The sequence below is a fragment of the Streptomyces sp. NPDC058257 genome (assembly GCF_042881845.1).
Lineage (GTDB): Bacteria > Actinomycetota > Actinomycetes > Streptomycetales > Streptomycetaceae > Streptomyces.
The window spans coordinates 1-220,649 of record NZ_JBHVXJ010000005.1; the positions used below are offsets into that span (position 1 = coordinate 1).

The following is a 220,649-nucleotide window of genomic DNA, read 5'->3' on the forward strand; positions in this document are numbered from 1 at the left end:
AGTAGCGCGCTCAAGACCCGAAGCGGAGTGATCTAGCCATGGGCAGGTTGAAGCGGCTGTAAGAGGTCGTGGAGGACCGAACCCACCAGGGTTGAAAACCTGGGGGATGACCTGTGGTTAGGGGTGAAAGGCCAATCAAACTCCGTGATAGCTGGTTCTCCCCGAAATGCATTTAGGTGCAGCGTCACGTGTTTCTTGCCGGAGGTAGAGCACTGGATAGGCGATGGGCCCTACCGGGTTACTGACCTTAGCCAAACTCCGAATGCCGGTAAGTGAGAGCGTGGCAGTGAGACTGTGGGGGATAAGCTCCATGGTCGAGAGGGAAACAGCCCAGAGCATCGACTAAGGCCCCTAAGCGTACGCTAAGTGGGAAAGGATGTGGAGTCGCAGAGACAACCAGGAGGTTGGCTTAGAAGCAGCCACCCTTGAAAGAGTGCGTAATAGCTCACTGGTCAAGTGATTCCGCGCCGACAATGTAGCGGGGCTCAAGCGTACCGCCGAAGTCGTGTCATTTCAGCATATAGGGCCAACGCCTGCTGGGATGGGTAGGGGAGCGTCGTGTGCCGGGTGAAGCTGCAGCGGAAGCTAGTGGTGGACGGTTCACGAGTGAGAATGCAGGCATGAGTAGCGATACATACGTGAGAAACGTGTGCGCCGATTGACTAAGGGTTCCTGGGTCAAGCTGATCTGCCCAGGGTAAGTCGGGACCTAAGGCGAGGCCGACAGGCGTAGTCGATGGATAACCGGTTGATATTCCGGTACCCGCTGTGAAGCGTCAAACATTGAATCAGGCGATGCTAAGTCCGTGAAGCCGTCCTGGAGCCTTCGGGCAAAGGGAAGTGGTGGAGCCGACGATCCAGACTTGTAGTAGGTGAGTGATGGGGTGACGCAGGAAGGTAGTCCAGCCCGGGCGATGGTAGTCCCGGGGTAAGGGTGTAGGGCGCTGTCCAGGTAAATCCGGACGGCTTGTGCCTGAGACCTGATGCCGAGCCGATTGTGGTGAAGTGGATGATCCTATGCTGTCGAGAAAAGCCTCTAGCGAGTTTCATGGCGGCCCGTACCCTAAACCGACTCAGGTGGTCAGGTAGAGAATACCGAGGCGTTCGGGTGAACTATGGTTAAGGAACTCGGCAAAATGCCCCCGTAACTTCGGGAGAAGGGGGGCCATCACTGGTGATGAGTCTTGCACTCTGAGCTGGGGGTGGCCGCAGAGACCAGCGAGAAGCGACTGTTTACTAAAAACACAGGTCCGTGCGAAGCCGTAAGGCGATGTATACGGACTGACGCCTGCCCGGTGCTGGAACGTTAAGGGGACCGGTTAGTGCACTTTCGGGTGTGCGAAGCTGAGAACTTAAGCGCCAGTAAACGGCGGTGGTAACTATAACCATCCTAAGGTAGCGAAATTCCTTGTCGGGTAAGTTCCGACCTGCACGAATGGCGTAACGACTTCTCGACTGTCTCAACCATAGGCCCGGTGAAATTGCACTACGAGTAAAGATGCTCGTTTCGCGCAGCAGGACGGAAAGACCCCGGGACCTTTACTACAGTTTGATATTGGTGTTCGGTTCGGCTTGTGTAGGATAGGTGGGAGACTTTGAAGCGGGCACGCCAGTGTTCGTGGAGTCAACGTTGAAATACCACTCTGGTCGTGCTGGATGTCTAACCTGGGTCCGTGATCCGGATCAGGGACAGTGTCTGATGGGTAGTTTAACTGGGGCGGTTGCCTCCTAAAGAGTAACGGAGGCGCCCAAAGGTTCCCTCAGCCTGGTTGGTAATCAGGTGTTGAGTGTAAGTGCACAAGGGAGCTTGACTGTGAGACCGACGGGTCGAGCAGGGACGAAAGTCGGGACTAGTGATCCGGCGGTGGCTTGTGGAAGCGCCGTCGCTCAACGGATAAAAGGTACCCCGGGGATAACAGGCTGATCTTCCCCAAGAGTCCATATCGACGGGATGGTTTGGCACCTCGATGTCGGCTCGTCGCATCCTGGGGCTGGAGTCGGTCCCAAGGGTTGGGCTGTTCGCCCATTAAAGCGGTACGCGAGCTGGGTTTAGAACGTCGTGAGACAGTTCGGTCCCTATCCGCTGTGCGCGTAGGAATATTGAGAAGGGCTGTCCCTAGTACGAGAGGACCGGGACGGACGAACCTCTGGTGTGCCAGTTGTCCTGCCAAGGGCATGGCTGGTTGGCTACGTTCGGAAAGGATAACCGCTGAAAGCATCTAAGCGGGAAGCCTGCTTCGAGATGAGTATTCCCACCCCCTTGAGGGGTTAAGGCTCCCAGTAGACGACTGGGTTGATAGGCCAGATCTGGAAGCCCGGCAACGGGTGGAGGTGACTGGTACTAATAGGCCGAGGGCTTGTCCTCAGTTGCTCGCGTCCACTGTGTTGGTTCTGAAACCACGAACAACCCCGTATGTCGGGCCACGACTACGGTGCGGTTGACAGTTTCATAGTGTTTCGGTGGTCATAGCGTGAGGGAAACGCCCGGTTACATTCCGAACCCGGAAGCTAAGCCTCACAGCGCCGATGGTACTGCAGGGGGGACCCTGTGGGAGAGTAGGACGCCGCCGAACTCAATTTATAGCCGTGGTCCCTGGACTTATTGTCCAGGGACCACGGCTTTTTTGTTTTTCTGGACGTCTTCCGCCCCTTGACTACCCCTCTGCACCGCGGACTGACAACTGAGGGTAAGGTCAGGAGGCATCATTGGCTCGTTTCCCACAGGAGGCCCCCGGGTGGAGGTCCAGGAGACTCGCGTCCAGACGGACCGGGTCCTCACCATCCCGAACATCCTCAGCATGGCGCGTCTCCTCGGCGTACCCCTCTTCCTGTGGTTGATCCTGAGGCCGGAGTTCGGCGGGCCCAAGAGCGACGGATGGGCGCTGCTCGTACTGATGCTGAGCGGCATCAGCGACTATCTCGACGGCAAACTGGCCCGCCGTTGGAACCAGATCAGCAACCTTGGGCGGCTGCTCGATCCGGCCGCTGACCGGCTCTATATTCTGTCGACCTTGGTCGGGCTCACGTGGCGGGAGATTCTCCCGCTCTGGCTGACCTCGCTGCTGCTCCTGCGCGAGCTGGTTCTGCTGGTGATGGTCTGGATCCTCAGGCGTCACGGCTATCCGCCGCCGCAGGTGAACTTCCTCGGCAAGGCCGCCACCTTCAACCTGATGTACGCCTTTCCGCTGTTGCTCCTCAGTGACGGAAGTGGCTGGATCAGCACACTGGCTGCTATTTTCGGATGGGCGTTCGCCGGATGGGGTACAACTCTGTACTGGTGGGCAGGGATCCTCTACGTGGTTCAGGTCCGCCGGCTTGTCCGTGGGAACGCCACGGCCGATTGAGCTTGCCGATTAGGCAGCTGTAGAGGCTTGCAGTCCCGTGAGCGACATATAACGGGTCTATCTTGGCGGGCTAAGTCGGCTCGATCGTCGTCTATTGAGGAGGACGCTTCCGACATGAAGGCCGTCGTAATGGCCGGAGGCGAAGGCACGCGCCTTCGCCCTATGACCTCGAGCATGCCCAAGCCGCTCCTGCCTGTGGCCAACAGGCCCATCATGGAGCATGTGCTGCGGCTGCTCAAGAGGCATGGGCTCACCGAGACCGTAGTAACAGTCCAGTTCTTGGCTTCCCTGGTCAAGAACTACTTCGGCGATGGTGAAGAGCTCGGGATGGAGCTCACCTATGCCAATGAGGAGAAGCCACTCGGCACTGCCGGGAGTGTGAAGAACGCCGAGGAGGCATTGAAGGATGATGCGTTCCTAGTGATCTCCGGTGATGCTCTGACTGATTTCGATCTCACCGAGCTGATCAATTTCCACAAGGAAAAGGGCGCACTCGTCACCGTCTGTCTGACGCGCGTTCCCAATCCGCTGGAATTCGGCATCACCATCGTGGACGAAGAAGGAAAGGTCGAGCGCTTCCTGGAGAAGCCGACCTGGGGGCAGGTCTTCTCCGACACGGTGAACACGGGCATCTACGTCATGGAGCCCGAGGTCTTCGACTATGTCGACGCCGATGTGTCGGTCGACTGGTCCGGCGATGTTTTCCCCCAGCTCATGAAGGAAGGCAAGCCCGTCTACGGGTACATCGCCGAGGGCTACTGGGAGGACGTCGGTACGCACGAGAGCTACGTCAAGGCCCAGGCCGACGTGCTGGAGCGCAAGGTCGACGTCGAGCTCGACGGCTTCGAGATCTCGCCGGGTGTGTGGGTCGCCGAAGGCGCCGAGGTGCACCCCGACGCCACGCTGCGCGGGCCGCTCTACATCGGCGACTACGCGAAGGTCGAGGCCGACGCCGAGATTCGTGAGCACACGGTCGTGGGCTCCAATGTGGTGGTCAAGACCGGGGCGTTCCTGCACAAGGCCGTCGTGCACGACAACGTCTACATCGGCCAGCACAGCAACCTGCGGGGCTGTGTCATCGGGCGCAACACCGACATCATGCGGGCGTCCCGCATCGAGGACGGTGCCGTCATCGGTGACGAGTGCCTCGTCGGTGAGGAATCGATTATTCAGGGCAATGTCCGGGTCTACCCGTTCAAGACGATCGAGGCCGGCGCATTCGTCAACACGTCCGTCATCTGGGAGTCCCGGGGCCAGGCCCATCTCTTCGGTGCGCGTGGGGTCTCCGGGATCCTGAACGTGGAGATCACACCGGAGCTCGCGGTGCGGCTCGCGGGGGCGTACGCCACGACCCTCAAGAAGGGCTCGACCGTCACCACGGCCCGTGACCATTCGCGAGGCGCGCGGGCGCTGAAGAGAGCGGTCATCTCGGCCCTGCAGGCCAGCGCCATCGACGTACGCGACCTGGAGAACGTACCCCTGCCGGTGGCACGGCAGCAGACGGCCAGAGGCAGTGCCGGCGGGATCATGATCAGGACGACGGCGGGGGCGCCCGACTCCGTCGACATCATGTTCTTCGACGCGCGCGGGGCCGACCTGTCGCAGGGGAGTCAGCGGAAGCTGGACCGGGTGTACGCGCGCCAGGAGTACCGGCGGGCGTTTCCCGGGGAGATCGGGGATCTGCACTTCCCCTCCAGCGTCTTCGACTCCTACACGGGTTCGCTGCTGCGCAACGTCGACACCACAGGTGTGGCCGAGTCGGACCTGAAGGTGGTCGTCGACGCGTCCAACGGAAGTGCGGGCCTTGTGCTGCCGAGCCTGCTCGGCCGCCTCGGTGTCGACGCGCTGACCATCAACCCCGGCCTGGACGAGTCGCGTCCGACCGAGACCCGTGAAACGCGCAGGTCGGGTCTTGTACGGCTCGGCGAGATCGTGGCGTCGTCGCGTGCCGACTTCGGTGTGCGGTTCGACCCCGTGGGTGAGCGGCTTTCGCTCGTCGACGAGAAGGGGCGGATCATCGAGGACGACCGCGCGCTTCTGGTCATGCTCGATCTGGTCGCCGCGGAACGCCGCAGCGGGCGGGTCGCGCTGCCGGTGACGACGACGCGTATCGGCGAGCAGGTGGCCGCGTACCACGGCACGCAGGTCGACTGGACGACCACGTCGCCCGATGATCTGACGCGTGTGGGGCGCGACGAGTCGACCATCTTCGGTGGAGACGGCCGCGGTGGATTCATCGTCCCCGAGTTCAGCAGCGTCTTCGACGGTACGGCCGCCTTCGTGCGGCTCATCGGTCTCGTCGCGCGGACGCAGCTCACGCTGAGCCAGATCGACGCACGTATCCCGCGCGCCCATGTACTGCGGCGTGACCTCGCGACGCCCTGGGCGGTCAAGGGGCTCGTGATGCGCACGGTCGTGGAGGCGGCGGGGGAGCGGTCGGTGGACACGACCGACGGTGTCCGTGTCGTGGAGACCGATGGGCGGTGGGTGTTGGTGCTCCCCGACCCCGCGGAGGCCGTCACTCATCTGTGGGCCGAGGGTCCCGACGACGCGTCCGCCCAGGCGTTGCTCGACGAGTGGTCCGCCGTGGTGGACAGCGCCGGTCGCTGACCGGTCGCAAGGGCCGGACGGCACCTCTGAGAGGTGCCGTCCGGCACGCCGGTGGGGCCATTCGGAGGTAGGGCCCGCGACGTGCGACGATGTGCGGCATGCCGCAGCAGCCCCCCATCCGGAGCACCCCCTCGCGCCCCCGGCGCCCGGACGCTTCCATGTCGCTGCTGAACACCGTGATGGACCACAGCCTCGATGAGGGCTACGCCGAGGCTGCGGCGCGCAAGAAGGCGCAAGGCGCTGGTGGAGTGCCGCGTCCGCTGCGCGCGAAGCTCGGCCTCGCCCTCGGACTCGTGCTCGCGGCGCTGGTGGTGACCGTGGGTGCCGCGCAGGCGCGGATAGCTGCTCCGGTGGTCGCCAAGGAGCGCGCGGAGCTCATCGACCGGATCGAGTCGGCGACCTCGGACGCCGACGAGCTCGAAGGGGACGTCGAGACGCTCCGCGACGACGTGGGCGAACGACAGCGCGAGGCACTGAAGAAACACGGTGGCAGCCAGGGCGAGTTGGTGTCCCTGCTCTCCGGTGCCACCAAGGTCCATGGGCGCGGTGTGAAGCTCGTGGTGGACGATGCCAAGGAAGCCGACTCGGGTGGGGGCGGGCCGCGCGAGAGCGCGGGATTCTCCGACACCGGACGGGTGCGTGACCGCGACATGCAGCGGGTCGTCAACGGCCTGTGGCAGTCGGGCGCTGAGGCGATCGCCATCAATGACCAGCGTCTGACGGCGTTGTCGGCGATCAGGGCCGCGGGAGACGCGATACTGGTCGACAACAAGCCGCTGGTGCCGCCGTATACGGTGCTTGCCGTGGGTGACGGTCAGCGCTTGAGCACGCGATTCCAGAACAGTCGCGACGGTCAGTATCTGCATGCTCTGCAGGAGAACTTCGATGTCCGGACCAGCATTTCCGTCCATGAAGACGTCCGGCTGCCGGCAGCGCCGAGTGTGACCGTACGTACAGCAGAGCCGAAGGCAGGAAAGGGCACATCGTGATCGCCGTACTGGGCCTCGTCGTGGGAGTCGTGGCTGGATTGTTGGTCCGGCCCGAGGTTCCGGCGATGGTCGAGCCGTACCTGCCGATCGCCGTGGTGGCGGCACTGGACGCGGTGTTCGGAGGCCTGCGCGCGATGCTCGACGGGATCTTCGACGACAAGGTCTTCGTGGTCTCGTTCCTCTCGAACGTGGTCGTGGCCGCCCTGATCGTGTTCCTGGGTGACAAGTTGGGCGTGGGCGCCCAGCTCTCCACCGGTGTCGTGGTGGTCCTCGGTATCCGGATCTTCTCCAACGCCGCCGCCATCCGCCGACACATCTTCAGGGCGTGACGCGTATGGGTACGGACGAGACGCCCGGCGGAGACAACCGCGGCAGGGAGCTTCCCGCCGAGGTGCACAGTGCGCCGGCGGAGCCCGTGGAGGGCGCGGCGCCCGTGCGGGGCGAGCCGCGGGACAAGCAGCAGGACGACGAGCGGGCGCCTTCACTCCGCGGTCGTCAGCGGCTGAAGGAGGGGCTGTGGCCGCCTCGCGTCACGCGTCCTCAACTCATCGTCGCCCTGCTTCTGTTCGTGCTGGGGCTCGGCCTTGCCATCCAGGTGCGCTCCAACAACGACAGCAGTGCGCTCCGTGGCGCACGTCAAGAAGATCTCGTACGCATTCTCGATGAACTGGATGACCGTACACAGCGTCTGGAAGGTGAGAAGCAGCGTCTGGAGGATCAGCGCACCGGTCTTGAGAACAGCTCGGACCAGGCCGAGGAGGCCCGCAAGCAGACTGTCGAGAAAGAACGTCAACTCGGCATTCTGGCGGGCACCGTGGCGGCGCAGGGTCCTGGCATCACGCTGACCATCGATGACAAGAAGGGTTCGGTCGAGGCGGACATGCTGCTCGACGCCATCCAGGAGCTGCGCGCCGCGGGTGCCGAAGCCATCCAGATCAATGACGTACGCGTAGTGGCCAACACCTATCTGTCGGATACGGACAGTGGCGGTGTCAGGGTGGACGGCCGCAAGGTCGGCAAGCCCTACCGGTTCAAGGTGATCGGCAAGCCGCAGGACCTGGAACCGGCGCTGAACATCCCAGGTGGCGTGGTGCAGACTCTGGAGAAGGAGCAGGCCACCGCCACCGTGACGCGAGCGGAGAAGATCGTGGTGGACGCCTTGCGAGCGGCGAAGCGGCCTGATTACGCTCGGTCGTCGTCCCAGTGAGGCGGGGGTGCATGGGGGCCGCCGGTCGAGGGCATGAGGTTGCGGGGGGTCGGCGCACCGTAAGCGTGGTGCGTGGTGGAAACTGTTTGGTGGATGCGGACGTTGTGAGGATGTCTGTGCTGCCGATGTACGCCGGTGTGTGCAATCAGGGTTCGTCCTGCCCCACGGGCGGGTCTGTTTCGGTCAAGGGGAATCGCCCGTGAAGTTGTTTGCGAAGTTGTTCGGCAAGAGTGCACGTGAGGACAGCGGCAATCCCGCCACTGCCCGGCACCGTGCCACGCGCCATGGAGATGCCGAGGAGCAGGGCGGAGAGCGCCCGATGTTCCGCGACCAGGTCGGTGGGCCAGGCGGTGACAATTCGGGCGCGCAGGGCGCGTCGTCTGTTGACCCCGCCGGTGCGGGCCGCATAGGTTTCGGAGAACCGTCAACCTCAAGTACGGGTGGAGGGTTTACCCCCGATCCGTACGCATCGAATGCCCCCGCGGGGCAGCCGCGGCAGGAGGATCCGTCCATGGCCCTGGTGTGTACGAGGTGCGGGAACCGCAACGCGGAGGCGAGTCGGTTCTGCTCCAACTGCGGCGCGCCGCTGCGGGCCGGGGCCGCGCCGGAGCGTCCCTCCGAGACGACCTCCACCATCTCCATCTCGGGCCTGGAGGCCTACGACGCGGAGGTGACGGGGCAGACCGCCTCGCCCGCCCTCTCGCCGGAGGCCCAGGCCGCCGTTGACGCACTGCCGCTCGGCTCCGCGCTCCTCGTGGTGCGCAGGGGACCGAACTCGGGCAGCCGCTTCCTCCTGGACGGCGAGCTGACCACGGCGGGGCGTCACCCGCAGAGCGACATCTTCCTGGACGACGTGACCGTCTCGCGCCGCCACGTGGAGTTCCGTCGCCTCGGGGACGGTTCCTTCACCGTCGCCGACGTGGGCAGCCTCAACGGCACGTACGTCAATCGGGAGCGCATCGACTCGGTCGCGCTGTCGAACGGCGACGAGGTGCAGATCGGCAAGTACCGACTGGTCTTCTACGCGAGCCAGCGGGGCATCGGTATCTGACCCGTAGGGAAGGTCCATGCTTCAAACACCGAGGGGCGGTGCCGGGAACGGCACCGCCGCCGAGGACCGTCGGCTGATGAGTATCGGCGCCGTGCTGAACGCGCTGCGTGACGAGTTTCCCGAGGTTACGATCTCCAAGATCCGTTTCCTGGAGTCGGAAGGGCTCATCGAGCCGGAGCGCACGCCGTCCGGTTACCGGAAGTTCAGTCCCGAGGATGTCGAGCGGCTCGGTCACGTCCTGAGGATGCAGCGGGACCACTATCTGCCGCTCAAGGTCATCCGGGAGCACCTGGACGCCCTGGAGCGCGGAGAACGGGCTCCACTGCCCTCTCTGGGGCAGCCGCGGGAACCGGGTGACGCCTGGGGCGTGAGTGACGCCGAGGGGCCCACAGCGGCCCGTGTGGGCCGTGCCGAGCTGCTTGCCGCCGCGGAGATCGAGGCGGAGCAGCTCGCGGAGTGGGAGACGTACGGGCTCATCGCACCCTTGCCGGACGGCGGTTATGACGCGGAGGCCGTGACGGTCGCCGCGCTCGTCGTCGAACTCGGGCGGTTCGGTATCGAACCGCGACATCTGCGCGCCATGAAGTCGGCGGCCGAGCGCGAGGCCGGACTCGTCGACCAGGTCGTGGCGCCGCTGCGCCGGCACCGTAACCCGCAGACCAGAGCCCATGCGGAAGCCCGTACGAAGGAGCTCGCGGGGCTGACCGGAAAGCTGCATTCTGCACTGGTGCAGACGGCGCTCGGGGTGCGGTTGCCCTGACTCGGGAGGTGCCCGACTACCCAAACCGGCCGGGCACGTCCTAGGGTTGCTGTGTGAACGAGCTCGACGTCGTAGGTGTCCGGGTGGAAATGCCCTCCAACCAACCGATCGTGCTCCTGCGTGAAGTGGGAGGCGATCGCTACCTCCCCATCTGGATCGGACCAGGGGAGGCGACCGCGATCGCCTTCGCACAGCAGGGGATGGCGCCCGCACGGCCGCTGACCCACGACCTGTTCAAGGACGTGCTGGAGGCGGTGGGACAGGAGCTCACCGAAGTGCGCATCACGGACCTCCGAGAAGGGGTCTTCTACGCGGAGCTGGTCTTCGCCAGTGGAGTCGAGGTGAGCGCCCGGCCGTCCGACGCCATAGCGCTCGCGCTGCGCACCGGAACGCCGATCTACGGCAGTGACGGTGTCCTCGACGACGCGGGCATCGCCATTCCGGACGAGCAGGAGGACGAAGTGGAGAAGTTCCGCGAGTTCCTCGACCAGATCTCGCCCGAGGACTTCGGCACCAACAGCCAGTAGTCCGTCGCTTCCGAGTCGCTTCCGAATGGTCCCGGCGGACCATTCGGCTAGCCTTTCCCGGCGGCGCGGTACGGCAAACCACTCTTAGGGTGATTATCACTCGGCGTGCCGAGTGTGGCGATCGTTGACGAGCCCCTGGTGACTGCCTACCTTCGAGAAGGCAGGTCAAGGACGGAGGTCGGCGTGAGAAGCAGCGGCGACGATACGGCGACGGGCAGTCCGTATCCGCTTCACAGCAGCGCGGCCAGTCACTCTCCGAAGAGGCCGATGGCCGTTCAGGGGAGCGTTCAGGGGAGCGGGGACGCCACGTCCGGACAGTCCGAACAGGAACAGATCGGTTACCGGGGGCCGACCGCGTGTGCGGCTGCCGGTATCACGTACCGACAGCTCGATTACTGGGCCCGTACGGGTCTCGTCGAGCCCACTGTGCGGTCCGCGGGCGGGTCGGCGGCCCAGCGGCTCTACAGCTTCCGGGACGTCGTCGCCCTGAAGATCGTGAAGCGGTTCCTCGACACCGGCGTGTCCCTGCAGAACATCCGGACCACGGTCCAGCATCTGCGCGACCGCCGTTGCGAGGACCTGGAGCGGATGACGCTCATGAGCGACGGCGCGACGGTGTACGAGTGCACGTCGCCCGACGAGGTCCACGATCTGCTCCAGGGCGGCCAGGGAGTCTTCGGGATCGCCGTGGGCGTCGTGTGGCGGGATGTGGACGCCGCACTCTCGCAGCTGCACGGCGAGCGGATCGACACCGGAGAGACGCTCCTGCGGCAGAACCCCGCCGACGAGCTCGCGAGGCGGCGCAACAGGGCCGTGTGAGAGGCCGTGACCGCCCGAGCCGGTTCGGGGGCCGGGGTGGCGTTCTCGGGGCGTTGTCAGTGGCGTAGGGCAGCATCAGGGGTGTGAGAACCGCGCCCACGATCCTGCATCTCGACATGGATGCCTTCTACGCGTCTGCCGAGCAGGCCGCGAAGCCGAGTCTGCGCGGGAAAGCCGTGGTGGTGGGCGGCCTCGGACCCCGGGGTGTGGTGGCCACCGCCTCGTACGAAGCGCGTAAGTTCGGCGTGCACTCGGCCATGCCCATGGGGCAGGCGCGTCGCCTGGCGCCCAATGCCGCCTATCTGGTCCCGCGCTTCGGGCTCTACCGCGGGATCAGTGACCAGGTGATGTCGCTCCTTCGGGAGCTGTCGCCGCTGGTGGAGCCGCTCAGTCTGGACGAGGCGTTCGTCGATCTGGAGGCGGGCGGCGTGGCCGACGACCAGGAGTCGGCCCTTGCCGTGGGCGAGCGGCTGCGCGCGGACATCAAGGCGGTGACCGGGCTCGCGGGTTCGGTCGGGCTCGCCGCGTCCAAGATGCTGGCGAAGATCGCCTCGGAGGAGGCCAAGCCGGACGGTCTGCGGCTGATAGTGCCGGGCACCGAGCGGGAGCTGCTCGGGCCGATGTCGGTGCGGACCCTGCCCGGTGTCGGTCCCGCCACCGGGGACCACCTGCGGCGCGGGGGCATCACGACGGTGGGGGAGATCGCCGAGGCGGGTGAGGACGAGCTCGTACGGCTCCTCGGGAAGTCGCACGGGAGCGCGCTGTACGCGATGGCCCTTGCCCGGGACGAGCGGCCCGTGGTGGCGGAGCGGGAATCCAAGTCGGTCAGCGTCGAGGACACGTACGACGTGGACATCCATGACCGGGTACGGGTCAGGGGCGAGGTGGCGCGGCTGGCGGACCGGTGTGTGGAGCGGCTGCGGGCTGCCGGGCACTCGGGGCGGACCATCGTGTTGAAGGTGCGGCGGTTCGACTTCTCGACGCTGACGCGCTCCGAGACGCTGCGCGGGCCGACGGACGACCCCGGGGTGGTGCGGGAGGCGGCGGCGCGGCTGCTTGAGGCCGTGGACACCACCGGAGGCGTGCGGCTCCTCGGGGTGGGGGTCACGGGGCTTGCCGACTACACGCAGGAGGACCTCTTCGCGCAGGCGCAGGCCGCTGAGGCGGCTGAGGCGGCCGAGGCCCTGGAGGCGGGGAGGGAGGCAGAGGGGGAGGCAGAGGGGGAGCCGGCTGGGGTGGCGGCGGCACAGGCCGTGGGTGACGCGGTGGAGGTGCCGGCCGTGTCCCCGGTCGTACCCGTCGTGTCAGTGGCGGCGACCGAGCGGCGGTGGGCTGCCGGGCACGATGTGCGGCATGCCGAGTTCGGGCACGGGTGGGTGCAGGGGAGTGGTCTGGGGCGGGTGACGGTCCGCTTCGAGACGCCGGAATCGTCGGCGCCGGGACGGGTGCGGACGTTCAGGACGGATGATCCGGAGCTGGAGCCCGCGGAGCCCCTGCCGTTGGTGACCGCTCCTGAGGAGCCGGAGCCGGAGCCGGAGCCCGAGCCGGAGCCGTGATGCCCGTACGTGCGTGAGTCGCCGGGGTGACCGATGAGGGTCAGGGCGCTTCCTGGCCCGCGATGGTGCCGAAGTCCTGGTCCGGTGGTGGCGGCGCCTGCGGGGGCGCGATGTCCAGGCCGTAGTGGTGGTAGAGCTGCAGTTCCTGTTCGGGGGAGAGATGGCGGCCCACGCCGAAATCGGGGGCGTCCTTGATCAGGGAGCGCTCGAAGGGGATGCGCAGGGTGCCCTCGCGCGTGACCTCGCTGGGTTCCAGGGGCACGAACGCGTCCCTGCTGAACAGACCCGTGCGTATGGCCGCCCACTCCGGGGCGCCGGTGGCGTCGTCGAGATAGACCTCGTCGATCGTGCCGATCTTGGCCCCGTTCCGGTCGAACGCCTTCCGGCCGATCAGGTTGCGCGGATCGATGTCGGTCTGCACGGGCCCTCCAACTGGTCGAGGCTTGTCGAAGTGGGGCACGACTCATCCTTGTTCGTTCGTAATCACTACGAAAGAGCACTTCGGGGCAGGCGGCCACTCGAGGGATCGCCCGCAGTCCTCGCTGGTAGGCTGGCGCATGGCTGCTGACCCCGTGCGGGAGAGCTCTCCGGTGGAGACACCGGGGGCGCCGAAGGAGCAACTCCTCCCCGGAATCTCTCAGGCCCCTGTACCGCACGGACGAGGTCACTCTGGAAAGTAGGGCGGGCGTCGGGCGGGCACGTTCGAATCCCTTCCTCACCGACGGTGAAAGCCGGGACAGCTCCCTCATGGGGGCGCGGACCGGTGAAACTCTCAGGTTGAGATGACAGAGGGGGAGGCCGTCCGGGTACCCGCGCCGTGGTGCCCCTCGCAGGTCGCGTCAGACCAGGAGGCCTCCGCAATGACCGCCACCCCTCGCATCCCGCTTTCCCAGCTCGAACAGGGCATTCCCTTCGAGCAGCGGCACATCGGCCCCGATGCGGAAGCACGGGCCAAGATGCTCGCGCAGGTCGGATACGGCTCGCTCGACGAGCTGACCGCCGCCGCCGTACCGGATGTGATCAAGAACGCCGAGGCGCTGAACCTGCCCGGAGCGCGCACCGAGGCCGAGGTCCTGGCCGAGCTGCGTTCCCTCGCGGACCGTAACCAGGTTCTTGATCCCATGATCGGGCTTGGCTACTACGGGACCTTCACGCCGCCGGTGATCCTGCGGAACGTCATGGAGAACCCGGCCTGGTACACCGCGTACACGCCCTACCAGCCGGAGATCTCCCAGGGGCGCCTCGAGGCCCTGCTGAACTTCCAGACCGTCGTCGCCGAGCTCACCGGGCTGCCCACCTCCGGTGCCTCGCTGCTCGACGAGGGGACCGCCGCCGCCGAGGCCATGGCCCTGTCGAGGCGCGTGGGCAAGGTCAAGGACGGTGTCTTCCTCGTCGACGCCGACACGCTGCCGCAGACCATCGCCGTCATACAGACCCGCGCCGAGCCGGCCGGTGTCGAGGTCGTGGTCGCCGATCTGAGCGAGGGCATCCCGGCCGAGGTCGCCGAGCGCGGTGTCGTCGGCGTACTGATCCAGTACCCGGGCGCCTCCGGTGCCGTGCGCGACATGAAGCCCCTCATCGAGCAGGCGCACGAGATCGGGGCCATCGTCTCCGTCGCCGCCGACCTGCTGGCTCTGACGCTGCTCACCTCGCCCGGTGAGCTCGGCGCCGACATCGCCGTCGGCACCACACAGCGCTTCGGTGTGCCGATGGGCTTCGGCGGCCCGCACGCCGGTTACATGGCGGTGCGCGAGAAGTTCGCGCGCAACCTGCCGGGGCGGCTCGTCGGCGTCTCCGTGGACGCGGACGGCAACAAGGCCTACCGGCTCGCGCTGCAGACCCGTGAGCAGCACATCCGTCGCGAGAAGGCCACCAGCAACATCTGTACCGCTCAGGTGCTGCTCGCGGTGATGGCCGGAATGTACGCGGTCTACCACGGGCCCGAGGGACTCAAGGCCATCGCGCGCCGTACGCACCGCTACGCGACCGTGCTCGCGGCGGGGCTCACCGCGGGCGGCGTCGAGGTCGTGCACGGCGCGTACTTCGACACCCTGACCGTGCGGGTGCCCGGCAGGGCCGAGGAACTCGTCTCCGCGGCCCGCGAGGGCGGCGTCAACATCCACCAGATCGACGCCGACCACGTCTCCCTGGCCTGTGACGAGACCACCACGCGCAAGCAACTCACCGCGATCTGGACCGCGTTCAAGGTGGAGGCGGACGTCGAGGCGCTCGACGCGGAGACCGAGGACACGCTCCCGGCCGGTCTGCTGCGCGAGGACGAGTACCTCACGCACCCCGTCTTCCACCAGTACCGCTCCGAGACCGCCATGCTGCGCTACCTGCGCAAGCTGGCCGACCGCGACTACGCGCTCGACCGCGGCATGATCCCGCTGGGCTCCTGCACCATGAAGCTCAACGCGACCACGGAGATGGAGCCGGTCACCTGGCCCGAGTTCGGTCAGCTGCACCCCTTCGCGCCCGCCCAGCAGGCGCAGGGTTATCTCACGCTCATCCGTGAGCTGGAGGAGCGGCTCGCCGAGGTCACCGGGTACGACAAGGTCTCGCTGCAGCCCAACGCCGGTTCGCAGGGCGAGCTCGCCGGGCTGCTCGCCGTACGGGGCTACCACCGTGCCAACGGCGACGACCAGCGCACCGTCTGCCTCATCCCGTCCTCCGCGCACGGCACCAACGCCGCGAGCGCCGTGATGGCCGGCATGAAGGTCGTCGTCGTGAAGACCAGCGACGACGGCGAGATCGACGTCGAGGATCTGCGCGCCAAGATCGAGAAGCACCGTGACGAGCTGTCCGTGCTCATGATCACCTACCCGTCGACGCACGGTGTGTTCGAGGAGCACGTCGCCGATATCTGCGCCTCCGTGCACGAGGCGGGCGGCCAGGTGTACGTCGACGGGGCGAACCTGAACGCCCTGGTGGGCCTCGCCCAGCCCGGCAAGTTCGGCGGCGACGTCTCGCACCTGAATCTGCACAAGACCTTCTGCATCCCGCACGGCGGCGGTGGCCCCGGCGTCGGCCCGGTCGGAGTGCGCGAGCACCTCGCGCCGTACCTGCCCAACCACCCGCTGCAGCCCGCCGCCGGTCCCGAGACGGGCGTCGGGCCGATCTCCGCCGCGCCGTGGGGCTCCGCCGGAATCCTGCCGATCTCCTGGGCGTACGTACGCCTCATGGGCGGCGAGGGCCTCAAGCGCGCCACGCAGGTCGCGGTGCTCTCCGCGAACTACATCGCCAAGCGCCTCGAACCGCACTACCCGGTGCTCTACACCGGTCCCGGCGGCCTGGTCGCGCACGAGTGCATCATCGATCTGCGCCCGCTGAGCAAGGCGACCGGTGTCAGCGTCGACGACATCGCCAAGCGGCTCATCGACTACGGCTTCCACGCGCCGACCATGTCGTTCCCGGTCGCGGGGACGCTGATGATCGAGCCGACCGAGAGCGAGGACCTGGTCGAGATCGACCGGTTCTGCGAAGCGATGATCGCCATTCGCGCGGAGATCGAGAAGGTCGGCGGAGAGTGGACCGCCGAGGACAACCCGCTGCGGAACGCGCCGCACACCGCTGCCGCGCTCGGCGGTGAGTGGGAGCACGCGTACAGCCGCGAGGAGGCCGTCTTCCCGGCCGGCGTCGTGGCCGCGGACAAGTACTGGCCGCCGGTGCGCCGCATCGACCAGGCGTACGGCGACCGGAATCTGGTCTGCTCCTGCCCGCCGCTGGACGCGTACGAGGACTGATATCGCGTCCAGAACATGCGTGGGGGCCGGTCCGGAGGTTGTTGCTCCGGGTCGGCCCCTTTGTTGTCCGTGCCGTGGTGCTGCCGCGTGCTGCCGTGATGCTGCCGCGTCAGGCGGCGGTCATGATCTCGTCCGTGCCCAGTGGGCGGTGCGGGGCGATGATCTGGCCGTCCGGCAGCAGCTCGCCAGTGTCCTCGAAGAGGAGAACGCCGTTGCACAGCAGGCTCCAGCCCTGCTCCGGGTGGCTCGCCGTGAGGAGCGCGGCCTCCCGGTCTGCGGAGTCAGCTGTCGGGCAGGGTGGTTGATGCTGGCACATGGAAGGGTTCTTTCGCTGCGGTGTGATGGCTGTGACGTCTGCCTTGCGGCTCGATGCGGTGTTCATGGCCGCCCCCCGTTATGTCGGTCCGATCCCAGTGTTGCCCTACGGACGTCAATCCGCAGGGATTTAGCGGCAGCGCTTCTTACTGCTTAATGACGTATCACCCGCCCGGACGGTTCAGCCCAACTGCGCTGTCTTCTCGGGTGGTTCGGGGTGGTCATACCGGGCTAGTCCGTATGGGCCCAGGACGCACCGAGCCCCGCGGCCGGGAACGGCGGCGGGGCTCGGTGCGTACGGCGAGGTCAGGCGGGCGAGGTGAGCAGCGGTGCCGGGGTCATGCGGTGGGTGAGAACCTTGAGCAGCTCCGCGGCGCGGTGTGGGCGGTGCGCCGCGATGCCGGGAGGCGCGGGTGCGAGCGGAACGAGGATGTCGGAGGGCGCGAGGCCGCCGCTCGCGCCGTCCGCCGTGCAGTCGCCGTGCAGCCAGAGTGTGAGCATGTAGAGCTCGGGTATGGACAACAGTCGTGGCTGATAGGACATCTGCATCGCTTCGGCATGACGCAGGGCGCGTTCGGTGGCCGCGATGTACGGGCCCTCGAAGAAGTGGGAGAAGGTCCACCCGTCAGGCGTCAGCATCGTGTCCGCCGCGGCGACGGCGCGCTCGCCGCAGCGGATCAGGAAACGCCACCCCGCGAGACGGGTGGGGGATGGGCTCGACGGGATGATCCGGTCCAGGACGTGTACGGGCAAAGGGAGTTCGGGGCTCACCGGTCCCTGGGCGGCGCGCAGGGACGGAGTGCGGGCTTCGTGTACGGCGGTGGGTGAACCGAGTGCCGCGAGGACGCTGCGCAGGGCGGGCGCGGGAGCCGGGGGGACTTGCAGCGGCATGATGGGTCGCCTCTCTCATTCGACAGGCACGGTGGAACGAGGACAGGTGCGGACGTCGCTGTCTGCTCCGGGGGCAGAGGGGGGCGGGGGCAGGGGACCGCGAGCGCCAACTCTCTGCCTCGTTCGCGAAGTTTATACGACACGTGTTCTGGTCGTGATTCAGCTAACCGCACCTGATATTGTCCGCAAGGCGTTATCCGGTCGCTATTTTGCGGGCTTTAACCCGATTCCGGATGAGCCCAGACGTTTGACCTCGACTCCCTTCGGGGGAGCGGACGGCCGAATCTCATCGGCGTTTTTCACCATGACTCGGCGAGCGGATTCTGCCGGTGAACATCATTATTGGTGAATGGGTCGTGCGGACACGGCGAAGAGCCTACTGCTCCGGAGGACTGTGCGGGGCGTTATCGATCACATTGCAGGGCATCATCCACCGAGACGCAGCGGCCGGATCATTGGCTGCCCATCAGAGGAGGGGACGCTTCGATGGGGGAGAAGGTCGTAGCAGGAACGTTTGACCTGGCCGAGCGGCGCCGGTACCGGAGCAAGCTCAAGGAGTGTCTGACGGGACTGCGGAGGCTGTTGGAAGAGGAGCGGTTCGATCGGCCCAAGAACCTGATGGGTGTGGAGATCGAACTGAATCTCGCGGGGCCCGACGGGATGCCGAGAATGCTGAATGCCGAAGTTCTCGAACGCATCGCGAGCCGTGACTTCCAGACGGAACTCGGAATGTTCAATCTTGAAGTCAATATCGCTCCGCATCGTTTGGGCGGACGGGTTCTCGACCGTCTCGCCGAGGAGCTGCGCACCGGCCTCGCCTATGCCCACCGAAAAGCGAACGAGGTGAACGCCGGCATCGTGATGATCGGCATTCTGCCGACACTCGCGCACCACGACCTGGTCTCGGGAAACCTCTCCGACGTGGACCGCTACGCACTGCTCAACGACCAGATCGTGGCGGCCCGCGGCGAGGAGTTCGTCCTGGACATCCAGGGCGTCGAACGGCTGACCTGCACCTCCGCGTCGATCGCACCCGAAGCGGCGTGCACATCGGTGCAGTTGCACCTCCAGGTCACGCCGGGCAGGTTCGCCGACGTGTGGAACGCGGCGCAGGCCGTCGCCGCGGCGCAGATCGCCGTCGGCGCCAACGCGCCGTTCCTGTTCGGGCGTGAGCTGTGGCGCGAGTCCCGCCCGCCGCTGTTCCTGCAGTCCACCGACACCCGCCCGCCCGAGCTCCAGGCGCAGGGCGTACGTCCGCGGACCTGGTTCGGGGAGCGCTGGATCAGCGACGTGTACGAGCTCTTCGAGGAGAACCTGCGCTACTTCCCCGCGCTGCTTCCGCTCGTCGACGACGAGAACCCGCTGGAGGTGCTCGCGGACGGCCGGGTACCGCACCTGGGCGAACTCGTCCTGCACAACGGCACCGTGTACCGCTGGAACCGCCCCGTGTACGGCATCGCGGACGGCGTCCCGCACCTGCGCGTGGAGAACCGCGTCCTGCCCGCGGGCCCCACCGTCACCGACGTCGTCGCGAACGCCGCCTTCTACTACGGCGTCGTACGCGCCCTCGCCGAGGAGTCCCGGCCCGTGTGGACCCGGCTGCCCTTCGAGGAAGCGGCCCGCAACTTCGACACCGCGTGCCGCGACGGCATCGAGGCCCGGCTGCGGTGGCCGCGGCGCGGCCGGTACGGGGGGCTCGTGGAGGTGCCGGCGGTAGCCCTCGTACGCGACGAGCTGTTGCCGCTCGCCGCGGCGGGGCTCGACGCGTGGGGTGTCGAGCCCGCCGACCGGGACTTCTATCTCGGCATCATCGAGGAGCGGTGCAGGCGGCGGGTGAACGGGGCGTCCTGGCAGGCGGCGACGTACCACCAGGCCCTGGAGACCGGGCTCGGACGCGAGGCCGCGCTCGCCGCGACCACCCGGCGCTATGCCGAGCTGATGCACGCGGGGGAGCCGGTGCACACCTGGCCGGTGGGGCTGCCCGAACCCGCTGTCCTGAGCTGAGGGCGAGCGGCTGAGGTGGCGCCGGGGGGCGGGCTCAGCCGTGGCTGCCCGCCTCCATGATGGCCTTGAGGATGACCGCGTGGATCTGCGCCGGGTCGTCGACCTGGTGACCCGAGCCGCCGGTCGCCTCCGCGATCTGCACGACCTCCTCCTTGTCCGCGTCCGGGCCGACCGCGATCGCGATGAGCGGCACCGGGTGCTTGGGGTCGGAGAGGTTCTCCAGCTGCGCGATGAGGTTGCTGCGCGAGAGGGAGCCGGGATCCTGGTTCGCGCCGTCCGTGAGCACCACCAGGGCGTTGAACTTTTCGCTCGCGTAGCTGGACGTGGCCTCCTTGTACGCCGCCAGTGTGGTGTCGTACAGGCCGGTCGCCCCGCCCGGGATGGGCGCCAGGTCGCTGAAGGCCTTGGAGACCTTGTCCCGCTGGGTGCCGTCGCCCTTGCGGTCGCCGAGCCGCTGGGTCGGCACGAGCTTGCGGTAGTCGCGTTCGCCGTCCAGGAGCGTGGCGAACTCCCAGAGGCCGATCTCGTCCTCGTCGGTGAACCCGGCGAGCGCCTGGAGCAGCGAGGACTTGGTGACCTCCATCCGGGACCGGTCGCGGCCCGGCACGTACTCGCCCATGGAGGCCGAGACGTCGACGACCGTGCTGATCCTGGCGCTCTGGACGGTGATCGTCCACATGCCGAGCGTCTCCTGGAGCTCCTTCTCGGTGGGAGGCTCGCTCGCCTCGTCGGCGTACGGCTGGGGGGTGCGTCCGCCGGCCGCCGTGACGAGTCGCGTGGAGGGGGCATCGGTGCCGGTCCTGAAGCCGTGCCTCTCCAGGATCGCGCGCCCCCCGTCGTCGCTGAACAGCGTCATGAAGCGCAGGGCGGCCCGGCTCTGGTCCGTGGACAGCTCGTCCTCCTGGACCAGCGTGTACGGGTAGTCGAGGCGCGGTGAGCCGTCCTTTGGATAGAACATGTCGAGGCCGTTCTCCTCGCCGGCCGACGCGTTGTGCTCGAACGCGGCCTGCTCGGAGAGGATCAGCGCCTGGTTGCGGCGCGGGTTGCCCTGTTCGGTGCCGGAGGAATCACGGGCCAGGGTCTCAAGGAGCTGGCTGTCGCTGTCGGATGTGCGTGCGGATAGGGCCTTGGCCATCGCGGCGGCCTCGGTGTCGCCGTCCTTGCCGCCCGATTTCTTCGCCGACGCGCTGAGCTTGGCGAGCGCGAGCAGGCCGGTCGCGCTGCGCGCGGGATCGGCGGCGCCGAGCCGCAGCTTGTCGCCCTTGACCGCCGCGCCGGTCAACTTCGGCCAGCTGTACGTCTTTTTCGGCCAGCCCAGGGTCTCGGCGGCGGAGGGAATCATGGCCATGCCAACCGGCGAGGAGGCTATGTTCCCCGCGGGCGTCACCTTGTCGCGCTTGCCGCCCAGGCCGACGCGTTGCAGCCACAGTTCGGAGTCCGGCACCCATACGTCGTAGTCCGGATGGCTCTTGCCCGTCCGCAGCTCGTCGGCGACCTTGTACGAATCGCGGGCGGTGACCCGTACGTCGATGCACGACCCGTCGGACGTGACCTCCTTCTCGCGCGCGTCGTCGGCGGCCGCGCGCAGCGCGGGGGCGATGTCGGGGGCGGCGGCGACGTCGAGGCGCACCGCGTCGTCGCCGCACGAGCCGCCGAAGTCGAGGAGGTCGCTGCGGACGGCGAACGCCGTGCCCGCCGCGACCGTCAGGACGAGCGCCGTCGTGATGGCCACGGTGCGGCCACGGGTGCGCGGTCGTGGGTCGGGTGCGTCCGTGCCGTACTCATCGGGCAAGCTGTGACGTCCCATGGCGGTGGTGCCCCTCCTTGAGCGATGAAGCAAGGGAAGAGGGGGTGGCATGACCGCGATCGGCGTCCGTCCCCCTCGGCCTGTCGCGCACGATCTTCGTAACTTCTTTCGAGACCCTAGTGGGACGGGGATGGGGATGAGGCGGGATTACTCAACTGGAGGCGCAGTGCAAGCGGAGTCCGGGCCGTTGGCCGGTTCTTTTCGGGGTGAGGGGCCATCGCGACGGATCCTGAGGGACGAGACGCTGCTCGTCCTCGCGGTCTCACTGGGCGCGAGCGGTGTGTCCGCGCTGATCAGCTTTATCGGGTCGGTCACCAAACCTGGCGGTCTGAAGGACCAGGCGGCGACCATGAACGCGTCGGCCGCTCCGGGGCGGCCATGGCTTGATCTCACGTGGCAATTGTTCGGAATCAGCACCGCGTTGGTACCGGTGGCGCTGGTCGCGCACTTCCTGATCAGGGACGGCGCGGGGCTGCGCGCGATCGGCTTCGACCGGAGCCGCCCATGGCCGGATCTGGGGCGCGGGGCGGCGATCGCGGCGGTGATCGGCAGCACCGGGATCGCCTTCTATCTGGCCGCGCGCGGGCTCGGGTTCAACCTGACGGTGGTGCCGGAGGACCTGCCGGACGTGTGGTGGAAGTACCCGGTGCTCGTGCTCTCCGCGGTGCAGAACGCGGTGCTCGAGGAAGTGATCGTCGTCGGCTATCTGCTGCGCAGGTTGGGGCAGTTGGGGTGGACGCCGATGGCCGCGCTCGTCGGCAGCTCGGTGCTGCGCGGCTCGTACCACCTCTACCAGGGCATCGGCGGGTTCATCGGGAACATGGCGATGGGGGTGGTCTTCGTGCTCCTGTACCGGCGGTGGGGGCGGGTCGGGCCGCTGGTGGTGGCCCATTCGCTCCTCGATATCGGCGCGTTCGTCGGGTACGCGCTGCTCGCGGGGAAGGTGGGGTGGCTGCCCACGCCTTAGGCGGCGGGCAGGCGGGTGCTGACGTGACTGTGGGGACGTACGGCCATGACCTGGTCGTACGTCCCCACAGTGATGTCAGGCCCACAGTGATGCCAGGCCCACAGTGATGTCAGGCGTACAGGTCGCCCTCGATGACCGTGACCGCGCGGCCCGTCAGGAGGGTGCGGTCGCCGCGCAGTTCCGTGCGGACCAGGCCGCTGCGGGCCGAGGCCTGCAGGCCGGTGAGCTCCGCGCGGCCCAGGCGCTGGGACCAGAAGGGGGCCAGGGCCGTGTGGGCGCTGCCGGTCACCGGGTCCTCGTCGATGCCGACGCGCGGGAAGAAGCCCCGGGAGACGTAGTCGTAGCCGCGGGCGGGGTCTTCGGCGCGTGCGGTGGCGATGATGCCGCGCTTGGAGTGCTGGGTCAGGGCCTTGTGGTCCGGGGTGAGCGAGCGCACCGTCTTCTCGTCCGCGAGCTCGACGAGCAGGTCGCCGAGGTGAGCCCCGGTGTCGTACACCGCGAGCGGCTCGGCGCCGAGCGCCTCGGCCGCGCCGTCGGGGACAGCGGCCGGGGTGAGCGGGGCGGTCGGGAAGTCCATGGTGACGGTGCCATCGGCGTGAGCGGTCGTGGTCAGGACGCCGCTGCGGGTGGCGAACCGTACGGGGCCTTCGGCGGCGCCGGTGACCTGCAGGACGTGGGCGGTGGCGAGCGTGGCGTGGCCGCAGAGGTCGACCTCGGTGGCGGGCGTGAACCAGCGCAGCGCCCAGTCGGCCTCGCCGCCCGCGGGGAGGCGGTGGACGAAGGCGGTCTCGGCGTGGTTGACCTCTGTGGCCACGTTCTGGAGCCAGCTGTCCTCGGGGAAGGCGTCCAGGAGGAGGACGCCTGCGGGATTGCCCGTGAAGGGGCGGTCGGTGAAGGCGTCGACGATGCGGATGCGGTGAGTGGTCGGCATGCCGATGACGCTAGTGGGCCAATGTGGGGCTGGAACAAGGCCAATCGAGGGTGAGTGGCCCGATTGAGGGGTCCTAGGCCGCTGGTTGGCCCCCTCTGGCCTGCCGCTCCGGCCATCTCTCAGGAGGGGCTTGCCAGGCGAACAGTTCCGATATATCGTTGACGCATCGCGACAGATCAACGATGGCGCGATGGATCATCCGCAAGTTCACGATCACTAAAGGAGTGATTGCTATGCGTTCCCACGGATATGAGCACGAGCACGGACACGGACATGGAAAGCGCGGTCCCGGGCACGAGGGCCGGGGCGGCTTCGAGGGGCGGCGCTCCGCGTTCGGCCCCTTCGGCCCCGGCTTCGGCGGCCCCGGTGGACCCGGCGGCCCTTGGGGCGGCGGGCGTGGCGGCCGGGGCGGCGGTCCGCGAGGCAGGGCACGGCGCGGCGACGTACGCGCGTCGATCCTGGCCCTCCTGAAGGACCGGCCGATGCACGGCTACGAGATGATTCAGGAGATCGCCGAGCGCAGTGGCGGGGCATGGAAGCCCAGTCCCGGTTCGGTCTACCCGACCCTCCAGCTCCTGGAGGACGAGGGCCTGATCAGCAGCGCGAGCGAGGGCGGCAAGAAGCTCTTCTCGCTCACCGAGGCCGGCACCACCGCGGCCGACGAGGGCCCCGACGCGCCTTGGGAAGAGGCCGGGCGCGGGGTCGACTGGGACACGCTGAACGAGATCCGCCAGGCCGGTTTCGGGCTGATGGAGGCGTTCGGCCAGGTCTGGAAGACCGGCAGCAAGGAGCAGCGCGAGAAGGCAGTCGCGGTCATCAACGACGCCCGCAAGAAGCTGTACCTGATCCTCGCCGATGAGGACTGAGGCAGCGAGGGTCGATGACCCCCGGTGCCACTGAGGCGCCCCGCACTTCATGTGTGGGGCGCCTCTTCGCTTCGGGGCCTGTTTGAGCGTGGGGGAGGGTCAGGCCACCAGGCCCGCGAGCTTCCGCAGCGACTCGTTCAGCGCGGCCGTCGCCGAATCCTTCAGCTTGCCCGCCATCAGGGAGACCGCCGCACCCGTGAACTCGCCCTCTATGCGTACGGTCGTCGCGTCCCCGTCGGGGGAGAGCGAGTAGCGGGTGCCGACCGTGACGCCCATCGGGCCCTTGCCCCTGATCGCCAGGGTGCGCTCGCTCCGGAGCTCCTCGATCGTCCAGTTGACCTCGGCGGGGAAGCCCATCAGCTTCATGTTCTCCATGAACGTGCCGCCCACCTCCAGCGTGGTGGGGCCGCCCTTGGGAAAGCTGGTGTGCGTGGCGTTCCACTCGCCGTACGAGGAGAAGTCGGTGAGCTGGGCCCAGACCTTCTCGGGGGGAGCCTCTATCCGTGCTTCCGCGCTGACTTCGGCCATGCGACGACCCCTTTTCGTTGGGCGCTGCGGCGGGGCGCAGCTGCGGTGTCGCGGAACGTAGCCGCAGGGTCCGGAACATTCAATACTGATGAACCGTCAGATATTGTGGACGCTCCGGCGGCGCCGCCCGAAACCGGGTCGGGTACTGTTGCCCTCCCCCGCGACGGACGCGGGCAGACGGACCCGGGAGGTGAGACCCATTACCGCTGCAGCAGGTCGGGTGCTCCCCCTTCACGACCGCGCGGTTCACCCGGCATAGGTGACCGAGGGAGCCCCTCAGGCGTCCCGAAAGGTTCCTCTTCTCATGTCGGTCCCACCTTCGTCACCCCCGTCATCGCCGATGACGTCCCTCACCCCTGCCGCCATCGTCACCAGGCTGCGCGCCGCCGGCTGTGTCTTCGCCGAGGACGAGGCGCGGCTGCTCGTCGCCACCGCGTGCGACCACACCGAACTCGCCGCCATGGTGGAGCGGCGTGCCGCCGGTCGGCCGCTCGAACACGTCCTGGGCTGGGCGGAGTTCCGCGGTCTGCGGATAGCCGTGGACGCCGGGGTCTTCGTGCCACGGCGGCGCACCGAGTTCCTCGTACAGGAGGCCGCCGCCCTGGCCGGACCCGGAGCGGTCGTCGTCGACCTGTGCTGCGGCTCAGGGGCGCTCGGGGCCGCGCTCGGCGCCGCGGTCGGCCGGATCGAGCTGCACGCCGCCGACATCGACCCCGCCGCCGTGCGGTGCGCGCGGCGCAATGTCGCCGACGCGGGGGGAAGGGTGTACGAGGGCGACCTCTACGAGCCGCTGCCCGTCGCGCTCCGGGGCCGTGTCGACGTACTGCTGGCGAACGTCCCCTACGTACCCACCGATGAGGTCGGTCTCCTGCCGCCGGAAGCCCGTATCCACGAGGCGCGTGTGGCGCTCGACGGCGGCGCCGACGGCCTCGACGTCCTGCGGCGGGTGACCGGGGACGCGGCGCGCTGGCTGGCTCCCGGCGGCCGCCTGCTGTTCGAGACGAGCGAGCGGCAGGCACCGTACGCGCTCGCGGCGGTCGTTGACGGCGGCCTTGTGCCGCGGTCGGTGGGCGACGAGGAGATGTACGCGACCGTTGTCATCGGGACGCGGCCCGCCTGAGTCGCGGGCCGCGTCGGGACGGCCGGGGAGCGTGAGCCGCGGGGGCGTCTCAGGTGGCGAAGACCTGCGAGTCGTCGGCGAACGCCTTGAACTCCAGCGCGTTGCCCGCCGGGTCGAGGAGGAACATCGTCCACTGCTCGCCCTGCTGGCCCGCGAAGCGCACGTAGGGCTCGATGACGAACTCGGTGTCCGCCGTGCGCAGCCGCTCGGCGAGCTTCTGGAACGCGTCGACCGTCAGGACGAGTCCGAAGTGCGGCACCGGGACGTCGTGGCCGTCGACCGGGTTGTGTACGCGCTGCGCCCGCTCCGGTGCCAGATGCGTGACGAACTGGTGGCCGTGCAGATCCCAGTCCACCCAGGTGTCCGCACTGCGGCCCTGCGTCAAGCCCAGGACGTCGCCGTAGAAGCGACGTGCCGCGGCCAGGTCGTCGACCGGCACGGCCAGGTGGAACCGCGGGATCGGGGAGTCGAGAGAGGTCATGGCACTGCCTTCCTGTCGGGGAGGGGGTGGGGCGGGCCAGGGCGAGGGCCACAGGCCCGCCAGGAAGACGATCGCGGTCGGGGTCAGCCGACCCTGCGTATCACCGCCGCGTCGAACAGGTCGCACGCCCTGGGGAACGGGCCCTCGTCGTGGCAGTGCCAGGCTTCCCAGAACAGGTCGGCGGGCAGTGCGTCATCGGGTGCGTACACCCGATACACGTACTGTCTGCCGTCGCTTGCCGACAGCGAGACCATCCAGCACCTGCACTCCATGACCTGCACCCCATCACCTGCGCCCCATGCCTGAAAGACGAGTGGCGGGTGTGCCGTGGTTGCGTTCCGGGCGTGAATCAAGGCGCCGCGCGCCCCTGGGGGAAGAAAAGTCGGATCTCATCCGTAAGGAGGAGAAGCCACACATGCGTACCCAACCTGTGTCGGACGCCAAGATGCTTCCCTCCGCCGATGACGCCACCACAGGGGACTGATGGGGTGGAAGATGTGCAAAGCCGTACCCCGCCGGGCGCCGAGCCCGGCCCCACCCGAACAGAGACCGACTCCCGACTGAGCGCAGTGCTGGCATCGGTGGTGGCCGGTGCGCGCCGGCGTGCGGTACGGGACGGGGACCGGCAGATCGACACCGCGCATCTGCTGCACTCGCTCCTGGAGACCGACCCCGAGGTGCGGTCGGCCTTCGACGACGGGGCGCAAGTGGTGCGGCTGCTCGGCTATCTCGTCCAGCGCAGCATCGGGTACGGCCTGCAGTGGCGGGGGACGGTCGAGGACTCCGGAGCGGTGCCGCTGGTGAAGGTGGGCGACTTCGGTCCCGCCAAGGAGAAGCGCTGGTCACCGTCCGCGACCGCGGCCATGGAGACGGCCATCGAGCGGGCCGACCGGCGCGGCGAACCGCGCGCCCTCGGTATCGACCTCCTGGTGGCACTCATCTCCGATCCGGACTGCCGCGCGATCGAGGTACTGGGGCGGGCCGGGGCCGACCCGAAGGCGATCGTCCGGCGCGTCGAGGAGGATCCGTCCACCGGCGCCGCGTCCGCGGATCCGTACGCCGAGACGTCCGCCGATTGAGACAGGGGCTATCGAAGGTGACGCTCATGACGCGGCCTGGCATGCTGTGCCGGTGCACGCGTCTGAGGGGAATCGGGCAGGCTCACGGCTGAGCCGCGGGAGAGGCATGGGCCTCGGCCTTGCCCTGGGGTCGGCGGTCGCCTTCGGCGGTTCGGGCGTCGCGGCCAAGCCGCTGATCGAGGCCGGCCTCGACCCGCTGCACGTGGTGTGGCTGCGGGTGACGGGCGCCGCCCTGGTGATGCTGCCGGTCGCCTGGCGCCACCGTGCCCTGCTGCTCCGCAGGCCCGCCCTCCTGCTCGGCTTCGGCCTGCTCGCCGTCGCCGGTGTCCAGGCCTGTTATTTCGCGGCGATCTCCCGCATCCCCGTCGGTGTCGCGCTCCTGGTCGAGTACCTCGCGCCCGCGCTCGTCCTCGGCTGGGTGCGTTTCGTGCAGCGGCGGCCCGTGACGCGGTCGGCCGCGGTGGGCGTGGTGCTCGCGGTCGGCGGGCTCGCCTGTGTCGTCGAGGTGTGGGCCGGGCTGAGTTTCGACGCCGTGGGGCTGCTGCTGGCGCTGGGTGCCGCGTGCTGTCAGGTCGGCTACTTCGTCCTGTCCGACCAGGGCAGCGACGCGGGGGACGACGCCCCTGACCCGCTCGGTGTCATCGCGTACGGACTGCTGATCGGTGCCGCGGTGCTGACCGTCGTGGCGCGCCCCTGGGGCATGGACTGGTCGGTGCTCGCCGGAAGCGCGGACATGGACGGTTCGGCCGTTCCCGCCTGGGTGCTCATCAGCTGGATCGTGCTCGTCGCGACCGTCGTGGCGTATGTCACCGGGGTGCTCTCGGTGCGTCGGCTCTCGCCGCAGGTGGCGGGGGTCGTCGCCTGTCTGGAAGCGGTCATAGCGACCGTGCTCGCCTGGGTCATGCTGGGCGAACACCTGTCGGCGCCGCAGATCATCGGGGGCGCGGTGGTGCTCGCGGGGGCGTTCATCGCGCAGTCGTCCACGCCCGCGAAGCCCCACGAAGGGCCTGGCGCGGGCGGGCTGCCGGAGCCGGAGCAGCGGTTGTCGTCAACCGGCACTGCCGTCTAGGGTGTTGATCATGCATTCACGCGCGCTCGTTCTTCCGCCCCCCGCCGCTTAGGCGCGGGCACCTTCTGGAACACACCCGGCCGGTGGCCGGGTGGAACGACGCTGCCCGCAGACGGAGCCAGGGACCTTCCTTCTTCTTTCTTTCTGCGGAGAACTCACGTGTCGAATGTGTCGACTGTGTCGACGGCTGCCTCCGGTCTGTCCGTCGGACGCGGCCTCCTCTATCTGATCGTCGCCGGTACGGCCTGGGGCACCGCCGGTGCCGCCGCCGCGCTGGTCTTCAACGCCAGTGACATGGGGCCGGTCAGCCTCTCCTTCTGGCGCTGCGCGGGCGGCTTCGTGCTGCTGTTCGCCGTCCGTCTGATGCGGGCGCGCCGAAGGTCCGCGTACGCCGCCGTGAGCGCGCCGCTGCGGCGGAGGCTGCCGCGGATCGTGACGACCGGCGTGGCCCTCGCCGTGTTCCAGACCGCCTACTTCGCGGCCGTCGAGTCGACCGGGCTCGCCGTCGGCACGGTGGTCACGATGGGCGCGGGGCCCGTGCTCATCGCGCTCGGGGCGCGGTTCACCATGGGCGAGCGGCTCGGGCGTGGCGGGGTCGTCGCCGTGGCGGGGGCGCTTGCCGGGCTCGTGGTGCTGGTCCTGGGCGGCGGCGGTGCGAGCGTGCGTCCGGAGGGTGTCGGGTGGGGGCTGCTCTCGGCGGCCGCGTACGCCACGATGACGCTGCTCACGCGGTGGTGGGGACGGGACGGCGGTGCCGACTCGGCCGACACGACGGTCTGGTCGTTCGCCGTGGTCTCCGTCTGCCTGCTGCCGCTCGCCGCGGTGGAGGGCCTCGTGCCGCATACCGCCGACCCGGCGCGGATGAGCCTCTATGTGCTCTACATCGTCGTGATACCGACGGCGGTCGCCTACGCCCTGTACTTCGCGGGCGCCGCCGTCATCCGGTCCGCGACCGTCTCCGTGATCACGCTCCTCGAGCCGCTCAGCGCCGCGGTCATCGCCGTCGTGCTGCTCGACGAGGAGCTGACCGTGTCGACGGTGCTCGGCACGCTGATGATGCTGGCCGCGGTGACGGGGCTCGCCGTCGCCGAGACGCGGGGCGCGGTCGCCGCGCGGCGGGATGCGGCGCTGGTGTGAGGGTTCTCGCGGGGCGCGGTCCGGTCGGTGTGGGTCGCGCCCCGCGAGCGCTGTCTTGAGTCCGGGGGCCGGTGGGGGGCTGCCCGCGCCGCTCCCCGCGCTCCTGACGGGGCGTTCAGCGGCGGCGTAGTTGGTGTTCGTACGCCGCCTCGTCGCGTGGGCCGTCACGTTTCGTGAGGCCCGCCGCGATCTGGTCCTGGACCTCCTGCGGCTTGTGGCTGGCGTACTTGAACTTCGCCTGTACGTCGCTCACTTCGAGGCACAGGGCGCGGATGCCGGAGAGCATGCGGCCGAACGGGGCCTCGCCCACCGCGGCCGGAACCGAGCCGCCCTCGGGCTGGAAGTGGGCGACCTGGCGGTTGAGGAGCTCGGCCTTCTCCGCCGGGTCGTCCACGATGCGGGCGGTGCAGCGCAGTTGTACGGCGGCGTAGAAGCTGGTCGGCACGCCGTGCTCGGGCAACGTGTCCGGCGGTGCCTGCCAGGGGCCCGGCACGTACACGTAGTCGTCCACCACGCTCAACAGTACTTCGGGGTCTGCCTCCAGCGCGGGCCACAGCGGGTTGGGGCGCGCCAGGTGGGTGATCACCCGGCCGTGCGGGCCGTGACCCCTCTCGTAGGCGAAGTGCGCGGGCTGTACGTGCGGGGGCTCTCCGGGCAGGCCGTTCACGGCGAGCTGCCCGAAGTCGTGGGCGGCGAGCCACTGCTGCCACTCGGCGTCGGAGCGGGGCGCGTCCCAGGGGTGGATCAGCATCACAGCTCGACCAGGTAGTCGGGGGTCTCGATGCCGGGGGCCAGGTCGGCCGACGGGACGAGCGGGTCGTGCCCCTTGCGCAGGGGGACGACGCCGGCCCAGTGGGGCAGGTCGAGGTCCTCGGGGTCGTCGTTCGGGCCGCCGGTGCGCACCTTGGCGGACACCGCGGCGAGGTCGAGGCTGAGCACGGCGGTCGCCGCGAGTTCCTTCGCGTTCGCGGGGCGCGAGTCGACGGAGCGGCCCGGCACGACGTGGTCGACGAGCGCGTCGAGGGCGGCGCGCTTCTCCTCGGGGTCGGTGACCTGGTGGGCCGTGCCGTGGATCACCACGGAGCGGTAGTTGATCGAGTGGTGGAAGGCCGACCGGGCGAGGACGAGGCCGTCGACGTGGGTGACGGTCAGGCAGACCGCCAGGCCCGGGTCCTCCTCCTGCTGCCGGGCGTCGCCCGCCATCCGCAGCGGCCGGGAACCCGTCGAGCCGTGCACGTACAGACGCTCGCCCACCCGGCCGTACAGCGTCGGCAGGACGATCGGAGCTCCGTCCCGCACGAAACCGAGGTGGCAGACATAGGCCTCGTCGAGTATCGCGTGCACCAACTCCTGGTCGTACGCGGCACGGTCCCGCCCACGGGTGGGCACGGTCAGGTCGGTCGGCGCGTACGAGGCGGTGTCGGCGGCCTCGATGCCGGACTCGGATGCGACGCTCATTGCCTTCTCCATTGCACTAGTGCATAATCTGGTTTGTGCTAGGAGAGTATCGGATCGAAGGCCGACGTGCAGCTGAGATCGCTGCCAGTGTGGAGCGCGCGGTGGGTGGCGGAGACCTGGAACCAGGTCAACTCCTGCCGCCGATGCGCGAGTTGGCGGAGCGGCTCGGGGTGAATCCCAATACGGTGGCCGCCGCCTACCGCACGCTGCGCGAACGCGGCGTCATCGAGACGGCGGGGCGGCGCGGCAGCCGTGTACGCCCCAAGCCCGCGACGACCGTGCGCGAGCTGATCCGTGTGGACGTGCCGACCGGTGTGCGCGACGTGTCGAACGGCAACCCGGACACGGCGCTGCTTCCGCCGCTCGCCGGGGTGTTCGCCGCCGCCGCCGCGGAGGGCGACCTGCGCCCCGTGCTGTACGGGGAGGAGGCAGTGGACGCCGAAATGACCCGCCACGCGCGCGTGGCCCTCGACGAGGACGGCGTGCCGGACGGTCCTGTCGCCGTCACCTCCGGGTCTCTCGACGCCATCGAGCGTGTGCTCGCCGCGCATCTCAAGCCGGGCGACGCGGTGGCGGTCGAGGATCCCGGCTGGGGCAGCCTGCTCGATCTGATGCCCGTGCTCGGGCTGCGCACGGTCCCGGTGGGCGTCGACGACGACGGGCCGCTGCCCGCCGACGTGGAGGCGGCGCTGCGCGGCGGAGCCAGGGCGCTCATCGTCACCGACCGCGCCCAGAACCCGACGGGCGCCGCGATCAGTGCTCCACGCGCGCGTGCGCTGCGAAAAGTGCTCTCCGCGCACAAGGGCGTGCTCCTCGTCGAGGACGACCACGGCCACGCCATCGTCGACCTGCCGCTGCACCCGCTGGCGGGCGTGACCCGCAGCTGGGCCTTCGTCCGCTCCACGGCCAAGGCGTACGGCCCTGACCTGCGACTCGCCCTCCTCACCGGGGACTGCGTCACCGTCGATCGCGTACAAGGGCGGCAGCGGCTCGGCCCCGGGTGGGTGAGCCATCTGTCGCAGCGCGCCGTGGTGCGGCTGTGGGCGGACGGGGCGGTGGACACAGCCCAGGTGGCGGCGTCGTACGGGAAGCGGCGTGACGCGCTGATCGCCGCACTCGCCGAGCGGGGTGTCGCGGCGCACGGGCGCAGCGGCATGAACGTATGGGTGCCGGTGCCGGACGAGACCGGCGCGGTCGCCAGGCTGCTGCACGCGGGGTGGGCCGTCGCGCCGGGGGCGCGATTCCGGATGAGTGCGCGGCCCGGGGTGCGGATCACGGTGTCGACGCTCGGGGACGGTGACATCGCGGCGGTGGCGGACGCCGTCGCCTCCGCCACCGGGCCCGCTCCCGCGCGGCGCTATGAGTGATCGGCCCGCTCGTGCGCGGCGTCGGCGATCGGCCGGTTCCGCGCGCGGCCGCGCGGCCTGGACTGGGTGAGCGCGGCGCCCGCCAGGACGATCACCGCGCCCACCGGCGTCGACCAGCTCAGGGTCTCGCCGAGCACGGCGACGCCCGCGGTGGTGGCGATGACCGGGACGAAGTACGTGACCATCTGGGCCGTCGTCGGCCCGACCTCGGAGACGAGGCCGTACTGCATGAGGAAGGCGAGCCCGGTGCCGACGGCACCCAGTGCCACGATCGCGAGGAGCGGCATGACGGGGAAGTGCGTGGGCAACGACGTGAACAGCGGTGTCACCACGGCCAGTTCGACGGTCGCGATCAGCAGTTGGGCGCCGGTCAGTGAGAGGTTGGAGTGACCGGAGCCGGCCAGGGTGCGGCGCACGTAGATCCAGCCGATCGGGTAGCACAGCGCGGCGAGCAGTGCCATCGACGTGCCGCGGAAGTCGAGGCCGCTGAACCCCTGCCAGGCGCCGAGGACCGTGAGCACCCCGAGGAACCCGATGCCGAGCCCCGCGACCCTGCGCCGCGTCGGACGGTCCTCGGAGAGTGCGACCAGCGAGAGCGCCATGCCCCACAGGGGCGAGGTCGCGTTGCAGATACCGGCGAGCGTGGACGGAATCGTCAGTTCCGCGTACGCGAACAGCGAGAACGGCAGGGCGTTGAGCAGGAGCGCCGCGACCGTGAGATGCGCCCACGACCGTGTCCCGCGCGGCAGCCGTTCGCGCTTGACCACGAGGACGACCGCGACGACCGCGGTGCCGAAGAGCAGGCGTCCCAAGGTGACCTGGAACGGTGCGTAGCCCTCCGTGCCGACCTTGATGAGGAGGAAGCTGAAGCCCCAGATCAGCGAGAGGACGCCGAAGCGCAGGCGCCAGCCGAGGACGCGGCGGGGCTTCGGATCGACAGGGGCGGGAGGGGGAGAAACAGCGACGAGGGAGCCCTGAGGGGTGGAGGTGACGCTCATGTACGTCACCTTGAGGCAGCCGACATCGTAGAACAAGCGAAATAAACTGCTAGGTATCGCGTAGCATCGCTTACGTGTTGAACCTGGAACGCCTGCGCACGCTCGACGCACTGGCCCGGCACGGCTCGGTCAGCGGCGCCGCGGCGGGGCTGCACGTCACGACCTCGGCGGTCTCGCAGCAGATGACCAAGCTGGAGCGCGAGGTGGGCCAGCAACTCCTCGCCAAGAACGGCCGGGGCGTGCGCCTGACCGATGCCGGGCGGCTGCTCGCCGAGCATGCCGGGCGCATCCTCTCCCAGGTGGAGCTCGCGCAGTCCGACCTGGAGGAGCAGCGCGGCAAGGCCGTCGGGGAGCTGCGGATCTCCGCCTTCCCCACAGCTATGCGCGGCCTGCTGCCCGCCACGCTCACCGCGCTGCGTGCCGGCCATCCCGGTCTGCGTGTGCGATCCCAGGAGATGGAGGCCCAGCCCGGGGTGGCCGCCGTGGTGCGCGGCGACATCGACATGGCGGTCGTCCTCGACTGGTACAACAAGCCGCTGCCGATGCCCGAAGGCCTCGTCAGGGCCCCCCTCCTGGACGATCCCGCCGATGTCGCCATGCCCGCGGCCCACCCCCTCGCCGACCGCGCCGAGGTGGACCTCGAGGAGTTCGCGGACGACGAGTGGATCGCCTGGGCGGAGGGGGAGTTCTGCCATGAGTGGCTGATGTTCACGCTGCGCGCCAAGGGCATCGAGCCGCGGATCGCGCACCGCGCGGAGGAACATCACACGCAGCTCGCCCTGGTGGCCGCGGGTCTCGGCGTGTGCGTGGCACCCCAGTTGGGGCGCGAGCCGATGCCCGCCGGGGTCAGGACGGTCCCGGTGCGGCACCGGGTGCACCGTCATGTGTACGCGGTGTGGCGCGCGGACGCAGACCGTCGGCCCTCGATCAGGGCGGCGGTCGAGGCGCTCCAAGGAGCGGGGGCCGGGCTGGGCCAGAGCTCAGGGGGTGCGCATCCGCCTCGCTCTGTCAGGGGCGGGCCCGCAGATCCGCCAGCTTCCGGAAGTCCCAGGACGCGATCGCGTCGGGTGTGAGCCGGATCCACGCGTGTTTCCCGTCGTACGGCATCGTGTCCATCCCGAAGTACTTCTGGGTGAACAGCCTCTCCGGGGCTTCGAGTTCGGGGCAGGGCTCGCCCACGCGCGGCGACTCGGCCACGAAGACCGCCGTCCCGGAGAGCTCGACGCCCCGCAGCTCCCCGTACTCGACGCCCGAGTCGATCACCACAGCGATCCGCTGGTCACCCCGAAGGTCCGCCCAGCGCTTGCTGCGGGTGATCGAGAACAGCCACAAGGACGTGCCGTCCCAGGCGAACCAGAGTGCGCTGACGTGTGGGGCGCCGTCGCCGGACACGGTCGCGACCCGGCAGGTGCGTTCCGTGCCGAGGAAGGCGTCGAGCTCGTCCGGCGACATCATGATTTTGCGGCCCCGGCGCTGTGTGACGGCCATCGGTCCTCCCGCGACAAGTGGAAATGGTGGGCGCACAGCCAGAACTGACTACCCATCAGAACTGTCCGTCGGGAAAGCATGCGGTCTCTTCCGCCGTGGCGCAATGGCCGCTAACCTCCGCGCATCCCGGTCGTCGCCGGTCGCCCGCGCTGTCCCGGACGGCCCGGGTGGCCCGGACGACCTGGATGAACCGAATGAATCGGACAGGGGGAGCGATGCCGTCGTACGAACAGCTCAGGGAACTCCTCGATCCCGCCACCACCGTACTGATGACTGTCGAATGCCAGCAGGGTGTGGTGGGGACGGAGAGCGCGCTGCCCGAACTCGCCGACGAGGCACGCTCCTCGGGCTGTCTCGCCAATGTCGCGCGGCTGGTCTCCGCAGCCCACCAGGCCGGGGCCCAGGTCCTGCACGCGGTCGCCGAACGGCGACCCGACGGGCGCGGCGCCAACCACAACGCCCGCCTCTTCCGTGCCGCGGGACGGCTGCCCGTGCAGCAGCTCTCCGGGACGAAGGCCGTGCGGATCGCGCCGCCCATCGAGGTGGCCGAAGAGGACTTCGTCGTACGGCGGCTGCACGGGCTCTCGCCGCTCGCGGGCACGGACGTCGACCCGCTGCTTCGCAACCTCGGCTGCCGCACCCTCCTGGTGACCGGGGTGTCGGCGAACGTGGCGATACCGAACGCCGTCTTCGACGCCGTGAACCTGGGCTACACCGCCGTCGTGCCGTCGGACGCCATCGCGGGAGTCCCCTCCGACTACGCACCCGCGATGATCCGCAACACGCTCGCCCTGGTCGCCACCATCGTCACCACCCAGGACGTCCTCGGCAGCTGGAAGCGGCAGCCTCCTAGGCCAGCTTGATCGAGTCCCCGTCCACACTGATCTGGGCGGCGGGCAGTGGCTTCGGCGCCGGGGAGGATTTCACGCTCCCGTCGGAGATGGCGAACTTGCTGCCGTGACAGGGGCAGTTGATGGTGCCGCCCTCGACGCTCGTCACCGGACACTGTTTATGGGTGCAGCGGTTCGAGAAGGCCTTGAACTCGCCCTTCGTCGGCTGGGTCACCACCACCCCCTCCTCCTTGAAGATCTTGCCGCCGCCCACCGGGATCTCCGATGTCTTGGCGAGCACGGCCCCGGCGGCGCCACCGGATGCTTTGGAGCCGTCGGGCGTCTTCTTCGCATCCGGAGCTGAGCCGTAGTTGTCGCTGTTGCCGCTCTCACCGCAGGCCGCGAGGGCGGCGGCCAGGCTGACGACGCCTGCGGCCGCGACGACCGAACGGCGGGAGAGCGCGGGCAGAGGTTCCCTGGGGACGGGCAGAGGTTCCTTGGAGACGGGCAGAGGTTCCTTGGAGGTGGTCATGTCCGGTGGTACGGGATCGCGCGCCGGTATGTTCAAACGCTCAAGCACTTCTTGCGCAAGCCGCGTTCGGACCGGCATTAACCTGGGGCAATGCTCACCGAAGTCACCGCGGTCCGCTACATCACGCCCCTGCGGGAGGGCGGATCGCTCCCCGGCCTCGTCGAGGCCGCCGACGGCCGGGGGACGTACGCGCCGTACGTCATGAAGTTCACCGGGGCCGGACAGGGCCGCAAGACGCTCGTCGCCGAGGTGATCTGCGGGCAGCTGGCGCGTGGTCTGGGGCTGCGGGTGCCGGGCCTCACGCAGGTCCTGCTCGATCCGGTGCTCGGCCTCGGTGAGCCCGACCAGCAGGTGCAGGGGCTGCTCAAGTCGAGCGGCGGGCTGAATCTCGGGATGGAGTACCTCTCGGGGGCGCTCGGCTTCGACTCGCTCGCGTTCGACGTCGATCCGGCCGAGGCGGGCCGTGTCGTGTGGTTCGACGCGCTCATCAACAACGTGGACCGCTCCTGGCGCAATCCGAACATGCTGGTGTTCGGCGGCGACCTGTGGCTCATCGATCACGGCGCGAGCATGATCTGGCACCACAACTGGCGCACCGCCGAGAGCGCGGCCGCCAAGCCGTACGACGCGTCCGACCACGCCCTCGCCCCGTTCGGCCCAGACGTCGCAGCGGCCGCTGCCGAGCTCGCCCCGCTCGTCACCGAGGAGCTCCTCGCCGCCGCCGCGGCCGACGTACCCGATGTGTGGCTGGTGGACGAGCCGGGCTTCGAGAGCCCCGACGCCGTGCGCCGCGCCTATGTGACGGCGCTGCTGCCGAGGGCCAAGACCATCCACGAACGCATCCAGCTGCCCGAGCCGCAGCGGAAGGGCGCCGGACAGTGACCGAGCGACTGACCGAGCAACCGATCGAGCAACTGATCGAGCGACCGATCGAGCGGGACGTCTTCGAGTACGCCTTGGTGCGCGTCGTGCCGCGCGCGGAGCGCGGTGAGCGGTTCAACGCGGGGGTGGTGGTCTACTGCCGGGCCAAGTCCTTCGTGGCCGCCCGTACGCATCTCGACGAGAACAAGCTGCTGGCCCTGGACCCGGCTGCCGACCTGCCCGGCATCAGGGCCTCGCTCCGAGCCGTCGAGCGGATCTGCGCGGGTGGCGAAGGAGCAGGTCAGGCCGAGCGGGACGATGCGGGGCGGCGCTTTCGGTGGCTGATCGCGCCGCGCTCGACCGTGGTGCAGCCGGGGCCGGTGCACACGGGTCTCACGGCGGATCCTGTCGAAGAGGTGGACCGGCTCCTCGACCTCCTGGTGAGGTAAAGAATCACAGCCCCCTGTGCGCCGTTGACACCGGGTGCCAGGGCTTCTAGCGTCTCGTTCAGCTGAAGGTACTAAGCGGTCGCTCACCATCGGGGCGTACCGTAGAGCCGCATCCCAAGGGCGAGGAGAACCAGCATGTCCACCACTGAGCAGCGCGTCGCGGTCGTGACCGGAGCAGCGCGAGGCATCGGCGCGGCGACCGCCGTGCGTCTGGCCGCCGAAGGCCGCGCCGTCGCGGTGATCGACCTCGACGAGGCCGCCTGCAAGGACACCGTCGCGCAGATCACCACTGCCGGTGGCAAGGCGATCGCCGTCGGCTGCGACGTGTCCGACGAGGCTCAGGTCGAGGCGGCCATCGCCCGGATCGCCGACGAGCTCGGCGCGCCCACGATCCTCGTGAACAACGCCGGTGTGCTCCGCGACAACCTCCTCTTCAAGATGAGCGCCACCGACTGGGACACGGTCATGAACGTGCACCTGCGCGGTGCGTTCCTGATGTCCCGCGCGATCCAGAAGCACATGGTGGACGCCAAGTTCGGCCGGATCGTGAACCTCTCCTCGTCCTCCGCGCTGGGCAACCGCGGCCAGGTCAACTACGCGGCGGCCAAGGCCGGCCTGCAGGGCTTCACCAAGACCCTGGCCAAGGAGCTCGGCAAGTTCGGCGTCACCGCCAACTCCGTGGCCCCGGGCTTCATCGTCACCGAGATGACGAAGGCCACCGCCGACCGCGTCGGCATGGACTTCGAGGACTTCCAGGCCGCTGCCGCCACGCAGATCCCGGTGCAGCGCGTCGGCCGCCCCGAGGACATCGCCAACGCCATCGCCTTCTTCACGGGCGACGCCGCGGGCTTCGTGTCGGGCCAGGTCATGTACGTGGCCGGCGGGCCGCTCAACTAGTTGCGGTCCGGTAGTTCTGGCCCGGTAGTTCTGTTCCGGAGGGTTGCGGAGATGACAGTGCAGGACAGTGGAAAGGCCGCGCTCATCACGGGCGCGAGCCGCGGCATCGGGTACGGCGTCGCGGAGGCGCTCGTCGCCCGCGGTGACCGTGTGTGCATCACGGGGCGCAACGAGGACGCGCTCAAGGAGGCCGTCGAGAAGCTCGGCGCCGACCGCGTCATCGGCGTGGCGGGCAAGGCGCACGACGAGGCCCACCAGGCGGTCGCCGTCGAGCGCGCCATGGAGGCCTTCGGGCGGGTCGACTTCCTCATCAACAACGCCGGTACGAATCCGGTGTTCGGGCCGATGGCGGAGCTCGACCTCAATGTGGCGCGCAAGGTCTTCGAGACCAACGTGATCTCGGCGCTCGGCTTCGCCCAGCAGACCTGGAAGGCCTGGCAGAGTCAGAACGGCGGTGCGATCGTGAACATCGCCTCCGTCGCGGGCGTCGCTCCTTCGCCGTTCATCGGCGCGTACGGGATGAGCAAGGCGGCCATGGTCAACCTCACGCTGCAGCTCGCGCACGAGTTCGCGCCGAAGGTGCGGGTCAACTCGATCGCGCCCGCCGTGGTCAAGACTCAGTTCGCCAAGGCTCTCTACGAGGGCCGTGAGGAGGAGGCCGCCGCCGCGTATCCCCTGGGGCGGCTCGGCGTGCCCGAGGACATCGGGGGCGCCGCCGCGTTCCTCACGTCCCGCCAGTCCGACTGGATCACGGGGCAGACGCTCGTGGTCGATGGCGGCATCTTCCTCAATGCGGGCGTCGGCTGACGAAGACCGCACAATCGTCAGGTACGACCATCTAAAGGGACGTAAACGCGCATCAAGTGCCCCGTCGGCGCCGCAAGTTGGCCTGGCGGGGCATTGCGGTAGGGTCTGCCGACCCATGGCATGGACGAGCGAGGAGTGTGCGCGTGTTCAGTGATGTTCGCCTGGTGACGGCGGCGGGTGCCCGTGGCCTGGCCGGGCTGCCCCGCCGGGGCCTGCGACCGGCCGCGGCGCTGGTGTCCGTATCCCTGCTCGCGGGGTGCGGAGCCATCTCGTCGGACGATTCCGACGAGGACAAGCAGATCACCGTCGGCACGATGAGTGCTCCCAGCACTCTCGATCCCGCGGCCGCCTGGGACAGCTCCTGGGAGCTTTACCGCAACGTGTTCCAGACGCTCCTGAGTTTCCCCAGCGGGGCGGCCGAGCCCGAGCCGGACGCGGCCGAGTCCTGCAAGTTCACCGACGCGACGAACCAAGTCTATACCTGTCAGCTGCGTGATGATCTCACGTTCTCCGACGGCCACGAGCTCGACGCCAAGGCGGTCAAGTACACCTTCGACCGGATGCGGCGCATCGACGTGAAGGGCGGGCCGGCGGGACTGCTCGGGTCGCTCGACTCGGTCCAGGCGAAGGGCGACCGGACGGTCACGTTCCGTCTCAAGAAGCCGGACGCCACCTTCCCGTTCGTGCTCTCCACGCCCGCCATGTCGATCGTCGACCCCCGCGAGTACCCGGCGGACAAGCTCCGCGGGGGCACCTCGATCGCGGGTTCTGGGCCCTACGCCCTGCAGTCGTACAAGGCCGGTGAGAAGGCGGAGCTGGTCAAGAACGCCAACTACAAGGGTGCGGCCGACCGCAAGAACGACGCGGTCATCATCCGCTACTTCAAGAAGTCCTCGACCATGGTCGAGGCTCTGCGGAACAAGCAGATCGACGTCACCTTCCGCGGGCTCGCGGCCCAGGACATCGTGGACATGCAGGCGAACAAGCGCAAGCAGGAGGGCATCCAGCTCGTCGAGGGCTCGGGCACCGAGATCCGCTACCTGGTGTTCAACCCCGATGACCCGTGGGCCAGGAAGAAGGCGGTCCGGCAGGCCTTCGCCCAGGTCATCGACCGCCCGGCCATCGCACACAAGATCTACCAGGACACAGTCGAGCCGCTGTACTCGATGGTCCCCCAGGGGCTCATCGGACACGGCACCGGCTTCTTCGACGACTACGGAGACCCCAGCGACTCCAAGGCCGCGAACATCCTCAAGGACGCGGGCATCAACAAGCCGGTGCCGCTCACGCTCTGGTACACGACGGACCGCTACGGCTCGGCGACCGAGGGGGAGTTCCAGGAGATCAAGCGGCAGCTCGAGGCATCCGGCCTCTTCAAGATCACGCTCAAGGGCCGCCCCTGGACCGAGTTCGACGCGGGCACCAAGAAGGGCGAGTACCCGGTCTTCGGCCGTGGCTGGTTCCCCGACTTCCCCGACGCGGAGAACTTCATCGCGCCGTTCGTCGGCGAGAAGAACGTGCTCAACACGCCGTATCCGTCGCGGGAGATCACCGATGAGGTGCTGCCGCGCTCACGCCGTGAGGCCGACCGGGGGGCGTTGGCCGACGACTTCGAGCAGGCCCAGAAGGTCCTCGTCGACGACGCGCGGCTGCTCCCGCTGTGGCAGGGAAAGCAGTACATCATGGCGAGCGAGGAGATCGCGGGCGGCGAACGTGCCCTCGACCCCTCGGCGATCATGATGATGTGGGAGCTGGAGCGCAAGACCAGCTGGTAGCGCGAGTCCAGCTGGTAGCGGGAGGCCGTGGGCAGCGGGGATCGGATCGATTGTCAGTGGCCGCCGGTAGGTTCTGTGGTGAGAAGTGACCGCACACCGGAGGTTGTTGACGTGACCGACATCGCCATGCTGCCCGCGTCCTGGCGCGGAGTCCTCGGCGAGGAGCTGCAGAAGCCCTACTTCAAGGAGCTCACCGAGTTCGTCGAGGAAGAGCGGGAGAAGGGCCCTGTCTATCCTCCGCGTGACGAGGTGTTCGCCGCACTCGACGCGACTGCGTACGACCAGGTCAAGGTGCTCGTCCTCGGCCAGGACCCATATCACGGCGAGGGCCAGGGGCACGGCCTCTGCTTCTCCGTGCGGCCCGGCGTGAAGACTCCGCCCTCGCTGCGGAACATCTACAAGGAGATGAAGGAGGAGCTCGGCCACCCCGTGCCGGACAACGGCTATCTGATGCCGTGGGCCCAGCAGGGTGTCCTGCTCCTGAACGCGGTGCTCACGGTCCGCGCGGCAGAGGCCAACTCCCACAAGGGCAAGGGCTGGGAGAAGTTCACGGACGCGGTGATCCGCGCCGTGGCCGACCGCCCCGACCCCGCCGTCTTCGTCCTCTGGGGCAATTACGCCCAGAAGAAGCTTCCGCTCATCGACGAGGAGCGGCACGTGGTCGTGAAGGGCGCGCACCCCTCGCCGCTCTCCGCCAAGAAGTTCTTCGGCTCGCGCCCCTTCACGCAGATCGACGAAGCGGTGGCGGCGCAGGGGCACGAGCCGATCGACTGGCGCATCCCGGACCTGGGCTGACCGGCCTGGGCTGACCGACCTGGGCTGACCGACTGGGCTGATCTCAGCCGACCGCTGCCGACCGCTGCCGACTGCGGCCGACCTCAGCCGATCGTGTACGTGAAGGTGTACGGCACGGAGGGCTCGCCGTGCCTCGCCGTGAACGCGCCGGTCCCGCCGAGACCCGCCAGCTCGCCCGTTCCCGAGCCGGGTTGCACGGTGAGGGCGCAGGTGATCGTCCCGTCGGCGCCGAACGACCCGCGCTGCTCCAGGACGAACGAGCCCGTGCGCCCTTCGACGGTCCCTTCTACGAACTCGTAGCCCACGAAGGCGCCGGTGGTCTCGTCGGTGTACACCAGCGTGTACTCGCAGGAGGTGCCGGTGGCCTCGATGGTGCCGGTGAAGTCGTTCGTGACGGCGGCATGCGCGATACGTGCGCCGCTGTCCGCTCCGGCGACGGGCTTCTCGTCCCAGTGGGAGAAGGTGAAGGTGCCGGCGCCCGATTCTGCGGTGTGCGTGGTCATGTGATGCCTTCCTCGGTGGTTCTGCGGTGGCTGCTCTCAAGTGGTTCCGCGGTGGCTGCCGAGAAGATCCTGTCGCCGGTACCTGACACCTTCTGTCAGGTACCGGTGCAGACTTGGCCGTATGCGCGCCGACCGGCTTCTCGCCCTCCTCCTGCTGCTCCAGAACCGTGGGCGCATGACCGCTCCCGAACTCGCCGAGGAGCTGGAGGTCTCGGTGCGGACCGTCTACCGGGACGCGGAGGCCCTCGCCGCATCCGGTGTGCCCGTGTTCGCCGAGCGCGGTCCGGCGGGCGGCTTCCGGCTCATGGACGGCTACCGCACCCGGCTGACCGGACTGACGGACGACGAGGCCGACTCCCTCGCCCTCGCGGGCATGCCGACGGCTGCGGCCGATCTCGGTCTTGGGGCCGAACTGGTCACCGCACAGCTCAAGTTGGGCGCGGCACTCCCAGCCGGGCTCGGTGAGCGATCGCGGCGCATCCAGGAGCGCTTCCATCTCGACGCGGAGGGCTGGTTCCGCGCGGCGGATCCCGCGCCACTGCTGTCCGTCGTCGCCGACGCCGTGTGGCGTCGGCGGGTGCTGCGGGCGCACTACCGGCGCTGGGGCGGCGATGTACGGCGCGAACTGCACCCCTTGGGCCTCGTGCTCAAGGCGGGCAACTGGTATCTGGCGGCGTCCGCCGACGGCACCGTACGCACCTATCGGGTCTCACGCTTTCTGGAGGTGACGGCGACGGATGAAGCCTCCGAACGGCCCGCCCGGTTCGATCTGGCCGCCTACTGGGAGGCGGCATCGCGTGGTCTGCAGGCGCGAGTGCTGCGGGGCACGGCGCGGGTGCGGGTCTCACCGGCGGGGCTGCGGCTGCTGCCCGCGCTGTTCGGGTCGGCGGGGACGAGGGCCGTGGAGGCGGCGGGAGCGCCGGACGCGGACGGCCGGCGGGTCGTCGACCTGGAGGTCGAGACACTGCCCGTCGCCGTGAGCGATCTGCTCAGGCTCGGGCTCGAGGCCGAGGTGCTCGGCCCGCCCGAACTCCGCGCCGAGCTGGCAAGGACCGTCACCGGCCTGGCCCAGCGGTACGCGTGAGCGCCTCGCGGCCGATCGCGCCTGACCGCGATTGTCAGTGGGGGCCGATAGCGTCGAGAGCGGTGGGCACGTTGGGCACGATGGGCGTACGAGTGTGGAGGACCCGGTGGCGGAGCAGCAGGAGCAGGCGGCGAAAGACGCCATGATGACCCGGATCGGGCAGGCGGTCATGCTGCACCACGGGGGCGACCGTGAGGAGGCGCAGGGCCGCTTCCTCGGTCTGTGGTCGGAGATCGGCGAGGAGGGCGACCCCCTGCACCGCTGCACGCTCGCGCACTACATGGCGGACACGCAGGAGGACGCGTCGGACGAACTTGCGTGGGACCTGCGGGCGTTGTCAGCGGCGGACGAGCTCACGGACGAGCGGCTGCACGAACACCACGACTCGATCGCGGTCCGCGGTTTCTACCCCTCCCTGCACCTCAACCTCGCCGCGGACTACGCCAAGCTGGGCCGCCCCGAGGCGGCACGCAACCACATCCGGCGGGCGCGCGGGGCGGTCGGGGCACTGGGCGACGACGGGTACGGGGACGGGGTCCGGGCGGCCATCGGGAGGCTGGAGCTGCAGCTGGGGGAGGGGAGCGAGGTGGAGTGATCCGGGGCGGGATTAGGGCGGATCCGGGGCCGACCGGCTCTGCGTCAATGCCCGTAGGTGCCCTCGCAGATGGTGGCCTCGGGGCTGCCCGGCTTCCAGCTGCCGTACTCCTCACCCATGGCGCAGACGTCGAGGACCGTGGGCGCCGCGGAGGGAACCGCGGGCAGGACGGCGGCCTTGGGGCGGTCGCCGTGGCGGTGCGGGGGAGCGTCGGGCCGCTCGGGCAGCTCGGGGCTGTGGGAGCGGCGCGGCGGCGCGGGAACCGGCGCCGCGCTGCCGGTGGTGCTCGGCGCCGGACCGCGGGGCGGCCCGATGAGGTCGAGCGCCTCCCGCGCCGGGGCCTCCACGACCCGTGGGTGCGCGCTGCCGTCCGGGCGCGGCGCCGGGGGGCGGGCGTGCGCGACGGACGGTCCGGGGGCGGGCTGCCGCTCGACGCTCACACACCCCGAAACGGCGGTGACCGCCACGGATACCAGGAGCGTCGCGGTGGTCGTGGTTCTGTGCATTCGCGCAACTTTGGTGCGTCACATCGCCCTTCGGGAAGGGAATGGGCCCAGGATGCCCCGCATGGGTGAAGCGGCGCGTCCGCCGGGGGCGGCCGGTGATCACGCCGAGTGTCCGCGGCACCCCGGTCCGGTCGACGTGCCCCTCCTGCCGTCCACGCCCCTTGTGCCGTAACGCGCCTTCGGGTCAGTCGCCCGTCGCACCGTCCACCAGCTCGCGGACGAGGTCCGCGTGGCCGTTGTGGCGGGCGTACTCCTCGATCATGTGGGTGTAGATCCAGCGCATGTTGAAGTGTGCGCCCCGGTGGAGACTCTTGCCGACGGACAGGTCGTCGAGGCCGAACTCCGCCGTGGCCACGCGGGCCGCGGCGATCTCCGCCTGCCAGGTCTCTTCGGCCTCCGCCCAGGTGTCGTCCTTGGCGGGGTTGAAGTCGCGCTCCGGCTCCTCCTCGGTGCAGTAGATCTCCGGGAGGTCCTCGCCGGAAGCGATGACGCGGAACCAGTACCGCTCGTTCTCGGACAGGTGCCGCACGAGGCCCATCAGGGAGAGGCTCGAAGACGCGACGGGGGTACGCCGCAGCTGCTCGTCGCCCAGGCCCGCGCACTTCGACAGGAGTGTCGCGCGGTGGTAGTCGAGCCAGCCCTCGATCGACGCACGTTCGTCCGCGGTCAGGGACGGTTGGGCGCGGCGGGCGGGGTCGACGGGCAGCGTCGCGCCCTGCTTCGGCTCGGGTGTCGGCGTCGTTGTCATGCGTGGCATCCTCGCGCGGCGTGCGGCACCGCGCCAGCGGGTTTCCCGGAGCGCCTCAGGCCTGATCCCCTTGGCCCCCTTGGTCCCCCGGGTCCCCCAGCATCCCCCGGAGCAACTCCCGGAAGCCGGCCCGCAGCTCCTCCTCGGTCGGTACGGCGGCGTGGTACGAACCGGCGACGCACGAGAACAGCAGCCCGTCGCACCACGCCACCAGGGCCAGGGTGTGCCGGCCGGGATCCGTCGACCCCGCGGCCCGCAACATGGCCGTCAAGGGTTCCCTGAACTGCGCCCCCGCCGCGTCGTAGTAGGCGCGGAGCTCCGGCCTGCGGGTCGCCTCCAGGGCCAGCTCGTAACGGGAGACGAGCAGTTGGCGGGAGCCTTCGGTGAGGTAGCGGTGCAGAGCGAGGGCGAGCGAGGCGACGAGGGTCTCGCGGCCGCCAGCGGGGTCCGGCAGCTCGCCCGGATCGAGCACCACCGCCTCGCGCTCGGCCTGTCTGCGCACCGCTGTCTCCAGGAGCGCGAGCCGGGTGCGGGCGTGGTTCGACGTCGAACCCTGCGGGAGCCCCGCGGCGTCGTCAACGGCCCGGTGCGTGAGACCCCGCATGCCGCGCTCGGCGAGCAACGCGAGCGCCGTGTCGGCGATCAGTTCGGTGCGGGGCTGCCCCGCGCTGCGTACGGACATGGAGTCCAGCCTACCGCCGATCACTACAGGTGTAGTACGGTCGGCGTGTCGCGCACTACAGGTGTAGTGACGGCCTGCCGATGCTTGTCGGCGAGCCTGTTGAGGGGCCCCCAGGAGGAGCCATGGCACCGCAGCCAGATCCGCAGCCAGATCCGCAGCCACAGCCGTATCCGCAGCCACGCCTACACTCACAGCCACCCCCGCGGCCCCAGCAGGGCCACAGTCCCCACGCAGTCGTGATCGGCGGCGGCATCGGCGGCCTCACCTCCGCCATCGCACTGCACCAGTCGGGCTGGCGGGTCACTGTCCTGGAGCGCGCCGCCACCCTGGAACCCGTCGGCTCCGGCATCGGACTCGCCCCCAACTCCCAGCGCGCCCTCGACGTCCTCGGCCTCGGCGACCGGGTCCGCGAACTCGCCGCCTGGGAGGGCGGAGGCGGGATGCGCGCGCAGGCAGGGCGCTGGCTCGTGCGGACCAGTGCCTCGGCGACGTCGCGGGAGTTCGGCGGCGCGCTCGTCCTCGTGCACCGCGCGACCCTCGTCGACCTGCTTCTCTCCGCGCTGCCCGCCGACACCCTGCGCACCGGAGTGCACGCCGAGCTCGCCGATCGGGGAGCACAGAGCCGCAGAGCCGTCGTCCGTGCCGACGACGGGGACATCGAGGCGGATCTCGTGGTCGGCGCCGACGGCATCAACTCGGCCGTGCGCTCGGCCCTGTTCCCGGCCCACCCGCGGCCGACGTACACCGGATTCACGGCCTGGCGCCTCATCGTCCCCGCGCCCGGCCGCCCCTTCGAACCCCACGAGACCTGGGGGCGCGGCGGAGTCTGGGGCACCCATCCGCTCAAGGACGGCAGGATCTACGCCTACGCCACCGCCACCGTCCCCGAAGGCGGCCACAGCCCCGACGGCGAGAAGGCCGAGCTGGCGCGCCGCTTCGCCGACTGGCACGACCCGATCCCCGAGATCATCGCCGCCGCGGACCCCGAGGACATCCTGCGCAACGACGTGTGCCACATGAGCACGCCGCTCACCCACTACCACCGGGGCCGCGTCGCCCTCATCGGTGACGCCGCGCACGCCATGGCACCCACCCTCGCCCAGGGCGGCAACCAGGCCATCGAGGACGGCGTCGTGCTTGCCCACCACGTGGCCCCGGGCGGCGACCTGGCCGCGGGTCTCGCCGGTTACAGCGCGGTGCGGGTGCCGCGCACCACGGCGATCGTCCGGCGGGCGGCGCGCGCCGCCCGCATGAACCATCTGACGAGCGCCCCGCTCATCGCCGTACGCAACGAACTGATCGCGGCGGCGGCGCGCCTCGGCCCGAACCTGATCCTGCGGAGCTTCGCATCGATCGCCGACTGGCGACCACCGCAGCAGCCGTATGCTGCGGGAACAGAAATCGCACAGCGGTAGAGGAGACAGGGGACAGTGGTGAAGGTCGGCTGTATCGGACTTGGTGACATCGCGCAGAAGGCGTACCTGCCTGTGCTCACCACCCTGCCGGGGGTCGAGCTGCACCTGCAGACGCGCACGCCCGCGACCCTCGCCCGTGTCGCGGGCGTCCACCACATCCCCGATGAGCGCTGCCACACCGACCTGGACGCCCTGCTCGCCCAGGGCATCGACGCCGCCTTCGTGCACGCGTCGACGGCCGCCCACCCGGAGATCGTGACGCGGCTGCTCGAAGCGGGTGTGGCCACCTACGTCGACAAGCCCCTCGCGTACGAACTCGGCGACTCCGAGCGGCTCGTGCGCCTCGCCGAGGAGCGCGCGACGAGCCTCGCCGTCGGCTTCAACCGCCGCTTCGCACCCGGCTACGCGCAGTGCGCCGAGCACCCGCGCGAGCTGATCCTCATGCAGAAGAACCGCGTCGGCCTGCCCGAGGACGCGCGCACGCTCGTCCTCGACGACTTCATCCACGTCGTGGACACCCTGCGCTTCCTGGCGCCGGGGCCGATCGACCACGTCGGCGTGCGTGCCCGAGTCCAGGACGGACTCCTTGAGCACATCGTGCTGCAGCTCGCCGGGGACGGGTTCACCGCGATCGGCATGATGAACCGGATGAGCGGCTCCACCGAGGAGGTCCTCGAAGTCTCGGGCCAGGACACCAAGCGTCAGGTGCTCAACCTCGCCGAGGTCGTCGACCACAAGGGCCAGCCCAGCGTGCGGCGGCGCGGCGACTGGGTGCCCGTGGCCCGGCAGCGCGGGATCGAGCAGGTCGTGCTCTCCTTCCTCGACGCCGTGCGCGCGGCCAAGGTGCTCAGCGCCAGGGATGCGCTGGCGACCCATGAGCTGTGCGAGCGTGTGGTCCGTGCGGCTCAGGAGCAGGCTGCCTGAACCGTCCCTTCGCAGGTCCTCGCAGGGAGCGCACGCCCAGTGCCGCGCACAGCACCGCGAGCACGGCGAGGGCCGCGTGCACGGGCCAGTCGCCGAGCCTGACGTACGGCGTGACGCCCTTGGCCAGCGGAATGTCGTACGTCGCCGTCGAGCTCGCCGATGTGCCGAGCGGCGCCCCGACCCGCTCGCCGTCCGCGCCGTACACCGCCGAGACGCCGGTGAGCGTGGCGTGCACCATGGGGCGGCCCGTCTCGGCGGCCCGCAGGGCCGCGAGCGAGGCGTGCTGCTCGGGCGCCCAGCTGGACTGGAACGACGAGGTCGACGACTGCGCGAGCAGCAACTGGGCGCCCTCGCGCGTCAGATGGCGGCTCATGTCGGGGAACGCCGATTCGAAGCACACCAGGGGCCCGACTTTCAGACCGTCCCCGACATTCATGAGCACCGGACGCTCACCGCGCCTGCGGTCCTCGCCCGCCGCCTTGCCCACGGACGTCGCCCAGCCGAGGAGCGCGCGGGCGGGGACGTACTCGCCGAAGGGGACGAGCCGCATCTTGTCGTAGCGATCGCCGGTCGGGCCGCCTGGGCCCACGAGGACGGAGCTCTTGAATATGCCCGGCTCGTCGGAGCGGCGCGCGTCCACGTTCACCAGGATATCGGCGCCGACCTCCCTGGACAGCGCGGCTATTCGGCGCGCGACGTCGGGGCGTGCCGCGAGGTCGTACCCGACGCTGCTCTCGCCCCAGACGACGAGGTCCAGGTCCCGCCCGGCCAGGCCGCGCGTCAGCGCCTCCTCGCGCGCGAACCGCTTGTCCGCCCCGCCCACCCCGTCGATGACGCCGGGCTGGACGACGGCCACGCGCATGCGGCCCGCGGGCTCGGGGCGCGGCGCCCAGGCCCAGGCGGAGGTGGTCACGGCGGCCACGGCCACGAGCCCCGCGGTGGCGGGGATGGCCAGGGCGACGGCCGTACGGGATGTCCCTGCCGTGCCCGGTATCCCGGCTCGGCGTACGGACAAGGCCACCACGAGCACCGTGATGCCCGTGTTCAGAATGACGATCAGGGCGCTGACCAGCCACACCCCGCCGACCGACGCGAGGCGCAGGGCGGGCCCGACCTCCCACTGACTGGAGCCGAGCAGTCCCCAGGGCCCACCCAACCCCTCCCAGGATCTGACCAGTTCGACCATCAGCCAGCCGGACGGCAGCACGACCAGCGCGGCCGAGGTCCGCAAGGGCGATGCCACCCCGCCCAGGAAGCGCCGCACCAGCCAGCCCCACGGCGCCCACAGCAGGCCGAGCAGAGCGGCGATCAGGACGGTGAACACATGCAGGCTCGGCAGCAGCCAGTGGTGCACCGCCACCATGAACCCGAGGCCGCCGAGCCATCCGTCGAGCGCCGCCCTGCGCCCGGTCTCCGCCGAGCGCGCGAGCAGCATCCAGGGCACGAGCGCCACGTACGCGAACCACCACAGCGACGGGGCGGGGAAGGCGAGGGCGGGCAGGGCGCCGACGAGGACGGCCAGGGCGCCGCGCCATCGGGCCGAAGCGAGCAGCCCCGTCGTCGAGGCGGCCGAAAGGTGTGGCCACCGCAGGTTCCGGTCGTCGCTGAGTTGATCCATGCAGCGCCTCCCTCGGCCCCGACGCCCGGACGTTCCCCCAGTGTGCGCGCCCCGGACGATCTACGACAGTGTGCCTGCCGAGCTGTTTTCCGGCCGGTTCTCAGCGGGTACTGAGCCGGTTGTCAGCGGGTACTGAGCCGGTTGTCAGCGGGGACTGAGCCGGTTCTCAGCGGTACTGAGCGGGTTCTCAGTTGGGCGTGTGACGGCGCGTGTGGTTGGGGGAGCGCTGCTGGAGTTGGCGCCACTTCTCCTGAACGGTCACCTGACGCAGCCGCCAGCCCTGCTGTGTACGCAGCGCCGTGAAGGCATAGCGGCCACCGCATATGAAGTCCGGAGCCGCGGGTTCCGCCCCGCCTTCGCCGGACCCCTCTCCCTCCTCTCCCCCCTCTCCCTCCTCGCCACCGCCGGGCGCGAAGCGCATCGGATTCACGTAGTCGGCCTGTACGTGCGCGATGTCCCCTATGTCCTGGTCGAGCGTCCCGAACCGTAGCCTCCTGTTGACGATCAGATGCTGGCGCATCGGGAAGAGCTCCATCGTCCCGGCCAGCCATCCGGCCACCTCGGCGGCGCTCGCGTCGATGCCGCCCGCCGAGCTGTAGTCGGCGCGTCCGTCCGGGGTGAAGAGGTGCTGGTAGGCGTCCCAGTCGCCGTCGTCGACGGTCACTGCGTACTCGGTGATGAGGGAGTCGATGGCCAACCGGTCCATCACGGCGGCGAGTTCCACGCGCTGCGTCATCGGGTCAGTGTTGGGCACGTGGGGTACCGAGCCAAGAGGCGTGCACAAACGACCCGGGTCGCACGTGGTTCGCGAGGGGTTCGCGAGGGGATCGCGCTCGGTTCGTACCGGGTCGCGCACGGGTGAACTACCTTACGATACCGGTCAGTTGACGGTCGGAACGATACCGGTCAGTTGGCGGTCGGCGGAGGCAGGATTCCCCCGAGACGGGAGGCCCGGTGAAGAACGAACAGCGCATCGAGGCGTACAAACGCCAGGGCAATCGCCAGGAACTGACGGGGCGCCAGAAGCGGCGCATCGCGAAGAAGGAGCGTCAGGCCAAGGCCTGACGCGGTAGTCGTCGACGGCCTGGTGGGCGGCCCGGTGCGCGGAACTCCGGGCCGCCGATCGCCGACTAGGCCGCCCTCACGACCTCTTCGCGGACGGCGGCCGCCCACTCCGTCACCAACTGTTCGTACTCACTGCGCTGTTCGGCCGAGAGGCGGCCTCCGGTGCGCATCCACAAGCCGCGGATCCGCTCGTTCAATTCCGCGGCAGACCGTGCGGAACCACGGGGCTGAGGGCTTAAGGGCATGTGGTCAAGCCTAGGGGATGCCTACGACAATCGGAACTGTCCGCTACTGGGCAGATCCCCCAAGTGAGCAGTCGCACACCGGCCGACTGCCTCCCGCGCCCGTCACCCGTACGGCGCATCACCGCGGAGTCCCAGGTCGTGACCCCTGGTATCCAGGGAGAAGGGACGCACCGGAAGCCGTGCGTCGTGGGGGATTCGTCGCCCTGACGCCGTCGTGGCGCCCGGGGCCCATCGAGTGGAGGACCACTCATGTCCCAGTACATAAGTCTCTCCGTGGACTTCACCCAGGGCCTCAACGACGCCTGGTCGAAGATCGCGACGTTCGTGCCGAAACTCATCGGCTTCCTGGTCGTCCTGGCCATCGGCTGGTTCGTGTCGAAGATGATCACCAAGGTCCTCGACCGGGTCCTGCGCAAGGTCGGCTCCGAGAAGCTCGCCGAACGGGCGGGCGCGTCCCGCATGCTGGCGAACTCCAAGTACGACACGACGGGGATCGTCTGCAAGGTCGTGTACTTCGCCCTGCTCCTGATCACCCTGCAGATCGGCTTCGGTGTCTTCGGCAGCAACCCGGTCTCCAACATGCTCGACGGGATCGTCTCCTGGATCCCGCGCGGCGTCGTCGCCATCGTCCTGATGGTCGTCGCCATGGCGGTGGCCAACATCGTGCGTGACATCGTCACCAGCGCCCTGTCCTCGATGTCGTACGGGAAGACCATCGGCACGATCGTCTGGGCCTGCATCGTCGCGCTCGGCGTGATCGCGGCCCTCGGTCAGGCGGGCATCGCCACCACGGTCACCCAGCCCGTCCTGTACGCGGCCCTCGCGGCCGGTGCGGGCATCCTGATCGTCGGTGTGGGCGGTGGCCTCATCGGCCCGATGCGGCAGCGCTGGGAGCGCTGGCTGGACACGGCCGAGCAGGAGACGGCCAAGGCCCGCAGCAGTGTCGGCGCCTACCAGGCCGGCCGCGACGACGCCATGACCAACCAGCCCGTGCGGGAGCGCACGCGCGGCGGGATGAGCGGCTCGGGCAGCCACATGCGCGACGATGACACGGGCAACGACATGCGCGACGGCATGTGACCGGGCCGGGTCTCAGGACCCGGCGGACTCCGGCACCAGGTCGTGCCGCTTCACCAGCCAGGAGATGGCGGTGAGGCGGCACACCGCGTAGTCATGGCCCACCGGCTCCCGCCACCCGTTCTCGGAGAGACCGTCGAGGAAGCCCAGGGCGTAGTCGGAGAGGAGCTCCGGGTCCGGCGCCGGCGGCACGAGCCCGGCCCCGCGCATCTCCAGGCGCTCCCGCACTTCCGCGACGTGCTGGTCCACGGCAGCCGTGAAGCCGGGCTCGAAGGCGAACTCGGCGAAGCGCGGCGCGTACGAGGCGCTGATGCGGGCGAGGGGCGACATCTCTTCAGCCTAGGCGGGCGAAACCCCCTGAACAGGGCCTTTCGGCATGCCTTTGGTCACAGCGGGTACGGCCGGGGTCTGGCTGCGGCACGGCTGGGGCCTGGCTGCGGCACGGCTGGGGGCAGGCGGCGGCCGGGTCTCAGCCCGCCGACTCGTGGGCGTACACCGCGGTCCTGTCGTCGAGACCGTGCTCTATGAGCCAGTCCGGGGCCGGTGGCCGGACTGGCTCAGCGCGGATCCGTCGGGCCTCGCGCCGCTCCTCGTCCGAGATCCACTCGCGGGTAGGCGCGAGGTCCCGCTCCTGCGCGCTACTGCGCGGGCTCCAGGAGGCGGGGCAGGTCGAGGCGGGTATGCGGAGCGTGGTCGTTCACGTGTTCGAGTCTAAGTCTCGGGGTGCGGCAATCCTGACGTGTAGGTGCACCTCATCGAACCAAGCCCCAGGGGCCACTTGGGAGCCGCTCCACACATGGGCGAAACTTCGTCATTTTTACAGCTGGAGTAGGTGAAATGACCCCGTAGAGCCCTGGCGGCTCGACTATCAGGGGAGCGCTGTACGCAGGCGCACTGCCGAGCTTCCGGTGTTCGGGCCGCCCGTCGGGTGGTGCTGGACGCCGGACGGACAAGGAGTGCGGATGCCCCACTTCCAGCACGGTGAGATCCCCCATGGCTTCACGTTCGACGAGAACGGTGGGCTGATCCACTACAAGTACTCGATCGTCGTGGCCGCCCCGGGTGCGAACCAGAAAGACGTCTGGGGCGACTTGTACCTCAGCTTCGGCTGCGCTTTCGCCGACGTGAAGCTCGGGGTGAGTGTTCACGACGGCAACAAGTGGAGCGGGGTCCAGCCCTGGGACATCACGGACGCCGGCGGCCGTCTCGCCAAGAAGCTCCCAGCGGGATCGCAGAAGATCGCCATCGGGCGGTGGAAGAAGTCCGGCGGTGACTCGGTGGACGACAACCCGGCCAGCTGGCTCATCGAATACGTGTAACCGACCCGACCGTCTCACCCGAGGCCCCGCCCCTGCCACCGCGCCGGGGCCTCGGCCTTTCCCCCTCCGGCGACAGTCGGAGGCAGAAGAGCCCTTGCTCCGTCAGGAACGAGCTAGGCCACTCAGCAACGCCCCTGAACCACAGCCGCGGTCGCTCTACCGCTGATCACAGGAGAGGCACCGGAGAGGCACTTGGAGCGGCGCAGGCGGGACGGGCATCGAGGACGCCTCGATGTCGCCGAACACGACGGCTACCGGCTTCCGGCATCCGGCAGCCGCGCCTCGCTGACCTCAATGTCCCTTCGGAAATACGAGCACATCCGTGGCTCTCCAGCCTGCGAGGGGAATTCCTGGGCACCGCCGGTGACGCCGCAGGGTGATCTTCGTTGACAGGTCATGAAGAAGATCACCACACTTGCCGTCCTCGCTCTCGGTGCTGTCGCGCTGGCCACTCCTGCCCATGCCGACGACGGCGACGACGGCGTCGTGAACGCCGTGGCAGGCTGGGCCGCCTCCGCTGCCACCGTGGGTATGCAGGAGCTTGCGGACGCTTCATCGGGCCAGGCCCACAGCGGCGACATCTTGACCGAGGACCAACCGCCCGTCCGCTGACTCGCCTCCCATTAGCCCCGCACCCGATCAGGTGCGGGGCTTCGTCATGTCTGGAGGTCCCATGGCCTCACGCCTGCCCCGTCCGCGTTGCTCGCCGCTCTCCGCGCCGAGGGCTGATACCGACGAGCCTGCTCGCCTCTTTGTTGCCGTAGCCCAGCTGCATGAGCCGGAAGTATTCCTCCCGCTACCGGCTCAACTTGCCCCGGGAGTGCTGCTTGACGGGCCGAACTTCGAAGTCCAATGCATCCCCTGAGCTGGGGTGTTGCAACGACGACTAGAACGGAAGCCCCGGGCGGGGGGCCTTTCGTCAGGACCGGTCGGCCTTCTCCTTCGCCGCTGCGAGCACGATGTACTCGGTGCGCACCGGGTGCCCGGTGAGCTCGGCCAGTTCGCCGAGGCTGTCGTCGAGCCATCGCGCGGCGCTAGGCGTCAATCCGAGGCAGACGTCCCACCCGTCGGCCTGCGCCGTCTCGATCACGTCGGCCACCTGGAAGACGGGCGGTGCGGCCGAGCCGAACAGGTACAGGGTGCGTGAGGTCATGGCGTCATCCCACCCTGCACGGCCGGCCCCACGCAACTGCCCCCGATCCAGGTGGATCGGGGGCAGAAGCCAGGCCAGAGCCAGGTAGCGCGGATACCGTTCCAAGTGGTGAGCCAGGAACGGAGTTCCAGTATGCCCAGAGACGACCACACCGGGGCCCGGATCGCGCACCAGCGGAAAATCGCTGGTCTCACACAGAGCGGCCTATCCATGAAGATCCCGTATTCGTACAGCGCATGCTGCACCAGGTCGAGGGCGGGCATAAGGCTGCGAGTCCGGATCTCGTGTCGGCCGTCGCGAGGGCGCTGCATATCGACGTCACCGCCCTGACAGGACAGCCGTACATGACCGAACTGCAACAGGATCGTCTCGCCGAGCTGATCCGCCCCATCCGCGAGTCGCTCGACCTGTACGACCTCGGAGCCGATCCCGACGTCGCCGCGCGGGAGACGCCCCGGCTTGTCGAGGCGGCGGCCGCCCTGTGCGAGCAGGTCCGCGCGACGAAGCTGAACAAGGCGGCGCGGACCCTGCCGCAGCTGGTCGCCGAGCTGACGACAGCGGCGTACCGCACCACCCCTGGTGGGTAGACCATTCCCCCACCAGCTAACGTGCGGGCGCTCAGAAGGGGCGCTCTCCATCGACGACCGCGAGCGTCCAACGAGCGCCGTCAGCTGCCTGGATGGCCAGCTTCTGCTTCACCGGGTCGCCGTAGACCCGCCCGATGGTCACGGGGCTGCTGCACTTGACGGTGGTGGGGTCGTCCTTTGGATTCTCCCTTTCAACTACCGTCACTGTCCTGGCGCCGGAGCACTTGACGTGCACGGTGTACACGTCCTCGCCCGGTGTGAAGTCAGGAACATCCTCTGCTCCCTGTCCGCTGCGCACCTTCACCAGGTACCCGGCATGGGCAGGTAGCCGCATGCTCTTCTCCACGCTCCGCCCGTTGGAGCTCGGAGCAGACGAGGCAGAGGGCGAGCCGCTCGCTTTGGAAGGGGTGTCGTCAGCCTGGGAGTCACCGCCGGTGGAGCAGGCAGTGGCGAGCAGGAGGGGGAACAAGACGACGGACACGGCCGCACTTCGGCCCATGAGCTTCTCCTGAAGAGTTGCGCCCGCCCGACGGCTGTCTCATCGGGCGGGCAGGGATGGAACCTAGCTGATGGTCCATCCCTCGCGGTACGTCGCCCAGAATTCCATGTACTTCTTGTTACCGGCGGAGAGCAGTTGGTGTACCGGGTGGCGCTGTAGCCGTAGACCTTTTCCTTCTTGATGCCGTAGTCGCCACGGACCGTCTTGTGCGGCTTCACCTTGCCGGAGGTTTCGACCCCCAGCTCGGACGTCCAACTCCTCTGAACTGAGCCTTGAAGTGGGGTCTCGATCTTTCCGAGCCACTTGACCTTGATTTCGCCACTTACCGAGATGGAAGCGCCCCACTCCGTCGTACCCGATCGCGAAAGGCCCCGCCTGGCGATTCCGGGCGGGGCCGTCGACATGCGGTGCGCTGCTCGTTGTGGGCAGGTTGGCTCACCCTCAAGCGCCTTCAGCGCTGCGCGCCGTCTGTTGATGCAGCGGAGCGCGTCCTGCCCCCTCGCATGACGCCCGCTGAAGTATCCATAGGGCACTTAGACCGTGTCCTACATGGCAGTTCGTGGGCCCTACCAGCAAAAGGAGTGACTGCTGGGGGGGGCGGCCGATGCCCCTTTTCGTTTCCGAGTTACGGGCGGTCGGTGCTGGTTGGCATCGGCGGAGCTGGGCGGCTTTCAGCACGCCAGGTCGCTACGGCACCGGCTGACACGATCAGTCCCATGCCGATGAGCACCGGTGCGGAGAGACTCTCGGCGAGTGCGAGGGCGCCGATGAGTGCGCCCATAACCGGGTCGAGGGAGAACAACGTCGCGACCACTTTGGCGCCAGCCATCTTCACGGCCTGGAAATCCAGGGTGAAAGCGAGAGCCACCCCGACGACGCCGGAGACAACGACCAGGACCCAGTCGGATCCGTTGGCGCTTGGGGAGGCGGGAAGGGAGAAGGGGAGGAGCAGGATCGCCGATATGCAGACCGACACGGCCAGTCCCTCCAATCCGGAGGACGCCCTGCCCACGCGCTGGGCGAAGACGGTGTAGCAGGCAAGGGCCAGCGCGGAGAGCAGTCCGAAGGCGATTCCTGCCCACTCGTCTGTCCCGCCGGGCTCCGTGACCAGGACTACGCCTGCCAGGCCGACTGCCGGGAGGAGCGCTTCGCGCCAAGCGCGCGCCGAGGCGACCGCCACGACGAACGGACCGAGGAACAGCAGCGTCGCCGCCACGCCGAGTGGGAGTCGGCCCACCGTGCAGTAGTAGGCCACGTTCATGACGGCCATCGCCGCGCCGTAGATGACCATGCCGGCCCAGTCCTGCCGCGTGTGGCCACGGACCCTCGGACGCACCAGCACCATCAGGACGAGGGCAGCGCAGAGCTGCCGCAGCCCGGCGACGGCGGGAGCACCCAGCCGATCGAAAAGTGTCGAGGCGAGTGCTGCTGAGGCTTGCACACTCAGGCAACTGGCGAGGACCAGGCCCGCCCCGATGAATGCTTGGGTACGGGCAGGCCCCGTGGTGATCGGTTCGCTCACGTGTGCACCTCCGGTTGAAGGCAGGAGGCGCTCAATCTTCCCTTGCCTCACTGAAACGACCGTTTCAGTGTAACGCTCGTTATGCTGGGGCGCATGGACCAGGACACCGCTGAGGCCACGGCCAGACCGTCCGCCAGGGACCGATTGCTGGACGCAGCCGACGAGCTCTTCTCCCGGGACGGCATCGCCCGCACCAGCGTCGATCAGGTGCTGCACCACGCCCACGTCGCCCCCGCCACGCTCTACGCGCACTTCGAGGGAAAGGACGGCCTGATCGCATCCGCGCTGCAACGGCGTCTGGACCGCTGGGAACAGGTATGGAAGGAAGCGGTAGACGCCGCGGCCGCACCCGCCGACAAGCTTCTGGCCCTGTTCGACGCTGTCTCCGCCTACCGGGACCGGTACACCCCGGGCCGCGGGTGCGCCTTCCTCGCGACCAGCATTGAGCTGCCTGACCTCGACCACCCCGCCCACGCCGTGATCGAGGCGGAGTCCACGCTCCTTTTCACACGGCTGAACCGGCTGGCGGAAACTGTCACCCCCGAGAACCCCGCTGCCCTGGCAGGCAACGTGCTGCTCGTGTACGACGGAGCCATGGCCAACCTCCAACGAGGACGGACACCAGAGCCGCTCGGCCACGGCAAGGCGCTGGCGAGATACCTGATCCAGAACGCGATCGAGACCGAACAGTAAGGCCGTTCCCTGCATGCCGAGTTGGCGGTTGGGCTGGTCATGGGAAGTGGACGGTGGGGATGGATCGTTCCGGACGGACTGTGGGAGACAGCGCGGCCGTTGCTGCCGCTGGCCCGAGTCCGTCCGCAGGGCGGTGGGGTCGCGAACATCGATGACGAGGCAGTCTTCGCGGCGATCATCTACGTGCTGGTCAGCGGGTGTGCCTGGCGGGTCTTACCGCCGTGCTTCGGAGCGTCGAAGTCGACCGTGCACCGCCGGTTCGTCATCTGGTCGAGAGCCGGCGTGTGGGGCCGGCTGCATCAGAAGATCCTCCAGCTCCTGGACGAACAGAACTTGATCGACCTGTCCCGGGCGGTCCTGGACTCCGCGCATGTCCGCGCTAAAAAAGGGGCGAACTTACAGGTCCGAGCCCCGTGGACCGGGGTAAGCCGGGTTCCAAGATGCACGTCCTGTCCGACGCGGACGGACTGCCTCTACGCGTCGGGCTCTCCGCGGCCAACACCCACGACAGCCAGGCACTGAAGCCGATGCTGTCCCATTTCCACATGGGACACGAATCCCACGCGAGCGAATCGAAGCCCCGCCGCCTTCACGCCGACAAGGCGTACGACATACCTCACCTGCGGCGATGGCTCTGGGGCAGGCACATCGGAGTCCGCATCGCCCGCAAAGGCATCGACTCCAGCGAGCGGCTCGGCCGCCGCAGATGGGTGATCGAACGGACGATGTCCTGGCTGACCGGATACCGCCGACTCAACCACCGCTACGAGCGGGCACCAGGCAACTACCTGGCCTTCCTCGGCCTCGCCGCCGCACTCTGCTGCTACAAACGACTCGTCAAACTAACCATGTAGGACACGGTCTAAGAAGGCCCGGTCTCTCCCGTGAGAGGCCGGGCCTTCGCACGCCCGCAGGAGGTGACCACGTGACGCGACCCAAGGTCAGTAAGGGCGGGCTCGTCACCGACGAGGAGCGCGCAGAGATCATCCGACTTCACGCGCCAGACTACGGCCGCAACGAGATCGCTCGCGCAACTCGCCGGTCATCGCGAACCGTGTCCCCGATCTGCGCCGAGGAAGGCCTCGAATTCGACGTCACGATGACCGAGGACGCCACCCGTCACCGCGTCGCACAACTCGCCGACCGCCGCGCCATGCTCGCCGAAGCCCTCCAGGACGACGCCGAACGGCTCCCGGAGCAACCAACTGTGGCGGCCCGCGAAGGTGTTCAACATCGGCGGCAAAGACAACACGTACGCCGACCACGACGTGGACGAGCCGCCCGCGGACGCGAAGAAGAACCTCATGGCGTCCGCCGGAATCGCCATCGAGAAGAGCCTGAAGCTCGTTCCTCCGGAGCGCGAGGACGCCGAGGGTCCGGCTGCGGTCGACCAGTGGCTGAGGGGAATGATCGGCGGCTAGGGGGGGGGCAGCGATGTTCCGTCCTCTAGCCGGGAAGGGCCTGCGTGCGGCCCAGCTCGGCGGCGATGACGCGGACGGTTGCCCTCTCGCGCACACGGTCAGCTATGTGGATCCGACCGGCCTTTGACAGGAAACGCGAGGAAGCGCCCGAGACCACCTGCGCGATGTGCGCGGGTGATCTCGGGCGCTTTCTGCGGCCCTCGGGCTGGCCGTCACGCCACTCACGACCGGTCCGAGGGCTGATGCCGACGAGCCTGCTCGCCTCTTTGTTGCCGTAGCCCAGCTGCATGAGCCGGAAGTATTCCTCCCGCTACCGCCTCAACTTGCCCCGGGAGTGCTGCTTGACGGGCCGAACTTCGAAGTCCAATGCATCCCCTGAGCTGGGGTGTTGCAACGACGACTAGAACGGAAGCCCCGGGCGGGAGGGCGGCCTTTCGACATGCCCGATTGCTCGCAATCCAGCTCGGATCCGAGGCGTCTGCAATCTCCCGCAATCTCTCTGCGCTCACCGGACATGCGGGCGCATGCTGGTCCTCCAACATCCCCTGACGGAGGCCCACATGACGCTGCGGTTCATCGGCACGACCAGTGATGACGGTGACTGCCCCACCCTGTACGACATCCCGGAGACGGACGAGGTCCTCGTCCAGGGCGACATCGAGACCGACCCCGAGCACCTCGTGCAGCTGCGCGACGTGAAGCCGTCGGAGTCGTTCGTCCGGGTTCCTCGCTCGCTGCTCACTCGGTACGCCCCACGCACCGCAGCCCCGAACCTCGTCCCCTTCTCGGAGGTCACCCACCTATTCCAGGAGCTCCGGCACACAGCCTGGCGGTTGGAGACCCGCCGCGGTTATGCCTCCGACCGCAACAGCCCCAAGTGGGGGCGATGGCTCGCCGGCGAGGACATCGGGGCGGGACCCGACAACGCGTGGCGCGAGAACGTCCGCGCGCGGGTGGCGGAGGGCAAGCGGTTCGAGCGGGTCCGCCTCGTCGACGAACCGGCCACGCAGGGACAGGAGTTCCTTCTCGCGAGCGGTCTGGGCAACGTCGGCGCGGGGGAGGACATCCGTAACCTCACCCGCTCGGAGGCTCAGGCGCTTCGCCTGCCCGACTCCGACTTCTGGCTGTTCGACTCCAAGACCCTGGTTCGCTTTGCATTCGATGAGGAGGACGTCACCCTCGGCGTGTACGTCACCGAGGACCCTGCCGATGTCCTCGCGGCGTGCCAGACCCGCGACGCCGCATGGCATCACGCGGTGTCCACCAGCGAGTTTCAGCAGCGGGTACGTTCCAATATGTGAGTGACTTCCAGGAGACCCGGCAGATCCTCGGCGCGCGGCTCAGTGAGCTGCGCGCAGAGTCGAGTCTGGAGGGCAAGGACCTCGCGGCCAAGCTGGGTTGGCAGCCCTCCAAGGTGAGCCGCATCCAGAACGGAAAGCAGACTGCGAGCGCCCACGACGTCGCGGCGTGGGCCGCTGCTGTCGGCCGGCCGGATGTTGAGCCGGAGTTGCAGGGTCTGCGCGCGGGCGTAGAGATGAAGCACCGGTCGTGGCGCAGGCAGCTCGCAGGCGGCCACTCGGAGCGGCAGAAGCTCGCGATCCGGGAGACCGCGGCGACGACCCTGGTTCGCGCGCTGGAGGTCTCGCGGATCCCGGGGTTGTTCCAGACGCGCGACTACGCCGCCGTGATCTTCGATTCCAACGCCGAGTTCCGGGAGATCCCCTCCACGACGGAGCAGGCCGTGGAGAACCGGATGCGGCGCCAAGAGATGCTGTATCAGCCGGGCAAGGAGTTTCGGTTCCTCGTCTGTGAGGCCGCGCTCTACCACCGGTCATGCCCCAAGTCGGTGATGGCCGAGCAGCTCGACCGCTTGTACGGGGTGGTGGGTATGCCGCGCGTGGACCTCGGGATCCTCCCGTTCGGATCGCAGTTGAGGCGCACGGCGCCGCATGCGTTCTGGATCTACGACCGTCGTCAGGTCATCGTCGAGACGATCACCGAGGAGCTGTGGCTCAACGCAGAGGACGATGTCCGTCTGTACGAGCGGGCGTGGGAGTGGCTTGCCGAGTCCGCGGAGCGCGGGCCTACGGCACGGCGCCTGATTGGGCGAGCGCGCGCCTCGCTGGAGCTCTCCTGAACAACCCGAACAACTGACGGCCCGTTAGGTGCAATCGGGCGCAATCGATCAACAATTGCGGCGCTCCCCTCCCTAACGTCCTGCTCATGGCCGCAAAGACGCGCACCACGCCTGCTCGTGACGCCGGGGACACTTGGCTCGCGGACTGCGCCCGACGCCCCGCCGTCGCCCACCAAGTCTGGGATATGGACGGGCTCGCGCCGATTCACTGCACCCGCTGGCTCGCCGCGGAAGCACAACTCGTCACCGCCCTTCAGGCCATGAAGCGGATTCCTCCACATACGCGCGGCCCGCTTCTCCTGGACCCAGGCCTTGATGCCGCCTGGTGGCTCGTCCCGATCGATGCCGCCGAGGATCTCGCGGACGTCCGGCACGTCACGGTGCAGCCTCGCGGCTGGCCGCTACATTGCCCGCCCGCGCGCCGCCCGGCCGCCGGCCGTTTCTGGCTCGTCCTCCCCGACGGGTCTGGGCGCGTCACGGACCCCGTGTATCTAGCTGCCGCACTCGGCCTTGGCGGTGGCCCTCGACTGCCTGCGGAGGCCTTCGGATGACCCACTTCAGAGCGATCTCTGTAGCCGCGCTGCCACCCGTCAAAAGTCTCTCGGTGGCGCAGACTTGCGGCCGCGTCTGCGTGTTCTGCGCGGTCGCCCTCTCCACAGAGACGGCCGTCGAACTTGGCTCGCGGACTGACGTCGACTTCACCTGGTTCCCTCGCTCCTGCCGTCTCTGTGTCGTCCGGCCCGCATACAGGGCGGTTCTGGACCACACGCAGCAGTGCATGCAGTGCGCCGACAACCCCGCCCTGTGCGCCGACGGCTACGCGCTGCGGCATGCCTTGAACGAGGTTCGGCGGTGAGCGGCACATACGCGAGGTCGCCGTCGTCGGCCTGCGCTTGGCGTATGCCGATGTAGACCCCCGGCCGTGGCCACGTCGGACACGCCGCGGCCGGGTGTAGGACCCCTCCTCCCGACGCGCTCTGCGTCGCGCTCATCCACTCGGGGAGAGGGGCGCCCGATATATCCACACACAGGAGGTCCTCGATGGGCACGCTCACGAACGGCACGACCACCATCCCCTACCAACACGACACCGCGCCTGGTCTGGACTGGCGCAAGGCCGGCCGGACCGACCTCGACCCGATCCTGAAGGACTGCGTCATCCTCGCGGACGCCGGCATCGCGACGGGTCATCCGCACGCCGGTATCCCGGATGGCACGCGGCTGATCGCCATCAGCGACGACAAGGATCCGAAGTCAGCGGTCCTGCTCATGAGCCGAGTCGAGATCAGCAAGTTTTTCGATGGGGTGATCACGGGTGAGTTCAACGAGTTCCGTGCAAGCGAGGACGAGCTCCGGGCAGCCACCGTCGCAGCAGGCTGACGAGGCCGCACCGGTCTACCGCGCTCCGTCGGACAACTCACGCTCCCTGACGGGTGGGCCGATCTGCGAGGTGCACGAGGGCCCACCGCTGGAGACCGAGCGGGACTGGAGCGGGGCCAGGATCTGCCCAGTCTGTTCGCCGCTCGGCCGCACGCATGAGGAGACGCGGATGATCGTCCGGAGGGCGAACGCGCGGTTCGAGCGTGAGGGTTACTGGCGTCAGCCGGGGCGATGCACGTAGCCGCTGGCGCTAGAGGGCTGCCGGTGCTGTGGCGCTGGCAGCCCCCTAGCGTTAGACGAGGTCGGGGAGCGGGACGTCGAGGGCGTCGGCGATGAGGAGTAGGTCTGCGAGAGTCGGCACGCTGGTGGCCCGCTCGTATCGGTGGGCATCAGGTCGAGAGCCCTCGATTAGCTGCCGTTGTCCTCTGGTTTCATCTGGGTTCAGCTAGGGGAAACCGTAGGCGCCGACTCCCGCTTCACCCCGCCGATTCGCCCGCATGAGGGCTGAGTACACCCATGCTGACCAGCACGAACAGCACGATTCCGAGCAGGATCCGGTAGTACACGAACGGCATGAAGGACTTCGTCGTGATCCACTTCATGAACCACGCGATGACCGCGTATCCGACGAGGAAGGCGATGATCGTCGCGAAGATCGTCGGGCCCCAGGACACATGCCCGCCCTCGCCCGCGTCCTTGAGCTCAAAGGCGCCGGAGGCGAGTACCGCCGGGATGGCGAGCAGGAACGAGTAGCGGGCCGCGGCCTCGCGGGTGTAGCCCATGAGCAGGCCGCCGCTGATGGTGGCGCCGGAGCGGGAGACGCCGGGGATCAGGGCCATCGCCTGGCAGACGCCGAAGATCAGACCGTCGCGGACGCCCAGTTCCTTCAGGCTCTTGCGCTCCTTGATGGCGCGGTGCTTGCCGCCCGTCTCGTCGCGGGCCGCGAGGCGGTCGGCGATGCCGAGGACGACGCCCATGACGATCAGCGTCGTGGCGATGAGCCGCAGATCGCGGAACGGCCCCTCGATCTGGTCCTTGAACGTGACGCCGAGCACGCCGATCGGGATCGACCCGACGATGACGAGCCAGCCCATCTGCGCGTCGTGGTCCGAGCGCGGGACCTTGCCGAAGAGCGAGCCGAACCACGCGGAGATGATCCTCGCGATGTCCTTCCGGAAGTAGATCAGCACGGCGGCCTCGGTACCGATCTGGGTGATCGCGGTGAACGCGGCCCCCGGATCGTGCCAGCCCGCGAACGCCGCGGTCAGCCGTAGATGTGCGCTGGAGGAGATCGGGAGGAACTCGGTCAGTCCCTGGACGAGCCCGAGGATGAAGGATTCAAGCCAAGACATGGAAACTGCGCCGTCCAAGTACGGATCATGGGCTGCGGGTGCGGTCATGTGATGGGGATGGGGAAGGTGAGCGCGAGGGGTGATCACTCCCCTGCCGAGGGGCAGCGTAGCGCCACTTGGTTACGAGACCGTCGCAGGGCCGCTGTCCGCGAGCGGCGGCACTCCTTGTGCCGGTCTCCTCCGGAGGCGGCGGAAGCCGCTGGTGTTCAGTGACCGCGCAGGTGGTGGCGCTTGCACCACGCCACCACCGCCCCCGCCAGACCCGTCACCGCGATGAAGCCCATCGCGACGAGGAAAGCGGGAGACGTCGGCGTCGAGGCGCGGGCGCCCGCGATGACGTACGCGGCGGTGTTCGGGATCGAACCCAGGCCGGTGGCGAGCAGGAACGGCAGCCATCCCATGCGGGAGACCGCCGCGCAGTAGTTGGCGGCCGCGAACGGCACCCCGGGAAACAGCCGCGCCGCCAGCATCGACCGGAAGCCGTGCTTGCTCAGCTGCCCGTCGGCCGCCTTCAGCCAGCGCCCGCGGAGCAGCGGGCGCAACGCGTCCTGCCCCAGCATCCGGCCGAGCCCGAAGGCGATCCCGGCGCCGAGGACCGTGCCCGCGAGCGCCGAGACCGTCCCCGCCTGCGATCCGAACAGGGCGCCCGCCGCCAGATTGAGCAGCGGACGCGGTACGAACGCCGCGGTGCACAGGCCGTACGCGGCGGCGAACACCGCCACCGCGGCGGCGCCGCCGAGCTGGCGAAGTCCCCCGCCCGAAAGGAGCCGCTGCGGCTCGAAGAGCAGCACGCATGTGCCCGCGGCCGCGAGCAGCAGGACCAGCAGAGACAGCCGCGACCAGGGTGAGAGCAGAACCCTGGAGCAGCGCACGGCGAGGCCCTGCGGGCGGGCGGCAGCGGTGTCGAGCATCCGGGGAGACTAACCGACACATGTGTGTGATCGCCGTATGGTGCGTCTCATGAACGTCACAGTCCCGCGCAGCGACTTGGCGGACACCGTCATGGAACGGCTCACCACGACGTACCCCACGGCGGCCGATCCGGAGCGGGCCGTGGGGGCGCGGGCGTACATGAAGAACGTCGCTCCCTTCCTCGGCGTGCCCACGCCGCTGCGCCGCGAACTGTCCCGCACGGTCCTCGCCGGGCTCCCGCGACCCGACGAGACGGACTGCGCGGCGATCGCGCTGCGCTGCTGGGAGCTGCCGGAGCGCGAGTACGCCTACTTCGCCGTCGACTACCTGCGCCGTCACGTGAAGCGCTGCTCCTCCGGCTTCCTGCCGGTGGTCCGCCACCTCGTGACGACGGTCCCCTGGTGGGACACGGTCGACGCGCTCGCCGCGCACGTCGCGGGCGGCCTGGTCGCCGCCGACCCGAAGCTCGCGTCCGAGATGGACGCCTGGATCGCGGACGAGGACCTGTGGGTGGCCCGCACCGCCCTCCTCCACCAGCTCCGGTACAAGGACGCCACCGACACCGAACGCCTCTTCACCTACTGCCTGCGCCAGTCGGGGCACCCCGACTTCTTCATCCGCAAGGCCATCGGCTGGTGTCTGCGGGAGTACGCCAAGACCGATCCGGAGGCGGTACGCGACTTCGTCGAGCGGGAGCGCGGGCGGCTCGCACCGCTCTCGGCGCGCGAGGCGACGAAGAACCTCTGAGCGCACCGGTCCGCAGGCCGCACCGGTCCGCGCACTGGTCCTCACACCGCACCGGACGCCACGCGGAACCCGCCCTCACGCCGCGCCGGACGCCACACGGAACCCGCCCTCACACCGAACCGGACTTCACGGACCACCCGGCGAAAACCATTCGACGTACCCCCGCCCGTCGGCGAAGATCTGCCACATGTTCCGGTACGCCTTTCACGCAACTCCGCCCGCGGTCGCGGGCGCTGCGAAGGCTGCCGTCCTCTTCCGCGCCGCACTTCCCGTCGACGGCGCCCGACGCTGACCCTCCCCGGACACTCCGGCGGACCCCATAGGGGGAGGGTCGGTTCGGCCCCGGGGTCCCCGTCCCGAGCACGCACGCGACGACGTGCGCCCAGGACTTCAGCTTCGAGTTCCCCAGAAGGAACCGCCATGTCCAAGACGGCATACATCCGCACGAAGCCGCACCTCAACATCGGCACGATGGGCCACGTCGACCACGGCAAGACCACCCTGACCGCCGCCATCACCAAGGTCCTCAGCGAGCGAGGAACCGGCACTTTCGTGCCCTTCGACCGTATCGACCGCGCCCCCGAGGAGGCGCAGCGCGGCATCACCATCAACATCTCGCACGTCGAGTACGAGACCGACACCCGGCACTACGCGCACGTGGACATGCCGGGCCACGCCGACTACGTCAAGAACATGGTGACCGGCGCCGCGCAGCTGGACGGGGCGATCCTCGTCGTCTCCGCGCTCGACGGGATCATGCCGCAGACCGCCGAGCACGTTCTGCTCGCCCGGCAGGTCGGCGTCGACCACATCGTGGTGGCCCTCAACAAGGCCGACGCGGGTGACGATGAGCTCACCGACCTCGTCGAGCTCGAAGTGCGCGAACTGCTCTCCGCGCACGGGTACGGGGGCGACTCCGTCCCCGTCGTACGGGTCTCGGGTCTCAAGGCGCTGGAGGGCGACCCGCGGTGGGCCGCCGCCATCGAGGCGCTGCTCGACGCGGTGGACACCTATGTGCCCATGCCCGAGCGGTATGTCGACGCGCCCTTTCTCCTGTCGGTGGAGAACGTGCTCACCATCACCGGGCGCGGGACCGTCGTCACCGGAGCCGTCGAGCGCGGCACGGTGCGGGTCGGCGACCGGGTGGAGGTGCTCGGCGCGGAGACGGAGACCGTCGTCACCGGGCTCGAGACCTTCGGCAAGCCCATGGAGTCCGCGCAGGCGGGCGACAACGTGGCGCTGCTCCTGCGCGGTGTGCCACGCGACGCCGTGCGCCGCGGGCATGTCGTCGCGGAGCCGGGGAGCGTCAGTCCACGTCGCCGCTTCACCGCTCAGGTGTACGTCCTGTCGACCAAGGAGGGCGGAAGGTCGACGCCGATCGCGACCGGCTACCGGCCACAGTTCTACCTCCGCACCGCGGACGTGGTCGGCGACGTCGACCTCGGCGACGCCGCCGTGGCCCGGCCGGGCGACACCGTCACCATGACGGTCGAACTCGGCCGTGACATGCCTTTGGAGACCGGCCTGGGCTTCGCGATCCGCGAGGGCGGCCGCACCGTCGGCGCGGGCACGGTGACCGAGGTCGGCTGACGCCCGATGCCCGCCCGTGGGGGATCCACCCCCGGGGCCCGATGCCCGCCTCCCGCGGGGGATCCACCCCCGGGGGAGGCGGGCACAATGGAGCGGTGACCGACGACGAACGCGCGGACGAGACCATGGCCGTCATCAAGGACGTGGACCATGGCACCGCCAAGCTGATGCCGGACGTGGACCGGCCTCGCGCCTGGCTGCTCACGGTCGACGGAGCGCCCCAGTCGTACGTCGATCTGGACGCGCCCACGCATCTGGAGTTCGAGTACGCACAGCGCCTCGCCCACGTCCTCGACACCGCCGGCGACCCCGACCGTCCACTGGACGTGACCCACCTCGGCGGTGGCGCGCTCACTCTGCCCCGGTACGTCGCCGCGACCCGGCCGGGCTCGCGGCAGGACGTGGTGGAGGCCGACCGGGGGCTGCTCGAACTGGTCGCCGAGCGCTTGCCGCTGCCGACGGACTCCGGGATCACCGTGCACGGCGCGGACGCCCGGCAGTGGCTGGAAGCCGCGGCGCCCGACAGCACCGACGTGCTCGTCGCCGATGTGTTCGGCGGCTCACGGGTGCCCGCCCATCTGACGTCGCTCGCCTACGCGCGCGCCGCCGACCGGGTCCTGCGAGGTGGCGGCGTCTACGCGGCGAACCTCGCCGACGGGGCGCCGTTCGGCTTCCTGCGTTCCCAGCTCGCCACGTTCACCGAGGTGTTCGGGCAGGTCGCGCTGATCGCCGAACCGACCGTGCTGCGCGGACGCCGCTTCGGCAACGCGGTGCTCGTCGCCTCGCGCGAGGAGATCGAGGTCGAGGCGCTGGCCCGCCGTGCGGCGGCCGACGTCTTTCCGGCGCGTGTCGAGCACGGGGCGGCGCTGCGCCTGTTCATAGGTGACGCGAAGCCGGTGCGCGACGCGGACGCGGTCGCGTCACCCGAGCCGCCCGACGGGGCCTTCAGCATCGGCTGACGGCTCGACCGGGGGAGCGGTGGAAGAAGAGGTCGCCTTGGCGACCTTTGTCGACGCCGTGCGCCGCGTCAGATTGCGTACGTCGGGGACGAACAGCACGAGCGCCGTCACCACGACCACGAGCGCCGCGCAGCCCCACAGCGAGGCCGAACGGCCGAAGGCGAGTTCCGCGGGGCCCGCGAGCGCCGTGGCGAGCGGGACCATCGCGACCGAGCCGAACCAGTCGTACGCGGCGACCCGCGACAGCTTCTCCTCGGGGATCTCCTGATGCATCGCCGTCATCCAGGAGACGCCGAACACCTCGATCGCGACGCCGCTGACGAACATCACCGCCGCCAGACCCCATACCGGCAACGGCACCGCGAGCGCCGCCGACGGCATGGCGAGCGGGAAGACGCAGAGGGTGCCCGCGAGCAGCAGGCGCCGCGGCTTCCACCGCATCATCAGGAACGCGCCGCCGACCGTGCCCGCGCCGAACGCCCCGAGTGCCAGCCCCCAGGGTCCGGCGCCGCCCAGCTCGTCCCGGGCGACCAGTGGCCCGAAGACGGCTTCGGCCGCGCCGACCACCGCCACCACCACGGAGAACTGCGCGACGATGGCCCACAGCCACGGGCGGCCGATGAATTCTTGCCAGCCCTCCCGCAGATCGGAGAGCAGCCCACCGCCGGGCTCGCGCGCCGGTATGTGGCTCACGTTCAGGAACGAGCGCAGGGCCGCGGCCACCGCGAACGCCGCCGCGTCCACGGCGAGCACCCAGCCGGGACCGATCGCGGCGACCATCAGGCCGCCGAGCGCCGCGCCGCCGAGCCCGGCGCCCTGCATCGCCATGCGGTACAGGGCGAAGGCGCGGCTCGCCTGCTCGCCGCTGACGGTCGACATCAGCATGCCCTCGGCGGCGGGGCCGAAGAACGCCTGGCCGGTGCCGCCGAGCGCGGTGAGCAGCATCATCGACCACAGCGGAGGCGTGCCGGAGATGACGAGCACCGCGAAGACCGCCTGCGAGAGGCAGTTGAGCGCGTTGGCCGCGACCATCACGTGGTGGCGCGGCAGCCGGTCGGCGACGGCGCCGCCGATGAGCAGGAAGAGCACGAGCGGCAGCGTGCGTGCCGCCGCCACCAGACCGACGTCCCCGCCGTCGCCGCCGGAGTCGAGCACAGCGAACGCCGCCGCGATCAGGGCGCCGTGGCTGCCCAGGTTGGTCACGATCGCGGCGGCGGTCAGCAGGCTGTAGTTGCGCCCGGCCCAGGAGGGGCGGCGCACGGCTGCGGGATTGGTCACCAGGGGACTATCGCCGCCGGAACACCGACTTGCCAAACCGTTTCACTACGGGCTTGGAGGCTTACGGGCTTGGAGGCCTACGGGCTGAGGGGGCGGACCCCGTCAGCGGAGCGGGACTCGTCTCAGGACCCGTCGCCGTCGCCGTTCAGCCGCACCGTCTTCAGGATCTTCTGGACCGTCGCGTCCGGGATCTCGTCCTTGACGTCCTTGGCGCCGTACATCGACCACGCGACGTACTCACCCTCGGAGTTCATGAAGGCGAACGTGGTGGCCTTGCCGTTCGAGTCGCACTTGTCTTCCTTGACGACTCCGGACGTGGTGGAGGTCACGACGGTGCCCTTGATGCCCGACGCGGTGGTGAACGACTCCGGCTTGCCGATCTTGATCTTCTTCTTGTCGGCCTTCTTCTGGCCCGTGTAACCGGCGAAGACCCACCACGCGGAGTCGTTGCGGGCGACGTCCTTGGTGTTCTTGGCGCCGTTCTGGCCCTTGGTGCCTACCGCGCCGAGGGCGACGTCGCTGGCCGTGCCGTCCTTGTCGTCGTCGGAGGAGCACCACTTCGACTTGTAGTACGCGGGCGCGGACATGCCGATGAGTACGCTGCCGTCACCCTTCTCGTTGTCCTCGAAGCCGATGAAGGTGTCGCCGGTCTGCACCTCCCAGTCGGCCGGGACATCGAAGGCGGTGCCCCATTTGGGGTTCACGACGACCTGCCAGCCCTTGATCGTCGGCTTCGGGCCGCCGTCCGTGCCGCGCTCGGTGCCGCCGTCGTCGGTCGGGCTCGGCTTCGGCTTCGGGGACGCGGACTTGGCGGGAGCCTTCCCGGGCTTCCCGTTCGCTTCGTCGTCCTTGTCACCACCGAGGACGAGGAAGCCGGTGACACCGGCGGCCACCAGGACGGCGAGCGCCGCGGCGATCGCGGTGACCTTCGTCTTGTTCCCGCCCCCGCCCTGACCGCCGCCGCCCGGCTGGGGCGGCATCGGCGGTGGTGTGGGCGCCGCCCACTGCGGCTGCTCGGGCTGCGAGAAGGAGCCCGAGTGAGGCTGCTGCTGGTATCCCGGCTGCTGATACGGGTTCGGCTGCTGGTACCCCGGCTGCTGGTACGGATTGGGATTCTGGTCCTGCGGATTCTGCTCGCCCCCGGGCGGCTGCTGTCCTGGCCACATGGGCAGTAACCATAGAGGGGCTTGTGGCCTGATGTCATCGCTGCCCCCACGGGGGCGTCGGCACATCGGGTCACAAGCCCCACCGGCGTACGAAACGATTCAGGCCCCCGTCGGGTCGCCGTGCGGACGCACCGTATTGAGGATCTTCTAGCGCGGCGACGTCAGGTCGCGGAGGCCGTGACGGTGCGGTCGCTCAGGACCCGTCTTCGTACTCACGCACCGTGCTGAGCATCTTCTTGACCGTCGCGTCCGGCACTTCATCGCTCACACCCTTGGCGCCGAAGAACGACCACGAGACCAACTTCCCCTTGGAGTCCCTGAATCCGAAGGTGGTCGCCTTCCCGTCCGTCCGGCACTTGTCCTTGCTCTTGACGCCGGAGGACGAGGACGTGGCCAGGCTGCCCTTGATGCCGGAGTCGGTGGTGTACGGCTCCACGGCGCTGGTCGTGATGTTCTTCCGGTCGGGCTGGGAATACGCGCCGTACACCCACATCGCCGAGTTCTCCTTGGCGATCTGTTCGGTGCTCTTCGCGTCGCGGTTACCCCTGCTGCCGGCCTCCGCGAGCGGCGTGTCGTCCTTGACGCCGTCCCGGTCGGAATCGCTCCGGCACCACTGTTTCTTGAGCACGGCAGATCCCCCCATCCCGATCAGGAGGCTGTCGGGGTCATCGGCCTCCCCGCGGGCCGTGACCCAGTCGCGCGACCTGAGCTCGTACTGCGGCGGTGCGTCGAAGGCGATGCCGCGCTCGGTGTTCACGGCCGTCGTCCAGCCCGCGATCGTCGGTTTCGGCCCGCCGCCGACACCGCGCTCGGTGTCCTTGGACCCGGCCGGGCTCGGAGACTTGGACGCGGAAGACGGCGTGGGGCCCGGCTTCGCGTCGTCGTCCTTGTCGCCGCCCAGGACCAGGAAGCCCGTGACACCGGCGGCCACCACGACCGCGGCCGCGGCGACGATGGCGATGACCTTGGTCCTGTTGCCGTCGCCCCCGCCGCTGCCCTGTGGAGCCTGTGGCGTGTTCCCGGGCCCGGTGGGCGCGTTCCAGGGCGCCGATTGCCGGTACCCCGGCTGATGGTACGGATTCGGCTGCTGACTCTGCCCGCCCCCGGGCTGCTGCTCTCCTGGCCACATGCGCAGCAACCATAGGTGACCGCGATCTACGTCGGGCAGGCTCCTGGCCAAAGGACGCTACCCGTGGGTAACATCGCGCCATGAGCGCTGACCAGATGTCGATAGGCGAGATGCTCGCCGCCACCGTGCCGATGGCCCGGACCCTGAACCTCGAGTTCCGCGAGACCGCGCCCGAGAAGGCCGTGGTCGCCCTGCCCGATCAGGGTGACTTCCACAATCACGTCGGCGGGCCGCACGCCGGTGCCATGTTCACGCTGGGGGAGTCGGCGAGCGGTGCGATCGTGCTCGCCGCGTTCGGGGAGCAGCTCTCGCGGGCCGTGCCCCTCGCCGTCCGCGCCGACATCGCGTACAAGAAGCTCGCCATGGGGCCCGTGACCGCCACCGCGACCCTCGGGCGCCCGGCCGCCGAGGTCGTCGCCGAGCTGGACGCGGGGCAGCGTCCCGAGTTCCCGGTGTCGATCGCGATCCAGCGCGAGGACGGCGCCGTGACCGGCGAGATGACCGTGGTCTGGACGCTGCGTCCCAATAACTGAGTCGCGTACGGGCGTTCACTTCCGTACGTTCGTTGAACACAGCGGCGTCACGTCGGCCGGGTCACGGGGGTGCCTGCCGGCGAGGCGCCGCTCTCTTCGCGTGCGGCGGGTTTCCCGCGGGCTTTCTCGTGACCTCTCCTCCTCTGTTTCCCTGGTCTTTCGTTCACCTTATTGACACGAGTCAACGACCGTCATAGTTTTCCCGCCGCCAGTGGGCCGACGTCATCCAGGGGAGTCGCTGCATGAGCCGCAGGAGAAGAACGGGACGAAACGCGTCCGCCTTCGTCGTCATGGCCGCCGCCGCGGCCCTGCTCACCCCGCACGCCGCGCAGGCCGCGCCGCAGGACGCGCCCCGCACGGGCGGTGGCACGCTCGTCCGGACGGACGGAGGCTGGCTGCGAGGCCAGGCCGACGCCGAGGGGCGGCAGTTCCTCGGTATTCCGTACGCTCGGCAACCCGTCGGCGACCTCCGCTGGAAGGAACCCCGCCCCGCCGAGCCCTGGCAGGGCGTGCGCGATGCGGACTCGTTCGGCAACCGCTGTGTACAGACGTCCAGTTGGGATCCCGGCTACGAGAATCCCAGCCACACCGAGGACTGCCTCGACCTCAATGTCTACGCGCCCAAGGGGCAGCACGGGCAGCGTCCCGTCCTGGTGTGGCTGCACGGCGGCGGACTCACCGCGGGCGCGGGCGAGGACATCGTGCCCGACGCCTTCGCCCGCAGCACCGGCTCCGTGGTCGTGACCGTCAACTACCGCCTCGGCGCCATGGGGTTCCTCGCCGGAGAGGGGCTCGACACGGAGGCGTCCGACCACGTCTCGGGCAACTACGGCATGCTCGACCAGCAGGCCGCCCTTCGCTGGGTGCGCGCCAACATCGGCTCGTTCGGCGGCGACCGGCAGCGCGTCACCGTCGCGGGCGAGTCCGCGGGCGGCCGTTCCGTCTGCACCCAGCTCGCCTCGCCCGCCGCCAAGGGCCTCTACCGCGCGGCCGTCGTGGAGAGCGGCGCGTACGGGGACTGCGCTGCCCGCGAGCGCAAGGAGGCGCTCACACAAGGCGCCGCCTTCGCGAAGAAGGCGGGCTGCCCCGACCCGGCGACCGCCCCCGCCTGTCTGCGCGAGAAGCCCGCCGAGGAGATCCTCGCGGCGCAGGCCGGATTCGACTGGGCTCCGGTGGCGGGCGGCGACTTCCTTCCGGTCCAGCCGGAGCAGGCGTACAAGAACGGGAGCGCCTCACGCGTGCCCGTCCTGAACGGCGCGAACAGCGACGAAGGGCGGCTCTTCGCCTACGGGCGGTTCGACGGGCAGGGCGAGCCGCTCACCGAGGAGCGGTATCCGGGCGCGCTCACCCAGGCGTACGGCCCTGACCTCGGCGCCAAGGTCCTCAAGCGCTATCCGGTGGCCGGGCACGCCTCACCGACGCACGCGTACGCGGCCGCCTCCGGTGACCAGTTGTTCGCCTGCCCGGCACTGCGCATGGACAAGGCACTCGCGCGCCGCGGCCCCGTCTACGCCTATGAGTTCGCCGACCGCACATCCCCGCCCTTCGCCTCGATCCGCGAGGCGGGCAAGACGTTCGACTTCGGGGCGACCCACGTCAACGAAGTGCAGTACCTCTTCAAGCACTTCGGGCTCCCGACGCCGCTCGACGCGGAACAGCGGGACCTGGCGCGGCAGATGGTCCAGTACTGGGGTTCCTTCCTCCACGGCGGTCCGCCCCGCGCCCACGGCCAGCCCACCGCGCCCGACCAGCGCACGCGGCCCGGCCAGGTGCTCTCGCTGCGCACCGCCTCCGCAGGCGGGAACGAGCTGAGCACCGCGGTGGCCCGTGAGCACCGCTGCGATCTCTGGGACCTCGAAGACCGAGAGGGCTCCGCCCCGGCCGACGCCGGGTGAGCGGGTAGGCTGCCCGGCGTGCGCGCTCCGGGGGGATCGCGCACGCCGGGTACAGGCACACCAGCACAGGAGGAACCGGCGTTGCACGTCCAGGAATGGCTGGAGACCGTACCGGCCGTCAGTATCTACGCGCTGGTGGGCGTGGTCATCGGGCTGGAGAGCCTGGGCATTCCGCTGCCGGGTGAGATCGTCCTCGTCTCCGCGGCCCTGCTCTCCTCGCAGCACGGCGAGCTCAACCCCGTCGTCCTCGGGATCTGCGCCACCGCCGGTGCCATCATCGGCGACTCCATCGGATACGCGATCGGACGCAAGGGCGGCCGGCCACTCCTGGCCTGGCTGGAACGGAAGTTCCCCAAGCATTTCAGCGCGGCGAACGTCGGCAGCGCCGAGCAGTCGTTCCAGAAGTGGGGCATGTGGGCGGTCTTCTTCGGCCGCTTCGTCGCCCTGCTGCGGATCTTCGCGGGACCGCTCGCGGGCGTCCTTCGCATGCCGTACTGGAAGTTCCTCATCGCCAACGTCCTGGGCGGCATCATCTGGGCGGGCGGCACCACCGCAGTCATCTACTACATCGGCGTCGTCGCCGAGGACTGGCTCAAGCGGTTCTCGTACTTCGGTCTTGCCATCGCCGTGCTGATCGGCGTCGGCTCCATGCTGTTCGTCAAGCGCCGCGCCAAGAAGTCAGCGGCGGCGCGCGAGGCCGAGAACGGCGGGGAGTCGGAGTCGACGGCGGCCGATTCGGCACCCGTTCCGGCCGCCGACCCGTCTCACTGACCTCACTCGCCTCACTCGCCTCACCCGGCGTGGGCGTCCCGGTGGGCCTTGGCCAGCTCGACGTACATCGTGCCGTTGAGGGTGATGCCCGCGCGCTCCTCGTCGGTGAGCGTGCGGCGCACCTTGGCCGGTACGCCCGCGACGAGTGAGCCGGGCGGCACGATCATCCCCTGCGGCACCAGGGCCTGCGCGGCGACCAGCGAACCGGCGCCGATCACCGCGCCGTTGAGTACCGTCGCGCCCATGCCGATCAGGCAGTCGTCCTCGACGGTGCAGCCGTGCAGAACGGCGTTGTGGCCGACCGAGACCCGCTCGCCGATCATCATCGGGAAGCCCGGGTCGACGTGGAGGCTGCAGTTGTCCTGGATGTTGCTGTCGGCGCCGACGACGATCGGCCCGCCGTCGGCCCGCAGAACCGCCCCGTACCAGGCGCTCGCACCGGCGTGCAGCGTCACCTCGCCGATGACGACCGAGGTGGGCGCGGTGAAGGCGTCCTGATCGATCTTCGGGTTCTTGCCGCCGATCCCGGTGATGAGTGCCTCGTGGCTCATCGGATTCTCCATTCGTACGTGTCTCGCGCCTGGCGGAACCGTACGGGACGCGGGCGGGCGCGCAGCCGTGTGGGGTGAAGATCACAGGGGTCCGGGCTCACCGGGGCGCGCGGGGCTGAGTAACGTGAGCGCGTGCCGAAGAACAGGAACACGTTCTCATCCGCGGTCGCCGACTGGCGGCGCCGCGCGACCCAGCGCGCCGTCCACGCGGGCTGGGCGTGGGTGCGGGATACGGGGGCCGTGACCGCGCGGCGGCCCGGGCGGCTGCGGTTCGGCGCGCTGGGCGAGGGCACGAGGCTCGCCTTTCCCCAGGGGACCGTCTTCGGTGAGCCGTGGATCCGCATCGGCGACCACTGCATCATCGGCGAGCAGGTCACTCTCACCGCCGGGATGATGCCCGACCTGGATCTGGGCCCCGACCCGATCCTGCGCATCGGCAACGGCGTCGTGCTCGGCCGCGGCAGCCACGTCATCGCCGATACGACGGTGACGATCGGCGACGACTGCTACTTCGGGCCCACCGTCTATGTGACGTCCACGAACCACTCGTACGACGATCCGCACACGCCCATCGGCAAGCAGTGGCCGCGTATGGAGCCCGTCGAGATCGGCCCCGGCTGCTGGATCGGTACGAACGCGGTGATCCTCCCCGGGGCGCGGATCGGGCGCAATGTCGTGGTGGCCGCGGGGGCGGTCGTGCGGGGCTCCGTGCCCGACCACGCCGTGGTGGCCGGAGCGCCGGCCCGCGTGGTGCGGACCTGGGACCCGGACGCGGGGTGGCAGCCGCCGCTGCGGACGCCCGCGCCCGTGCCCATTCCTGACGGTGTCACGCCGGAACAGTTGCTCGCCCTGGGGGAGTTGGGGGAGGGGTGAGCCGGTGGCTCCCTCGGCTGCGGGTGCGTGGGGGCTTGTCGCGCAGTTCCCCGCGCCCTTCGGGGCGCTCCTCGGCGGTCTTGCTCAGCTGGCCAGCAGGACCGTGCCCACCAGTGCCAGGCCTGCGCCTGCCGCCTGGACCCCGCGCAGACGTTCCTTCAGTACCGCTCGTGCCGCCAGTGCGGTGATCACCGGGTACGTCGAGGAGAGCACCGCGGCCAGGGTGACCGGGCCGTTCTGGGCCGCCAGTGAGTACGTTCCGTTGGCCGCGACGTCGGCCAGGCCGACGAAGGCGAGCGCCGGGAGCGACGCCCAGATCAGCCCCATGCCCGTGCCCTCGGGGAGTGCGACGCCGCCGCGCCGCACGGAGGCGAACAGCGCGGTCCCGCCCGCGGCCACGTTCGTCACCCGCTGCACGAACAGGGCGAGGAACAGGCCGGTGAGGTTGCTCGACGCCTCGGAGATGAGGGCGAGGACAGCGCCGAAGCCGAAGGCCGCGAGCAGCGTGAGCAGGACGGCCTGCCGTTGCACGGGGGCGCCGCGCAGCTCGGGGCCGCCCGCGAGCACGATGCCCACGACGGCGACGGCGAGCCCGGCGAACTGTGGGACCCCGGGCCGCTCGCCCAGGAAGAGACCCACCGCCACCGGTACGACGACGCCGACGGAGGCGAGCGGTGAGACCACGCTCATCGGGCCGACGGCCAGGGCCTTGTAGAAGGCGAGCATCGCCACCGGGCCGATGAGCCCCGCGGCCACCGCGAACCACAGCTGCGGGCCCCACTCCGTCCAGCCGCCCGTGGCGACCACGATCACGCCGAGGACGATCACGGCGACGGTCTGCGAGGCGACCACCACGGTGAGCGCGGGGATCCGCCGGGTCAGCAGCCCGCCGCCGAAGTCGGCGAGGCCGTACAGCAGGCTGGTGGCCAAGGCGAACAGTGCTGTCATCGGGGATCCTCGCAGTACAGTGTGGTGAACCTTTAGGTGCACCACACCGTAGTTCAGTATCATGAACTCTGTCATCCATAATATTGGACGGAATGTGTCGGACCTCGACCAGCTCACTCAGTCGCTCGCGCGCAACCTCAAGCGCTGGCGCTCGGAACGCGGCTTCACGCTCGACGCGCTCGCGGCCCGCGCGGGCGTCAGCCGCGGCATGATCATCCAGATCGAGCAGGCCAGGACCAACCCCAGCGTGGGCATCACGGTGAAGCTCGCCGACGCCCTGGGCGTCAGCATCACCACCCTCCTCGACTACGAACAGGGCTCCCACGTCCGGCTCGTGCCACCGGAGCAGGCGGTGCGGATGTGGTCGACGGAGGCGGGCAGCAGCACGACCCTCCTTGTCGGGACCGAGGCGCGCGGGCCCTTCGAGCTGTGGGCGTGGAAGCTGATGCCCGGCGACGGCAGCGACTCCGACGCGCACCCGCCGGGGACCATGGAGCTGCTGCACGTCTCGGCGGGCGAACTGACGCTCCTCGTGGACGGCGTGGAGCACCTCGTGCCCGCGGGGTCGGCCGCGTCGTTCGAGGCGAACGTCCCGCACGGCTACCACAACAAGGGGGCCGAGCCGGTGGAGATGACCATGTCGGTGTCGGTGCCGCCGGCGCACGCCTCCTCGTACTGAGTCCCGCCGGGTTTGTTAGCGTGCGGCCATGCGTGCACCCATGGGAGATTTCGACGACGTCCGCGCCGCGCCCGATGCCCTCGACCTCCTGGTGGCGCCCGTCGCCGAGGCCGTGCGCGGCTGGAGCGGGACGATCCCCGTGGAGCAGGTGCTCCACGTCGACACCGACCCGCGGTGGGCCGACACCGCCACCTTCGTGGAGCACTACGGCCGAGACATCCTGGAGCGGTCCGCGAACTGCGTCGTCGTCGCGGGCAAGCGCGGTGGCGAGGCCTCGCTCGCCGCGTGCCTGGTCCTCTCCACGACCCGCGTCGACGTGAACGGCGTCGTGCGCCGCCAACTCGGCGCCCGCAAGGCCTCGTTCGCCCCGATGGACACGGCGACCGGCGAGACCGGCATGGAGTACGGCGGCATCACCCCGATCGGCCTGCCGGGCGACTGGCCGCTGCTCGTGGACGCCGCCGTCGTCGACCTGCCGTACGTCCTGGTCGGCAGCGGAAGGCGCCGGGGCAAGCTCATCGTGCCGGGCAAGGCGTTCGCCGAGCTGCCGAACGCCGTGGTGCTCGAAGGGCTCGGCGTCGCCTGAGCCGGGCGGGGCTCACCCCGCGTGCGTCCGCACACCCCTCATCCGCACACCCCTCATCCGCACACCCCCGACTCGCGCAGCCGGGCGATGTCGTCCGGGGCGCGCCCCAGCTCCCCGAGGATCCGCTCGGTGTGCTCGCCCGCGGCCGGTACGGGATCCATGCGCGGGTCGACGCCGCTCAGATTCGCGGGCGGCAACAGCGCCTGTACGGGGGACGAGCTGCCCGGGACCGCGACCTCCCGCCAGCGCTCGCGCTCGGTGAGGGCCGGGTGGTCGAGGAACTCGGCGACCGAATTGACGCCCGCGTTGGCGATGTTGGCGCGGTCGAGCAGCTCCATCGCCTCCTCGCCGCCGAGTCCGGCGAAGCGTGCGGAGATGATCGCGTCGAGTTCGTCGCGGTGCGCGACACGGTCGGAGCCGGTGGCGAACCGCGGATCGTCGACCAGCTCGGGCCGGCCGATGACCTGCTCGCACAGAGCGGCCCACTCGCGTTCGTTCTGCACGGACAGCAGGACGTCCTTGCCGTCGGACGCGGTGAAGGGGCCGTAGGGCGCGATCGTGGCATGCCGGGCGCCGACGCGCGGCGGCTGCGTGCCGCCGTAGCGCGTGTAGTAGGCGGGCTGGCTCATCCACTCGGCGAGCGCGTCGAAGAGGGAGATGTCGACGGCCGGTGCGCGCCCTGTGGTCGCCCGGGTGAAGAGCGCGGTGAGGATGCCGGTGTAGGCGTACATCCCGCCTGCGATGTCCGCGACGGAGATACCCGCCCGCACGGCCTCGTCGGGGGTGCCGGTCAGCGAGAGCAGTCCGGTCTGGCACTGCACAAGGAGGTCGTACGCCTTCCGCTCCGCCCAAGTTCCGCTGGTCCCGTACCCGGTGAGGGTGCAGGGGATCAACGAGGGGTAGCGGGACTGGAGTTCGTCCGCGCCGAGGCCGAGGCGGTCGGCAGCGCCGGGGGCGAGGTTCTGCACGAACACATCGGCCCCCGCGAGGAGTTCGTGCAGGATCGCCCTGCCCTCATCGGACTTGAGGTTCAGGGTGAGGGACTCCTTGGAGCGGTTGAGCCAGACGAAGTAACTGGCCTGGCCGTGCACCGTGGTGTCGTAACGGCGGGCGAAGTCACCGCCGCCGGGGCGCTCGACCTTGATCACGCGGGCGCCGAGGTCGGCCAGCTGACGGGTGGCGAAGGGCGCGGCGACGGCCTGTTCGAGGCTGACGACGGTGATGCCCTCCAGGGGGAGCCGTCCGGCCGGATCGTGGTGCCTCATCGCCATGACTGCCTCTCGTTCGCGGGTCCTGCCTGAGTCTGTACCGTCACACGGGGCGCCCCGTCATTCGTCGTCGCCCACCACCGACTTGGACACGAGCCGCCCGTCGGCGAAACAGAGGCGGTAGCCGTCCGACGACATGACGTGCGTGCTGTAGTACGTGCAGTCCTGGCCGCGCGGCGTCGCGGGTGCGCCGTCCGGTGGGCCGTCCCTGGTGAACCGCGGCAGCCGGGCCTCCACCTCGCCGCGCGGCTCCCCGGTCGTCAGGCCGTCGTACACGTCCCGGTCGAGGACCGACCAGACCGAGCTGATCAGGCTGAGGGGGATCATGAGCAGCAGGATCCCGGCAAGCACCGCGAGCGGCGCGAGAACCGCCTGTGTGAGCCGCCGCCTGATCTGCCGTCTTGCCAGCTCCAGTTCACGGGCGGAGGTGGTCGGCCGGGGCGCGTCGGCGGCGCGCGGGGCCGCTCCCGCCGCGGGCAGCTCGGCGTCCACCACGAAGCCGCCGTCGTCCGTGGGCTCCGCCCGCAGCGCCCCGCCCGCGAGGCGCACCCGCTCATCGAGGCCGACGAGGCCGCTGCCGCCCGAAGCGACGCCGGGCAGGCGCCCCGCCGGTGCCGGGTCGTTCACCACCGTCAGGCGCAGCGTGTCGTCCTCGCGCACGGGCTCTCGCACGAGGCGGGCCCGGACCGCCGCGCCGGGGGCATGCTTGGCGGCGTTCGTCAGGGACTCCTGGAGTACGCGGTGGACGGCGAGAGCGACCATCGGCGGCAGGTCCTCCGTACGGCCCGACCGTTCGAGTGTGACCTCGACCCCGGAGGCCCGCGCGCGCTCGACCACGGCGTCCGCGCTCTCCTCCGACGGCCCACGGGGCGGCGCTTCGTCGTCGGCCCGCAGGACGCCGATGATCTCCCGCAGCCGTTCGGTCGCCGCGCCCGCCGCCTCGCGCAGCTCGCCGACGGCCGCCTGCTGGCGGGCGTCGAGCGTGGGATCGACCTCCAGGACGCCCGCCTGGACCGCGATGAGCGTCAGGTCGTGGCCGAGCGAGTCGTGCATGTCGCCCGCGATCCTGGCCCGTTCGCGGATGCGGGTGCGGTCGGCGACGGCCTGCTGCTCGTGCTCCATGCGCTCGGCGAGCCGCCATCCGGCGGCCATCAGGTCGGCGTACTGGCGGCGGTAGCGGCCGAGCAGCCAGGGCAGCACCACGCCGATCAGCAGCGTCAGGAGCATCGTGGGCCAGCCCCACAGATCGTTCGACACGACCGCGCACAGCACGAGCCCGGCAGCGGCCGCCGCCCCGAAGAACCACAGTGCGGGACGCACCGTGACACTGCGGCTGCCCGCGAGATATCCGAAGAGGGCGAGCGCCGCCCAATACACGGGCGTCAGCATCTCCGCGTCCGTCAGCAGACTCAGCGCGACCGGCACGGCAAGTGCCACGAGCGGCCACCGCCTGCTGAAGGCCACAGCGCCCCCGAGCAGCGGGACGCCCACGGCCGCCACGACCGCGTCATGTCCGTCGAGACCGACGGCGGCCGAGACCGGCGGCGCGCACACCACGAGCCACAGCCCGATGTCGAAGAGCCGGGGAAGCCAGCCGTGTCTGCCGCGCATCCGTCAAGGATCGCCGATCACCCCCTGCCCGCGCCCCCGACGAAAGTAAGGGGTCGCGAAGTAAGGGGCCGCAGCGGGGAAGGAGTCGCGAAGCAGGCGGCGCCCAGGAGCCCGAGCGCTCACTCCTCGCCGACGAGCCCCGCCTCGTACGCGAGGATCGCGGCCTGCACCCGGTTCTTGAAGCCGAGACGGGCGAGGACCTGGCTGACGTACGCCTTCACCGTGCCCTCGACGACGTGCAGTCGCTGGGCGATCTCCGCGTTCGAGAGACCCGCGCCGACCAGCGCGAGCACCTCGCGCTCGCGTGCCGTCAGGCCTTCGATGCGGGTCCGGGCGGTGGCCTGCTTGCCGAGCTGCCCCGCGCCGAGGTGGGAGATGACCCGCCGCGCGATCGAGGGGGAGAGATACGCGCCGCCCTCGGCGACGGCCTGTACCCCGGCGATCAGCTCGCGGGGGTTGCCGGACTTGAGGAGGAAACCGGCCGCGCCCGAGCCGAGCGCGCTTGCGATGTACTCGTCCTCGGAGAACGTGGTGAGCATCGCCACGGCCGTGCCGGGCGAGACCCGGCTCAGTTCGGCCGCCGCCTGGAGGCCGTCGAGCCGGGGCATCCGGATGTCGAGGAGTGCGACGTCCGGGCGGTGCCCCAGCGCGAGGTCGACCGCCTCACGCCCGTCGGCCGCCTCGGCGACGACCTCGATGCCCTCGGCGGTGCCGAGGATCGCCCGCACCCCGGCCCGGATCATCGCCTCGTCGTCGGCAAGCAGCACTCGGATCATGCGAGCACGCTACCCGGCCGCCTCGGACCTTACGAAAGTGCAGGGCAGGTGCTGACCAAGGTCCCCTGTTCCGTGCCCCGTCGCTCCATAGCGTTCAGGTCGTCGCCGCCCGTGCCACCGAAGGCGCGGGTACTGAAGACGCGGTCACCTAGAGGGACTTGGGGAACGATGCTCACACTGCGGAACCTGACCAAGAGATACGGCGAGAAGACGGCCGTCGACGCGCTGTCCCTGGAAGTGGCGCCCGGGAAGATCACCGGGTTCCTCGGGCCGAACGGCGCGGGCAAGTCCACCACGATGCGCATGATCCTGGGCCTCGACCACCCCACATCCGGCACCGCTCTCATCAAGGGCAGACGGTACGCCGACCACGCGCACCCCCTGCGGGAGGTCGGCGCGCTCCTGGACGCCAAGGCCGTGCACCCCCGTCGCAGCGCGTACAAGCACCTCCTCGCGATGGCGCGCAGCCACGGCATCCCCGCCCGTCGTGTCGACGAGGTGCTCGACGCCACGGGACTCGGCGACGTGGCGGGCAGGCAGGCGGGCTCCTTCTCGCTGGGCATGGGGCAGCGCCTGGGCATCGCGGGGGCGCTGCTCGGCGATCCGGAGGTGCTGATGCTCGACGAGCCGGTCAACGGTCTCGACCCGGACGGCGTGCTCTGGATCCGTCGCTTCCTGCGGTCGCTCGCCGAGCAGGGCAGGACGGTGTTCGTCTCCAGCCATCTGATGAGCGAGATGGAGGTCACCGCGGACCGGCTGGTCGTGATCGGCAAGGGACGGCTCATCGCGGACGCGCCGATGCGCGACATCCTCGCACGCGGTTCCCGCAACACGGTCCGTGTGCGCGGGCCCGAGCCGGACCGCCTGGACGCCCTGGCGGGACGGCTCGCGCCGGAGGCCCACGACGTCCAGCGGGTGTCGGCGCAGGAGCTGGTGGTGACGGGCCTGACGCCGGAGCGCGTCGGCGATCTGGCCCACGAAGTACACGTACGACTGCATGAACTGCGCGCCGTCGAGGCGTCACTGGAAGAGGCATACATGGAACTGACCGCAGGAAGCGTCGAGTTCGGGGAGGCACGGCTGTGAGCACCCAGATCTCCGATCAGCGCCGTACACCGCAGCGGATGGCCGGGGGCGGTCTGCGCGGGGCCGTGGCCGCCGAGCGGATCAAGCTGTTCTCGCTCCGCTCGACCTGGTATTTCCTGCTGACGGCGGCCGGCGTGATGGGGGCGACGGCCGCGTGTGTCGGTGCGGTCACCCATGACGCGAAGGCCTCGGCCGCCGACCCGGCGACGCTCGCCACCGTCTACGGCGTCGAGTTCGTCGTCGCCGGGCTCGCCATGCTGTGCGTCACCGGCGAGTACGCCACCGGGAGCATCACCAACACCCTCCAGTGCGTGCCGGACCGCGCGCGCCTGCTGACCGCCAAGAGTCTCACCGTCGGGGTCGTGGCGTTCGGCGCCGGGATCGTGCTCGCCGCGCTCGGTGTGGTGGCGGGCGTGGCGGCCATGGACGAGTCGACGTTCGACTTCGCGCACGTGGCGGGCCGGGTGTTTGCCGTCGCCGTTCACCTGATGCTCATGAGCGTCCTGACCATCGGCCTCGCGGCCATCGTGCGCAGTTCAGCCGGGACCATCACCGTGCTGTTCGTGCTGCTGCTCATCGTGCCGACGATCCTTCAATCGATTCCCCTCGACTTCCTCACGAACCTGGCGCAGTTCCTGCCCCAGGCGGCGGGCACGCAGTTCCTCACGGGCGACGCGGATCTCTACGGCCCCGCCACCGGGCTGCTCCTCCTCGCCGCCTGGACGGCCGCCTCGCTGACCCTGGCCACGGTGATCCTCCGGCGCCGCGACGCCTGAGCCACCCTCCGGCCACGACCACCCTCCCCGAACGGAGACCGGAACTGTCATGCCCTCGACATCAGCTGCCCGGACGCCCGCTGCCCCCGCCACCTCCACCGCCCCCGCCACCTCCACTTCCACCGCCCTCACCGGCCCCGCCGCACCCAGCTCGTACGTCACCTCCATCGCCGACTCCGAGGAGCAGATACGGGCCGCGCAGCGGCTGCGGTACCGCGTCTTCGGCGAGGAGATGGGGGCCACCCTCCACACCTCCCTGCCCGGCCACGACGTGGACGCCTACGACGACCTCGTGGACCACCTGATCGTCACCGACACCACCACCGGCGAGGTCGTCGGCACCTACCGGCTCCTGCCGCCCGGCAGGGCCGAACGGACCTACTCCGAAGCCGAGTTCGACCTGTGCGCACTGGAGGCGCTGCGGTCCTCCACGATCGAGGCGGGCCGCTCCTGTGTGCACCCCGACCACCGTTCCGGTGCCGTGATCAACCTGATGTGGTCGGCGCTCGCCCGCTACGTCCTGCTCTCCGGCCACCGCTATCTGGCGGGCTGCGCATCGGTGCCGCTCGCCGACGGCGGCAAGGCGGCGTCCAGCGCCTGGCTGCTCGGCACGTCCAAGCACGCCTCGCCGCCCGACCTGCGCGTGCACCCCCGGCGCCCCTGGGTACCCACCGTGCCCACGGTCGAGCGGCCCGCCTACGCCGACCTGCCCCCGCTGCTGAGGGGCTACCTCCGACTCGGGGCGTGGATGTGCGGGGCGCCCGCGCACGACCCCGAGTTCGGCGTCGCCGATTTCTTCGTCCTCCTCGACATGGACCGGCTCGGCGACCGCTACCGCCGCTATTTCCTGGGAGAGACGCAATGAGCCCCGGGGGAGCCGTGGCCGCGCTGTGCACCCCGGCCTGCGTCACACGTTCGGCGCCACGCGTACCGTCCGCCGAAATAGCCCGCCGGTACGCGGCGTTGGCGTACGAGATCGGCCTCGGCGTGGCTCAGGGCGAGCGCCTCGCCGAGCCCCGCACGCTGCGGGCGCGAGCTCGGGGGATCCTGGGCGCGCTCGGCGTACGCCTTGAGGAAGGGCCGCGGCGGCTGACGGCTGACGGGGTCCGCCGGACCCGCCCCGGCACTCTGATCGTCGCCAACCACATCTCCTGGCTCGACGTCGTCAGCCTGCTCGCCGTCGAGCCTGTGACGGTCCTCGCCAAGCGGGAGGTGGGCGGGTGGCCGGTCATCGGCGCGCTCGCCCGTCGAGCCGGTACGCAGTTCATCGACCGCGACGGGCTGCGCCAACTACCGCACGTAGTAGCAGAGTTGGCGTCGACCTTGCGCTCGGGGCGCTCCGTCCTGGTCTTTCCCCAGGCGACGACCTGGTGTTCGGTCCCCGGCGGCCGGTTCCGCCGGGCCACCTTCCAGGCGGCGGCCGACGCGGGCGCCCCCGTGCGTCCTGTGACCATCCGCTACTACCAGCACGGCACCCGCAGCACCACGGCCGCCTTCCTGGGCGACGAGACCTTCGGGGCCTCGCTGCACCGCGTCGCCCGCGCCCGGGCGCTGACGGTGCGGGTCACCGCGCACGCGCCGCTGCACGGCTCCGACCGGCGTGAGCTGGCCGCAGCGGCCCAAGCGGCCGTCGGCGCCCATGAGATGCCCGCGCATGTCTGAGCTGCTCGGCCGCCTGGCCGACGTGCTGCAGACCAGGCTCGACTCGCCCTGGATCTGGCTGATCGTCTTCCTCGTGGCCGGCCTCGACGCACTGGTACCCCTGATGCCGAGCGAGACGACCGTCGTCATGATGGCGGTGCTCATCGGCCCGGAGCTCCCGCGCCTCGCCCTGCTCGCCGCCGTCGCCGCGGCGGGCGCGCTGTCCGGAGACTGTCTCAGTTTCGGCGTGGGGCGGTGGCTCGGGCCGCGGGCGGTGACGCGCCTGATGCGGGGCGAGCACGGCAGACGCCGCTACGCGTGGGCGCGCTCGATGGTCGAACGGCACGCCGCGGCCCTTGTGATCGCGGCGCGCTTCCTGCCCGGCGGGCGGGTGGCCTCCGGCCTGTGCACCGGCAGCATGGGTTTCCCCTTCCGGCGCTTCGCCGCCCTGGACACCGCGGGGGCGGTGCTCTGGGCGGCCAGCAGTACGGCCATCGGGCTCATCGGCGGGGCGAGCTTCGGCGACGAGCCGGTCAAGGGCCTCGGGCTCGCCTTCGGCCTGGCCCTTTCGGCCGTCGCCGGGGTCGATGCGGTACGCAGGTGGCGCAGACCGCGGGGGCGTCACGTCACCGCCCCCTGACCTGCACCCCCTGGCCTTCCCCCTGACCCTCCAGAGCCCTGGCCGGCGTCACCTCGCGGACATGCGCCACCGCGTCGAACCACTCCGCGAGTGAACTGCCGGACAGGTGATGGGCGGCGTCCTCGCGCGCGTCGTAGAAGGGGCCGACGACGCGGGTCCTGGCGGGGGCGCTGAAGTAGGCGTCGACGGGCACGGGGCGCTGTGAGCGCAGGTCGACGAAGTACGCGGGCGAGTCGGCCGCGCCGAGCACCGCCTCGGCGAACTCCGTGGGCGGCACCGGGTAGTCCGTGCCGTGGTGGAAGGTCAGCGCGATGGACGCGTAACCGTCGCCGAAGTGCTCGCGCAGGTGGCCGCCCGCGTTGCGGTGGGTCTGGGGTGCGGGCGACGACACCGTACGGGGGTCGCCGACGGCCGTGTGGGTGAGGCCGCCCCAGTAGACGGTCTTCTGCCGGGTGCGCTCGTGCCACCGGACGGCGTCGTCGGCCAGGGCCCGCTCGATCTCCGCGAGTCCGACACCGGGCGGCGCCGACTGCGTGGGGAGCGCGGCCAGCTGAACGGGGTCGTGCGGGTCGCGTTCGTTGCGGGCGCGCATCCAGCGCAGTACGCCCAGGATCTCCCCGGTGCGCCAGAAGGAGCGGGCCTCGGAGAGCATCGCTTCCGGATCGCCCGCCCCGGTCAGGACATAGGCGTCGAGCCCGAGCCGTGCGGGATCGTCCCCTTCGAGGACGAGAGAACGAAACCCTTCCTCCTCGACCAGGAAGCGCAGCATCCGGTGCTGGAGGACGGACAGCTCATGTGTCGCACGGGATCCCACGCCGAGCGCGACGATCTCTGCGCCCGCCACCGCGTCGGCCAGCGGGCGCAGGTCATCCAACTCGGCATGCTCATCAGAGGTGTCGAGTGGGTGGGCGTGCTGGTTCAGCCAGTCGACCGCCGCTGCGGCCGCTGTTGCTCCTGAGGTTCGGTTCATGGGGCAAGCCTCGTATCTGAAGCATGGTTGAGGTCAAGTGTGAGGCGAGTTGCGGGAACTCGGACTCCTCCGCGACCGACTCCTGGGGCGTGCCGCGGGAGCGGCCTACCGGCCTACCGGCCGACAGACATGACCAGGAGGAGAGTTGAGAGACGAGATGAGTGCGGCTGAACTCGCGGCCGGTGCGGGCCGTCGTCGGCTGCTGCGGGGCGCGGTGGCCGGGACGCTGGGCGCGGTCGGCCTCGCCGCCGCGTCGGACCACCCGGCGGACGCCGCCGGTGGTCACGCACCCCGCCAGGACGACGAGAGAACGCTGAGCATCGCCGTTCTCCTGTACGACGGGTTCACCGCCCTGGACGCCGTCGGTCCGTACGAAGTGCTGTGTCGCGTACCGGGCGTGCGCGTGTCGACGGTCGCCCGGACGGCGGGCCCGGTCCGCACCGACACCGGCGAACTGACGCTGGTGGCCGAGCGGGCGATGAGCGATGTCGGCGGAGCCGACGTGCTGCTGGTGCCCGGCGGCGGCAATCGCGGGGTCGTCGCGATGATGGAGGACGCCGACGTCCACCGGTGGATCCGTCGCATCCACCGCCGCTCCACATGGACCACCTCGGTCTGCACCGGCTCCCTCATCCTCGGCTCGGCGGGCCTGCTGCGCGGACTCCCGGCCACCACCTACTGGGCATCGCGCCCCTACTTGGAGAAGGCCGGCGCCGTCTACACCCCCGGCCGCTTCGTCGAGGCCGGGAAGATCATTACGGCGGCGGGCGTCTCCGCGGGCATCGACATGGGCCTGCACCTCGCATCCCGCCTCTCCGACGAGAAGGTCGGCCGGGCGATGCAGCTCGCCGTCGAGTACGACCCGGACCCGCCGTACGACACCGGAAGCCCCGAGAAGGCCGACGCGCAGACGCAGGCCCTTGCCCTGAAGCTGCTCGAGGACGCGGCGCGCTAGGGCCAGGCCCCTCCTCGCCTATGCGGGGCGGAGCGCGAATGCAAAGATGACCCCGCCATGACTGCTGGGTGGTGTTCTCGCGCGGTGCGGGCTGCGGTGTTCGCGGCAGCCTGCGTGCTGCTCGCTGCCCTGGGGCACGTGCTGATGTCGGGGACGAAGGTGCCCTGGTGGACGCTGGGTGCCGCAGCCGCCGTGGTCGGCGGCACGGGGTGGGCGCTCGCCGGGCGTGAGCGGGGGCCGGCCCTTGTCGTCTCCGCGACGGTGCTGGTCCAGGCCGCCCTGCACTCGGGGTTCTCCCTGGCGCAGGCCGCCGCGCGGCCCTCGGCCAAAGAGCCGCTCGTCCGGCGGTGGGTGCGGCACATGCTCTGCGCGGCGCCGATGGACGCCGACGCGACGGGCAGGGGCCAGGGCTCGGCGATGTCAGCGCCGATGCCCGGGTCGGGAGCGACGCCCATGCGGGCCGTGCCCTCTCCAGGGGCGCCCATGGAACACATGGAGCACATGGAGCACATGGGCGGCGGCCACGACATGGGCGGCATGTCGCCGACCGGCATGCTCGCCGCCCACCTGCTCGCCGCGCTCCTCTGCGGCCTCTGGCTCGCGCACGGCGAACGCGCGGCCTTCCGTATCGCGCGCGCCTTCGCCGGGTGGGTCATCGCCCCGCTGCGCGTGCCTCTCGCGCCGCCCGTGCCCGCGCACCGTCCCCGTATTCGGCCCCGACGCCACCGCTCGGCGGGCCGGCCACGGGAGTTGCTCCTCGTGCACGCCATCACTTCTCGGGGTCCGCCCGCCGGAACCGCTGTCGTCTGACAGCTGGTTCCCCGACGCCGTGCCCGCGCGCCATGTCGCGCGGCCATGCGGCTCGGGCATCGGTCGTACGCACTCCTGCGCGGCCGTACCCCCTCACCGGACCCGGACGCACGCACGCATGTGTACGCATGTACGGCGCGTCCGGGACCCCGGAATCCCGAGAAGGACACCAGGTGATCATTCCTGCCCTGCCCAGCTCACCCGACGAGTCGATAACGGCCTGGGCGCTCGCGGCCCGTGCCGGTGACCCCGAAGCGGTCGAGCACTTCGTACGCGCGCTGCACCGCGACGTCCGCCGGTACGTGACGTACCTCGGCGGCGATCCGCAGGCCGCCGACGATCTGACACAGGACACGTTCCTGCGGGCCCTCGGCAGCCTGCACCGTTTCGAGGGGCGCTCGTCCGCCCGTGCGTGGCTGCTCTCCATCGCCCGGCGCGCGGTGATCGACAGCCTGCGGTACGCCGCCGCCCGGCCCCGTCTCTGTGACACGGACGACTGGCAGTCCGCCGCCGAGCGGGCTCAGCCCAGGGGCCTGCCGGGCTTCGACGACGGCGTGGTCCTCGCCGACCTGCTCGCGACGCTGCCCGACGAGCGGCGTGAGGCCTTCGTCCTCACCCAGCTCCTGGGGCTGCCCTATGCGGAGGCCGCGCTGCTCACCGGCTGCCCGGTGGGCACGGTCCGTTCGCGTGTGGCGCGGGCGCGCGTCGCGCTGATGGAGCGGCTGCGGGAGGCCGAGCGCCCCGCACTCACGGGCGCCGCGGCCTGACGCCGCGTACGGCTGCCCGGTCCCGACGCCGGGCGGCCGTACGCCTTCCTCCGCCTCGCCGGACCCGTCAGGCCCCTGTCAAAGCCCTGAGCTGTTCCGGAGTCAGACGGTTCTGTCCGGCGTGGCGCAGGGCGTCGGTCACGCGTTCCAAGGGCCAGCCAAGTGCCGTGGCCAGGCGGTCCGCCGGGAGAGGCATGGCCGCGTGCCGCAGTGCGGCCAGTACGGTCAGCGCGTCGTCGACGGCTTCCTGGCCGTCTCCGCTCATGTCGTCGCTGAGCGTCGCGAAGAACGCGCTCATGTGGACGAGCCGGGCCCCCGCGGGCGTCGCCGCGTCGAGCACGTCGACTCCCCGCTGTGCCGTCCGCGCCCACAGGGCGTGCTTCTGAGCGCTCGTCATCCACGCCCGGAGCCAGACGTCGTCGTCGATGACGTACCGCTCGCGACGGTGGCCGGGAACTCTTACGCGGCGGATCACCTCAAGGCCGGCCAGATAGCCGACGGCCTTGGACACCGACGCGGGGCTGACCCGCAGCCGCTGGACGAGATCCGCGGCGGTGAGGCTGCCGGAGTCGTCGGTGATCAGGCGGGCCAGCACCCGCGCGGCCATGCGGGGCACCCCGGTCCTGACCATGAGCGCCGCGAGCTGCTCGGCGAAGTCGCGTACGGCGTCGGGGTCGCGTCCGTACGCGTCGGTGCACGTGGCCGGCTCGCGGTGCGGGACCTTCCCGCGCCGCCGTGCGCGCCGTTCGGTGGCGAGATGGGCGTGGTCGACGCGGTAGCCCTCGGGCCCGCCGTTGCGGGTCACCTCGCGGCTGACGGTCGACGTCGGTCTGTCGAGGCGCCGGGCGATCTCGGCGTACCCGAGCCCTTCGGCGAGGCCCGCGCCGATGTCCCGACGGTCCTGGTGGGTCAGCCTGCCTCCCGGCATCCGCGCGGGCCTCCTCGTGTCCATCCCTTGCGTTCATCGGCAAGTCCATTGCAATGAATCCCCGAAATTCCCAACTGGAGAGGGATACCAGGCTAGTTGTTCATTGATGGCGCACTGAACGCAACGTAGCTTCGTCGATATCTGAAGGCATACGGCGAGGAGTTGACGTGACGACCACGAGCGAGGGGGACCTCGTGCTCGATGTCGAGGGACTGCGCATGCGCTACGGCACGGCCGACGTGCTGCGCGACGTGACATTTCAGGCGCGGCACGGCGAAGTGCTGGCCCTGCTCGGGCCGAACGGGGCGGGCAAGACCACCACCATCGAGATCATGGAAGGGTTCCGCATACGCTCGGCGGGCCGGGTCCAGGTGCTCGGCACGGACCCGGGGCTGGGCACCGAGGCATGGCGTGCGCGGATCGGCGTCGTCCTGCAGTCCTGGCGCGATCACGGCAGGTGGCGGGTGCGTGAGCTGCTCGCGCACCTCGGGACGTACTACGCCCCCTACTCCACCGGCACGATCCGGCGGCCGTGGGACACCGACGAGCTCATGGCGGCGGTCGGCCTGACCGGGCACGCGGGCAAGAAGGTCAAGACGCTGTCCGGCGGCCAGCGGCGCAGGCTGGACGTGGCCATCGGCATCGTGGGCCGCCCGGAACTGCTGTTCCTCGACGAGCCCACCGCGGGGTTCGACCCGGAGGCCCGGCAGGAGTTCCACGAACTCGTCCACCGCCTCGCCGAAGATCATGAGACCACGATCCTGCTCACCACCCACGACCTGGACGAGGCGGACAAGCTTGCCGACCGCATCATGATCCTTTCCGGGGGGCGGATCATCGCGGACGGTTCGGCGGACGACCTGGCGCGGCGGATCGCGGGGGACGACGAGGTGCGCTGGACCTACGGCGGCCGGCAGTTCGTGAAGTCGACGGCCGAATCGACGGCGTTCGTCCGCGGGTTGTTCGGTGAGTACGGCGAGGCCGTGGGTGAACTGGAGGTCCGCCGGGCCTCGTTGGAGGACACCTACCTGGCGCTGGTACGACGCCAGGGCGCGGCGGGGACGCGCGAGGCCGGGGCCGGGACGCACGGAGCGGGGACGCACGGGGCCGGGGCGCACGGAGCGGGGACGCACGGGGCCGGGACGCACGGAGCCGGGACGCACGAGGCCGGTACGGCGGTGGCCCTGTGAACACGACGGGTGTGGCGATCCGCGCGGGCTTGGACCGTGGCCTGATCGAACTGCGGCAGTCGTTCACCAACGGTGGTGACGTGCTGTCCCATCTGCTCTGGCCGGTGCTGATGCTGACCGTCATGTTCTTCATGCGCGACACGGCGTTCGGCACGAGCGGACTGCTGCTCGGCACCCTCGCCCTGCCGAGCGTCCTGGGCATGAACGCGGCGATGGGCATGGTCAGCATGAGCCAGGCGCTCACCGCCGAACGCGAGGACGGCACCCTGCTGCGCGCCAAGGCGACGCCCAACGGGATGCCGGGCTACCTCATCGGCAAGGTCGTCTCCGTGGCGGGCGGCCTGCTCGCCGACCTCGCGATCCTGCTGATCCCCGGCATCTTCATCGTCGGCGGTCTCGCGATCGGCGGCCCGGGCTCCTGGCTGACACTGACCTGGGTTCTCGCCCTCGGCATGATCGCGACCCTGCCCATCGGGGCGGTCCTGGGCTCGGTGTTCACCAGCGCGCGCACCCAGGGCCTGATCCAGCTGCCGATCCTGGGCATGATCGCGATCTCCGGCATCTTCTACCCGATCACCGCGATGCCGGACTGGCTGCAATGGGTCGCCCAGGCGTTCCCCATCTACTGGCTCGGCCTCGGCATGCGCTCGGCCCTGCTGCCGGACAGCGCGGTCGGCATCGAGATCGCCGACTCCTGGCGGCACTGGGAGACGGCCGGAGTACTTGGGGCCTGGGCCGTGCTCGGCCTGCTCGTGGCCCCGCTCGTCCTGCGCCGCATGGCACGCAGGGAGTCGGGCTCCAGCGTGGCGGAGCGACGGGAGAGGGCGCTGCGGCGGGTCGGATAGACGACCGGCCCCAGCGCACGGGCCCGACGCGCGGGCCCGACGGAGTGCGCGCAGCCGACGTGGCGCGGTGCTCCATCTCCGCGAGGCTGCCCTGCTCCCCGAACGCGTGTACCCGACAGATAACCTCCTCGGACCGTCGGCGGCGAGCGGGGAGACGGCCCGTCACCGTTGCCCGACGACTCGGTTGCCCGGCCGTGGGGCCGCGCGGATCGCCAGGACAGCCCCCGAGAGGAAGGACGAGATGCCGGACGAACCGGAGAGCACCGGGCCCGAGGCTCCAGGGATGGAGAGCACCGGGCCGGAGAGCTCCAAGATGGTCAACTCCGGCCCGGAGGCCCCCGAGGTGGATGGGCCCCTACGGCAGGCCCCCGCCCCCCGGCCTTCCGCGCCGGAGCGCCCGGGCCGGATGCGCCGGTTGTCCCGTAGCCGGAGTGGCATCGCTGTCATCGGCGCGCTCGTCGGGGTGCTGCTGGGGTCAGGTGTGATGGCGTGGCGCTCCGGTGAACTGCCCTTCGTGGAGCGGGACGTGTGCTGGGGTTCGCTCTCGCCCGATGTCGAGCACGCGCTGTTCTCGGACACGGACGTCCGCAGTCGTGAGCTGCCGCTGCGCCGGGCCACAGAGGACCACATGCTCACGGAGTGCAGCATGCAGGGGTTCGGGGCCGACGAGCTGGAGTCGGAGGTCACAGCGTCGGTGCGGACGCTGGGCGGGTTGCGGGGCGCGCAGGCATGGAGCTGGACCGAGGAGTACCTCTCCTCCCGTATGACGCCGCTCGGCGAGGGGATCACGGGCATGGCTTCCTCCACCCGGGCTTGGGTGGCGCTCCCCGCGAGCTGTGAGGAACGCTCGTACGAGCCGGGCGAGAAGCCGCCGTTGCGGGTGGTCACCCTCGCGTCGGAAGCGGCTGACCCCGAGGGCCAGAACGAGGTCGACGCGCGGCGGGGCCTGGACGCGATGTCCCGCGCGGTCGTGCGGTTGGCCAACGGGGTCATGGAACGATACGGCTGCGACGGCCCGTACTCCGACCCGCCGAAGCTCCGCCGCGCCCCGGAGGGCAACGAACTGCCGGACGTCGACGCCGACCGGCTCTGCGGGATCCAGGGCGTCCGGCTGCCCAGGTGGGCTCAGGGGCCCGATGCGGAGGTCGTAGGCACCACGCCGGGCACGAAGCCGGGCGCGTCCTCCGCGGACGGAATCCGGGCGTGCGACGTGCGCCAGCCCTTCGGCCCGAACAGGCTCCGGCTGATGACCGTGGCGGAACCGGAGCTGGCCGGAGTTGTCTCCGGGGTGCTCGGAAACCGGGCCACGCGTCTGGGTGGTGACGGGCAGGGCGCCTACGCGGGCGGCCTGAGCGTCTACACGGCGGACTGCCGGTCCGGGCGGGTCGCGTTCGTGGCGTATGAGCCGGGGAAGGAAGGCGAGCCGCACGACGACAAGTCACTCGCCCTTGCCGTTCTGCCGTCGTACGTCAAGGCGGAGGCGAAGCGCGTCGGCTGCGGCGAGATGAACGTGAAGGTGCCCGGTAACCCCGCGCCGTGAGGATGGCGGTTCGGAAGGGCAGCGGCCACGGGCCCCGACTCAGCCTGCGCTTTGAGCCGCGCTTCACCCCGGCCGGCTCCTCCTGGATCAACCGGGTCGAGCGGTGGTTCGACTCCCTCGCCCGCTTCTGCCAACGGATCTCCGGCGCGGGACACTAGCGCAACATCGGCAGTTCGATCGCCGGGCAGCGGTCCATCACCATCTCCAGGCCCGCTGCCCGCGTCCGCTCGTACGCCGCCTCGTCGACGACGCCAAGCTGGAACCAGACCGCCTGCGCGCCGATCGCGACGGCTTCATCGGCGGCCTGGCCCGCCAGGTCGCTGTTGAGGAAGACATCGACGACGTCGATCTTGAAGGGCACGGCGGAGAGGGACGGGTAGCCCTGCTCGCCGTGCACCGTCTCGGCCTTCGGGTGAATCGGGACGATGCGCTTTCCGTGACGTTGCAGGACACTCGCGACCCCGTGCGCGGCCCGCCCCTCGTTCGTGGACAGGCCCACGACCGCCCAGGTGTCTCCGAGCTCCGTCAGGATCTTGCGCACTGTTGCCGGATCGCCGTACACGTCCCGCTCCCTCTGCCGCCGATGGTCGGATGACCGCGCGACGACCGAAGTCCTCGCGTCACGTCATACATACACGTCCGACGCGTACGTCAGACGTTCACGCCGAAGTCCGACGCGATTCCGCGCAGTCCACTCGCGTAACCCTGGCCGACCGCGCGGAATTTCCACTCCGTGCCGTGGCGGTAGAGCTCGCCGAAGACCATGGCGGTCTCGGTCGAGGCGTCCTCGGAGAGGTCGTAGCGGGCGATCTCCGCGTTGTCGGCCTGGTTGACCACGCGGATGAAGGCGTTGCGGACCTGGCCGAAGCTCTGGCCGCGGTTCTCGGCGTCGTGGATGGAGACCGGGAAGACGATCTTCGTGATCGTGGCGGGCACGGCGGCGAGGTTCACCTTGACGGCCTCGTCGTCGCCCTCGCCCTCACCGGTGAGGTTGTCGCCGGTGTGCTCGACCGAGCCGTCGGGGCTCTTGAGCTGGTTGTAGAAGATGAAGTGCTGGTCGGAGACGACCTTCCCCGAGTCGTCGCAGAGCAGCGCGCTGGCGTCCAGGTCGTAGTCCGTGCCGGTGGTCGTGCGGACGTCCCAGCCCAGGCCGACCAGGACGGCGGTGAGGCCGGGGGCCTCCTTGCTGAGCGAGACATTGCCGCCCTTGGCCAGGGAAACTCCCACGATGTCCTCCTGAAGTCCTGAGGTGATGTGCGTACCGACCTTGGTCAGGGCCGGACCTAAAAACTACAACACTGTAGAAGTGAACGGGGTGCCGTGGGCCGACACCGCGTCCCGTTACGATGTGGGGCTCCTCAAGGGGCCGTCAAGAGAGCCGTCAAGACAGCGGCCGGGGCGACTGTCGGCAGGCATCCAGGAGGGACACGGGCATGGAGCGGCATGAACGCGAAGCGCGGCAGCCCCGCCCAGGGCGGCGCGGGCAGGGCGAGCTGGAGGCGCAGGTGCTCGCGGCAGTGCACGCGGCGCCGGGACCCGTGAACGCGGCCTGGGTGCAGGAACGTATCGCCGGAGACCTCGCGTACACCACGGTGATGACGATCCTGACCCGGCTGCTCGCCAAGGGCACCGTCACGCGCGAGCGTGCGGGCCGGTCTTTCGTGTGGCGCTCGACGGTGGGCGAGGCGGGGCTCGCCGCGCTGCGGATGCGCAAGGTGCTCGACGGTGAGAGCGACCGCGGCGCCGTGCTCGCCAGTTTCGTCACCACGCTGTCGCCCGACGACGAGCGGATGCTGCGGGGGCTCCTGGCGTCGGCGGACACGGCGTAGGGGGGGGCGCGGCGTAGGGGGCCTGCGGCGAACGGCCGCAAGCCCCCCACTGGTTCGTCCGGGTTCACCGGGTTCACCGGGTTCACCGGCGTCGCAAAGGTATGAAGACCTCGGAGCCTCAGAGGTCGAACTCGTGCGGGGGCAGGTCGAGCGCGAAGCACGCCTCCCGCACGACGGCCCGCTCGGTCTGGTCGAAGTCGCCGTCCGCGCCGCCGATGACGATGCCGATCTGGATCACGGCACGCGCCTCGGCGGGCTTCTTCTTCGCCTTGGCGACCTCCTGCAACACGCTGACCTTGCCGAACGCGAAGTCGGCGGTCAGCTTGTCGGCGTACTCGTCGAAGCGGCGCCGCAGCTCGTCGGCGGGGAAGTTCTGCAGCACCTCGTTGGTGGCGATGAGCTGGGCCACGCGCTGGCGTTCGGACGGGTCGATGGTGCCGTCCGCCGCTGCCACGAGGGCGCACATCGCCATACTGGAGTCGCGGAAGGCGCCGCTCTTGAGGTCGTTCTTCTTCGCCATGAGCTGGGTCTGCATCGTCGATGCGGATTCCTTGACGCGGTCCCACAGGGCCATGAGAGCTCCGTATGTCGGTTTCTTATTTCTACAGCAGTGTAGAAACTAGCAGGCGGGCCGGGCCGAGCGGTCCGCCTGAGGCAGAGAGGACGGACGATGACACGGACCGCACAGGAACTGCTCGACGCCGTGACGCTGGAGCTCGCACCGGACCCCGCGGCCAACCCGCTCGTCCCGCTCGTCGCGGACGGCACCGCGAACCGTTCCGCGATCACCGCTCTCGCTCTGGAGCAGCGCTCCGTGATCCCCGCCGACCGCCGCTCCTTCCTGCATCTGGCCGCACGCTCGGCCGACGCGGGCGAAGCCGAGTGCGCGGCCTTCTTCCGCACCCTCGCCGAAGGGGAGGCGCTCGCCTTCGACCGGCTCGACGCCCTGGTCGCGGCGTGCGGCGTCGACAAGGCCGACCTCGACGCGTACGAGCCGCGCGCGGGCTGTCAGGCCTATCCGGCGTACGTGGCCTGGCTCGCCCTGAACGGCACCCCCGCCGACGTGGTCCTCGCCCTGACCGCCAACTTCGCCGCCTGGGGTGCCTACTGCGCGACGCTCGTCCGGGCGCTCCCCGCCCACTACGGCTTCAGCGAGGAGGCCTGCGGATTCTTCGCGTTCTTCGCCGAACCCGCGCCCGACCTCGAACGGCAGGCGCTCGCCGCGGTGCGGGCAGGCGTGGACCGGGGTCTCGACGCGGCAGGCCCGGCTCTGCGTCACGGGAAGCTGTTGCAGCGCTACGAGGCGATGTTCTGGGAGACGCTCGCCGACCCAGCGCGCACGCTCTGACCGCCCGGGACCGCCACCGCCGGAGCCGGGGACCGCCTATTCCCCGCAGAACTCTCCGCGGAACCCGCCACGGAACCCGCCTCGAAACTCCGCCAGTTGAGTCACGAGGCCGCGGACCAGCGCGTCGAGCCCCGACGCGAACGCCTCCTCGGCCCGCCCTGCCTTGGTGCCGCCGACGGCGCTCTCCAGCGCGGCCGCGAGGACGGGCACCCGGGGCGCGTGCCCGGCCGGATCGATCATCAGCGGCGGCGCCACGAGGTCGAGCGCCGAACCCAGGAGGAAGGACTCGACGCTGGTCATCGCCGCGACAAGGCGTTCCTGCGGCCAGCCGCCGCGCGAAAGGGCGGTGACGACAGCCTCGTACATGCTGAGTGTGGCCGGCGAGCTGATGGTCGTGGTGGCGAGCAGGTCGATGGAGTGCGGGTGCCGGGCGAAGGCGTCGCGATACGAACGGGCCCACGCGGCGAGGGCGTCGGGCCACGGCAGTGTCTCGAACGCGGAGACGTCCATCTCCTCGACGATCAGGCGGCGTACGCCCTCGATGACCTCGGCGCGGCCGTCCAGATGGTTGTAGAGCGAGGCGGTCCGCACCCCGAGCCGCGCGGCCAGGCGGGGCAGGCTGAACGCGTCGGCCCCCTCGGCGTCGATCAGCGCGAGAGCCTCCCGCGCTATCCGATCCGCGCTGAGCACCGGTAGGCGCGGTCTCCCTCTGCCCATGGCCTGGCAACTCCCTTCCCCGGACGCGGTCTTCACAGCCGCACTCGTGCAGAGTACGGTCCTGCGCAGCCCGGACTAAAGGCTTTAGTTATCGAGTCGCCGCTCTGCGCCCCACCCGGAACCTGCTCTCGGGAGTACCCGCGTGACCGCACCCAACTCCTCCGCCGCTCCCACCGCCAAGGACCTGAGCGGCGGCGCCGTCGGCACCGGAGACCTCGTCTTCTTCGTCGTGGCCGCCGCCGCGCCGCTGACCGTGATGGCCGCGGTGGCCCCCCTGTCCATCGGTATGGCGGGCCGGGCCGCGCCGCTGGGCTACCTGATATCGGGGCTGCTGCTCATCGTCTTCGCGGCCGGATTCACCGCGATGAGCCGCTTCGTCCGCAACGCGGGCGCCTTCTACGCCTACATCGGCCGAGGGCTCGGACGCCCGGCGGGAACGGGCTCCGCGTACGTCGCGCTCTTCTCCTACAACGCCATCGAGGCCGGACTGCTCGTCGCCTTCGGATGGTTCACCGAGTCCGGGTTCGAGGACCTGACCGGGGTCCGCGTGGCCTGGTGGATCTGGGCGCTCGCCGGGCTCGTCGCCATCGGTGTGCTCGGCTGTCTGAAGGTCACGTTCAGCGCCAGGGTCCTCGGCGTCGCGCTGGTCCTCGAAGTCCTCGTGCTCCTGGCCTTCGAGGCCGGGCTGCTCGCGCACGGCGGCGGGCCGCAGGGCCTCGACCTGGGCACGCTCTCTCCGGAACACCTGGGCGGCGCGGGGGTGGGCGGCATGTTCGTGCTCGCCGTCGGCGCCTTCGTCGGGTTCGAGGCGACGGCCGTCTACGCGGAGGAGGCACGCGAACCGGAACGTACGGTGCCGCGCGCCACGTACATCGCCGTGGCGTTCCTCGCGCTCTTCTACACCTTCACGGTGTGGACGATCATCAACGCGTACGGACCCGACCACGCCCAGGCCGTCGCCGAGGGCGCGGGCGGCGCCGACATGGTCTTCACGGCGACCGAGCGGTTCGCGGGAGCCTGGGCCGCCGACTCCATGCACGTACTGATCATCACCAGCGCCTTCGCGGCGACGCTCGCCTTCCACAACGGCGCCGCCCGCTACTTCTACGCCCTGGGCCGCGAAGGACTGCTGCCGCGCCGCCTCGGCTCCGTCTCCCCCAGGACCCGGGCACCCGCCACGGCGGTCGTGACGCAGTCGGCCCTCGCGCTTGCCGTGGTCGGCGTGACCGTCGTCAGCGGCGCGGATCCGTACACCGTCACCTTCCTGTGGAGCAACGGCTCCGGCATCCTCGGCGTGATGCTGACGCAGGCGCTCGCCGCGCTCGCGGTGTACGGATTCTTCCGCCGCGAGCGCAGGGGCATGCCCGCCTGGCGGGTGGTCGCGGCCCCGCTGACCGCCTGCGCGGGCCTCGCGGTACTGATCGCCCTGGTGTGTGCCAACCTCGATCTCCTGACGGGAGCTTCGGGCGGCGTCAACGCGGCCCTCATCGCTCCACTGCCGCTCCTGTTCGTGGCGGGAGCGGTGCTTGCCCTGCGGATCCGTCGGCGCGCGCCGACGGCGTACGAACGGCTGACGACAGTGGACGCGAAGAGCGTGTGATGGAGGGGCGGAGCAGCATGGCGGGGCCGAGCAGCATGGCGGACGAGACGGTGACGCGGGTCTTTCTCGGCGCGGTCCGCACCGGAAGCGACATCCACGCGGACACCACGGCACTGGCCGTACGAGACGGACGCGTCGTCGCTCTGGGGGACGAGGCCCGCGCGCTCGCCGAAGAGGCGGACGACGTGGTCGACTTGGGCGAAGGACTGCTCATCGCCGCCTTCGGTGACGGCCACGCGCACCCGCTCTTCGGGGGCCTGGAGAGCTTCGGCCCGCAGGTCAAGGACCTCACCTCCGTCGACGCGATCGTCACGGAGGTCGGACGGTGGGCCGCCGCGCACCCGGACGCGGAGTGGATCGTCGGCGCCTCCTACGATCCCGCGCTCGCGCCCGACGGCGAGTTCGACGCCCGGTGGCTGGACGTCGCGGTGCCGGACCGGCCCGTCGTCCTGCGGGCGTACGACTACCACACGGTGTGGTGCAACACGGAGGCCTTGCGCCGGGCCGGAGTGCGGGACACGACACCGGACCCGCGCCTCGGCTGGATCGTCCGGCGCCCCGACGGCTCGGCCCTCGGCACCCTGCGCGAGTGGCACGCCTGCGACCTGGTGCTCGACCAGGTGCCTGCCCGCGAAGAGGCCGAACTCGTCGAAGCCGTGCGCCGCGCGGGACAGGCGTACGCGCGAGCGGGCATCACCTGGGTGCAGGACGCCTGGGTCGAGCCGGAGATGGTGGAGGCCTATCTCGCGGCGGCCCGGCACGACGCGCTGAGCGTCCGCGTCGACCTGGCCCAGCGCGCGGACCCCGACCGCTGGCGCGAGCAGCGCGAACAGTTCGACGCGACGCGCGGGCGCGTGGCAGCCGATGGCGGCCCGCTCCTGTCGGCGCGCACGGTCAAGTTCTTCAGCGACGGCGTGATCGAGGGCGGTACGGCCGCGCTGCTCGCCCCCTATCTGGACGCCCCGCACAGCTGCGGCATGCCCGTGTGGGAGCCGGGCGCGCTCGCCGAAGCGGTGCGCGCGTTCGACGCCGACGGCTTCAGGACGCACATCCACGCCATCGGTGACGCGGGCGTACGGGCGGCCCTCGACGCGGTGGAGTCCGCCGTCCACGCCAATCCGGCCTGGGACCGGCGGCCCGTGATCACCCACGTCCAGCTCGTCGACCCGGCCGACCTGCCGCGCTTCGCCGCGCTCGGCGTCATCGCCAACTTCGAGCCCCTCTGGGCACAGCCGGACCCGGTCCAGACCGATCTGTCGATGCCCCGGATCGGCGCCGAAAGATCCGACCTGCAGTACCCGATGGGGGAGTTGGCGCGCGGCGGGGTGCGGCTCTCCTTCGGCAGCGACTGGCCCGTCAGCTCGTACGAACCGCTTGAGGGCATCCAGGTCGCGGTCACCAGGCGTACGTTCGACGGCCTTCCGGAGGACGGTTGGACCCCGCACCAGCGCCTCACCGTGGAGCAGGCGCTCGCGGCGGCCACCAGCGGTGTCGCGCACCAGGCGGGCGCGGACGACCGCACCGCGCTCGTGCCCGGTGCGTCCGCGGACCTGGTCGAGCTCTCCGCCGACCCGCGCACCGTGGACCCGATGGCCATCCGGCAGGTGCGGGTGCTCGGCACATGGCTCGGCGGGGCCCCTACGTACCGGGAACGGGAGGAACGGGAGGGGTGAGCGGCAGGACGATGGCGGTGACGGCTATGCCGTCGCGTATCAGCCAGTTGCCCCGGAAGCCCGTCAGCTCGCGCCCCGCCACCTTCGGCCCCGGGACGAGGAGAGTCGCGGCGAACGTGCCGTCCGGCCTCAGGTCCATCCGCGCCTCCTCGAAGCCGAGCCAGCGCCCGGTCAGCGGGAACCACGTCTTGTAGACGGACTCCTTGGCGCTGAAGAGGAGCCGGTCCCAGGGGACGTCCGGATGCCGGATGCCGAGCTCGGCCAGGGCCGTGCGCTCCGCCTTGTCCGCGACGAGATCCAGGACGCCCGGTTCGGCGATCGGGGCGGCAGGCTCCGCGTCGACGCCGACCGAAAGGACCGCCGAGTCGCGGGCCACGACGGCGGCGCGGTAGCCCGCGCAGTGCGTCATGCTGCCGACGATGCCGTCCGGCCAGCGCGGCGCGCCCTTGGGCCCGGGCAGGATCGGCACGGGCGGCACGCCGAGCTCGGCCAGAGCGGCGCGGGCGCACCGGCGGACCGTGGCGAACTCGCGGCGCCGCTTGTCCACGGCCCGCGCGACGACGTCCGCCTCCTCGGGGAACAGGAAAGGGCCGACCGGTTCGTCCCGGGTGGTCTCCACGACGGTGACGGGCGCGGCGGCGAGCAGCGACCCCAACACGTCGATGTCGCCGGGGACTTGAGCGTCCGTACCGCTTTGGGCCTGGCGTGCGCGATTCGTAGGTGACGTCACAATGGATCACCGTACCGGGGCCGTGGCGTGCGCGGGGGCCTACTCTGGCGGGATGCACGACGAGTACCGCACAGTGGCCCGTGAGGCTGTGCACGAGACCGAGATCAACCGCTCGCGCTTCCTGTGCGCCCTCGCCCCCGCGGCCACCGAGCGGGAGGCCCAGGACTTCGTCGCGCGCATCCGCAAGGAGCACCCGTCCGCCTCGCACAACTGCTTCGCGTACGTCATCGGGGCCGACGCCGGGGTGCAGAAGGCGAGCGACGACGGGGAGCCCGGGGGCACCGCGGGTGTGCCGATGCTCCAGATGCTCCTGCGCCGTGACATGCGCTACGTCGTCGCCGTCGTGACCCGCTACTACGGAGGGGTCAAGCTCGGCGCCGGCGGACTGATCAGGGCCTACGGAGGAGCGGTCGGCGAGGCCCTCGACGCGGTCGGCACCCTGACCCGCAGGCGCTTCAGGCTCGCCACCGTCACGGTCGACCACCAGCGCGCGGGCAAGATCCAGAACGATCTGCGGTCGGCGGGTCGAGAGGTGCGTGACGTGCGTTACGCGGACGCGGTGACCATCGAGATCGGTCTTCCCGACGCCGACGTCGAGGCCTTCACCGCCTGGCTCGCGGACGCGACGGCGGGCAGCGCGGTCCTCGATCTCGGGGGAGAGGCGTACGGGGACGCCTGACGCCGGGCGGGATGTTCGCAGGGGGCAGATCGGGGTTCGTGATCGAGCAGGTGCCGACAGGCGCTAGCGTGGTGGGTGCTGTCGGCGGGGCCGTGCTGGGGCGGTCCTGGATCCGGGGCACAGGAGGGGTTGAGTGAGCATGCGGGCCGGAGCGGCGTCTTGAGAATTCTGCACACGTCCGACTGGCATCTTGGCCGGGCCTTTCACCGCGTGAACATGCTCGGCGCCCAGGCCGACTTCATCGGTCATCTCGTCGCCACGGTGCGTGAGCGCGAGGTGGACGCCGTCGTCGTGTCCGGTGACGTGTACGACAGGGCGGTGCCGCCGCTCGCCGCCGTCGAGCTCTTCGACGACGCGCTGCACCGGCTCGCGGACCTCGGCGTCCCGACGGTGATGATCTCCGGCAACCACGACTCGGCGCGCCGCCTCGGTGTCGGCGCGGGACTCATCGGCCGCGCGGGCATCCACCTGCGCACCGCTCCCGCCGCCTGCGGGGAGCCCGTGGTGCTGGCCGACGGCCACGGGGACGTGGCGTTCTACGGCCTGCCCTACCTCGAACCGGCGCTGGTCAAGGATGAGCTCAAGGTGGCGCGAGCAGGGCATGAGGCGGTGCTCGGCGCCGCCATGGAGCGGGTGCGCGCCGACCTGGCCACCCGGACGCCGGGCACCCGTTCCGTCGTCCTCGCCCACGCCTTCGTCACCGGCGGCGAGGCCAGCGACAGTGAGCGGGACATCACGATCGGCGGGGTGGCCGCCGTGCCCTCCGGGGTCTTCGACGGCGTCGACTATGTCGCGCTCGGTCACCTGCACGGCAGTCAGGCCATCAGCGGGCGCGTGCGCTACTCGGGCTCCCCGCTGCCGTACTCGTTCTCGGAGTCCGCGCACCGCAAGAGCATGTGGCTCATCGACCTCGGTGCGCGGGGGGAGATCGAGGCGGAGCGGATCGACTGCCCGGTGCCGCGTGCGCTCGCCCGCGTCCGGGGAGACATCGAGACGCTGCTCGCCGACCCGGAGCTCGCCCGCCACGAGGACTCCTGGGTCGAGGCGACGCTCACCGACCCGGTGCGCCCCGACGACCCCATGGCCCGCCTCTGCGAGCGCTTCCCGCACACCCTCAGCCTCGTCTTCGACCCGGAGCGCGCACCCGAGGACCCGGACATCTCGTACTCCCAGCGCCTCAAGGGCCGCAGTGACCAGCAGATCGCGGAGGACTTCGTGACCCATGTGCGGGGCGCGGGGCCCGACGGGCGCGAGCAGGCGGTGCTGAGAGCGGCGTTCGACACCGTCCGCACCGACGACACGCTGCGCGAGGTGGCCCGATGAGGCTGCACCGGCTCCGCATCACCGCGTTCGGCCCGTTCGGCACCACCCAGGACATCGACTTCGACGACCTCTCCGCCGCCGGGCTCTTCCTGCTGCACGGACCGACCGGCGCGGGGAAGACGTCCGTCCTGGACGCCGTCTGCTACGGCCTGTACGGCTCGGTGCCGGGCCCCCGGCAGGGCAGCGGCCAAGGAGTGACGCTGCGCAGCGACCACGCGCAGCCCGGTACGCGGACGGAGGTGTGCCTCGAACTCACCGTCGCCGGGCGGCGGTTGGAGGTGACCCGGCAGCCGCCGTGGGAGCGTCCGAAGAAGCGCGGCACCGGCACGACCACGGAGAAGGCGCAGAGCTGGCTGCGGGAGTACGAGGCCGGGCAAGCCCACGACGGTGGTGGGTGGAAGGACCTCAGCCGTTCCCACCAGGAGATCGGCGAGGAGGTCACGCAGCTGCTCGGCATGAGCAAGGAGCAGTTCTGCCAGGTGGTGCTCTTGCCCCAGGGCGACTTCGCGCGCTTCCTGCGGGCCGACGCGGAGGCCCGCGGCAAGCTGCTCGGGCGGCTCTTCGACACGCGCAGGTTCGCCGCGGTCGAGCAGCGGCTCGCCGAACAGCGGCGCGATGCCGAGGGCGCGGTGCGGGGAGGCGACGGAGAGCTTCTCGCCGACGCGCATCGCATGGAGCAGGCCGCCGGGGACATCACCGGGGACGCCCCGTCGCCACTGGCCGAGCTGTCACCCGGCGATCCCGGGCTCGCCGAGTCCGTACTGACCTGGGCCGCTCTCGCCCGCACCAGCGCGCGAGAGCGGCGCACGATCGCCCGGTGCGCTCTCACGGCCGCCGAGTCGGTGCAGGCCGCAGCGGGGCGCGCGCTCGACGACGTACGCGAACTGGACCGGCTGCAAAGGCGTTTCGACCAGACGCGGGAGCGGTCCCGGCGCCTTCAGGAGCGTGCGGACGAGCACCGGCAGCGGCAGGCGCGGATGGAGAGGGCCCGCAAGGCCGAGACGGTCGCGCCCGCGCTCGGCCTGCGCCGGGCCACCGAGGAGGAGCATCGCCGCGCGACCGCCGACGAGGCGCACGCGCGTGGTCGGCTGCCCGCCACGTTCGCGGACCTGGGTGCCTCGGGGCTCGCCGCCGCCGCGCGCAAGATCTCCGAGGAACTCGGCGGCCTCGAATCCGCCCGGCGCGCCGAGCGGCGGCTGGCCGAACTCGGCACGGAACGCGTGTCGTTGGAGCGCGAGGAGCGCGCCGACGACGATCTTTCGCGCGAGGCCGCGGGCTGGCTCGACGGCTGGGAGACGACCCGGGCCGCACTCCAGGAGCGCATCGAGGCCGCCCAGGAGGCGGCCACGCGCACGGAGCAGATCGCTGGCCAACTGGAGCCCGCACAGGGCAGGTTGGACGCGGCACGCCGTCGTGACCGCCTCGCCCGGGAAGTGTCCACCGCGTACGAACGCGCCCTGGCGGCCCGTGAGCGTGCCACCGCTGCCCACGAGCGCTGGCTGGTCCTGAAGGAGCAGCGTCTCACCGGCATCGCGGCGGAACTGGCCGCGGGTCTGACCGACGGCGCCCCCTGTGCGGTCTGCGGAGCCACCGAACACCCCGCACTCGCCCCGAAGGACGCCGGTCACGTCGACCGTGCCACGGAGGAGTCGGCGCTCGCCGCGTACCGGCAGGCTGAGGAGGGGCGCACCGAGCAGGAGCGGCACCTCGGCGAGGTGCGCGAGTCGTTGGCGGCGGCCGGGGCGGCGGCGCTCGGGCCGGGCGCCGGGGACACCGCTTCCGAAGGCGGGGAGGCTGTCGCGCAGGCGCCGTCCGTCGAGCGACTCGCCGCACTCGTGGAGAAGCTGCGCGGTGAACACGCCGAGGCGCGCGGTTGTGCCTCCGGTCTGCGCGCTGCCAGGGAAGCCCTCGCCCAGGCCGAGCGCGAACATGACCGCAGGGTCGCCGTCCGGCAGGAGGTCGCAGTGCGGGCCGCGTCGCGCACGACCATGCGCGATGGTCTCGACCGCGAACAGGCAGCTCTGGAAGTCGAGTTGGCCCGCGCTCGGGGTGCGAGTGAAAGCGTCGCGGCGCGCGCCGCCCAGCTGGAGCGGCAGACCGCGCTCCTGACCGAGGCGGCGGAAGCCGCACGCGTCGCCGCCGACACGGCCCAGCGGCTCAAGGACGCCGACGCGCGACTCGCCGACGCCGCCTTCCGCGCGGGGTTCGACACGCCGGGGGACGCGGCCGAAGCCCTGCTCGACGACGCTCGCCACCGCGAGCTGCAGCACCGTATCGACGCGTGGCAGAACGAGGAGGCGGCGGTACGGTCCCTCCTCGCCGAGCCGGACGCGGCTGCCGCCGCCGAGCGACCGCGGGCCGACCTGCGAGCCGCCCAGGAAGCCGCCGAAGACGCCGACAGGCAGGCCCGCGCCGGCGCCTCCGCACTCGACGCGGCCACGCGGCGCTGCGCCGAACTCGACCGGCTCTCCGAGCGGTCGGCCGCCGGAGCCAGGCGGCTCGCGCCCCTGCGCGACGAGTACGACCGCGTGGCGCGCCTCGCGGGACTCGCCGCGGGCACATCGGCGGACAACGAACGCAGGATGCGCCTGGAGTCCTACGTCCTCGCCGCCCGGCTCGAACAGGTGGCGGCCGCCGCGACCGCACGGCTGTGGCGCATGTCGTCCGGCCGGTACACCCTGGTCCACTCCGACGACCGTACGGGGCGCGGCCGTTCGGGCCTGGGCCTGCACGTGGTCGACGCGTGGACGGGCCGCGAGCGCGACACGTCCACGCTCTCGGGCGGCGAGACCTTCTTCGCCTCCCTCGCCCTCGCGCTCGGCCTCGCGGACGTGGTCACCGACGAGGCCGGCGGTGTGCGGCTCGACACGCTCTTCATCGACGAGGGCTTCGGCAGCCTCGACGACCAGACGCTCGACGAGGTCCTCGACGTCCTGGACTCGCTGCGCGAGCGGGACCGCAGCGTGGGCATCGTGAGCCATGTCGCGGATCTGCGGCGCCGCGTCCACGCCCAGCTGGAGGTCGAGAAGGGCCGTGCCGGGTCGGTCGTACGACAGCGGGGCGGGGTGTGAGGGCAGCCGGGGTCAGCGGCCCAGCGGGCGCCTGGGCAGGGGAGAGGAGTAGACGATGCTCGTCGTCACGGACCCCAGCGCGCCGATCTTCCCCGCGACCTCCTCCAGGTGACTCATCGAACGCGCCGCCACCTTGATCATGAAGCAGTCGTCGCCGGTGACGTGATGCGCTTCGAGTATCTCGGGGGTCGTCTCGACCAGATCGTGGAACGGCTTGTAATTGCCGTTCGGGTAGCGCAGCCGCACGAACGCCAGGATGGGCAGACCGAGCCGATCCGGATCGACCACGGCCGCATACCCCTGGATCACGCCCGCCTCCTCCAGGCGGCGGACCCGTTCGGTGACGGCACTGGGGGACATGTCGACGGCGCGCGCCAGCTCGGCGTAGCTGGCGCGGCCCGCACGCTGGAGGACATCGAGGATGCGCCAGTCGGTGGCATCCGTGGAATAACCGGTCATGCCTGAGAGATAACAGGGGAATCCCCGGCCGATCAAGGGGTACGCCGGGGATCGGCTCTTCCAGGGGCGCGGCTTCGCCCGTAGATTTTCGGCCATGACAGCGACGAACACAGTGACGAACACAGCGCACACCGTAGCGATGACCACCTCGAGCCCGGCTGCCGCCGCCGTGTACTTCGGCGCGAGCCTCGCCTTCCACACCGACGTGTCCGACGTCGCGTCGGCGCTCGCCGCCGACGGCGACCCCGGCTTCGTCGTCATCGACTCCCGCTCGGCCGAGTGCTGGGACCAGGGGCACATCCCCGGCGCGATACACCTGCCCACCGCATTCATCCCCGACCGGGCCGAGCAACTCCTCGACAAGTCCGTCCCCGTGGTCACCTACTGCTGGGGCCCCGCCTGCAACGGCGGCACCCGCGCCGCCCTCGCGCTTGCCCAACTCGGCTTCCAGGTCAAGGAGATGCTGGGCGGCTTCGAGTACTGGGCCCGCGAGGGCCGCGCGTTCGAGACCAGTCAGGGCGGCGAACGCCGGGCTCCCGACCCCTTGGTCGCCCCGCTGCGCGGGGAGGACTGCGGTTGCTGAGGGCAGGGAGGGCGGCGGGTCCCGTAGACGATCCGGGCCCGCCCCACCCTCAGAGTGCCGACAACTCGTCCACCAGATCGTCGAGCCCCAGTGACCCCTGTGACAACGCGGCCATGTGCCACGCCTTCGCGTCGAAGGCTGCGCCGAGACGGCGCTGCGCGTTCTCGCGGCCGAGCAGCCAGGCTCGCTCGCCCAGCTTGTAGCCGATGGCCTGGCCGGGGATGGAGAGGTAGCGGGTCATCTCGCTCGCCACGTACTCCGTGGGGCGGCTGCAGTGCGCGTCGTAGAACTCCTGCGCCAGGTCAGGGGTCCAGCGCTCGCCCGGGTGGAAGGGCGCGTCCGCCGGGATCTCCAGTTCCAGATGCATGCCGATGTCGACGATGACGCGCAGCGCCCGCATCATCTGCGCGTCCAGATAGCCCAGCCTGCGCTCGGCGTCCGTGAGGAAGCCGAGCTCGTCCATGAGCCGCTCCGCGTACAGCGCCCAGCCCTCCGCGTTGGCGCTGACGATGCCGATCGTCGCCTGGTAGCGGGAGAGGCTCTCCGCGACGTGCGCCCACTGCGCCAGCTGGAGGTGATGACCGGGCACGCCCTCGTGGTACCAGGTCGAGACCAGGTCGTACACCGGGAAACGGGTCTCGCCCATCGTCGGCAGCCAGGTCCGTCCCGGACGCGAGAAGTCCTCCGAAGGGCCCGTGTAGTACGGGGCCGCGGCGCCGCCCGGCGGGGCGATGCGGGACTCCACCACGCGTACCCGCTCGGCGAGTTCGAAGTGTGTGCCGTCAAGCGCCTCGATCGCCTCGTCCATCAGCTCCTGCAGCCAGACCCGCACCTCGTCCACCCCCTCGATGTGCGTGCCGTGCTCGTCCAGGTGAGCGAGCGCCACCCATGGCGTGGCCGCGCCGGGCAGGATCTTCTCGGCCTCGGCGCGCATCTCGCCGAGCAGCCGGTGGAACTCGGACCAGCCGTACGCGTACGCCTCGTCGAGGTCCAGATCGGCGCCGTTGAAGTAGCGCGACCAGCGGGCGTAGCGCTCGCGCCCCACCGTGTCGGCAGCGCCCTCGATCGCGGGCGCGTACACGTCCCGCATCCAGTCGCGCAGCGCCACGACCGACGCGGTGGCGGCGCGTGCCGCGGCGTCCAGTTCGGCACGGAGCGAGTCGGGCCCTTCCGACGCGAACTCCTCGAACCAGCCGCGGCCCTCGCCGCCGGACCCCGCCCACTCGCCGAGCTGCTCGATGAAGGTTGCCGTCGGGCGGGGAGGCGCGAACAGCTTGCGTTCCAGGCCGAGTTCGAGCGAGGCGCGATACCCCTCGTACGCGGCGGGTACGGCCCGCAGCCGTTCGGCGATCGCGGCCCAGTCCTCGGCCGTCTCCGCCGGCGTGACCGTGAAGATCTCGCGCACCGCGTGCGGGATCGTGTGCAGGTTGCCGACCGAGCGCAGCCCCTCATCGGCCTCGTGCACGGCGAGTTCGGCGGTGAGCCGCTCCCGCAGGAGCCGCCCGCACCGGCGCTCGGCGTCGCTGTCGGCGCCGGGCAGACGCTCCGCGTCGTCGAGCCGGGCGAGGGTCGTGCGGGCAAGCTCCGCTACGGCGTCCTGGCCCGCCGGTGAGGTGTCGGGGAGCTTGCTGTGGCTCGCCTTGACGCCGAGATACGTGCCGTTGATGGGGTCGAGGGCGATGAGCTCGTCGACGTAGGTGTCGGCGACCTGGCGAGGCAGCGGGCTGCTGCTCCCGCCCGTGTTCGGGCTCGGGATCTTCATGTCTGACATGCGGACATCCTCGTATGCGGGACACACCCGCGTCATCAGGATTGGCCGGAGCTTTCCCCTTGGTCATCGGCCCCCGGGCCCGGCGGCAGGAGCGGTCCGCACTCCCACTGCTGGAAGATCAACCGGGTCTCCACGCGTGCCACCTCGCGCCGTGACGTGAACTCGTCGAGGACGAGCCGCTGGAGGTCCGCCGTGTCGGCCACCGCCACATGCACCAGATAGTCGTCGGGCCCCGCCAGATGAAACACCGACCGGGACTCCGGCAGCGCCCTGATCCGGTCCACGAACGGCCCGACAAGCTCCCGCCGGTGCGGCCGCACCTGGACGGAGAGCAGCGCTTCAAGCCCGCGCCCGAGCTTCGCCGGATCGAGCCGCAGTTGGTGCCCGAGAATCACACCGGAGCGGCGAAGCCGGGTGATCCGGTCCAGACAGGTGGACGGGGCGACGCCCACCTGGGCCGCGAGATCGCGATAGGTGATCCGGGCATCGTTCTGCAGCAGCCGCAGTATTCGGAGATCCACCGGGTCCAGTACGACAGATTCGGCCACCCGCCGAACGTAGCACGGGGTTCAACCATCGGGCACCGGCCTTTGTTCAGGCTGTCGGGCATGGACACGAACACGGAATGCCGCACCGGATCCGGCCACCCGGCCCCCACCCCAGTACCGCGCGCCCTCGCCACGGAAGCCGTGCACGCCGGACGTGACGACCTCGCCGGGCTAGGCCTGCACGCCGCGCCGATCGACCTGTCCACCACCTACCCCTCCTACGACACCCGCGGCGAGGCCGCGCGCGTCGACGCCTTCGCCGCCGACGGCGCCCTCGATGACGGACCGCCCGTCTACGCCCGCCTCGCGAACCCGACCGTCGCCCGTTTCGAGACCGCCCTGGCCCGCCTCGAAGGAACGGAGAGCGCGGTCGCGTTCGCGAGCGGCATGGCGGCGCTGACCGCGGTCCTTCTCGCACGAGGAGCGGCCGGTCTGCGCCATGTCGTGGCGGTGCGCCCGCTGTACGGGTGCAGCGACCACCTGCTGACCGCGGGGCTGCTCGGCTCCGAGGTCACCTGGGTCGACCCGGCCGGGATCGCCGACGCCATCCGCCCCGACACGGGCCTGGTCCTCGTCGAGTCGCCCGCCAATCCGACCCTCGCCGAACTCGATCTGCGCGCGGTGGCCCACGCCTGCGGCACGGTGCCGCTCCTCGCCGACAACACCTTCGCGACGCCCGTCCTGCAACGGCCCGTCGAGAGCGGGGCGCGGCTCGTGCTGCACAGCGCCACCAAGTACCTGGGCGGGCACGGGGACGTCCTCGGCGGAGTCGTCGCGTGCGACGAGGAGTTCGCACGGCAACTGCGGCAGGTCCGCTTCGCCACCGGCGGGGTGCTGCATCCGCTGGCCGGATATCTGCTCCTGCGGGGTCTCTCCACCCTGCCGGTGCGCGTACGGGCGGCCTCCGCGAACGCGGCGGAACTGGCGCGGCGCCTGGAAGCCGACCCGCGGGTGCGCCGCGTGCACTATCCGCGGCTCGGCGGCGCGATGGTCGCCTTCGAGGTCAGGGGTGATCCGCACGCGGTGACCGCCGGGGTGCGGTTGATCACCCCGGCGGTCAGCCTCGGCAGCGTGGACACCCTCATCCAGCATCCGGCGTCCATCAGCCACCGCGTCGTGGACGCGGCGGACCGGCGCTCGTCCGGCGTGAGCGACAGCCTGCTGCGTCTTTCGGCCGGGCTTGAGGACGTCGAGGACCTGTGGCAGGACCTCGACCGGGCCCTCGGCCCTCAGCCGCCCGGCACCGGGGCAGCCGGAATGCCGCGCGTCAGTGCTGCTCGGCCCGTCCCTGCGGCTGGTCGTACGGCAGTTGCGAGCTCACCGGCGTAGCTTCAAGGCGGGCGGTGATGACCAGCGTGCCCTCCTCGATCTGGTAATCGAGGGGGAGCCCCAGGCCGCGCATCGCCGCGACCATGCCCGTGTTGGACGCCTGCGTCACCGCGTACACGCTCTCGCAGCCCGCCTCGACCGCCATCGTCACCAGGCGGCCGAGGAGTTCGCCGCCGATGCCGCGGCGCTGCCAGTCGTCCTCGACGAGCAGCGCGATCTCGGTCTCGTCGCCGTCCCAGAGCAGATGGCCGATGCCGACGATGCGCCCGGACGCGGTCTGCACCGCGAGGGTCCGGCCGAACCGCGGGCTGAGCAGGTGGCCCAGATACCGGTCGGCGTCCCGCACCGGGCCGTGGTAGCGCATGCCCAGGGTGCGCTGTGAGCAGCGCTCGTGCATGGCCTTGGCCGCGTCCACGTCGGTGGTGTCGGCCCGGCGCACGGTGATGGAGCTGCCCTCGGCGAGCGTCAGTACGTCCTTGCTGTGCGGGATGCGCGGGCCGAGCCGGGTGTCGAGCTCGACCAGGGCACGCGCGCGGGCGAACTCGGTGGGCGTGAACGGCAGATACGGCCGCTCCACGGTGATCACCTCACCCTCCGGCGCCTGCAGTCGCAGCACGGTCCCTTCCAGCGCGCCCTCGACGGGCTTGTCCGCCAGGGGCCCGGACGCGGTCTGCGTCTTCGCGGGCAGCGACCGGATGGTGCAGCGGCCCAGCAACTGGCGCAGCGCGAGGGGAAGTTCGGCGGCGTCGAGGGCGGTGCGGGTGGCAAGGCCCAGGATGCGGGTGGGGGCGTCCACCAGGTCGTGGGCGTCGGCCCGCTCGATCCAGGTGCCCGAGCCGCCCGCGTGCGAGACGCCGCGGGTGATCTCGGCCGCGGGCAGATCGGCGGGGGCGCGCAGCAGGAACTCGTCGACGGTGCCTTCGGCCAGCGGGTGCGCCTGGAGGCTCAGGATGTCGACCTTGCCGTGGGCGAGCGTCGTGCACAGGGCGGCGAGCGATCCCGGCTCGTCCCGCACCGTGGTGCGCATCCGCCACAGCGTCGTCGCCCCCGCGGAAGACTTTGTGGCGGTGGCCCCGGCCTGCTCCATGGCCGTCATGGGGCCGGTCCGCTGCCCGGTGTCGAGCCCGGTCGGCTGCCCGGCGGCGAGTGGCCGGGCGCCGGTATCGTCCACCGCCGGCGGTGCGTGGTTGTGGCGGCGTGCCCACCATGTGTGGAACCCGACCGTGGCGAGCAGTGCCACGGCCGAGATCACCAGGAGGGCGGGCCCGTCGGGGCCGTGCCCGATCATGTTCGCCACCGCGTCCGCCACGGCCACGGCCGTGAAGAGGGCGGCGAGCTCCACCAGATCCCGCCGCCAGTGGTGAACGGGACGGCCATGTTTGGTTCGCGTCACATCAGACATGTCAGCACTCATACAGCCACTGTGGAGGATGGGTGTTGCGTGATCACGAACGTTTTGTGACTGACGAGTTAAGACCGCTTCTGCCCGTTTAAATCCTCTTTGCCTACTCTTGATATCCTGGCGTGACAGCTGGCTGAGCGTTCGGTGGCCGGATCACTGCTGTCCCACCCGGCCCGGCTGCAGGACCTGCGTGAACAGCACTCCGCCGCCCTCCTGCCGCAGCCGCACGGTCAGCTCGCCGCTGTCACCGTCGATGTCGACCTCTCCGAAGTACTGCGGAGTCTCGGCCGGTGAGGTGTTGGCGCGGTTCGGCGCCTTGATGAAGCGCTGCTCGGGGCCGAACGTCCCGTCGAGCTTGAGGGCCTGGAAGCCGCCGGCGGCCAGTGGCCCCGAGATGAACTCGTAGAACGGCGCGAAGTCCTTGAACGCCGCGCGCGAGGGGTCGTAGTGCTGCGCGGACGTGTAGTGCACGTCGGTGGTCAGCCACACCGTTCCGGTGACCTTGCGGTGCTTGATGTGCCGCAGCAGTTCGGCGATCTGCAGTTCGCGGCCGAGCGGTGCGCCGGGATCACCCTGCGCGACGGCCTCGAAGTTCGCCGAGCCGTCGGGTACGACGAGGCCGAGCGGCATGTCGGACGCGATGACCTTCCAGGTGGCACGCGAACGGGACAGCTCGCGCTTGAGCCAGCTCAGCTGCCGGGCGCCCAGGATGCCGGTGGCGTCGTCGGGCTGCTTGCCGGGGGAGTTGGCGTTGCGGTAGGAGCGCATGTCCAGGACGAACACGTCGAGGAGCGGTCCGTGCCGCAGGACGCGGTACACCCGCCCGTCCTCGTCGCCCGGCGGGAGCGTGGAGAGCGGGAAGTACTCGCTGAACGCCCGCAGGGAGCGCCCGGCGAGGACGTCCACGTTCTTCTCCGTGTAGCGGGCGTCGGTCAGGATCTGCCCCGGATACCAGTTGTTCTTCACCTCGTGGTCGTCCCACTGGACGATGGAGGGCACCTGCGCGTTGAAGCGCCGCAGGTTCTCGTCGAGGAGGTTGTAGCGGAAGGCGCCGCGGAACTCCGCGAGCGTCTCGGCGACCTTCGACTTCTCCTCCGTGGTCACGTTCCGCCACACGCTGCCGTCGGGCAGGGTGACGCTCGGCAGGATGGGCCCGTCGGCGTAGATGTTGTCGCCGCTGCACAGGAAGAAGTCCGGGTCCCTGCGGCGCATCTCGTCGAAGATCCGCCAACCGCCGCGGTCCGGGTTGATGCCCCACCCCTGGCCCGCGATATCGCCCGACCACAGGAAACGTACGCCTTCCTTGCGCCCCTTCGGCGCCGTACGGAACGTACCGGTGACCGGTTCACCCGCGCGTCTGGGGTCGTCGGGGTCGGCCAGGAGCACGCGGTAGTGGATCTGCTCGCCCGCGGGCAGCCCGCGCAGCCGTGTCGTCCCCGTGAAGTCGGTGTCCGGGCCGAGCAGCGGGCCTTTCCAGCGGGTGGGGTCGCGGAACGACTCCGTGGCGGACGTCTCCACGATCATGCGGGCCGGACGGTCGGAGCGCACCCACACCAGGCCCGCGTGCGCCGTCACGTCACCGGCCTGCACGCCCCACCCGGCCCGCGGGCGCCCCGAGCGGGCGAGCGCCGGAGCGGCCCCGGCGAGAGCCGGCACGGCGAGCGCCGCCGGGACGGCGAGCGAGCCGCGCAGCACACTGCGGCGGCGAGGGGACGAGCTCGGCTGAGGGTGTGACATGAATGCGCCTCCAGTGACAGGTCAGACCAGTGTGCAGGGCTACAACTAGTGGTGCGCGGCGGCGCACACACAAACCACAAGTGAACAACTGCCCACGGCTTCAAGGGAACCGGTGTGCGAACGGTATGTCGTCCGCATCCCCGGTCACCGGCCCCTGCATCCCCGGTCACCAGTCCCTGGATGCCCGGTCACCAGCCCCGAGATGTACGTCTGATGTACGTCTCGGGACGCAGGTCCGCAGGCGTAGGGCCTCGCCGCGCGCCCGAGGCCGTACGGCCGATGCGCGAAGATCGCCCGCTGCCTAGGCTCGGCGGCAGAGGCGCGCGGCCGAGCGCGCCGCGTCATGTCATGTCACGACGTCACAAGGGGGAGCCCCATGCCTGTCAACGGGCAGAGCCACATCCGCGTCGCCCGCCCGTCCCGCGACCTCGCGGCGGCGGAGCGCTTCTGGGTGACGGGCCTCGGCCTGGACGTCGTATGGCGGTCGCGGGGTGGCGGCGCTCCTGGTGAGCACGACTTGCTCATGGCCGGATGGCCGGACGCCTCCTGGCACCTCGAACTGGTCCACGAGGCGGACAAGCCGGTCCTGCCCCGGCCCACGGAGGAGGACCTGCTCGTCATCTATCTCGACGAGCCCGTCCCCGACGACCTCGTGGCCCGCCTCGAAGCGCACGGCGGCACCCGCGTCCAGTCGCCCAACCCGTACTGGAACGAGTGGGGCGTCACCGTCGAGGACCCCGACGGCTACCGCCTGGTGCTCTGCACGCGCGCGTGGTCCAACTCCTGAACCTCCTGAACCTCCTGAACCTCCTCGGCCACCCCGGCGAGGAGCCGCACCCCCTCGGCGATCTTCGCGGGCGTCAGATGGGCGTAACCGAGCACCAGCCGCACGCCCGGGCCGGCTGCCGGGCCGTGGTCGCTCAGTCGGTGGTCGCTCAGCGGCCGGACCGCCACCCCGGCCGCCGATGCCCGCCGCAGGAAGGAATCCTGCGGCCCCCATCGACCGGGCAGCCGCGCGATGACGTGCAGCCCGGCCGCGATCCCGGTCACCTCCGTACCGGGAAAGTGCTCGTCGAGCGCGGCGACGAGCGCGTCCCTGCGCTCACGGTAGGCGCGCTGGCAGCGGCGCAGCTGGCGGTCGTAGTCCCCGCGTTCGACGAAGCGCGCGAGCAGCGCCTGATCCAGCGCCGGATTGCCCAGGTCCATCATGCGTTTGCGGGCGACGACCTCATCGGTCATCGACTCCGGCACGAGCAGCCAGCCCAGGCGAAGGCCCGGAGCGAGCGACTTGCTGACCGATCCCGTGTAAGCGACGTGTTCGGGGTCGAGTCCTTGCAGCGCGCCCACCGGTGCCCGGTCGTACCGGAAGTCACCGTCGTAGTCGTCCTCGATGATCAGACCGTCCACGGACCGTGCCCAGTCGAGGAGTTCGGTGCGCCTTCGCGGTGAGTAGCCGATGCCCAGCGGGAACTGATGGGCGGGCGTGGTGACGACCGCACGCAGATCCCGATCCTTCAGTACGCCGGTGACGACGCCCTCGTCGTCGAGGGGGACCGGCACGGTGGCGACATCGGCCGATGCGAACAACTCGCTGTGCTGGGGGCTTCCGGGGTCCTCGACGCCGACGGCACGCACCCCGCGCGCGCGGAGCACGAAACCGACGAGCGCCATGGCCTGCGCCACCCCGGAGCAGACGACGATGCCCTCCGGGTCCGCGACCACGCCCCGGCGGCGTACGAGCAGTTCGGCGAGGGCCGTACGCAGCCGGGGCAGGCCCCGCGGATCCGGGTAGCCGAGTACATGGTGGGGCAGTTCGGCCAGGACGCCGCGGTGCGCCGCCGCCCACGCGGCGCGCGGGAACAGGGAGAGGTCGGGCGTTCCCGCGATGAAGTCCACGCGCGCGTGCACCGGACGCGGCGCCAGGTCGTGTGTTCCTCGTGCGGCCGTCCGCGCCGCGCCGCCCACCCAGGTCCCCGCGCCCCGGTCGCTGCGCAGATAGCCCTCGGCGGTCAACTGCTCGTACGCCTCCGTGACGAGCCCCCGCGAGACACCCAGATCGGCGGCGAGCGCACGGCTCGACGGCAGCCGCGTCCCCGGCGCGAGGCGCCCTGACCTGACCGCGTCGCGCAGCGCCGACCTGAGGCCGCGGCCACGGCTGCGGGCGGGGGCGGACGCCGCGGGGAGCAGCAGTTCCCAGGCGGCGGTGCCGGGCGTCCGCCCCGATCCGTGCCCCGATCCGTGCCCCGATCCGTGCCCCGATGCGTGCCCCGATGCGTGCCCCGATCCTGATGTCACCGCACGCGCCTCCTGGGATGTCACCGCACGCGCCTCCTGAGAAGGGAAGAAGTGGTCCCCTAACCAGCCCTGGAAGTGGACCCTAAACCGGTCCGCGTCTCCTCCTAGCGTCAGGGGCATGAACGCGAACCTCACGCGCGGGTCCCTGCTCGCCGCCCTTGCCTGCCTCCTCGTCGGCGGCTCCTTCACCGCCAACAGTCTGCTGGGCGACTACCCGTACGCGGGCGGCCAGTTCCTGCGCTACGGCCTGGCCTGCCTGCTGCTCCTGCCGCTGCTCGGGCGGGGCGGCACGGCGCCGCTCCGTCGCCTGACACGGCGCCAGTGGGGGCGCCTCGGGGTCCTCGCCGCCGTCGGCATGGTCGGCTTCAACCTGGCGATCCTCGCCGCGGAACGTACGGCGGAACCTGCCGTACCGGGTGTCTTCGTTGGATGTGCCCCGGTGGTCGTGGCGGTCGTCGTGCCGCTGATCGAGGGGCGCCAGCCGCAGCGATTCGTCATGTACGGGGCGTTGATCGTCGCCGCCGGGGCCTTCACCGTGCAGGGGTGGGGCCGTACGGACGCGATCGGCATCCTCTTCTCCGTGTGCGCGCTCGCGGGCGAGGTCGGGTTCGCGGTCATCGCCGTTCCCGTGCTGCGGCCGCTCGGCCCGAAGCTGCTCTCCGCCACGGTGTGCGGGATCGCCGCCGTCGAGTCCGCCGCCGTCGGCGCGGTGGCCGACGGCGGGGACTGGCTGCGGGTGCCCGACACCACCGAGGCGGCGGCCCTGCTGTGGCAGGCGGCGATCGTCACCGTCATCGGGTTCGTCTGCTGGTACTCGGGCATCCAGCGCATCGGCGCCGAGCGCGCCACCCTCTTCTCCGGCCTCATTCCCGTCGCGGCGGCCTTCACCGCCCCCTTGGTCGGGACGGGCGCCTACGGAGCCCCGCAGGCCGTGGGCAGTGCGCTCGTCGGTGCCGGGGTGGCCCTGGGCTCCGGCGTGCTAGGCGGCGGGCGCACGGTGGCACGTGTCGAGGACGACGCGCGAGACGAGCGCCGGATCGTCGTTCATCGGGACGTGCCCGCAGCCGGGAAGACGCACCAGACGGGCCTCGGGGACGGCGTGCTTGGCGCGGATCCCCTGGCGGCGCAGCAGGATGCGGTCGCGCGCGCCCCACGCGACGGTGACCGCGAGTCCGGGCACGTCGTCACTGAAGAGCACGTCGCGCCCGGCGGCGAGGGTCTGCTCGAACCCCTTGGCGTCGCGCAGCGCGAGCGTCTCGGCGACGACGGCCTCGGGTGAACGGCGGCCGGGGTGCGCGTAGATGGTGCTGGTGAGTGCCGCACGTCCGGCAGCGGTCCGCGAGAGGCGCTCTATCAACGGCAGCGGAAGGAGTCGCGCCCCATGCCGCATCGCGAGCAGCGTGTTGAACGCGTAGCGCCGCTCCCCGGGCGTCCAGAAGCCCGCCGGGGACAGGGCGGTGACCGAGCGCACGAGCTTCTCCCGGCCGAGTTCCAGGGCGAGCAGACCGCCCAGCGAGTTGCCCGCCACGTGCGGACGCTCGATCTCAAGGGCCTCGCACAGCCCGCCGAGCACGGAGACCACCGTCGAGATGTCGTAGGCGAGCCCGTCGGGGAGCGCGGGGGACTCCCCGAAGCCCGGCAGGTCCACGGCTATCACGTCGTACTCGGTGGCCAGGATGCCGAACACCGGGTCCCACGCCTGGCGGTGGTGGCCGATGCCGTGAAGCAGGAGCAGCGGCTCCCCCTCGCCCGCGCGCTCGTACGCGAGTGACATCGATCGCGGACCGCCGGGCGATTCGACGCTGAAGGACACCTCTGCGGCCATTGCTGCTCCAGTCCCCGCCGCCTGGCGACGGTCCTCAGACACCTTAGACACCTTGTCAGCAACAATTACCGCTCAGTAGCCTCCAGTTCAAGAGGGTGGACAGGGCCGCGTGCCGGCCGCTGTGGGGCGTGACGCGCCTGCGTTGCCTGGACAGCGCGTGATCCGTCGGCTGGGATGGAGGAGTGGCGAACGACTGCGTGACCGACGTCTTCGAAGAGCACAGGACCGTCCTGATGGGCGTGGCCTACCGCATGCTCGGCCGGGTGGCCGACGCGGAGGACGTCGTGCAGGAGTCCTGGCTGCGCTGGTCGGCGGCCGACCAGGAGCGCGTGCGCGAACCGCGCGCCTACTTGGTGCGCGTCACCACGCGCCTCGCCATCGACCGGCTGCGCCACGTGCAGTCACGACGCGAGTCCTACGTAGGACCGTGGCTGCCCGAGCCACTCGTCACCGACTACGGGCCGACCGAACCCGACACCGCCGAGCAGGCCGTGCTCGCCGACTCCGTGTCCTTCGCGGTCCTGGTCGTCCTGGAGTCCCTCTCACCCCTGGAGCGCGCGGTGTTCGTGCTGCGGGAAGCCTTCGGGTTCCCGTTCTCGGACATCGCCGCCACGCTGGAGCGCGGGGAACCGGCCGTGCGGCAGCTCGCCGCGCGGGCCCGCAAGCACGTCGGCGAGGGAAGGCCGCGCTACGCGGTGGACCCGGGTGAGCGCCGCGACCTGACCGAGCGGTTCCTCGCCGCGGCCACCAGCGGTGACCTGGACGGTCTGATGTCCCTGCTCGCCCCGGACGTGCGCCTGGTCGGCGACAGCGGCGGCAAGGCCAAGGCGCCGCTGCGCGTCATCGAGGCGGCGGACAAGGTGGGCCGTTTCCTCGTCGGCGCGGCCCGTGGCGGCGTACCGGAGGGAGCGGAGCTCGGGGCCCGGTTCCTGGAGATCAACGGCGCCGACTCCGTCCTTGTCCTGGTCGACGGCAAGCCGGACTCCCTCTTCCAACTGGCCGTCGTCGACGGGCGGATCAGCGACGTCTACATCATCCGCAACCCGGACAAGCTGGTCGGGTTCGCCTCCTGGACCGCAGATGGCAGACCCCCGTCCACCCAGGGCGGGGGTTCTGTCTTGTTCGCTACGCGCGCGTGGACCGACGCCAACAACACGTGAATGCTCTGTGGCATCGTCCCTGTGCGGGCTGTAACGGATCGAGGATTGGTCTTGACCAAGGTTGGGTGCCGCTCTATCGTCGCAGAGATAGTGCAAGGACCTTTAATAAACAAGGCGCTGAAAAGCCGCCGGCACACGGCGATTGCGGAGGACAGGGTGGGGACCACGCAGCTGGAAGCGGCACCGGAGCCGAAGTACTGGCACCTCAAGACCGTGCTCAGCGAGGCACTCGATTCAGAGTTCGCCGTCGGCGAGATCCTGCCCAACGAGCGTGATCTCGCGGCCCGCTTCGGCGTGGCCCGTGCCACGCTCCGTCAGGCACTCGAACAGCTGGAGCTGGAAGGCAGGCTGCAGCGCCGCCGCGGGGTCGGCACGACCGTCGCCCCGCCGCGGATGGGCGTGGCCGTCGGATCCGCGCAGGGCACCTGGCCCGGCGAGGTCGGCGACGCATGGCAGCCCGTCGACTGCGCACCGGCGCAACCGCCCGCCGAGGTGGCCCGCATGCTGGCGGCCGGCCCCGACGAGCAGGTGCACGTGGTGCGCCGCACACGCGTCTCGCACGGCCAGCCCGTGGCCGCCGAGCTGCTGTACGTGGCGATGTCGGCCGTCACCGAACTCTCCGCGATCGACGCCCCGTCCGGAGCCTCACGCGCGCGTGGCGTGCTGCGCGAGCTGCACCGGCTCGGCCTCGAAGGACAGGACCGCGCCGTCGAACTCGGCTCGGCCCGCGCTGACGACGCCAAGGCGCTCGACCGGCTGCCCGGAGCCCCGGTCCTCGTCGTGACGACCCGCTTCTTCGCCGAGGGGCGCACCGTCGCGGTGTCCGTAGCGACGTATCGCGCGGACACCTGCCGCCTCACGTTCGGTGACGCGGGCGGCGTCGAGATCCACCACGGCCCGGAGCGCCAGGCTTCCTGACGCTCGCTTCCTGGTCGGCAACCGCTTCCCGATCCGAGTCCGGCCCGGCGCCTCAGCGCCGGGCCGTCACCGTTCCCTCCACCGCGAACAGCTGCTCCTCGACATGGTCGAGGGCAAGACGCAGCGCGCCCGTCGCGATGGCCGCCTCGCCGAGCATCGACAGGGCCACCCGGGGCGGCCGCAGGCAGTAACGCGCCAACTCGCGGCGCAGCGGCTCCAGTACGCCGTCCAGACCGGCCGCCCAGCCGCCCACGACGACCAGCTCGGGGTCCAGGGCGAGGACCAGCGCCGCCACGTCGTGCACCAGGCGCTGAATGAACCGCTCGACGGCCTGTCGCGCCCGCTCGTCGCCCTCGCGCGCATGGGCGAACACCGCCGCCACCGCCTGCTCGTCCAGCGGGTGCAGCGGCTCGTCCGTGGTCGAAAGGAGCGTCTCGGGGGTCACGTCACGGCCAAGGAGATGCAGGGCGCCGATCTCCCCGGCGGCGCCGCCGTAGCCACGGTGCAGCCGCCCGCCGATCAGCGCCCCGGCCCCCGGGCTGAGCCCGGCGAGGACCATCACCACGTCGTCGGAGTCGGTCGCCGCGCCCTTCCAGTGCTCGGCCACGGCCGCCGTGTTCGCGTCGTTCTCCACCAGGACCGGGCACTTGAAGGACCTGCGCAGGCGCTCGCCGAGCGGCAGCCCCGTCCACTCCGGCAGCGCCGTCCCGAGCCGGACCGTGCCGTCCGCCTCCACGATGCCGGGGCTGCCGACACCGACCGCGCGCAGTGAGCTGCGGGCGATCCCGCCACGGCGCAGCAGATCGGCGACCGCCGTGCGAAGGCGCTCGATGCGTTCGTCGGCAGGTGCCGTCTCCGACACGTCCTTGGCCGCCGTGCCGAGCACCCGGCCGTCCAGGTCCGAGAGGACGGCCGCCACCCGGTGCGGGCCGATCTCCAGGCCGAGCAGATGACCCGCCTCGGCCCGGAAGCGGAACCTCCGTGCGGGCCGTCCCTGGCGTCTTGCCGCGCCCTCCTCGGCGGCGGTCTCCACCACGAGTCCGGCATCGATGAGCCCCTCGACCACGCCCTCGACGGTCGGCCGTGAGAGCCCGGTCACCCGGGTGACCTCGGTGAGTGTCGCGAAGTCCGCTCCACGCAGAGCGTGCAGCACCACAGCGGAGTTGATCCGCCGCAGCAGAGAGGGATCCCCGCCGGTCAGCCGCCCCAACGTCCGTCCTCCCAGCTCGTGCGCATGATGGGCGGATCGTACTCGTAGCGGCCGACCTCTGCGAGTGCCGGGCCCTCCTGTGACGCAGAGTGCCGATCGGCCGCGCTCATCCCGGAGCGACGAAACCGGATTCGTACGCGGCGATCACCGCCTGCGTCCGGTCGCGGGCCCCCAGCCTCGCGAGCACGGCACTCACATGGGATTTGACGGTCTCGGCGCCGACGATCAGCTCTGCCGCGATCTCCGCGTTCGACAGACCGCGCGTCATGAGGCGCAGTACGTCCGCCTCGCGCTCGGTGAGCGCGGCCCGGTCGAGGGACACCGTCGGCACCCGCGCGCAGCTCCTCGTACACGTACTCGTCGTTCCCGAAGGTCGTCACGACGACGATCTTCGGCGGGTCCTGCACGGTGCGCGGGACGGCGCGCGTGGCCTCGATGCCGTCGAGGAGGGGCATGCGTACGTCCATGGCGACCACGTCGGGCCGCGGTTGGCGCGCGAGCGGAATGACGGCGGCCTCGCCGACCACCTCGATTTCGGGCTGCGCCTCCAGGACGGCGCGCAGACCGGCGCGTACGAGGGGTTCGTCGTCGACGAGCAGGACGGTGACCGGCATCGGGTCAGCGTAGATCACCCCAGGTGATCACCCCGGGATCACCCCAGGGGCAGCTCGACGTGGACCTGCCACTCGCCATCGCGCGGCCCCGTGGTGGCCCGGCCGCCGAGCAGGGTGGCCCGTTCCCGGATGCCGCGCGGGCCGCCGCCGCCGCGACTGGTCGGGCCTTCTACGCCCTCAACTTCGGCCAGATCGCCGCCATCGGCTTCGGTACGACGGCGATGTCGTCCGAGTACCTGAACGGCGCGCTGCGGATCTCGCTCTCCGCGGTGCCGCGCAGAGGGCTCTTCTGCGGGGCCAAGGTCGCGGTGGTGGGCGCCCTGGCGCTCGGCGTGGGGATCCTCACCAGCTTCGCGGGCTTCCTGGCCGGTCAGGCCTTCATGGGGGACTGCGCCATCGGCCTCGGCCATGACGGTGCCATGCGGGCGTGCGTCGGCGGCGGTGTCTACCTCGCGCTCATGGCGCTGATCGCCGCGGGCCTGACCATGGTGCTGCGCAGCGGTATCGCCGTACTGAGCATCCTCATCCCCTTCACGCTCATCGTGTCCTTCGTGGTCGGGGACGTCGCGGGCGGTGTGCCGCGGAGTTCCTGCCGGACCGGGCGGGACAACTGGTGCTCCACGAGAATCCGTCGGGAACTCTCGGCCCCTGGAGCGGACTTGCCGTCATGGCGGCGTGGGCGACCGCGGCGCTGCTCGCGGGCTGGTGGGCGGTGCGGCGGCGCGACGCGTGAGGCGCGTGTCCGGATGGTGACGCCAGGGGCCTGACGGCGGGACAGTTGTCAGTGGCGACCGCTTTACTGGATGTCATGAGTACCGCACAGCATCTCGCCGCGATCGACCTGCTGCGCTCACGGGAGTTCCCCGCCGAGCACGGCAGGTCGCACGGCGGCCTCGGCGGTCCGGGCTATCACATCGCCGAGTTGCTGACGAGCGACGGCTTCTGGGAGGACGACGGCACGGAGTGGGAGGCGACCGAGGAGCAGTACGAGGCCGAGCGCGACGGCCTGACGGTCCTCCTCGCCGAGCGCTGGGGGCCGCCCCGGATATTCAGCCTGGCGAGCCTCTTCGAACGGTCCATGGGCGGCGGTTACGACGGCGAGACCGAAGGCGAAGGCGAAGGCGAAGGCGAGGACGAGGGCGAGGGCGTTTCGGGTGAGGACATACCGGAGCCGTGGGGCTCGCTGAGTGCCTCGGTGCCGGACCTGCATCTGTGGCGGGCCGACGGGCGGTGGATCGCTCTCGGGGTCTCCCAGCCGGACAGGGAGCTGCCCTTCCAGCTCCTCGCCGTCGTCACGGCGACAGATCCGCCGTAGCGGGCGCGTTGAAGGCGTGGACGCGGATGGCGCGCCCGCAGTGGGGGTCGAACGTGCCTCGCTCCACACGCATGCCGAGCTTGTTCATGATGCGTTCCGAGGCGTCGTTGCCCACCTGGACGATGCTGACGATCCGCTCAAGACCCCGTTCGGTGAGGCCGAAGTCGAGGGCGGCACGCGCCGCCTCGGTGGCCAGACCCTGCCCCCAGAAGGAGCGGCCGAGGCGCCAGCCGATCTCCACCGCGGGCATCACCTCGGGGAGATAGCGCGGCACGGAGAGACCGGTGAACCCGGCGAGTTCACCGGTGGCGCGGACCTCCACCGCGAAGAGGCCGAAGCCATCTGTCTCCCACCCTTCCTCCCACATCCGCATGGTGGACCGGGTCTGCTTCTGCCCGCCATGGACGGAGCCGTCGCCGATCCACCGCATCACCTCGGGGTCGGAGTTGATGAGGGTCATGGCGGCGACGTCCGTTTCCCGCCAGCGTCGCAGGACGAGGCGGGGTGTCTGGATCAGGGGCATCGCGGGTCCGCCTCGGGGGCGATTCCAAGTCCGAGTTCGTCGCCGTCGCGCGGCGCGAAGTGGCGGGCCACGTCCGCATCGGTCACCCGTGAGAGCTCGGCGGGGGACCAGTGCGGATCGCGGTCCTTGTCGACCACCTGGGCGCGAATGCCCTCGACCAGGTCAGGTGCGCCGATCGCGGTGGCCGATACGCGGTACTCCTGGTCGAGCACCTGCTCCAGCGAGGCGAGGGCGCGGGCCCGGCGCAGGGAGGCGAGGGTGACCTTCAGGGAGGTCGGCGACTTGCCGATGATGGTCTCGGCCGTCTCCTTCGCGGCCCGGTCGCCGAAGGCGTACAGCCGGTCGACGATCTCCTCCACGGTGTCGGCGGCGTAGCAGGCGTCGATCCACTCGCGGTGGGCGGCGAGTTCACCCTCCGGCGCGGTGGCGGCGTACTCCGCGACCGCGTCGCTCGCCGGGGTGTCGGCCAGGGCGGCGGTGAACTCCGGCAGCCGTTCCGAGGGCACGTAGTGGTCGGCGAGGCCGCACAGCAGCGCGTCGCCCGCGCCGACCGCCGAGCCGGTGAGCGCCAGGTGGGTGCCCAGTTCGCCGGGCGTGCGCGTCAGCAGATACGTACCGCCGACGTCCGGCACGAAGCCGATCCCGGTCTCCGGCATGGCGATGCGGGAGCGCTCGGTGACGATCCGCACGCCGCCGTGCGCCGAGACGCCGACCCCGCCGCCCATCACGATGCCGTCCATGACGGCGACGTACGGCTTCGGGAAACGGGCGATGCGGGCGTTGAGCCGGTACTCGTCACGCCAGAAGGCTACGGATGCCGGGCCGCCGCCCGCACGCACATCGTCATGGATCGACCGGATATCGCCCCCGGCGCACAGTCCGCGCGCACCTTTGCCCGTGAGGACGACCGTGGCGATGTCGTCGTCCCGCTCGTATGCGCACAGGGCGTCGTCCATCAAGCGGACCATGGCGTGGTTGAGGGCGTTGATGGCGCGCGGGCGGTTGAGAGTGATGTGGCCCGCGCGGCCCTCGGTGTGCAGGAGGACGGGGGCTTCGTCGTTGGCTGCTGTGGTCATGGGGCAAATCTAGACCGCCGCCTCGCGGCGGATGGTTCCCGCCCACCGACCCGGTCACCCGGCACCACATCCCCACCGCAGGGGCTAGTCACCCCCCTGAAACGCCCCCAGAATCCGTTCGGCCGCCAACGTCGCCGTCAACGTGCCCTCCCGCACCCGCTGCTCAAGATCAGGCGCCAGACCCCGTACCGCCTCGTGGCCCCGCAGCCGGTCGAGGAGTTCGTCGCGCACCATCGTCCACGTCCAGTCGACCTGCTGGTCGCGTCGTTTGGCGGCGAGGCGGCCCGTCGAGTCGAGGAGCGAGCGGTGCTGTTCCAGCCGGTCCCAGACCTCGTCGAGGCCACTGGACTCCCGCGCGCTGCAAGTGAGCACCGGGGGAGTCCACGCGGCGTCCGCCAGCGGGGTCTCCCCTGATCGGGCGGAGCCGAGGGACGGGGGATGCATCAGGCGCAGGGCGCCCGCCAGTTCACGCGCCGCCGAGCGCGCGTCACGCTCGTGCGGGCCGTCCGCCTTGTTGATGGCCAGGACGTCCGCCAGTTCGAGGACGCCCTTCTTGATGCCCTGGAGCTGGTCGCCCGTGCGGGCCAGACTGAGCAGCAGGAACGAGTCGACCATGTTCGCGACCGCCGTCTCCGACTGGCCCACGCCCACGGTCTCCACGAGCACGACGTCGTAGCCGGCCGCCTCCATCACCACGATCGACTCACGCGTCGCCTTCGCGACCCCGCCGAGCGTCCCCGCGGTCGGCGACGGACGCACGAACGCCGCCGGGTCCACCGCCAGGCGTTCCATCCTCGTCTTGTCGCCGAGGATCGAGCCGCCCGTCCGGGTCGACGACGGGTCGACGGCGAGCACCGCGACCCGGTGCCCGAGCCCGGTCAGCATCGTGCCGAGCGCGTCGATGAACGTGGACTTGCCCACGCCGGGCACCCCGCTGATGCCGATCCGCCGCGCCCGCCCGCTGTGCGGAAGCAGCTGGGTCAGCAACTCCTGCGCAAGGGCGCGGTGTTGGGGCCGGGTCGACTCGACGAGCGTGATGGCGCGCGCGATCTGCGCACGCTTCCCGTCGAGTACGCCCTTGACGTACGCGTCGATGTCGATCCTCGGCGCCGCCATGCTCACAGCTCGTGGCCGAGGTCGGCCGCCAGCCGCTTCACCAGGTCGTACGCGGCGTCGGGGATCACGGTGCCGGGCGGGAAGACGGCAGCGGCGCCCATCTCCAGCAAGGTGGGCACGTCCTGCGGCGGAATCACGCCGCCCACGACGATCATGATGTCCTCGCGGCCCTCGGCGGCGAGCTCCGCACGCAGCGCCGGTACGAGGGTGAGGTGCCCGGCGGCGAGCGAGGAGACGCCGACGATGTGCACGTCCGCCTCGACCGCCTGGCGTGCGACCTCCGCCGGGGTCTGGAAGAGCGGGCCGACGTCCACGTCGAAGCCGAGGTCGGCGAATGCGGTGGCGATGACCTTCTGTCCGCGGTCGTGGCCGTCCTGGCCCATCTTGGCGACCAGGATGCGCGGACGGCGCCCCTCGGCCTCCTCGAAGGACCCGACGAGCGTGCGGGTGCGCTCCACGGACGGGGACGAGCCTGCTTCGGTGCGATACACACCGGAGATCGTACGGATCTGCCCCGCGTGCCGCCCGTAGGAGGACTCCAGGGCGTCGGAGATCTCGCCGACCGTCGCCTTCGCGCGGGCGGCGTCGACCGCGAGCGCGAGGAGATTGCCTTCGAGCCCCGGACCGGGGTCCCGCTCGGCCGCCGCCGTCAGCGCCCGCAGCGCGTCCTGGCAGGCCGCCTCGTCGCGCTCCTCGCGAAGGCGCTTCAGCTTGGCGATCTGCTGGGTGCGTACGGAGGAGTTGTCGACCGCACGGACGTCGATCTGCTCGTCGGTCTCCACGCGGTATTTGTTGACGCCGATGACGGGTTGACGTCCAGAGTCGATCCGGGCCTGGGTGCGGGCCGCGGCTTCCTCGATGCGCAGCTTGGGGATGCCCGCGTCGATGGCCTTGGCCATGCCGCCCGCCGCCTCGACCTCCTCGATGTGCTGCCAGGCGCGCCGCGCCAGGTCGTGCGTCAGCTTCTCGACGTACGCGCTGCCGCCCCACGGGTCGATCGACCGCGTCGTGCCCGACTCCTGCTGGATGAGCAGCTGGGTGTTGCGGGCGATGCGCGCGGAGAAGTCGGTGGGCAGGGCGAGCGCCTCGTCGAGGGCGTTCGTGTGCAGCGACTGGGTGTGGCCCTGTGTCGCCGCCATCGCCTCGACGCACGTACGCGTGACGTTGTTGAACACGTCCTGCGCGGTGAGCGACCAGCCCGAGGTCTGCGAATGGGTGCGCAGGGAGAGCGACTTGGCGTTCTTCGGGTCGAACTGCTTGACCAGCTTCGCCCAGAGGAGGCGCGCCGCGCGGAGCTTGGCGACCTCCATGAAGAAGTTCATGCCGATCGCCCAGAAGAAGGAGAGCCGCGGCGCGAACGCGTCCACGTCCAGGCCCGCTTCCTGACCGGCCCGCAGATACTCCACGCCGTCGGCAAGGGTGTACGCCAGCTCCAAGTCCGCTGTCGCGCCCGCCTCTTGGATGTGATAGCCGGAGATCGAGATGGAGTTGTAGCGCGGCATCTTCTGCGAGGTGTACGCGAAGATGTCGGAGATGATCCGCATCGAGGGTTTGGGCGGATAGATGTAGGTGTTGCGGACCATGAACTCTTTGAGAATGTCGTTCTGGATGGTCCCGGCCAGCTTCTCGGGCGCCACGCCCTGTTCCTCGGCGGCCACGATGTACAGCGCGAGTACGGGGAGCACGGCGCCGTTCATCGTCATCGACACCGTCATCTTGTCCAGCGGAATGCCGTCGAAGAGCTGACGCATGTCGTAGATCGAGTCGATCGCGACGCCCGCCATGCCGACGTCGCCGGTCACCCGCGGGTGGTCACTGTCGTAGCCGCGGTGGGTCGGCAGGTCGAAGGCGACCGAGAGGCCCTTCTGCCCTGCCGCGAGGTTGCGGCGGTAGAAGGCGTTGGACTCCTCGGCGGTCGAGAACCCCGCGTACTGCCGGATCGTCCAGGGCTGATTGACGTACATCGTGGGGTAGGGGCCGCGCAGATACGGCGCCACGCCCGGATACGTCTGGAGGAAGTCGAGGCCTTCGAGGTCGGCGCCGGTGTACAGCGGTTTGACCGCGATGCCCTCCGGGGTCTCCCACAGGAGGTCGTCGTCGGCCTTGCCGGTGGACTCCTTGACGGCGCTGCGCCACTGGTCCTTGGAGGCGGCGGGAGACTCGGAGACCTCGCAGGAGGCGTCCGGCGTCAGGCCGACGCCGGAGAAGTCGGGGATCGCCATTACGCCACTCCCATGTGGTCGAGGGTGGAGGAGAGCACGGCCACGGCGTCGCAGCCCGCGAAGACGTACGCGTCGACATCGGCGTGCTCCGCGGGCCGTCCCGCGAGGAACACCCGTCGCGCGCCCGCTGACTTGAGCGCCTCGGCGACCTGCGCGGCCTGCTCCTCGTAGAGCGCGTCGCTGGAGCAGAGGCACGCCACCGTGGCGCCGCTCGCCTTGAACGCGTCGGCGGCGCTCGTCGCGTCCACCGACACCGGGTCGTGGACGGCCTCGATGCCGCCCGCCTGGAAGAGGTTCGAGGCGAAGGAGGCCCGCGCGGTGTGCGCGGCGGCGGGGCCGAGCGCGGCGAGGAACACCCGGGGGCGGGTGCCCGCCGACGCGAGGTGGGCGTCCGAGCGCGAGCGCAGGTTCTCGTACGCCTCGTCGCGGCGGACGCGCGGCAGGCCGCCCGACGGCTCGGCGGGCGGGGCCACGCGCTCGACCGGACGCTCCGTCAGGTTCGGGAACTCGCTGACACCGGTGATCGGTTCGCGCCGCTTGGCCAGCTTCTCGCTGCGCTTCGCCCAGGTGGCGGCGAGGCGGTCACCGATCAGGCCGGACCGCAGAGCCGCCGCCTGGCCGCCCGCGCGCTCGATCTCCTGGAAGAACTCCCAGCCCGCGTGGGCGAGTTCGTCCGTGAGCCGCTCCACGTACCAGGAGCCGCCCGCCGGGTCGATCACGCGGGCGAGGTGCGACTCCTCAAGGAGGATCGTCGAGGTGTTGCGGGCGATGCGGCGCGCGAACGCGTCCGGCAGGCCGAGCGAGTGGTCGAAGGGCAGGACGGTGACGGAGTCGGCGCCGCCGACACCCGCACCGAGGCAGGCGACCGTCGTCCGCAGCATGTTCACCCACGGATCACGGCGCGACATCATCACCGGCGAGGTCACGGCGTGCTGGCGCTGTGCCCCCGCGTCCGGGGCGCCGCAGGCCTGGGCCACGCGGGCCCAGAGTCGCCGAGCCGCCCGCAGCTTGGCGATGGTCAGGAACTGGTCGGCGGTGGCCGCGTACCGGAACTCCAGCTGGGCGCAGGCCGCTTCGACCGTGAGCCCGGCGTCGGTCAGCTCGCGGAGGTAGGCGACCGCCGTGGCGAGGGACGCGCCGAGCTCCTGCGCGGCGGAGCCGCCCGCCTCGTGGTACGGCAGGGCGTCGACGGCCAGCGCGCGCAGGTGGGGGTACTCCTGCCCGCACAGCCGGGCCAGTTCGATCGCGGCGGCGGGATCGAGCCGCTCGCCGGTGCGTGCCTCGTGGCCGAGGTGGTCCGCGCCGAGGGTGCCGCCAGGAGCGTCCTTCGGGATGCCCCGCTCCTCGTAGAGCCGGAACAACTCCCGTGCCGCGGGACCGACTTCGCCGCCCGCGTCCAGGGCGAGGGGTGCCAGGTCGAGAAAGACGCCGTCAAGGGCGCGCTCGATGCCGGAGACCGGGAGGGCGCCGGGGCCGACGCCGAGCCACAGCGAGGTGACGCCGTTCTCCAGGTCCGCGAGCACGGTCTCATTCGTGGCCGCGGGGTCGGCGGTCGTGTGCCGCTGCCGTACGTCCCACCCCGCCGCGGCACCACCCGCGGCGGTGCCGCCCCTGACATAGGGGGCGAAACCCGGGAAACCGGCGTCAGGCGCGGTGTCTCGGGAGGTGTACAGGGGGCGGGTGATGAGCCCGTCATCGAGCGCGGTGGACAGCGCTTCCTCCGCGGCCGGCCCCGATGCGTCCTTACCCGATTTGCGCAGCACGCCTTCCACCAGGCGCTGCCACTGCTCATGGGTCGCATCAGGGAACTCGGCGGCCAGGGAAAGCCCGTCGTCAGGCAGGACCGTCATGGGCATGATGCTAGGGCGGAACCCCTGGCACTCGATGCCGTATAGGGCTGTGACCTTGACCTCTTCCTTACGCTCTTGATCTCGAACGAGTGCGCGGCTACGGCGGGTCGGGGTCCGGGCCTGGCCGTGCCCGCCCCGGAATCACTCCAGGCCAGAGGCCTTGAAGACCCCCTCGGCCGTGTCGCGGTCGATGCGTTCCGCGAGTCTGCGCAGCGCGGTCGCCCCGCACAGGAGCGAGCCGTCGGCGGCAGATGTGCGCGCCCCTTGGGCCACGAGGCGCCAGAGCGGCGGATTGACGAGGAGTACCTCGGGGTCGAGGACGACCTCTCCGCCGGACGCGTCCCGCAGGGCGAGCCGCGGTGCGATGCCGTCGCACCGGCGCACCGCCACGAGACGATCAAGACGCACCGACCGGACACGGATCGGGCCACATGAGACCAGGGTCGTGTCGTGCGCCGCCACACGCGGTGGCGTGAGCGCGGCGAACAGCAGCACGCCGAGTCCCAGCCAGAGCAGCGCCCGCCAGGGGACGAGCCTGCCGGTGGCCGCGTCGAGCGCGAGCAGCAGCCCGAACAACAGTGCGCCGCAGGCCGCGGCGGAGCGTGCGTCACCGGCCCAGGTGCGGTCGTGCGTCCACAGATACGTCGTACGGATGATGCCGGGGGCGCGGGAAGCGGCGGGGGTGCCGAAGGTACGCCGTGCGCAGCGCGTCATGCGTCGGGCCATGGGGGAGACGCTAGGTATCCCGGAGGGGCGGGATTCCCGCCGCGCCGAACCTTGACGCGGCGCTGACGCGGAGCGCGGTCGCTTTTACGGGGGCTTGACGGGCGGGTCCGGACGGGCCGCCGTACGGACGAGGCGTGACCTCGTCAAGCCCTCGTCAACACGTGCCCCGTCACCGTCAACGTCCCGTCATGGAGGGGCAGGTGGCACCCGGCGCCGGGCATAGCGTCAGGAGCGCCCCCCGGGTTCCCGTCCGGGCCGGGGGCCACCGTTCACCGAACAGGATCCTCAAGGAGGAACCCCATGGCAGAGCAACAGTGCGGCGAGGACCCCGAGCCCCTCGAACCCGGCCCGGCCGGACCGCTCTTCGTCCCCGTCCGGCCGGGACCCGCGGGCAGCGTCGCCCGCCTGTTCCGCACACCCGTCGGCGCCCGTACCGCCGTCGCCTTCACCACCCCCCAGCGCCTCAGTGCGGCGCTCGGCGACCGCCAGGCCTGGATCAGGCTCTCGGAACCGGCGCTCCGTGCGCTCACCGAGCCGCTCGGCGTCCACGAGGTCACCGTCGACCCGCGGCTCGCCGCGCACCCCGTCGGCGCGCCCAGGAGGCGCACCGCCGCCTGGCGCGAACGGGACCCCCAGGCGGTCGGCGCGCTGCGTGTCACCGGGGCCGCCGCACTGGTCGGCGCCCTGACCACCTGGACCGGCTGAGGACGCGGCACCACAAGCGGAGCCGTAAGAGGACGAGGACGAGGCGAAGAGAGAACCTGCCCATGACCACCCTGCACGAACCCCTGACCCCGGACGCCACCGCCGACGACGACCTGTCCGTCTGGCCCGCGTCCACCGCGCGTCTCGCCCATGGCGACCTCGCCGTCGGCGGTGTACCGCTCACCGACATCGCCGAACGCTTCGGCACCCCGGCCTACCTCATCGACGAAGGCGACGTACGAACCCGCTGCCGCACCTACCTGCACGCCTTCCCGGGCGCCGAAGTGCACTACGCCGCGAAGGCGTTCCTGTGCCGGGCGATGGCCCACTGGGTCGCCGAGGAAGGGCTCGGCCTCGACGTCTGTTCGGCGGGGGAGCTGGAGCTCGCCGTGACCACGGGCTTCCCCGCCGAGCGCATCGTGCTGCACGGCAACGCGAAGAGCCCGCACGACCTGGAGGCCGCGCTGCGGCTCGGCGTCGGCCGCATCGTCATCGACAGCGCATCCGAGATCGCGCGGCTCGCCGCGGCCGTGCCGCCGGGCAGCCGTCAGAAGGTCATGGTCCGGGTGGTGCCGGGCATCGCGGCGGGCGGTCACGCCAAGATCCGCACCGGGACCGACGACCAGAAGTTCGGCCTGTCGATCACCGACGGCTCCGCGCAGCACGCCATCGCCCGCATCATCGGCCAACCAGGACTGGAACTCACGGGCCTGCACTGCCACTTGGGTTCGCAGATCACCACCGACAAGCCGTTCCTCGCCGCCGTACGCCGGTTGGTCGGCCTGATGGCCCGCACAAAGGACCAGCACGGCGTCACCCTCCCCGAGCTCGACCTCGGCGGCGGCCACGGCATCGCCTACCGCCCCGGCGAGCAAGCCCTCGACATCACCACGCTCGCCCGCAAGGTGCGCGCCGAACTGACCGAGAGCTGCGCGGCGGCCGGGCTCACCGTGCCCAAGCTGCTCATCGAACCGGGAAGGGCCGTCGTGGGCCCCGCCGGAGTCGCCCTCTACCGCGTGCTCGCCGTCAAACGGACCGGCGGACGCACCTTCGTCGCCGTGGACGGCGGAATGAGCGACAACCCGCGGCCCGCGCTGTACGGCGTGCGGTACGTGCCGCGTCTCATCGGCAGGCACTCCACGGTCGCGTCCGCGCCCGCGACCGTCGTAGGGCGGCACTGCGAGGCGGGCGACGTGCTCGCCTCCGACATCGAACTGCCGGGCGACGTACGGCCCGGAGACATCCTGGGCGTGCCGGTGGCCGGCGCGTACCACCTCTCGATGGCGTCCGGCTGCAACCTCGTAGGGCGGCCTCCCGTGGTCGCCGTGGCCGACGGGCACGCGCGGCTCCTGGTGCGGCGCGAGTCCCTGGAGGACTTCCGCAGCAGGGACGTCGGCCTGTAGACGACGCCCCCGCCGGGAGGCTGCTGCCGAGGGTTCTAGAGGATCGCGCCGGGGGCGTAGGCCGCGGCCTCGGGGTGCTCCTTGAGCAGCACCTCGATCTGCGCGACGACGGCGGCGACCTGGTCACCGGCCGCACCCGTGAACGACAGCTTGTCGGCCATGAGTTCGTCGAGCTCGGCGCGGTCCAGCGGAATCCGCGAGTCGGCGGCGAGTTTGTCGAGGAGTTCGTTGCGCTCGGCGCCCTGCTCGCGCATGGCGAGCGCCGACGCGACGGCGTTCTCCTTGATGGCCTCGTGGGCCTCCTCGCGGCCGACGCCCGCCCGCACCGAGGCCATCAGGACCTTGGTCGTGGCGAGGAAGGGGAGGTAGCGGTCCAGCTCACGTGCGACGACGGCCGGGAAGGCGCCGAACTCGTCGAGCACGGTCAGGAAGGTCTCCAGGAGTCCGTCAAGGGCGAAGAACGCGTCGGGCAGGGCGACACGGCGTACGACCGAGCAGGAGACGTCGCCCTCGTTCCACTGGTCGCCCGCCAGCTCGCCGGTCATCGAGGCGTAGCCGCGCAGGATGACGGTGAGGCCGTTGACGCGCTCGCAGGAGCGGGTGTTCATCTTGTGCGGCATCGCGGACGAGCCGACCTGACCCGGCTTGAAGCCCTCGGTGACGAGCTCGTGCCCGGCCATCAGACGGATGGTCTTGGCCAGCGAGGAGGGTCCTGAGGCGAGCTGCACCAGGGCGGTGACGACCTCGTAGTCGAGGGAGCGCGGGTAGACCTGGCCGACCGAGGTGAAGGCACGGTCGAAGCCGAGGTGACCGGCGATCCGCTGCTCGAGGTCGGTGAGCTTCCCGGCGTCTCCGCCAAGGAGGTCGAGCATGTCCTGCGCGGTGCCGACGGGGCCCTTGATGCCGCGCAGCGGGTAGCGGCGCAGGAGGTCGTCGACGCGGCGGTACGCGACGAGCAGCTCGTCGGCGGTCGTCGCGAATCGCTTGCCCAGGGTCGTCGCCTGCGCGGCGACGTTGTGCGAACGGCCCGCCATGACCAGCTCGGCGTACTCGCCCGACAGCTTCCCGAGGCGCGCGAGCACCGCGACGGTGCGATCGCGCACCAGCTCGAGGGAGAGCCGGACCTGGAGCTGCTCCACGTTCTCGGTCAGGTCACGCGACGTCATGCCCTTGTGGACCTGCTCGTGCCCGGCGAGCGCGTTGAACTCCTCGATGCGGGCCTTCACGTCATGGCGCGTGACCTTCTCGCGCTCGGCGATCGAGGCGAGGTCGACGTCGTCGACGACCCGCTCGTAGTCGGCGAGGGCGGCGTCCGGCACCTCGATCCCCAGGTCCTTCTGCGCCCGCAGGACGGCGAGCCAGAGCTGACGCTCCAGCTTCACCTTCTGCTCGGGCGACCAGAGGGTGGCGAGCTCGGCGGAGGCATAACGCCCGGCGAGGACGTTCGGGATACGGGGCTTTGCAGGCGCGGCAGTCACGTGTCCTGAGTTTACCTGCCGTCCGACCTGGCCTTTGACCGTCCGTACAGTCCGGGAGGTCCGGGCCGTTGGAGCATCCTCCAGACCACTGTCCCCGGCCGCTCCCCGCATCGGGCGGGATCCGTCGCGACACGAGCAGCCCGGCGCCACAAGTTGTCGTGATCCGCGTACGTCTAGGCTTCACGGCATGGAGCAGCGCGAGATCATCCAAAGAGTCGTCGGCATCCTGACCGAGGCGATCGAGATGCGCCGACAGGTACGGGAGAACCCGGAAGGCGAGGTCGAACCCAGCGGCGCGGTGGGCACGATGCTCGAGGAGATGCTGCCGCGCATCGAGATCCCCGCCGATGCCACCCCCATCGAGGTCGCCGAGGTGGTGGGCCGGGAACTGAGCCCCGTCATCGAACAGATCACCTCCGCCTTCGCCTTCTCCTTCGCGCAACTCGCCGAAGCCCACGACGAGGGGCGCACCGATGTGACGTCGGCGGACGTGCTGCAGTCCATCGCGCTGCACTTCGAGGACGAGGTGGAGGAGTAGCGCGAGGCGTAGGAGTAGCGCGAGCCGGAGGAGCAGGGCGAGACGGAGGAGCGGGGCGGGCACGCGGAGCGCCGCGACGCGCTTACGTGCGCGGGTCGTCCTCGTACGGCAGCAGGTCGGGCCGCTTGGCCGGGAGGCCGTCCCCGGAGGAGCGGCCCGTGAGGCGGCGGCCGATCCACGGGACGAGGTGCTGGCGCGCGAAGCGGACGTCGCCGACGCGGCGCGCCGTCCAGTTCGGCGGGGTGGCGGCCGGGAGCAGGGAGTTCCAGTCGTCCTCGGGGGCGTAACCGAGCGACTGCCACACCGCTTCCGCGACCCTGCGATGGCCCTCGGGCGTCAGGTGCAGCCGGTCCACGTCCCACATGCGCTGGTCGCCGAGCACGGCCGATCCGTACAGGTCCACCACCGTGGCGCCGTGCCGCGCCGCCAACTCGTCGATGTGGACGAAGAGTTCTTCCATGCGCGGGCGGAACCGCTGGAACACGGGGCCGTTCCGGCCAGGGCTGTGCATCAGGACCAGCTGCTTGCACGCCGGGGCGAGCCGTTCCACCGCCTCCTCCAGGAGGTCGCGTACGCGGACCATGTCGCACTTGGGGCGCAGCGTGTCGTTGAGGCCGCCCACCAGGGTGATCACATCGGGCTGCATGGCGGCCGCGACGTCCACCTGCTCGGCCACGATCTGCGCGATGAGTTTCCCGCGCACCGCGAGGTTCGCGTACCGGAAACCGGGGGACACGGCAGCCATCCGGGCGGCCAGCAGATCGGCCCAGCCGCGGTAGCTGCCGTCGGGCAGCAGGTCCGACATGCCCTCGGTGAAGGAGTCGCCGACGGCGACAAGACTGGTGTAGTTGGCATTCATCTGCATGGCGGGAGCGATCGTACATGGAGCTTCGACCCTTCGCCGTGGCGGATGCGGCCACGGTCGCGGCCTGGCCGGCCTCCGCCGGTGAGGTGGCCCTGTGGTGCGGCCTGCCGGACTTTCCGGTGGCCGCGCGGGTGGTCGCCGAGTGGCAGCGGGACGGGGATGTGCGGGGTCACGTGCTGGTCGAGGGGGAGCGGCCGCGCGCCTACGGGGAGGTGTGGTGCGACGAGGAGGAGGATGAGGCGGAACTCGCCCGGATCATCGTGGCGCCCGGCTTCCGCGGGCGGGGCGTCGGGCGCATGCTGGTGCGGGGCCTTGCCGAGCTGGCCCTGCGGGCCGGGTACACGGAGATCTTCATGCGTGTGCACCCAAGGAACGCCGCGGCCCTGCGCTGCTACCGAGGGGCGGGGTTCCTGCCCGTCGACCCCGCTCTGGCCGCGGAGTGGAACGCCCCGCAGCCGGTCGGCCATGTGTGGCTCCGGCGCGCGGACGAGGGTGCGGGGGCGGGCGTGGGGACCAGAGCCCCTACGCCGTGAAGAAGTCGATGAGCGCGCGGGCGATCCGGCCGGGCGCGTTCTCCGTGGGGATGTGCCCGGCGTCCGGGACGCGTAGGAGAGCGGTCCGCGGCATCTCCGAGGCGAACCGCTCGGCGTACTCCACCTTCTCGAAGTCGTCCTCCTCGCCCCAGATCAGCAGCTTGGGCGCCGTGGACCGCCGCAGCGCGGGAACGAGATCAAGGGTGTAGCGGCTGTCGGCCGCGCCCGCCATGGCCATCCAGGAGCGCCGGACCCGCGCATCGGTCCACGGATCCAGATACTCCGCGATCCGCTGCTCGGTCGCGGCACCGCACAGTGCCGCCGTCACCGCCTGACGGCGCGCGTCGAGAACGTCGCCGACGGTGGTCCCCGCGAGCGTCCCCGGACTCCGGAACCGGGCCACGTGGGGCGCGGGCCAGGAGTCGTAGGTGACCGAGTTGACCAGGGCGAGGCGGGACACATCAAGGCCCTCGTGGACGAGGAGATGCTGGGCGACGGCGCCGCCGATGTCATGACCCGCCACGGAGAGGGGCCCGGAGATCTTCAGCGCGGACGCGAACCGCGCCACCCAGTCCGCGAGGGCCGGGACGGTGGCCGTCCGAGGGGTGAGCTCTCCTCCCGAGCGCCCGAGGCCGGGGAGATCGACCGCGATGGGCCGAAGGCCCGCTCCGGCGATGCGGCCGAGGACCGGGAGCCAGACCCGGCTCCAGTACGTTCCGTGCAGCAACAGGACGGTCGGGCGGTCCCGCTCGGCGGGCTCGGCGGGCTCCACGGTCAGATAGCTGGCCGTCTCGCCGTCGACCCGGACCGCGGTCCTCAGTACTTCCATCTCGGTGGTCTCACTCATAGGACCACTGTGAGCGGGATCGGCGTCCCGGGCCGAGAGTCCGGAAAGACATGGAGGGGTACATTCCTGCCACGAGCCTCCATCGGGTACGAGATGCTCGTCGACGCGGGTCTCTCGGTTCTGCGGGAGGCGGACACCGTGGTCGTCCCCGGCTGGCAGCCGATCGGCGCACCCGTGCCTCCCGATGTCACCGCGGCGGCGTACGCGGCCCGGATCGCCCGGAACATGGTGCTGCCGCCGCACCGGGAGGGCAGCCGGCTCCAGTACGCCGCACGGCAGGCGGAGGCCGCACCGGCCAGGGCGGACGAGCCAGTGGCGCCACTGCTGGAGTGGGCCGCCGCCCGCCTCGACGCACCGCTGACCCTCGGGGGCCTGGCCGAACACGCAGGACTCTCCGGGCGGACCCTTGCCCGGCGGTTCACCGAACAGCTCGGCACCAGCCCGGGACAGTGGCTGCTCGGCCGGCGCCTCGACGCGGCACGGGCCTTGCTCGAGCAGACGGACCTGCCGGTCGAAGCCGTCGCCGCCCGGGTAGGACTCGCCTCGGCGGTCAACCTGCGCCGCCGTTTCCGAGCGCGTCTGGGCACCACGCCCGGCGCCTACCGGCGGGCCTTCGGCGAGACGGCGCAGAGATCCAGTCGCCGGTCGGGCCGTCGTGTGGAACGGTGGAAAACGTACTGAAAGCCACTCATGGCGCACCTGGCGAGAGGGGAATCGCATGTCATCGAAGCGACGCCGCAAGAAGAAGGCACGCCGCAAGCACCCGGCCAACCACGGGAGCCGGCCCCAGTCCTGAAAACCGGTCCGTCGCCGCCCTCGCAAACGGTTTCTGGGTGATCTCGTCAACAGCCTTGCCACCTGGGCTGACGGGTGAACAATGGTGCAATGCTGGAGTTGTTGCGAGAAGTCGGCGTGGAGCTGCCGGGCCGCGCGGGACTGTTGAAGTTCGGGATGACGCCCGGCGAGATCCTGGAACTGCTGCCGGCCGACAGAGTCACGCACCACCGGCAGTGCATGGGGCTGTCCCTGGACCAGTACGCGGAGCTTCGGCACGCGCACGACGCCTGGCTCGGCGGCCTCCTCTTCGAACCGGACTGGAGCTTCGGCGTCGAGTTCGACGGAGTCGTCCTGGGGTTCGGCGGTGGCGGCCCAGGGGCCACGGACCGGCTGGCCCGCGTGGAGATCCAGGCGCGGGCCCGGGCGGACGGCGAGGGCGGCCAGGGCGGTCCGGAGTCGACTCCGGTGGCCTGGGACGACATAGATCTGTTCGGTTATCCCGCTGCCGAGATCGTGGCCGTCCTGCCCGGACTCGCCGCGCCCTCCGACGGGCCGCCGCCGGCCGATATGGCGGTGGACGAGCTGGGCCTGCGCCTCTCGCGGGCAAGGCCCACGGTGGAGCACTGGGAGCGGGTGACCCTCTTCGGGCCCGGATCCGGCGGCTGGGGCGCCTGTTGCGCGGGCGGACTCGTCTGCGCCGAGCAGGGGGACGGCCTCGTGGGGATCATGTACTGACGGGTTGCCCGAGGGCGACTACGGCCGCTGTGGCCCGCCCGCCCCCGCCAGCGCCGCCAGGATCCAGCTCCTCGACTGGGCGGGGTCGATGACCGCGCGTGCTGGAGACCGTGACCGCGTCGGTCTTCCCGCTCACGGTCGCGACACCGACGCCAGGTAGTCCCACGCCGCCCGCGCCGTGAACTCGGCCTGCCCGCCCCGCAGCAGCAGATCGGCGGACGCGAACGCGGGTGCGTCCGCGTGGGCGGTGACATACGGGATCGCGATGCAGCGCATGCCGGCCGCGTGCGCCGCCGTCGCGCCCGGGGCGGCGTCCTCAAGGACCACGCAGTCGGCCGGGTCCGCGCCGATGAGCGCGGCGGCGGCGAGGAAGACGTCGGGCGCGGGCTTGCCCCGCGCGACCTCGTCGGCCGAGACGACCGTGGTCAGGAGTGTGTCGAGGCCGGTGCCCGAGAGGATCGCGTCGATGGCCGCGCGCGAGGACCCGGAGGCCACGGCCATCGGCACCCCTGCTCCATGCAGCTGCTCCACGAGCCCCCGCATCTCGGGGAAGACATGGGTGCCCGCGCGGGCGAGCACGAGATAGCGCCGGTCGAGTTCGGCGAGCAGTTCGGCCACCGGTACGCCGATGCCGTACCGGTCCCTCCACGTGGCGAGGGTCTCCTGGGTTCCGATACCGACGTACTGCTCGTTGTCGGCCCAGGTGTACTCGACGCCGTGCTCGGCGAGCAGCTCGCGCGAAGCCTCGTAGTAGTTCGGCTCGCTGTCCACGAGTGTGCCGTCGAGATCGAGGATGACCGAGGTCCTGCCGAAGGTGCTCATGCACTCCAGCATGCCAAAGCCGCAGATCACCGCTGCGCGGCGGAGGCCCGGCCGATCGACTCGACGAGCGGAAGGAGCCGGTGCGGGACGCGCTCGCGCAGAGCCATCTCCGTCCGGGTGCGGACCACGCCCGGCATCTGGATCAGCTGCTGGACCACGTCCTCCAGATGGCCGTTGTCCCGGGCGACGACGCGGGTCAGGAGGTCGCCGCCACCGGTGATCGAGAAGGCCTCGATGATCTCCGGCACGGCCGCGAGCGCGTCGCCCACCTCGTCCAAATGCCCCTGAGTGACCTCGATGTGCACGAAGGCGAGCACCGGGTGCCCGAGCGCGGCAGGCGAGAGGGACGGCCCCGTCCCGGTGATCACCCCGTCCCGCTCCAGACGGTCGAGGCGGGCCTGCAGGGTGCCGCGGGCGACACCGAGCACGCGCGCGTACTCACGGACGCTGGTGCGGGGCTGCTCCAGGAGGAGACGCAGGATACGGGTGTCGAGTTCGTCGACGGCCATGTGCGGGGGCTCCCGGGGACGAGGGATGAACCTCGTGACTGTACCAATGGAACAGTCCGGGCAGCTTCAGGTGGACCGGTGGATCGCTCGTACGGCCTCGATCAGTGCCGTGACTCCCTGTTCGGCCTTGGTGCGCGGGCAGCCCACGTTCAGGCGCAGGTGGCCGGGGGAGCCGTATGCCGTGCCGGGCATGATGGCCACCTTCTGCGTCTCGATCAGCTCGCGCCGCAGCGCCTCGTCGTCCACTCCCAGGGGGCGTACGTCGATCCAGGCGAGGTAGCCCGCCTGCGGTGGGGTCCAGCGCAGGGTCGGGAAGGCCGTGTTCAGGCGGTCGGCGACGAGTTGGAGGTTGCCGCGCAGGTAGGTGCCCAGGGACTCCAGCCATGGGGCTCCCTCCCGGTAGGCCGCGATGTGGCCGACCAGTGAGAGCACCGCAGGGGACGAGAGGCCGTCGGCCTCCTTGAGGTGACGCAGGTACGCGTCGCGTGTCCCGGGGTCGCCGATGATGCCGTAACTGCCGGTGAGCGCCGGGATGTTGAAGGACTTCGACGCCGATGTGACGATTGCCCAGCGCTCGCCGCGGGAGCCGTGCAGAGCCCATGGGCGGTGCACGTGCGGCGGGTGCGCCAGGTCCGAGTGGATCTCGTCGCTGATCACCGCGACGCCGTACCGCCCGCACAGCTCCGCGACGCGGTCAAGATCGGCCTCCGTCCACACGTGGCCCGTGGGGTTGTGGGGTGAGCACAGGAGCAGGACCGACGTGTCCGGCAGCGCGAGCAGCCGTTCGAGTTCGGCCCAGTCGCCGAGCGGGCAGCCGAGCAGCCGTCGGTCCTGAGCGGCGACGGTCTTGGGGAAGGCGTCGTACGCCGGTGTGTGGACGACGACGCCGTCGCCGGGTCGCGACCAGAGGCGCAGGAGCTGGGCGATCTGGTAGATCACGGACGGGCCGTAGACGATCGATTCCGGGGCCACCTCCGTCGCGTGCCGTGTGCGGTACCAGTCGACGATCGCGGAGAGGAAGTCGTCCTGGCGCCAGCGGGAGTAGCCGAGCACGCCGTGGTCCAGGCGGCCGCGCAGCGCGGAGAGGACCTCGGGCGCCGTCTCGAAGTCCATGTCCGAGATGGTGAAGGGCAGCAGGTCCGGGACGCCGAAGCGGTCCTCCACGTAGTCCCACTGCGTGCACCAGGTGCCGTGCCGGTCGACGGGCGTGTCGAAGTCGTAGGAGACGTGGTGCTCGTCGGCCTCGTAGGAGGGCGTGCGCACTGCTCAGCCCACCCCGGCCATCGACGCGATCGCGTCCTTCACCGACTGCACCTGCGGGCCGATGATGACCTGCACGTTGTGTGCGTCGAGCTTGATGACGCCGACCGCGCCGAGCTTCTTCAGGCGGGGCTCGTCGACCTTTTCGGCGTCCTCGACCGTCATACGCAGGCGGGTGATGCAGTTGTCCAGGGTCTGGATGTTCTCGGCGCCGCCGATCGCGGCCAGGATCGCCACGGCGTCGTACTTCCCGGCGATCAGCTCACGCGGAGCCTCGCCGGTGCCGTCCGGGCCGGTCTTCCCGGTCTTCCCGGTCTTCTCAGCGTCGTCCTCCTCGTCCTCCGCGGGCTCGTCGCGTCCCGGCGTCTTGAGGTCGAAGCGGACGATGGCCCAGCGGAAGAGGAAGTAGTAGGCCGCGAACCACACCGCCGCGATGACGGGTATCAGGTACCACTTCGTGGTGGTGCCCTGGAGGACGCCGAAGACCAGCCAGTCGATGACGTTGCCGTCGGTGTTGCCGATGAACACCCCGAGGACGGCCGCCGTGAGGAATCCGAGGCCGACCAGGACGGCGTGGATCAGGTACAGCCACGGTGCGATGAACAGGAACAGGAACTCGAGCGGTTCGGTGATGCCGCCGACGACGCACGCGACGACGCCGGAGATCAGGAGCGCCTTGATCTCGGGGCGCATCTTCTTGTTCGCGCAGTGGTACATCGCCAGGGCCGCGCCCGGCAGGCCGCCGAGGTAGACCGCCATCTTGCCCTGGGACAGGAAGTGGGTGGCGTTGGTGACCGCGTCGCCGGGCGGGTTCGAGCAGTTGAGCTGCGCGTAGAAGAGGTTGAGGGCGCCGGAGAGGTGGTCGCCGCACACCGCGCCCGAGCCGCCGACGTCGGTGAAACGGAACATGGCCACGAGGATGTGGTGCAGGCCGATCGGGCGCAGGAGCACCTCGCCCATGCCGAAGAAGAAGGGGCCGAAGACACCCGCGTGACCGATCGCGCGCCCGAGGTCCGTGATCCAGCCGTTGAACGTCGGCCACACCAGCGGGATCAGCAGACCGAGCAGGCTGAGCGTGAGCGTGGAGATGATCGGCACGAACCGCAGACCGCCGAAGAAGGCGAGTGCGTCCGGCATCCGCTGAGCACGAAAGCGCTGGTGGAGCACGCTGACAACGATGCCAACAGCGACGGCGCCGAGCAGTCCCGTATCGATGGACTGGATGCCGATGACATCGGCGATGCCGTAGTGGGCGATGACCTTCTCGTCCTCTAGGTCCACGCCCTTGGCGGTGAGGTAGAAGTTCACCGCGAGGTTCATCGCGGCGAAGCCGACGAAACCTGAGAACGCCGCGACGCCCTTGTCCTCGCGGGCCAGGCCCAGCGGGATGGCTATCGCGAACATCACGGGGAGGAACTTGAAGGCGACGAGGCCGGTGCTCGCCATCCACGTGAAGACGAGGTGGAAGCCCTCGCCCTGGAGGAAGGTCAGATTGTCGGTGACGGCGTCGCTGGAGAGCGACGAGCCGATGCCCAGCATGATGCCGCAGAACGCGAGCAGAGCCACCGGGAGCATGAACGTCTTGCCGAGGCCCTGGAGGAATTCCCAGAGCGCGGACTTGGTCTTCTTCATGTGTGCGGGTCTTTCGGGCCTGTGCGGAGGCGTGCAAGTGCGATGACCGGTCCCACAGGCGCGCGGGCCTGGACGGCGGCCGGTCACATGCTGCACGCGAGGATCGCCTGCTGATCAGCGTGGAAGGCCCACCGATCCACGCCGAAGGTCGATCGATCCGCCCGGACGGATGAGATCACAGCAGCTCGGGCGCTGTCCATGGGGTACGAGAGACCGGGGCCACCGCCCCCGGCGCGCCGCCGTCTCAGGCGTCCCGCATCCGCAGCACCGATCCACCCGCGACGAGCGCCGCCCCCGCGTACCCCGCGAGCACCCCGATCCCCGCCCACGGCCCGATCGGCAGCTGATCCAGATCGACGGTCGCCTGAATCGCGAGCCCGGCCGTCGCGGGGGCCGCCCGCCGGGCGTACTCCTGCCAGTCGGGGTCGGCGAGCAGACCCGCGAGCAGCGGAAAGGCGTAGAAGAGGCCGAGGACCGAGGTGACGGCGGTCGCCGTGTCGCGCAGCGCCGCGGCGGCGCCAAGGCCGATCAGGGCGGCCAGCGTGAGGTAGAGGACCGTGCCGACGGCAGCGCGCAGGGTCGGTCCCTCGGTGAGGCCCGGCGTCACGAAGCCGTCGGCGGAGAGCAGCATGCGCCCCGCGAGGAGCGAGCCGAGCACCCCGACGGCACTGGCCGCCGCCGTCAGCGTGCACAGCACCAGGGCCTTGGCGGCGAGCAGCCGTATCCGGCCCGGCTCCGTCGTCAGCGTCGTACGGATCGTGCCCGTGCCGTACTCGCCGCTCATCGTGAGCACCGCGAGGACGACCACAGCGCCCTGGCCGAGCCAGACCCCCGTGAGACTGAGCTTCACGGTGTCCTCATGGCAGTCGGCGGGCACCGGGCAGTCCCCGGCGGTCAGTGACGCGGCGGTGGCCGCGCCCGCGAGCACGGTCAGGGCCACCACGGCGAACAGGAGCCACCAAGTGCTGTGCAGTGTACGGAGCTTGGTCCACTCGGCATGCACTGTGCCGAGCGCGCGGCCGTCCCGCGCACGGATACGGAGGCCGTCCCGCGCACGGATACGGAGGCTGTCCCGCGCACGGATACGGAGGCTGTCCCGCGCACGGATACGGAGGCTGTCCCGCGCACGGGCACGGAGGCTGTTCCGCGCACGGGCACGGAGACTGTCCCGCACGAGGCTCTTCACGCGTCCTTCTTCCGGATGCGCCATACCGCGATGCCGAGCACCACGACGGCGTACGCGGCCAGTGTCGCCAAGCCGGTCCACGGGCCCTGCGGATAGCAGCCGTCCTCGGGCAGACACAGGCTCGCCACCTGGTCGTAGCGAGGTGTCGTCTCCTGGATCGCGAAACCCGCGACGGGCGTGAGTCGTTGCAGCCACTGTGAGAGGCCGAGCGGCAGCATGCTGACCAGGATCAGGGGCAGGACGATCACCACGATGACGGTGGTGATCGCGGCGGCGGTGTTGCGCAGCAGCGACCCGAGCGCCATGGCGAGTACGGCGATCAGGGCGAGCAGAGCCGCCGTGCCGAGGACCGCGCGCAGAACGGGGCCGTCGGTCAAGCTGATCTCGGGGAATCGAGGCGGCTTGTGACCGTTGTCCCGCAGCACGGGCATGCTGAGCAGGAACGAGGCGAGGGACGCGACGAGCCCGGCGGCGAAGGCGGCCGCGCCGACCACCACTGCCTTGGCGACCAGGACCCGGCCGCGCCGCGGACTGGCCGTGAACGTGGTGCGGATCATGCCGCGCCGGTACTCGGCGGTGATGAACAGGACGCCGAGCGCGGCGATCAGGACGAGGCCGAGCTGTGAGCCGTTCAGGGCGGTCGCGACGAGATCGGGCTGCATGGGGGCGCCCGGCGCGATGTCGCCGGAGCCGGTGAGTGTGAACGTGCCCCCGGAACGGCTGAGTTCACCCTGCTCGCCGTTGGCCTGACCGACGTCGGTGCGCTGCCAGTCGCCTCCGCTCGCCGCGCCCTTGACCGTCACCTCGTCGAAGCGCGCGGTCGAGCGCGACGGATCGTCGCCGACCGACACATTGCCGAACTCGCGCTTCATGGACTGGGCGTTGGGCGACGCCACGAAGAGCCCGGCCGAAGCAGCGCCCGTCGACTTGTCGAGTTCGGCGGTGCCGATCCTCCGCCAGTCGCGCCCTTCGGCGGACGTGTACGCCGTGATCGTGGCACCCGCCCGGGTCAGCCGCAGCCAGTGCGGCGTGTCCGCGGACGCCGCGCCGCCCGCGACATCGCGGGTGAAGTCGTTCTGGAACCGCACCCCGTGCCCGGGGGTGACCATCAGAGCCGCGTAGTCGGAGCCGCTCTCGGTGTTCTCCTTGACGAGCACTCCGGCCTTGGCCCACTCGGGCGCCCGACCCGGGCTCACGCCGACGGGCCCCCTCACCCGTGCCGTGACGCTGCCGTCGGCGGGGAGCGTGCGGTGCACGAAGGTGAAGTCGTCGCGGACGTGTCTGCCGGGGCCGTCGGACGCGGACGAGCCGCCACCGCCCTCGACGTCGACTCCCGAACTCGCCGCGGAGAAAAGGGAGATGAGTACGGTCACCAGGACCGCGGCAAGCAGGGTGAGGCCCCAGCGGCGTACGGTGCGCAGCTTGGTCCACTCGGCGCGAAGGAGCTGCGGGAAGCCGGCACGGCCGACCACGACCGTGCCCGGACGGCGAGGAGGCGTCTCGGTGGCAGTCATAGCGTGCCCTCCTCGACCGGGTGCTCGGCGGCGAACTCCACTTCGTTCCTGGTCAGTTCCATGTACGCCTCTTCGAGCGTGGCCCGGTGCGCGGCGACCCCCGAGAAGGCGACGCCGGCGCCACCGAGCAGTTGCACGACCTGTTCCGCCTTGAGACGGGAGACGGTGAGCGTGTCGCGTCCGGTGGCGGCGACACTCGCACCGGCGCCCGAGAGGACGGTCATCGCCGTCGTCCGCTCGGCTGTCCGCACCTCGACGCGGTCGCCGGACGCGGCGGCGAGCAGCTCTCGTACGCTCGTGTCGGCGATGACGCGTCCGCGGCCCACCACCACCAAGTGGTCGGCGGTGTCCTCCAGTTCACTCATCAGGTGGCTGGAGACCAGCACGGCGCGGCCCTCGGCCGCCAGCGACTTCAGGAAGCCGCGGATCCACCGGATCCCTTCGGGGTCGAGCCCGTTGACGGGCTCGTCGAAGAGCAGCACGGGCGGATCACCGAGCAGCGCCGCCGCGATGCCGAGGCGCTGCCGCATGCCGAGCGAGTACCCGCCCGCCCTGCGCCGCGCGGCCTGCCCGAGTCCGACGAGATCGAGGACCTCGTCGACGCGCCGCACCGGAATCCGGTGCGAGTGCGCCATCCACAGGAGATGGTCGCGCCCTCGGCGGCTGGGGTGCACGGCGGCCGCGTCGAGCAGCGACCCCACTTCGAGCAGGGGCGTACGCAACGCCCGGTAGGGGCGACCGCCGATGAGGGCGGTGCCCTCGTCGGCCGAGTCGAGGCCGAGGACGATGCGCATGGTGGTCGACTTGCCCGCGCCGTTGGGGCCGACGAACCCCGTGACCTGACCCGGGGCGACGGTGAAGGAGAGACCGTCCACCGCGGGGATCGACCCGAACCGCTTGCGCAGTCCGCGCACTTCGATGGCCGCTTCGCCGCCATCGGTTGTTGCTGTGATGCCATCCATGGGAGCGAGGCTAGAGACGCCGTGCCCGCGGGTCGTCACGCGGTGGAGCCGTCTTCGTATCCCTCACGTGAGGGACTCCCACAGGTTCGGGGACGGCGACAATGACACGTGTGAGGGCGAAGACTTCCAGAGCGGGTGTGGCGCGGGGCGCGTTGCGCAGTCGCCTCGCGCGCCGCCCGGAGACCCCGGTGGCGGCCGCGGCGCTCTTGGCGCTCGGCGCGGTGAGCGAGGTGTTGCTGCGCACGGACGGCGATGTTCCGCTGCCGCTTGCCCTGTCACTCGCGCTGGGAACGACGCTGCCGGTCGCGGTGCTCGCGGGGGGCGACTTCGCAACGGCATCGGCATCGGCATCGGCATCGGCATCGTCCGCGAGGCCGGGCAGCGTGCGGCCGATTGGCGTGCGGTGGGGCGGTGCGCGGTGGGGCGGGTCGCGGTGGGGCGGTGCGCATCGGGGCGGTGTGCGGTTGAGCAGCGAGCGGTGGAGCGGCGAGCGGTGGAGCGCCTTGCGCCGGAGCCGTTCCGTGGGGCAGGCGTCCTGGCTCCCGAACCCGGCTGACCGGACGCGCTCCTTTGCCTCCGCCTCCCCGGGCCCCTCCCGCGGCGTCTTCGCCACTGCGGCCGTACTCGCGGGAGTGGCGGGCATGCTCTCCCTCGCGCCGTTCCACGTGCTGACGGTCGTCGGCCTTTGCGCGCTGCTCGTCTCGCTCCATCAGGCAGGGCGCCGGGGCCTGAAACACCTGGCGGCCATCCTTCCCTTGCCCTTCATCGCGTACGCGGCCACCACCGCATCCACGGGCGCCGGTGCGGGGGACCGACCCCTCACCGTCCTCACCGCGGTGGGTGCCGCCGTCGCGGCCGGTACCGGTCTCGCGCGCAGCGCGCGAGACACCGCCCGTGTGCACAGCGCGGCCGAGCAGGCCATCGCGGACACCCTCCTGGAGCACGCCGCTCGCGGTGAACGGGCCAGGATCGCACGGGAGTTGCACGACGTCGTCGCCCACCACATATCCATGATCGCGGTGCAGGCGGAGACCGCCCGTCTTACCACTCCCGGCCTGCCCTCAGTCGGCGCCGAACGCTTCCTGGCCATCGGCGACACCGCCCGCACGGCGCTCACCGAGATGCGCAGGCTGCTCGGCGTGCTGCGCGAGGACGCGGGCGCCGCCGCGCCGGACCGCCGCCCCCAACCGGGGCTCGAACAGCTCGGAGAGCTCGTCGACGAGGCCCGTGACGCGTCGGCCGCCGCCGTGCGCCTCATCGTCGAGGGTCCGGTACGACCGCTGGATCCGGGCCTCGAACTCACCGCGTACCGCATAGTGCAGGAGGCCCTCACCAACACCCGGCGTCACGCGCCGGGCGCCGCCGTGGACGTGGAACTCCACTACACCCACGAGACGTTGCGCCTTCGGGTGCGCGACAACGGCCCAAGTCCGCACACTCCGGCGGGGCTTGACGAAGGGCACGGCCTTGTCGGCATGCGGGAGCGTGCCGCCATGGTCGGCGGCGAGTTGCGCGCGGGCCCCGCGCGGCGCGGCGGATTCCTCATCGAGGCGAGTTTCCCGGCACCGGTGAGGGAGCATGCCGCATGAGCACTCCCAGTGGCCCTCCCGCGTCCTCTCCGCTGCGCCTCGTCATCGCCGACGACCACGAAGTCGTACGCGCCGGATACGCCGGACTCCTCGCCACCCAGCCCGACTTCACGGTCGTCGGGACGGCCGCCGACGGGGCACAGGCGGTCGAGCTCTGCCGCGGACTGCTGCCCGATCTGGTCCTGATGGACGTACGCATGCCGGTGATGGACGGCATCGAGGCGACCGGACACCTCGCGGGGACCGGCACGCGCGTGCTCATCCTCACCACCTTCGACCTGGACGAGCACGTGTACGACGCGCTGAGCGCGGGCGCCGCCGGGTTCCTGCTCAAGGACGTCACGGCGGAGCGTCTCTTCGAGGCGGTGCGGGTGGTGGCCGCGGGGGAGGGGCTGCTCGCTCCCACCGTGACCCGCCGCCTCATCGCGGAGTTCGCCCGCCTCAGGCCCGGACCGCCCGCGGGACCCGCCGCCCGCCTGGACGCGCTCACACCCCGCGAGACCGAGGTGCTCCGGCTGATGGCGGAGGGCCTCTCCAATCCTGAGATCGCCGGACGGCTGCACGTCAGCGAGGAGACCGTGAAGACCCACGTGAGCCGGGTGCTCGGCAAACTCGGGCTGCGGGACCGCACCCAGGCGGTGGTGGCGGCGTACGAGTCGGGGCTGGTGGTGCCAGGGGCGGGGGCCTGAGGGCGGGCCGCGGGGCGCTGTCGCCGATTCGACGGTCACGTCCGCAGGGCTGCCGTCCCGCACCGCGTCGAGATCAGCCCAACGGCACGTCGAGCCGGGCCTTGCGGTGACTGAACGTGGCGATGGAGTGCGGCCCGTGGTAGTTGCCGACGCCGCTCTCGCCGACTCCGCCGAACGGCAGTTCCGGGATGCGGAGATGCGCCATCGGAAGGCCGAAGCCGAGGCCGCCCGAGGACGTCTCCGCGGCCAGGCGCCGGCGCGTAGTCTCGTTCTCGGTGAAGCCGTAGAGGGCGAGCGGCTTGTCGCGGTCGTTGATGAAGGCGATGGCCTCGTCGAGTCCTTCGACGTTCACGATCGGCAGTACGGGACCGAAGATCTCCTCCCGCATCACCGGCTCGTCGGGCTTCACGTCGGTGAGCACGGTCGGCGCGATGTACACGTCGTCCCGGTCGCTCTGCCCGCCGAACGCCGTCGTCCCGGAGCCGAGGAGGGCGGACACCCGGTCGAAGTGCCGTTCGTTGACGATGCGTCCGTACGTCTCCGAGGACCTGGGGTCCGCGCCGAACACCCGCTCAACGGCCGTGCGCAGCTCCTTGGCGAGCGCGGGGGCGGTGTCCGGGTCGGTGAGTACGTAGTCGGGGGCGACGCACGTCTGGCCCGCGTTGCGGAACTTGGCCTCGGCCAGGCGCGTGGCCACGGCGGCCACATCGACGTCCCGGTCCACGAACACCGGGGACTTCCCGCCGAGTTCGAGGGTGACCGGGGTGAGGTGCTCGGCGGCGGCGCGCATCACGATGCGGCCGACGGCGCCGTTGCCGGTGTAGAAGATGTGGTCGTAGCGCTGGGCGAGCAGCGCGGTGGTCTCCGGCACGCCGCCCTCGACGACGGCGACGGCGTCCGTGTCCAGGTACTCAGGGATGAGCCGGGCGATCAACGCCGAGGTGGCCGGGGTGATCTCGCTGGGCTTGAGGACCACGGTGTTGCCCGCGGCGAGCGCGCCCACGAGGGGGACGAGCAGCAGCTGGACGGGGTAGTTCCACGGCGCGATGATCAGCACGGTGCCCAGCGGTTCGTACTGCGTACCGGCGGTCGATCCCTCGGGCAGCCCCGCCAGTGCGCCGGGCGCCAGCGGCTGGGGGCTCAGCCACTCCTCCAGATGGGCCAGCGTGTGGTCGATCTCCCGTACGGGGAAGTCGACTTCGGCGGTGTACGCCTCGGAGTGCGGCTTGCGCAGGTCGGTGTACAGGGCGTCCGCGATGTCCTCACGGTGCTCCGTGAACAGGGAGCGCAGCTGGGTGAGCTGCTGCTCGCGCCAGGCCAGCGGCCGGGTGCGGCCGGTGGCGAAGGTGGCACGGAGCTTGGCGACGAGCGCCTCGGGGTCAAGCGCTTCGGGCGCGGACGCTTCGGGGTGGTGCATGAGGGGTCTCCTCGGGAGAGCTGTACGTGGGGAGTGGGGGGGGAGGGGAGGTCGGTCAGCGGGTCGCCGTCGTGGTCACCGGCGAGCCGAGGAGGCCGGTCAGGAGCGCGTCCGTGGCCGGGGCGAAGAGGTGGCGGCCGTCGGACACGGACTCCAGGCCGATGACCAGGGCTATGCAGGAGTCGGCGGCCTCGGCGGGCTCCACCCCGGCCGGGGTCCCCGCCTCGGTGAACAGCTCGATGAGCAGCCCCCGCAGCGAGCCGGTGAAGCCGTGGCAGATGTCGCCGAAGAGGCGCGCCTTCTCGTCGAGGAGTTCGGCGGAGTGCGGAGAGTCCCCGGCGAGGCGCAGGACCAGGTCGAGCTTGGCGTCGAGGACGCCCCGGATGCGCTCGGCGCTCGACGTGTCATCGGCCGCCGCCTGCCGGGCCCGCGCGAGCGCCTCTGCGTGCAGGCGCTCGGCGAGCTTGCGGAAGGCGTCGTCCTTGTTGCGTACGTACTGGTAGACCGCTGACCGGGACACGCCCATCGTGGAGGCGATGTCGTCCATCGTCGTGCGCCGTACGCCATACCGTGTGAGGGAGGCGTAGGTGGCGTCGAGGACCTCGTCGAGCCGGTCGGTGCCCATGAGGGTCAGACCAGCTTCTTGACGATCTCGTCCGCCAACGGAGCTGCGGACGCCGGGTTCTGACCAGTGATCAGGTTACGGTCGACGACCACCTTGGGGGCCCACGCGGCACCCTCCTGGAAGTCGACGCCCGCCGCGACGAGCCGGTCCTGGAGCAGCCACTTGGCCTTCTCGGCGAAGCCGGCCTGCGTCTCCTCGGCATTGGTGAAGCCGGTCAGCCCGTACCCGGCGAACGCGTTGGAACCGTCCTCCTTGGTGGCCGCGAGCAGTGCGGCCGGGCCGTGGCAGACGACGCCCAGCGGCTTGCCCGACTCCAGGGCGGCGGTGAGGAGCCTGCCGGACTCGGCGTCGACGGCGAGGTCCTCCATGGGGCCGTGGCCACCGGGGTAGAAGACGGCGGCGTAGTCGGCGAGGTCGACCTCCTCCAGCTTGAGCGGCGTGAGGAACTCGCTGATCTCCGCGAGGGACACGGCGACCTTGTCGGCGCCTTCCTGGCCGCCGTTGACCTCGGGCGCGAGGCTCGCCTGGTCGACGGTCGGCACGACGCCACCCGGTGTCGCGGCGACGATCTCGTGCCCGGCGGCCTTGAACGCCTCGTACGGCGCGACGGCCTCCTCGGCCCAGAAGCCGGTGGGGTGCTGGGTGCCGTCGGCCAGCGTCCAGTGGTCGGCGCCGGTCACGACGAACAGAATCTTGGACATGTCTCTCTCCGAGGCTGAGATCTTGCTGGGCTCTGTCTGGAACCCCTGACGTTCTGTGCTCAGAACGTCAGGGGGTGCTGTCCTCGAACGTAGATGGGGATGCCCAACGAAATCCAATAGGTTGACCCATATGGGAGATAGGAATTCCGATGGATCGGCGGGAACGGCCCCGGCCGGTGGCCCGCTGGACCTGAACCTCCTGCGTACGTTCCTCGCCGTGTACCGTTCGGGTTCCTTCACCGCCGCCGCCCGCCTGCTCGGCCTCTCGCAGCCCACCGTCACCACGCAGATCCGGGCCCTGGAGCGGCAGGTCGACCGGGAGCTGTTCGAGCGCCTGCCGCGCGGTGTCACCCCCGCGCCGTACGCCGACGCGCTCGCCGCCCGTGTCGTGGATCCCCTCGACGCCCTCGCCGCGGTCACCGGGCACGGCGGCCCCCTCGACGGCGCCCCGGCGGAGCCCGTCCACCTGGCGGGCCCGGCGGAGATGCTCTGCCACTGCGCGCTGCCCGCGCTGGCACCACTGGTCGAGAAGGGGGTCCGGCTGCGCGTGACCACCGGACTGACCGATCGGCTCCTGGACGAGCTGCGTGCGGGGCGACATGATCTGGTGATCGCCACGGAGCGCCCTCGTGGGCGCTCCCTGAGCTCCGTGCCCCTTGCGGACGAGGAGTTCGTCCTGGTCGCGGCGCCCTCCTGGGCCGAGCGCATCGGCGGCGACGCGCGCATCGCCGCCGAAGGGCCGGGCGTGCTGCTCGGCGTCCCGCTGGTGACCTACGCCGAGGATCTGCCGATCGCCCGCCGCTACTGGCGGCACGTCTTCGGCAAGCGGCTGACCTGCGAGGCCTCCGTCACCGTCCCCGACCTGCGCGGTGTGCTCTCGGCCGTCACCGCGGGCGCGGGATTCTCCGTGCTGCCCCGCTACCTCTGCCGTGACGCACTGGCCGCCGGAACCCTGATGCTCCTCCACGACCCGCGGGACGCCCCGATCAACACGGGCTTTCTGGTGCAGCGCCCCGGATCCGCGGACAACCCGCACGTCGCCCTCGTGCGGGACCGGCTCGTCGAGTCGGCCCGCGCCTGGTAGCGGCGGCTGCCTCCCGACGGGCGCCGCCTACGCGTCCGCCGCCTCCCCCATGATCTGGTCCCACTGGGCACCCATGGCCGCGGCGAGCGCCTGGGCGGCCGACAGGGGGCGGACCATCACCATGAGCTCGTCGATCAGTCCGTCCTCGTCGAGGTGGAGGAAGTCGCACCCGGTTATCCGCCGGTCGCCGACCCGGGCCTCGAAGACCAGCGCGGAATCCCGCCCTCCGGCGTCGTTGATCTCCCGTACGTACCGGAAGTCCTCGAAGACCCGCGTGACGCCGCGCAGGATCGCGGCGGTCGTCGCCCTGCCCGGGTAGGGCCGGAACACCACCGGGCTTGAGAAGACGACGTCCTGGGCCAGGAGGGCCTCGATCGCCGCGTGATCGTCGGCCTCGACGGCCTTGCGGAAAGCCTGCACGCCCGCACACCTCGCAATCGTTCGTTCATAGTCAACTTGTTGAATAGGTGTGAAGGAGAGTAATCACATCGGTATACGGTGTCCAGATGTCTCTCAAGTACGCGGTGCTCGCGGCGCTCCTGGAGGGTGAGTCGTCCGGCTACGACCTGGCCAAGATCTTCGACGTGTCCGTGTCGAACTTCTGGTCCGCGACTCCCCAGCAGCTCTACCGCGAACTGGAGCGACTCGCGGGCGACGGCCTGATCGACGCCCGCGTGGTGCAACAGGAACGCAGGCCGAACAAGCGGATGTTCACGCTCACCGATGCCGGTCTGCGGGATCTGCACGCCTTCTCCGCACAGCCGCCCCGGCCCATCGCCATCCGGGATGAACTCATGGTCAAGGTGCAGGCCATGGACGGCGGCGATCCGGCCGCCACCCGCGCGCTGATCGAGGAGCGCATGAAGTGCTCACGCGGCAAGCTCGCCCGGTACGAACGGCTGCGCCTCCACCTCCTCGGCGGCCGTGTAGAGGCGGAGTACCTGCGCGACGCCGAGCGCGTCGGCCCCTACCTCACGCTGATGGCGGGCCGTTACCTGGAGGAGTCGAACCTGCGCTGGGGCGAGCAGGTCCTTGAGATCATCGACCGACGATTCGACTACGCCGCCAAGGGCGGGACTTGAGGAGGCCGAAGTGGCAGAAGTGCTTGAGGCGGCGGAGGATCGGCCGGACACGCCCCCGAGTGCGGTGCTCACCGACTTCGGCGGTGTGCTGACCACCAGCGTGCTCGACTCGTTCCGCTCCTACTCCGCCCGGGTGAGCGACGATCCGCTGCTGATCGAGCGGCTGTTCCGCGAGGACGCGGAGTCGTCGGCGCTGCTCGTGGAGCACGAGTGCGGGCGCATGGGCGAGGCCGAGTTCGAGAAGGGCATCGCGGGGCGGCTGCGCCAGAAGGGCGTGGACGTGGGGTCGGCGGGCCTCGTGGCCGGGGTCGGTGCGGGTATGCGGCCGGATGAGACGATGCTCGCGGCCCTGCGGGAGCTGCGCGCCCAGGGCGTTCCGGTGGCGATCGTGTCGAACGCGCTCGGCGACGACTGCTACCAGGGATACGACCTGGACGCGCTCGCGGACGTCGTCGTCATCTCCAGCGAGATCGGCTCACGCAAGCCGGGCCGTCGCATCTACCGAACGGCCTGCGAGCGCCTCGGCGTCGAACCCTCCGCCTGCGTCATGATCGACGACCTGGAGCACAACCTGCGCGGGGCGGCACGGCTCGGCATCCGGGGCCTGCACCACCTGGACAGCGACGAGACGACGCGCGCCCTGGGGGAGTTGTTCGGCAACGGCAACGGCAACGGCAACGGCAACGGCAACGGCAACGGCCCGCACGCCGGACCCGGCGCCCCGGGCCCGGCGTGAGCCGCCTGTTCTGGCCCCCCTTATCCGGCCGCGTACACATCCTCTACATAACGCCCCTGCGCGGTCAGCTCGCCGAGCCACTGCTCGGAGTCCGCAGCGGTGGCTCCCGGCGTACGGCGCTGATGGAGCGTGCGCAGGGCGTCACGCACGCCCGGTGCCATCCGTGAGCCGTCGCCGCAGACGTACACGCGTGCTCCGGCGGTCAGCAGGTCCCACACCTCGTCGGCCTCCGCCACGATGCGGTGCTGGACGAAGGCCGCCCCGTCGACGGGGGAGGCGCTGAAGGCGGGGCGCAGCGAGACCGCACCGGCGGCTTCCGCGGCGCGCAGCTCCGCAGCGTGCAGGAAGTCGGCATCCGGGTCGTCGCAGCCGAAGTAGCACAGTGCGCGCGGGAGTTCGGCACCCTTCGCCGTCAGTTCCGCGCGGTCCGCGATCGCGCCGCGGAACGGGGCGAGGCCGGTACCCGCGGCGACCATGACGACGGGCGCCGCGTCCGCGTGGTCGATGCGGAAGGCCTCACGGCACGGCTGGACGCGGGCGAGGACGGTGTCGCCCGTACGCACCCCGCCCAGGTGGCCGGAGCCGGTGCCGCGGTACAGCAGCCCGCTGCCTGAGCGGGCCGGGGCCTGAAGGATGGACACCATCAGGTCGGCGTGGCCGGGGCTCACCCCCGGCGATGAGGACACCGAGTAGTGACGAGGGCGCAGGGGCGTGAGCACGTCAAGGAGGCGCGGCCACTCCAGGGCACCGCGCAGGGCCGGAAAGCCCTCGATCAGTTCGAGCAGTGTGCGCCCGTCGGCCGCGCGGGCCGAGGCGTCGTCGGCCAGGGTGGTGAGAGCGGCCCGCTCGGGCGGGCAGGGGTTGGCGGCGGCGAGCACGGCCAACTGGACCTCGGTGGGCCGGTCCTGCAACTCGACGTGGTGAGTAAGGAGTTGGCGTACCGTCAGCGGGCGGTCGACGGCGAGACCGTCGCGGCGCGGGCGGCTCGCGCGGATGTCCAGGACGGCGTCCAGGTCCACGCCGAGCGCGGCGGCGGCCCGGTCGACGAGCGCCGGGTCGTTGACCGGCAGCACGCTGAGATGGTCGCCGGTGCGGTAGGCCACGCCGTCGGGCAGGGCGAGCCGTACGAAGCGCTTCGTACGGGGATGTCCGGGCGCGGTGAGGTCGTGGGCCTCACTGACCGTCATCGGAACGAGGCCGTGCCGTGCGGCGAGCGCGTCCAGCGGACCGCCGGTCAGCTCGCGGACCTCGTAGGCGTCCGAGGCGGCGGCGTCGGGAGCTGCCGGCGCCTCGGAATCGCCGTACCGCGCGAGAAGCGCCGTACGCAGCCGCGACGTGAACTCGTGTATGGTGCCGCCCAGATCGCCCGACGCGTCGGCCGCCGTGCGCTCCAGGAGCCGGGTGCCGCCCAGCTCCGCAAGGCGCTCGTCCAAGCGTGTCGGGACGTGCTGATAGGTGGCGGCCCAGTTGCGGTCGCCCACGCCGAGGACCGCGTACGCGAGGTTCTCGGCGGTGTCGGCAGGGGCGCCGTCGAGCCAGGAGGCGAACACCGTGGCGTCGTCGGTGGGCCGGCCGTTGTACGAGGCGGCCGTGATGACCACAGGGCGGTCGGCGGGCAGCGCCCCGGCGTACTCGTCCAGCGGCGCGACCTCGCTCTCGCAGCCCACCGACGCGGCCTCGTCGGCGAGTCGGGCCGCGAAGTCCCGGCAGGTTCCGTAGTTGCTGCCGTGCAGGAAGAGCGCGCGGGTGCCGGGAACGACGCGTGCGGGAAGCACGGTGGCGTCGGGCTCGACCGCTGCCGGGCCGGATACCGCGCCTGGCAGCGGGCCGTGCACGCGGTCGGCACTGGTGCGCGGTGACAGGGTGAGCGTGAAGCCGTCGGGCTTGAGGGTGAGTGTCTCCTTGACGGTGAGCCGGTAGTCGGCGTGGTCGTGAAGGCGGTAGCGGTGCACCAGCATCCCGAGGAGCATGGTCGCCTCGTGGAGAGCGAACTGCCTCCCGATACACGCCCGTTCGCCGGTTCCGAACGGCTTGAACGCGTGCGGGGAGCGTGCGGCCTCCGCCTCCGGGGTGAACCGCGCCGGGTCGAACAGCTCCGGGTTGTCGCCCCACACGGGCTGGCGGTGCAGCATCGGCGCCAGGATGGTGACGCCCTGCCCGGCACGGAGCGGGATGCGGCCGCCGAGGAGCGTGTCCTCGCGGGCGTGCCGTCCGAACGCGGCGGCCGTCGGCCACAGTCGCAGCGCCTCGTTGAGCACCTGGCGCGTGTACGTGAGCCGCCCGATGTCGTCGAACGTCGGCTCGGGGTCGGCCGTGTCGCCCCACACGGCGTCCACCTCGCGCCGTACGAGGTCGAGGACGGCGGGATGCTTGGCGAGGTAGTACATCGCGAACGACATCGCGCCGGACGTCGTCTCGTGCCCCGCGATCAGGAAGGTGATGACCTGATTGCGGATGTTGGCGGTGTCCAGCTTCGCGCCGTCGCCCGGGTGCGCGGCGCTGAGCATGAGCCCGAGCAGGTCGTCGGCGGGTCCGGCGCCGGTGGCGCCCCCGGCTCGCGCGGAGATGACCTCGTCGACCACTCGCGCCAGATAGTCGGCGTCCGCGCGAAAGGCCGCGTCCGCCGCCGAGTGGTCGGTGCCCGGCGTACGGCTGAGGCGCGTCATGCTCCACTCCAGGCAGCGGACCATGGAGTCGATGAAGGGGTGCGGCTCGGCACGCTCGAACGACCCGAAGTCGTAGCCGAACCCGGCGAGTCCGATCGTGTCCAGCGTCATCCGCGTCATGTCACCCGGTACGTCCACGGGGAGCCCGTCCCGCGCGCCGCGGTCCCACGACTCGATGAGGCGGTGGGCGACGCGCAGCATCACCGGGTGGTACGTACGCATCGAACCCAGCGCGAACGCGGGCATCAGGATGTCGTGCGCGCGGGCCCAGTTGGGCTCGTCGTTGTACGCGGTGAACAGTCCGTCGGCGGTGAACTCCCGCACGTTCTGCAGGGCCGGGCCGACGTGCTTGGCGAAGCGGGTCTCGTCGGCGAGCTCGGTGACGAGATCGAGATCGCTCACGAACAGCGCTTCCCGGCCGTGCAGACGGCGCCGCACCACGGGCCCGTGGCGGCGGAGCATTTCCATGATCTGCTGCAGTGGGGCAGGCCCCTGCCCGGTGGCGGAGATGTCGATCAGCGGTACGCCGTCGAGATCGGGACCGGCGTCCTGAGGGAACGGTGCGATGGTGGTGGGGGGCATGGCGTGACAACTGCCTTTCGCCGTACGGAAGTCACTGCACACCCAGCTTGACCGCCGCCCCCGCGGGCGCACGCCGCGCCACTACATGATTGTGTAGGGGCGAATGGCGCCCCGCTCTTGACTGCTCCTCGCCGAAAGGAGTCGCCCTGTGGACTCCGAGGGCTTTGTCGACCCCGCGAATTCCGTGGACTCCGTGCTGTGGCGCAACCGCGCCATGCTCCTCTTCAACCGCATCCCGATGCCGGTCGCGGTCTGCGAGGCGAGCGGGGCGATCATCATCGCCAACTCGGCGATGGCGGCGGAGTGGGGTGAGACCTCCGGCACCCTGCGGGGCCGCAACGTACTGGAACTGTTCCGCCCCGAGGAGAAGACGCAGGTCCTGCGGATCGCCGAGGCGCTGCGGCTGCGGCACCGCTCGCGCTATCCGGTGGCGGTGCACTGGACGGCGGCCGACGGTGTGCGGCGTCACGGTGAGCTGACGGCGGAGCCGGTGAGCGACACGGCCGACGAGGTTCCCGGCCTCCTCGTGCTGCTCCGCGTCCTGGGCGAGGACCGTGCCCCCGATCCGGCCCCCGCTGAAGCCGCGACGCCGGCCGAGGCGCGCATCCTGGCCCTGCTCGCCGGCGGCGCCACGACGGCGCGGGCGGCCCGCGAGACGGGCCTCACCCGGGACGGCGTCACCTACCACCTGCGCCGTCTGACGGAGCGCTGGGGCGCGGCGAACCGGACGGAGCTGGTGGCACGGGCGTACGCGCTGGGAGTTCTCGCTCCGGGGGTGTGGCCTCCGACGGCCTGAACCGGGCCTGCCGGGGGAGTGGACCTGCCCGGGAGTGGGCCCAGCGCGCGGGCGGTCTCAGTGTGGGGTGCCGCTCGACTCGTCGGTGGCGCGGCGGTACTCGACGTTTATGCGCTTGGCCTCCTCGAGCTGGTCCTCGAGGATGACGATGCGGCAGGCCGCCTCGACCGGGGTGCCCTGGTCCACCAGTTCGCGGGCGCGCGCTGCGATCCGCAGTTGGTAGCGGGAGTACCGCCGGTGTCCGCCCTCTGAGCGGAGCGGTGTGATCAGCCGGGCCTCACCGATGGCCCGCAGGAAACCGGGTGTGGTGCCGAGCATCTCGGCGGCCCGCCCCATGGTGTAGGCGGGGTAGTCGTCGTCGTCCAGACGACCACTGAGCGGGATATCTGCAGTCATGTCACCTCGTTATGGCACGCGTCGAGGGGCCCTGATGCCGTACGGCACCAAGGCCCCGAAGGAAATTCAACACCATCGGTCGGCTTCCTTGCTGCGCCGACCTCTTCTTTCCGCTCTCCGGCCCGTGAACAGGCGGGAATGCGGGGATCGCTGATGCGTGACCGAGGACCACCTTCCAATCCGGGGTCTTGCGGCACCCGGGCCGAATCGATCTCGGGCCGGGCGATCCTGATGGCGTCTGCTCCTCCGTCCTCCCTCTTGGTCTACAACTACGAGAGAAACCCTAATCATGCGGAAGCGCAATGTCTACGATGACGAGCATAGATTTTGTGTGCTGCCATCCGGATGCGGGTGGGGGATGTACGCAAGGAGGGCCCCACCGGCGCACCGGTGGGGCCCTCCTTGCTGCTCTGCTGTCGTGTCCTGCGTCTCCCGCTACGCGGGAGTGGAGGCGCCGAGCAGCGCCGACGCGGTCTGGAGCGGGGTGAGGTCGCGCGGGGCCGCGTCCTCGGAAGGGGTGCGGCAGGTGAAGCCCAGGAGTGCCATGGCGCGGGTGACTTCCCCGGCGCTGAAGTCACGCCGGTCCTGCCGGGTGATGACCGCGCCCACCTGCTTGATGGGGTAATGGCGGCGGCCGATGATGACGGAGTCACCTGTGATCGGCTCGGGCTTGATGCCCTTCATCGTCTCAAGGACGCCACTCTTGGTGAGGTCGAACGGGAAACGGGCGATGACGCAGCGCATGGTGCCTCACAGGTGAGGAGGGGGACGGCTGACAGGGTTGAGGCGATCGACGCGCGAGGGTCCTAGGCCGCCGGGCTGGAGGCGGAAGGGCCCTGGGCGACGCGGCGCGGAGCGCGGTCGGTACGCCGGTCCTGGGCGCTGCGGCTGCGGCGGCCCCGGGAGGAGGAGGAACTGCCGCGCCGGGGGCGCTCCGCGGCGGGCGCGGTGATGGTGACCGGGATGCCTGTAGGAGCCTGGGCGCCGGTGATGCGGCTCAACTCCTCGTCTCCGGAGCGCACCTGGGCGGTCTGCGGGGTGATGCCCGCGGCGACCATCAGGCGGCTCATGTCGCGCCGTTGGTTGGGTGTGACCAACGTGACGACGCTGCCGGACTCACCGGCGCGGGCCGTGCGGCCGCCGCGGTGGAGGTAGTCCTTGTGGTCGGTGGGCGGGTCGACGTTCACGACCAGGTCGAGGTTGTCGACGTGGATGCCGCGTGCGGCGACGTTGGTCGCCACGAGCACCGTCACATGACCGGTCTTGAAGTGGGACAGGGTGCGGGTGCGCTGCGGCTGTGACTTTCCGCCGTGCAGGGCGGCGGCGCGGACGCCGCTGCTCAGGAGGTGCTCGGTGAGGCGGTCGACGGCGTGCTTGGTGTCCAGGAACATGATTACCCGGCCGTCGCGGGCCGCGATCTCGGTGGTCGTGCGGTGCTTGTCGGCGCCGTGGACGTGCAGCACGTGGTGTTCCATCGTGGTGACCGCGCCTTGCGAGGGGTCGACGGAGTGGACGACCGGGTCGGTGAGGTAGCGGCGGACAAGCAGGTCGACGTTGCGGTCGAGGGTGGCGGAGAACAGCATCCGCTGGCCCTCGGGGCGTACCTGGTCGAGGAGCGCGGTGACCTGGGGCATGAAGCCCATGTCGGCCATCTGGTCGGCCTCGTCCAGGACGGTGATGCCGACCTGGTTCAGCCTGCAGTCTCCCCGGTCGATGAGGTCCTTGAGCCGGCCCGGCGTCGCGACGACGACTTCCGCGCCGGCGCGCAGCGCACCGGCCTGCCTGCCGATCGACATGCCGCCGACCACCGTGGCGAGCTTCAGCCGCAGGGCACGGGCGTAGGGAGTGAGCGCGTCGGTGACCTGCTGGGCCAGTTCCCGGGTGGGGACGAGGACCAGGGCAAGGGGCTGGCGCGGCTCGGCGCGCTGACCTTCCGTGCGGGCGAGCATCGCGAGTCCGAAGGCGAGGGTCTTGCCCGAGCCGGTGCGGCCACGGCCCAGTACGTCGCGGCCCGCGAGGGAGTTGGGCAGGGTCGCACCCTGGATCGGGAACGGCTGGGTCACGCCTTCGCGGCCGAGCGCGGTGAGCAGCGGCGCCGGCATCGCGAGATCGGCGAACGACTCGACGGCGGGGAGCGCGGGGGTGACCGTGACCGGCAGGGCGAACTCGCCCTGCGGCGCGGACGGTCGGCGCCCGTAGCCGCCCGAACGGTTCGGACCGCCGGAGCGGCCGCCGGACGGAGCTCCGTAACGGTTCCCGCTCCTGCCGGAGCCAGAGCCAGAGCCGGAGTTGGAGCCGGAGCGGTAGGAGCGGTCGTTCGTACGAGTGCGGTTCATGCGGAACCTTCCTTGATGCGGCACGTACCAAGGAATTTCCGCAGCGAGAGCACAGCGCGGAGAATCGCGAGAACGGGCCGGGGGAATGCGTAAAGCGAATCTGTGGAGCGAATGCGTAAAGCGAATCCGCTAAGCCGATCCGGCCGACGAGGATTACTGCGCGCGCGGATGCGCGGGGGATCCGTGGCCTGGATGGTGTGTCAAATGCACGAGCTGGGGCCCGCACCCAAGGTGCGGGCCCCAGCTACGAAGTACGCGTGAGCGTCAGGCGGGAACGATGTTCTCGGCCGTCGGGCCCTTCTGGCCCTGGGCGATGTCGAAGGTCACCTTCTGGCCTTCCTGGAGCTCACGGAAGCCCTGGGCGGCGATGTTCGAGTAGTGGGCGAAGACGTCGGGGCCGCCGCCGTCCTGCTCGATGAAGCCGAAGCCCTTTTCCGAGTTGAACCACTTCACGGTGCCGTTAGCCATATTAAATCTCCTTCGGGGCAGTGCCCGGAGCCCGCACTGTGCGGACTCCGTGTCGCCGCGATGATTGCCCCGCCGGAAATGACCGGAAATACAAAAGTGCTCCCACCCGCCGAGAAAAGGCTGGTGAGGGCACTTGAAGTTTTTGGGAACCACAACTGCAACTGAGATCGACAGTAGCACGGTGCGATCGGCTCCGGGTGGTAAAAAAATGCGCTCCGGGCGTCGCGCGAGAAACTCTCAGAGCGCGTCGCGCTGATTTCTCTCACGGCCGGCACACATATTGGTCGGCTCGAAACACAGCGTTTCTGCCGCAGGGGTCTGCCCGGGGATCATCCCGAGGACCACCTCGTGTTCCGCGGGGGTGATGCGGCCGTGAACCTGGAACCTGCCCACCGCGTCGCCACCGGCCGACCGCAGGCTGACCGCGACGGGCCCCGCGAACGTGTAGCCCTGCTCGGCGGCGTGACGGTGGACCTGAGCGGCGAGGTAGCGACTCAACTCGGTGCTGGTGGCGCTCAGCCGGCGGTGGCTCTCCGGCGGCAGCTCGATGACGAACGAGTTGGGCACGAGGACACGCTCGCGCCCGAGGATCAGCGCGCTGTCATCGCACTGTCGGCGCAGTATGGCGACCACTTCCCCGCGCTTGTGCCGGGGCGGAAGCAGCAGAGTCCACAGGTTGGCCGTCCAGCGCTCCATGGTGTGTTCGATCCGGTAGATGAGTCGCATGGCGCTTCCGCTGCCCGGCGCTCCAGGGCGCACACTCACCCGATGGGGTGGCCGGTCCGGATCCGGGGCTGACTTCCGGGGTTCTTATACGGAGAGTCAAGTCACGGGAATGTAACGGCAGATGGTGGGTAAGAGCCCGTGCACGGCGCGCTCTCACCCCGGGGGCGCCTTGTGTTTGGGAGTGACGATGGTGGCCTCGACGACGAGCAGCCAAGGACCCGCGACGTCGTTCGCCGAGCGACATACCGCCGGCCCCGACATCGCCGCAGCCGACCCGACGGCATCCGAACACCCCCTGCCCCCCGCCCTCGGGAAGCGCACGGCCGATCTGCGGGCCCTCTCCAAGACGCTCTTCGCCCGCCTCGACGCGGTGGAGGAAGGCACGCCCGAGCACTCCTACGTACGCAACTCGCTGGTGGAGCTGAACCTCAACCTCGTGCAGTACGCGGCGCATCGGATGCGCCCGCGCGACGAATCGTTCGAGGACGTCGTCCAGGTGGGCACGATCGGTCTGATCAAGGCGATCAACCGCTTCGACCTCCAGCGGGGCGTGGAGTTTCCCACCTTCGCGCTGCCGACCATCATGGGCGAGATCAAACGATTCTTCCGCGACACCACCTGGGCCGTGCGCGTCCCCCGCCGGCTTCAGGAACTCCGCCTGGACCTGGTGAAGGCCACCACCGATCTGGAACAGACCAACGGGCACACCCCGACCACGGCGGAACTCGCCGAGCATCTGGACCTGGACGAGGCCGAGATCAGCGAAGGCCTGACCGCCGCCAACGGCTACACCACGGCCTCCCTGGACTTCCCGGCCGACGGCGTCGACTCCGACGACACGCTCGCCGACCACGTGGGCTACCGCGATCCGGAGCTGGACAAGGTCGAGGACCTGCACACCCTGAAGCCGCTCATCGCCGCGCTCCCGGAGCGCGAGCGCAAGATCCTCGCGATGCGCTTCGCCGCCGATATGACGCAGAGCGAGATCGGTGCGGAGCTGGGCATCTCCCAGATGCACGTCTCGCGCATCCTCACCCGGATCCTCGGGCGGCTGCGGGTCAAGCTCCTCGACAAGAGGTAGCGACGGGGCGCGAGCCACGCCGAGCTGTGCCGGGAGAGGGTTCTGTGCCGATCTCGGTACGATGGGTCGTGGGGGTGTGATGTCCACTGAGACCCATCGCCTGACCATCACCGAGCTCGCGAGTTGCTCCGACTCCGCGGTGCTGCGGGTCAGCGGCGAGCTCGACCAGTCCTGCGAGGAGTTCTTCCTGCGTACCCTCGGCGCCAGCGTCGAGGCCGGGCACCGGCATCTGGTCCTGGACGTGACGGCGCTGATGTTCTGCGACTCGCGCGGCCTCAACTGCCTGCTCGCGGTGCGCTGGCTGCTCGCCCGCCGTGAGGGCAGGCTGCTCCTGGCCGGGGCGGGGCGGCGCCTCTCGGAAATGCTGGCGCTGACCGGCAGCACGGAACTTCTCCCCGCTCACCGCACGGTCGGTCAGGCCCTCCTCACCCTGCCGGAGGACGAGCGCCCGCAGTGGCCGCCGAGGGCGCCGTAGCCCGCGGGATCGCGTCCCGCGGCTCCTCAGCTTCTCGGCAGCTTCTCGGCTCCTCTGCGACGCTCAGTGGCGTCCTCGGATCTTGCCGAGCATGCGCTTGGCCTGGGCCCGCTTCCTGGGGTCGGCCGAGGCCTGGCGGACCTGACGGATCGTGCGCTGCCCCTGTGGGCTGCGGACGAACTGCTTGATGCGGTCGATCACTCCGGGCATGGCGACTCCTGAGACGTGAGAACCACCGCCCTACGACGGACGGGGTGCTCGGGAGCTACCCAGGGCAGCGGCGCTTACGCCATGGTCTCGGCCCAGGGTGCTCTCCGGCGCATGGTCCGTTGGCCCTCTCGTGGCGCGGCATGGGGGCATATGAATGGGCCAATGGCTCAGTGAAACTGATGCCTGTTGAGCCAGTGAGGCTCTTGATGGTGTGATGTGGCTGTCGATGGCGCTGCGGATTCCCGCGGCGCCTTTTGCATGCGGGCAGGTTGCGTGCGAGCAGGTCGAGCTGGACGTGAAAGGGGCGGGGAAGCTGTGCTGAGGAGCGTGTTCGTGGCGCCGGATCCGGGGCGGTCGCGGTTGCGGTTCGCCGCGCGGGCCGTCATCGGCATCGCGCTCGCGGTGACCGTGTGCGCTCTGGCCGGGCACTCGCTCGCCGCGGCGATCACCGGCGGGCTCGCGGCGCTGCTCGCTCTGTTCACCGTGGGTGACGCGACGGTGAAGGGGCAGGCCGTCACCACGGCTCTGCTGCCCGCGGTCGGGTTCCCCGTGCTCGCCCTCGCGGCGATGCTGCACGACGTACCCGTGGCCCGGGACATCGCCTTCCTCGGTGTGATGGGCCTGGGCGTGTACGCGCGGCGGTGGGGGCCGCGCGGGCACTCGCTCGGCGTGTTCGCGTTCATGATGTTCTTCGCGACGCAGTTCCTGCACACGGGGCCGGGGCAGCTGCCCGAGCTGTTCGCGGCGATCCTGCTGTCCCTGTGCGCCTCGTCGTCCGTACGGTTCGGGCTGTGGTGCTACGAGCGCCGCCTGCCGCCCGCTGCCGTGCCCGCGGCGCCGGGTGGCAGGGGTCTTGCCAGGACGACGACCCGGCAGGCGGTCCAGGCGGCGCTCGGCGGCGCCTTCGCGCTCGCCGCGGGGCAGGTGCTCTCCGACCAGCGCTGGTACTGGGCCGTGGGCGCCACCTGGTGGGTGTTCGTGAACACCGCGTCGAGCGGGGAGACGCTGGTGCGGAGCTTCAGGCGGGTGCTCGGCACGGTCATCGGCATCGGGGCCGGTTTCGTCCTCGCGGTCCCGCTGCACGGTGCGCCGGTGCCTTCGGCGATCATCGTCGCCGTCAGCGTCTTCGGGATCTTCTACACGGCCGCCGTCTCGTACACGTGGATGATGCTCGCGGTCACCGTGATGGCGGGCGTGCTCTACGGGCTGCTCGGGGTGCTGAACCCGGGGCTGCTCGCCCTGCGGGTCGCGGAGACCGGTGTGGGGGCGCTCGGTGCCGTACTCGCCGTGCTCCTCGTGCTGCCCGTCACCACGCACGCCACGACGAACGCCTGGATCGAACGTGCCCTGCGCTGTGTGCACGCCTGCACGGAGGAGGCCGCGGCCCGGCTCGCCGGGGCCCGGCACGCCGATCCGGCGCCACGCGTCGCCGAGTTGGAGCAGCTCCTTGGGAAGGTGCGGTTCTCGCTCGCTCCGCTGGTGCACCCGTTCAGCCCGCTGCGGGCCCGCAAGGAACGCGCCCGCCAAGTGCTCGCGCTGCTCGACGCCTGCGCCCGCGAGGTGCGCGCTCTCGCCTCGATCGCCGCGGACCCCGAGGCCTCGCACGACGACCGGCTCGCCGCCGCCTGCTGGCGCGTGGAAGCCGCGGTGGAGGCACTCACCGCGCCGCGGGCGGCTCGCGGACCGGCCGCCGACACGGTGTCCCTGCCGCATCCCTCCGCCGCCGAGCCTGTGTTGGCCCATCTGCACGGCCTGGAGAAGGCACTCGTCGAACTGGCCGTGCCGCTGCGCACTTCGACTCGTACGCCTCTGATCGAGGCCTGAGCAGGCACGTTCCCCTCGACCGCGCGAAGCCGTCCTGCCGATGAGAGCCCAGGAGACATGAGGTGGCCCATCGCGTGGTAGACGAACTTCCGCTCCTGCGGGCGCCGGGCCAAGCCGTGCGCCTCCGCCCGGAGGGTGCCGGAGGACCACGAGGCGCGCGACGGAGAGGGATGCTGACCATGCCGGAGGAATCACCGTCGATCATGCATGACGTGTCGATCGCGGCGGCGGTCGGGCGACGCGCGCTGCCGAACCGGCTCTGTACGGCGTTCAGGCAGTCACTGGGCGCGCAGCGGGCAGCCCTGTCGTGGCTGCCCCGGCTCGAGCACTGGCAGCTCCTGCACGCCACCGACGAACCCGCCCTGCGGGCCGAGGCCGCACAGTTCGCCCGCGCCGACGGTCCCTCGGTCAGCGCCGCGCTGGGGATGCGGCCCGTGTTCGTGCCGGACCTGCGCGACTACCCGTGCCGTACGGGAAAACCTTTGTCGGACGAACTGCCCGGTATCCGGCGGGTCCTCGCGCTCCCGCTGCACGCCCGTCGCACACCCGTCGGCGTGCTGTGTCTCTACTACACCGAGCGCACCGACGTGACCCCCACCCACATCACCCACGCGCAGCGCGCCGCCGGTCTGGCCCTGGAGGCGCTGATGCGCTGGCGGCCCGTGCACGAGACCACCGGCTGCCGGCGCCCCGTGTGGGCCACCAGCACACGGGCGGCGCGCTGGGAACGCATCCACCAGGCCGCCGACCATGTCGCCGTCCGCCAGGACTGCGCCGTCACCGAGGGTCTCGCGTGGCTCCAGGAGGTCAGTGCGCGTGACGGCCTCTCGCTGCTCGACGTGGCCGACACCGTCCTGCAGCCGTCGCGCGCCCACCATGCCGACGAGAGCGAGGAGGGGGCGGGCCGTGAACGAGTCGGTGGAAGTGTTGCTTGACCGCGTCCAGGAACGCGGGGGCTACAAGATCCGGCGGGAGGCCGCCGGGGCGGTGCAGAGCGTCCTTGAGGTCCTGGGGGCGCATCTGGTGGGGGACGACCGGACGGATCTCGCCCGTCTGCTGCCCCACCAGTGCGAACCGCTGCTCACCGAAGGCTCACCGGCCAGCGAGCCCCTGACGCCCGCGGCGTTCATCGCGGCGGTGGGTGCCCGCGTCGGCGTCGACGCGGGGCATGCCCGCCGTGCCGTCACCGCGGTGCTCGCCACGGTCGCGGAGGTCGTCGACGACGCGCTGCTGCGCCGGATACTCACGCAGCTTCCGCCCGGGCACGCCGGTCTGTTCGGCCGTACGGACCCCACGTGACGTCCAAAAGGCGCGGACACAACCCCCTGAATGGAGGCTCGTGATGGCACGGACAGTTCCGCAGGGCAAGACCGTGAAGGAAGCCGGGAGCCCAAGCGCTCCCGGCGCGCCCCCGCTCTCCGGATGGGCCCGTGCGATGGCGATGCTGCTGGCCTTCGCGGGGACGGTGGTCTTCGCCGTGCTGCTCGCGCGGCTGACGCTGGAGCCCTCGGCCGCCTCCGAGTCGTTGACGCACAGCAACCTGCGCCCCGGCGACTCGATCCGCGACTATCTCGCGCAGCCCGCGTTCCGCGACACCCTCAAACAGCTCGGCGGCAACATCGTCCTTGGCCTTCCGTTCGGCATGCTGCTGCCAGTGCTCGTGCCCCGCGCCCGAGGCCTTCTGCGTGTCATAGCCGTCACGGCACTGGTGATGCTGCTCGTCGAGGTGGCCCAGGGCCTTCTCGTCACCGGGCGGGCCTTCGACGTCGACGACGTCCTGCTCAACACGACCGGCGCTGTCCTCGGCTACCTGCTGATCGGCCGCAGGCTTGGACGCGCTGTGCACCCCCGGCGGCGGCACTGGTGGCACCGCTTCACCAGGAAGTGAGCGCCGCGGCGGGTTCAGCGGGTGGTGAGCATTCCGGCGCGCAGACGGGCCAGGGTGCGGGTCAGCAGGCGTGAGACGTGCATCTGGGAGACGCCGAGGCGTTCGCCGATCTGCGACTGGGTGAGTTCGTCCACGAACCGCAGACGCAGGATCTGCCGGTCCCGCTCGTCGAGTTGGGCGAGCAGCGGAGCCAGGGCGTGGAAGTCCTCCACCAGCTCCATGGCCGGGTCCTCCGCGCCGATGAAGTCGGCGAGGACCGCCTCGCTGTCGTCGCGGTCGCCGTGCAGGGTGGCGTCGAGGGAGGTGGAGTTGTAGCCGTTGGCGGCCTGCCGGGCCTCGATGACCTCCTCCTCGGTGAGGTCCATCAGCTCGGCGAGCTCGCCGACCTTGGGGGCGCGGCCGAGGCGGGAGCTGAGTTCGTCGGTGGCCTTGGCCAGTTCGACGCGGGCCTCCTGGAGACGGCGCGGAACGTGGACGGCCCAGGAGGTGTCGCGGAAGAACCGCTTGATCTCACCGACGATGTACGGCACGGCGAACGTGGCGAACTGGACCTCGCGGGAGAGCTCGAAGCGGTCGATGGCCTTGATCAGGCCGATCGTGCCGACCTGGACGATGTCCTCCATGTCGTCGCTGCGGTGACGGAACCGTCCGGCGGCGTACCGCACGAGCGACATGTTCATCTCGACGAGGGTGTTGCGGGCGTACTGGTACTCCGGCGTGCCTTCTTCGAGTACGGCGAGCCTGCTGAAGAACAGCTTCGACAGGTCGCGGGCGTCCTTCGGCCCGACCCCCTGGGGGGAAGCGATGTCCGGCAGTTCCGCGATGCCGGTGTCCGTGGATGTCCCGGTTGCCGCTGTCATGGATTCCCTCCCCTGTCTCCCGGCCCTCCGTCGTCCCCCGACCGGCCGATGAGGCGCACGTACCCCCGCGTGCGCGCTTCATGCGCTCTGTGAGGCAACAAGATCCGTTATATGTCGACGGGTTACAGGTTCCGCGTTGCCGGGCAAGTGTGCATCTCGGACAACGGCCACCCCATATTCGGACAGAGGCCACCCCCGTACGAGGAGGGCTCATGAGCACGCAAGGGACGCGACTGGAAACCGGACCGTCTGACAAGCTGAACACCGGGCCGCCGGAGCGGCTGGACGCCGGACCGTCGGTCAAGGCGGTCTTCGACAAGAGGCCGGAAGCCGTCGCCCACGCGCGGGACTTCGCCCGCTCCTTCCTCGGCGGGCTCCACCCGGCCGTGGATTCCCAGGACGCCGCGAGCGTCGAGCTCGCGGTATCCGAGCTCGTCACCAATGTCGTACGGCACGCACGCGGGGCGTCGTGCTCCCTGCGCCTGGAGGCGCAGCCGGACGCCATAGCGGTGGTGGTCGGCGACGCCGATCCGCGACCGCCGCGGGAGCGGGCGCCCGATCTGGCCGGTGGCACCGGCGGGTTCGGCTGGCCCATGGTGCGGCACATGGCAAGGGCGGTCACCGTGACCAGCGGACCCACGGGCAAGACCATCCGGGCCGTCATGCCCAGATAGCCGTCATGCCCGGGTAGCCGTCATGCCCGGGTAGCGGGTCAGCGGCGCCGTGCGCCGGACACCGTCCGTCGAGACGTACGGCATGAGCGCACGAGAGCGGGGCAGGAGAGGTCAATGGATGACCTGTCTCAGCTACTTCAGAAGACCATGCGCCGCCGGCATCTGACGCCGCAGGCGATCGCCGACAAGACCGGGATCCGCACCCCACGCATCCGGGCCTTCGCCGAGGACGGCGCCGAGGGGCCCGTCCGCCCGACCGACGAGGAACTGAGGGAACTGGCAGGCGCTCTCGCACTGCCCGCCATCAAGGACGCCGCACGGCCAACGGCCGCGGCGACCTCTCCCTGACCTCCCTGATCGCGACGCCCTCCCTGACCGCGAACCCCGCCCCGACCCGCCGTCCCCGGTCGCGGTGTGGACAATTGGCCCGCGTCTGATCCGTGTTCACCAGGCACATACAGGGTGGATCACCCCGCCTACGTCCACCACCCCGAGGCGCTCGCCAGGGCGCGCGGCGAGAGCGGCGCCGCGCTGGCCGGGGACGCCCCGACCCAGAGCCCCTTGGTCTAGACCGGCTGCTAGCGTCTGCCGCACGAGTGCCCCCTGGACTTGGCGCTCGGTCGAGAGTCGAGAGGGGAACGCAGTGGTCGGCAGGTACGGGATCAGTCAACGGGCGTACATCGGGTCCTTCACCGCGGCGGGCGGGGCCGGGATCCTCACCGCCGCCGTCGACGCGGACAGCGGCGCGCTGACCGTCCTCAGCGCCACGGACACGATCGCGGACCCCTCGTACCTCGCGCTCTCGGCAGCCGGTGACACGCTCTACGCCGTCAGCGAGACGTCGGACGGCACCGTCGCCGCGTACCGCCTCGACGGCGACAGGCCCGAGCAGGCGGGGAAGCCGGTGGCGGTCGGCGGGGCCGCTCCCACCCATCTCGCTCTGCACGCCGGGCACGTTCTCACGGCCAACTACGGCTCCGGCAGCGTCAGCGCCGTGCCCGTGCGCCCCGACGGCAGCCTCGCCACCACCCCGTCCGGCGTTCTGGCGCACACCGGCGCTGGTCCCCACCCGCAGCGCCAGCAGGGTCCGCACGCCCATCAGGTCCTGCCCGACCCGAGCGGCCGCTGGGTGGTGAGCGTCGACCTCGGCACCGACTCCGTACGCGTCTGCGAGCTCACGGCGGCGGGCGAGCCGACGCTGCACCGGGAGGTCGCGCTGCGGCCCGGCTCAGGGCCCAGGCACCTCGCGTTCCACCCGCGCGGAGATCTCGCGTACGTCCTGAACGAGCTGGCGCCCACCATCACGATCTGCGCCTGGGACGCCGCCGAAGGGGCCCTCAAGCCGCTCGGCGAGGCGGCCGTCCTGCCGGGGCCCACGGACGGTGACGGCGAGGCCTACCCCTCCGAGGTCGTCGTCGCGCCCGACGGCCGCTTCCTGTGGACCGCGACCCGGGGCCAGGACGTCATCTCGGTGCTCGCCCTGGAGGAGGGGGGCGCGCGGCCGAGGCTCACCGCCACCGTCCCCTGCGGCGGCCACTGGCCGCGTGACCTGGCCGTCGACCCGTCGGGGCGGTTCCTGTACGCGGCCAATGAGCGGTCCGGCGACGTGACCTGGTTCTCCGTCGACCCGGCGACGGGCATCCCGCGCCGCGAGGGCTCGATCGGGGCTCCGGCCGCCTCCTGCGTGATCTTCGGCTGAGGCACCCGGGTCATCGCACCCGTGTACGCCGATGGGCCCGCCCCCTGCATCAGGGGCGGGCCCATCGGCGTAACGGCATCAGGTCTGCCAGGCGCGGTGCGGTCAGTGGACCGGCGCGCCCGACGGCTGCTGCGGGGCGATCCCGAGCGCCGTCGCGTACTTGGCAAGGGCGAGCTTGCCGATCGCCGGGTAGGCGCCGAGCGACTCGGCGACCGAGCAGCCGGCCTCCTTGGCGGCGGCTTCGAGAAGGCTGTCGTCGATCTCGGGACCGATCAGGTACGGGGCGAGCGCCAGCTGCGTGGAGCCGGAGCCGCGCAGCTGCTCGGCCATGTCCGCGATGGCACCCTCCTGGTCGAGCGCGGCGGCCATCACCGGCACCGCGAGGCGGGCCGCGAGCAGCATGCCGGTGATCCCGGCGGCCTGCACGGCCTCTTCGCCGCCGACCGTGGCGAGGACGATGCCATCCGCCGCGGTGGCCACCGTGAACAGGCGGGCGCGGTCCGCGCGGGCGAGACCGGCCTCCGACAGGCGTACGTGCAGCCCCTCGGCGAGCAGCGGGTGCGGGCCGAGGACGTCCGTCAGCTCGGCCGGGGCGCGGCTGTCCATCACGGCCTGACGCACGCGCCGCATCAGCGCGCTGTCGGGGCCCGCGAGGAGGGGCACCACGACGGCGACGGGGCCGTCGGGCTCGGTGACGTCCGATCCCGCCGCGCGCGCCTGCTCATAGCGCGCGGTGCGCTCGGTGGCGGCGTGCGCGAGCACGGACTGCAGCGAGGGGAACTCCGGGAACGAGGTGACCGTCGCGTCCTCGGTCCCGTCGAGGTATCCGATACGGGCGTCGAGGCCGGGCAGCTCGGAGCGGGCGATGCTCACGACCTCTTCGGCGAGACTGCGCGTGGCGGTACTGGGTACGCCCGGTACGGCGAGAACGAGCGCGGGCGCGTTCTCGGGAGCCGCCACGGGCTCCGGGCGGCGGTGCCGACCGGGCTGGCGGGGTCGCGGCATTCGTACGGGCAGGCCTGATGCGGGCCCGGTGGGGGAGCTCATGGCCCCGCATGCTACTGGTCTCCGGGGCTTCACTGTTCGGGGAGGGTACAGGTGGGCGGTATAAGTCCGCTTTTGTCTGATGAGTTACGTGAAGGCCACTTGTCACATGGCGGAGTGGTCATCCGGGGTGGTCAATTGTCCTACTCGGTGTGCACGGTGAGCATGCGCGGGTCGAGCGGCAGGCGCAGCCGGTTCATGACGACATCGGCGGCTATGCGCACGGCGCCGTCCAGCGGGTCTCCCGCGGCCCGGACCAGCCGTACGTGCCGCAGGCGGTCCTCCAGCTCCGCCCGCACCGGTTGGAGCAGCGCGTCGCCCATCTTGAACAGGCCTCCGGTCAGGGCGATCTCGGGCCGCTCGCCCGGGCTCACCGCGTCGGGCGCCGGGCAGACGGCTGCCGCGGCATCGGCGATGTGCCGGGCGGCGTCCCGCAGGATCGCGTCGGCCACGGGGTCGTCAGGGGCGCAGTGCGCCACTTCGGGTGCGAACGAGGCGAGCATCGCGGGCCGGTCCGTGCGGGGATAGAGCCGGCCCGGCAGTCCCGACACGGGGCCGAAGAGCTCCTCGGCCCTCGCGAGCAGCGCCTTCGAACCGTGGCGCCGGCCGTCGAAGGCCCGCATCGCCGCCTCCAGGCCCGCGCGGCCGATCCAGGAGCCGCCGCCGCAGTCGCCGAGCAGATGCCCCCAGCCGTCGGCGCGGTGCCAGGCGGTGAGATCCGTGCCGATCGCGATCATGCCCGTACCGGCGGCGACGACCGCGCCGGGGCGGTCGCCGAGGGCGCCCGCGTACGCGGTGACGGCGTCCGCGGCGAGCGCCAGGCGCCGTACGCCCAAAGCCTGTCGGAGTGCGGACGGCAGCTCCGCGCGCAGATCGTCGCCGAGGGTCGCCATGCCCGAGGCCCCGACCGCCACGGCGGTGATCCGACCGCCACCCGCCTGTTCGAGCAACTCCCGTGCCAGGGGCACCAGTTGCTCCATGAAGTGCTCGGCGTCGATGCCGAACGCGCCGGTGCGCACCGGCTCCTTCGAGCTCACCGGGGCGGCGCGGGCGAGGCCGTCAAGACCGTCCAGGGCGACCCGCATCCCGGAGCCGCCGGAGTCGACGCCGAGGACACACGCGGGGTCCGTCACGGAAGCCGCCAGTCCACCGGCTGACCGCCCTGCTGGACAAGGAGGTCATTGGCCCGGCTGAAGGGGCGCGAGCCGAAGAAGCCGCGGTCCGCCGACATGGGCGAGGGGTGCGACGACTCGACCGACGGCAGCGGGCCGAGCAGCGGGCGAAGGTTGCGGGCGTCGCGCCCCCACAGGATGGACACGAGGGGCCGCCCGCGTGCGGCGAGCGCCTTGATGGCCTGCTCGGTGACTTCCTCCCAGCCCTTGCCCCGGTGCGCGGCGGGACGCCCCGGAGCCGTGGTGAGCGCCTTGTTGAGCAGCAGGACGCCCTGCTGGGTCCAGGGCGTGAGGTCGCCGTTCGACGGCTGCGGGACGCCCAGGTCGGAGCCCATCTCGCGGTAGATGTTGATGAGGCTGCCGGGCAGTGGGCGCACCTCGGGCGCGACCGAGAACGACAGACCCACCGCGTGCCCGGGGGTCGGATAGGGATCCTGACCGACGATCAGCACCCGCACCTCGTCGAACGGCTGCTGGAACGCCCGCAGGACGTTCGGCCCGGACGGGAGGTAGGTGCGTCCCGCGGCGATCTCCGCGCGCAGGAAGTCGCCCATCTCGGTGATCTTCCCGGCGACGGGTTCGAGGGCCTTCGCCCAGCCCGCTTCGACGATTTCATGCAAGGGTCGTGATGCCACGGCGTCACCCTACTGCCGTAACGGGGGCGCCGATCAACCGATGGCCGCCGCCCTGACACACAGCACGTCGGGCAGATGGGACGCCAACTCCCGCCAGCTGTCCCCGTCGTCCGCCGACGCGTACACCTCGCCGTTGCGGTTGCCGAAGTAGATGCCCGCGGGATCCTGGCCGTCGCTGCACATCGCGTCGCGCAGCACCGTGCCGTAGTGGTCGTCGGCCGGGAGGCCCGCGCTGAGCGGCTCCCAGCTCTTGCCCGCGTCGGCCGTGCGGTAGACGCGACATCGGTGGTCGGCGGGGACGCGGTCGATGTCGGCGTTGATCGGGAAGACGTAGGCGGTGTCCGCGCGGTGCGGGTGGGCTACTACGGAGAAGCCGAAGTCGGAGGGGAGTCCCTCGCCGATGTCCGTCCAGCGCGCGCCCGCGTCGTCGCTGCGGAACACACCCCAGTGGTTCTGCAGATACAGCCGGTCCGGGTCGCCGGCGTCCCTGGCGACCTTGTGCACGCACTGGCCGAACTCCGGGTCCGGGTCCGGAAGGAAGACCGCCGAGACGCCGCTGTTCGACGGGGCCCAGCTCTTGCCGCCGTCCAGGGTGCGGAAGACTCCGGCGGTGGAGACGGCGACGGTCACCGCGTCCGGGTCGCGCGGGTCGGTCAGGACGGTGTGCAGGCCCTCACCGCCGCCGCCCGGCACCCACTTGTCGCGCGTGGGGTGCTCCCAGAGGGGGCGCACGAGGTCGAAGGTCTCGCCGCGGTCCTGTGAGCGGTAGAGCGCGGCGGGCTCCGTGCCCGCGTAGACGACATCGGGCTCGGCGGCCGCGGGGTGCAGCTGCCAGACCCGCTCCAGGGAGGCACCCGTGTCCTTGGGGAACTTGACGGCCGCCTTGGCGGGTTCCGTCCAGGTCCTGCCGAGGTCGTCGGAGTGGAAGACGGACGGGCCGAAGTGCGAGCTGTCACCGCCCGCCAGAAGCCGGGGCGTACTGCCGCGGGTGTCGATGGCCACGGAGTAGATGGCCTGGGCGTTGAAATACGGACTTTCGTCGAACTGCCAGGTGCTCGCGCCGCCGCGCCTGCGGCCGATGAACAGGCCCTTGCGCGTGCCTACGGTCAGAATGATCTCAGCCATCGTGGCCACCTCCGGGACGTCGTTGTCTCAGGCATGGCTCAGTCTGCACCTCGGCACTGACAATCACCCCTGGGCAGGACTTATCCGCAGGTCAGGACGGGTGTGGCGGAGGTGCTGCGCGCCCTGAGGGCATCACTTGGGCCGCTCGCCCGCGGACAGCTCCGCGGCCACCCGTGTGATCGTTTCCGGCCCCACCCGGCAGCACCCTCCGATCAGCCGCGCCCCCGCGTCACGCCACCCCACGACCCGGCCCGCGCTGAAGTGGGCCGGACCCCGCCACGCCCTGGCGCCCGCGTCCCACGTCTCACCGCTGTTGGGGTAGACCACCACCGGCTTCCCCGTGATCCGCGCGGCAAGACGCACCGCCGCGTCCGCGTCCTTGGGGTCGCAGCAGTTGACGCCGACCGCGATGATCTCCTCGGCGTCGGCCGCCAGGGCGAAGGCCTCCGCCAGGGGCTGGCCCGCCCGCGTGTAGCCGCCGGAGACGGTGTACGAGAGCCAGGCGGGGACCCCGAGGCCTCGCACTGCCCGCAGCAGGGCCCGCGCCTCGTCCGTGTCCGGGACCGTCTCCAGGGCGACGACGTCCGGTTCCGCGTCCGCGAGTACCTCCAGGCGCGGGCGGTGGAAGCGTTCGAGCTCGGCCACCGTCAGGCCGTACCGTCCCCGGTACTCGGAGCCGTCCGCGAGCATCGCCCCGTACGGGCCCGCGGACGCGGCCACCCACACATCGCGGCCCGTGTCCACTCCCGCCTCACGCGCCAACTCGACGCTCAGGCGCAGTAGTTCGGCGCTGCTCACCGCGTCGATACCGTGCTTGGCGAGGCCCTCGAACGTCGCCTGATAGCTCGCCGTGATGGCGATGTCCGCGCCCGCCTCGTAGTACGCGCGGTGCGCCGCCGTGATGGCGCCCGGTTCGTCGGCGAGCAGCCTCGCCGACCACAGGGCGTCGCTCAGGTCGTGCCCGGCGGCCTCCAGCTGGTTGGAGAGGCCGCCGTCGAGCACGAGCGGGCGCTGGGTCAGGGCATCCGTGAGTTTCACACTGTCGACTTTCACACCGCCGACGCTAGCCGAGGGGCGGACAGGGGGAAGTGGCACGCGACCTGGTGTCCCGCGCCGTTCGGTGTGGACACCGGCGGTTCTGTGGTGGCGCACACCTCCTGGGCCATGGGGCACCGGGTGCGGAAGCGGCAGCCCGACGGGGGTCGCGCGGCCGACGGGGTCTCGCCCTCCAGGGGAGTGCGGTCCAGGCCGTCCGCGGCCTCCGGGTCCGGCAGGTTGACCGTGTCGAGGAGCCCTCGCGTGTAGGGGTGCAGCGGGTGCGCGTACACCTGCGCGGCAGGACCCGACTCGACCAGCTTGCCCAGGTACATCACGCCGACCGTGTCCGCGAGATGACGCACCACCGCCAGGTCGTGCGAGATGAACAGATACGTCAGACCGCGCTCCCGCTGCAGCTCCCGCATCAGGTTGAGGATCTGCGCCTGGACGGAGACGTCGAGCGCGGAGACCGGCTCGTCCGCGACCACCAGGTCGGGGGAGAGCGCCAAGGCCCGAGCCAGGCCCAGGCGTTGACGCTGGCCACCGGAGAACTCGTGCGGGTAGCGGTGTACGGCCCCGCGCGGCAGGCCCACCGCGTCCAAGAGGTCGGCGATCAGCCTCTCCTGGTCGGCGCGGCTGCCGACGCCCTGGATGACCAGTGGCTCCCGCAGGATCTCGCCGACCCGCATCCGAGGGTCCATGGCGGCCGTGGAGTCCTGGAACATCAGCTGCACGCGCCGCCGGTGCGCACGCCGTTCGGCCCGCGACATCCGTGCCGGGTCGTGCCCGTCGAAGCGCACCCGACCGGCTGTCGGCTCCTCCAGGCCCGCGACGATCCGGCCCAGCGTCGTCTTGCCGCACCCGGACTCGCCGACCATGCCGAACGTCTCGCCCTTGCGGATCTCCAGGGACACCCCGCCGACCGCGCTCACCGTGCCCCGGCTGCGCGAGAAGGCGCCGCCCTTGAGAGGGAAGTCCTTGACCAGGGAGTCGAGTTCGACGAGTACGTCGCCGGGTGCGCGCGGCGCGGGCACGGTCGCCGCAGTCACGACCTCCGCCTGAGTGGCGTTGTCCGGCACCGGATGGAAACAGGCGAACCGGTGCTCACCGCCCCGCAGTTCGTCGTCAGCGAGCTGCGGCTCCCGCGCACGGCACTCGTCCGTGGCGAAGGTGCAGCGCGGTGCGAACCGGCAGCCCGTCGGGCGCACCGCCAGGTTCGGCGGAAGGCCCGGGATCGTGTGGAGCGCGGAACCGCTGTCCGTGGCCCGCTCGGGAAGTGAGGCGAACAGCGCCTCGGTGTAGCGGTGCCGGGGCCTCGCGAACAGATCGCGCACGTCCGACTGTTCGGCGACTCTGCCCGCGTACATCACCGCGACCCGGTCGACCCGGTTGGCGATGACGCCCAGGTCGTGCGTGACCAGGATCATCGCCATACCGAGGCGCTCGCGCAGGCCGTCGATCAGCTCCAGGATCTGGTGCTGTGTCGTCACGTCGAGGGCGGTGGTCGGCTCGTCGGCGATGAGCAGCTTCGGCTCGCAGACCAGGGCCATGGCGATCGCCACGCGCTGGCGCATGCCGCCCGACAACTGGTGCGGATACGCCTTCATGCGCTCGGCGGGCTGCGGCATGCCGACCAGGCGGAGCATCTCCTCGGCTCGCGCCCACGTCTCCTTCCTGCTCAGCTCGGGGCGGTGCAGGACGAGCGGCTCGGCCACCTGCGCCCCGATCGTCATCGTCGGGTTCAGGGAGGTCAGCGGGTCCTGGAAGACCATGCCGATGGTGTTGCCCCGTACGTCCTGAAGGACCGGCGCGGGCGCCGCGGCCAGATCGCGGCCGTCGAACAGGACGCGTCCGCCGGTGATGTCACCGCCCGGCGGAAGCAGGCCAAGGACGCTGAGCGCGGTCATCGTCTTGCCGCAGCCCGACTCGCCCACGATGCCCAGGGCCTCACCCGGGGCGAGTTCGAGACAGACGCCGTCCAGGGCGTGGACGGTGCGCTCGCGCGAGGCGATGTCGACGCGCAGGTCTTCGATCTTGAGCAGTGGCTCGATGGTCTTGGGCAGTGGCTCGGTCATCTCGTCGGTTCCCCCTTACTTCCGCAGCCGTACTTCGAACGCGTCCCGCAGCCCGTCACCGATGAAGTTGAACGCGGCGACGACAAGGACGATCGCGATGCCCGGCGGGAAGATCAGCCACCAGTAGCCGTTCTGGGTGTAGGTGATCCCGGCCGAGAGCATCGAGCCCCAGTCGGCCGACGGGGGCGGGATGCTCAGGCCCAGGAAGGCCAGATAGCTGACGTAGAGGATGGCGTCGGCGATCTGGAAGGTGCAGTTGACGATGACCGTGCCGATCGCGTTCGGCACGATGTGCTTGAACACGGCCCGTGCGCCACCGCCGCCCATCATCCGCATCGCCTGTACGTACTCGCGGTCGCGCAGCGAGAGCGCCTCGCCGCGCACCAGGCGGGCGGGCGAGAGCCAGGCGACCGACGCGATGATGACGATGAGGACGCCCTTGCTCGGCGTGATGATCGCGGCGACCACGACGAGCAGGAACATCGCCGGGATCGCGAGCGCCGCGTCCGTGATCCGCATCATGGCCGCGTCCACCCAGCCGCCGAAGTACCCCGCCACCGCGCCGTACACGGTTCCGAAGAGCGTGGCGAGGAGCCCCGCGGCCAGGCCGATCTCCAGCGACGTCTGCCCGGCGACCATCAGGCGGCCGACCATGTCGTAGCCGAGGTCGGTGGTGCCCAGGAGATGACCGGAGCTGCCAGGGGCCAGGTTGGCCTGCGACAGGTCGGTGTGCTCCTGTTCGGTCCGGTGGAGCAGCGGCCCGAGGTAGCTGAAGGCGAGGAGCAGGACCAGGACCACCACACCCGTCAGGGCGAGCTTGTTGCCGGTGAAGACCTGGAGCGTGCGCCGGGCGAGCGAGGGCGTGGCCTGCGCGGCCGCCTCGTTCCCCGGAGCGGCCTCAGGGGTGACGTCTGCGGTCGCGGTACTCATGCCACGCTCCGGATCCGGGGGTCGAGGACGGCGTACAGGATGTCGGTGAGCAGCGAGCCGATGACGGTGGCGACGCCGACGACGAGCGTCACGCCGAGAAGGACCGGGAAGTCGGAGCCCTGCGCCGCGTTCCAGAACAGCAGCCCCATGCCGGGGTAGTTGAACATCGACTCGACGACGAGCGCGCCGCTGAAGAGCGTCGGCAGATACAGGCCGAGCAGCGTCGCGAGGGGGATCAGCGCGTTGCGCAGGACGTGGCGGACCATGATCCGGCGGCTCGACTGACCCTTGGCCATCGCCGTACGGACGTATTCCTCGGTGAGGTTGTCAAGGACCGCCGAGCGCATGTAGCGGCTGAACATCGCCACGATGCCGAAGGCCATGGTGACCACCGGCAGCACCAACCCCGTGAAGTCGCTGAGGAGTTCACCGACGCTCTCGCCCTGTGGTGCCTCCGCCGGGAGGATCGGCATCACCTGCGCGAACAGGATGATCATGATGAGCCCGAGGAAGAACACCGGCGTCGCGTAGAGCAGGAAGGCCAGGCCCGTCAGCGCGTAGTCCGATGCCTTGCCCCGCCGCACGGCCTGCAGCAGGCCGAGCGGTACGGCGATGACGACCGCGAGCGCGGTGGAGAGCACGGTCAGGAGCAGTGTCTTCGGCAGCCGCTGCTTGAGCAGGTCGAAGACCGGCGAGTTGAGCTTGAAGGACTCACCGAGGTCGCCGGTGAAGAGCCGCTTCAGATACATCACGTACTGCGCGGGCAGTGAACGGTCGTACCCCTGCTCGTGGTTGAAGTGCTCGATCTGCTGCGGCGTGCCCTTGGGGCCGAGGATGGCGCGCGCGGGGCCGCCGGGCAGCAGGTGGAGCAGGGTGAAGACGATGATCGAGACCAGGAACAGCACGACGAGCGCCTGAAGGAAGCGCTTGACCAGAAAGCCGGTCACTTGTCGGCTCCCTTCTTCTTGACGTAGTACCAGTCCTGCGGCGCGAAGGTGACGGTCGGGTTCTGACCGACTCCCCGCAAGTCGTTGCGGATCACCGAGACCTGGTAGGCCGGATTGGGCATCCACATCACCGGCAGCTGCTCGGCGAGGTACTCGCCGTACGCGTGCATCGCCTTCATGTCGGGCGAGTACTGCACGGCGCGAATGATCCGGTCGGCCTTCTTGTCGCTGTAGTTGCCGAAGTTGGCGGATGCGCCGGTGGAGAAGAGCTGCTCGCCGCTGGGATTGAGCGGGTAGTACCAGCTGCCCGCCGTCCCGAAGAACGACATGTCCCAGTCGCAGCCGGGGTCCTTCGCCTTGCAGGGAACGGAGTTGCCGAGCACCGAGTTCAGCGGCTGCTGGCGCACGGTGAGGTCGACCCCGGCCTTGGAGAGCGAGGACTTGAGCTCCTGCATCATGTTCGTCGTCTCGGTGGAGCCGGACTGGGAGAGCAGGGTGAGTTCGAGCGGGGTGTTCTTCGCGATCCCCTTGCCGCACGAGTCGGCGCCCGTTCCCGGGCGCACGCAGCGTGCCGTGCCGTCGACCGTCTTCCAGCCGTGGGCGGTCAGGAGGCGCCGGGCCTTCTTCACGTCGAAGGGGTACTTGTTCTTCTCCATCGCGTCGGACAGGTACTGGCTCTTCGGCGTCACCGGCACCGGGCCGAGCGTCGACGTCGCGCTGCCCTGCCAGATGACGTCGCTCATCGCCTTCTGGTCGACGAGGTGTTGCATCGCCTGGCGGATGTAGAGCTGGTCCATCATCGGGCCCGCGTGCGTGGAGTTGAAGTTGTAGACGATGTACGTCGCCGCCCAGCCCTCCCACGGATCGACGCGGTAGCCCTTCTCCTGGAACTTCTCCTTCTGCGCCATCACCGACGGCGGGATGTAGCCGTAGTCGACGCCGCCCGAACGCAGCACGTTGTACTCGGAGTCGGCCGTGGTGAAGGGCTTGAAGACGACCTTGTCCAGGTGCGGGCGCTGCGACTTCGGGCCGGTGTACTTCTCGTTCGCCGCGATGGTCACCTGGCCGCTGTCGCGCCAGCCCGCCAGCTTCCACGGGCCGTTGACCGTCTTCCAGAGCGGGTCGGAGCCGTACGAGCCCAGGCTCTTGGCATGCCGGGTGAGCCGAGCGAAGACGGTCTTGGCGCCTTCCTTCGTACGGTCCCAGTCGCCGACCTCGCCACCGTCGGTCTTGGCGTCCCAGGCGTGCTGGGGCAGGGCCCGCATCAGGGTGAGCTGGTTGGCGGTGAACCAGTCGGGGTTGTACGCGCGGCTCAGGTGCAGGCGCACGGTGTGGTCGTCGACCGTCTCGAAGCGCTTGACGTTGTCGGGCATCGTGCCGACCGAGTAGTTGCCCCAACTCGCCTTGTCGGCCTTGACGAGGTTGAACCAGAACTCGATGTCGCGTGCGGTGACCGGCTTCCCGTCGGACCACTCCACGCCCTCGCGCAGCGGCACCGTCACGGTCTTGTTGCCGTCGCTGAACTTCGGCTCCCGGCCGAGCGTGCTCGGGCCGTGCGTGGTCAGCTCGCCCTTCTCCTGCACGGCGTCGTACACCGGCATGAAGAGCAGCGACTGGATCCCGTAGTTGTACGAGGCGCCGTAGCCGGGGGCGCCGATCGGGAAGATCCAGTTCGGTGTCGCGGCGGGCGGCAGAGCCATGGTGGCGGTGCCGCCCTCGACCGGAGTGCCACCGGTGGGGCCCATGTCGACGCGGCCGCCCTCCTGCGTGCAGCCGGTGACCGCCGTGAGGGCGAGCGCGGCGACGAATGCCGCCGCGGCTATGAGAGCGCGGCGCCGCGCGCGGGGACGTGATCGCCTTGAGCGCATGGCGAAGGGCCTCCAAGGATGCGAGAGCCGGACCGTGCCGGAGATCGACGGGCGGCGCCTGAACGCTAGATCTGGCGACAAAATCAAGTCAAGAGCTTCGTTCGGCAAGAAGTCATAAAATCGGGAGGGTCTGGCCAACTTGCTTTGATGAGACTTAGTGTTCCTCCTGATGTCGAACGAACTGATCGAAGCAACTGGGGGCGGCATGGCAGGAACACCGCACGGCGAACCGGGGTCGGCGCAGCACATACTGCAGCTGGTCTCCTCGGGCGCCGCCTCCTCCCGTGCCGATCTCGTACGGGAACTGGGGCTCGCCCCCTCCACCGTCTCCCTGCGCGTGCAGGAACTCGTCACCGCCGGCGTACTCACCGAATCCGGCGAGGGAGCATCCCGCGGTGGCCGCCGCCCCCGGCTGCTGCGGGTCCGCGCGCAGGGCGGCGTCGCCCTCGCCGCCGACCTCGGCAGCCACCACGCCCGCATCGGCGTCGTCGACCTCGGCGGCACGGTCCTGGACGCCGTCGACCTGCCGCACGACATCACCGCGGGACCCGAGTCCGCCGTCGACTGGCTCTCCGGCCAGGTCGCCGAACTCGGCGCCCGCCAGCGCGAGGCGGGCCGCACCGTCCGCGCCCTCGGTGTCGCGTTCCCCGGCCCCGTGCAGCCCGCCCAGGGCCGCGTCCTGAGCCCCTCCCGCATGCCCGGCTGGCACCGCTACCCGCTGCGGGACGTCCTCGCGGAGCGCCTGGGCATCCCCGTTACCGTCGACAACGACGCCACGATGATGGCCGTCGGCGAGCACCGAACCGCGCGCCCCGGACTCGACCACATGGTCGTCGTCAAGGCGGGCCGAGGCATCGGCAGCGGCGTCATCGTGGCGGGCCGACCGCACGACGGCGCCAACGGCTCCGCGGGCGACATCAGTCACGTACGCATCGAGGCGGCGGGCGACCGCCCGTGCAGCTGCGGCAACATCGGCTGCCTGGAGACCGTGGCGAGCGGCGCCGCCCTCATCCGCGAACTCGGCCGGCAGGGCGTCGAGGTGGCCGACACCACCGAACTCCTGCGGCTCGTCTCCGACGGCGACCCGCAGGCCACCACCCTGGTCCGCACCGCGGGGCGGCACATCGGCACGGTCCTGTCCGTCGTCGTGAACTTCTTCAACCCCCAGGCCGTCGCCCTCGGCGGTGTCCTCGCCACCGCCGAACCACTCGTCGCCGCCGTGCGCGGCGTCCTCTACGAGCGCTGCCTGCCCCTGGCCACCGCGGACCTGGAGATCACCACCACCGTGACGGGCCGCGACGCGGGCCTCCTCGGCGCCGGGCTCACCGCCCTGCGCCAGAACCTCCCGACCACACCGGCTCCCCAGGAAGAGAGCGCCCCCGCATGACTGCGCCTGCAACGAACCAGCGTCGCCTCCGCATCGGCATCGGCGGCATCGGCATCGAGTCCTCCACCTTCTGCCCGCACCGCTCCACCACCGACGACTTCCGCCAGACCCGGGGCCAGGACCTCCTGGACCGCTACACCTGGACCCGCCCGGAATCGGACCTCGCGTACACGGTCGAGTGGGTGCCGCTCCTGCACGCGACCTCGCTGCCCGGCGGCCCGGTGGAGGCGGAGTCGTATCTGGTCCTCAAGGACGAACTGGTCACGCGCATACGGGAAGCGGGCCCCCTGGACGGCCTCGTCTACGACATCCACGGCGCGATGAGCGTCATCGGCCTGACCGACGCCGAAGCCGACCTGACCGAAGCGGTCCGGGCCGCACTCGACGCCGTGGGCACCCCCGACGGCGGCCGCCCGATGATGTCGGCCGCCATGGACCTGCACGGCAACGTCTCGCGCCGGTTCGCCGAGCCCATCGACCTGCTCACCGCCCACCGCCTCGCCCCGCACGAGGACGCCTGGGAGACCCGAGAGCGCGCCGCGCGCAATCTCCTGCGCTGCCTGCGCGACGGCGTCCGGCCGCACCGCGCCTGGGTACAGGTGCCGGTGCTGCTGCCCGGCGAGAAGACCAGCACCCGCCTGGAACCCGCCAAGTCGCTCTATGCCTCGCTCGCCGACATCGAGAAGCTGCCCGGCATCCTGGACGCCGCGATGTGGGTCGGCTACGCCTGGGCGGACGAGCCGCGCTGCAAGGCCGCCATCGTCGTCACCGGGGACGATGCCGAACTGGCCGCCGCCGAGGCGCAGAAGCTGGCGCGCCGCTACTGGGACGCGCGCCGCGACTTCGTCTTCGTAGGCCCCACGGGCGGCGCGCGGGAGTGCATCGAGAAGGCGGTCGCATCGGACGAGCGGCCCTTCCTGATCAGCGACTCCGGGGACAACCCCACGGCGGGCGGTGCCGGCGATCTGGCGTACATGCTCGGCAAGCTCCTGGAGAACGACGCGATCCGCTCCGGGCAGGTCACCGCGGTCCACCCGGGCATCACCGACCCGGTCGCCGTCGCCCGCTGCTTCGAGGCCGGGGTGGGCGCCGATGTCGCCCTGAGCGTCGGCGGCAAGGTCGACGCGAACCACGGCGGCCCCTACGAACTCACCGGCACCGTCGTGGCGTTGCAGCGCGCGGCCGAGCAGAAGGACCGGGCGGAGGGCGGCGCGTACGACCGTGGTGTCGACATGGCGGCGGTGCGGACCGGCGGTGTGACCGTGATCCTGGTCGAGCGCCGCAAGCCCTTCCACACCCTCGCGGACTTCATGGGTCCGGCGGACGGCGGCCTCGGCATCGACCCGCGCACCTTCGACCTGGTGGTCGTCAAGATCGGCTACCTGGAGCCCGAGCTCTACGACATGGCTGCCGACTGGCTCCTCGCCCTCACCCCCGGCGGCGTCGACCAGGACCTGCTGCGGCTCGGCCACCACCGCGTGGAGCGCCCGCTGTACCCCTTCGACGAGGACGCGTACGACGCCGGTGCGGGCCCCGATCTGACCGCGACACAGCTGGTGCCGCTCGCCTGATGAGAAGGGGCTTCACCGGCCAGAACGGTTCTGCGAAGGTGATCCCTTCGAGCCGCGAACCCGTCCGGAGGAGCCCCCGTGAAGCGCGCCGCCACCCTGTCCGCCCTGGTCTGTCTGCTCGCCCTCACGGCTGCCGCGCCCGCGTCGCCCGACGCAGGGCGCGGCAAGGACCGCCACCACGGCAGCCTCCTTGACTCCGTGCCGAAGTCGGGCGTCCTGAAGGTGTGCACGACGGGCGACTACCGCCCCTTCACCCACCTCGACCCCGCCGAGGGAACGTACAGCGGCGTGGACATCAAGATGGCCGACGACCTGGCCGAAAGCCTCGATGCCAAGCCCTCGTACGTGGCCACGACCTGGGCGAACCTGACCAAGGACGTCGCGGCTGGCCGCTGCGACATCGCGGTCGGCGGCGTCTCCATCACCCTGCCGCGCGCCCGCCAGGTCTACTTCAGCGAGCCGACCCGCGAGGACGGCAAGACGCCGATCGTGCGCTGCGCCGACAAGGAGAAGTTCGGCGAGGGCACGCTCAAGGACATCGACAAGGCGGGCACCACCGTCATCGTGAACCCCGGTGGCACGAACGAGCAGTTCGCGCGCGCGAGCATCAAGCAGGCCACCATCAAGCTGCACCCGGAGAACACCACGATCTTCCAGGAGATCGTCGAGGGCCGCGCGGACGTGATGATGACGGACGCGAGCGAGACCCGCTACCAGGCCAAGATCCACCCCGAACTCTGCTCGCTGCACCCCGACAAGCCCTTCACCTTCTCCGAGAAGGCGTACGCCCTGCCGCGCGGGGACGAGGAGTTCAAGGAGTACGTCGACCAGTTCACGCATCTGGCCACGCACGACGGGACGTACGCGGGATACGAGGCCGAGTGGATGGGCGCCCCCTCGGGTTCCTAGTCCTCCTGGCCTTACCGGTCAGGGGTTATCCCTGAGGCCGTCCCCGATGTCGGGACGGCCGGGCCGCCCTACGTTCCTGGGCATGGCTTCCTTCCGTGATCGGTGCATCCACAGCAGGCAGGGTGGTCGGCTCGCCTCGACCACCACCGCCGACATCGACGGGCTCGTCGCCGGGCTCAAGGACCGGCCGCGCGTCGTGCTGCACTTCCACGGTGGGCTCATCGACGACACACTGGGGTTCGCCACCGCCGAGCGGCTCGCGCCCGTGTACGAGGCGGCGGGCGTCGATCCCGTCTTCTTCGTGTGGAGCAGCGGGCTGCTCGAGACGCTGCGGGGCAACCTGCCGCAGATCCTGAACGAGAGCGTCTTTCGCACGCTGCTCAACAGGGTCACCCGGTACGCCACCGGCACCGTGTTCAAGGAGCCGGGACAGCGGGGTCTTGTGGCCGCCCCCACCTCGTGGTCGGTAGCAGCCGAACTCGCCCAGGTGCGGACGGGGCAGGAGCCTTACGCGCGGATGATCGCGCCGCAGGACGTGCCGCCGCTGAGCGAGTCCGAGCAGACCCAGATCGCCGTCGAGCTCTCGGCGGACACCGAACTGGCCGAGCGCACCCGGGAGATCGTGAAATCGGCGATGCCCCCGGACACTTGGCAGGCCAACGAGCCGACCGCCGCGGCGCGAGAAGTCATCGGGGGGCGTGCCGCGGCGGTCACCCTGATGTCACCGGATGTCGTGGCCGACCTCGCGGCCAGGGCGGGCACGGGGGAACGTGCCCTGGTGAGCACCGCGTTGATGGTGCGCAAGACCGTGCGGGTGGTGGCCGCCGTCGTCGGCCGCTTCCGGCAGCGCAACGACCACGGGCTCTACCCGACGGTCGTCGAGGAGATCCTCCGCGAGTTCTACCTCGCCAGTGTGGGCGCCGCGATCTGGGACGCGATGAAGCGGCAGACCGCGGACACCTTCGCCGCCGCGGGCGACGAGGTCCGCGCGGGCCGGTACTTCCTGGACCGGTTCGCCGAGCTCCTCGCCACCGGCATCCGCCCCCAGGTGACCGTGGTCGGCCACAGCGCGGGCGCCGTGTTCATCGGCAACCTGCTCGACGACCTCGCGCGCAGGCGCGCCGCGGTCGACGACCCCGTGCCCGCCGACTTCCGGCTGCGGGACGTGGTGCTCCTGGCGCCCGCCTGTACGGTGGCGCAGATCGCTCCCGTGATCCGCCGCCAGGCCGAACTCTTCGACCGGTTCCGGATGTTCACCATGACCGACCCGGCGGAGCGGGCCGACCACCTCGTGCCGTTCCTGTACCCGAGGTCGCTGCTGTACTTCGTCTCCGGAGTCCTTGAACGGGGGCCTTCCCAGCGGTCCGCCGTCATGCCGATCGCGGGGATGCAGCACTGGTACCTGGACGCCGCCGCCGTGGGGCCCGACTCGGACGACCTGCGCGGTTTCCTGCGCGCCGATTCCGCACGCACCGTGTGGTCGCCCGGTGACGGCGGTCCGGGCCTGCGCTCGGGGGCGCGCAGTCACGTGGCCTTCGACCACGACCCGGACGTGCTCGCGAGCGTGGTCACCATGCTCGCCGACTGACGCGACCGACCGATCGCGACCGACGGGGGAGAGACCGATGAACGACCTGCACTACGCCGTGGTCGTCGGCATCAACCGATACCCGGCCATCGGTGACCTACAGGGGGCGCGGGGTGATGCGTGCCGGTTCCGCGACTGGCTCGTCGAACCCGGGGGAGGGTCCCTGCCCGAGGCCAACGTCCACCTGGTCACCGCCACCAAGGAGGACGAGCTCACCGACGACTTCCTGAACGCCGTGCCGACCAAGGAGTACGTGGACCGGGCGCTCTACCGGGCGCACACGGCGGCGGGGGAGGCCGTCAGAGCGCGGCCCGAGGAGGAGCGGTCCGACGCGTGGCGGGCGACACGGCTCTACGTCTTCCTGGCGGGGCACGGGTTCTCGCCGACCAACAACAGCGACGCGGCGCTGCTCATGGCCAACGCCGCCAGGGACTACATGGGCAGCCATGTCGCGGTACGGCAGTACCTGAACTGGTACGAGTCGGCGTCGCCGTTCCACGAGGTGGTCTTCCTGGCCGACTGCTGCCGCACCCGCTTCGGCGGCGTCGAGGTCTTCGCCCCGCCCTTCACCGGGAGCACCGAGGCGCCGGAGGACGTCGACTACTTCGTCGGGTTCGCGACCTCGCTCGGAGACCCCGCCTACGAGGAGCAGAATCCCGACCGGGACCGGGCCCGTGGGCACTTCACGACCGCGGTCCTTGAAGGGCTGCGCGGCGCGAAGCCCACGCCCGAGGGCACGGTCACCTCGGACAGCCTCGCCGACTTCGTCGGACCTTGTGTGCGGGCCCGTACGAAAGAGGCTCTGATCCCGCAGAAGGCCAAGTTCATCAAGGGCACCAACACGCCGATGATCTTCGCGGAGGGGCTTGAGCGCTCTGCGGACCCGGTGACACTGCGGTTCCCGGCGGGATTCCGCGGCTGGGTGCAGCTGCGCGGCGGTGACCTCGACGAGTCGCCGCTGCGGCTGCACGTCGAAGCGGAGGAGAGCGTCGAGAAGCTCGCCGCCGGTTACTACCGCGCCACTCCGGAGAGCTGGACCGCGCCCGACTTCCGCAACGGTGGATTCTTCGAGGTACTGACAGGTGGTGGCAATGGTGTCCAGCTCTGAGCACCCGCGGCGTTCAGGAGGGGACGCGAGGGAGGGGGTGCCGTTCGTCGTCATACCGGACACCCCATCGGTACTCGTCACCGTCACGGACTCCGCGTTCCGTGAGGTGGCGCACGCGATGGGCACCGTCGACACCATGCTGCAGCCCGGTATCTACCGCATCGAGCAGCGGTTCGGCGGTTCGGTCGAGAGTCGATTCGTCGAGGTCGGCGCCGAGCCGTTCACCGAGCGGCTCGCACTGCCCGACATGCCCACGCCCACACCCGTCGAGGGCACCCCCACGACCCGTGAGGACCACCGGGCGGCGGCGGCACGCTGGAGCACACGGACGACGTACGGCGAAGGCTCGCCGACCCTGATGGTGCTGATCCGCAATCTGCGCCGGGGCTGGCAACTGGACCCGTTCGCGCTGGAGATCGCCGGCCCGGACGGCCGCCCCGTCGACGGCGGAGCCCGCGGTTGGGAGCCTTCGGGCGGCGAGGAATGGTCGGCCTGGAGCTGCGAACTGCCGCCGGGCGGCTACCGGTTGCGCCCCCGCAGGGTGCCCGCCGACGGCCCGCCCCTCGCGCAGGCGCTGCACGTGCTCGACGGATGGACCACCCTGGTGTTCGTGAGCAACGGACCGCAGGGCCCGCAGCCGCAGTTCGCCTCGATCCAGATGGTGCGCCGGGGCGCCGGCTGGCAGCCCGCGGACCGCACCCTCGGGCTCGCCCTGGAAGCCGCGCTCTCCGGACTGCGGCAGGGCATCGACCTCGTGTCGAACCGGCAGCTCATGCAGCTGGCCCGGTCCGAGGACGTCAACCCCTTCCTGGGCATCGTCGGCGCCCACGCGCTGCTGCTGCACCCCCGTCCCGACCTGGGGCAGATCCGCACGGTCGTGGAGAGGCTCGTCCACTACGCGCCCGTCCAGCCGGACATCGCCGCCCTGTGCACCCTGCTCGGTGAGCCGGTGGAGCCCGTCGTGTCGCCGCCGATGCTCGCCGCGTCCTGCCGTCTGCTCGTCCGGGCGGACGCGGCCGCCCCGGGGATCCTCCCGGACGGCTCGGTGGTGGAGAGCGTGGCGGAGCATCTCGTGGGGCGCGGCGTCTGGACCACCTGGCTGGAGCAGGAGCAGCGACCGGACGCCGGTGCGCGTGCCCTCGCGCCGGGTGGCACCGGAGGCACGACGTACCCTGCGGCGACCGATCCGGTCGACCGCGTCCAACGCTACGTACGGGAGATCGTGAGCGTCGAGGGCAGGTCCGTCGACGAAGTCCTCAGCAGCCTGGACCGGGAGGAACTGTGCCGCAGGACCGGTCTGCCCCACAGGACGGTCGACTCGGCCATCGAGGAGCTCAGGCGCCCGCGAGGGCCTCAGCGAGGCCCGTGGAGGTAGTGCGGCCGCGACGGCCGGGAGGCGCTGCCCCCGGCCGTCGCCGCTCCCGACGCCTCCTTCGCCGCGCGCGGCACCCCCGTGTCCGTGCGTGGTGGAGCGTCGGTGGCCTGCCGGCCGCGTCCCCCGACACGGCCGGCAGGGGTGGATGGGCCGGCCTGCGGCCCGTGCGCCCCCGAGCGCGCACGGACAGACAGGCCGGCGGTGACGTGGTGGCGCGTCACCCGTTCTTGGAGAACCCCCGCCGCGTTCACGGTCACCATGGCTGCCTCACTCAGGGAGTGCGCGGCGCACCATCGTGCGGAACTGCTCCGAGGGTTCGATGCCGAGCTCCGTGCGGAGCAGCCCGCGGAACGCCTTGAAGTGGCGCACCGCCTCCGCGAGGTTGTTCTCGGCGAGGTGCACCGTCACGACCGCCCGGTGCGCGCTCTCGCGCAGGGGATCGATCCGCGTGCACTCCAACGCGGCCTCAAGGGCGGGGGCGTACTGCTCCCGCGCCACGAGCCGCGCCGAAAGGGCCTCGAGCACGTGCAGCCGCAGCTGGTGCAGCCGCTCGCGCTCGAACACCACCCAGTCCTGGCACCAGCCGGGCAGCAGTTCGCCCATGCCCATCAGCGAGGCGCACGCGGCCCCGGTCCCCTCTGCCGAGGCCGCGAGCATGTGGTGGGCCGTGACGGTGAAGTCCTGGACGTCCATCCGGACGCGCCGACTGAGCGCGAGCACCCCGGGCCGGGGATCGATGACGGCCGAACTCGCCGCGTTGAGACGCCAGATGGCGGTGCGGAGGCAGGCACGCGCACGCTCCTCGGTGACATCGGGCCACAGTGTCCCGGCGAGCACCGAACGCGTCGCGGGACCGTGAAGACCGAGCAGGGCGAGCAACTGCTGCCCGCTGGAGGACACGCCGACCTGCCCGTCGCCGTCGCCCTCGCCGAGGTGGAATCCCCCGAGCAGCCGCAGACGTAGGGCCGGTGGCGCGTCTTCGCGTACCGCCGGACAGTCCGTGACAGTCATCTGTGCACCCCCGATTGTGCGTCCCGTCCCCTGATCAGCCAAGAACCTACGCCGGGCGGCGGCAGGGTGCCTCAGGGAACCGCCCAGGGATAACCCCGGTGTGCCAGGGCTCCGGCCAGGGGACGGGCTAGGAGGACCTGCGCCGGTCCTGGGGGGCGAAGTGGTGCACGAGCCCGATGCGCGAGGCGATCCCGAGCTTCGTATAGGTGTGGCCCAAGTGGTACTCGATGGTCTTGACGCTCAGTGCGAGGGCGGTGGCGATCTGCCGGTTGGTGAAACCCTGCGAGGCGAGACGCGCGACGGCCAGCTCCTGCGGAGTGAGCCCTTCGGCGGCGGAGTCGACGTCCCCCGGGTCGTGCGCGGGCCGCGGGGGCGCCGCACGCCCACAGGCGTCGAGCTCCCGCTCGCACCGCGCCAGGTAGGGCGCGGCGCCCAGCTCACTCATCGTCGTGTACGCCGCCTGCAACTGGGTCACGGCGACCGAGCGGCGGCCGATCCTGCGCAGGAACGCCCCGTGGTCGAGCTCGACGCGGGCGCGGCCGAAGGGTGAGGGGACCTGCGCCGCCTGGTCGTGCGCGCGCAGGAACGACGCCTGGGCGCGGCCCGTCTCACGGCGCGCCGCGTGCAGATTGCCGCGCACCCGTGCCGCGGCGGAGAGCGCCGCGTGCTGCCCGCGCGCCGACGCCCGCTCCTCGTAGGGGAGAAGGACCGCTTCCGCCTCGTCGAACTCGCCCAGCTGGATGTGCGCGTCGACCAGGAGTTCACGCCAGGACACCACGCCCGGTTCGTTCACCCCGTCGTGCGTGGCGAAGTCGAGCAGCGGCCGAAGGGCCTCGACGACCCGCTCGGGCTCCGCGCGCGCCTCGGCGAAGGCCCCGTGCGCCGAGGCCGCGTAGGCGTACGCGAGCGCGCTCTCGTCGCAGCCGGGCGCGTCCAGGGCGAGCCGCAGGTGCACCGACGCGCGGTCCCAACTGCCGCGTGCCGAGAGGATCCAGCTGGCGATGGCGTGCGTGACGGGCTTGAGCCACGACTGCTCGGTGTCGTCGGCGATCGACGCGGAGGCCTCGGCGTGGATCAGCGCCTCGTCCCAGTCGCCGAGCCGGTGCAGGGTCTGCGCGAGCGCCGATGCGGAGAGCAGCCGTAGCGGCACCGACCCCTTGCGGCAGTTGGCCACAGCGCCGAGCAAGTCCGTTCGCGCGCCCGGCAGATCATCCGACCAGAGCCTCAACTGACCCCGTGCGAGCAGCAGGTCGATCTTCGCGGGCGGGACGAGGAGGGGATCGGGAAGGTCACCGGCGAGTTCGATTCCCTTCTTGGCGAACCCGCTGAGCCCCAGCGCGAGAAGGTGGTTGAAGCGCAGCATCCGGCTCGGACCCTGAAGAGTGGAGAGCCGCTGTGCGCGTTCCGCCCACCGGGCGGCGTCGGCCGAGCGCCCCCGCATCACGGCGGCGTAGCTCAGCTGTTCGGCCGCCCGCGCGGCCAGCGAGGGATCGCTCTCCTGGTCGCACTGGTTCCAGGCGTCGACGAGCAGTGTCTGCGCCTGCTCCATGCGCCCTTGGACGCGCGCCACATATCCGCGTACGTAGCCCCGCAGCGCCGGATCCGCGCCTGCCGAGAGACCGGCCGCGAGCTCGGCCGACTCGTGCACCCGGCCGTCGAGCAGCAGCGCCTCGACCGCCTCGACGGCGAGCCGGTCGCGTTCCGGGTCGGTCGTCGCCACGCGTGACGCGTGGCGCAGGTGGGTGCCCGCGACCGCCCACTGCCCGGTGGCCGCCTCGCGCCGCGCGCAGGCGGCGAGCGCGGCGGCGAGATGCTCGTCGGGTCCGGTGGAGGCGAGCACTCGGTGCCGCAGGCTCGCGTAGTCGTCGCCGACCAGGGCCGCGGCCCGCGTGTGCAGGTCGGCCCGGTGCGCGGGACCGATGTCCTGGTAGACGGCGGCGTGGACGAGTGGATGCGGGAAGGTGATCTCGGGCGTGGCCCCTGGTTGCGTCTCCTTCAGCAGCCCTGCCTTGACGGCCCGTTCGAGCGCGGGCAGAGGTGCGGTGACGCGGGCGAGCGAGGCGGCCACGCTCAGCGGGCAGGAGAGCCCGAGCACGCTGACCGCCTGGACGAGCCGCAGTGCCTGGGGCCCGCACTCCGCGAGGTTGGCGAGCACCAGCATGGCGTACGAACGGGGTGCGGGCAGCGGTGTGGTGACGTCCCGCAGGACGTGCGAGGGCACCTGGTCGAGGAGTGCGCGAGCGTGCAGCGGATTGCCGTGCGTGTGGTCGTGGAGACGTACGGAGGCGGAGTGCGGCAGCCGGTCCGCCCACAACTGCGCGCTGAGGGAGCCCAGTTCGTCCGGGCTGAGGCCGTGCAGCGGGATCCGCCGGGTGCGGACGTCCGCGAGCAGCCTGCGAATGCCGTCCGGCAGCTGGGGTGCCTGTGGGTCCCGCGCCGTCACGATCGCCAGGACCTTGTCGACGCGCAGCCGCCGCAGCGCGAAGGTCAGCGCGTTCAGGGACGCGGAGTCGGCCCAGTGGGCGTCGTCGAGCACCAGGATGACAGGTCCCTTGTCCTGCAACTCGCTCAGCAGGTCGAGCAGTCCGAAGCCGGCCGAGAGCGGCGGCAGGGTGCCGGGCGCCGAGCGGGGCGTGCGGACCAGCGAACCGAGGCAGTCCGGCAGCGGGATCGGGCTCTGCCCGACGAACTGGGCGAGCACCCCACAGGGCAGCGCGCTCTCGTTCTCCTCGCCGCTGGCCTGCAGTACGCATGCCTCGCCCGCCGTGTCCAGGAACCTGCGCACCAGTGCGGTCTTGCCGATGCCGCCGGGCCCGTCGATCAGGACGAGACGGGGCACACCTTCGCACGCGCTGCGGAACTCGTCCTGGAGCGCTGTCAGTTCGCGCCTGCGGCCGGAGAACGCCTCATGCGGAGCCTGTGTGTGGACATGGCCGTTCAGTATGTCGCCGGACGTCATCACCGCCCCCACATGTCGGCACCCGGTACGGGCGCCGGGGCTGTGACGGCGAACCGTGCCGGGCGCATGGCCCTGAACGTCCACGATGATGCCGGGACCGGTGTCGGTACAAGCAGATTCCCGGCTCCCGGAGAGGTGTTTGCCGTGCCGTGGGATCAGGCGTCACAGGAGTCACCATCCGCCGCGGAGGCCGGTTCTCCGTTCTCGTCGGAGGCGGCGTCCGGGGGCGGTTCGAGCAGCGAGAGCAGTTCGAGCCAGCCGTGGAACTGAGTGCGGCGGCCCGTGTCTCCTTGCTGGTCTCCCTCATCCACCACGTTCCCGTGCACGCCCCCAGGCGAGCGGAACACCTCGATGACGTAACGCACAACGCCCTCCCGAGGGCCGGTGAAGGCCCCGAACCGTGACACATCGCGACAGAGATCCACGGTACGAATCCCGGTTCGCCCCTCGCGTCAGGGAGTCACCTAGGGATGTCCCCAGTCGCCGACCCTTGGCCAAGAATGTGACACCCCGAACACCTCCTGAAATAACGCGGGTTGTGGTGTTTCACGTCACTCTCTGTGGCATCCTTGCCCTCCACACGCATCAGTTGTACGCGGGGGTGTCACATGATTGCGCCGACTGAGCGCGCCCCGGAGGGCGGCGGGCAGACACGTACACCGGACTCCAAGGAAAAGCGCTTCCTCGGGCAGCAGTTCACCCTTCATCTCGTGGCGATGCTCGTCCTCGTGGCCGTCGCGATCTGGGGCGGCACGGCGGCCGCGGTGACCGCGGCCACCCTCTTCATCGCGTACGCCTCGACCATGACGGGGCGCGCGGCCAGGAGCGAACGGCCCGAGGCGGCGCAGCATCTGCGGGCCTTCCTCGGCGCGATGTTCGTCGCGCTCCTTGTCGGCGTCGTCATCTGGGGCATCCGCTCGTGGGTGCTCGTGGGGCGGCCGGTCGACGTGACGCCCCGGGCAGAGCTGACGGACGCCACTCTCGACGCGGACGGAACGGCGAGGATCACCGTGAAGACCGATCCGGGCGGCAGCACCGAATTGAGGGTCACCCTCGCGGCGCGGGACGGGGTGGCGGGGGGCTCCCCCTGCCTGGCCCTGAGCAGCCTGCGGTTCCAGGGCGCGGACATCGAAGCGAAGGGCCCCGTCGACCTGGAACGCACCCTCACCACCACGCTCGACCTGGTGAACGACACGGGACCGGAGGTCTCGGTCGACATACAGCTGGCCGACAGCGCCGAAAGCAACGACTGCCGGGTCAGCCTCACGCTCGAGAAGGCGGAGTACCGCCGCTAGCCAAGGGAGAGTCCATGTCCTCCATGTCCTCCATGTCCTGCGCGTCCTCGAGGTCCTTCAGAGCGCGACGCCCGCGGTTCGTCACCGCCGCATGCCTTCTCGCCCTCAGCCTGACCGCCGCGTGCAGCGACGGCGGATCGGCGAACGGCTCCGACGCGTCCCGGCCTCCGGGCGGCACCACCAAGAAGAGCGACGCGCCGCCCTCGATACTCACCGGGACGGTGAACATCGCGGTGAAGAAGGGGCAGCCCGGCTTCAGCACCCGCAGCGAGGAGGAGGACGACTTCGCCGGATTCGAGGCGCAGTTGGTGGAGTTCCTCAGCTCGAAGCTCGACTTCAAGGCCGCGGACTGGGACGTCCAGTCACGCGACCGCGAGAACGTGCTGAGCGACAAGAGCATGGACATGGTGGTGGCCACCTACTCCATCACCGATCAGCGGGACAAGGCGGTCGACTTCACGGCTCCGTACTTCAAGACCTACCAAGGGGTGCTTGTCCGCAAGGACTACACCGGCATCGCGAGGCTGGCGGACGTCGACGGCAAGCGGGTGTGCAGCGTGCGCGGATCCACCGGCGACCCGGACAGCGAACAGGACCTCAAGGCGAAGAAGGCCGTCCGTGCCGCCCTTGGCCAGGAGGTGGTGGCCGAGCTCCGCAACAGCTACAAGACATGTGTCAAGGAGCTCATCAACGGCAACTTCGAGGCCGTCTGGACGGACAAGATCATCCTTGAGGGTTTCGCCCAGGACCCGCGGTACGCCGACAAGGTCGAGGTGGCGCGGAACATCACGGTCAAGAACCGGCAGTTCTACGGGATCGGCCTGCGCGAGGGCCAGACCGAGGACTGCCACCGGCTGAACGCCGTCCTGGAGGACTTCCTCCAGACCAACTGGTCCCTGGCCTTCCAGACGTACTTCCCGAAGGTGACCGCGCGGGCGAGCGCCTTCGAGCAGGACTACAAGCCCACCGACGTCGAGTTCAGGAAACTCAGGAAGACGTCGTGCGGCGGCGAGTAGCCCTGCGCGGCGGCAAGCGGCTGTGCGCGGTGGGGCTCACACCATCCGGTGGTACTGCTGGGGTGTGGCGACCTCACCGCCGAGCTCGTTCGCGGCGTGCCGGGCCCACGAGGGGTTGCGCAGGAGCGCGCGGCCAAGGAGCACGGCGTCCGCCTCGCCGTTGGCGAGGATCTTCTCCGCCTGCTCGGCGTCGGTGATCAGGCCGACGGCGGCCACGGGGAGCGAAGTCTCCGCCTTCACCCGTGCCGCGAAGGGCACCTGGTAGCCGGGGCCCGTCGTGATGCGGGCCTTCGGGGCGTTGCCTCCGCTGGAGACGTCCAGGAGGTCCACGCCGTGGGCGTGCAGTTCCTTCGCGAGGCGGACCGTGTCGTCGGCCGTCCAGCCCTCGCGCCCGTCCTCGGGGTTCTCCGTCAGCCAGTCGGTCGCGGAGATCCGGAAGAAGAGGGGCAGTTCCTCGGGCCAGACCGCGCGGACGGCGTCGACGACTTCGAGGGCGAGCCGGGAGCGGTTCTCGAAGGAGCCGCCGTACTCGTCCGTACGGTGATTGCTGAACGGCGAGAGGAATTCGCCGATGAGGTAGCCGTGTGCGCCGTGGATCTCGACGACCTCGAAGCCCGCGTCGAGCGCGCGCCGGGCCGCGTCCGCGAACTGCCCGACGATGTCGCGGATCTCCTGCACGGTGAGTTCGTGCGGCAGGAGGTGGCCCTCGTCGAAGGGGAGCGGGCTGGGCGCCACCGGCTGCCAGCCTTGCGCGTCCTGGCCGAGGGGTCCGCCGCCCTTCCAGGGGCGGTCGGTCGAGGCCTTGCGGCCCGCGTGGGCGATCTGGATGCCCGGAGTGGTGCCGTGGGTCTTCAGGAAGCCGGTGATGCGGCGGAACGCCTCGACCTGCGTGTCGTTCCATATCCCGAGGTCGGCGGGGCTGATGCGGCCCTCGGGGCTCACGGCCGACGCCTCGACGAGGATCAGGCCGGTGCCGCCGGCGGCACGCGCCGCGTAGTGCGCGAAGTGCCAGTCGTTGGCGACGCCCGCATTCGGCCCGAACACCTCGGTCGAGTACTGGCACATCGGTGCCATCCACACGCGGTTGGGGATGGTCAGCGATCGCAGGGTGTAGGGCTCGAACAGCGCGCTCACGGCGGACTCCATTCGTCACGGACTTCGTTTCCGGTCGTACGATAGACCTCGTAGTACGGCAGATGTCAAACTACGATGGGTCTCGTACTATGGAGGCCTTCGAGAAGACGCGAAGCCCGGACGTGAAGCCCCGACGAAGTGGAGCCGTCATGACGACCGCCGCACCGATCAGCAGCCGTGCGCTCGACCATCCGGCGCGTGCGGAGATCCGGCTCGAGGGCGTGCTCCACGCACTGTCGGACCCCATGCGCCTGCGGGTCGTACGGCAGCTGGCCAGGGACGGGGCGGGACTCGACGGGCTCTCCTGTTCGCAGATCGATCTCCCCGTCACGAAGTCCACGAGCACCCACCACTTCAGGGTGCTGCGCGAGAGCGGCGTGATCCAACAGATCTACCGAGGCACGGCCAAGCTCAACGGTTTGCGCCGCGACGACCTGGACGCACTCTTCCCCGGGCTCCTGGACAGCGTCCTCGCGGCGGCGAGGACACAGGCAGAACGCACGGCCGCCCCATAGAAGCACGAGCCAAGCGCCGCGCCCCGTAGGGGGCGCGGGGAACTGCGCGCTCAGCCCCCACGGGCCCGCAGATGTGCATGGTCCCAGCTCAGCGCTCAGCGTGGTGCGCCGCAGAGGTGGTCGGGGCCGGTCGATCGCCGGGCACGGTCGCGCCCCGTAGGGGGCGCGGGGAACTGCGCGCTCAGCCGCAACGGGCCCGCAGATGCGCACGGTCCCAGCTCAGCGCTCAGCGTTGTGCGCCGCAGAGGGCCGGGGCCGGTCGATCGCCGGGCACGGTCGCGCCCCGTAGGGGGCGCGGGGAACTGCGCGCTCAGCGCCAACGGGCCCGCAGATGTGCATGGTCCCAGCTCAGCGCTCAGCGTGGTGCGCCGCAGAGGGTCGGGGCCGGTCAAGCACCGGGCACGGTCGCGCCCGGTCAGGGGCGCGGGGAACTGCGCGATCAGCCCCAACGGGCCCGCACATCCGCACGGTCCCAGCTCAGCGCTCAGCGTTGTGCGCTGGCCGCCCCCAGCAGCCCGGGCCAGTCGGGGATCTTCACGGGCCCGCGCCCCAGCGAGACGCCGAGCGCCGCCTCCGCGCGCTCGATCGCCAGCCAGCCCTGCCACTCGACGGGATGAAGGCCCGCGTCACGGAGAGCGGGCAGAGGATCCTCCGGCACCCCCCTCTGTGCCCCCCTCCGTACGAGTGCGGGGGCGTCGTCGAGCAAGGAGAGCACCGTCTCCTTGGCGCACGGGCGGTTGGTCCCGATGACGCCCGTAGGCCCCCTCTTGATCCAGCCCGCCACATACTCCCCGGCAGACGCGACGCCACCCCGCAGCACCCGCCCCGCCGCATGCGGCACAGTGCCGAGCCCGTCATCGAACGGCAGCCCGTCGATGCGCACCCCGCGGTAGCCGACCGAGCGTAGGACCAACTGCCCCGCGATGTCCTCGTACCGCCCGGAACCCCTCACTCCGCCGAGCCCGTCCGGCAGTGTCCGCTCGAACCGCACCCCGCCGACCCGCCCCGCCGCCTCCGTCACGGCCACGGGGCGCAGGAAGAACCGGAGCCGGATGCGGCGCGGCAGGTGCCGCGCCGGGCGCTCGGCCCAGCCGCGCATCACCTCGACGTTGCGGCGGCCCGCCGCGGGCAGGCCGGAGGGGTCGGCGTACGCGGGATCGAGCGCCAGCTCCGCGGGGTCCACGTTCACGTCGGTGTCCGGGAGCGAGCCGAGCTCGCGCAGTTCCTTGGTGGTGAAGCGCGCCTGCGAAGGGCCGCGCCGCCCCACCATGTGGACCTCGCGCACCCGGCTCTCGGCGAGGACCCCGAGCGCCGCCTGCGGAATGTCGGTGGGCCGCAGCTCGGCCGCGCCGCGCGCCAGCATCCGCGCGACGTCCACCGCGACGTTCCCGACGCCGATGACCACGGCGGACTCCACACCTCGTACGAAGCCGTCGGCCGCCGCGTCCGGGTGCGCGCTGTACCAGGACACGAACTCCGTGGCCGAATGGCTCCCCGGCAGATCCTCGCCCGGCACGCCCAGTCTGCGGTCCGCCGCCGCGCCCACGCAGTAGACGACCGCGTGGTAAAGGTCGAGCAGCCGCGCGGTCGGGAATCCGCCGGGGCCGATCTCGATGCCGCCGAGGAAGCGGACACGGTCGTGTTCGAGGACCGTACGCAGGTTCCCCTGAAGGGACTTGATCTTCTCGTGGTCAGGTGCGACGCCGTAACGGACGAGCCCGTAGGGGCAGGGGAGCCGGTCGATGACGTCGACCCGCACCCCCGGGACGCGGTCCTGCTGGACAAGGGACTGCGCGGTGTAGACCCCGCTCGGGCCTGATCCGACGACGGCGACCTGCAGCACGGCGGTGCTCCTTCCGCGAGGCGGCCTCGGGGGTGAACTCAGCATCGCACTCCGGTGCGTCGAGGGGGAGACGTGGTGAGGGGCGCGTTGATCCGGGCACCGTTCCGGGATCCGCTCCGGGCGCTCGCTCCAGGGCGTGCCGTTCGTGACCTAATGCGATCGCCCGGCTACCTTTTGATTGTGCTTGAGAGCCCCTTTCTTGGCGTTTCTGATCACTATCGGCCGAATGCTGCTGGCTCGCCCTCATTCCCGCCCTCATTCCCGCCCTCATTCCCGCCCTCATTCCCGACCTCGCCCCAGCCTCCGTCCCAGCCCTCATTCCACGTACGGCTGACCTTCGGTGACGGAGCCGCCGTCGACGCGCGGGCCGTGGTCTCGGAAGGGCGGATCACTCTGGAGGGCCTGCACGCCCAGCCACCGCATCCGGCCGACGACCCGTCGCACCCGCACCCGCAACCGCACCAGCACCAGCACCAGCACCAGCACCCGCATCCGCCCGCCGCACACCGCGCCCGCCCGTCGTGGCCGCGCGGGCGCGAGGGGCGGCTGATGGCCGCTCAGGAGTACCGCACGGCGCAGGCCGAGGGGCGCGACCCCGTGCTCGCGGTGATGCACGCGACGGGGCGCAGTCGCCGCAGGTCCCTCAAGCTCATCGCCTCGGCGCGGGACGCGGGCGCCCTGCCCTCGCGCCACAACCGCCGTTGACGCACACGAGCGCACCAGCACATGGGCGCACGAGCGCACGAGCACGTCAGCGCACATGCGCGGTGCTGCACCGCCGCCGTGAGCGGCCGCTGACCGGTTCTGCGTCCGCCCCGGTCAGCTGTCCGTCCGGGGCATGGCCCGGGCGACGGCCAGGGTGTCCTCGAACAGGTGGAGACGCTCGATGCGCCCGCCGCGGACCGTGAGGCGGAAGGCCACGGGGGTGGTGAATCGGCGGCCGGTGGACTTGACGGTGTGTGTGAACCGGCCGAACAGGGCCGCCTCGTCGCCGTCCACCAGGACCTGGTCGATCCGTGACTCGCTCTCGCCTTCGACGAAGACGGGCCACATCGTGCGGAAGTAGGCGGCCACCTGCTCGCGGCGGGTGCGGCGGCCGGTCCACGGCAGGCTGCTGTCGCCGGGGACGAACCAGTCGATGTCGTCGGCGAACAGATCGGCCAGGCCGTCAGCGTCGGCCGCCGCCAGCAGGTGGAGGAAGCGGCTGATCGTGTCCTGAACGCTGTCGGGCTGCTGGGGTGTGGGCATGGTGACTCCTCGCGCGGTGACGTACGTGGTGGTGAGCCGGCCGCGCTTTCGGGGCGGACCGACCTGGCGGCGGTGGCGTGGCGCCTGTTGGTCGGCTGGCCCGTGCCGCCTGTTGGCCGGCTGGGCCGGGCAGGTCAGACCTGGGCCAGTCCTCCGTCGACGAAGAACTCGGCTCCGGTACTGAAAGAGCTCTGCTCGCTCGCCAGGAAGGCCGCCAGAGCGGCCGCTTCCTCGGGCCGTCCCATGCGGCCCATGGGGAGTTGGGAGGCAAGTGCCGCGTGGAACTGTTCGGTGCCCTGCCCCACCCCTGCCGCGAGGCCGTCGATGCCCGGCGTGGCGATGGGGCCGGGCGTCATCACGTTCACCCGCACCCCCCTCGGCGCCAACTCGGAGGCCCACGTGCGGGCCAGGCTCCGGATGGCGGCCTTGGACGCCGCGTAGACCCCGAGCCCCTCACCGCCCTGTCCCGCGTTGGTGGAGGACAGCAGAATGACGGACGCCCCCGGCGCCAGCAGAGGCAGTGACTTCTGCACGGTCAGCAGGCTTCCCTTGACGTTGACGTCGAAGGTCCGGGCGAAATGATCCTCGGTGGCGTCCTCCAGGCGGACGTACTCCCCGATTCCGGCGTTGGCCACCACGACGTCAAGGCGGCGGCCGTCCCGCTCGATGGTGCCGAAGAGCCGGTCGAGGTCGTCGGCCCGCGCCACGTCGCACTGGACGGCCACCGCGGCGGGCCCGGCCTCCGCCGCGGCGGCCTCAAGCTCCGCGGTCCGCCGTCCGGCCAGATACACCGTGGCTCCGTCGGCGGCGAAGCGTCGGGCCACGGCCAGCCCGATGCCGCTGGAGGCTCCGGTCACCAAGGCGGTCTTGCCGGTCATCTGTCCCTTGTTCTCCATGGATTCCACCTGACTAATTGACGTAACTATTACAGTTACATTGAAGATCTGAAGGAAGCGGCCACGTCGGCCGCGTAACGGTCAGTGAGAGGTCATCGAGAGGTCATCGAGAGGTCATCGAGAGGTCATCGAGAGGTCATTGAGAGGAAAGTGTGTCTTTCAGGACGTCGGCCACCGTCGTCCGGGCCAACTCGGTCCGAACGGTCTGGTCGAGCCGGTCGTAGACGCATCCCAGCGCGGGCTGGATGCCCGCGCCCACGACGCAGTCCTTGTTGGGCTCCGCGCGGTGCATGCCGAACAGCGGGCCCGACCCGATGGCCTCGTACACGTCCAGCAAGGTGATCGTGGCGAGTTCGCGGCTGAGCATCCATCCCGCTCCGGTGCCGCGCTGGGCGTGCACCAGGCCTGCTGTTCGGAGCTCACCGAGCAAGCGCCGGATCACCACGGGATTGGTGTTCGCGCTGCCCGCGATCTGCTCCGAGGTGGCTACCTCGAAGCCTCGGCTCTGATAGAGACCCACCCACGCCAGAGCGTGCACGGCGACGGTCAACCTGCTGTTGGCGCTCACGGCACCCCCTCACTTGTCGTAACAGTAAACGTTACGACCGTCGCGGGCAAGCCGCGACGCCCTCACGCGATCCATGGTTGACGCTCTCACGCAGCTCATGGTTGTACATGACCACCGATGCGGTTGTTTGCCCTCTGCGCCCGCCGCCGGATTGGATACCGCAGGTCAAGCAACGGTTGTCCAAGGGCAGGGGATGGCACGAATGGCAGAGGTGGCAGCGAGTGGGGGAGGCGAACGGCCCGGGCGGTCCAGGCGGTCCTTGGGGCGGCAGTTCGGATGGCTGTGGGCGGCCTACGCGGTCAGTGCGTTCGGCACGCGGCTCGCGTTCGACGCCTTCCCCTTGATCGCGATCCTCGCCCTGGACGCCGGTCCGACGCAGGTGTCGGTCCTCGCGGCGGCGGGCTTCGCGGTGGGCGCGATGGTCGCGGTGCCGCTCGGACCGTGGGTGGAGTTCCGCCGCAAGCGAGCGGTGATGATCGCGATGGACCTGGTCCGGTGCGCGGCGCTGCTCAGCGTCCCCGCCGCGTTCGCGCTCGGTCTGCTCGGCTTCGGCCAGCTCCTGTTCGTGGCGGTCGTCGTCGGCGCGGCCGACATCGCCTTCAGCGCGGCGAGCGGTGCGAGCCTCAAGGCGCTCGTGCGGACGCAGGACCTGCTCGTCGCGAACGGTCGTCTGGAGTCCACGAGTTGGACCGCACTGATGCTCGGGCCGCCGCTGGGCGGAGCCGCGATCGGGCTCTTCGGGCCGGTGATGACCGTGGTGGCCGACGCGGTCAGCTTCCTGCTCTCGGCCCTGGGGATCCGCGCGATCGGCGGCAAGGAGCCGCACCCCGGGCGCACCGGGCAGCCGTCCCGGTTCCGGGCGGGCGATCTGCTCGACGGATGGCGGTACATCCTCGCGGGCCCGATGCTGCGCCCGCTGTTCTTCAACATGATCCTCAACAACGGCCTGATCATGGCGACTTCGCCACTTCTCATCGTCCTCATGGTCGGTGAACTCGGCTTCGCGCCCTGGCAGTACGGCCTGGCCTTCGCCGTGCCCTGCGTCGGCGGCCTGATCGGCTCGCGGCTCGCCCAGCCGCTCGTCCAACGGTTCGGGCGGCACCGGACCCTGCTCACCGCAGGGACGCTGCGCGCGTGTTGGCTGCTCGGTCTTGCCTTCATCGGCCCTGGTGCCGCCGGGCTCGTACTCGTCATGGTCGTCGAGCTCGGCCTGATCACCTGCTCGGGCGTGTTCAACCCGGTGTTCGCCACCTACCGGCTCGATCACACACCGTCGGACCGCGTCGCCCGCACCCTGTCCGCCTGGTCCGTCACCAGCAAGCTCAGCATCGCGGCCCTGACCGGGCTGTGGGGCCTCCTCGCCGGTGTCACAGGGCCGCGCACCGCGATCGGGATCGCCGGGATCCTCATCCTGGCCACTCCGCTGCTCCTCCCGCGACGCGACCACGTGCCGCCGCACGAGCGGGAGTCGGCCGAAGGGAGTCGCGCTTGAGAGGTGCGGCGACCGTGCCGCGGCGCGGCATCACATCTCGCGCATCCGGCCGATCTCCGCGGTCTGCTGCGCGATCACGTCGTTCGCCATCTCCTCGGCCTGGATGTTGTTTCCGTCGGAGAGCAGATCCGTCGCCATCGTGACCGCGCCGTTGTGGTGGGTGATCATCAGCTTCAGGAAGAGTTCGTCGAACGCCTTGCCCTTCGCGGCGCGCAACTGCTTCAGCTGTCCCTCCGTGGCCATGCCCGGCATCGTCCCGTGGTCGTGCCCCGAGTGCTTCTTCGCGCCGCCGTGACTCTTCAGCCAGCCCTTCATGGCGCCGATCTCCGGACGCTGCGCGGCAGCGATGCGGTCGGCGAGACGCTCGACCTTCGTGGAATCGGCGCGCTTCGGGGCGAGTTCGGTCATCGTCAGGGCCTGGCCGTGGTGCGTGATCATCATCTGTACGTAGGTGAAGTCCGCCGAGTTGGGGGTGTCGTCGTCGGTTCTCTTCTTGGCCGCGTCCTTCGCGGACATGGTCGCGGCCGTCTCGCCCGGCTTGCCCGGAGCGATGACCGAGGGGCCCGGTGCGGCTTTCCCGCTCGGCGTCGAACCGGCGTCGGAACCTTCGGAACCTCCTGGATCGCAGGCGCCGAGCGTCAGAAGGACGGCCGTGAGGAACACGGCTGCGGCGGGCGTACGACGGTTGGGCACGGCTGCCTCCTGTGGCGCGCGGGGGAGTTGAGGACCGTCCTAGCACGCTTACGTGCGTTCGTGATCAAAAACTTTCATTACAGGTGCGTTGCCATCTGTTGATCTGTGCATGAGGAGCACGATACTGCGGGGTGTCCGTGAACCGTTCGACTACGAACGGCGACCAGGGCGACTAGGGAGGACGCAGTGACCCTGTTGAACAATTCCCGAACACGGCGCAGACGCTTGGGCGTCGGTGCGGCCGCGCTCGGACTGATTGCCGCGCTGTTCAGTGCGGCGCCCGCCGGAGCGACGCCGGACCCGGGTGACTCGCCCGCCGCGCCCAAGAGCGTGTCGAAGAGCGACGCCGCCGATGCGAAGGCGGCCATCAAGAGCGGTGAGATACCCGCGCCCGACGAGATCGTGCATTCGGACAACATCGAACATCTCGCGAACATCCCCAAGGACGCGCTGCCGGGGTTCAACACCGACCTCGCCTTCCAGGGGAAGTACGCCTTCGCGGGCAATTACGACGGCTTCCGCATCTACGACATCAGCAACCCCAAGAAGCCGCGGACCGTGTCCCAGGTCCTGTGCTCCGGCTCGCAGAACGACATCTCCGTCTCCGGGAACCTGCTCTTCCTCTCCACCGACTCCTCGCGCAGCGACAACTCCTGCAACAGCACCACGCAGCCCGCGACCGAGAAGTCCTCGTGGGAGGGCATGAAGGTCTTCGACATCAGCGACAAGTCGAACCCGAAGTACGTCTCGGCCGTCGAGACCGCCTGCGGCTCGCACACGCACACCCTGGTGCCGGAGAAGAAGAACGTCTACGTGTACGTCTCTTCGTACTCCCCGAGCGCGACGTTCCCGGACTGCCAGCCGCCGCACGACGGCATTTCCATCATCAAGGTGCCCCGCAAGGCCCCGCAGAAGGCGGCGGTCGTCGACTTCCCCGTGCTCTTCCCGGGTGAAGGCCCCGACGGCGGTGGCAACCCCGGCGGGCCCACCAACCCGGGCGTCTCCAAGACCACCGGCTGCCACGACATCACCGTGCTGCCCTCCGAGGACCTCGCCGCCGGTGCCTGCATGGGCGACGGAATCCTCTTCTCCATCAAGAACCCCGAGAAGCCCAAGGTCATCGACCAGGTCCAGGACAACAAGAACTTCGCGTTCTGGCACTCGGCGACCTTCAACCAGAAGGCGAACAAGGTCGTCTTCACCGATGAGCTCGGCGGCGGTGGCGGCGCCACCTGCGACGAGGCGACAGGTCCCGAGCGCGGTGCCAACGGCATCTACGACATCAAGGGCAAGGGCGATCACCGCAAGCTCGTCTTCAAGAGCTACTACAAGATCCCGCGCCACCAGGCCGCGACCGAGAACTGTGTCGCCCACAACGGCTCGCTGATCCCGGTCAAGGGCAAGGACCTGATGGTCCAGGCGTGGTACCAGGGCGGCGTCTCCGTCTGGGACTTCACGAACTCCTCGAAGCCGAAGGAGATCGGCTACTTCGAGCGCGGCCCCCTCTCCACCGACGCGATCCAGGTGGGCGGCTCGTGGTCGGCGTACTACTACAACGGCTACATCTACTCGAACGACATCGCCAAGGGCTTCGACGTCCTGAAGATCGACGACAAGCGGACGGATCCCGCCGAGCGGGTACGTGTCCGTGAGCTCAACGTCCAGACCCAGCCGGATTACTTCGACTGACCGGACCATTTTCCTCAGTCGACTACTTCGACTGAGCGGGACGCTGAGCGGACCGCGTCTCCTGCGCGGACTGATCGTCGACCCGCGCATGCGTCCCGCCGAGCGGTTCATCGCCCGGCGGGACGCCCAGCTCCCACGCGAGCCCGTACCGCTGGAACAGCTCCGACCGCAGCGCGCCCGCCGGCATCGGCGCCCCCGGAAGCAGCACCGCGAAGACCGCGCCCATCAGCAGCGCGCGCAGCAGCGGATAGTCGGTGTCCACATCGAGCGACCCGTTGCGTACGACGGTGTCGCGGAGGAGTTCGGCGAGCTGCTGCTGCTCCGGGCAGCGTACGAACCCGTCGGCCTGCAGGATCCCCGCCATGTGGGTGCGCATGAGAACGGGCTGGTCCCTGGCCAGGCCCAGGACCGCGTCGATGGCGCGGGCCAGGAGCTCATCCCCGTCCGTGGCCGGGGGATCGCGTTCGAGGGCGGCCTCAAGGGTGCGGTGCATCAGGCGGTGCACCGCCGACTGCAGGAGCTGCCGCTTGCCGGGGAAGTAGTACGACACGAGGCCGCGGGCCGAGCCCGCGCGGTCGGCGATGTCGCCGAGCGTCGTCGCCTCATAGCCGCGCTCGCTCACCAGCTCGACCGTGGCCTGGAGGAGCCGTTCCCTGGAACGCCTTCGCAACTCTTCATTGACCGATGCGCTACGCGGGGACATTCTGTAACTCCTGCGTTGACTGGCTCTCAGCCAGTATACTCAGGGTCTCGGGCCAGGACGCCAAGGCGTGTCTTTCACGGTCCGGTGCGACCTGGGGCAGGCAACACCGCGGGGGAGTGTTGCCTGCCCACGGGTGCCGATCGGCCGAACCCTCCTTACAGTGGGCCAGGGGGCCGAGGAGGCGTACTGAGATGGATCAAGAGCAGATTCTGTCCCGGATCTCGTCGATGGTCGACGACGAGCGGACGCTGCGGGACTCCCTCGCGTCGGGCGCGATCGACGAGTCGACGGAGCGCGCGCGACTCGGTGCCATCGAGCGGGAACTCGACCGGTGCTGGGACCTGCTGCGCCAGCGGCGCGCGAAGGCCGAGTTCGGCGGGAACCCTCAGGAGGCGCGGGCACGGCCCGTCGCCGAGGTCGAGGGCTACTGGTCGTAGGCCCACTGCCCGGGGACGACCGGCGACGCCTCAGCCCCTGTCGACGAGGCCGATGACGGGACGCAGTCCGTCCGGCCGCCGGTCCACGGGCAGATGGTCCACGAAGTGCACGGCGCAGCCGAGCGTGGCGGCGCCCGCGTCCGCGTGCCGGTCGTCGCCGACCATCAGAGCGTCCGCCGGATCCACGCCGATGACCTCACAGGCGCGCGCGAACAGGCGCGGGTCGGGCTTCTGGACCTCGTGCTCGTACGACAGGGCGTACGCGTCCACGTACGGGTCGAGACCGTGGGCGCGGAAGACGGGGCGCAGATCCCAGCCGATGTTGCTGATCACCGCGACAGGGACGCCCCGCTCCCGGAGCGCGGCGAGCACCTCGGCGGCGTCCGCGTAGGGGCGCCAGGCCCCCGGCGTCATATGGCGCTCGTACAGGGCGTCGTGCAGATGAGGTGCGGGCAGCGGGACCTCGCGCGAGAGGCCCGTGAACGCGGCACGGTGCTCCGCGGCGCTGCGGTCGCGGTGGGCCCAGAGCTCGGCGAGATGGTCGGGCACCGCCGTGGGACGCGGCCCGGCGGGCAGCGCGCCCGCCCGCTCCAGGTCGTTCGTCAGGCGCTCGAACTCCGCTTCGGGGAGCGGCAGCCGGGCCTCCTGGAGCACCGCGCGCAGCCAGGCACCGGTGGATTCGACGCGGAACAGGGTCCCGGAGAAATCGAAGAGCACACCCCTGATCGTCATGGCAGGGATCCTCCGTGGCCGGTCTGCGGGCGGTCAAGTGGGCTCGGAGGCAGGCCCGTTACGCGAGCCTCACGGCGCGGGCTCCCGGCCGGTACGGGTAGGTGGCGATCGCGAGCGCCACCATGAGGGCACCGAGCAGCCAGCCGCCGACGACGTCTGAGGGCCAGTGCACGCCGTTCCAGATCCGGGTCACGCCGACCCCGACGACGCAGACCACGGCGATCGTCACACCCGTGCGCCACAGGGCGGGCCCGGCGCCGTACACGCGGAGCAGCCACAGGAGGAGTCCGCAGACGACCGTCGCCGTCAGGGCGTGCCCCGAAGGGAAGGCCGCGAAGTGCGCGGAGTCCACCGGGTCCGGCCACACCGGGCGCGGTTTGTCGACCGCCGCCTTGAGCCCCTGCTGCACCACGGTGCCCACCGCGCAGGTGACCGCCAGCCACAGCGCGAGCCAGTACGCGCCGCGGAAGGCGAGCCACAGCACGGCCACGGTGATCAGCGCGCGCATCGTCCACGGGTCCCACACCCAGTCGGTCAGGACGCGGCTCGCGTGGGTGAGGCCGTCGTGCGCGACGGCCCAGCGGTGCGTGGTGCGCGCGATGTCGCCGTCGAGGGTGCGCAGGGGGCCCCACTCCAGCTCGACCAGGAGGATCAGCAGGGCCGATGGCACGCACAGGAGTGCGGCGGTGAGCATGGCGCGGGATGTTCGCGGGCCGGGCGGACCGGGCGGTGATTCGAGCGGTGCGGCGGGGTGCATGGGGAGATCCTCGCCGACGGGCGGCGGTGAGGGCCATCCCGGGGCGCGGTCCCGGTGAAACCGGGCGGCCTCGGCCTCGGCTCCAGGGGGCCTCGGCCGGGCGGCAGGCCGCTATCCCAGGGCGCGCAGCCCGGGCACGAACGTCACAAGGAGCGGAATCACCGGCACCAGCGCGGCGGCCGCCGTCAGCCGCAGCCGCCGCCCAGCGGTGAGCCGCGGCCGTGCGGACAGCAGTCGGTGCACCCGCTGCGGCACGTGCGCGTGCGGGGTCGGGCAGGGGCCGAAAACGCCCCGGTCCTCGTTGAGCTCGACCAGCGCGAGAGCGATCGTCAGGCGCCCGAAACGCCGTGAGGCCACGTCGTCGGCGGCCAGCTCGACCAGGCGGTGCATCTCGCCACGGAACGCGGCGAACACCGGCACCTGCGGGAACCCCGTGGCCAGCGCGCCCGAACAGTGCAGGAGCCAGTCGTGCCGTGCCTGGGCGTGCCCCTGCTCATGAGCGAGCACCGCATCCAGCTGACGGCCCTTGAGGCGGCGCAACGCGGCCGTGGTGATGACCAGTTGGGGCGCGGCGCCCGGCAGCCACCAGGCGTCGGGGCGCTCGCCCTCCAGGACGACGAGACGGTCGGCGCCGGGCTCCTCGCCGGGCAACAGAGGTGCGCGCAGGAGCAGTTCGCTGCGACGCTTGCGGCGCCTGGTGCGCGCCCGGGAGATCTCCCGGGTCAGCATCGCGGCGGTCCACACGGCGCCCAGGGCCAGCGCCACGGCGGTCGCGGGCGCCCAGGAGCCGCCGGCCCCCAGCGCGTACGCCTCGACGACGTCGTGCGGCGCGGGCGCGAAGACATGGCCGCGTACGGCCTGCCACGCGGCGGCGGCGCTCAGGGTCATCGACAGGGCGCAGCACATGAGCACACCCGCCACGACGCACTGCCACGCCCACAGCGCGACCACCGGTTCGCGCTCCGGCCAGTCGGCGCGCGCCAGGAGGCGCGGGGCGACGACGGCGGTGAGGGCGCCCAGCAGCAACAGCGCAACGGGGAGCAACATGCGTCAAGACTATGAGGGTGGCGCTGTCGGAGGGTACGACCTATCGCCGAAGGTGACGCACGCCACGGCGGATCGCGGGATATCGCCCCTTACGGCCCCGCGGATTCCGTTGGGCGGGCCCGCCGCGGTTTCCATGGCTGCCGCGGCTACAGGGTCAGCAGCATCGCGATCATGGCGATGCCCATGGAAAGCCGGCACGCCATCGCCAGTTCCGTACGGTCGCCCCACCCGATGACCGTGGTACCGCCTCCCTCCGTCGCCGCGAGCGTCGGTACGGATGCCGGTACGGGAGCCGCTACGGGCAGGAGGCGGACCCCCGACCAGAGCACGTACCCCGCGAAGTACAGCAGCATGACTCCCGTGAGCGCCGGTGCGCCCCCGCCGCCGTGGCCCGTGTGCGCGGCGGGGGTCGTGGTCATGGCCACCGCCATGTAGACCATGGCGCAGGCGCCGACCAGGTGATGCAGATGGTGCCGAGTGCGTCGCGCCGCCCACAGGGCCCGAAGCGCCGCCACGCCGAACACGGCCGCGTACCCGAGCCAGGCCCACCGCGGCGGGGTCAGTACGGCCGCGGGCAGGGCCATCAGGGCCATCCCGAACCCCATGAGCGCCTCGCCGCCGGCCGCCCGGCGCTGTTCCTCGACCCTGCTGCGCATCCGCAGCAGGCAGTAGGACCCGGTCGCCGCGCACAGCGCGACGAGCAGCCAGCCGGCCTGCGCCGGTCCGTGCACCGCACACCTCCCCGATCGACGGTGTCGTCGGGTCGATGCCCTCGCACGGGGCGTCGTATGCGAGCGCACGGGTGTACGCGGGGAGCGCGGAGGGAGCGGACGGGCCGTGAGGGAGGCGACTCCCGGAGTAAATCGTTTCCGAGTAAAACACTTGCTAATGTTCTAGGTATGAGCAGTACACCGCCATCTTCACCGCGCCCGTCCGGCCCCTCCCGTGTCCGCCTCCGCGACCGCTTCCGTGCCCGTCTCCGGGTCCGCCGACTGCCGCTCGCCGGTGTGCTGCGTCCTGGCAAGCCGTCCGACATCTGGTTCAAACCCGCGTCGAGCGTCGTCGTCGCCACCGCGATACCGAATCTGACGCTCCTCGCGATCGGCCGCCTCGACCTCGTCATGTACACGATGGCCGGATCCTTCTGCGCCCTCTACGCCCACAACCTCCCCTACGCGGCGCGGTCCCGCGCCCTCGCCGGTGTCGTCCTGGGGATGCTGGCAAGTGTCGGCGCCGCCATGGTCGCCGCCTCGCTCACCACGTCGGCGGCAGTGCTCGTGGCGGTCGGCGCGCTGCTCGCCGCGGCACAGAAGACGCTCTGCGACGCGACGCGCATCGGCCCGCCCGGCCACCTCATCTTCACGTTCATCAGCTCCGCCACCCTGTTCGCGCCGCAGGCCATCGGGCAGGTCCCAGGACACCTGGCCCTGACGCTCGGCGCGGGCGCCGTGGCCTGGCTCGTCGGCATGGCCCCCGCCCTGGTGCGGCCGCACGGCCCCGAGCGCCGGGCCACCGCGCGGGCCCTGCACGCGGCAGCCGCGTACGCCGAGGCGTCGGGCCCGGACCGCGAGCGCGCCCGGCCGGGCGCGGCGGCGGCCGTGCACGCCGCCTGGCAGTCGCTGCTCGCCACCGGCGCCCGCACAGCGGCGCGCCGCGCCCTGGAGCGCCTGGTGATCCGCGCCGAGGAGGCGCTGGCGGCGCCGTCGGCGGCGGACCCCGCCCAGCTGCGCTCCTGGGCGGCGGGGCTGCGCGGTACGGGTGCGGTGCCGCGCCCCGCCGACGTACGCCCCGATGCCGATGACGAACTCCTCGGAGTGGAAGCCGAGTTGGCGGCAGGAGCCGCGAAGGGCGTGCTGTGGCGGCGACTGGCCCCCGGATCCCCGCTGCTGCCCATCGCGCTGCGCACGGCCGTCGGCTGCGCGCTCGCGGGGTACGCGTCACTGGCGCTCGGCGTCGGCCGCCCCTACTGGGCCCTTGTCACGGCGGCCTCGCTCTACCAGGCCAACGTCACGCTCACCTGGAACAGGGGAGTGCAGCGCGTGGTCGGCAACCTCGTCGGAGTGCTCGCCTTCGCCGCGATCGCCCCGTTGGCCCACCTCAGTCAGGCCGCGCTCATCATCTGCTGTCTGGCTCTCGCCTTCGGGGCGGAGGCGCTGATGGGCCGCAACTACTGGCTCGGCAGCGTGTGCGTCACGCCGATGGCCCTCCTCGTCACCGAGTTCGCACGGTTCCAGCAGCCCGGAGGCCTCATCCTCGACCGGGTCGTGGACACGCTCGTGGGCGCGCTGCTCGGCGTCCTCGCTGCGATCGCCGTCACCAACCGGCGCGCCGCCGACCACATCGAGCTGGCCATCGACGCCACCGACCGGGCCCGCGCCCGCGCCGAACAGGCCCTGGCAGGACCGCTCCCCACCCCCGGCGCCCTGCGCCCGGCGCGCCGCGGCCTGACCGCCGCCCTCGTCGACCTGCGCACCGCCCACGACGCGGCGGCGGGCGAATGGTGGCAGCGCGCCCTGCCGGACCAGCGGGTGATGCTCGCCGAGCAGGCGGGACACCGTACGCTCGCGGCGACGGTACGAGGCATGGAGCAAGGCGAGCGCGTACGGGTACAGCGCGTACGGGTATGACGGGCCGGGCCGGGCGGAAGGGCGAGGACAGGGGCGCATGAGGAACGGGAGCGAACGGGACGCGGCGGCGGAAGCCGTGGGCGCCCGTGCGGGAGACGGCGGCGCGAGCAGTGCCGCGGCCGGCGCCGCGGGCGCGGCGGGCGGTGCCCCCGGCGTCGGCGCGCCCCGCGACACCGTGGCCGCCGTCGTGCGGCAGTGGCAGACGGTGCGGCCGGACATCGACACGGGTCCCATGGAGGTCATCGGCCGCATCAACCGTTGCGCGGCCCTCCTGCAGCAGGCCGAGGACGCGCCGCTGCGCCGCGTCGGCCTGACCCGCCCCGAGTTCGACCTCCTCGGCGCGCTGCGCCGCACCGGCCACGAACTGACCCCCGGCGAACTGGCCCGCGAGACCTTCTCCTCGGGCGCCGCCGTCACCAAGCGTCTCAAGCAGCTCCAGGAGCGCGACCTCGTCGACCGGCGCGCCGACACCCGTGACCGCCGCGTATCGCACGTCAGCCTGACCGGCACGGGCCGCGACCTGGTCGACTCCATCCTGCCCGATCAGCTCGCCTACGAGACGGTTGTCCTGGCCGGTCTCGACGGGGACGGCCAGGGTCAACTGAGCGCACTGCTGGGGGAGTTGCTGGGGCAGCTGGAGGGGCGGCTCGGGCTCTCGCCGGGGTTCCGGGGCTGAGGAGCCACGCGGAGGGGCGAGGGGGTGTCAGTGGTCCTCGACGGACGCCGCCAGCAACTCCCTTGTCTCGGGCTCCACATGATCCGCGTAGTACTCGTGCAGCGCTGAACGGCCCAGACGGGCGGCCGACGGCCCGTCGCCCGCGCTGATCGCCGCCAGGACCTCGCGGTGGTGGGCTATGGAGCGCTCCATCCAGGCCGTGGTGTCCGTGACGCCCGCGATCTTCTTCTCGATGACATCGACCACCGCCTCGTGCACGGCACGTGCGCACAGGCCGAGGAGGGAATTGCCGCTCGCCTCGGCGATCGCGCGGTGGAAGAGCGCGTCCGCCTCGCTGAACGCGTGCAGGGCCGTCGGGCCGCTGCCGCCACCTGCGTCGCTGAGCGATTCCATGCGGGTGATCTGCTCGCGCATCCGGGCGAGGTCGTCATCGTCGTGCAGGCGCGCCGCCAGACGGTTGCTCTCGGCGTCCAACACCATGCGGAACTGCACCAGTTCGCCGAGCGTCGCCACGCTGGAGCGGGTGAGGCGGCCCAGGGCCTGGCTGAGATTGTCGGGGGAGACGCCGAGCACCTCGGCCCCCAGCGGGTCGCCGGGGCGGGAGCGGATCAGGCCCGCCGACTGCAGGACGCGCAGCGCCTCGCGGACCGTGGAGCGGCCCACACCGAAGCGGTTGACCAGCTCTCGCTCGGCGGGCAGCCGTGCGCCGGGAGGCAGATCACCGCTGAGGATGCGCTCCTCGATCTGCTCCGCCACCCGCTGATAGGCCCGGACCGGTGTGACCGGCCGGAACAGGTCGGTGTCGTCGGCGGCCATCGGCCCGCCCCCTCCACGGTACGTAGCTGATACGCGACATCGGCGCGAACGTCGATGCGGACATCGGCGCGCGAAAACCAAGATCTGGTGGTTGACCCGGCCATGAACGTGGAGGCAGAGTACGGGAACTCAACTGGTCTGACCAGTCGACTGGCCTCGTGGCCGACCGACTTGGAGGTTCCATGCACACCAGCTCACGTCACACCAGCTCAAGCACGCCCGTGACTGATTCGGCCGTCGTCGCCTTCACCCAGGATCTGGTCCGGCTGCGTACCGTCAACGCGGCCGGGTCCACCGAGGTCGAGCGGCCCGCGGCCGAACTCGTCGCCCGGCTCTTCACCGAGTTCGGCTGGACGTACGACGTGGTCGAGGTCGCGCCGGGGCGGCCCAACACCGTCGCCGTCATCGAGGGCGGGGGAGGCGAAGGGCCGACCCTGATGTTCGAGGGGCACATCGACGTCGTCACGGAGGGGGATCCGCAGGACTGGAGCGTCGATCCCTACGGCGCCGAGATCCGGGACGGCAGACTGTGGGGGCGCGGTTCCGCCGACATGAAGTCCGGTGTCGCGGCGATGATCTACGGGGTGCGGGCCCTGCAACTCGCCGGGCCCTTCCCGGGCCGCGTCGTCCTCGGAGTGCTGTGCGACGAGGAAGGACTGATGCTCGGCGCGAAGGCGTTCGCCGCGACGCCGCTCGCGCGTGAGGTGGACGGGGTCATCGTCTGCGAGCCGGAGGGGTACGAGGTCTGCACCTCCGCCCGTGGCGGCATCCGGCTCCGGCTCGATCTCGACGGGGTGATGGCCCACGGTGCCATGCCGCAGGAGGCCAAGAGCCCGATCGTCGCCGGGGCGCGCATCGTGGAGGCCCTCGGTGACGTGCAGACCTGGGCCCAGAAGCGGTACGGCACCCATCCGCACGCCGGGAGCGTGACTCTCACGCCGACCGTGCTGCACGGCGGTGACCCGGATCAGCTCAACGTCATCCCCGCACACGGTGTCGTCGGCATCGACGTACGTACGATCCCCGGTACCGATCACACGGAACTCATCGAGCGCGTCAGGCAGTGCGCGCTCGACGCGGCAGGCAGCGTGGGGGTGGGTGTCGGGGTCACCGTCGTCGACGACCGGCCCGCCATCGAGATCGCCGAGGACCACCCGGTGGTCACCGCCCTCGTCGACGGGCACCGCCAGGTGCACGGCGCCGCACCGCCGTTCGGTGCCGTGCCAGGCACCACGGACGGCACCATCCTCACCCGCGACGCCGGTCTGCCGACCGTCGTCTACGGACCCGGCGGGAAGTGGATCGCGCACCAGAAGGACGAGTTCGTCGAGGTGCGCGAGATCGTCGAGTACACCCGGGTGTACACCGCCGCGGCGCGCTCGTTCCTGACCGGCACCACCGGAGGCACGCGATGACGACGACCTGCCCCGAAGGGCTGCCCATCGGGGACGGCTGGGTGTCCGCGCCGGAGAGCCGGCCCGTCCTCTTCCCGTACGACGGCACTGAGATCGCCCCGGCGCCGGTCGGCGACGAAGACCTCGCGGGGCGGGCCGTCGAACACGCCGCGGCGATCCGTGTGCGGGTCGGCGGGCTGACCGCGGGGGTGCGGCGGCAGGTGCTCACCGGGGTCGCGGTGGCGCTTGCCGACGCGGTGCCCGAGCTGGTGGACCTGCTCGTCCTGGAGACCGGGAAGCCGCGGGTCGACTGCGGGGTCGAGATGCAGCGGACCGTGGCCACGTGGCAGGCCGCCGCGGACGAGGTGGCCCATCTGCACGGCGAGACCGTGCCGCTGGACCTCCAGACGTCCGGGGAGGGCCTCTTCGGCTTCTGGACGCGACGGCCCGTGGGCGTCGTGGTCGGCATCGCGGGCTTCAACTACCCGGTCCTTCTCGCTTCCCACAAGATCGCACCGGCGCTCGCCGCGGGCTGCCCGGTGATCGTCAAGCCCGCGCCGGCGACGCCGCTGGCCACCCTGCGGCTCGTCCATCTCGTACGGGAGCAGCTCGTGGCGGCCGGCGCGCCCGCCGGAGCGGTGCAACTCGTCACGGGGGACGCGGAGGTCGGCCGTACGCTCACCACACATCCGGAGGTCGCGGCGGTCTCCTTCACCGGGTCCGCCGCCGTCGGGCACCACATCGCGCGGGACGCGGCGCCCCGCAAGGTGGTCCTCGAACTCGGCTCCAACGCGGCGCTCGTCGTGGCGGCCGACGCCGATCTCGACGCGGCGGCGGACGCGGTGGTGCGGGGCGGATTCTACGCATCGGGCCAGGCCTGCATCTCCGTACAGCGGGTCATCGTGGTGGACGCGGTGGCGGACGAGTTCGAGAAGCGGCTCGTGGAGCGGCTGCCGGACGTGGTGGTCGGCGACCCCCGAGCCCCTGAGACCCGCGTATCGGCGCTCATCGACCGGGCGGCGACGGAGCGGGTGCTCGACCGGGTCGAACGGGCTCGGGCGGCCGGCGCACGCCTCGTGGCCGGGGGAGTGCGCGACGCGGGCGGCAGGTGCGTCACGCCGACTCTGCTCGCGGACGTTCCCGACGGCGAACCCGCCTGGGACGAGGAGATCTTCGGCCCGGTCGTCTGCCTGCGCACGGTGCCGGATCTGGACACCGCCTACGACGTGGTCAACGCCAGCCGCTACGGCCTGCACGCGGCCGTCTACACCAGCGGCCTGAGGGCCGCCCTGGAGGCCGTGGACCGCCTGGAGGTCGGTGGCGTGGTGGTGAACGAAGTCCCCGGCTACCGCAGCGACATCGCCCCGTACGGCGGCGTCAAGGACTCGGGCATCGGCCGCGAGGGTCCCAGGTTCGCCATCGAGGAACTGACGGTGACGCGGATGGCGGTCATCAGGCCCTAGGCCGTCAGCTCGGACCTGGGCCCTGGGCCCTGGGCCCTCAGCAGACAACGGTCGGTCAGCCGACGTCCCCGGCAAGAGAGGCATCACCACCATGGATTACGGCAATCTGTTCCGGCTCGACGGCCGCCGCGTCGCGGTCGTGGGCGGCGCGAGCGGCATCGGCCGCGAGGCCGCCCGCGCGCTCGTCGCCCAGGGCGCGCATGTCATCGTCGCCGACCGGGACACGCAGGGAGCGGCAGAGACGGTGGCGCTCGCGGTGGGGGAGGGCGGGACGGCGTCGGGCCGGAGCGTCGCCACCGCCGTCACGCACCCCCTGGACGTCCTCGACCCCGACGCCGTCCGGGCCGCCGTCGCCGCATGGGGAGCGCTCGACGGGCTCGTCGTCACCGTCGGGGCCAACGTGCGCAAGCGCATCGCCGACTACGGCCTCGACGAGTTCGACCGCGTCATCGCCCTGAACCTGCGCTCCTACCTCACGCTCATCCAGGCCGTCGCCCCCGGCATGGCCGAGCGCGGCCGGGGGAGCGTGGTCGGCTTCGCCTCGATGCGGGCCTTCCAGGTGGAGCCGGGGCAGGGTCCCTACGCCGCGTCCAAGGCGGGCCTCGTCCAGTTGTTGCGGACCGCCGCCGCGGAATGGGGGCCGCAGGGCGTGCGGTTCAACGCGGTCGCGCCCGGCGTCGTCCGTACTCCGCTCACCGACCAGATCGCCGCCGACCCCGCATGGTTCGACGCCTATGCCCAAGCCTCCGCGCTCAAGCGGTGGGCCCGTGCCGACGAACTCGCCGGAGCCGTCGCCTATCTCGTGTCGGACGCGTCCACCTTCGTCACCGGCACCGTGCTGAGCGTCGACGGCGGCTGGACGGCGGTCGACGGGCGTTACGACCCCTCCGTGTGATCGTGTGTGATCCCCTGCGGCCCCGATCGACCCTCCCCGCCCCTCCCCAAGGAGCCCCCTCATGCCCCCGACAGCCGAAGACAGCGGCTCGCGGCGCCCGCCGGACCCACCGGACCCCATGGCCTCCCCGCTCGACGGCCTCCCCACCCTCCGCGGCGTGGCCCGCCCCTCCCTCTGGCTGCTCCTCGTCCCCGTCCTGCTCTACGGCGCCGCCCCGTTCGTGGCCAACCGCATCGAGCCGCGCGTCCTGGGCATCCCCTTCCTCCTGGCCTGGGTCATCGCCGCCACGGTGATCAGTCCCCTGGTCATCTGGCTCGCCGCCCGGCTCGACCCGGCGTACCGCGCGAACGCCGTCGAGCCCATCCCGGCCGACGACCACGGCGACGATCACGGCGACGACCTCCCGGGCACCGACACCGAAGGAGGCCGCCGATGAACGGCTCCGCGGCCGTCGCGACCACCATCTTCGGCCTCGCCATGGTCGCCACCATCGGGATCGGCGTATGGAGCGCCCGCGGCCGGTCCAAGGGCCTCGCCGAGTGGTCCGTCTCCAGCCGCGGACTCGGCGTCCTGTTCATCTGGCTGCTCATGGCAGGCGAGACGTACACGAGCTTCTCGTTCCTCGGCACCGCGGGCTGGTCGTACTCCTTCGGCGCGCCGATCCTCTATCTGGTCGCCTACCTGACCGTCGGTTTCGCCGTCGCGTACGTCGTCGGCCCCGCCCTGTGGACGTACGCGTCCCGGCACGGCCTCATCTCCATCGCGGACATCGCCGAATTCCGGTTCCGCTCACGCCCGGTGGGGATTCTCGTGGCCGTCGTCGCGACGGTCTTCATCGTCCCCTACATCCAGGTCCAGATTCAGGGCATGGGCGTGGTGGTGAACGCGATGACGTACGGCAGCGTCGATCTGAAGGTCGCGGCCGTCATCTCCTTCGTCGTGGCCGA

Annotated in this window: 218 protein-coding genes, 2 rRNA genes, 5 pseudogenes and 1 riboswitch (1 of these 226 running past the window's edge); of the genes and pseudogenes, 121 read left to right on the forward strand and 104 right to left on the reverse strand. The window is 70.8% G+C overall.

Annotated features, from left to right (window positions below):
- From ACFVXC_RS14750 to ACFVXC_RS14805, 12 genes are all read left to right on the forward strand, one after another.
- A 23S ribosomal RNA gene (locus tag ACFVXC_RS14750) occupies positions 1 to 2,364 on the forward strand; the annotation flags it as partial.
- A 91-nt stretch (positions 2,365 to 2,455) separates the two neighbouring features.
- Positions 2,456 to 2,572 (forward strand): 5S ribosomal RNA (gene rrf / locus ACFVXC_RS14755).
- A gap of 162 nt (positions 2,573 to 2,734) precedes the next feature.
- Positions 2,735 to 3,343 carry a CDP-alcohol phosphatidyltransferase family protein gene (locus ACFVXC_RS14760; protein ID WP_389905320.1) on the forward strand — a complete coding sequence of 203 codons (609 nt, stop codon included), beginning with the start codon at positions 2,735 to 2,737 and terminating at the stop codon, positions 3,341 to 3,343.
- Positions 3,344 to 3,457: 114 nt separating this feature from the next.
- On the forward strand, positions 3,458 to 5,953 hold the full coding sequence (locus ACFVXC_RS14765; RefSeq protein ID WP_389905322.1) for a sugar phosphate nucleotidyltransferase: 2,496 nt from the start codon (positions 3,458 to 3,460) through the stop codon (positions 5,951 to 5,953).
- Positions 5,954 to 6,042: 89 nt separating this feature from the next.
- Positions 6,043 to 6,942: a DUF881 domain-containing protein gene (locus ACFVXC_RS14770; protein WP_389905324.1), complete on the forward strand. Its 900-nt coding sequence runs from the start codon at positions 6,043 to 6,045 to the stop codon at positions 6,940 to 6,942.
- Positions 6,939 to 7,271 carry a small basic family protein gene (locus ACFVXC_RS14775; protein ID WP_344529508.1) on the forward strand — a complete coding sequence of 111 codons (333 nt, stop codon included), beginning with the start codon at positions 6,939 to 6,941 and terminating at the stop codon, positions 7,269 to 7,271. Before ACFVXC_RS14770 ends, ACFVXC_RS14775 begins: the two co-directional genes overlap by 4 nt.
- 5 nt (positions 7,272 to 7,276) lie before the next feature.
- A complete protein-coding gene (locus ACFVXC_RS14780; RefSeq protein WP_389905920.1) occupies positions 7,277 to 8,149 on the forward strand; it encodes a DUF881 domain-containing protein in 873 nt (290 codons plus the stop codon).
- Positions 8,150 to 8,231: 82 nt separating this feature from the next.
- On the forward strand, positions 8,232 to 9,200 hold the full coding sequence (locus ACFVXC_RS14785) for an FHA domain-containing protein (RefSeq protein ID WP_389905922.1): 969 nt from the start codon (positions 8,232 to 8,234) through the stop codon (positions 9,198 to 9,200).
- Positions 9,201 to 9,216: 16 nt separating this feature from the next.
- Entirely contained in the window at positions 9,217 to 9,960 is a 744-nt protein-coding gene (locus ACFVXC_RS14790; protein ID WP_389905326.1) for a MerR family transcriptional regulator, read from the forward strand.
- A gap of 53 nt (positions 9,961 to 10,013) precedes the next feature.
- Positions 10,014 to 10,487, forward strand: coding sequence for a bifunctional nuclease family protein (locus tag ACFVXC_RS14795; protein ID WP_006123076.1), 474 nt, complete (start codon positions 10,014 to 10,016; stop codon positions 10,485 to 10,487).
- 183 nt (positions 10,488 to 10,670) lie between these two features.
- Positions 10,671 to 11,306 (forward strand): MerR family transcriptional regulator, encoded by a 636-nt coding sequence (locus tag ACFVXC_RS14800; RefSeq protein ID WP_389905328.1) that lies wholly within the window; start codon positions 10,671 to 10,673, stop codon positions 11,304 to 11,306.
- A gap of 83 nt (positions 11,307 to 11,389) precedes the next feature.
- Positions 11,390 to 12,862: a DNA polymerase IV gene (locus tag ACFVXC_RS14805; RefSeq protein ID WP_389905330.1), complete on the forward strand. Its 1,473-nt coding sequence runs from the start codon at positions 11,390 to 11,392 to the stop codon at positions 12,860 to 12,862.
- Positions 12,863 to 12,902: 40 nt separating this feature from the next.
- On the opposite strand, the gene ACFVXC_RS14810 is transcribed toward ACFVXC_RS14805, so the two are convergent.
- Positions 12,903 to 13,283, reverse strand: a complete 381-nt coding sequence (locus ACFVXC_RS14810; protein WP_389905332.1) for a PRC-barrel domain-containing protein — start codon at positions 13,281 to 13,283, stop codon at positions 12,903 to 12,905.
- A gap of 144 nt (positions 13,284 to 13,427) precedes the next feature.
- Positions 13,428 to 13,525: riboswitch (glycine riboswitch) on the forward strand.
- 197 nt (positions 13,526 to 13,722) lie between these two features.
- Here ACFVXC_RS14810 and gcvP point away from each other — a divergent pair.
- Positions 13,723 to 16,608: an aminomethyl-transferring glycine dehydrogenase gene (gcvP, locus tag ACFVXC_RS14815; RefSeq protein WP_389905334.1), complete on the forward strand. Its 2,886-nt coding sequence runs from the start codon at positions 13,723 to 13,725 to the stop codon at positions 16,606 to 16,608.
- Positions 16,609 to 16,717: 109 nt separating this feature from the next.
- Here gcvP and ACFVXC_RS14820 read toward each other — a convergent pair whose 3' ends face one another.
- Together ACFVXC_RS14820 and ACFVXC_RS14825 are read right to left on the reverse strand one after the other, a co-directional pair.
- Positions 16,718 to 16,924 carry a DUF5999 family protein gene (locus ACFVXC_RS14820; protein ID WP_323178639.1) on the reverse strand — a complete coding sequence of 69 codons (207 nt, stop codon included), beginning with the start codon at positions 16,922 to 16,924 and terminating at the stop codon, positions 16,718 to 16,720.
- Between the two features lie 305 nt (positions 16,925 to 17,229).
- Positions 17,230 to 17,814: a hypothetical protein gene (locus tag ACFVXC_RS14825; RefSeq protein WP_389905336.1), complete on the reverse strand. Its 585-nt coding sequence runs from the start codon at positions 17,812 to 17,814 to the stop codon at positions 17,230 to 17,232.
- Between the two features lie 486 nt (positions 17,815 to 18,300).
- Here ACFVXC_RS14825 and ACFVXC_RS14830 point away from each other — a divergent pair, with 486 nt between their 5' ends.
- Positions 18,301 to 19,818: a glutamate--cysteine ligase gene (locus tag ACFVXC_RS14830; protein WP_389905337.1), complete on the forward strand. Its 1,518-nt coding sequence runs from the start codon at positions 18,301 to 18,303 to the stop codon at positions 19,816 to 19,818.
- A 34-nt stretch (positions 19,819 to 19,852) separates the two neighbouring features.
- Here ACFVXC_RS14830 and ACFVXC_RS14835 read toward each other — a convergent pair whose 3' ends face one another.
- Positions 19,853 to 21,625, reverse strand: a complete 1,773-nt coding sequence (locus ACFVXC_RS14835; protein ID WP_389905338.1) for a substrate-binding domain-containing protein — start codon at positions 21,623 to 21,625, stop codon at positions 19,853 to 19,855.
- 166 nt (positions 21,626 to 21,791) lie between these two features.
- Here ACFVXC_RS14835 and ACFVXC_RS14840 point away from each other — a divergent pair, with 166 nt between their 5' ends.
- Positions 21,792 to 22,592 carry a CPBP family intramembrane glutamic endopeptidase gene (locus ACFVXC_RS14840; protein WP_389905340.1) on the forward strand — a complete coding sequence of 267 codons (801 nt, stop codon included), beginning with the start codon at positions 21,792 to 21,794 and terminating at the stop codon, positions 22,590 to 22,592.
- A gap of 109 nt (positions 22,593 to 22,701) precedes the next feature.
- On the opposite strand, the gene ACFVXC_RS14845 is transcribed toward ACFVXC_RS14840, so the two are convergent.
- Positions 22,702 to 23,523, reverse strand: a complete 822-nt coding sequence (locus ACFVXC_RS14845; protein ID WP_389905342.1) for a PhzF family phenazine biosynthesis protein — start codon at positions 23,521 to 23,523, stop codon at positions 22,702 to 22,704.
- Between the two features lie 233 nt (positions 23,524 to 23,756).
- On the opposite strand from ACFVXC_RS14845, the gene ACFVXC_RS14850 reads away from it, so the two are divergent.
- Positions 23,757 to 24,389 (forward strand): PadR family transcriptional regulator, encoded by a 633-nt coding sequence (locus tag ACFVXC_RS14850; RefSeq protein ID WP_389905344.1) that lies wholly within the window; start codon positions 23,757 to 23,759, stop codon positions 24,387 to 24,389.
- A gap of 99 nt (positions 24,390 to 24,488) precedes the next feature.
- Here ACFVXC_RS14850 and ACFVXC_RS14855 read toward each other — a convergent pair whose 3' ends face one another.
- Complete coding sequence (locus ACFVXC_RS14855; RefSeq protein ID WP_389905346.1) at positions 24,489 to 24,917, reverse strand: SRPBCC family protein; 429 nt, start codon at positions 24,915 to 24,917, stop codon at positions 24,489 to 24,491.
- A gap of 340 nt (positions 24,918 to 25,257) precedes the next feature.
- Between ACFVXC_RS14855 and ACFVXC_RS14860 the strand changes: the two genes are divergently transcribed.
- On the forward strand, positions 25,258 to 26,037 hold the full coding sequence (locus ACFVXC_RS14860) for a putative protein N(5)-glutamine methyltransferase (RefSeq protein WP_389905347.1): 780 nt from the start codon (positions 25,258 to 25,260) through the stop codon (positions 26,035 to 26,037).
- Between the two features lie 49 nt (positions 26,038 to 26,086).
- On the opposite strand, the gene ACFVXC_RS14865 is transcribed toward ACFVXC_RS14860, so the two are convergent.
- Both ACFVXC_RS14865 and ACFVXC_RS14870 read right to left on the reverse strand, forming a co-directional pair.
- Positions 26,087 to 26,518: a VOC family protein gene (locus tag ACFVXC_RS14865; RefSeq protein WP_389905349.1), complete on the reverse strand. Its 432-nt coding sequence runs from the start codon at positions 26,516 to 26,518 to the stop codon at positions 26,087 to 26,089.
- Positions 26,519 to 26,601: 83 nt separating this feature from the next.
- Positions 26,602 to 26,790 (reverse strand): hypothetical protein, encoded by a 189-nt coding sequence (locus ACFVXC_RS14870; protein WP_389905351.1) that lies wholly within the window; start codon positions 26,788 to 26,790, stop codon positions 26,602 to 26,604.
- Between the two features lie 225 nt (positions 26,791 to 27,015).
- On the opposite strand from ACFVXC_RS14870, the gene ACFVXC_RS14875 reads away from it, so the two are divergent.
- The 3 genes from ACFVXC_RS14875 (at position 27,016) to ACFVXC_RS14885 (ending at position 29,803) form a co-directional block, all read left to right on the forward strand.
- Complete coding sequence (locus ACFVXC_RS14875) at positions 27,016 to 27,597, forward strand: Clp protease N-terminal domain-containing protein (RefSeq protein ID WP_389905353.1); 582 nt, start codon at positions 27,016 to 27,018, stop codon at positions 27,595 to 27,597.
- A 46-nt stretch (positions 27,598 to 27,643) separates the two neighbouring features.
- A complete protein-coding gene (locus tag ACFVXC_RS14880; protein ID WP_389905355.1) occupies positions 27,644 to 28,666 on the forward strand; it encodes a DMT family transporter in 1,023 nt (340 codons plus the stop codon).
- A 177-nt stretch (positions 28,667 to 28,843) separates the two neighbouring features.
- A complete protein-coding gene (locus ACFVXC_RS14885) occupies positions 28,844 to 29,803 on the forward strand; it encodes a DMT family transporter (RefSeq protein ID WP_389905924.1) in 960 nt (319 codons plus the stop codon).
- A gap of 115 nt (positions 29,804 to 29,918) precedes the next feature.
- Here ACFVXC_RS14885 and ACFVXC_RS14890 read toward each other — a convergent pair whose 3' ends face one another.
- Complete coding sequence (locus ACFVXC_RS14890) at positions 29,919 to 30,554, reverse strand: FMN-binding negative transcriptional regulator (protein WP_389905357.1); 636 nt, start codon at positions 30,552 to 30,554, stop codon at positions 29,919 to 29,921.
- Complete coding sequence (locus ACFVXC_RS14895; RefSeq protein WP_389905359.1) at positions 30,554 to 31,261, reverse strand: pyridoxamine 5'-phosphate oxidase family protein; 708 nt, start codon at positions 31,259 to 31,261, stop codon at positions 30,554 to 30,556. Before ACFVXC_RS14895 ends, ACFVXC_RS14890 begins: the two co-directional genes overlap by 1 nt.
- Before the next feature lie 35 nt (positions 31,262 to 31,296).
- Between ACFVXC_RS14895 and ACFVXC_RS14900 the strand changes: the two genes are divergently transcribed.
- A complete protein-coding gene (locus ACFVXC_RS14900) occupies positions 31,297 to 32,628 on the forward strand; it encodes an aminotransferase class I/II-fold pyridoxal phosphate-dependent enzyme (RefSeq protein WP_389905361.1) in 1,332 nt (443 codons plus the stop codon).
- Here the strand turns inward: ACFVXC_RS14900 and ACFVXC_RS14905 are convergent.
- Complete coding sequence (locus ACFVXC_RS14905) at positions 32,619 to 33,626, reverse strand: DMT family transporter (protein ID WP_389905363.1); 1,008 nt, start codon at positions 33,624 to 33,626, stop codon at positions 32,619 to 32,621. The two genes, ACFVXC_RS14900 and ACFVXC_RS14905, sit on opposite strands and share 10 nt — an antisense overlap.
- 74 nt (positions 33,627 to 33,700) lie before the next feature.
- Between ACFVXC_RS14905 and ACFVXC_RS14910 the strand changes: the two genes are divergently transcribed.
- Positions 33,701 to 34,699: a LysR family transcriptional regulator gene (locus ACFVXC_RS14910; protein ID WP_389905365.1), complete on the forward strand. Its 999-nt coding sequence runs from the start codon at positions 33,701 to 33,703 to the stop codon at positions 34,697 to 34,699.
- Here ACFVXC_RS14910 and ACFVXC_RS14915 read toward each other — a convergent pair.
- The gene (locus tag ACFVXC_RS14915) at positions 34,635 to 35,114 is read right to left on the reverse strand and encodes a pyridoxamine 5'-phosphate oxidase family protein (RefSeq protein WP_389905367.1); all 480 of its coding nucleotides are present in this window, start codon (positions 35,112 to 35,114) and stop codon (positions 34,635 to 34,637) included. The genes ACFVXC_RS14910 and ACFVXC_RS14915 overlap by 65 nt on opposite strands.
- Before the next feature lie 215 nt (positions 35,115 to 35,329).
- Between ACFVXC_RS14915 and ACFVXC_RS14920 the strand changes: the two genes are divergently transcribed.
- Positions 35,330 to 35,977, forward strand: coding sequence for a cysteine hydrolase (locus ACFVXC_RS14920; protein ID WP_389905368.1), 648 nt, complete (start codon positions 35,330 to 35,332; stop codon positions 35,975 to 35,977).
- On the opposite strand, the gene ACFVXC_RS14925 is transcribed toward ACFVXC_RS14920, so the two are convergent.
- Positions 35,964 to 36,476, reverse strand: a complete 513-nt coding sequence (locus tag ACFVXC_RS14925) for a Rieske (2Fe-2S) protein (RefSeq protein WP_389905370.1) — start codon at positions 36,474 to 36,476, stop codon at positions 35,964 to 35,966. The genes ACFVXC_RS14920 and ACFVXC_RS14925 overlap by 14 nt on opposite strands.
- Before the next feature lie 90 nt (positions 36,477 to 36,566).
- Between ACFVXC_RS14925 and ACFVXC_RS14930 the strand changes: the two genes are divergently transcribed.
- From ACFVXC_RS14930 to ung, 6 genes are all read left to right on the forward strand, one after another.
- A complete protein-coding gene (locus ACFVXC_RS14930; RefSeq protein ID WP_389905372.1) occupies positions 36,567 to 37,358 on the forward strand; it encodes a HipA family kinase in 792 nt (263 codons plus the stop codon).
- Positions 37,359 to 37,405: 47 nt separating this feature from the next.
- On the forward strand, positions 37,406 to 37,786 hold the full coding sequence (locus ACFVXC_RS14935) for a DUF3037 domain-containing protein (RefSeq protein ID WP_389905926.1): 381 nt from the start codon (positions 37,406 to 37,408) through the stop codon (positions 37,784 to 37,786).
- A 135-nt stretch (positions 37,787 to 37,921) separates the two neighbouring features.
- Positions 37,922 to 38,683 carry a 3-oxoacyl-ACP reductase FabG gene (gene fabG / locus ACFVXC_RS14940; protein WP_389905374.1) on the forward strand — a complete coding sequence of 254 codons (762 nt, stop codon included), beginning with the start codon at positions 37,922 to 37,924 and terminating at the stop codon, positions 38,681 to 38,683.
- 51 nt (positions 38,684 to 38,734) lie between these two features.
- The gene (locus ACFVXC_RS14945; protein ID WP_389905376.1) at positions 38,735 to 39,490 is read left to right on the forward strand and encodes an SDR family oxidoreductase; all 756 of its coding nucleotides are present in this window, start codon (positions 38,735 to 38,737) and stop codon (positions 39,488 to 39,490) included.
- A gap of 164 nt (positions 39,491 to 39,654) precedes the next feature.
- Positions 39,655 to 41,265, forward strand: coding sequence for an ABC transporter substrate-binding protein (locus tag ACFVXC_RS14950; protein ID WP_389905928.1), 1,611 nt, complete (start codon positions 39,655 to 39,657; stop codon positions 41,263 to 41,265).
- 111 nt (positions 41,266 to 41,376) lie between these two features.
- The gene (ung, locus tag ACFVXC_RS14955) at positions 41,377 to 42,060 is read left to right on the forward strand and encodes a uracil-DNA glycosylase (protein WP_389905378.1); all 684 of its coding nucleotides are present in this window, start codon (positions 41,377 to 41,379) and stop codon (positions 42,058 to 42,060) included.
- Between the two features lie 83 nt (positions 42,061 to 42,143).
- Here ung and ACFVXC_RS14960 read toward each other — a convergent pair whose 3' ends face one another.
- Positions 42,144 to 42,563 carry a DUF3224 domain-containing protein gene (locus ACFVXC_RS14960; protein WP_389905380.1) on the reverse strand — a complete coding sequence of 140 codons (420 nt, stop codon included), beginning with the start codon at positions 42,561 to 42,563 and terminating at the stop codon, positions 42,144 to 42,146.
- Positions 42,564 to 42,684: 121 nt separating this feature from the next.
- On the opposite strand from ACFVXC_RS14960, the gene ACFVXC_RS14965 reads away from it, so the two are divergent.
- The gene (locus tag ACFVXC_RS14965; RefSeq protein ID WP_389905382.1) at positions 42,685 to 43,647 is read left to right on the forward strand and encodes a helix-turn-helix transcriptional regulator; all 963 of its coding nucleotides are present in this window, start codon (positions 42,685 to 42,687) and stop codon (positions 43,645 to 43,647) included.
- 106 nt (positions 43,648 to 43,753) lie between these two features.
- A complete protein-coding gene (locus ACFVXC_RS14970) occupies positions 43,754 to 44,242 on the forward strand; it encodes a hypothetical protein (protein WP_389905383.1) in 489 nt (162 codons plus the stop codon).
- Positions 44,243 to 44,286: 44 nt separating this feature from the next.
- On the opposite strand, the gene ACFVXC_RS14975 is transcribed toward ACFVXC_RS14970, so the two are convergent.
- The 3 genes from ACFVXC_RS14975 to ACFVXC_RS14985 form a co-directional block, all read right to left on the reverse strand.
- Entirely contained in the window at positions 44,287 to 44,748 is a 462-nt protein-coding gene (locus tag ACFVXC_RS14975) for a hypothetical protein (RefSeq protein WP_389905385.1), read from the reverse strand.
- A 184-nt stretch (positions 44,749 to 44,932) separates the two neighbouring features.
- Positions 44,933 to 45,496, reverse strand: a complete 564-nt coding sequence (locus ACFVXC_RS14980) for a DinB family protein (RefSeq protein WP_389905386.1) — start codon at positions 45,494 to 45,496, stop codon at positions 44,933 to 44,935.
- A gap of 55 nt (positions 45,497 to 45,551) precedes the next feature.
- Positions 45,552 to 46,178 carry a TetR/AcrR family transcriptional regulator gene (locus ACFVXC_RS14985; protein WP_389905388.1) on the reverse strand — a complete coding sequence of 209 codons (627 nt, stop codon included), beginning with the start codon at positions 46,176 to 46,178 and terminating at the stop codon, positions 45,552 to 45,554.
- 236 nt (positions 46,179 to 46,414) lie between these two features.
- Here ACFVXC_RS14985 and ACFVXC_RS14990 point away from each other — a divergent pair, with 236 nt between their 5' ends.
- Both ACFVXC_RS14990 and ACFVXC_RS14995 read left to right on the forward strand, forming a co-directional pair.
- Complete coding sequence (locus tag ACFVXC_RS14990) at positions 46,415 to 47,593, forward strand: FAD-dependent monooxygenase (protein WP_389905390.1); 1,179 nt, start codon at positions 46,415 to 46,417, stop codon at positions 47,591 to 47,593.
- A gap of 18 nt (positions 47,594 to 47,611) precedes the next feature.
- Positions 47,612 to 48,517 carry a Gfo/Idh/MocA family protein gene (locus tag ACFVXC_RS14995; RefSeq protein ID WP_389905929.1) on the forward strand — a complete coding sequence of 302 codons (906 nt, stop codon included), beginning with the start codon at positions 47,612 to 47,614 and terminating at the stop codon, positions 48,515 to 48,517.
- Here the strand turns inward: ACFVXC_RS14995 and lnt are convergent.
- From lnt to ACFVXC_RS15010, 3 genes are all read right to left on the reverse strand, one after another.
- Positions 48,441 to 50,135, reverse strand: coding sequence for an apolipoprotein N-acyltransferase (gene lnt / locus ACFVXC_RS15000; RefSeq protein ID WP_389905391.1), 1,695 nt, complete (start codon positions 50,133 to 50,135; stop codon positions 48,441 to 48,443). The genes ACFVXC_RS14995 and lnt overlap by 77 nt on opposite strands.
- Positions 50,136 to 50,322: 187 nt before the next feature.
- Positions 50,323 to 50,871 carry a nuclear transport factor 2 family protein gene (locus ACFVXC_RS15005; RefSeq protein WP_389905393.1) on the reverse strand — a complete coding sequence of 183 codons (549 nt, stop codon included), beginning with the start codon at positions 50,869 to 50,871 and terminating at the stop codon, positions 50,323 to 50,325.
- Between the two features lie 394 nt (positions 50,872 to 51,265).
- On the reverse strand, positions 51,266 to 51,445 hold the full coding sequence (locus ACFVXC_RS15010; protein ID WP_389905395.1) for a hypothetical protein: 180 nt from the start codon (positions 51,443 to 51,445) through the stop codon (positions 51,266 to 51,268).
- A 249-nt stretch (positions 51,446 to 51,694) separates the two neighbouring features.
- Between ACFVXC_RS15010 and ACFVXC_RS15015 the strand changes: the two genes are divergently transcribed.
- Entirely contained in the window at positions 51,695 to 52,525 is an 831-nt protein-coding gene (locus tag ACFVXC_RS15015; RefSeq protein WP_389905397.1) for a hypothetical protein, read from the forward strand.
- Between the two features lie 12 nt (positions 52,526 to 52,537).
- On the opposite strand, the gene ACFVXC_RS15020 is transcribed toward ACFVXC_RS15015, so the two are convergent.
- Complete coding sequence (locus ACFVXC_RS15020) at positions 52,538 to 52,852, reverse strand: DUF6401 family natural product biosynthesis protein (RefSeq protein WP_389905398.1); 315 nt, start codon at positions 52,850 to 52,852, stop codon at positions 52,538 to 52,540.
- Positions 52,853 to 53,484: 632 nt separating this feature from the next.
- Here ACFVXC_RS15020 and ACFVXC_RS15025 point away from each other — a divergent pair.
- Complete coding sequence (locus ACFVXC_RS15025; RefSeq protein ID WP_389905400.1) at positions 53,485 to 53,841, forward strand: hypothetical protein; 357 nt, start codon at positions 53,485 to 53,487, stop codon at positions 53,839 to 53,841.
- A 396-nt stretch (positions 53,842 to 54,237) separates the two neighbouring features.
- Positions 54,238 to 54,453 (forward strand): hypothetical protein, encoded by a 216-nt coding sequence (locus tag ACFVXC_RS15030; RefSeq protein ID WP_389905402.1) that lies wholly within the window; start codon positions 54,238 to 54,240, stop codon positions 54,451 to 54,453.
- A 349-nt stretch (positions 54,454 to 54,802) separates the two neighbouring features.
- On the opposite strand, the pseudogene ACFVXC_RS15035 reads toward ACFVXC_RS15030, so the two are convergent.
- A pseudogene (locus ACFVXC_RS15035) lies at positions 54,803 to 54,994 on the reverse strand (flavoprotein); the annotation flags it as partial.
- Between the two features lie 132 nt (positions 54,995 to 55,126).
- Between ACFVXC_RS15035 and ACFVXC_RS15040 the strand changes: the two are divergent.
- Positions 55,127 to 55,566, forward strand: a pseudogene (locus ACFVXC_RS15040) (helix-turn-helix domain-containing protein); the annotation flags it as partial.
- A gap of 46 nt (positions 55,567 to 55,612) precedes the next feature.
- On the opposite strand, the gene ACFVXC_RS15045 reads toward ACFVXC_RS15040, so the two are convergent.
- Both ACFVXC_RS15045 and ACFVXC_RS15050 read right to left on the reverse strand, forming a co-directional pair.
- On the reverse strand, positions 55,613 to 55,915 hold the full coding sequence (locus ACFVXC_RS15045) for a hypothetical protein (protein ID WP_389905403.1): 303 nt from the start codon (positions 55,913 to 55,915) through the stop codon (positions 55,613 to 55,615).
- Positions 55,916 to 56,705: 790 nt separating this feature from the next.
- Positions 56,706 to 57,602 carry a DMT family transporter gene (locus ACFVXC_RS15050; RefSeq protein ID WP_389905405.1) on the reverse strand — a complete coding sequence of 299 codons (897 nt, stop codon included), beginning with the start codon at positions 57,600 to 57,602 and terminating at the stop codon, positions 56,706 to 56,708.
- Positions 57,603 to 57,695: 93 nt separating this feature from the next.
- Between ACFVXC_RS15050 and ACFVXC_RS15055 the strand changes: the two genes are divergently transcribed.
- Both ACFVXC_RS15055 and ACFVXC_RS15060 read left to right on the forward strand, forming a co-directional pair.
- Positions 57,696 to 58,295 carry a TetR/AcrR family transcriptional regulator gene (locus tag ACFVXC_RS15055; RefSeq protein ID WP_389905406.1) on the forward strand — a complete coding sequence of 200 codons (600 nt, stop codon included), beginning with the start codon at positions 57,696 to 57,698 and terminating at the stop codon, positions 58,293 to 58,295.
- Positions 58,296 to 58,334: 39 nt separating this feature from the next.
- A protein-coding gene (locus ACFVXC_RS15060; RefSeq protein ID WP_389905407.1) for an IS5 family transposase occupies positions 58,335 to 59,149 on the forward strand; the annotation gives its coding sequence in 2 pieces (ribosomal slippage) (positions 58,335 to 58,683 and positions 58,683 to 59,149; 816 coding nt in all).
- 188 nt (positions 59,150 to 59,337) lie between these two features.
- Here the strand turns inward: ACFVXC_RS15060 and ACFVXC_RS15065 are convergent.
- Positions 59,338 to 59,529 carry a hypothetical protein gene (locus tag ACFVXC_RS15065; protein ID WP_389905409.1) on the reverse strand — a complete coding sequence of 64 codons (192 nt, stop codon included), beginning with the start codon at positions 59,527 to 59,529 and terminating at the stop codon, positions 59,338 to 59,340.
- On the opposite strand from ACFVXC_RS15065, the gene ACFVXC_RS15070 reads away from it, so the two are divergent.
- Positions 59,519 to 59,716 (forward strand): hypothetical protein, encoded by a 198-nt coding sequence (locus ACFVXC_RS15070; RefSeq protein ID WP_389905410.1) that lies wholly within the window; start codon positions 59,519 to 59,521, stop codon positions 59,714 to 59,716. The two genes, ACFVXC_RS15065 and ACFVXC_RS15070, sit on opposite strands and share 11 nt — an antisense overlap.
- A 25-nt stretch (positions 59,717 to 59,741) precedes the next feature.
- On the opposite strand, the gene ACFVXC_RS15075 is transcribed toward ACFVXC_RS15070, so the two are convergent.
- The gene (locus tag ACFVXC_RS15075; protein WP_389905412.1) at positions 59,742 to 60,005 is read right to left on the reverse strand and encodes a hypothetical protein; all 264 of its coding nucleotides are present in this window, start codon (positions 60,003 to 60,005) and stop codon (positions 59,742 to 59,744) included.
- Positions 60,006 to 60,276: 271 nt separating this feature from the next.
- Here ACFVXC_RS15075 and ACFVXC_RS15080 point away from each other — a divergent pair, with 271 nt between their 5' ends.
- The 4 genes from ACFVXC_RS15080 to ACFVXC_RS15095 all read left to right on the forward strand — a co-directional run bounded on the left by ACFVXC_RS15080 (position 60,277) and on the right by ACFVXC_RS15095 (position 63,233).
- Positions 60,277 to 61,017, forward strand: a complete 741-nt coding sequence (locus ACFVXC_RS15080) for a DUF6879 family protein (RefSeq protein ID WP_389905414.1) — start codon at positions 60,277 to 60,279, stop codon at positions 61,015 to 61,017.
- On the forward strand, positions 61,014 to 61,853 hold the full coding sequence (locus ACFVXC_RS15085; protein ID WP_389905416.1) for a helix-turn-helix domain-containing protein: 840 nt from the start codon (positions 61,014 to 61,016) through the stop codon (positions 61,851 to 61,853). The genes ACFVXC_RS15080 and ACFVXC_RS15085 overlap by 4 nt, the downstream gene beginning before the upstream one ends.
- 604 nt (positions 61,854 to 62,457) lie before the next feature.
- The gene (locus ACFVXC_RS15090) at positions 62,458 to 62,709 is read left to right on the forward strand and encodes a hypothetical protein (protein ID WP_389905418.1); all 252 of its coding nucleotides are present in this window, start codon (positions 62,458 to 62,460) and stop codon (positions 62,707 to 62,709) included.
- A gap of 185 nt (positions 62,710 to 62,894) precedes the next feature.
- The gene (locus ACFVXC_RS15095) at positions 62,895 to 63,233 is read left to right on the forward strand and encodes a DUF397 domain-containing protein (RefSeq protein ID WP_389905419.1); all 339 of its coding nucleotides are present in this window, start codon (positions 62,895 to 62,897) and stop codon (positions 63,231 to 63,233) included.
- Between the two features lie 476 nt (positions 63,234 to 63,709).
- On the opposite strand, the gene ACFVXC_RS15100 is transcribed toward ACFVXC_RS15095, so the two are convergent.
- Both ACFVXC_RS15100 and ACFVXC_RS15105 read right to left on the reverse strand, forming a co-directional pair.
- Entirely contained in the window at positions 63,710 to 64,585 is an 876-nt protein-coding gene (locus ACFVXC_RS15100) for an undecaprenyl-diphosphate phosphatase (protein WP_389905421.1), read from the reverse strand.
- A 206-nt stretch (positions 64,586 to 64,791) separates the two neighbouring features.
- Positions 64,792 to 65,496: a TVP38/TMEM64 family protein gene (locus ACFVXC_RS15105; protein ID WP_389905423.1), complete on the reverse strand. Its 705-nt coding sequence runs from the start codon at positions 65,494 to 65,496 to the stop codon at positions 64,792 to 64,794.
- Positions 65,497 to 65,545: 49 nt separating this feature from the next.
- Here ACFVXC_RS15105 and ACFVXC_RS15110 point away from each other — a divergent pair, with 49 nt between their 5' ends.
- The 3 genes from ACFVXC_RS15110 to ACFVXC_RS15120 all read left to right on the forward strand — a co-directional run bounded on the left by ACFVXC_RS15110 (position 65,546) and on the right by ACFVXC_RS15120 (position 68,793).
- Positions 65,546 to 66,244 (forward strand): DNA alkylation repair protein, encoded by a 699-nt coding sequence (locus tag ACFVXC_RS15110; protein WP_389905424.1) that lies wholly within the window; start codon positions 65,546 to 65,548, stop codon positions 66,242 to 66,244.
- Positions 66,245 to 66,664: 420 nt separating this feature from the next.
- Positions 66,665 to 67,834: an elongation factor Tu gene (gene tuf / locus ACFVXC_RS15115; RefSeq protein WP_389905425.1), complete on the forward strand. Its 1,170-nt coding sequence runs from the start codon at positions 66,665 to 66,667 to the stop codon at positions 67,832 to 67,834.
- Between the two features lie 125 nt (positions 67,835 to 67,959).
- Positions 67,960 to 68,793: a spermidine synthase gene (locus tag ACFVXC_RS15120; protein WP_389905931.1), complete on the forward strand. Its 834-nt coding sequence runs from the start codon at positions 67,960 to 67,962 to the stop codon at positions 68,791 to 68,793.
- Here ACFVXC_RS15120 and ACFVXC_RS15125 read toward each other — a convergent pair.
- The 3 genes from ACFVXC_RS15125 to ACFVXC_RS15135 form a co-directional block, all read right to left on the reverse strand.
- The gene (locus ACFVXC_RS15125; protein ID WP_389905932.1) at positions 68,755 to 70,074 is read right to left on the reverse strand and encodes an MFS transporter; all 1,320 of its coding nucleotides are present in this window, start codon (positions 70,072 to 70,074) and stop codon (positions 68,755 to 68,757) included. The genes ACFVXC_RS15120 and ACFVXC_RS15125 overlap by 39 nt on opposite strands.
- Before the next feature lie 119 nt (positions 70,075 to 70,193).
- Positions 70,194 to 71,237, reverse strand: coding sequence for a hypothetical protein (locus ACFVXC_RS15130; protein WP_389905426.1), 1,044 nt, complete (start codon positions 71,235 to 71,237; stop codon positions 70,194 to 70,196).
- Positions 71,238 to 71,430: 193 nt separating this feature from the next.
- Positions 71,431 to 72,366 (reverse strand): hypothetical protein, encoded by a 936-nt coding sequence (locus ACFVXC_RS15135; RefSeq protein ID WP_389905427.1) that lies wholly within the window; start codon positions 72,364 to 72,366, stop codon positions 71,431 to 71,433.
- A gap of 95 nt (positions 72,367 to 72,461) precedes the next feature.
- Between ACFVXC_RS15135 and ACFVXC_RS15140 the strand changes: the two genes are divergently transcribed.
- From ACFVXC_RS15140 to ACFVXC_RS15150, 3 genes are all read left to right on the forward strand, one after another.
- Positions 72,462 to 72,899, forward strand: a complete 438-nt coding sequence (locus ACFVXC_RS15140; RefSeq protein ID WP_389905934.1) for a DUF4442 domain-containing protein — start codon at positions 72,462 to 72,464, stop codon at positions 72,897 to 72,899.
- A 242-nt stretch (positions 72,900 to 73,141) separates the two neighbouring features.
- Positions 73,142 to 74,794, forward strand: coding sequence for a carboxylesterase/lipase family protein (locus ACFVXC_RS15145; protein ID WP_389905429.1), 1,653 nt, complete (start codon positions 73,142 to 73,144; stop codon positions 74,792 to 74,794).
- Positions 74,795 to 74,875: 81 nt separating this feature from the next.
- Positions 74,876 to 75,565 (forward strand): DedA family protein, encoded by a 690-nt coding sequence (locus ACFVXC_RS15150; protein ID WP_389905430.1) that lies wholly within the window; start codon positions 74,876 to 74,878, stop codon positions 75,563 to 75,565.
- 20 nt (positions 75,566 to 75,585) lie between these two features.
- Here the strand turns inward: ACFVXC_RS15150 and ACFVXC_RS15155 are convergent, their stop codons facing one another.
- Complete coding sequence (locus tag ACFVXC_RS15155; RefSeq protein ID WP_389905432.1) at positions 75,586 to 76,116, reverse strand: gamma carbonic anhydrase family protein; 531 nt, start codon at positions 76,114 to 76,116, stop codon at positions 75,586 to 75,588.
- A 132-nt stretch (positions 76,117 to 76,248) separates the two neighbouring features.
- Here ACFVXC_RS15155 and ACFVXC_RS15160 point away from each other — a divergent pair, with 132 nt between their 5' ends.
- Positions 76,249 to 76,989, forward strand: coding sequence for an acyltransferase (locus ACFVXC_RS15160; protein WP_389905434.1), 741 nt, complete (start codon positions 76,249 to 76,251; stop codon positions 76,987 to 76,989).
- Positions 76,990 to 77,073: 84 nt separating this feature from the next.
- Here ACFVXC_RS15160 and ACFVXC_RS15165 read toward each other — a convergent pair whose 3' ends face one another.
- Positions 77,074 to 77,937 carry an EamA family transporter gene (locus ACFVXC_RS15165; protein WP_389905436.1) on the reverse strand — a complete coding sequence of 288 codons (864 nt, stop codon included), beginning with the start codon at positions 77,935 to 77,937 and terminating at the stop codon, positions 77,074 to 77,076.
- Positions 77,938 to 78,031: 94 nt separating this feature from the next.
- On the opposite strand from ACFVXC_RS15165, the gene ACFVXC_RS15170 reads away from it, so the two are divergent.
- A complete protein-coding gene (locus ACFVXC_RS15170; protein WP_389905936.1) occupies positions 78,032 to 78,616 on the forward strand; it encodes a helix-turn-helix domain-containing protein in 585 nt (194 codons plus the stop codon).
- A 28-nt stretch (positions 78,617 to 78,644) separates the two neighbouring features.
- Complete coding sequence (locus ACFVXC_RS15175; protein ID WP_389905438.1) at positions 78,645 to 79,202, forward strand: YbaK/EbsC family protein; 558 nt, start codon at positions 78,645 to 78,647, stop codon at positions 79,200 to 79,202.
- A gap of 53 nt (positions 79,203 to 79,255) precedes the next feature.
- Here ACFVXC_RS15175 and ACFVXC_RS15180 read toward each other — a convergent pair whose 3' ends face one another.
- From ACFVXC_RS15180 to ACFVXC_RS15190, 3 genes are all read right to left on the reverse strand, one after another.
- Positions 79,256 to 80,473 (reverse strand): CaiB/BaiF CoA transferase family protein, encoded by a 1,218-nt coding sequence (locus ACFVXC_RS15180; protein ID WP_389905439.1) that lies wholly within the window; start codon positions 80,471 to 80,473, stop codon positions 79,256 to 79,258.
- A gap of 57 nt (positions 80,474 to 80,530) precedes the next feature.
- On the reverse strand, positions 80,531 to 82,081 hold the full coding sequence (locus tag ACFVXC_RS15185) for a sensor histidine kinase (RefSeq protein ID WP_389905441.1): 1,551 nt from the start codon (positions 82,079 to 82,081) through the stop codon (positions 80,531 to 80,533).
- A gap of 119 nt (positions 82,082 to 82,200) precedes the next feature.
- Complete coding sequence (locus tag ACFVXC_RS15190) at positions 82,201 to 82,857, reverse strand: response regulator (protein ID WP_389905443.1); 657 nt, start codon at positions 82,855 to 82,857, stop codon at positions 82,201 to 82,203.
- A 168-nt stretch (positions 82,858 to 83,025) separates the two neighbouring features.
- Between ACFVXC_RS15190 and ACFVXC_RS15195 the strand changes: the two genes are divergently transcribed.
- From ACFVXC_RS15195 to ACFVXC_RS15215, 5 genes are read left to right on the forward strand one after another with little or no spacing between them, the layout of a single operon-like run.
- On the forward strand, positions 83,026 to 83,943 hold the full coding sequence (locus ACFVXC_RS15195) for an ABC transporter ATP-binding protein (RefSeq protein WP_389905445.1): 918 nt from the start codon (positions 83,026 to 83,028) through the stop codon (positions 83,941 to 83,943).
- A complete protein-coding gene (locus ACFVXC_RS15200) occupies positions 83,940 to 84,719 on the forward strand; it encodes an ABC transporter permease subunit (protein ID WP_389905446.1) in 780 nt (259 codons plus the stop codon). The genes ACFVXC_RS15195 and ACFVXC_RS15200 overlap by 4 nt, the downstream gene beginning before the upstream one ends.
- A gap of 49 nt (positions 84,720 to 84,768) precedes the next feature.
- Positions 84,769 to 85,584 carry a GNAT family N-acetyltransferase gene (locus ACFVXC_RS15205; RefSeq protein WP_389905448.1) on the forward strand — a complete coding sequence of 272 codons (816 nt, stop codon included), beginning with the start codon at positions 84,769 to 84,771 and terminating at the stop codon, positions 85,582 to 85,584.
- Complete coding sequence (locus ACFVXC_RS15210; protein ID WP_389905450.1) at positions 85,581 to 86,381, forward strand: lysophospholipid acyltransferase family protein; 801 nt, start codon at positions 85,581 to 85,583, stop codon at positions 86,379 to 86,381. The genes ACFVXC_RS15205 and ACFVXC_RS15210 overlap by 4 nt, the downstream gene beginning before the upstream one ends.
- Positions 86,374 to 87,000 (forward strand): DedA family protein, encoded by a 627-nt coding sequence (locus ACFVXC_RS15215; protein ID WP_389905452.1) that lies wholly within the window; start codon positions 86,374 to 86,376, stop codon positions 86,998 to 87,000. Before ACFVXC_RS15210 ends, ACFVXC_RS15215 begins: the two co-directional genes overlap by 8 nt.
- Here the strand turns inward: ACFVXC_RS15215 and ACFVXC_RS15220 are convergent.
- Complete coding sequence (locus ACFVXC_RS15220; RefSeq protein WP_389905454.1) at positions 86,987 to 87,970, reverse strand: erythromycin esterase family protein; 984 nt, start codon at positions 87,968 to 87,970, stop codon at positions 86,987 to 86,989. The genes ACFVXC_RS15215 and ACFVXC_RS15220 overlap by 14 nt on opposite strands.
- Positions 87,971 to 88,127: 157 nt before the next feature.
- Between ACFVXC_RS15220 and ACFVXC_RS15225 the strand changes: the two genes are divergently transcribed.
- The 3 genes from ACFVXC_RS15225 to ACFVXC_RS15235 all read left to right on the forward strand — a co-directional run bounded on the left by ACFVXC_RS15225 (position 88,128) and on the right by ACFVXC_RS15235 (position 90,502).
- Positions 88,128 to 88,925: a DJ-1/PfpI family protein gene (locus ACFVXC_RS15225; RefSeq protein ID WP_389905456.1), complete on the forward strand. Its 798-nt coding sequence runs from the start codon at positions 88,128 to 88,130 to the stop codon at positions 88,923 to 88,925.
- 57 nt (positions 88,926 to 88,982) lie between these two features.
- Positions 88,983 to 89,735, forward strand: coding sequence for a hypothetical protein (locus tag ACFVXC_RS15230; RefSeq protein WP_389905458.1), 753 nt, complete (start codon positions 88,983 to 88,985; stop codon positions 89,733 to 89,735).
- 173 nt (positions 89,736 to 89,908) lie between these two features.
- A complete protein-coding gene (locus tag ACFVXC_RS15235; RefSeq protein ID WP_389905460.1) occupies positions 89,909 to 90,502 on the forward strand; it encodes a sigma-70 family RNA polymerase sigma factor in 594 nt (197 codons plus the stop codon).
- A 67-nt stretch (positions 90,503 to 90,569) separates the two neighbouring features.
- Here the strand turns inward: ACFVXC_RS15235 and ACFVXC_RS15240 are convergent, their stop codons facing one another.
- Positions 90,570 to 91,430, reverse strand: a complete 861-nt coding sequence (locus tag ACFVXC_RS15240) for a helix-turn-helix domain-containing protein (RefSeq protein ID WP_389905462.1) — start codon at positions 91,428 to 91,430, stop codon at positions 90,570 to 90,572.
- A 218-nt stretch (positions 91,431 to 91,648) separates the two neighbouring features.
- Between ACFVXC_RS15240 and ACFVXC_RS15245 the strand changes: the two genes are divergently transcribed.
- The 4 genes from ACFVXC_RS15245 (at position 91,649) to ACFVXC_RS15260 (ending at position 95,163) form a co-directional block, all read left to right on the forward strand.
- Positions 91,649 to 92,620: an ABC transporter ATP-binding protein gene (locus ACFVXC_RS15245; RefSeq protein WP_389905938.1), complete on the forward strand. Its 972-nt coding sequence runs from the start codon at positions 91,649 to 91,651 to the stop codon at positions 92,618 to 92,620.
- Positions 92,617 to 93,465 (forward strand): ABC transporter permease, encoded by an 849-nt coding sequence (locus ACFVXC_RS15250; protein ID WP_389905464.1) that lies wholly within the window; start codon positions 92,617 to 92,619, stop codon positions 93,463 to 93,465. The genes ACFVXC_RS15245 and ACFVXC_RS15250 overlap by 4 nt, the downstream gene beginning before the upstream one ends.
- Before the next feature lie 241 nt (positions 93,466 to 93,706).
- On the forward strand, positions 93,707 to 95,005 hold the full coding sequence (locus tag ACFVXC_RS15255) for a hypothetical protein (RefSeq protein WP_389905466.1): 1,299 nt from the start codon (positions 93,707 to 93,709) through the stop codon (positions 95,003 to 95,005).
- Positions 95,002 to 95,163, forward strand: a complete 162-nt coding sequence (locus ACFVXC_RS15260; RefSeq protein WP_389905468.1) for a hypothetical protein — start codon at positions 95,002 to 95,004, stop codon at positions 95,161 to 95,163. The genes ACFVXC_RS15255 and ACFVXC_RS15260 overlap by 4 nt, the downstream gene beginning before the upstream one ends.
- Here the strand turns inward: ACFVXC_RS15260 and ACFVXC_RS15265 are convergent.
- The gene (locus tag ACFVXC_RS15265) at positions 95,160 to 95,567 is read right to left on the reverse strand and encodes a CoA-binding protein (protein ID WP_389905470.1); all 408 of its coding nucleotides are present in this window, start codon (positions 95,565 to 95,567) and stop codon (positions 95,160 to 95,162) included. The two genes, ACFVXC_RS15260 and ACFVXC_RS15265, sit on opposite strands and share 4 nt — an antisense overlap.
- An 89-nt stretch (positions 95,568 to 95,656) precedes the next feature.
- Positions 95,657 to 96,232, reverse strand: coding sequence for a TerD family protein (locus ACFVXC_RS15270; protein ID WP_361843358.1), 576 nt, complete (start codon positions 96,230 to 96,232; stop codon positions 95,657 to 95,659).
- 206 nt (positions 96,233 to 96,438) lie between these two features.
- Between ACFVXC_RS15270 and ACFVXC_RS15275 the strand changes: the two genes are divergently transcribed.
- On the forward strand, positions 96,439 to 96,834 hold the full coding sequence (locus ACFVXC_RS15275; protein WP_389905472.1) for a BlaI/MecI/CopY family transcriptional regulator: 396 nt from the start codon (positions 96,439 to 96,441) through the stop codon (positions 96,832 to 96,834).
- Between the two features lie 118 nt (positions 96,835 to 96,952).
- On the opposite strand, the gene ACFVXC_RS15280 is transcribed toward ACFVXC_RS15275, so the two are convergent.
- Entirely contained in the window at positions 96,953 to 97,408 is a 456-nt protein-coding gene (locus tag ACFVXC_RS15280; RefSeq protein WP_389905474.1) for a tellurite resistance TerB family protein, read from the reverse strand.
- A 96-nt stretch (positions 97,409 to 97,504) separates the two neighbouring features.
- Between ACFVXC_RS15280 and ACFVXC_RS15285 the strand changes: the two genes are divergently transcribed.
- Positions 97,505 to 98,182, forward strand: a complete 678-nt coding sequence (locus tag ACFVXC_RS15285) for a transcriptional regulator (protein WP_389905476.1) — start codon at positions 97,505 to 97,507, stop codon at positions 98,180 to 98,182.
- Between the two features lie 36 nt (positions 98,183 to 98,218).
- Here the strand turns inward: ACFVXC_RS15285 and ACFVXC_RS15290 are convergent, their stop codons facing one another.
- Positions 98,219 to 98,872: a TetR/AcrR family transcriptional regulator C-terminal domain-containing protein gene (locus ACFVXC_RS15290; RefSeq protein WP_389905478.1), complete on the reverse strand. Its 654-nt coding sequence runs from the start codon at positions 98,870 to 98,872 to the stop codon at positions 98,219 to 98,221.
- A 169-nt stretch (positions 98,873 to 99,041) separates the two neighbouring features.
- Between ACFVXC_RS15290 and ACFVXC_RS15295 the strand changes: the two genes are divergently transcribed.
- On the forward strand, positions 99,042 to 100,499 hold the full coding sequence (locus ACFVXC_RS15295; RefSeq protein WP_389905480.1) for an APC family permease: 1,458 nt from the start codon (positions 99,042 to 99,044) through the stop codon (positions 100,497 to 100,499).
- A gap of 17 nt (positions 100,500 to 100,516) precedes the next feature.
- Positions 100,517 to 102,172, forward strand: a complete 1,656-nt coding sequence (locus ACFVXC_RS15300; protein ID WP_389905482.1) for an amidohydrolase — start codon at positions 100,517 to 100,519, stop codon at positions 102,170 to 102,172.
- Here the strand turns inward: ACFVXC_RS15300 and ACFVXC_RS15305 are convergent.
- Positions 102,138 to 102,830 carry a 4'-phosphopantetheinyl transferase gene (locus ACFVXC_RS15305; protein ID WP_389905939.1) on the reverse strand — a complete coding sequence of 231 codons (693 nt, stop codon included), beginning with the start codon at positions 102,828 to 102,830 and terminating at the stop codon, positions 102,138 to 102,140. The two genes, ACFVXC_RS15300 and ACFVXC_RS15305, sit on opposite strands and share 35 nt — an antisense overlap.
- Before the next feature lie 124 nt (positions 102,831 to 102,954).
- Between ACFVXC_RS15305 and ACFVXC_RS15310 the strand changes: the two genes are divergently transcribed.
- The 3 genes from ACFVXC_RS15310 to ACFVXC_RS15320 all read left to right on the forward strand — a co-directional run bounded on the left by ACFVXC_RS15310 (position 102,955) and on the right by ACFVXC_RS15320 (position 107,975).
- A complete protein-coding gene (locus tag ACFVXC_RS15310; RefSeq protein ID WP_389905484.1) occupies positions 102,955 to 103,581 on the forward strand; it encodes a YigZ family protein in 627 nt (208 codons plus the stop codon).
- A 159-nt stretch (positions 103,582 to 103,740) separates the two neighbouring features.
- Complete coding sequence (locus ACFVXC_RS15315) at positions 103,741 to 104,904, forward strand: exonuclease SbcCD subunit D (RefSeq protein ID WP_389905486.1); 1,164 nt, start codon at positions 103,741 to 103,743, stop codon at positions 104,902 to 104,904.
- Complete coding sequence (locus tag ACFVXC_RS15320; protein WP_389905488.1) at positions 104,901 to 107,975, forward strand: AAA family ATPase; 3,075 nt, start codon at positions 104,901 to 104,903, stop codon at positions 107,973 to 107,975. Before ACFVXC_RS15315 ends, ACFVXC_RS15320 begins: the two co-directional genes overlap by 4 nt.
- Before the next feature lie 12 nt (positions 107,976 to 107,987).
- Here the strand turns inward: ACFVXC_RS15320 and ACFVXC_RS15325 are convergent, their stop codons facing one another.
- Complete coding sequence (locus ACFVXC_RS15325) at positions 107,988 to 108,434, reverse strand: Lrp/AsnC family transcriptional regulator (protein ID WP_389905489.1); 447 nt, start codon at positions 108,432 to 108,434, stop codon at positions 107,988 to 107,990.
- A gap of 139 nt (positions 108,435 to 108,573) precedes the next feature.
- Between ACFVXC_RS15325 and ACFVXC_RS15330 the strand changes: the two genes are divergently transcribed.
- Entirely contained in the window at positions 108,574 to 109,017 is a 444-nt protein-coding gene (locus ACFVXC_RS15330) for a rhodanese-like domain-containing protein (RefSeq protein ID WP_389905491.1), read from the forward strand.
- Between the two features lie 49 nt (positions 109,018 to 109,066).
- Here the strand turns inward: ACFVXC_RS15330 and ACFVXC_RS15335 are convergent, their stop codons facing one another.
- Entirely contained in the window at positions 109,067 to 110,788 is a 1,722-nt protein-coding gene (locus ACFVXC_RS15335; RefSeq protein ID WP_389905493.1) for a DUF885 domain-containing protein, read from the reverse strand.
- Between the two features lie 35 nt (positions 110,789 to 110,823).
- The gene (locus tag ACFVXC_RS15340) at positions 110,824 to 111,336 is read right to left on the reverse strand and encodes an Lrp/AsnC family transcriptional regulator (protein ID WP_389905495.1); all 513 of its coding nucleotides are present in this window, start codon (positions 111,334 to 111,336) and stop codon (positions 110,824 to 110,826) included.
- Between the two features lie 60 nt (positions 111,337 to 111,396).
- Here ACFVXC_RS15340 and ACFVXC_RS15345 point away from each other — a divergent pair, with 60 nt between their 5' ends.
- Entirely contained in the window at positions 111,397 to 112,665 is a 1,269-nt protein-coding gene (locus tag ACFVXC_RS15345; protein ID WP_389905497.1) for a trans-sulfuration enzyme family protein, read from the forward strand.
- On the opposite strand, the gene ACFVXC_RS15350 is transcribed toward ACFVXC_RS15345, so the two are convergent.
- Entirely contained in the window at positions 112,604 to 114,067 is a 1,464-nt protein-coding gene (locus ACFVXC_RS15350) for a GNAT family N-acetyltransferase (protein WP_389905499.1), read from the reverse strand. The genes ACFVXC_RS15345 and ACFVXC_RS15350 overlap by 62 nt on opposite strands.
- 153 nt (positions 114,068 to 114,220) lie before the next feature.
- Positions 114,221 to 115,804, reverse strand: a complete 1,584-nt coding sequence (locus tag ACFVXC_RS15355; protein WP_389905501.1) for an alkaline phosphatase D family protein — start codon at positions 115,802 to 115,804, stop codon at positions 114,221 to 114,223.
- A gap of 376 nt (positions 115,805 to 116,180) precedes the next feature.
- Here ACFVXC_RS15355 and ACFVXC_RS15360 point away from each other — a divergent pair, with 376 nt between their 5' ends.
- Positions 116,181 to 116,591, forward strand: a complete 411-nt coding sequence (locus ACFVXC_RS15360) for a VOC family protein (RefSeq protein ID WP_389905503.1) — start codon at positions 116,181 to 116,183, stop codon at positions 116,589 to 116,591.
- On the opposite strand, the gene ACFVXC_RS15365 is transcribed toward ACFVXC_RS15360, so the two are convergent.
- Entirely contained in the window at positions 116,549 to 117,994 is a 1,446-nt protein-coding gene (locus ACFVXC_RS15365; RefSeq protein ID WP_389905941.1) for a PLP-dependent aminotransferase family protein, read from the reverse strand. The genes ACFVXC_RS15360 and ACFVXC_RS15365 overlap by 43 nt on opposite strands.
- 223 nt (positions 117,995 to 118,217) lie before the next feature.
- On the opposite strand from ACFVXC_RS15365, the pseudogene ACFVXC_RS15370 reads away from it, so the two are divergent.
- Positions 118,218 to 119,006: pseudogene (locus tag ACFVXC_RS15370) on the forward strand (DMT family transporter); the annotation flags it as partial.
- Between the two features lie 72 nt (positions 119,007 to 119,078).
- Here the strand turns inward: ACFVXC_RS15370 and ACFVXC_RS15375 are convergent.
- The gene (locus ACFVXC_RS15375) at positions 119,079 to 119,924 is read right to left on the reverse strand and encodes an alpha/beta fold hydrolase (RefSeq protein ID WP_389905942.1); all 846 of its coding nucleotides are present in this window, start codon (positions 119,922 to 119,924) and stop codon (positions 119,079 to 119,081) included.
- Between the two features lie 182 nt (positions 119,925 to 120,106).
- On the opposite strand from ACFVXC_RS15375, the gene sigJ reads away from it, so the two are divergent.
- Both sigJ and ACFVXC_RS15385 read left to right on the forward strand, forming a co-directional pair.
- Positions 120,107 to 121,084, forward strand: a complete 978-nt coding sequence (sigJ, locus tag ACFVXC_RS15380) for an RNA polymerase sigma factor SigJ (protein ID WP_389905505.1) — start codon at positions 120,107 to 120,109, stop codon at positions 121,082 to 121,084.
- A 156-nt stretch (positions 121,085 to 121,240) separates the two neighbouring features.
- Positions 121,241 to 122,002 carry a GntR family transcriptional regulator gene (locus ACFVXC_RS15385; protein WP_389905507.1) on the forward strand — a complete coding sequence of 254 codons (762 nt, stop codon included), beginning with the start codon at positions 121,241 to 121,243 and terminating at the stop codon, positions 122,000 to 122,002.
- A 52-nt stretch (positions 122,003 to 122,054) separates the two neighbouring features.
- On the opposite strand, the gene ACFVXC_RS15390 is transcribed toward ACFVXC_RS15385, so the two are convergent.
- Both ACFVXC_RS15390 and ACFVXC_RS15395 read right to left on the reverse strand, forming a co-directional pair.
- Complete coding sequence (locus tag ACFVXC_RS15390) at positions 122,055 to 123,212, reverse strand: ROK family transcriptional regulator (RefSeq protein WP_389905509.1); 1,158 nt, start codon at positions 123,210 to 123,212, stop codon at positions 122,055 to 122,057.
- A gap of 106 nt (positions 123,213 to 123,318) precedes the next feature.
- Positions 123,319 to 123,826: pseudogene (locus ACFVXC_RS15395) on the reverse strand (response regulator transcription factor).
- Positions 123,827 to 123,990: 164 nt separating this feature from the next.
- Here ACFVXC_RS15395 and ACFVXC_RS15400 point away from each other — a divergent pair.
- Together ACFVXC_RS15400 and ACFVXC_RS15405 are read left to right on the forward strand one after the other, a co-directional pair.
- A pseudogene (locus ACFVXC_RS15400) lies at positions 123,991 to 124,559 on the forward strand (ABC transporter permease); the annotation flags it as partial.
- A gap of 75 nt (positions 124,560 to 124,634) precedes the next feature.
- Positions 124,635 to 125,141, forward strand: a complete 507-nt coding sequence (locus ACFVXC_RS15405) for a hypothetical protein (protein WP_389905511.1) — start codon at positions 124,635 to 124,637, stop codon at positions 125,139 to 125,141.
- On the opposite strand, the gene ACFVXC_RS15410 is transcribed toward ACFVXC_RS15405, so the two are convergent.
- The 6 genes from ACFVXC_RS15410 to ACFVXC_RS15435 form a co-directional block, all read right to left on the reverse strand.
- Complete coding sequence (locus tag ACFVXC_RS15410; RefSeq protein ID WP_389905513.1) at positions 125,119 to 125,664, reverse strand: GNAT family N-acetyltransferase; 546 nt, start codon at positions 125,662 to 125,664, stop codon at positions 125,119 to 125,121. The genes ACFVXC_RS15405 and ACFVXC_RS15410 overlap by 23 nt on opposite strands.
- Positions 125,655 to 126,740: an enoyl-CoA hydratase/isomerase family protein gene (locus ACFVXC_RS15415; RefSeq protein ID WP_389905515.1), complete on the reverse strand. Its 1,086-nt coding sequence runs from the start codon at positions 126,738 to 126,740 to the stop codon at positions 125,655 to 125,657. The genes ACFVXC_RS15410 and ACFVXC_RS15415 overlap by 10 nt, the downstream gene beginning before the upstream one ends.
- Before the next feature lie 84 nt (positions 126,741 to 126,824).
- On the reverse strand, positions 126,825 to 127,856 hold the full coding sequence (gene meaB / locus ACFVXC_RS15420) for a methylmalonyl Co-A mutase-associated GTPase MeaB (RefSeq protein ID WP_389905517.1): 1,032 nt from the start codon (positions 127,854 to 127,856) through the stop codon (positions 126,825 to 126,827).
- Positions 127,857 to 127,858: 2 nt separating this feature from the next.
- Positions 127,859 to 130,078, reverse strand: coding sequence for a methylmalonyl-CoA mutase (gene scpA / locus ACFVXC_RS15425; protein ID WP_389905519.1), 2,220 nt, complete (start codon positions 130,076 to 130,078; stop codon positions 127,859 to 127,861).
- A complete protein-coding gene (locus ACFVXC_RS15430) occupies positions 130,078 to 131,928 on the reverse strand; it encodes a methylmalonyl-CoA mutase family protein (protein ID WP_389905521.1) in 1,851 nt (616 codons plus the stop codon). The genes scpA and ACFVXC_RS15430 overlap by 1 nt, the downstream gene beginning before the upstream one ends.
- A 141-nt stretch (positions 131,929 to 132,069) precedes the next feature.
- Complete coding sequence (locus ACFVXC_RS15435; RefSeq protein WP_389905523.1) at positions 132,070 to 132,654, reverse strand: hypothetical protein; 585 nt, start codon at positions 132,652 to 132,654, stop codon at positions 132,070 to 132,072.
- Positions 132,655 to 132,954: 300 nt separating this feature from the next.
- Between ACFVXC_RS15435 and ACFVXC_RS15440 the strand changes: the two genes are divergently transcribed.
- Positions 132,955 to 133,359: an SAV_915 family protein gene (locus ACFVXC_RS15440; protein ID WP_389905525.1), complete on the forward strand. Its 405-nt coding sequence runs from the start codon at positions 132,955 to 132,957 to the stop codon at positions 133,357 to 133,359.
- A gap of 62 nt (positions 133,360 to 133,421) precedes the next feature.
- Positions 133,422 to 134,762: a diaminopimelate decarboxylase gene (gene lysA / locus ACFVXC_RS15445; RefSeq protein WP_389905527.1), complete on the forward strand. Its 1,341-nt coding sequence runs from the start codon at positions 133,422 to 133,424 to the stop codon at positions 134,760 to 134,762.
- 35 nt (positions 134,763 to 134,797) lie between these two features.
- Here lysA and purB read toward each other — a convergent pair whose 3' ends face one another.
- Positions 134,798 to 136,240 (reverse strand): adenylosuccinate lyase, encoded by a 1,443-nt coding sequence (gene purB / locus ACFVXC_RS15450; protein WP_389905529.1) that lies wholly within the window; start codon positions 136,238 to 136,240, stop codon positions 134,798 to 134,800.
- A gap of 187 nt (positions 136,241 to 136,427) precedes the next feature.
- Between purB and ACFVXC_RS15455 the strand changes: the two genes are divergently transcribed.
- Positions 136,428 to 136,778, forward strand: a complete 351-nt coding sequence (locus ACFVXC_RS15455) for a hypothetical protein (RefSeq protein ID WP_389905531.1) — start codon at positions 136,428 to 136,430, stop codon at positions 136,776 to 136,778.
- A gap of 82 nt (positions 136,779 to 136,860) precedes the next feature.
- Here the strand turns inward: ACFVXC_RS15455 and ACFVXC_RS15460 are convergent, their stop codons facing one another.
- A complete protein-coding gene (locus ACFVXC_RS15460) occupies positions 136,861 to 137,643 on the reverse strand; it encodes an SGNH/GDSL hydrolase family protein (RefSeq protein ID WP_389905532.1) in 783 nt (260 codons plus the stop codon).
- Between the two features lie 17 nt (positions 137,644 to 137,660).
- Here ACFVXC_RS15460 and ACFVXC_RS15465 point away from each other — a divergent pair, with 17 nt between their 5' ends.
- Entirely contained in the window at positions 137,661 to 138,176 is a 516-nt protein-coding gene (locus tag ACFVXC_RS15465; protein ID WP_389905534.1) for a GNAT family N-acetyltransferase, read from the forward strand.
- Here the strand turns inward: ACFVXC_RS15465 and ACFVXC_RS15470 are convergent.
- Positions 138,166 to 139,023, reverse strand: a complete 858-nt coding sequence (locus ACFVXC_RS15470; protein WP_389905536.1) for an alpha/beta fold hydrolase — start codon at positions 139,021 to 139,023, stop codon at positions 138,166 to 138,168. The genes ACFVXC_RS15465 and ACFVXC_RS15470 overlap by 11 nt on opposite strands.
- On the opposite strand from ACFVXC_RS15470, the gene ACFVXC_RS15475 reads away from it, so the two are divergent.
- Together ACFVXC_RS15475 and ACFVXC_RS15480 are read left to right on the forward strand one after the other, a co-directional pair.
- A complete protein-coding gene (locus ACFVXC_RS15475) occupies positions 138,955 to 139,704 on the forward strand; it encodes a helix-turn-helix domain-containing protein (RefSeq protein ID WP_389905943.1) in 750 nt (249 codons plus the stop codon). The genes ACFVXC_RS15470 and ACFVXC_RS15475 overlap by 69 nt on opposite strands.
- Before the next feature lie 204 nt (positions 139,705 to 139,908).
- Positions 139,909 to 140,535 (forward strand): hypothetical protein, encoded by a 627-nt coding sequence (locus tag ACFVXC_RS15480; RefSeq protein WP_389905537.1) that lies wholly within the window; start codon positions 139,909 to 139,911, stop codon positions 140,533 to 140,535.
- Between the two features lie 132 nt (positions 140,536 to 140,667).
- On the opposite strand, the gene ACFVXC_RS15485 is transcribed toward ACFVXC_RS15480, so the two are convergent.
- From ACFVXC_RS15485 to ACFVXC_RS15515, 7 genes are all read right to left on the reverse strand, one after another.
- The gene (locus tag ACFVXC_RS15485; RefSeq protein WP_389905539.1) at positions 140,668 to 141,357 is read right to left on the reverse strand and encodes an HAD family hydrolase; all 690 of its coding nucleotides are present in this window, start codon (positions 141,355 to 141,357) and stop codon (positions 140,668 to 140,670) included.
- 26 nt (positions 141,358 to 141,383) lie between these two features.
- Positions 141,384 to 141,866 (reverse strand): Lrp/AsnC family transcriptional regulator, encoded by a 483-nt coding sequence (locus tag ACFVXC_RS15490; protein ID WP_344529295.1) that lies wholly within the window; start codon positions 141,864 to 141,866, stop codon positions 141,384 to 141,386.
- A gap of 66 nt (positions 141,867 to 141,932) precedes the next feature.
- The gene (locus ACFVXC_RS15495; RefSeq protein ID WP_389905541.1) at positions 141,933 to 143,129 is read right to left on the reverse strand and encodes a MalY/PatB family protein; all 1,197 of its coding nucleotides are present in this window, start codon (positions 143,127 to 143,129) and stop codon (positions 141,933 to 141,935) included.
- Positions 143,130 to 143,132: 3 nt separating this feature from the next.
- Positions 143,133 to 144,758 carry a maltose/glucose-specific PTS transporter subunit IIBC gene (malX, locus tag ACFVXC_RS15500; protein WP_389905543.1) on the reverse strand — a complete coding sequence of 542 codons (1,626 nt, stop codon included), beginning with the start codon at positions 144,756 to 144,758 and terminating at the stop codon, positions 143,133 to 143,135.
- Between the two features lie 244 nt (positions 144,759 to 145,002).
- Positions 145,003 to 145,944: an ABC transporter permease gene (locus tag ACFVXC_RS15505; protein ID WP_389905545.1), complete on the reverse strand. Its 942-nt coding sequence runs from the start codon at positions 145,942 to 145,944 to the stop codon at positions 145,003 to 145,005.
- A complete protein-coding gene (locus tag ACFVXC_RS15510; protein WP_389905547.1) occupies positions 145,941 to 147,458 on the reverse strand; it encodes an ABC transporter permease subunit in 1,518 nt (505 codons plus the stop codon). Before ACFVXC_RS15510 ends, ACFVXC_RS15505 begins: the two co-directional genes overlap by 4 nt.
- On the reverse strand, positions 147,455 to 148,420 hold the full coding sequence (locus tag ACFVXC_RS15515) for an ABC transporter ATP-binding protein (RefSeq protein WP_389905549.1): 966 nt from the start codon (positions 148,418 to 148,420) through the stop codon (positions 147,455 to 147,457). The genes ACFVXC_RS15510 and ACFVXC_RS15515 overlap by 4 nt, the downstream gene beginning before the upstream one ends.
- A 110-nt stretch (positions 148,421 to 148,530) precedes the next feature.
- Here ACFVXC_RS15515 and ACFVXC_RS15520 point away from each other — a divergent pair, with 110 nt between their 5' ends.
- Entirely contained in the window at positions 148,531 to 150,009 is a 1,479-nt protein-coding gene (locus tag ACFVXC_RS15520; RefSeq protein WP_389905550.1) for a sensor histidine kinase, read from the forward strand.
- Positions 150,006 to 150,698 carry a response regulator gene (locus tag ACFVXC_RS15525; RefSeq protein WP_389905551.1) on the forward strand — a complete coding sequence of 231 codons (693 nt, stop codon included), beginning with the start codon at positions 150,006 to 150,008 and terminating at the stop codon, positions 150,696 to 150,698. The genes ACFVXC_RS15520 and ACFVXC_RS15525 overlap by 4 nt, the downstream gene beginning before the upstream one ends.
- A 73-nt stretch (positions 150,699 to 150,771) precedes the next feature.
- Here ACFVXC_RS15525 and ACFVXC_RS15530 read toward each other — a convergent pair whose 3' ends face one another.
- Genes ACFVXC_RS15530 through ACFVXC_RS15540 form a run of 3 tightly spaced genes read right to left on the reverse strand, consistent with a single transcriptional unit; the run spans position 150,772 to position 153,441 of the window.
- Positions 150,772 to 152,115 (reverse strand): aldehyde dehydrogenase family protein, encoded by a 1,344-nt coding sequence (locus tag ACFVXC_RS15530; protein WP_389905552.1) that lies wholly within the window; start codon positions 152,113 to 152,115, stop codon positions 150,772 to 150,774.
- 55 nt (positions 152,116 to 152,170) lie between these two features.
- A complete protein-coding gene (locus ACFVXC_RS15535) occupies positions 152,171 to 152,740 on the reverse strand; it encodes a TetR/AcrR family transcriptional regulator (RefSeq protein ID WP_389905553.1) in 570 nt (189 codons plus the stop codon).
- A gap of 5 nt (positions 152,741 to 152,745) precedes the next feature.
- On the reverse strand, positions 152,746 to 153,441 hold the full coding sequence (locus ACFVXC_RS15540) for a type 1 glutamine amidotransferase domain-containing protein (RefSeq protein WP_389905555.1): 696 nt from the start codon (positions 153,439 to 153,441) through the stop codon (positions 152,746 to 152,748).
- Between the two features lie 130 nt (positions 153,442 to 153,571).
- On the opposite strand from ACFVXC_RS15540, the gene ACFVXC_RS15545 reads away from it, so the two are divergent.
- Entirely contained in the window at positions 153,572 to 154,525 is a 954-nt protein-coding gene (locus ACFVXC_RS15545) for a LysR family transcriptional regulator (RefSeq protein WP_389905556.1), read from the forward strand.
- Positions 154,526 to 154,552: 27 nt separating this feature from the next.
- Here the strand turns inward: ACFVXC_RS15545 and ACFVXC_RS15550 are convergent, their stop codons facing one another.
- Positions 154,553 to 154,945 carry a nuclear transport factor 2 family protein gene (locus ACFVXC_RS15550; RefSeq protein WP_389905558.1) on the reverse strand — a complete coding sequence of 131 codons (393 nt, stop codon included), beginning with the start codon at positions 154,943 to 154,945 and terminating at the stop codon, positions 154,553 to 154,555.
- Positions 154,946 to 155,031: 86 nt separating this feature from the next.
- Here ACFVXC_RS15550 and ACFVXC_RS15555 point away from each other — a divergent pair, with 86 nt between their 5' ends.
- Together ACFVXC_RS15555 and ACFVXC_RS15560 are read left to right on the forward strand one after the other, a co-directional pair.
- Positions 155,032 to 155,607: a PadR family transcriptional regulator gene (locus ACFVXC_RS15555; RefSeq protein ID WP_389905559.1), complete on the forward strand. Its 576-nt coding sequence runs from the start codon at positions 155,032 to 155,034 to the stop codon at positions 155,605 to 155,607.
- Between the two features lie 10 nt (positions 155,608 to 155,617).
- Positions 155,618 to 156,343: an HAD family hydrolase gene (locus tag ACFVXC_RS15560; RefSeq protein WP_389905561.1), complete on the forward strand. Its 726-nt coding sequence runs from the start codon at positions 155,618 to 155,620 to the stop codon at positions 156,341 to 156,343.
- Positions 156,344 to 156,363: 20 nt separating this feature from the next.
- On the opposite strand, the gene ACFVXC_RS15565 is transcribed toward ACFVXC_RS15560, so the two are convergent.
- On the reverse strand, positions 156,364 to 159,591 hold the full coding sequence (locus tag ACFVXC_RS15565; RefSeq protein WP_389905563.1) for a cytochrome P450: 3,228 nt from the start codon (positions 159,589 to 159,591) through the stop codon (positions 156,364 to 156,366).
- Between the two features lie 214 nt (positions 159,592 to 159,805).
- On the opposite strand from ACFVXC_RS15565, the gene ACFVXC_RS15570 reads away from it, so the two are divergent.
- Positions 159,806 to 160,387, forward strand: a complete 582-nt coding sequence (locus ACFVXC_RS15570; RefSeq protein ID WP_389905944.1) for a PAS domain-containing protein — start codon at positions 159,806 to 159,808, stop codon at positions 160,385 to 160,387.
- Positions 160,388 to 160,444: 57 nt separating this feature from the next.
- Here the strand turns inward: ACFVXC_RS15570 and ACFVXC_RS15575 are convergent, their stop codons facing one another.
- From ACFVXC_RS15575 to ACFVXC_RS15595, 5 genes are all read right to left on the reverse strand, one after another.
- Positions 160,445 to 160,783 carry a MerR family transcriptional regulator gene (locus tag ACFVXC_RS15575; RefSeq protein ID WP_389905565.1) on the reverse strand — a complete coding sequence of 113 codons (339 nt, stop codon included), beginning with the start codon at positions 160,781 to 160,783 and terminating at the stop codon, positions 160,445 to 160,447.
- A gap of 435 nt (positions 160,784 to 161,218) precedes the next feature.
- Positions 161,219 to 161,527: an SCO5918 family protein gene (locus ACFVXC_RS15580; protein ID WP_389905567.1), complete on the reverse strand. Its 309-nt coding sequence runs from the start codon at positions 161,525 to 161,527 to the stop codon at positions 161,219 to 161,221.
- 62 nt (positions 161,528 to 161,589) lie between these two features.
- Positions 161,590 to 163,119, reverse strand: coding sequence for a DEAD/DEAH box helicase (locus ACFVXC_RS15585; RefSeq protein WP_389905569.1), 1,530 nt, complete (start codon positions 163,117 to 163,119; stop codon positions 161,590 to 161,592).
- A 264-nt stretch (positions 163,120 to 163,383) separates the two neighbouring features.
- Positions 163,384 to 163,587 (reverse strand): cold-shock protein, encoded by a 204-nt coding sequence (locus tag ACFVXC_RS15590; RefSeq protein ID WP_389905571.1) that lies wholly within the window; start codon positions 163,585 to 163,587, stop codon positions 163,384 to 163,386.
- A gap of 237 nt (positions 163,588 to 163,824) precedes the next feature.
- Positions 163,825 to 164,313 (reverse strand): DUF3662 domain-containing protein, encoded by a 489-nt coding sequence (locus tag ACFVXC_RS15595; RefSeq protein WP_389905573.1) that lies wholly within the window; start codon positions 164,311 to 164,313, stop codon positions 163,825 to 163,827.
- 187 nt (positions 164,314 to 164,500) lie between these two features.
- On the opposite strand from ACFVXC_RS15595, the gene ACFVXC_RS15600 reads away from it, so the two are divergent.
- Together ACFVXC_RS15600 and ACFVXC_RS15605 are read left to right on the forward strand one after the other, a co-directional pair.
- Positions 164,501 to 165,394, forward strand: coding sequence for an RNA polymerase sigma factor SigF (locus ACFVXC_RS15600; RefSeq protein WP_389905574.1), 894 nt, complete (start codon positions 164,501 to 164,503; stop codon positions 165,392 to 165,394).
- A gap of 79 nt (positions 165,395 to 165,473) precedes the next feature.
- Positions 165,474 to 165,869, forward strand: a complete 396-nt coding sequence (locus ACFVXC_RS15605; RefSeq protein ID WP_389905576.1) for an STAS domain-containing protein — start codon at positions 165,474 to 165,476, stop codon at positions 165,867 to 165,869.
- 63 nt (positions 165,870 to 165,932) lie between these two features.
- Here ACFVXC_RS15605 and ACFVXC_RS15610 read toward each other — a convergent pair whose 3' ends face one another.
- The gene (locus ACFVXC_RS15610; RefSeq protein ID WP_389905577.1) at positions 165,933 to 166,079 is read right to left on the reverse strand and encodes a hypothetical protein; all 147 of its coding nucleotides are present in this window, start codon (positions 166,077 to 166,079) and stop codon (positions 165,933 to 165,935) included.
- 315 nt (positions 166,080 to 166,394) lie between these two features.
- Between ACFVXC_RS15610 and ACFVXC_RS15615 the strand changes: the two genes are divergently transcribed.
- The 4 genes from ACFVXC_RS15615 to ACFVXC_RS15630 all read left to right on the forward strand — a co-directional run bounded on the left by ACFVXC_RS15615 (position 166,395) and on the right by ACFVXC_RS15630 (position 169,791).
- Positions 166,395 to 167,903 (forward strand): FUSC family protein, encoded by a 1,509-nt coding sequence (locus tag ACFVXC_RS15615; protein ID WP_389905578.1) that lies wholly within the window; start codon positions 166,395 to 166,397, stop codon positions 167,901 to 167,903.
- Positions 167,904 to 168,082: 179 nt separating this feature from the next.
- Positions 168,083 to 168,838, forward strand: a complete 756-nt coding sequence (locus tag ACFVXC_RS15620; RefSeq protein WP_389905580.1) for a GAF domain-containing protein — start codon at positions 168,083 to 168,085, stop codon at positions 168,836 to 168,838.
- Positions 168,810 to 169,202 carry a DUF2267 domain-containing protein gene (locus ACFVXC_RS15625; protein WP_389905582.1) on the forward strand — a complete coding sequence of 131 codons (393 nt, stop codon included), beginning with the start codon at positions 168,810 to 168,812 and terminating at the stop codon, positions 169,200 to 169,202. Before ACFVXC_RS15620 ends, ACFVXC_RS15625 begins: the two co-directional genes overlap by 29 nt.
- A gap of 43 nt (positions 169,203 to 169,245) precedes the next feature.
- The gene (locus tag ACFVXC_RS15630) at positions 169,246 to 169,791 is read left to right on the forward strand and encodes a VanZ family protein (RefSeq protein ID WP_389905583.1); all 546 of its coding nucleotides are present in this window, start codon (positions 169,246 to 169,248) and stop codon (positions 169,789 to 169,791) included.
- A gap of 14 nt (positions 169,792 to 169,805) precedes the next feature.
- Here ACFVXC_RS15630 and ACFVXC_RS15635 read toward each other — a convergent pair whose 3' ends face one another.
- Positions 169,806 to 170,651: an RNA polymerase sigma factor SigF gene (locus tag ACFVXC_RS15635; protein WP_389905585.1), complete on the reverse strand. Its 846-nt coding sequence runs from the start codon at positions 170,649 to 170,651 to the stop codon at positions 169,806 to 169,808.
- 212 nt (positions 170,652 to 170,863) lie between these two features.
- Here ACFVXC_RS15635 and ACFVXC_RS15640 point away from each other — a divergent pair, with 212 nt between their 5' ends.
- The 3 genes from ACFVXC_RS15640 to ACFVXC_RS15650 all read left to right on the forward strand — a co-directional run bounded on the left by ACFVXC_RS15640 (position 170,864) and on the right by ACFVXC_RS15650 (position 173,024).
- Positions 170,864 to 171,325, forward strand: a complete 462-nt coding sequence (locus ACFVXC_RS15640) for an ATP-binding protein (protein ID WP_389905587.1) — start codon at positions 170,864 to 170,866, stop codon at positions 171,323 to 171,325.
- A 114-nt stretch (positions 171,326 to 171,439) separates the two neighbouring features.
- On the forward strand, positions 171,440 to 171,673 hold the full coding sequence (locus tag ACFVXC_RS15645) for an XRE family transcriptional regulator (RefSeq protein ID WP_389905589.1): 234 nt from the start codon (positions 171,440 to 171,442) through the stop codon (positions 171,671 to 171,673).
- Positions 171,674 to 171,968: 295 nt separating this feature from the next.
- Positions 171,969 to 173,024, forward strand: a complete 1,056-nt coding sequence (locus ACFVXC_RS15650) for a lactonase family protein (protein WP_389905591.1) — start codon at positions 171,969 to 171,971, stop codon at positions 173,022 to 173,024.
- Between the two features lie 102 nt (positions 173,025 to 173,126).
- On the opposite strand, the gene ACFVXC_RS15655 is transcribed toward ACFVXC_RS15650, so the two are convergent.
- The 9 genes from ACFVXC_RS15655 to ACFVXC_RS15695 form a co-directional block, all read right to left on the reverse strand.
- Complete coding sequence (locus ACFVXC_RS15655; RefSeq protein ID WP_389905593.1) at positions 173,127 to 174,071, reverse strand: sirohydrochlorin chelatase; 945 nt, start codon at positions 174,069 to 174,071, stop codon at positions 173,127 to 173,129.
- Positions 174,072 to 174,211: 140 nt separating this feature from the next.
- Positions 174,212 to 175,201 carry an N-acetylglucosamine kinase gene (locus tag ACFVXC_RS15660; RefSeq protein WP_389905594.1) on the reverse strand — a complete coding sequence of 330 codons (990 nt, stop codon included), beginning with the start codon at positions 175,199 to 175,201 and terminating at the stop codon, positions 174,212 to 174,214.
- The gene (locus ACFVXC_RS15665; protein WP_383281493.1) at positions 175,198 to 175,875 is read right to left on the reverse strand and encodes a uracil-DNA glycosylase; all 678 of its coding nucleotides are present in this window, start codon (positions 175,873 to 175,875) and stop codon (positions 175,198 to 175,200) included. The genes ACFVXC_RS15660 and ACFVXC_RS15665 overlap by 4 nt, the downstream gene beginning before the upstream one ends.
- A gap of 33 nt (positions 175,876 to 175,908) precedes the next feature.
- Positions 175,909 to 177,000, reverse strand: a complete 1,092-nt coding sequence (locus tag ACFVXC_RS15670) for a WD40/YVTN/BNR-like repeat-containing protein (protein WP_389905596.1) — start codon at positions 176,998 to 177,000, stop codon at positions 175,909 to 175,911.
- Positions 177,001 to 177,132: 132 nt separating this feature from the next.
- The gene (mmuM, locus tag ACFVXC_RS15675) at positions 177,133 to 178,053 is read right to left on the reverse strand and encodes a homocysteine S-methyltransferase (RefSeq protein WP_389905598.1); all 921 of its coding nucleotides are present in this window, start codon (positions 178,051 to 178,053) and stop codon (positions 177,133 to 177,135) included.
- Entirely contained in the window at positions 178,050 to 180,113 is a 2,064-nt protein-coding gene (locus ACFVXC_RS15680; RefSeq protein ID WP_389905600.1) for a dipeptide ABC transporter ATP-binding protein, read from the reverse strand. Before ACFVXC_RS15680 ends, mmuM begins: the two co-directional genes overlap by 4 nt.
- A gap of 15 nt (positions 180,114 to 180,128) precedes the next feature.
- Entirely contained in the window at positions 180,129 to 181,043 is a 915-nt protein-coding gene (locus ACFVXC_RS15685) for an ABC transporter permease (protein WP_389905602.1), read from the reverse strand.
- Positions 181,040 to 181,990, reverse strand: a complete 951-nt coding sequence (locus ACFVXC_RS15690) for an ABC transporter permease (RefSeq protein WP_389905604.1) — start codon at positions 181,988 to 181,990, stop codon at positions 181,040 to 181,042. The genes ACFVXC_RS15685 and ACFVXC_RS15690 overlap by 4 nt, the downstream gene beginning before the upstream one ends.
- On the reverse strand, positions 181,987 to 183,858 hold the full coding sequence (locus tag ACFVXC_RS15695; protein ID WP_389905605.1) for a peptide ABC transporter substrate-binding protein: 1,872 nt from the start codon (positions 183,856 to 183,858) through the stop codon (positions 181,987 to 181,989). Before ACFVXC_RS15695 ends, ACFVXC_RS15690 begins: the two co-directional genes overlap by 4 nt.
- A gap of 169 nt (positions 183,859 to 184,027) precedes the next feature.
- Here ACFVXC_RS15695 and ACFVXC_RS15700 point away from each other — a divergent pair, with 169 nt between their 5' ends.
- The 6 genes from ACFVXC_RS15700 (at position 184,028) to ACFVXC_RS15725 (ending at position 191,796) form a co-directional block, all read left to right on the forward strand.
- The gene (locus ACFVXC_RS15700; RefSeq protein ID WP_389905607.1) at positions 184,028 to 185,245 is read left to right on the forward strand and encodes an ROK family protein; all 1,218 of its coding nucleotides are present in this window, start codon (positions 184,028 to 184,030) and stop codon (positions 185,243 to 185,245) included.
- Positions 185,242 to 186,816: a M81 family metallopeptidase gene (locus ACFVXC_RS15705; RefSeq protein WP_389905608.1), complete on the forward strand. Its 1,575-nt coding sequence runs from the start codon at positions 185,242 to 185,244 to the stop codon at positions 186,814 to 186,816. Before ACFVXC_RS15700 ends, ACFVXC_RS15705 begins: the two co-directional genes overlap by 4 nt.
- Before the next feature lie 78 nt (positions 186,817 to 186,894).
- Positions 186,895 to 187,725: a transporter substrate-binding domain-containing protein gene (locus ACFVXC_RS15710; RefSeq protein WP_389905610.1), complete on the forward strand. Its 831-nt coding sequence runs from the start codon at positions 186,895 to 186,897 to the stop codon at positions 187,723 to 187,725.
- 82 nt (positions 187,726 to 187,807) lie between these two features.
- Complete coding sequence (locus ACFVXC_RS15715) at positions 187,808 to 189,313, forward strand: hypothetical protein (protein WP_389905611.1); 1,506 nt, start codon at positions 187,808 to 187,810, stop codon at positions 189,311 to 189,313.
- Between the two features lie 37 nt (positions 189,314 to 189,350).
- Entirely contained in the window at positions 189,351 to 190,421 is a 1,071-nt protein-coding gene (locus ACFVXC_RS15720; protein WP_389905613.1) for a hypothetical protein, read from the forward strand.
- A gap of 37 nt (positions 190,422 to 190,458) precedes the next feature.
- Positions 190,459 to 191,796 (forward strand): hypothetical protein, encoded by a 1,338-nt coding sequence (locus ACFVXC_RS15725; RefSeq protein WP_389905615.1) that lies wholly within the window; start codon positions 190,459 to 190,461, stop codon positions 191,794 to 191,796.
- Positions 191,797 to 192,063: 267 nt separating this feature from the next.
- Here the strand turns inward: ACFVXC_RS15725 and ACFVXC_RS15730 are convergent, their stop codons facing one another.
- From ACFVXC_RS15730 to ACFVXC_RS15740, 3 genes are all read right to left on the reverse strand, one after another.
- Entirely contained in the window at positions 192,064 to 192,807 is a 744-nt protein-coding gene (locus ACFVXC_RS15730) for a BTAD domain-containing putative transcriptional regulator (RefSeq protein WP_389905616.1), read from the reverse strand.
- Positions 192,808 to 192,934: 127 nt separating this feature from the next.
- Complete coding sequence (locus tag ACFVXC_RS15735) at positions 192,935 to 195,766, reverse strand: AAA family ATPase (RefSeq protein ID WP_389905617.1); 2,832 nt, start codon at positions 195,764 to 195,766, stop codon at positions 192,935 to 192,937.
- 155 nt (positions 195,767 to 195,921) lie between these two features.
- A complete protein-coding gene (locus tag ACFVXC_RS15740) occupies positions 195,922 to 196,131 on the reverse strand; it encodes a hypothetical protein (RefSeq protein WP_389905618.1) in 210 nt (69 codons plus the stop codon).
- Positions 196,132 to 196,374: 243 nt separating this feature from the next.
- Between ACFVXC_RS15740 and ACFVXC_RS15745 the strand changes: the two genes are divergently transcribed.
- Positions 196,375 to 197,061 carry a hypothetical protein gene (locus tag ACFVXC_RS15745; protein WP_389905620.1) on the forward strand — a complete coding sequence of 229 codons (687 nt, stop codon included), beginning with the start codon at positions 196,375 to 196,377 and terminating at the stop codon, positions 197,059 to 197,061.
- Positions 197,062 to 197,075: 14 nt separating this feature from the next.
- Positions 197,076 to 198,077, forward strand: coding sequence for a transporter substrate-binding domain-containing protein (locus ACFVXC_RS15750; protein ID WP_389905622.1), 1,002 nt, complete (start codon positions 197,076 to 197,078; stop codon positions 198,075 to 198,077).
- 36 nt (positions 198,078 to 198,113) lie between these two features.
- Here ACFVXC_RS15750 and ACFVXC_RS15755 read toward each other — a convergent pair whose 3' ends face one another.
- Complete coding sequence (locus ACFVXC_RS15755; protein ID WP_389905624.1) at positions 198,114 to 199,211, reverse strand: NADH:flavin oxidoreductase/NADH oxidase; 1,098 nt, start codon at positions 199,209 to 199,211, stop codon at positions 198,114 to 198,116.
- A gap of 149 nt (positions 199,212 to 199,360) precedes the next feature.
- Between ACFVXC_RS15755 and ACFVXC_RS15760 the strand changes: the two genes are divergently transcribed.
- A complete protein-coding gene (locus tag ACFVXC_RS15760; protein ID WP_389905625.1) occupies positions 199,361 to 199,726 on the forward strand; it encodes an ArsR/SmtB family transcription factor in 366 nt (121 codons plus the stop codon).
- A gap of 484 nt (positions 199,727 to 200,210) precedes the next feature.
- On the opposite strand, the gene ACFVXC_RS15765 is transcribed toward ACFVXC_RS15760, so the two are convergent.
- Positions 200,211 to 201,569: an FAD-dependent oxidoreductase gene (locus ACFVXC_RS15765; protein WP_389905627.1), complete on the reverse strand. Its 1,359-nt coding sequence runs from the start codon at positions 201,567 to 201,569 to the stop codon at positions 200,211 to 200,213.
- A gap of 177 nt (positions 201,570 to 201,746) precedes the next feature.
- On the opposite strand from ACFVXC_RS15765, the gene ACFVXC_RS15770 reads away from it, so the two are divergent.
- Positions 201,747 to 202,274, forward strand: coding sequence for a DUF6214 family protein (locus tag ACFVXC_RS15770; RefSeq protein WP_389905946.1), 528 nt, complete (start codon positions 201,747 to 201,749; stop codon positions 202,272 to 202,274).
- Positions 202,275 to 202,388: 114 nt separating this feature from the next.
- Here ACFVXC_RS15770 and ACFVXC_RS15775 read toward each other — a convergent pair whose 3' ends face one another.
- The 3 genes from ACFVXC_RS15775 to ACFVXC_RS15785 all read right to left on the reverse strand — a co-directional run bounded on the left by ACFVXC_RS15775 (position 202,389) and on the right by ACFVXC_RS15785 (position 204,281).
- Positions 202,389 to 202,817: a nuclear transport factor 2 family protein gene (locus ACFVXC_RS15775; protein WP_389905629.1), complete on the reverse strand. Its 429-nt coding sequence runs from the start codon at positions 202,815 to 202,817 to the stop codon at positions 202,389 to 202,391.
- A gap of 134 nt (positions 202,818 to 202,951) precedes the next feature.
- On the reverse strand, positions 202,952 to 203,713 hold the full coding sequence (locus ACFVXC_RS15780; RefSeq protein ID WP_389905631.1) for an SDR family NAD(P)-dependent oxidoreductase: 762 nt from the start codon (positions 203,711 to 203,713) through the stop codon (positions 202,952 to 202,954).
- 136 nt (positions 203,714 to 203,849) lie between these two features.
- Positions 203,850 to 204,281, reverse strand: a complete 432-nt coding sequence (locus ACFVXC_RS15785) for an Rrf2 family transcriptional regulator (RefSeq protein WP_389905632.1) — start codon at positions 204,279 to 204,281, stop codon at positions 203,850 to 203,852.
- Positions 204,282 to 204,483: 202 nt separating this feature from the next.
- On the opposite strand from ACFVXC_RS15785, the gene ACFVXC_RS15790 reads away from it, so the two are divergent.
- Positions 204,484 to 205,773, forward strand: a complete 1,290-nt coding sequence (locus ACFVXC_RS15790; RefSeq protein ID WP_389905634.1) for an MFS transporter — start codon at positions 204,484 to 204,486, stop codon at positions 205,771 to 205,773.
- 30 nt (positions 205,774 to 205,803) lie between these two features.
- Here ACFVXC_RS15790 and ACFVXC_RS15795 read toward each other — a convergent pair whose 3' ends face one another.
- Complete coding sequence (locus ACFVXC_RS15795; RefSeq protein WP_389905636.1) at positions 205,804 to 206,466, reverse strand: DUF305 domain-containing protein; 663 nt, start codon at positions 206,464 to 206,466, stop codon at positions 205,804 to 205,806.
- Between the two features lie 186 nt (positions 206,467 to 206,652).
- Here ACFVXC_RS15795 and ACFVXC_RS15800 point away from each other — a divergent pair, with 186 nt between their 5' ends.
- Complete coding sequence (locus ACFVXC_RS15800; RefSeq protein WP_389905638.1) at positions 206,653 to 208,155, forward strand: LVIVD repeat-containing protein; 1,503 nt, start codon at positions 206,653 to 206,655, stop codon at positions 208,153 to 208,155.
- A gap of 22 nt (positions 208,156 to 208,177) precedes the next feature.
- Here the strand turns inward: ACFVXC_RS15800 and ACFVXC_RS15805 are convergent, their stop codons facing one another.
- Positions 208,178 to 208,858 (reverse strand): TetR/AcrR family transcriptional regulator, encoded by a 681-nt coding sequence (locus tag ACFVXC_RS15805; RefSeq protein ID WP_389905639.1) that lies wholly within the window; start codon positions 208,856 to 208,858, stop codon positions 208,178 to 208,180.
- A 191-nt stretch (positions 208,859 to 209,049) separates the two neighbouring features.
- On the opposite strand from ACFVXC_RS15805, the gene ACFVXC_RS15810 reads away from it, so the two are divergent.
- A complete protein-coding gene (locus ACFVXC_RS15810) occupies positions 209,050 to 209,295 on the forward strand; it encodes a DUF2630 family protein (RefSeq protein ID WP_389905641.1) in 246 nt (81 codons plus the stop codon).
- 30 nt (positions 209,296 to 209,325) lie between these two features.
- Here the strand turns inward: ACFVXC_RS15810 and ACFVXC_RS15815 are convergent, their stop codons facing one another.
- From ACFVXC_RS15815 to ACFVXC_RS15830, 4 genes are all read right to left on the reverse strand, one after another.
- The gene (locus ACFVXC_RS15815) at positions 209,326 to 210,027 is read right to left on the reverse strand and encodes an HAD family hydrolase (RefSeq protein ID WP_389905643.1); all 702 of its coding nucleotides are present in this window, start codon (positions 210,025 to 210,027) and stop codon (positions 209,326 to 209,328) included.
- Between the two features lie 58 nt (positions 210,028 to 210,085).
- The gene (locus ACFVXC_RS15820) at positions 210,086 to 210,784 is read right to left on the reverse strand and encodes a phosphatase PAP2 family protein (RefSeq protein WP_389905645.1); all 699 of its coding nucleotides are present in this window, start codon (positions 210,782 to 210,784) and stop codon (positions 210,086 to 210,088) included.
- A gap of 111 nt (positions 210,785 to 210,895) precedes the next feature.
- A complete protein-coding gene (locus ACFVXC_RS15825) occupies positions 210,896 to 211,831 on the reverse strand; it encodes a M56 family metallopeptidase (protein ID WP_389905647.1) in 936 nt (311 codons plus the stop codon).
- A gap of 146 nt (positions 211,832 to 211,977) precedes the next feature.
- Positions 211,978 to 212,562, reverse strand: a complete 585-nt coding sequence (locus ACFVXC_RS15830; RefSeq protein ID WP_389905649.1) for a DUF5134 domain-containing protein — start codon at positions 212,560 to 212,562, stop codon at positions 211,978 to 211,980.
- A 168-nt stretch (positions 212,563 to 212,730) separates the two neighbouring features.
- On the opposite strand from ACFVXC_RS15830, the gene ACFVXC_RS15835 reads away from it, so the two are divergent.
- Together ACFVXC_RS15835 and ACFVXC_RS15840 are read left to right on the forward strand one after the other, a co-directional pair.
- Entirely contained in the window at positions 212,731 to 214,458 is a 1,728-nt protein-coding gene (locus ACFVXC_RS15835; protein WP_389905651.1) for an FUSC family protein, read from the forward strand.
- A 37-nt stretch (positions 214,459 to 214,495) separates the two neighbouring features.
- Positions 214,496 to 215,134 carry a MarR family winged helix-turn-helix transcriptional regulator gene (locus tag ACFVXC_RS15840; protein WP_389905653.1) on the forward strand — a complete coding sequence of 213 codons (639 nt, stop codon included), beginning with the start codon at positions 214,496 to 214,498 and terminating at the stop codon, positions 215,132 to 215,134.
- A 27-nt stretch (positions 215,135 to 215,161) separates the two neighbouring features.
- Here ACFVXC_RS15840 and ACFVXC_RS15845 read toward each other — a convergent pair whose 3' ends face one another.
- Entirely contained in the window at positions 215,162 to 215,950 is a 789-nt protein-coding gene (locus ACFVXC_RS15845; protein ID WP_389905654.1) for a FadR/GntR family transcriptional regulator, read from the reverse strand.
- Positions 215,951 to 216,171: 221 nt separating this feature from the next.
- Here ACFVXC_RS15845 and ACFVXC_RS15850 point away from each other — a divergent pair, with 221 nt between their 5' ends.
- The 5 genes from ACFVXC_RS15850 to ACFVXC_RS15870 form a co-directional block, all read left to right on the forward strand.
- The gene (locus ACFVXC_RS15850; RefSeq protein ID WP_389905656.1) at positions 216,172 to 217,365 is read left to right on the forward strand and encodes a M20 family metallopeptidase; all 1,194 of its coding nucleotides are present in this window, start codon (positions 216,172 to 216,174) and stop codon (positions 217,363 to 217,365) included.
- Positions 217,362 to 218,807 carry an aldehyde dehydrogenase family protein gene (locus ACFVXC_RS15855; protein ID WP_389905658.1) on the forward strand — a complete coding sequence of 482 codons (1,446 nt, stop codon included), beginning with the start codon at positions 217,362 to 217,364 and terminating at the stop codon, positions 218,805 to 218,807. Before ACFVXC_RS15850 ends, ACFVXC_RS15855 begins: the two co-directional genes overlap by 4 nt.
- Positions 218,808 to 218,898: 91 nt before the next feature.
- Positions 218,899 to 219,702, forward strand: a complete 804-nt coding sequence (locus ACFVXC_RS15860) for an SDR family NAD(P)-dependent oxidoreductase (protein WP_389905660.1) — start codon at positions 218,899 to 218,901, stop codon at positions 219,700 to 219,702.
- Positions 219,703 to 219,763: 61 nt separating this feature from the next.
- A complete protein-coding gene (locus tag ACFVXC_RS15865; RefSeq protein ID WP_389905662.1) occupies positions 219,764 to 220,138 on the forward strand; it encodes a DUF3311 domain-containing protein in 375 nt (124 codons plus the stop codon).
- On the forward strand, positions 220,135 to 220,649 hold the 5' portion of the coding sequence (locus ACFVXC_RS15870; RefSeq protein ID WP_389905664.1) for a sodium:solute symporter. Its footprint extends 1,027 nt past the window's final position; the window shows 515 of its 1,542 coding nt (coding positions 1-515); it begins with the start codon at positions 220,135 to 220,137; its stop codon lies off the right edge, out of view. The genes ACFVXC_RS15865 and ACFVXC_RS15870 overlap by 4 nt, the downstream gene beginning before the upstream one ends.

Bases quoted from the DNA above. Each gene is read 5' to 3' on its own strand.
- ACFVXC_RS14765 (WP_389905322.1), top strand. From the start codon at position 3,458: ATGAAGGCCGTCGTAATGGCCGGAGGCGAAGGCACGCGCCTTCGCCCT.
- ACFVXC_RS14770 (WP_389905324.1), top strand. From the start codon at position 6,043: ATGTGCGGCATGCCGCAGCAGCCCCCCATCCGGAGCACCCCCTCGCGC.
- ACFVXC_RS14780 (WP_389905920.1), top strand. From the start codon at position 7,277: ATGGGTACGGACGAGACGCCCGGCGGAGACAACCGCGGCAGGGAGCTT.
- ACFVXC_RS14790 (WP_389905326.1), top strand. From the start codon at position 9,217: ATGCTTCAAACACCGAGGGGCGGTGCCGGGAACGGCACCGCCGCCGAG.
- gcvP (WP_389905334.1), top strand. From the start codon at position 13,723: ATGACCGCCACCCCTCGCATCCCGCTTTCCCAGCTCGAACAGGGCATT.
- ACFVXC_RS14820 (WP_323178639.1), bottom strand. From the start codon at position 16,924: ATGTGCCAGCATCAACCACCCTGCCCGACAGCTGACTCCGCAGACCGG.
- ACFVXC_RS14825 (WP_389905336.1), bottom strand. From the start codon at position 17,814: ATGCCGCTGCAAGTCCCCCCGGCTCCCGCGCCCGCCCTGCGCAGCGTC.
- ACFVXC_RS14830 (WP_389905337.1), top strand. From the start codon at position 18,301: ATGGGGGAGAAGGTCGTAGCAGGAACGTTTGACCTGGCCGAGCGGCGC.
- ACFVXC_RS14835 (WP_389905338.1), bottom strand. From the start codon at position 21,625: ATGGGACGTCACAGCTTGCCCGATGAGTACGGCACGGACGCACCCGAC.
- ACFVXC_RS14845 (WP_389905342.1), bottom strand. From the start codon at position 23,523: ATGCCGACCACTCACCGCATCCGCATCGTCGACGCCTTCACCGACCGC.
- ACFVXC_RS14850 (WP_389905344.1), top strand. From the start codon at position 23,757: ATGCGTTCCCACGGATATGAGCACGAGCACGGACACGGACATGGAAAG.
- ACFVXC_RS14855 (WP_389905346.1), bottom strand. From the start codon at position 24,917: ATGGCCGAAGTCAGCGCGGAAGCACGGATAGAGGCTCCCCCCGAGAAG.
- ACFVXC_RS14860 (WP_389905347.1), top strand. From the start codon at position 25,258: ATGACGTCCCTCACCCCTGCCGCCATCGTCACCAGGCTGCGCGCCGCC.
- ACFVXC_RS14865 (WP_389905349.1), bottom strand. From the start codon at position 26,518: ATGACCTCTCTCGACTCCCCGATCCCGCGGTTCCACCTGGCCGTGCCG.
- ACFVXC_RS14870 (WP_389905351.1), bottom strand. From the start codon at position 26,790: ATGGAGTGCAGGTGCTGGATGGTCTCGCTGTCGGCAAGCGACGGCAGA.
- ACFVXC_RS14890 (WP_389905357.1), bottom strand. From the start codon at position 30,554: ATGCTGATCCACCCCTGGGACGCGCCCCGCTCCGACGCCGAGTGGCAG.
- ACFVXC_RS14895 (WP_389905359.1), bottom strand. From the start codon at position 31,261: ATGAGCGTCGCATCCGAGTCCGGCATCGAGGCCGCCGACACCGCCTCG.
- ACFVXC_RS14905 (WP_389905363.1), bottom strand. From the start codon at position 33,626: ATGAGCGTCACCTCCACCCCTCAGGGCTCCCTCGTCGCTGTTTCTCCC.
- ACFVXC_RS14915 (WP_389905367.1), bottom strand. From the start codon at position 35,114: ATGGCCGTCACACAGCGCCGGGGCCGCAAAATCATGATGTCGCCGGAC.
- ACFVXC_RS14920 (WP_389905368.1), top strand. From the start codon at position 35,330: ATGCCGTCGTACGAACAGCTCAGGGAACTCCTCGATCCCGCCACCACC.
- ACFVXC_RS14925 (WP_389905370.1), bottom strand. From the start codon at position 36,476: ATGACCACCTCCAAGGAACCTCTGCCCGTCTCCAAGGAACCTCTGCCC.
- ACFVXC_RS14930 (WP_389905372.1), top strand. From the start codon at position 36,567: ATGCTCACCGAAGTCACCGCGGTCCGCTACATCACGCCCCTGCGGGAG.
- fabG (WP_389905374.1), top strand. From the start codon at position 37,922: ATGTCCACCACTGAGCAGCGCGTCGCGGTCGTGACCGGAGCAGCGCGA.
- ACFVXC_RS14945 (WP_389905376.1), top strand. From the start codon at position 38,735: ATGACAGTGCAGGACAGTGGAAAGGCCGCGCTCATCACGGGCGCGAGC.
- ACFVXC_RS14960 (WP_389905380.1), bottom strand. From the start codon at position 42,563: ATGACCACGCACACCGCAGAATCGGGCGCCGGCACCTTCACCTTCTCC.
- ACFVXC_RS14965 (WP_389905382.1), top strand. From the start codon at position 42,685: ATGCGCGCCGACCGGCTTCTCGCCCTCCTCCTGCTGCTCCAGAACCGT.
- ACFVXC_RS14975 (WP_389905385.1), bottom strand. From the start codon at position 44,748: ATGCACAGAACCACGACCACCGCGACGCTCCTGGTATCCGTGGCGGTC.
- ACFVXC_RS14980 (WP_389905386.1), bottom strand. From the start codon at position 45,496: ATGACAACGACGCCGACACCCGAGCCGAAGCAGGGCGCGACGCTGCCC.
- ACFVXC_RS14985 (WP_389905388.1), bottom strand. From the start codon at position 46,178: ATGTCCGTACGCAGCGCGGGGCAGCCCCGCACCGAACTGATCGCCGAC.
- lnt (WP_389905391.1), bottom strand. From the start codon at position 50,135: ATGGATCAACTCAGCGACGACCGGAACCTGCGGTGGCCACACCTTTCG.
- ACFVXC_RS15005 (WP_389905393.1), bottom strand. From the start codon at position 50,871: ATGACGCAGCGCGTGGAACTCGCCGCCGTGATGGACCGGTTGGCCATC.
- ACFVXC_RS15010 (WP_389905395.1), bottom strand. From the start codon at position 51,445: ATGCCCTTAAGCCCTCAGCCCCGTGGTTCCGCACGGTCTGCCGCGGAA.
- ACFVXC_RS15015 (WP_389905397.1), top strand. From the start codon at position 51,695: ATGTCCCAGTACATAAGTCTCTCCGTGGACTTCACCCAGGGCCTCAAC.
- ACFVXC_RS15020 (WP_389905398.1), bottom strand. From the start codon at position 52,852: ATGTCGCCCCTCGCCCGCATCAGCGCCTCGTACGCGCCGCGCTTCGCC.
- ACFVXC_RS15025 (WP_389905400.1), top strand. From the start codon at position 53,485: ATGCCCCACTTCCAGCACGGTGAGATCCCCCATGGCTTCACGTTCGAC.
- ACFVXC_RS15030 (WP_389905402.1), top strand. From the start codon at position 54,238: ATGAAGAAGATCACCACACTTGCCGTCCTCGCTCTCGGTGCTGTCGCG.
- ACFVXC_RS15045 (WP_389905403.1), bottom strand. From the start codon at position 55,915: ATGCGGCTACCTGCCCATGCCGGGTACCTGGTGAAGGTGCGCAGCGGA.
- ACFVXC_RS15055 (WP_389905406.1), top strand. From the start codon at position 57,696: ATGGACCAGGACACCGCTGAGGCCACGGCCAGACCGTCCGCCAGGGAC.
- ACFVXC_RS15065 (WP_389905409.1), bottom strand. From the start codon at position 59,529: ATGTTGAACACCTTCGCGGGCCGCCACAGTTGGTTGCTCCGGGAGCCG.
- ACFVXC_RS15075 (WP_389905412.1), bottom strand. From the start codon at position 60,005: ATGCAGCTGGGCTACGGCAACAAAGAGGCGAGCAGGCTCGTCGGCATC.
- ACFVXC_RS15080 (WP_389905414.1), top strand. From the start codon at position 60,277: ATGACGCTGCGGTTCATCGGCACGACCAGTGATGACGGTGACTGCCCC.
- ACFVXC_RS15095 (WP_389905419.1), top strand. From the start codon at position 62,895: ATGGGCACGCTCACGAACGGCACGACCACCATCCCCTACCAACACGAC.
- ACFVXC_RS15100 (WP_389905421.1), bottom strand. From the start codon at position 64,585: ATGTCTTGGCTTGAATCCTTCATCCTCGGGCTCGTCCAGGGACTGACC.
- ACFVXC_RS15105 (WP_389905423.1), bottom strand. From the start codon at position 65,496: ATGCTCGACACCGCTGCCGCCCGCCCGCAGGGCCTCGCCGTGCGCTGC.
- ACFVXC_RS15110 (WP_389905424.1), top strand. From the start codon at position 65,546: ATGAACGTCACAGTCCCGCGCAGCGACTTGGCGGACACCGTCATGGAA.
- tuf (WP_389905425.1), top strand. From the start codon at position 66,665: ATGTCCAAGACGGCATACATCCGCACGAAGCCGCACCTCAACATCGGC.
- ACFVXC_RS15120 (WP_389905931.1), top strand. From the start codon at position 67,960: ATGGCCGTCATCAAGGACGTGGACCATGGCACCGCCAAGCTGATGCCG.
- ACFVXC_RS15130 (WP_389905426.1), bottom strand. From the start codon at position 71,237: ATGTGGCCAGGACAGCAGCCGCCCGGGGGCGAGCAGAATCCGCAGGAC.
- ACFVXC_RS15135 (WP_389905427.1), bottom strand. From the start codon at position 72,366: ATGTGGCCAGGAGAGCAGCAGCCCGGGGGCGGGCAGAGTCAGCAGCCG.
- ACFVXC_RS15140 (WP_389905934.1), top strand. From the start codon at position 72,462: ATGTCGATAGGCGAGATGCTCGCCGCCACCGTGCCGATGGCCCGGACC.
- ACFVXC_RS15145 (WP_389905429.1), top strand. From the start codon at position 73,142: ATGAGCCGCAGGAGAAGAACGGGACGAAACGCGTCCGCCTTCGTCGTC.
- ACFVXC_RS15155 (WP_389905432.1), bottom strand. From the start codon at position 76,116: ATGAGCCACGAGGCACTCATCACCGGGATCGGCGGCAAGAACCCGAAG.
- ACFVXC_RS15165 (WP_389905436.1), bottom strand. From the start codon at position 77,937: ATGACAGCACTGTTCGCCTTGGCCACCAGCCTGCTGTACGGCCTCGCC.
- ACFVXC_RS15175 (WP_389905438.1), top strand. From the start codon at position 78,645: ATGCGTGCACCCATGGGAGATTTCGACGACGTCCGCGCCGCGCCCGAT.
- ACFVXC_RS15180 (WP_389905439.1), bottom strand. From the start codon at position 80,473: ATGGCGATGAGGCACCACGATCCGGCCGGACGGCTCCCCCTGGAGGGC.
- ACFVXC_RS15185 (WP_389905441.1), bottom strand. From the start codon at position 82,081: ATGCGCGGCAGACACGGCTGGCTTCCCCGGCTCTTCGACATCGGGCTG.
- ACFVXC_RS15190 (WP_389905443.1), bottom strand. From the start codon at position 82,857: ATGATCCGAGTGCTGCTTGCCGACGACGAGGCGATGATCCGGGCCGGG.
- ACFVXC_RS15195 (WP_389905445.1), top strand. From the start codon at position 83,026: ATGCTCACACTGCGGAACCTGACCAAGAGATACGGCGAGAAGACGGCC.
- ACFVXC_RS15205 (WP_389905448.1), top strand. From the start codon at position 84,769: ATGCCCTCGACATCAGCTGCCCGGACGCCCGCTGCCCCCGCCACCTCC.
- ACFVXC_RS15210 (WP_389905450.1), top strand. From the start codon at position 85,581: ATGAGCCCCGGGGGAGCCGTGGCCGCGCTGTGCACCCCGGCCTGCGTC.
- ACFVXC_RS15215 (WP_389905452.1), top strand. From the start codon at position 86,374: ATGTCTGAGCTGCTCGGCCGCCTGGCCGACGTGCTGCAGACCAGGCTC.
- ACFVXC_RS15220 (WP_389905454.1), bottom strand. From the start codon at position 87,970: ATGAACCGAACCTCAGGAGCAACAGCGGCCGCAGCGGCGGTCGACTGG.
- ACFVXC_RS15225 (WP_389905456.1), top strand. From the start codon at position 88,128: ATGAGTGCGGCTGAACTCGCGGCCGGTGCGGGCCGTCGTCGGCTGCTG.
- ACFVXC_RS15230 (WP_389905458.1), top strand. From the start codon at position 88,983: ATGACTGCTGGGTGGTGTTCTCGCGCGGTGCGGGCTGCGGTGTTCGCG.
- ACFVXC_RS15240 (WP_389905462.1), bottom strand. From the start codon at position 91,430: ATGCCGGGAGGCAGGCTGACCCACCAGGACCGTCGGGACATCGGCGCG.
- ACFVXC_RS15245 (WP_389905938.1), top strand. From the start codon at position 91,649: ATGCGCTACGGCACGGCCGACGTGCTGCGCGACGTGACATTTCAGGCG.
- ACFVXC_RS15255 (WP_389905466.1), top strand. From the start codon at position 93,707: ATGCCGGACGAACCGGAGAGCACCGGGCCCGAGGCTCCAGGGATGGAG.
- ACFVXC_RS15275 (WP_389905472.1), top strand. From the start codon at position 96,439: ATGGAGCGGCATGAACGCGAAGCGCGGCAGCCCCGCCCAGGGCGGCGC.
- ACFVXC_RS15280 (WP_389905474.1), bottom strand. From the start codon at position 97,408: ATGGCCCTGTGGGACCGCGTCAAGGAATCCGCATCGACGATGCAGACC.
- ACFVXC_RS15285 (WP_389905476.1), top strand. From the start codon at position 97,505: ATGACACGGACCGCACAGGAACTGCTCGACGCCGTGACGCTGGAGCTC.
- ACFVXC_RS15300 (WP_389905482.1), top strand. From the start codon at position 100,517: ATGGCGGGGCCGAGCAGCATGGCGGACGAGACGGTGACGCGGGTCTTT.
- ACFVXC_RS15310 (WP_389905484.1), top strand. From the start codon at position 102,955: ATGCACGACGAGTACCGCACAGTGGCCCGTGAGGCTGTGCACGAGACC.
- ACFVXC_RS15320 (WP_389905488.1), top strand. From the start codon at position 104,901: ATGAGGCTGCACCGGCTCCGCATCACCGCGTTCGGCCCGTTCGGCACC.
- ACFVXC_RS15325 (WP_389905489.1), bottom strand. From the start codon at position 108,434: ATGACCGGTTATTCCACGGATGCCACCGACTGGCGCATCCTCGATGTC.
- ACFVXC_RS15330 (WP_389905491.1), top strand. From the start codon at position 108,574: ATGACCACCTCGAGCCCGGCTGCCGCCGCCGTGTACTTCGGCGCGAGC.
- ACFVXC_RS15335 (WP_389905493.1), bottom strand. From the start codon at position 110,788: ATGTCAGACATGAAGATCCCGAGCCCGAACACGGGCGGGAGCAGCAGC.
- ACFVXC_RS15345 (WP_389905497.1), top strand. From the start codon at position 111,397: ATGGACACGAACACGGAATGCCGCACCGGATCCGGCCACCCGGCCCCC.
- ACFVXC_RS15350 (WP_389905499.1), bottom strand. From the start codon at position 114,067: ATGTCTGATGTGACGCGAACCAAACATGGCCGTCCCGTTCACCACTGG.
- ACFVXC_RS15355 (WP_389905501.1), bottom strand. From the start codon at position 115,804: ATGTCACACCCTCAGCCGAGCTCGTCCCCTCGCCGCCGCAGTGTGCTG.
- ACFVXC_RS15360 (WP_389905503.1), top strand. From the start codon at position 116,181: ATGCCTGTCAACGGGCAGAGCCACATCCGCGTCGCCCGCCCGTCCCGC.
- ACFVXC_RS15375 (WP_389905942.1), bottom strand. From the start codon at position 119,924: ATGGCCGCAGAGGTGTCCTTCAGCGTCGAATCGCCCGGCGGTCCGCGA.
- ACFVXC_RS15405 (WP_389905511.1), top strand. From the start codon at position 124,635: ATGAGTACCGCACAGCATCTCGCCGCGATCGACCTGCTGCGCTCACGG.
- ACFVXC_RS15410 (WP_389905513.1), bottom strand. From the start codon at position 125,664: ATGCCCCTGATCCAGACACCCCGCCTCGTCCTGCGACGCTGGCGGGAA.
- ACFVXC_RS15415 (WP_389905515.1), bottom strand. From the start codon at position 126,740: ATGACCACAGCAGCCAACGACGAAGCCCCCGTCCTCCTGCACACCGAG.
- meaB (WP_389905517.1), bottom strand. From the start codon at position 127,856: ATGGCGGCGCCGAGGATCGACATCGACGCGTACGTCAAGGGCGTACTC.
- scpA (WP_389905519.1), bottom strand. From the start codon at position 130,078: ATGGCGATCCCCGACTTCTCCGGCGTCGGCCTGACGCCGGACGCCTCC.
- ACFVXC_RS15430 (WP_389905521.1), bottom strand. From the start codon at position 131,928: ATGACGGTCCTGCCTGACGACGGGCTTTCCCTGGCCGCCGAGTTCCCT.
- ACFVXC_RS15435 (WP_389905523.1), bottom strand. From the start codon at position 132,654: ATGGCCCGACGCATGACGCGCTGCGCACGGCGTACCTTCGGCACCCCC.
- ACFVXC_RS15440 (WP_389905525.1), top strand. From the start codon at position 132,955: ATGGCAGAGCAACAGTGCGGCGAGGACCCCGAGCCCCTCGAACCCGGC.
- lysA (WP_389905527.1), top strand. From the start codon at position 133,422: ATGACCACCCTGCACGAACCCCTGACCCCGGACGCCACCGCCGACGAC.
- ACFVXC_RS15455 (WP_389905531.1), top strand. From the start codon at position 136,428: ATGGAGCAGCGCGAGATCATCCAAAGAGTCGTCGGCATCCTGACCGAG.
- ACFVXC_RS15460 (WP_389905532.1), bottom strand. From the start codon at position 137,643: ATGCAGATGAATGCCAACTACACCAGTCTTGTCGCCGTCGGCGACTCC.
- ACFVXC_RS15465 (WP_389905534.1), top strand. From the start codon at position 137,661: ATGGAGCTTCGACCCTTCGCCGTGGCGGATGCGGCCACGGTCGCGGCC.
- ACFVXC_RS15470 (WP_389905536.1), bottom strand. From the start codon at position 139,023: ATGAGTGAGACCACCGAGATGGAAGTACTGAGGACCGCGGTCCGGGTC.
- ACFVXC_RS15480 (WP_389905537.1), top strand. From the start codon at position 139,909: ATGCTGGAGTTGTTGCGAGAAGTCGGCGTGGAGCTGCCGGGCCGCGCG.
- ACFVXC_RS15485 (WP_389905539.1), bottom strand. From the start codon at position 141,357: ATGAGCACCTTCGGCAGGACCTCGGTCATCCTCGATCTCGACGGCACA.
- ACFVXC_RS15490 (WP_344529295.1), bottom strand. From the start codon at position 141,866: ATGGCCGTCGACGAACTCGACACCCGTATCCTGCGTCTCCTCCTGGAG.
- malX (WP_389905543.1), bottom strand. From the start codon at position 144,758: ATGAAGAAGACCAAGTCCGCGCTCTGGGAATTCCTCCAGGGCCTCGGC.
- ACFVXC_RS15510 (WP_389905547.1), bottom strand. From the start codon at position 147,458: ATGACTGCCACCGAGACGCCTCCTCGCCGTCCGGGCACGGTCGTGGTC.
- ACFVXC_RS15515 (WP_389905549.1), bottom strand. From the start codon at position 148,420: ATGGATGGCATCACAGCAACAACCGATGGCGGCGAAGCGGCCATCGAA.
- ACFVXC_RS15525 (WP_389905551.1), top strand. From the start codon at position 150,006: ATGAGCACTCCCAGTGGCCCTCCCGCGTCCTCTCCGCTGCGCCTCGTC.
- ACFVXC_RS15530 (WP_389905552.1), bottom strand. From the start codon at position 152,115: ATGCACCACCCCGAAGCGTCCGCGCCCGAAGCGCTTGACCCCGAGGCG.
- ACFVXC_RS15535 (WP_389905553.1), bottom strand. From the start codon at position 152,740: ATGGGCACCGACCGGCTCGACGAGGTCCTCGACGCCACCTACGCCTCC.
- ACFVXC_RS15540 (WP_389905555.1), bottom strand. From the start codon at position 153,441: ATGTCCAAGATTCTGTTCGTCGTGACCGGCGCCGACCACTGGACGCTG.
- ACFVXC_RS15545 (WP_389905556.1), top strand. From the start codon at position 153,572: ATGGGAGATAGGAATTCCGATGGATCGGCGGGAACGGCCCCGGCCGGT.
- ACFVXC_RS15555 (WP_389905559.1), top strand. From the start codon at position 155,032: ATGTCTCTCAAGTACGCGGTGCTCGCGGCGCTCCTGGAGGGTGAGTCG.
- ACFVXC_RS15565 (WP_389905563.1), bottom strand. From the start codon at position 159,591: ATGCCCCCCACCACCATCGCACCGTTCCCTCAGGACGCCGGTCCCGAT.
- ACFVXC_RS15570 (WP_389905944.1), top strand. From the start codon at position 159,806: ATGCTCCTCTTCAACCGCATCCCGATGCCGGTCGCGGTCTGCGAGGCG.
- ACFVXC_RS15575 (WP_389905565.1), bottom strand. From the start codon at position 160,783: ATGACTGCAGATATCCCGCTCAGTGGTCGTCTGGACGACGACGACTAC.
- ACFVXC_RS15580 (WP_389905567.1), bottom strand. From the start codon at position 161,527: ATGCGCTGCGTCATCGCCCGTTTCCCGTTCGACCTCACCAAGAGTGGC.
- ACFVXC_RS15585 (WP_389905569.1), bottom strand. From the start codon at position 163,119: ATGAACCGCACTCGTACGAACGACCGCTCCTACCGCTCCGGCTCCAAC.
- ACFVXC_RS15590 (WP_389905571.1), bottom strand. From the start codon at position 163,587: ATGGCTAACGGCACCGTGAAGTGGTTCAACTCGGAAAAGGGCTTCGGC.
- ACFVXC_RS15595 (WP_389905573.1), bottom strand. From the start codon at position 164,313: ATGCGACTCATCTACCGGATCGAACACACCATGGAGCGCTGGACGGCC.
- ACFVXC_RS15600 (WP_389905574.1), top strand. From the start codon at position 164,501: ATGGTGGCCTCGACGACGAGCAGCCAAGGACCCGCGACGTCGTTCGCC.
- ACFVXC_RS15605 (WP_389905576.1), top strand. From the start codon at position 165,474: ATGTCCACTGAGACCCATCGCCTGACCATCACCGAGCTCGCGAGTTGC.
- ACFVXC_RS15610 (WP_389905577.1), bottom strand. From the start codon at position 166,079: ATGCCCGGAGTGATCGACCGCATCAAGCAGTTCGTCCGCAGCCCACAG.
- ACFVXC_RS15620 (WP_389905580.1), top strand. From the start codon at position 168,083: ATGCCGGAGGAATCACCGTCGATCATGCATGACGTGTCGATCGCGGCG.
- ACFVXC_RS15630 (WP_389905583.1), top strand. From the start codon at position 169,246: ATGGCACGGACAGTTCCGCAGGGCAAGACCGTGAAGGAAGCCGGGAGC.
- ACFVXC_RS15635 (WP_389905585.1), bottom strand. From the start codon at position 170,651: ATGACAGCGGCAACCGGGACATCCACGGACACCGGCATCGCGGAACTG.
- ACFVXC_RS15640 (WP_389905587.1), top strand. From the start codon at position 170,864: ATGAGCACGCAAGGGACGCGACTGGAAACCGGACCGTCTGACAAGCTG.
- ACFVXC_RS15645 (WP_389905589.1), top strand. From the start codon at position 171,440: ATGGATGACCTGTCTCAGCTACTTCAGAAGACCATGCGCCGCCGGCAT.
- ACFVXC_RS15655 (WP_389905593.1), bottom strand. From the start codon at position 174,071: ATGAGCTCCCCCACCGGGCCCGCATCAGGCCTGCCCGTACGAATGCCG.
- ACFVXC_RS15670 (WP_389905596.1), bottom strand. From the start codon at position 177,000: ATGGCTGAGATCATTCTGACCGTAGGCACGCGCAAGGGCCTGTTCATC.
- ACFVXC_RS15680 (WP_389905600.1), bottom strand. From the start codon at position 180,113: ATGACCGAGCCACTGCCCAAGACCATCGAGCCACTGCTCAAGATCGAA.
- ACFVXC_RS15685 (WP_389905602.1), bottom strand. From the start codon at position 181,043: ATGAGTACCGCGACCGCAGACGTCACCCCTGAGGCCGCTCCGGGGAAC.
- ACFVXC_RS15695 (WP_389905605.1), bottom strand. From the start codon at position 183,858: ATGCGCTCAAGGCGATCACGTCCCCGCGCGCGGCGCCGCGCTCTCATA.
- ACFVXC_RS15700 (WP_389905607.1), top strand. From the start codon at position 184,028: ATGTCGAACGAACTGATCGAAGCAACTGGGGGCGGCATGGCAGGAACA.
- ACFVXC_RS15705 (WP_389905608.1), top strand. From the start codon at position 185,242: ATGACTGCGCCTGCAACGAACCAGCGTCGCCTCCGCATCGGCATCGGC.
- ACFVXC_RS15715 (WP_389905611.1), top strand. From the start codon at position 187,808: ATGGCTTCCTTCCGTGATCGGTGCATCCACAGCAGGCAGGGTGGTCGG.
- ACFVXC_RS15720 (WP_389905613.1), top strand. From the start codon at position 189,351: ATGAACGACCTGCACTACGCCGTGGTCGTCGGCATCAACCGATACCCG.
- ACFVXC_RS15730 (WP_389905616.1), bottom strand. From the start codon at position 192,807: ATGACTGTCACGGACTGTCCGGCGGTACGCGAAGACGCGCCACCGGCC.
- ACFVXC_RS15735 (WP_389905617.1), bottom strand. From the start codon at position 195,766: ATGACGTCCGGCGACATACTGAACGGCCATGTCCACACACAGGCTCCG.
- ACFVXC_RS15745 (WP_389905620.1), top strand. From the start codon at position 196,375: ATGATTGCGCCGACTGAGCGCGCCCCGGAGGGCGGCGGGCAGACACGT.
- ACFVXC_RS15750 (WP_389905622.1), top strand. From the start codon at position 197,076: ATGTCCTCCATGTCCTCCATGTCCTGCGCGTCCTCGAGGTCCTTCAGA.
- ACFVXC_RS15760 (WP_389905625.1), top strand. From the start codon at position 199,361: ATGACGACCGCCGCACCGATCAGCAGCCGTGCGCTCGACCATCCGGCG.
- ACFVXC_RS15775 (WP_389905629.1), bottom strand. From the start codon at position 202,817: ATGCCCACACCCCAGCAGCCCGACAGCGTTCAGGACACGATCAGCCGC.
- ACFVXC_RS15780 (WP_389905631.1), bottom strand. From the start codon at position 203,713: ATGGAGAACAAGGGACAGATGACCGGCAAGACCGCCTTGGTGACCGGA.
- ACFVXC_RS15790 (WP_389905634.1), top strand. From the start codon at position 204,484: ATGGCAGAGGTGGCAGCGAGTGGGGGAGGCGAACGGCCCGGGCGGTCC.
- ACFVXC_RS15805 (WP_389905639.1), bottom strand. From the start codon at position 208,858: ATGTCCCCGCGTAGCGCATCGGTCAATGAAGAGTTGCGAAGGCGTTCC.
- ACFVXC_RS15810 (WP_389905641.1), top strand. From the start codon at position 209,050: ATGGATCAAGAGCAGATTCTGTCCCGGATCTCGTCGATGGTCGACGAC.
- ACFVXC_RS15815 (WP_389905643.1), bottom strand. From the start codon at position 210,027: ATGACGATCAGGGGTGTGCTCTTCGATTTCTCCGGGACCCTGTTCCGC.
- ACFVXC_RS15820 (WP_389905645.1), bottom strand. From the start codon at position 210,784: ATGCACCCCGCCGCACCGCTCGAATCACCGCCCGGTCCGCCCGGCCCG.
- ACFVXC_RS15825 (WP_389905647.1), bottom strand. From the start codon at position 211,831: ATGTTGCTCCCCGTTGCGCTGTTGCTGCTGGGCGCCCTCACCGCCGTC.
- ACFVXC_RS15835 (WP_389905651.1), top strand. From the start codon at position 212,731: ATGAGCAGTACACCGCCATCTTCACCGCGCCCGTCCGGCCCCTCCCGT.
- ACFVXC_RS15840 (WP_389905653.1), top strand. From the start codon at position 214,496: ATGAGGAACGGGAGCGAACGGGACGCGGCGGCGGAAGCCGTGGGCGCC.
- ACFVXC_RS15845 (WP_389905654.1), bottom strand. From the start codon at position 215,950: ATGGCCGCCGACGACACCGACCTGTTCCGGCCGGTCACACCGGTCCGG.
- ACFVXC_RS15855 (WP_389905658.1), top strand. From the start codon at position 217,362: ATGACGACGACCTGCCCCGAAGGGCTGCCCATCGGGGACGGCTGGGTG.
- ACFVXC_RS15860 (WP_389905660.1), top strand. From the start codon at position 218,899: ATGGATTACGGCAATCTGTTCCGGCTCGACGGCCGCCGCGTCGCGGTC.
- ACFVXC_RS15865 (WP_389905662.1), top strand. From the start codon at position 219,764: ATGCCCCCGACAGCCGAAGACAGCGGCTCGCGGCGCCCGCCGGACCCA.